Raw genomic sequence first — 190,552 nt, 5'->3', positions numbered from 1 at the left:
CGATGCCCCGCTGCTGCTTAACAACCACAGCCGTCCCATCCCCCGCCGCGAGCTGGTCTCGCAAGGGTTCCGCGCTGGCACCGCAACGGTAGTGGGCGGGTCGGTTTTCAGCTTGTTTGCCAACCCGCGCACCGCTGAAGCGGCATTGTCAGCGGACCTGATCGCCATGCGCGGCGCCTGCGGTATTGCCGCGCAAGGTGCGGGTAAAATTCCGTTTATCTGTTTTGATCTGGCGGGCGGAGCCAATATTGCCGGCTCCAATGTGCTGATCGGCCAGCGCGGCGGCCAGCTCGATTTCCTGGGCGCCGGCGGTTACAGCAAGCTCGGGTTGCCGGCGGCCATGAGCCCCGCCGCATCGACCGCCGCTAATCCATTAATCAACACTGAACTGGGCCTCGCGTTTCACTCCACCAGCGCCATGCTACGCGGCATCCTGGAGAAGGTAACGCTCGGCAACCGTGCCCTCACCAACGGCGCGGTGATTCCCGCACGCTCGGAAAACGATACCGGCAACAATCCGCACAACCCTATGTACGGCATCAACCGTGCTGGTGCCAATGGTTCATTACTGGCGTTGGTAGGCTCGCGCGCCAGCGATTCCGGCGGCAATTCCATGGCGCCGGCGATGATGATCAACCCCGAAGTACGCCCCACCAAAGTGGATAACCCCAACGATGTGACCGGCCTGGTCGATGTGGGTGACCTGGTAAGTTTGCTCGACCAGCAAGATACAGTCGCGGTGATGGAATCCATCTATCGCATCAGCGATAAAAAACTCGGCAAGGTAAATACCGGCACGCTCAACGATGCCATCGTCAAAGACATGGTGCGTTGCGGTTACGTGAAAAGTGCGGACCTGGCTGACCGCTTTGGCAATCCATCGGCGATTGATCCGGTGGCGGATACCGATCTGGTCGGCGCCACCGGGGTATTTAGCCAGGCCGAATTTGATAGCGATGGTGAATTCCGCAAAACCGCGTCGGTCGCCAAGCTGGTTATCAATGGCTACGCCGGCGCAGGCACAGTGACCATGGGCGGTTACGATTACCACACCGGCGACAGATCCACCGGCGAAATGCGCGACCTGCGGGCGGGCCGCTGCATCGGCGCCTGCCTGGAATACGCCGCCAAAAAAGGCATGCCGGTAATGATTTATGTATTTAGCGATGGCTCGGTGTTCAGCAATGGCATGATCGACGAATCAGCAGCAGGCGGTGGCAAAGGTGTCTGGACTGGCGACGACCAGCAAACCGGCGCGTCCTTTTTCCTCGTCTACAACCCTGCACGCCGCGCCGTGTTAATGGGTGGCACCGCAACGGACCCGGCAGCGATCAGCGATGTACAACGCGTGCATCAACAAATTGGCCATATGCGTCCCAGCGGCGATGTGGAAACCGGTTCTGGTGTGGGCGCGGCCAACAATGTTAACTCGTTAGTAGAAACGGTCATCCTCAATTACATGGCGCTCCATGGCCAACAAAACCAGATGGGCACGCTCTTCCCCGGAAACAGTTTGGGCAATGCTGCCGCACTGGATAAAATCACCGCCTTTACGCCGATCTGCAATGGGATTATTTCGCAGCCCGTGTAATTTTTTTATCGTTAAAATAAAAATGCCGACATTATGTGTCGGCATTTTTTGTAGAAAAATAATCAATCAACATTCATTAACAAAGCGATGCTACGGATTTGCAAATTATATTTTTTTCACATCCTCATAATCACCCACCGCATTTTTAATAATACGTTTAGCGATTTCCGTTTCTTCTTTTGTCACGGTTTCAACAATTACCACATGCTGGTCGTGCTCAATGGCATCGCGCACCAGATCGGCAAAAGGTTTATCTTTTTTTGCAGCACCAACAGCCGCTCCGAGGAAACCACCCAGGCCCGCACCCCATCCCAGCATAATCAAAGGCGCGATTAATGGGCTCGCCACAAACAAGGTTACATTGGTGGCTACCAGCGCGACTTGCGCCAGCGCACCAACACCAGTACCGACTACTGCGCCGATAGTGCCATCTACCACCATATCTTTTAATACACCGTTACTGTCTTCTTTCACGGGGTGGAAAGGCTCACTGGTTGTTTTATTGAGCAAATGAATACGCTCGAGCGGAATATGTTCAGCGAGCAATTGCTGGTTTACTTCGCGCGCCTGATCGTCGTGGGCAAAAAAACCGGACACATGATGCAAATAATCATTCATAAAATCCCTCCCGAAAATTGCCGGGTATACCAACAATTTTTCAATCAATTGGACTTGTTAATTGCACGTTTTATACAAAATCGATATTGCCTCGACATCTGTTTGCAAAACGTCAATACTGCACGCCAACGCAGGCATACTTAAGTCTCCGACCATAAAACTATTTAATAATTCCGGCAGGATTTTTCATGGACCATTCCTTTCGTCTTTTATCTGTTTGCATGTTATTAGCTGCTATCAGCCCTGCTGCAACAGCGAGCATCCTCTGGCAAGGAAATTTTGAAACCGGCGACACATCCCAATGGCATACGGGGATTAATCCGGCAGGTTTATCGGTCACCACACAGTGTGCTTTCGAAGGAAAGTATTCGGGGAAAGTGCGTTTGACCGGTGATGATGCTTTTGTGTGGAATGGAAATAAATTTTTAAATCGCAGCGAGTTCCATCACCGTGGCACAGCGGGAATGACTTATGAGGGCAAAGATACGTTTTTTGCCTTCAGTTTTTATTTGCCCCAAAAATTGACTGGCCATAAACATGAATTGGGTTATTGGGAATCGGATAAAAGCTGGCAACAAACCTTGCGTTTTAATATCACCGGCACTGAATTGAGCTTTCAGGAAAGCGCAGCCAAAGATGTGTTATGGAAATTACCGGAGGGAGCAGTGCCCGGGCAATGGCATCGTGTTGCCATGCAAATCCATTGGTCTACTGATCCCAAAATAGGCTCTGCAGAAGTGTGGGTCAATGGTGAGCATATGGGCAAGCATCATTTCAAAAACCTGCCCGCCCGCGATGCACTCATGTTTACCCAAATCGGGATCTTGCGAACCCGGGAACCCGCCATCGAAGAAATTTTTATCGATGGCGCACTGGAAACGGACAATCTTACCGAGCTATTAGAGCGCGACAGGCACCAGATCGGTAAAACTTGTGTTCCATAGTTTCCATTTAACTCAAGCGCTGTACTTATGCTGATAGATACCCATGTATGGCAGCGCGTTATCACCTTCACCCGACACATAATAGAGCCGTTAAAACCCACCCCCTGACAATTGCCGCCCCCAAACTGATGGTTATAAGCACCAAACTAATTGTCATTAGAAACAACTACCAAGGACTGTTAGCCTGCGCGACCTGTTTATTTATCAACATTTATTGGTTATTTATTAATCATTTACGCGGGTTTTTATGGATTTTCAACTGGGTTATATCGTCGCCGGACTGGTGGTAGGTTTTATTGTGGGAATGACCGGCGTGGGTGGCGGTTCGTTGATGACACCAATCCTGCTGTATTTTGGAGTAAGCCCGGCCAATGCTGTAGGCACCGATCTGCTCTATGCCGCCATCACTAAAGCAGGTGGTATTCATGTCCATCACAAAAAGAAAAATATCGATTGGAAAATTACCGGTGAACTGGCATTGGGAAGTTTACCGGCGGCGGCGATTACCTTATGGATTTTGCATAGCATTAGCGTGGACACGGAAACGCTCAATAAAGTCATTAAAGTCACCCTGGGTTACGCGTTGTTATTTACTGCTGTGGCGATTTTATTTAAACGCAAAATTTTTGATTACAGCCAGAAAAATAATTCCTGGATTACGCGCATGAGTCGCCGCCAGCAAATGATTGCCACTGTTATTACCGGTGTAATTTTGGGTGCAGTAGTGACGATCACATCGATTGGTGCCGGCGCGCTGGGAACCGTTGCCTTGTTTATGTTGTATCCATTGCTGCCGACCGTGCGATTGGTGGGAACCGAAATTGCCCACGCGGTTCCTCTCACATTAGTAGCAGGTATGGGGCATGCGGGATTGGGTAATGTCGATTGGCATTTGCTGGCAAATTTATTAATCGGTTCATTACCCGGAATTTATATCGGCAGCCATTTGGCCAACCGCGTTGCAGACCATTATTTGCGTCCGGCGCTGGCAATCATGCTGGCGTTTGTAGGAACAAAACTGGTTTTCTAATTTTTTTTATTCCCACCTTCCCACGGCTTATACGTATTAGCAAATAACGTATGAGCCGTTTTTATTTCTATCGACGAAAACATATCAATCGTTTTAAACCAAAAAAATCCTCATTAAAAATACATAAATCAAAAAAAATCGCATAACGTTTTTTTGCCAACAATCACTTACCTTTAAAACAATGATGCGTCAGTAAAAACTAATTCGTGCATTTAATTACTAATGCGACACGATTCTATTTTGAGTGACATTATTTTCTATGCTGCTGTATAAACAGCAGAACTTTAAAAATCATCACCTAGAGTTTCAAGCGGTCTCTTGGGGATGCAGTTATAAAAGGAACATTACTGAGACCAATAACTTCATAAATAAACTTTTCAAGGATATTGTGATGAAAAAGAAAATAATGGGCTTATCGCTCATCTGCGTGTTAACCGTATTTCCTTTTACCTCCACACTTGCACAAACAGGCGTTAGCAATTCCTGGACTGCATGGCTGGATAGGGATAACCCCAGTGGTGAAGGTGATGCAGAAGTACTGCCTTCATTCCTTACCGAAACCCCCTCTAATGTTTGTACGAGCCCGAGCGCTGTGGAAGCACGGATAAAAGGCTCTACCCAGGTTTTTACCCCCGGCATGATCACGCCGCATAAATTGCGTGCCTTTGCCGCCGGTAAAGGTTTGCAATGCTACAACGTTGATCAGGCATCCGGTGGTTGCGCGGATTATGAAGTTCGCTTTTTATGTGCAGCGCCAACGCTTGGACAAACCAAATCCGTATTGAATAACGTTGAATTATTTCAATTGGAAACAGCAACAGCACAAGGCAATGCCATCGCCCAAGCCAAATTTAAACTGGATGATGCGACTCGCGCATTAAACGGTCGTTTCTCGTTTGATATGGAAGGGAAAATCACCGCGTTTAATGACTTGGGCGAAGGTGCCGATGAAAAATCCGGCGATGGAATTTTTTCAGCATTTACTACCATTGATGTGGCTGATATCAACAACACACGCACGGCATTCCTCAATAAACTCAGCACGGTCAAACAACCGCAGGTGAGTGAATTTTCCGGTCGCGCACTGATTAGCACCAAAACATTTGCGGTGAGTTCATCCGTTTCCAGTGTGAGCACGATTAAAGGTTTGCGTGTCGTTACTGCACCCAGTCCGCTGCCAGCCGCAACGCCACCGGCATTGGTAAATCCTTCAAATGCGTTAGTGATTAACGATACCCTGGTAGTCGCAAATCCATCGTTGACATTTGATGTTTGTAATAGCGATGGCATTGGTAACAATGTGAATCCGAATGCAGCCTGGTCATTTAAAACGCTCATTTCCAATTTAAATAACGAAGCCACCTCAGGCATGACCGATCAGCAATTTGCTAACGATTGGTTGCGCAGCTGGATCAACAATCAAAACGTAAATAGCTTTTTGATTCCGGCGCGCGGCAACATCAAAGATTATTTCCAGGGTTGGGATGGTGTTAATGCCAGCACATTAAATATGGATCGTTTGCCGTTCCGTTTACTCGCTATTGTCAATCGCATTGATTTAGCCAGTATTCCTGCGTATGGAACCACTGCTGCGAATAAGCCGGGCGAAATTCGTTTTGTATTTGGATTGTTATCTCGCAATAACAGCGGCCAATGTGTGAACGGTGGAATTCCTTTCTCCAATGAAATGACAGCCATTTTTGAATACAAAGATGCAACCACCAATTGCGCAGGTTTGAAAGATTTGGCGAACAAATGGATTGCCCTGGATTCGTTGGGTGTGTCATCCGGTCGCGGCAGCGCGGCGTACTTAAATGCGCTGAAAGCCATCACCGATACCGTCACCGCACCGAACGTCGACAAGCTCAACCAATTGCGCACCAATGATTTCGCCTTCGATGGCTTCAATTCGTTTATGGAGCCATGGCAGTTGCGCGAATTTGTGATTAATCCCACGTCCAAAAGACTGGTTTCAACCACTATCAAGCAAACACCGGAACCCGCCAGATTCCGTCAACCGGGAACCGGCACACCGGATGAATTGCTGATGAAAAGTTATCTGGATTCTGAGGCCTCAAACATTTTGTGCGAAAGCCACCAGGTTCCGGAAATTTTCAACAGCCAACCATTTTTGGGTGGCCATGCAGATTATGAATCGGTAACCACCTGGACGATTCGCCCGAACGTCAGCGCATTGCCAACCGCGTATCCCGGTTGCTATCAAACCACGATCGTTCCCGGAACCGATGCGGGCTTGTCATTCAATGACCGGATGACCAGCGAGATCCGCCATAAATTTGCAGTGAATACCTGCGACGATTGCCATGCCGCCGAAACCGCAACCCGTTTCGTACACATCAGCCCGATCAATCGCCAGCTCTCCGGCTTTATGCAGGGTATTGAAGTGACTGACCCGCGTATTCCCAGCCTGAAGCGCAAATTTAATGATCTGGCGCGTCGCAACCAGGCATTGGTGGGTACCGCTGCAACGTCCTGTACAACTGACCCGCGTATCCTGAGCAGCTTCCAGGCACGGCAGGCGCGGTTGGGATTCATCCACTAACACCAGGAGCCAAACCGGTAACGGGTTGTGTATCCGCAAAAAAATGGCGACCTTGTGGTCGCCATTTTTTTGCCTGATATTTCCTTAACCCTCCTTCACTCAACCCGCTTTTTCCGGCGGCGGTGCAACGCGCAACACCTCTTCCATCGTCGTTAGTCCGGCAGCGATTTTTTGGGCGCCTGATAAACGCAGTGTGCGCATTCCTTCTTTCATCGCCTGGCGGCGCATGTCCTGCAAATTGCAATCCGGTGTTACGCGCTCTTTGATGGTCTCTGACATCACCAGAATTTCGTACAACCCCTGGCGGCCCATGTAGCCGGTGTTGCGACATTCCAGACAGCCGACAGGGCGGAAGATTTTGGCGGGAACCTGGACTTTCCAGGGTGCAACCAATTCCTGCCAGTCAGCCTGGGTGATTTGCCCTTCCTCTTTGCAATGGGGACACAGGGTACGCACCAGCCGTTGCGCCATCACCCCCAACAAGGTGGCATTGATGAGATAAGAAGGAATACCAAGGTCCAGTAAACGCGCAACGGTAGAAGGCGCATCATTAGTGTGAACCGTTGATAACACCAGATGACCAGTGAGCGCCGCTTGTACCGCCATTTGTGCGGTTTCCAGGTCGCGGATCTCGCCCACCATAATTACATCAGGATCTTGCCGCATCAGACTGCGGATACCGGCAGCGAAATCCAGACCAATTTTGTGATGCACCTGGGTCTGGTTAAAGCGTTCTTCCACCATTTCGATAGGATCTTCAATGGTGCTGACATTCACTTCGTCGGTAGCAACTTGTCGCAACGACGAATACAGCGTGGTGGTTTTACCGGAACCGGTGGGGCCGGTCACCAGCAAAATGCCGTTCGGGCGATTGAGCATGGTGTTCCAGCGCGCGTAGTCATCGCCCACCAAACCCAGGTCGCTAAAACTGCGTTGCAGTACTTCCGGATCGAAAATACGCATGACCAGCTTTTCCCCAAACGCGGTTGGCAAGGTAGACATACGCAATTCGATTTCACTGCCATCGCTGCGACGGGTTTTGATGCGTCCGTCCTGCGGTTTGCGTTTTTCGGCAATATCCATTCGCGCCAACACTTTGAAACGGCTGGTTACTGCCGTCGCCACATTGGCCGGTAATTCATAAACATAATGAAGCACGCCATCAATACGGAAACGAATACGCCCCACTTCGCGGCGCGGTTCGATATGGATATCACTCGCCCTTTGGTCATAGGCGTATTGCAGCAACCAATCCACGATCTTGACGATGTGCTGGTCATTGGCATCGGGATCACTCGCTTTACCTAATTCAACCAACTGCTCAAAGTTGGTAATCGCCGATGAAGCCGTTGCACCGCTAGCGCCGGATACCGAGCGCGCCAGGGTATAAAACTCCACCATAAAGCGTTCGATATCCGCCGGGTTGGCCACTACCCGTTTAACACTACGCCGCGCGACGTGTTCCACTTGCGGCTCCCAGCCCGACATAAAGGGTTGGGTACAAGCAATCAGTACATGATCCTGGTTGACCTGCACACACAAAATGCCATGGCGTTTGGCAAAGGCGTAACTCATTACTTCGGTGCACTTGGCCACATCGATTTTCATCGGGTCGATATGGAACAACGGCAAACGCGCTTTGGTCGCCAGCCATTCGGTAAGAGTATCGCCATCCAGGGTTTTACCGTGGCGTTGTACATCGTCCAGGTTTTGGGTCGCGATATAGGCAAGCGGGTGCATGATGGCTTGCTCGCGGGTGCGCGATGCGCCCAACAACATATTGGCATCCCCCTGTTTCATCCGCCCGTCAGCGACCAGGTCATTGATCAACCCGCGTAAATCCAGAACCCTATCCAGCACCTGCGCCATGTATTTTTATCCTGTTGGTATTTTATCTGTGACGAATTGTAGCGGCTGCCAACGCCAGCGTCTGCTGGCGCCATCACTTGCTCGCAATCTGCGCCGCGCTATCTATGCTCAAGCGAGTGCAATCTCCACGATCATGCAACACAACTGTCACAAAAATGTAACAAAGCTACGTGACCTTATTGAGCCTTGTTCCTATACTGCGCACACGTTTTATCCGGAGGGATTTTCATGCCATTCGCCAATCTGTCAAACCTGTTTGGCCGTTCACCGATCAAACCGTTGCAGGAGCATATGGCACTGGCGGTCCGGGCCGCGACCGAGTTGATTGGATTTTTCGCTGCGGTGACCAGCAATGACTGGGAGCGCGCCCGTACCATCCAGCAACAGGTGGTCGATTACGAACACCAGGCTGATGACATCAAAAAACAACTGCGCCTGCACCTTCCCAAAAGTTTGTTCCTGCCAGTGCCGCGCACTGATTTGCTGGAATTGCTGGCGATGCAGGACCGCATTCCCAACCGCGCCAAAGATATCGCCGGCATCATCATCGGCCGGCGCATGAGCATCCCGGTGATCATGAAAGAGCAGATGAACGAGTTTGTACAAACCAGCGTTGCCGCCGCCGAGCAGGCATTAAATGCGATCAACGGACTCGATGAATTACTGGAAACCGGTTTTAGCGGGCGCGAACTGGCCGCCGTTGAAAACATGATCAAAGAACTGGATGAACTGGAGGAAAAAGCGGATCGCCTGGAAATCGGCGTGCGCACCTCGCTCTTTGCCCTTGAAGCGCAATTGCCGCCAGTGGATGTGATGTTCCTCTACAACATCATCGACTGGGTCGGCGATATCGCCAACCGCGCCCACGATGTCGGCGGTCGCTTGCAACTGCTACTGGCGCGCTAACGCCCCCGGATTATTGTTGATGACCTTATTCGCTGAACATGGCCAACTCCTGCTAATAATCGCCTGCGCTTTTGGCTTGTTTATGGCGTGGGGAGTGGGTGCCAACGATGTGTCCAATGCGATGGGCACATCCGTCGGTTCGCGTGCATTAACCATGAAGCAGGCGATCATTATCGCCATGGTATTTGAATTTGCCGGCGCCTATTTGGCCGGCGGCGAAGTGACTGAAACCATCAGCAGTGGCATTGTCGAACTGGGCGTTATGCAGGCGCACCCGGAGTTGTTGGTCTACGGCATGCTCGCCTCGCTTCTGGCAGCGGCGAGCTGGCTATTAATCGCCAACGCCCTCGGCTGGCCGGTATCGACAACCCATTCGATTGTGGGTGCGATTATCGGTTTTGCCGCCGTGGGAATTTCGGTTGATGCCGTGCAGTGGGACCAGGTCTGGGGCATTGTCGGTAGCTGGATTGTCACTCCGGTTATCGCCGGGATTTTTTCATTCTGGATTTTCCGCTCGGTGCGCTTTTTGATCCTTGATAGCGATGATCCTTTCGCCAACGCCAAACATTACATTCCGTTTTATATGTTTGCCGTGGGTTTCCTGTTATCGATGGTGACCCTCCTCCAGGGTTTGAGCCATGTATTCAAAGCGCAGCACATCGAGTTTACGTTTTTTGAAGCCATGATGATCGCCGCCGTTATCGGCATTCTCGTCGCGATCATTGGTGTATTCCTGCTGCGCCGCGTGGTGAAAGATACGCATGCCGATAAAACCAATCGCTTCGCCAGTGTGGAGCGGGTGTTCGGGGTATTGATGATTTTCACCGCCTGCGCCATGGCGTTCGCCCACGGCTCCAACGATGTCGCCAACGCTGTTGGCCCAATGGCGGCGGTGATCAATGTGGTCAATCAAGGCGCCGTAGAAGCCAAAGTCAGTGTTGCCTCCTGGATGTTACTGCTGGGCGCCGCAGGGATTGTGTTAGGCGTGGCGACTTACGGCTACAAAGTGATGATCACCATCGGCCAGAAGATTACTGAACTCACCCCCAGCCGCGGCTTTGCCGCCGAAATGTCCGCAGCCGCGACGGTTGTGCTCGCCTCGGGATTCGGTTTGCCAATCTCCACCACCCACGCGTTGGTCGGTGCATTGTTAGGTGTCGGGTTGGCGCGCGGCATCGGCGCCTTGAACCTGCGGGTAGTCGGCGGGATTTTTGTGTCCTGGATTATCACCCTGCCCGCCGGTGCCGGTTTATCGGTGCTGTTTTTCTATTTGTTCAAACGTTTGTTCGCGCAATAAATCGCGAATGCTTGCATTTTGATGGCCAATAACCGATAACACCTTATCCCTGTAACGGTGTTTACCATGTCCTTTGATTCCAAACGCTATATCGACCACTTGCAACAACTGGTTGCCCTGCCCTCGGTAAGTTGTGGCTTGCCGGAATGGGATATGTCCAACCAGAAGGTGATCGATTACCTCGCCACGGTATTTGGCGATCTGGGTTTTAACACCCGTGTAGTTCCACTCGGCGACTCCGGCAAATCCAATTTGATCGCCAGCCGCGGCACTGGCGCTGGCGGCCTGGTGTTAGCCGGGCACAGCGATACGGTTCCCTACGATGCCGACCGCTGGCAATCCGATCCTTTCACCCTGACCGAACGCGACGGCAAACTCTACGGTTTGGGCGCGACCGATATGAAAGGATTTTTTCCGGTGATTATCGAAGCGGTAAAACCCTATCTGGATAAACCCTTTAAACATCCGCTCATTGTGCTTGCCACCGCCGACGAAGAAAGCAGCATGAGCGGCGCGCGTGCACTGGCACAGGATGGAATTGCCGGATTCAAGCCGCGTTACGCGGTGATTGGCGAGCCGACCGGCCTGGTACCGATTCGCGCGCACAAAGGCATCATGATGGAAGCCATTCGTGTGCGCGGCAAAAGTGGCCACTCATCCAATCCGGCGCTGGGCAACAACGCGCTGGAAGCAATGAACCAGGTGATGAACACCCTGTTGCAATTGCGCGGTGAGCTGCAATTACAATATCGCGATCCCGGTTTTGCAGTGCAAACACCAACGCTGAACCTGGGTTGCATCCACGGCGGTGATGGCGCGAATCGAATTTGCGCCGAATGCGAATTGCATTTTGATTTACGGTTATTGCCAGGAATGGATAACGACGAATTACGCCAGGTAATTGCGCAACGGTTAACGCCTATCGCTGAAACCAGCGGTACCGATATCGTTTTATCATCGCTGTTTGAAGGCGTAGATCCGTTTGGTGAATCGGCAAATTCCGAACTGGTAAAAGTGTGCGAGGAATTGACGGGCAATACTGCTGACACTGTCGCCTTCGCCACCGAGGCACCGTTTATGCAGCAAATGGGAATGCAAACCTTGATCCTCGGCCCCGGCTCCATTAACCAGGCGCACCAGCCCGATGAATTTATTCCGCTCGACCAGATCGGGCCGGCAATAAACATTTTGCGACGATTGATTGAAAAATATTGTTTGTAAAACGCTTAACGACAATTTTTTCTTTCACATTATTTCGAGACTAAAAAGTGCCAGCCAATACCCAAGACTACGTTAAATGGTTCCGTCATTCGACGCCCTACATTAACAGACACAGCGACAAAACCTTTGTGTTGATGCTGCCGGGCGAAGCCATTCCCCACGCCAATTTCCATAATATCGTGCACGACATTGCACTGCTGTGCAGCCTGGATGTGCGTTTGGTATTAGTGCACGGCGCGCGCCCGCAAATTGATGAACGCTTGCAAGTTGCCGATACCTACAGCAACTTCCATAAAAATTTGCGCATTACTGACAGCGACAGTTTGAGCCTGGTCATTCAGGCCATTGGCGAAGCGCGCACGATTGTCGAAGCCGCGTTATCAACCAGCTTGCCTAATTCACCGATGCACGACGCCGATATGCAAGTGATCAGCGGTAATTTTGTTGTCGCCATGCCCCATGGCGTCATTGACGGCGTGGATTTGCAACACACCGGCAAAGTGCGCAAGGTGCATACCAAATCACTGAATGCGGCGCTGGATTCCGGCGCGGTGGTGTTGTTATCGCCCATCGCTTACTCACCCACCGGTGAAATTTTTAATTTGTCCTTTAGCGATGTTGCCACCCATGTAGCCACAGCGATTAAAGCCGATAAATTCCTCGCGTTTGTTGAGGGCAATGGTATTACCGACGAGGAAGGTAATCTGATTCGGCAAATGTCCTTGCAGGAATGCAAAAATTACCTTACAGAAAATGGCGAGAAAATCAGTTTCGATTTACAACAAGCGATCAGCGCCAGCTATTTAAGTGTGTTGCAAGGCGTTCCGCGCGCGCAATTAGTCAGCTACAGCACCGACGGCGCGTTGCTCACCGAATTATTTACCCGCGATGGTTTGGGCACCATGGTTTACTCCGGCCATTACGAGCAATTGCGCCCGGCGACGATTGATGATGTCGGTGGCATTCTCGATTTAATTCGCCCGCTCGAGGAGCAAGGTATTCTGGTGCGGCGCTCGCGCGAGCTATTGGAAACCGAGATCAATAAATTCCACGTTATGGAAAAAGACGGTGCGATTATCGCCTGCGCTGCGCTTTATCCTTACGGTGATATGGCGGAATTGTCCTGCGTGGCCACCCATCCGGAATATCGCAACGGCGGACGCGCGGCGCAATTGCTGGAGCAAATTGAAAAACAGGCGCTCAAGCAAAAAATCAAACAATTGTTTTTGCTGACAACGCAAACGGCGCACTGGTTTATCGAGCAGGGTTTTGTGCAAGGCAAACTGGATGACTTACCGGTACAGCGCCAATTGCTCTACAACTATCAACGCAATTCCAAAATTTTTATTAAAGCGCTGGGGTAATGTGTAGTGCGCAGATAACACATGCACAAGCACCGCAGCCTGTTGTTCTATAGAAGCGAGCCTCACCGGAGGCTCGCTTTTTTTATGCGCGATGCCAGCTGCTCCGGGAAATTTATTTTGTGCGACTACTGCAGATAATGGCCATGCAACATACAAACGCCCTGAAATAATCGCAAAACAGTATCTGTGTTGCTTAATGCACAGATTTTGGCGCATAAAAAAACGCAATTATTTTCTCAAAATTATCATCAAAAAAATAAATTCTTTTTATATCAATACCTTTCCCGCTTGCGCGTAAAAATTTCCCTATTCGAGGCCAAATATCCCTAGCTCTTTTATTGATAATGGTTATCATTTGTTGCGGCGATTGATTTCCGGTGTTCAGCGGTAGCGAAATGGATCTACATAACAGCACACCGGATAAATGATTCGCTCTTTTTTATTGACATGAATTAACGATAACAATCAAGCGCTGGTCGTGGAGTAAAGAATGTGTATGGCAAGTGCTAATCCATTTATCAATAAAGAACTGCATGAATTTAGTGGTGATGTGGGCAGTGGTTATTTCGACAGCTTCCGTTTTGCAGGAATTTCCTTAAGCCGTATACATGGCTGCGTTAACAATTCCGTAGAAATTTGCAAAGCAAAAGAAAAAACATTTTTAAATATCCATATTTGCTTATTGGGCAGCGTTGAGTATTCCGTCGAGCAACGGATTGATACCTATCATGTCAGCGCGCTGGAAATAAAAATAATTTCAGGCGAATTTAGCGGGATAAAAACCCGCTTGCCTGCCAATAAAGCAACGTCGGAAATATCCATTTTTTTAGACGAACAGGCCTATAGGGAACTGATGCAAGGTAATGACCCGATGGCGGCGGGTTACACTCCGCTAAACAGGAAGTTAAGCGTGTGCGATATGGAGTCAGTGTATAAAAACCTGTTGTGCCTGATTAACTTGCCCCATCCCAAAAATCAATTGGAATATGTTGCCCTGCAAGGATATTGCTACGCAGTTATCGGCGAGGTGCTAAGTCGCAGCATGCAGCACAACACCCTTGCTTTGCCGATGAAGCAGGGCTCGGCCGAACGCGTAAAATCGCTCATCGATTCCAACATAAAAAGTAACCAGACTATTCGCCAGTTGGCCAGCATTTCGGGCACCAACGAGTGTTATTTAAAGAAAGAATTCAAAGCGCTCACCGGTTGTAGCATTGTGGACTACCGACAGAAACAACGCATGCAACATGCACAACATTTGTTGGGGCGAGGGCTATTAAACATCGATGCGCTTGCCACCGAAGTGGGCTATCAGAATACCGACCATTTCATCAGGATTTTCCGACGCCATACCGGTGTTCATCCAAAGGAATATAAATTTGAGCGGGGCAATGAGTGCCATGAATATCAATAAACCCTGCAGGGAGCGAATGACCTGATCGTCATTTCCCTGGAACCTGTTTAGCTTGCGCTAACAGCAAGCCAATCAACAACCGGAACCGCACGCTGAAGGCGAATAGCGCACAACACCTTGTGCACTACGGGTTTGCTTTCACTTTTTTTGGATATTGCGTGTTTTGCGGTTTGTATTTTGCGGTTTGCGGTTTTGTTGTTTTTGGTCCTGGTGTGTTGCCCCGTTCAGTATCACGTTAAAAATTATCTAATTAAGGAACAGCAATGTATAACGACGCTGCTTATGATTTTGTCGCTGTGGGCGTGGGCCCTTTTAACCTGGGGCTCGCCTGCCTGTCTTCCACGCTTCCCGATGTGCGCTGCGTTTTCCTGGATAAAGGAGCAGGATTTAATTGGCACCCGGGAATGTTAATTGACGGTGTGACCCTGCAAAGCCCTTTTCTAGCGGACCTGGTCACGATGGCAGACCCTACCAGCCCGTTCAGTTATTTAAATTATCGCAAGCAACAAGGCAGCCTGTTTAATTTTTTTGTGCGCGAAAATTATTACCTGGAGCGGCAGGAATACAACCGTTACTGCCAATGGGCGGCGTCCCGGCTGGACAACATCCGCTTTAACCACGATGTCCAGCAGGTGGATTATATTCCGGAGCAACGCGTTTATCGCATCAGCGGAATTGAAACCCAACATAATAAACCGTTTAGTTTCCTGGCCAAAAAACTGGTTATTGGTGTGGGAATGAAACCGCGCGTTCCCGATTGCCTGCGCTCGGTTGCCAATGGTATCAATTTGCATTCGTCGCATTATTTAAAGAACAAAGCAAGGCTACAGCAACAGAAAAAAATAACCGTCATTGGCGGCGGCCAAAGTGGTGCCGAAATATTTTATGACCTGCTCAAGGATAGCGAGAAGTTTGGCTACCAGCTCGACTGGGTAACCCGCGCGCCGCGTTTTTTCCAAATGGAAACGGCGAAACTGACACTGGAAATTCTGTGTGGCGATTACGGCAGTTATTTTCATGCACTGGACAAGCCCACCAAGCAAAAAATTATTGAAGAACAAAAAAGTGTTTACTGCGGTGCAAACCAGACGCTAATCGATAGCATTTACGATTTTCTCGATACCAGCCGGCACCGCAATTTACCGCGTGTGCAGCTATTGCCCTGCATGAACCTGATCAACGTCGAGCAGGACGGTAATTTCCACAATGGCGCCGCTAGCGACTCACAGGGATTTTTCCTGCAATTCGTGCACAACCAAACCGGTGAACACTATCAAACGCACACGGATGGCTTGGTGCTATCAAGTGGTCATCTGTATGAAGTACCCGCTTTTATGGAGGGAGTATTTGATCGCATCGAACGCGATGAACAAGGCAAATATTTGCAAAAGGAAAATTGGTCGGTGGATATTCACGGGCGCGAAATTTTTATCCAGAACGCCGGTTTCGAAAGCCATGGTTTGATCAACCAGGACCTGGGTATGTCCTGTTATCGCAACAGTCGCATACTGCGGGAAATTGTCGGACGGGATATTTACCCGATTGAACATCGTTTTGCATTCCAAAGTTTTTCACCCGCAAAAGACTCCGGTTGGGAACCATTGGGTAGCGGAGTGCGCCGATGATTTTACGCATTGCCATTCTGGTCATGTCCGCGTGCGGGGTGATCAGCGACTCGATTCTTATCGCATTTTATCCACAATTTTTTGAGCTGCGTTATGGCTTGACCAGCGCGGTGCATGTAGGTGCTTACATAGCGGCTATTTCAATTGCCGTGATGTGCGCGCTGCCTTTTTGGGCGAAGCTCACGCGTCGGATTGAAACCTTGCATTTGTTATGGATAACGCAATTGTTAGCGGGATCGCTCGCTATTGCCAGCGCCCATGCACCAACGGTGGAGGGGTATTGGGTACTGACCATGTTGATGTTCATTATGAAAGCCAGCTACCTGCTGCTGTTCCCTTATTTGATGCGCGAAGAGAAACCGGAAAACCACGGCCTGGTGATTGGCATGGTGGCGGTTGTTGTCCATGTCGGAGCCATTTTCGGTGCGTCTGTCGGCGGTTCTGCATTGCAATATCTTGGCCCTGAAGAAAGCATGTACCTGATGTCGGCGGGCGATTTTGTGCAAATGGGAATTTGTTTATTGCTGATTTTTTCCGGCAACTACGCCAAAAATAAACAGCAAACAACAATCCATAATGACAATGCAACCGCCGAAAAAAATAAACCGTTAACGCGCCCTGCCGGTGCCTGGATGGCGTTGGCAAAACTCAGCGGCCTGATGTTGCTGTTCGATATGAGCGCGTACCTGGTGCGCCCGTTTTTTTCCGTGTATTGGGAATCGATTTACACCGCCGGCAATCAAACCATCACCGGCATGGTGTTTGCGATACCGGGCATGGTGGCTATCGTCGGGCTGATCATCAACAAATCTTTTTTGAAAAATAAAATTCGCCACCTGGATCACACTGCAGTGAATTTGCTGATCGGTGCCACTGGTTTGCTTTTGCAAGCCTCTTCATCGCCATTGCTGGTACTGGTTGGCCGCTGCCTTTACGGGTGGAGCCTGTTTCAGGTGGTCGTCAAATTGGAAGTGACGTTATTTCGCATTAGCCAGCCGGCTTTTTATGATCGCGATTTTGCTGTAACCAATTTTTTCCAGAACCTCGGCGTACTGCTAGCGTCATTCGCGGCGGGTTACATCGTCAGCTGGATTGGTGTGCCCATGTCATTCGCGCTGGCCGCCGCCGGATTTATTGTCACCGCCATTATAGATCGCCGTTTGTTCGGTGTTGACCAGCATCATCAACGCGGGTTGGCGGCGAGCAATACCCAACATCCCAAACAATTTGCGCTGGAGGAAGGATAAAAATTTATGTTGCTGAATAACTATGTTGAAGCGCTTGGCCTGAACCCCTGGATCGATATCCGTTTGCTAAATGTAGAAAAAGATATTGCAACCATTCACAGCTGGTTCCTGATGGAGTATGCCGCCTTCTGGAATATGCAACACACATCCCTCGCGCAAGCAAAGCAAATTTATAGCGAGATCCAACAGGGGAATTGCATGGATGTTTATCTCGGTTTTTATAAAAATCGCCCCGCGTTTTTGCTGGAGTCTTATTGGCCGGAGCGCGACGAACTCGGTGAACACTATCCGGTCAAGCCCGGCGATATCGGTATGCATTTTATGGTGGGACCCGCTGCCGACAAACCCATTCCCGGTTTCACCCGCGATGTGCTGCGCCACATTATGGCGTTTTTGTTTTACCAGAAAAAAGCGCAACGGGTCGTGGTAGAACCGGATGTGAGAAATGACAAGGTGCATAAGCTCAATGCATTTGTGGGTTTCCATTACGAGGGCACCGTTCAACTGCAAAAGAAGAAAGCCTGCCTGGGATTTTGTTCAAAGGAAAATTTTTTAAACACACTACAGAGGGTAATTGCCAGTGAATCAATTTAATTATCAACAACCGGAATCCGCCGTAGCACACTTGTCCCCGGAGGCCTGGGCCCAGGCAAATCGCCACCTGGTTTGCAAAGCTCTGAGCGAATTCAGCCACGAACAGATCCTTGCGCCCACACTGATTGAAAGTCTGGCGGGCGGTTGGGCGCTGTATGAAGTCAACGCGGACGAACCCGATTGCAGTTACATTTTCAAGGCGAAAAAAATGTATTTGCGGCATTGGCGAATTGCCAAAGAATCTATCGAACGGATAGCGAATAATAAATCAGTGAATCTGGATGCACTGGTATTGATTAATGATTTCAAAAAGACGCTCGGCATTGTCGAAGAAAAATTGCCGATTTACCTCGATGAAATCAGCAGTACCTTATATGGCGCGGCTTATAAAATGCAGAATTCCAATATCCCGTGCCGTGAATTGGTGGATGCAGATTACCAGACCTTTGAGTCCTCCATGACGGAAGGACACCCTGGCTTCGTTGCTAATAACGGGCGCATCGGATTTGATGCGTACGATTACCAGGCCTACGCGCCGGAAACCGGCAGCGCATTCAATATTATCTGGCTGGCAGTGCATCGCGATCACGCGGAATTTGCCTGCCTGAAAGAACTGGAATATTACAGTTTTATCAAGCGTGAAATTGGCGAGGAAGTATTTGCCAATTACGTTAATAAACTGGTCGCCCTGGGGTTAAATAGCGACGACTATTATTTTATGCCGGCGCATCCCTGGCAGTGGTATACCAAGTTGAGTATTGCGTTTGCCGCCTATGTCGCGAACCGGAAAATTGTTCCGCTGGGAACCAGTAGCGATAATTATGTAGCCCAACAATCCATCAGAACTTATTTCAACCATTCCAACTCTGAAAAAAGTTATGTAAAAACCTCGCTCTCCATTTTGAATATGGGATTTATGCGCGGCCTTTCCCCTTACTACATGAAAGGGACACCGGCCATTAATACCGTGCTGCAGGGCATTATTGATAACGATAAAACCCTGAAGCAATTGGGCTTCTCTATCCTGCGCGAAATTGCCTCGATCGGTTTCAGAAATTATTACTACGAATCCGCACTCACCAAAGACAGTCCCTACAAAAAAATGTTTTCCGGTTTGTGGCGTGAGAGCCCGATTCCGTTGCTCAAGGATAACGAGCGCTTGATGACCATGACTGCACTTTTGCATGTGGATTACGACGGTAACGCGCTGATTGCAGAATTAATAAACCGTTCCGGTTTATCGCCCGAAGCCTGGCTGGCGCACTATTTCGATGCGTTCCTGCAACCGCTATTGCATTGTTTCTATGCACACGATCTGGTGTTTATGCCGCATTGCGAAAACCTGATTGTGGTACTCGACGGTTACTTGCCGAAACGCGTATTTATGAAAGATCTCGCGGAGGAATGTGTCATTTTAAACAAGGATGCAAAAGTTCCTGAGGATGCTGCACGGATGGTGGTGGATGTGCCCGAAGATTACAAACTGTTGGGCATTTTTATCGATGTGTTCGACGGTGTATTCCGTTTTATGTCACACATTCTGGAAGAGAGCGGCACCATTGATGAAGAACAGTATTGGCGCCTGGTGGCGCAGTGTGCAAAAAATTACCAGGCGCGACATCCGGAGTTAAACCATAAATTCCAGCGCTATGATTTTTTTGCGCCGACATTTATGCACTCCTGTTTAAATCGTTTGCAGCTTAAAAATAATTTGCAAATGATCAACCTGGCGGACCCGGCTTCCAGTTTGATTATGGCTGAACCACTGAGCAACCCGGTGGCGCAATTTGCCAATGAAAAACCGGTGTCGCAGCGGGAAGCTGTGGCGGCGTGTTGAGATCGGCATGCCTGTTAGCGCGTTTGCAGGAGACAGTGAATGAACTGCTTCCTGAATGCGCGCTGCACATCGGTTTTGAATCGCCGGCATGGAGTGCAGTGGGCACAGAAACTATTGCGCGCCTGCATAATTATTTGCAGCGGCAGTATCCGGAAGCAGGCGCCCGCTACTGGCGCGCCCGCAGTTGGGGATTACTCATCTGGCAACCAATTTACCTGGCGGTCATTGCCGCACATCGATGCCAGATTGTGTTGCCACTTAACGAGATGGGCCAGGACTTTCCCGCATCGGGAATTCCGTCCGGTGTGTTATTCCCGCACGGCGAGTTTACTCAGGGGCAAACCCGTGCGTGTGTACAGCGGATGGCACAAGACCTGATGCAGGGTTGCCGCCACTTGTATAACGCCGGGGGCGCGTCGGGACTCACACAAAAAAATGCGGAGCGCGTAGTGGCGGATTGTGTGGTGTCGGCATTGCTGATGGTGTATCCCGCGCGCGTCGATGGTCTGGAGGAGCTGGGTAATACCTGGTTAACCACCATGGGGCTTGAAGGCGCCGCCGGTTTTATCCATTACCAAAATGCGGCCGGTGAATCGCGCCTGGCATTGGATAAAAAAAATTGTTGTTTCCGCTATTTGTGCCACGGCCGTGCGTCCTGTGATATTTGCCCGCGGCAAACACGGGATCAACGCTTGCAGCGATTGAGCGAGGCATCGACCTGAATGCACACCGGTTTTTCGCGCGTGTTCTTTGCATTTTTTTGTACCACTGATGAACGGGATTACAACAATGTTATTGCACAGTAAGCGCAATAATTATTTGCATAATACGAGGAGCAATCATGGGCAGGTCCATGTACCAATTACTGGATAATCAGGAGCGATACTCCGCCAGCTACAACGATATATGGCTCACGCCCGAGGAGCAGTTGGCACTGCCTGTTGACGCCTATTGTTCAGAAGCAATATTCCGCGAAGAGCAGGAAAAAATTTTTTCCTGCGCGTCAACGTATGTTGGGCATGAAGCTATGGTGCCCAACATCGGCGACTGGTACGCCTTGCCACACGAAGGAAATTCGCGTGTGCTTATCCGAACTGAACAGGGGATTGAACTTATCTCCAACGTGTGCCGCCACCGGCAAGCCATTATGTTGGGCGGCACACCCGATCCCACTGAAATTCGCCGCGGAAAACTGGCAACAGGCAATCGTATTTTTTGTCCGATACACGCCTGGAGTTACGATCAAACCGGAAAATTATTGAACGCGCCGAAATTCGCCAAACAACCCTGTGCGAATTTACAACGCTTTCCGTTGAGCAATGTGTCCGGTTTATTGTTCGAGGGAAAACGCAACCCCGCTGCCGATATGGCCACGCTGTTCGCCATGCCTGAATTTGATTTTACCGATTATGCGTTGGGGCATGTGGAGCTGCATTCCTGTGCTTACAACTGGAAAACATTTGTTGAAATTTATAACGATGATTATCACATAGCGCCCTTTCATCCGGGGCTGAGCCGCTACGTTGACAGCAAAGGGCTGCATTGGGATTACGGCAACTGGTTTAGCGTGCAGCGCATTGGCGTTACGTCCAACCTGAATCGCGCGGGCACCGATACCTATAAAACCTGGCACTCCGACCTGCTCTCTTATAACGAGGGATTAACACCGGAGTTCGGCGCAATCTGGGCCACCTATTATCCCACCCACATGATCGAAGTTTTTCCTTACGCGCTGGTGTTATCCACCTTATATCCAAAATCTGTGCATAGCACTTTGAACGTGGTGGAGTTTTATTACCCGGCAACATTATTGGAAAACTATCCGGAGCTCGCTGAATCCCACCGCAAAGCTTATATGGAAACCGCGCTTGAAGACGACGAAATTGCCGAGCGCATTGAAGCGGGACGACGCGCGCTTTATCGGCTCGGTGTTAATGAAGCGGGGCCTTACCAGACACCGATGGAAGATGGTATCCGTCATTTTCATGGATGGTACCGGGCGGCGATGAAGTAACAGCCATTCAGTAAAAAAATAATGATGTAACCACCACTATTGATTCACTCAGTACCGCAACATTGGTTTATTGTGGAGATGAATATGCTTATCGAACTACTGGCGTTAATTGGCCTGGGCTTTTTTATCCAGGGCATTTCCTTATTGCTGTCTCCCGCGCGCAAAACGGCCCAAAAAACAGATTTGGTATGGGATTTAATCGGGGCGATCAGCCCGCGCATTTTTTTTATTGTCGCTGCGGCAGTTATTGTTACGCCCATGCAAGGCTGGCTTTCAAGTTACAACTGGATTGTTGCCGCGCGCGAATACATTATGAGCACGCCGTTCTGGCTGCTCGTTATTATTTACATAGTGCTTATCGACCTGCTGGATTACTGGATGCACAGGGCGCTGCACACCCCCTGGTTTTGGCACCAGCATGCCTGGCACCATGCGCCCAAAGTGATTTACTGGATTTCCGGCCTGCGCACATCGCCCGGTCAAATTATTATCCGGATAATTCCTTCAACAATTTTTGCCGCGTTTATTTCCTTTGAGCAATTTATTGATTTGGGATTATTTTTCCTTATTTTCTTTACCTTGTCGCAACACTTTATCCATTCCAATATGCGTATTCCCTATGAACAATACCTCGAGTGGATTTTGGTAACCCCCCGGTACCATATGGTTCACCATAGCGTGGCCCGACAATATTCAGATACCAATTTTGCCCAGATTTTCGTGTGGGACAGATTGTTCGGTACCTATACCGACCCCGCGACTGTGCCGGAAGATGCGCCTAGCGGCCTCAATTATAAAAACACTAATATGCGTTTGTTATTTGGATTTCCACCACCGAAAAACGCCACTGCCCGCGCGACCAGTAATGAGCGCGCAACAATTAATGAGCATGCCGCCATTAGTGAGAAAGAAGGCGCAAATATTTCCGGCTGATAAAGAGAGCTTTATTAATGGTGGGGGGCGTTCCGGGGTGTTGATCACCCCATGGGGTACATGGGGTGATCGGTCCAAGCTGTTTTGTAAAACCCGGCTTTGATTACTGCGCTAGTTATCGGGATATTTACCGGTGTAGTTATACCGGGCTAGTTACTGGGAAATTCCCACCGGTACATTCTGCGTTGCATCCTGTTGCGCTTTTTGCGCACTGCGAATACGCGCTTTGTATCTTTTGTGCCAGATAATCACACCGGTGATGCTCAGCATCGCGATCACCAGGCCCATGACCGAAATCAAAATACGCCCCGGCAACCCCAGGATACGCCCCGAATGCAAGGGAAATTGGGCCTGTACAAAAAGGTCAGCCGCAGTGCCTCGCCAGGGGGTAAAGTCGCCCAGCAATTCGCCACTTTTCGCATCCAGGAATACCGCTTTATGGCCTACGCCGCCCGCACCATGGCCTTCGGCCGCAGTGAAAAACTCAATCCGGTAAATACCAAACTCGCGCGCGTACCAGATGCTGTTGACTGGTTGCGACCAGCCCTTTTCGGCGCCTGCCTGCTGGCCCAGCTCGATAGCTTTGGTAAAACCGTAACCGGCGGCGATGGGCTTATCGTGACCGGACGGAGTGCGCTGGTCGATGGGGGTCGGCGTTACATCGGATACCAGGGACATTGCCGGGAAAAATACCTCCCGGTACAAATTCAGCGAAAAACCGGTAAAAGCCACCACAAACAACAACACCCAGGTCCACAGGCCAAAGGCGCGATGCAAATCGAAATTCAGTTTGGTTTTACCGCTGTTCCAGCGAATTTTCCAGGCCGGCATCCAGCGCTGCCAATAGCTGCCACCCTCGGCATTTCCGGTGGCACGCGCCAGGGTCTGGCGTTGGCGCTTGGGCAAGGTCAGGTAAAAACCAATAAAACAATCGATGGTCCAGGTCAGGGCGATCACGCCCAGTAACCAGATACCCCAGTGGTCAGTGCCCATGAACTCGGGAATGTGCAAACTGAAATGCAACTTGTAGAGGAAAGAGACAAAGTTTTCGGTAGTGATCGGCCAGACGGCGCCCCACTCGCGCTTACCCAAAATCTCGCCCGACACAGGGTCGACATACACCTGGTTAAACCCCGGCTCATACAGCTTGCCGGTTTCCGGGTTTACCCGGGGTTCCACCCAGTAGTAATAGGAATGCCCCGGCTCAACCGCGAGTTCATAGTAGGTGACCTCTACCTGCGGGAATTGCCGCTCCACTTCTTCGGCCAAGGCCGTGGCGCTCATCGGCGTACCGGTAGTGGAAGCGTCCAGCAAGTGCGGATTCAACAAATCATCCAGCTCATGATCCCAGGAAATAATGGCGCCAGTCAGCCCGGTGATTACCAGAAACCCCGCAATCGTGAGCCCGAAATAACGGTGGAGCAAGGTAAAAAAAGTACGCATACATTTGTCTCTTTGGTTGCCAGGTGGCCAGTGATTTCCATGTGCCTTGTTTTCTGTCTATCAGCTTTGTCTATCAACTTTTTAATCAACGCCTGTGTATCAAATTTGATCGATAAAATCCATTGCGCCATTTGCTGCGTTGGCCGCTAAACGACACCAAGGCACTCCAGGTGTCGCTGACTCCAGCTCTCCCGGTAGTGCCTTGTTTTTTGTTGCCGCTATTGGCCTGTCATCTGGTTAATAGCGCCAGCTAATCGAGCCAGTGACATTGCGGGGTGCGCCATAATTGGCCTGGCCCCACTGCGGGCTCAACAGGTATTTTTCATCGCCGACATTATTCAGGTTCAGCGCCAGGGTCAGGTTGGTGGTCAGCGCATAGCGGGCAAACAAATCCACCAGTGCATAACTGCCCTGCACTTCGGTATCACCGTAATAGATTTCATTCTGCCAGTTAATCCCTGCACCGACCCGCAAGCCTTCGACTGACGCCAGGTTATAGGCCGTGGCCAGCTTAAACTGGTTGGTGGGAATAAAACGGCGGGTCTTATCGCCATTGTCGTTTTCAACCCCTACGTGGGTATAGCCGGCACTGATATTCAAGCCAGTCAACACTTCACCGGCCAACTCTACTTCAACGCCGTCGCTTTCAAACCCTACACCGCGATAGATATTCAAACCGGAGGCGGTATCGCGGGTTACCCATTCACCGAAGTTTTCCTGCGCGGATTCAAAATAGGCAAGGGTGAGCACCGCACTACCGTCAAATATTTCCTGTTTAACGCCAAACTCCTTACTTTCACCGCGCACCGCACCTAATGGCGCCAGGTCTTTATCAACCCAGGTCTGGGGGTTAAACACTTCGCTGTAGCTGGCGTACAGCATCGTGCCCTCAAGCACTTCGTAGGTAATACCGGCGTAGGGAACGGTTTCATCGTCGGACGCCAGTTGGGGCGCGCCATAGCTATAGCCATCCTGCTCTATGTCAACCGTGCGAGTCCCTAACAGAACCGACAGGGCGTCGGTGAGGTTAAGGCGCGTGGAGATGTAGTAAGAATTTTGCTCCTGATCGATCAGGGTGGATTGGGTCGCCGCGTCGTAAACATCAAATTCCGGCAACGCGGTTTTGCCTTCGGCCCAGGCTGCACCCACAGGATTGTAGTTCCACTCATCGGTATAAATGGAACGACCGGTCAAGGTGATATCCGCCAGGTTAATACCGGCGACCAGCTCGTGCTCCTGACCGAACAGTGAGAATGATCCGCTAATAAAAAGATCGGCCACTTCCTCTTCATCCGCCGCCTGGTAAAGGCTGGCATGGGCCAGCAAACCCGCTTCGGTAACAGGGTCGGGCCTGCCAGACAGGTACAGGGAGGTCCATTCGCTATCCAGGTCGTTACGCGTGAACACCGCTTTTGCCGTCCAGTTCGCGCCCAGGTCCTGCTCCAGTTCCACAAAGGTGCGTTTTTGCTCCACATCCTGGTAGGCCCAGTCCGGCGCAGTGTTGGTGGACACATCGTAGTCGGTCAGCGAGCCATCACTGTAAAACAGCGGCAAGGCACCGGATGAGTTGGCATCGCTGTGGCTGTCATTGCTGCTGTGGCCAAGGGTATAGCGGGTGCTGGCGGTGATTTCGCCACTGACAATACCGTAGAACACAGTCAATTCCTTGCCGTAGCGATCCAGGTAGGAATCGCCATCTTGCCTGGCCACTACCAGCCGCCCATTGAGTTTATCCTCAATAATGGCACCGGAAATATCGCCATCCAGACGGTATTGGTCCCAGCTACCCAGCGAAGCGGCGAGTGACGCCTTTGTTTCCGCTGTCGGACGCTTACGCAAATAGTTAATGGTCGCCGAGGGGTTGGCCAGGCCGGTGATCAAACCGGTCGCCCCTTTAACGACTTCCACCTGTTCATAAATGGCGGTGTCGTCATGGCCCTGGGTCAGGCCATAGGAGAAAGGCACGCCCATGCCATCGGATTGGAAGTTGACAATGTCGAAGCCGCGCGCGGTGTAGTAGGTCCGGCCGGTTTCCACTTGCTCAACAGTAACACCCGGGACATAGGCCAGCAGGGAATTGACTTCGCGCAGGGCGAAATCGTCGATCTGGTCGCGGGACACTACTGAGACCACTTGCGGTGTTTCCAATACGGTCAGGTTTAACTTGGTCGCGGTTTTGGTCTGTTCGATTTCGCCATAAATGTAAACAGTTTCTATCTCACCTTTGCCCTGGTTTGATTTTCCTGATGACTGGTTGGCCTGGGCATGGGCACCACCGCTCCAAACAACGCCAGCTACTGATAGAGCTAAAGCGCTGCGTAATAAAGTATGCATAACGACTTCCTGAGAGTGTTTAAATAGGGGGATATAACGGAATATGGATCTGGATATTTAGATGAATATATTTTAAACAAAAAGCTAACGCGAATCAATCTCATTTTTATTATCAAATAAAAATATCGCATATGTGATGTGACGACAATTTGGTATGCACGATTGTTATTGCCCGCGATAACACATCTTACTGCGGCTGGCTTGGGGCATCTGTTAAGATGGGTGCCTATCTGTTAGCCGCTAATACAAGATCGAGGTTAGTTATGCCGGTTTATCGTTCCAAAACCACGACATCGGGCCGCAATATGGCCGGTGCCCGCGCCCTGTGGCGTGCAACGGGCATGAAAGATGACGATTTCCAAAAACCTATCATCGCTGTTGCCAACTCCTTTACCCAATTTGTACCCGGCCACGTTCACCTCAAGGACCTGGGTCAATTGGTTGCCCGCGAAATTGAAAAAGCCGGCGGCGTTGCCAAAGAATTCAATACCATTGCCGTGGACGACGGTATCGCCATGGGCCATGACGGCATGCTCTATAGCCTGCCATCGCGCGACATCATCGCCGACTCGGTGGAATACATGGTGAATGCGCACTGCGCCGACGCCATCGTTTGTATTTCCAACTGCGACAAAATCACCCCCGGTATGTTGATGGCGGCGATGCGCCTGAATATCCCGGTGATTTTCGTATCCGGTGGCCCGATGGAAGCGGGGAAAACCAAACTTGCCGAGCATAAGCTCGATCTGGTTGATGCCATGGTGATTGCGGTAGACGACAACGCCAGCGACGAAAAAGTGAATGAGTACGAGCGCTCTGCCTGCCCCACCTGTGGTTCCTGCTCGGGTATGTTTACCGCTAACTCAATGAACTGCCTGACCGAAGCACTGGGCTTATCCTTGCCGGGCAACGGCTCCTTACTGGCAACCCACGCTGACCGCGAACAGTTGTTCCTCGAAGCTGGCCGCCGTATTGTGGAAATCACCAAGCGTTACTACGAAGAAGACGATGACAGCGTATTGCCACGCTCCATCGCAACCTTTGAAGCCTATGAAAATGCGATGGCACTCGATATTGCCATGGGCGGTTCAACCAATACCATCCTGCACTTGCTTGCCGCCGCGCAGGAAGGCGAAGTGCCGTTCACTATGTTCGATGTGGACCGCATGAGCCGCAAAGTACCGCAGTTGTGTAAAGTTGCCCCCAACACCCAGAAATACCACATGGAAGACGTGCACCGCGCCGGTGGCGTAATGGGTATTTTGGCGGAACTGAATCGCGGTGGTTTGCTCCACAACCAATTGCCCACTGTTCACAGCAAAACCTTCCAGGAAGCGTTGGATAAATGGGACATCATCAGCACCTCATCCGAAGCGGTAGCGACTTTCTACAAAGCAGGCCCTGCCGGTATCCCGACCCAGGTCGCTTTTAGCCAGGCAACACGCTGGCCGACATTGGATGGCGACCGCGCCGAAGGTTGTATCCGTTCTGTTAAAAATGCGTACAGCAAAGAAGGCGGTTTGGCAGTCCTTAAAGGCAACATCGCGCTCGACGGCTGTGTAGTGAAAACCTCAGGCGTAGACGAAAGCTGTTGGGTCTTTGAAGGCAAGGCTTATGTTGTAGAAAGCCAGGACAAAGCCGTAGCCGACATCCTCGATGGCAAAGTGAAAGAAGGCGATGTTGTCGTCATTCGCTATGAAGGCCCAAAAGGTGGTCCGGGTATGCAAGAGATGCTCTACCCCACCAGCTATTTAAAATCCAAAGGCCTGGGCAAAGCGTGCGCGCTGCTGACCGATGGTCGCTTCTCCGGTGGAACCTCGGGTTTATCGATCGGCCACGTATCGCCCGAAGCGGCGGCTGGCGGTGCAATTGGTTTAGTACAGAATGGCGATATCATTCGCATCGACATCCCCAACCGCAGCATCAATGTAGTGCTGACCGATGCGGAACTGGATGCCCGTCGCGCCGCCGAAAATGCCAAAGGTCCATTGGCCTGGAAACCCAGCGAAGTTCGTCCACGCAAAGTCTCCGCATCATTGAAAGCCTATGCGATGCTGGCAACCAGCGCCGATAAAGGTGCGGTAAGGGATTTAAGCAAGCTCGATTAATTGATCTTGTGGTCCCGCTTTCACTACAACAAAAAAGCCCGCAATAATGCGGGCTTTTTTGTTGGTGGCTGATTGCAAACCTGTTGACGTAACACCTTATTGCCGCACCGGAAGCGTCGCTGTTGCAGACGATGTTTTTAGTTTTTCCCGTTCGACATACGTAATCCATTCTTTTGCAGACGTTTCACTGCGCGGATCTTTACTCGCCGCTTCAAAAAATTTTAATGCCTCATCAAAATTATTCTGGGCCAGCTCTGCTTGCCCTACCACAAAGTTTGCGTGATCGGCACGTTTCAGGCGCGGCGCCTTGAGGGCATTGCGCGCAGCGCGCGCGGCTTCCTTGAATTTTCCATTATCGTAGTATGCACTCGCCAAGCGTAAAATCAGCTCCGGATCGCGTGAATTTTTTGCAGCCTTCTCATATTCAACCAACGATTCTTTGGAGTTTTTTGCAAGGCGTAGCGACTCTGCCAGCAACATCAGGTTATTGGGATCGGGCGCAATTATTCGATCCACATACAATCCTTTTTTTAACACCTTCGCCGCTTTGTAAGGTGCGTTCTCTTCCATTAACAAGTAAGAGAGATTTAATAATTCCTTTTCTGTTGTCAGGCCGCCAAGCTGATAACAAATCTCCAGAGCGGCAAGGGACTCCTGGTCGCGTTTTAATTCGCCATAAATATGGGAGAGGCTTTTCCAATAACGCGCCTTGGGATAATAGCCAACCAGTTTTTTCAACGAAGCCAAAGCATTTTTATAATCTTCCCGCTCCACATACAAACTGTGCTGCAACAAATACCAGGACTCAGTGGGCGTTTTTTTGTTATCCAGCTGCGCATCAATAGCTTCATTAATATTCACCAGTGCGTCATCGTTATCACCTAGTTTGTAATAAATTTTGGCGAATAACGCCCATTGGTCCGGATGCATTTCATCGACATATTCAGTCCAGCGCAACATGGTGTTTAATGCTTGCCGCGGCTTTTCATCCACCAGGTACACTTGCCCAAGCACCAATAAAATTTGCGCCTCCATAGCTACAGGAATATTGGGCGACTGGGCCAGCGCACGATTAAAATAATCTGCGGCACGGGAATAATTTTCTTGCGCAAGATAGGCGTAACCAAAATATTGGTAGAGCAATACCAGCTCATAAGCATTCAATTGGTTTTTGTTAGCTTCCAATTGCGACAACAGGGAAATGGCTTTGCCGGGATTTAAGGCTGAGTCAGGGTTAGCAGGCTGAATAAAAATTAATACTTCTTCAATTTTATTGCCAAATGCGGCAGAGACGTGCGGCAAAACACGCCGCTCATCGCGATGGATATTCTGGCTGGCAACCTGCGCGAATGCCTGCCCGGTAACGACCAATAAAATTATTACAACAAACGTTTGTTTGAGTACGCGGGTGGTTATTACTAGCGTTGCAATCCAATTCATCGCCGGGACCCTATTTCATCTCAAAGACGAAGCGGCTTTTGACTCCGCGAATTTCAACCGGTTTACCATCTACCACTTTCGGTTTGTATTTAAACTTTGCAGCAGCGCGTACTGAAACGCGATCAAATACGCTGGTAAGTTGGCCGTCTTTGGTGCGGCAATCTTCAGTGATCGTACGCGCATCGCGCGTGGCCCCTGTAACAGTGATGGTGAATTCCACTGTGCAATACCCCTCGATACCGCGCGAGAGCGCCGAGTTAGGATATTCAGGCTGCACTTTTACGATGGGCAAATATTCGCCTTCGGTAAAAACCAATGCACGCGTATCCAGCAAGGTATCGTTGAAAATAGGAGTATCAAGATCCAGCGGTGCAATCACGATGTCAGGAATTACAAAATCCTGCACCGACATTTCTTCCGGTGGCAATTCCGGCTCGGGCGGTTTGACCGGGGGCGGCGCTTCAAGACGTTTTTCCACACTGATGTTCGGCATCAGGATCGGCGCAACAGGAATAGTGCGGTAATCGTCCGGCTCTTCGAATTGATTGTTGATCAACATGTTCATCAGAAATAGCAGGCACAACGTCGTCATGACCGCAAGCATTGCACCTACTGCCATGCGCGATGGATTCATGGTTGCGTGCTTTTTGGAGTGGATACAATTACATCGTCAACACCGGCATCACGCGCGGCATTCACAATCGTAAAAATGTATTGCATGTCGGCATCGATAGCAGCCTGGATTGAGAGCGCACCTTTGGGATTATCGATACGCATGCGCTCGATGGCACGGCGCAATCCACGCTGCTCAATGCGTTGATTATCTATCCAGATTTCGTTATCGGCAGTCACTGAAATTAATAAGGTTGCCTTGGGTTGATCTTGTGCGGTGGTGGAATCCGGACGCATGACTTCGCGCCCGGTTTCTTTCACAAATGATGCGGTAACAATGAAAAAAACCAGCATGATAAAGACTACGTCCAGCATGGGCGTTAGATCTAATGCTTGTACGTCGTCTTCAAATTTTGCTTTATGCCGGCTCATGAACCATCTCACTACGAAAGTCACCGCGAAAGCAGTTATGGGTGACCAAAACTGTTACCGAAATGTTGATCAGCTTTTATCAAAAAAATGACCGGGATTATTAATGATCCATCGTGAGATGGTCTGCAAACAGCGCTTTTTCAGTATTCGCCACCCGTGCCAGGTACGCATGGACAAAGAGTCCGCTGATCGCCGATACCATGCCCGCCATCACGGGAATTGTCGCTTTGGATACGCCGTTGGCCATGGACCGGGCGTTGCCACCGCCGCTGGTGGAAAGCACACTGAATACTTCAATCATACCGATCACGGTACCGAGTAACCCCATTAACGGGCACAAGGCAACTAGCGCGGAGATAATATCCAGATTCGCGTCAATCCGGCTATTAACCCGCGAAATCATCGCGGTACGAATTTTGTGGGCATACCAGGATTTACGCTCGCGACGCGCTTCCCATGCACTGAAAAACTCTTGCAATTCAGGTTTTAAATCGCCTTTGAAGTAGGACAGCCGCTCAAAAATCAGGGTCCACATACACAAGGTTAGCAGGGCGATGAAATACATCATCAATCCGCCCTGGTCCAGAAAGGCGCGGAGAGTCGCTATGGCATCCAGCAGCGGCTGCATGGATTTCAGGCCTGCGCTGCCGCTTTACGTTCAGCGTTTTCTGCGACGAGGCCCGCGCTTTGTTCATCCAGGATATGGATCACCGATTTGGCCCGGCCATTCACCAGGGTGTGCATCAAGACCATTGGAATCGCTACTACCAGCCCTTGCACCGTGGTGACCAGTGCCATGGAAATACCGACAGCCATATTCTTGGCGTCACCGGCACCAAAAATGGTAATGGCCTGGAACGTGGTAATCATACCGGTCACCGTCCCCAACAGCCCTAAGAGCGGCGCTACTGCAGCGATAATTTTCATCATCGACAAACCACTTTCAATCGCCGGGCGCTCGCGCAGTACTGCCTCTTCCAGTTTCAGTTCCAGGGTTTCCAGATCTACAGCGGCATTTTCCTCCGCCATAATCAGAACGCGACCAAGGGGATTGTCGGGGTTCGCAACGGGATTATTCAGTTGTGCATGGACCTTGGTACTGACCGTAAGCAATACATAAATTCGCCAAACACCCAATGCGAGGCCAAAAACACCTACCCATACAATGGCCCATCCCACCAGGCCACCTTGATCAAGGTATTCCATAAAGGTAGGTTTTTGGGTCAATGCCGAGAGTAGTTGGCCACCGCGCGGGCCGGATGGATCTATACCAATATTGACTGTCGTGCCGCTTTTGGCAGCTTGTAACTCCGCTGCCGCAGCGAGTAGATCATCGCCCGGCTGGCGCACCAGTTCTTCGATTTTGCGCCCGTCATAACTCAGGTAATGACCTTCGGACACCAGGTTGTAAGCGCCAATCCGCACAATCTCCTGCTTCCGTGTCTCACCGCTGATCTTCACTACCGGGCCGCTAAACGCCACGACACGCCCGGTTTCGATCATTTCGCGCTGGGCCTCGTACCACAGGCGCTCGATTTCCTCGATATCTGGCAGTTGCGTGCTGCCGTTCATTTTTTCGATCAAGGCCTGCAGGAAATCGCCGCGCCCCGGATACTGGGCGCTGACCAGCGAGGTATCGAGCACACCGCGCAAATCCCCTGCAGTAGAAGTCAGGTGTCCGAACAATTCGCGCATGGACCCCAGGCGCTCACTCAATTGCGCTTTCTTACTGTTAACCAGCAGTTGTTGTTCGGTATAGATACGTTCCAATTCGGCGGCGCGCTCTTCGAGTTGTGCACGCGTTGCCTTGGCTTGTTCAACCAGCGCCACCTGGTTGGCTTTATTGCGCGCGAATTCAGCTTCGCGCTGGCGATGTTCCGCCGACTCGCTAATCTGCGAGCGTTTGATCATATCGAGTAATTGATCAAGGTTTTGTGCGCGCTCCGGTTGTGCCAACGCGCTTGTTGATAAAATCCCTGCCACCAGTGCAAACACAACTCCCAACCTCATTTCGAACGCTCCGGTGCCTGTACGGGTAACAACATAATATCGCTGGCAGTTTGATCACGCGCGATGCGCAAGCCTTTGAGGATGCGGGCTTTATAGGAACTGTCCAGCGCAACCCAACCCCGTTTGGATGGGTCCCAGTAGCCACTCAGAGTGGTATCGGTAGTTTGGTACATCAGCGCAATACGTCCGACCCGCAAAATATTCACTTCGCGCGGCTGTCCTTCCAACGTCAAAGTCTCTTTGTAAGCTTCAATGGATGTTCCGTAGGCGGATTCAATTTTGTAGGCTTCAAGTACCTGGCGGAATTTTTCAGAGACAGGGATATCAGCGCGGTCCTGATTGGCTCGTAACATGGCCAAACGTTGTTGCCGCTCACGCAAGGAGAAAGGTTTATCCAGCTTTACGAACTGTTCCAGGCTATCGAGCATGCGGAAAATCAATGGCTGGATTTGCCGTTCAATCACCGTCACTTTTTCTATGGAGGTCGTCAATTCATCCACGACTTGTAACTGCAGGGAAACCTGCTTTTCCATTTGTGCATTGAAAATGCGCAAGTCGTCGATGAATTTATTTTGTTGCTTGAATTCGCGTGCAAGGTCTTCGGTTTCATTAACCAATTGATCAATACGCGTTTGCGACGCTTCGGCCTGCGCAGTTTTAGCTTGCCCGGCCTCCACCACCGCATCGACATTGGTTGCAGCCTGCGCCCATACCTGGCCAACCATCAGCAGGTTTGCGGATAGCAACGCGGACGACATCACCGCTAAAAATCGATGCTTTTCCATACCCCTCCCAATCGGGTGCTAATGATGTGCTTTTTTGGAAACAAACGATGAAAACTCGCGACTATTAACAACTTGATGTGCCGTGCTCCGGCAATGAGCGCGCATTGTAATGAGCGCCTCAAACCACATCCACGATTTATCTTTTAGACTTTTCAGGCGTGTATTTAGGTAACACGCATTGCACTTGAATAAAGCAATTTAAGATCAGTGGTGAAAAACTAGCCACCGATACCCACTAAATAATTCATTCATGCCGCTCATAGACACAAAAAGTGTGCGGTAATTCGGCGGCAGGATCACCGGTAACTGCCGATGTGCGCTGCCACAGTGCTGGAGATAAGGATGGAAACGAGGCGTCACCATCAATATCCACTTCAATTTGCGTCAGGTAAACGCGATCTGCCCGGCCCAGCGCCAATTGGTAAATCTCCGCGCCGCCGATAATCATCGCTTCGGCATCCGCTGCACCGGCAACCACATTTTCCGCAGCGGCAATTGCCTGCTCAAGGCTGGAAACCACAACAACACCAGCGACTGCTTGCCAATCCGGCTGGCGGGTTATGACAATATTGGTGCGCCCCGGCAATGGCCGGCCAATGGATTCATAGGTTTTGCGCCCCATAATGACCGGTTTGCCCAGGGTAACGGATTTAAAGTATTTCAAGTCCTGTGGAAGATGCCACGGCAATTGGTTGTTGCGCCCGATCGTACCGTTCCTGGCTGCTGCCACAATGATGGCCAATTTCATCGAAACCTTGCCTTTCTTATCTATTGATCTTGCTGTTCTATTTCGCCTTTGCCGCCCGCCATTAAATAGCGATAGGCGCTGCAATACGCGGGTGGGGCTGATAGCCCTCGAACTCAAAGTCCTGCAACTCATAATCGAAAATTGAGTCAGGTTTACGCAAAATCTTCAGCGTGGGGAGGTGCTTTGGCTCACGCGCCAATTGCTCAAACACGATGTTATCGGTGATGTGGTTGTTGTACAGGTGGCAATCACCAAAGGTATGCACAAAATCACCCACACCGAGGTCACATTGCTGGGCGATCATATGCGTCAACAGCGCGTAGCTGGCAATATTGAACGGCACACCCAAAAATAAATCTGCACTGCGCTGGTAAAGCTGGCAAGACAATTTGCCATCGGCAACGTAAAACTGGAACAGGGTATGGCAAGCAGCCAGCGCCATACGGCCATGCTCTACGTTTTGCTGCGGACTCATGGATTCGTCCGGCAGATCTGCCGGGTTCCAGGCGCTCACAATCAAACGGCGCGAGTAAGGATTCTTTTTGATTTGGGCGATTACCTGCGAAATCTGATCGATGCTGGAACCATCCGGACATGCCCAACTGCGCCATTGCTTGCCGTACACCGGACCAAGATCACCGCTTTCCGTAGCCCACTCATTCCAGATGCTGCAACCACGCTCTTGCAACCAGGTCACATCGGTACGGCCTTGCAGGAACCACAAGAGTTCGACAATCACACTTTTCAGGTGCACTGTTTTGGTAGTGACCAGCGGGAAACCTTCGCTCAGGTCAAAACGCAGCTGGCGACCAAATACGGAGCGGGTTCCGGTACCGGTGCGATCACCGCGCTGGATACCGTTATCAACCACATCGCGCATTAACTCAAGATATTGCTTCATTCAACAACCTGTATTCTTCATTCGTTTTAACACATCATCATGTTTTTATGATGCTTTTTGCAGTTCATTTTTCTGTGGTTCATTGGTTTTCGCCACAACTGCATAGGCGTATACCAGCAAACCAACACCCAGTAAAAACATGGGTACACATAATAGCTGCCCGCGGGTCATCCAGCCCATTAAATCAAAGCCAATCCCTTGATCCGGTTCACGCACAAACTCGACGCTGAAACGGAAAATGGAATAACCGATCAAAAACATCCCGGAAACAGCGCAGCGTGGGCGAGGCCTGGAGGAAAACCAGAACACGATGGCAAAAAGTACCAAACCTTCGAGGAAAGCCTGATACAACTGGCTCGGGTGACGGGCTACGCCGGCCGGGTCCATCGCCTTGGGGAATACCATTGCCCAGGGCGCATCGCTAACGCGCCCCCAAAGTTCCTGGCCAATAAAATTACCCAGGCGGCCAAAGCCCAGCCCCAGCGGCACAATCGGGGCGACAAAATCCATCACACTGGTGAACGGGCGATTGATGCGGCGGGAATAGATAAACATCGCCACAATAACGCCAATCAAACCGCCGTGAAATGACATTCCTCCTTCCCAGACACGAAACAACCACAATGGGTCCTGCAACCATTTTTCAAAGTTGTAAAACAACACATAACCAAAACGCCCCCCGAGAATTACCCCGAAGGCACCGTAAGTGATGAGGTTTTCAACCTGGAATTTGTTAACGGGCGAATAAGGGGCACGCGTGCGATAAAGGGCAATCAACCAGGCGCTCAAAAACGCCAGCAAGTACATAATCCCATACCAATGCACGCTAAATGGACCTATCGCCAGATTTCCCACCTGGATCGGATCTTTGAAAAGGGTGAAAGCTACGGGATCAATATCGGGGTACTGCAACATAAACACCTGGATTTGCTGACGCCGGTTCGATGCGCGACCTTAAATCGCACAATCGCAACCAGCGGATAATATTAGAAGTCTGAATTAGTTGCTGTCGGACGCCACCGGCCGAATCAGGCGGGTCAAGCCAGTCTCGCGCAACTCGCGATCAATATGTTCGCGAATGAGGTCACCATTGGACATACGCATAACTTCCGCCAGCAATTGCTTGGCACGCGCGAAAGTAATACCACGGATAACCGATTTCACCTTGGGCAGGTTGGTGGCGTTCATGGATAACGTATCAAAGCCCATCGCCATCAATAAAATAGCGGCGCCCGGATCGCCCGCCAACTCACCACAAATACTGACACTGATACCGGCATCATGCGCGGCGTACACAATATATTGCAGGGCGCGCAACACGGCAGGATGAAACGCCTGGTACAAATCTGCCACCTGGGCATTGTTACGATCCACCGCCAGCAAATACTGGGTTAAGTCGTTACTACCAACAGAAAGGAAATCTACCCGGCGCGATAGCTCCGGCGCCAGATAAACTGCCGCCGGCACCTCGATCATCACCCCCACTTGCGGTTTACGCACGCGATAACCTTCTTCCAGCAGCTCTTTATGGACGCGCTGGATAAGCGCACGGGACGCATCTACTTCCTGCACGTTCGTGATCATTGGCAACAGGATACGCAAATTATCCAGGCCTTCACTGGCCTTGATCATGGCGCGGATCTGGGCCAGGAAAATCTCCGGATGATCCAGCGTAACGCGGATACCGCGCCAGCCGAGGAAGGGGTTGTCTTCTTCAATCGGGAAATAAGGCAACGCTTTGTCGCCGCCGATATCCAGCGTACGCATGGTCACAGTGTGGGGAGCAAAAGCTTCCAGTTGTTCGCGATAAATCGCGCGTTGCTCCTCCTCACTGGGGAAGCGATCACGCAATAAAAACGGGACTTCAGTGCGATAGAGGCCAACGCCTTCCGCACCGCGCTCAAGGGAACGCACTACATCCGCCATAAGGCCGGTATTTACATGTAGCGGCAAGCGATAACGATCCTGGGTTTCACAAGGCAGGTTTTTCAGTGCCTCCAGGCCTTTAACCAGCGCCTGTTCTTCCAGGTAGATCGCTTTATAGTGTTTGCGCAATTGCGGATTGGGGTCGCAATACACAGTGCCTTTGTAGCCATCGACGATAATCGGGCGACCATCGATTTGCGTATAAGGAAGATCCACCGCGCCCATTACCGTGGGGATATCCATCGCGCGGGCAAGAATTGCCACATGGGAGTTGGAGGACCCTTGAACAGATACCAGTCCTGCCAGCTTTTCCTTGGGAATTTCCCCTAACATAGACGCCGTCAGCTCCTCGCCAATGAGGATGGTCCTGTCCGGGTAGACACGGGTTTTTTGGTTGGACTCCTGCAGGTATTCCAGCACCCTGCGCCCCAGGTCGCGCAAATCGGTAGCGCGTTCGCGCAGATAGGGGTCATTCATGCTGTTGAAAATACTTTCGTGCTCGAGGATGACTTCACTCCATGCGTAAGAAGCAACCGCCCCTTTGCGGATACGGGCAACGACTTCGCCACCCAACGAAGCATCATCCAGCATCGCGAGGTAGGCATCGAACAACGCCTGTTCTTCGCGATTGATTCGCTCTTTCAGTTTAACGCCCAACACTTTTATATCTTCGCGCACAGCGATCAAGCTGCGCTGGAACGAGGTAATTTCGGCCTCCACATCCTTGCAGGCTTGATAGGGTACCGAACGTAAATCCGCTGCCGGTGCGATAACCACTGCTTCACCAATAGCGATTCCCGATGCACCGGAAACCCCGACGAATTTTGATTGGGCCGCCTTGGTGCCCACAGGAATAACACCACCGGTTGCCTCGGCATGGGCAATCACGCCGGCAAGCTGCGCCGACATAGTCACCAGAAAGGCTTCTTCCCCTTCATCAAACCGGCGCTGTTCCACTTGCTGGACAACCAGAACACCCAGCACTTTACGGTGGTGGATAATAGGCACCCCGAGGAATGAGCTGTAGCGCTCTTCACCGGTTTCGGGGAAATATTGATAACTCGGATGGGCTTCAGCGTGTTCAAGGTTAATGGGTTCTTCGCGGACAACTACCCGGCCAACAAGGCCCTCACCAGCCGCCAGCCGTACCTTGCCAACCGCATCGGCATTAAGGCCATCGGTGGCCATCAGTACATAATCGCCCTTGGCATCGCGCAGGTAAACCGAACATACATGGGTCTTCATCACTTGCTTCACGCGCGCCACAATAATCGCCAGCGCGGTTTTCATATCGCGCGCAGCGTTTACTTCCTGAACTATGGAACGCAGTGAATTTAACATCAAAACCTGACTCGATTAATGACCGGCATGTACCAGTCGATCTCCTGTTGATTGGTTATTAGCGCACACCACCAGATTGTCCTTCCAATTGGGAATGGAACAGCGACAACTCTTTAAGTGCGCGGCGATAAACATCGCGTTTGAAAGAGACCACTTTCCCCAAAGGGTACCAATAGCTCACCCAGCGCCAGTCATCAAACTCGGCGCGACCGCCGTTATCCAGGCAAACCCTGCTGTCCTCACTTAACAGGCGCAGCAAAAACCACTTTTGTTTTTGCCCTACACATAATGGCAGGGAATTATGTCTAACCAACCGATGTGGCAATCGATAACGCAGCCACCCACGGGTGCATGCCAATATCTCCACATCCTGTTGATGCAAACCAATCTCTTCGTGCAACTCACGGTACAGCGCTTGTTCGGGCGTTTCATGGGCGTTGATACCGCCCTGCGGAAATTGCCACGCATCCTGCCCACCAACTCGCCTGGCCCAGAGTAGTTGCCCCCGGTCATTGGTTAGTATGATGCCCACATTAGGGCGGAATCCGTCTGAATCTATCACAGGGAACTGTCCATAAATAAAGAGTTTTGCTGCAGGAATTCACCGACGTTTTCAATAAACGCGAACAGGTTCCTCAAAACAGCGTTTTCCGCACTATAACAGGCCTGCCCAAACCCGCAACCCTGAATCATGGATAAAACATTGAGCCAGTTTGGCGCGCCAGCTATCCTAGCGCCCCTGCAACAATTCCAAACCATTTATATTTAACTTAATACGATGCTTACCAAGAGGATTTACCGTGGCCCTGGCGATTTTTGATTTGGATAACACCCTGATTGCGGGAGATAGCGACCATAGCTGGGGAGTATTTCTGGTAGAGAAGCAATTGGTAGATGCAGATGCCTACCGGATCGCCAACGACAGGTTCTATGCCGACTACAAAAATGGCACCCTTGATATTTGCGCCTATTTACAATTTTCCCTCGCCCCGCTGACACGCCACACACAGGAAGAACTGCAGGCACTGCATGCAGAGTTTATGGCAACGCATATCGAACCACTCATGCTTGCCAAAGCCGAAGCCCTTTTGCGCAAGCATCGTGAGCAGGGCGATCACTTGCTGATCATCACCGCTACCAACGGTTTCGTGACCCGACCAATCGCAAAACGACTGGGCGTGGATGACATACTTGCCACAGATCCGGAAGTAATAGACGGCCGCCATACCGGCAATTTTGTAGGAACGCCCTGCTTCCAGGCGGGGAAAATTACCTATCTGCACGAATGGCTGAAATCAAACCGGCATTCATTGGACGGGGCGTATTTCTACAGCGATTCCATCAATGACCTGCCCTTACTGGAACAAGTAGATAACCCGGTAGCCGTCGATCCGGATGAACGGCTCAACGCCATCGCCCGCGAGCGCAATTGGCCAATCCTGAGCCTGCGCGATTAGTGCGCAGACCCGGCAGCCTGCATTACGCGAGATAAACCCGCGCAAATACCGCTTTCAAATAGTCAGTTTCCGGAATTGCCGGGTGGATCGGGTGATCAGGCCCCTGGCCGCCCTGGCCGATAATCTGCACATGGCGATCCAGATGGCGGCCGGCAGCACGGACAATTTCCAGCAAAGTATCTTTACCGAGATGCATCGAACAGGATGCGGAAACCAGCAAACCATCACGCCCCAATAAACGCATCCCCAATTCATTAATATGGCGATAAGCCGCTTCACCGGCTTTTTGATCCTTGCGCTTTTTAATAAACGCAGGCGGGTCCAATACCACCACATCAAAACGCTCATCATTGGCGATCAACTCTTTGAGCACATCAATCGCCTTGCCCTGGATACCGGCAACACGATCCTCCACGCCATTTAGTTGTGCATTCTCCAACACGGCGTCAATCGCTGATTCAGATGCATCAACACAAAACACTTCGCTGGCGCCAGCGACCGCCGCCTGGATCCCCCAGCCACCGATGTAAGAAAACACATCCAACACACGCTTGCCTTGCACATACTGCTGCAATTGCGCGCGATTTACGCGGTGATCATAGAACCAGCCAGTTTTTTGTCCGCCCTGTACCGGAGCAAAAAAGCGGGTGTTGTTTTCAATTAACTCGACTTTTTCCGGCACCTCGCCATAAACCACTTGCGTATATTCCGGCAGGTTTTCCAATTCGCGCGCGCTGTGTTCATTGCTTAGCAAAATACCGGCTGGATCAAGCACCTGTACCAATGCGGCGACTATGTCATCTTTTACCAGTTCCATGCCGGCGCCGGCGATTTGTACCACCAGGTAATCACCAAAACGATCCACCACCAAGCCTGGCAACAAGTCAGCATCACCATAAATCAAGCGATAAAAGGGCTCATCAAATGCCAGCTCCCGCAACGCCAACGATTGCTTGATACGATGCACCAACAAGGATTTATTAAGAGGAAACTTCTCATCGCGACTAATCAGGCGCCCACAAATCAAACCGTTAGGGTTAATCAAGGCAATTCCCAACGGCTTGCCATTGTGTGCAGTCACTAACGCTTGCTGCCCCATCCCAAAGGCTTTCAGAGGGGATTTTTCCACCTCAACCTCGTTGCTGTAGATCCACAAATGACCCAATTTCAGGCGACGATCAGCCTGGGGCTTAAGAACAAGAACCGGAAGACTCATGGGGAAACTCAACTAAGAGAAAAAAGTGGGCGAATTATAAGGCTTGCACGACCAGTAGACAGAAATAAAAACATCGCCGGCGCAAAATGCGCCAAAAGAAAGAGCTTAACGCCAGAAAAAATGCCAAGAATTGCACAAATATCAGGTGTTTTGCGCAGCAGCGCGCGTTTTTTGAGCGAGCAGGACTTTATCATTCAAAGGATATGAGCTAACGTAAGCTTTGGCCATAAGTGCTAATAAGCTCAAGAGCTTAGCGCAGATTCTTTATGCCATTTATATCATTGAATTCATACCCGCCGCCGGGGGCTAGTCATCAACGGTCGGTAACCCAGGAAGACGCCATGCAAACCCTAAAAACAACGAAGATCGTTAGCGCAGCATTTATCAGCCTAATATTATCCGCCTGCGGTGGGGGCTCAAGTTCACCATTAGACCCCCCGAAAAGTAGCGTCAGCTCCATGAGTTTCAGCTCTGGCGTAGTTGATACCACATCACCTGTTGCAATTGGCTATGGTTTCGACAGTAATTTTACCAAGGGCCAAATCGGCGTCGGCATTGGTGACGCCACATTGGGAGCGGGTGGAACCACTAACCTCACAGTCAACATCGTCAGTGCTACCAATACGCTGGCAGCGACAGCGACCCCGGTTACCTTTAACTCTCCATGTATTGCATCGGGCGAGGCGAAGCTTACTGTTAATGGCACTGCCACCAACGTAGTTACGTCGTCATTTGGTGAAGCAACTATTACTTATACCGCCAATGGCTGCTCCGGGGCTGATCAGATCACCGCAACCGCTACACTCGGCGGTAAACAGGAAGTCGCCCGAACAACACTGAATGTTTCACCTGACACCATCTTATCCATTACTCCTATTGATCCGGTAGATGACCAAATCAGCCTTAAAGGCACCGGCGGTAAGGAAACAGCAGTTATCAGCTTTACGGTAAAAGGGGTTACTGGAGCACCGATTAAAAACGTTGTTGTGGATTTCAGCCTTAATGCTCAAGGCAATGGCGAAAGCCTCGGCGGTTTGACATTGGTGAATGCAGAAGCAACCAGTGATAAAAATGGCCTGGTTTCAACCACAGTGCAGGCGGGAAATGTAGCCACCTCTGTTGTCGTTACGGCAAAGGCCAGAGACACCAATATCGCAACACAATCCAAAAAATTGATTGTTTCAACCGGTATTCCTGATCAGGACAGCTTCTCCATCGCCGCAAGTGACCCCTATCCTATGGGTTGGGACCACAATCGCATTGAAACCACTTATACCGTGCAATTAGCTGACGCCTTCAATAACCCTGTTAGCGACGGAACTGCCGTAAGCTTCACCACCGAAGGCGGTGCAATTGATGACGCTTGTGTAACCAAAGACGGATTTTGCAGCGTTATTTGGCGCAGCCAAAGCCCAAGACCGATTCGCAATAGCTCCAACACATCGGTAGATCGTTTGTTGTGCGTTAAGCCAGGCGGCTTAAGTTATGTAGATGACCTTGAGGTATGTGAAAAGGAACGCGCTGGACGAGTAACTGTTTTGGCAAAAGCAGTTGGTAACGAAAGCTTCATCGACACCAATGGTAATGGTCTTTACGATTTTGATCCTGATGGCGACGGCCCTATAAAGGGAGACGTATTCAAGACCCATGATGATTATGTCGGTGGCAACCCTGAGTGCAATAAAAACTCACCCTTGGCATCATCACAAAAATTATCCAACTCGCCGAAACGCCCATGTGACGATTTGGTTGAAGCCTACCTTGATCGCAATGAAAACGGCGTTCGCGACAGTGATGAGCCAATCGAAGATACCAACCCTCTCGATGGCAACTACTCATTTGAGAATGGTATTTATAACGGAATACTTTGCCGTGACAACGACCCGAACTGCACCAAAGAAAAAATCACTATTCGTCAGGAAGCCATTCTGATTATGGTGAGTGATCACATGCTGTTAGGGCCATCACCTGAAATATTCCCTTACCTTGTTAACCAGGTTGCACTGGCAGCACGGGTAAAAACATCATCATCTGCCGGCAGTTCAAGCAGTAGTAGTTCTGTCGATACAGATCGTTTCACCGCGACTGCATTTTTCTGGGTAGCTGACAAAAATGGTAATGGCGCACCAAAAGGAACAACGCTGGCTTTGGATACATCCTCATTGAAAGGTGCTACCGCTAAATTAAGTAATGAAGGTCCGTTGCCGGCATCGGCGAATCCAACAAGTGTATCAATCCGATTCACTTCGGATGACTCAGGTAACCCGCCATCAGGTGTGGTTAAAGTTTCAGTCACCTTCCCAACCCCTGGTGGCGCGCTAACAACATCCGATTTTATTGATGTAGTTTCCAGACCGTAATTACAAAAAAAAGCCGACTTCAAAGTCGGCTTTTTTACTTCCGCTAAATCAGTTACTCCATTTCAAACATAAACGTCACCGGCCCATCATTCACCAGGCTGACTTTCATATCTGCTGCAAAAATACCAGTGGCAACTTTTTGATGTTTGTTTCGCAATTGGGTTACAAAATAATCATAAAGCTCTCGGGCTTGTGCTGGTGGTGCCGCTGATGAAAAACTTGGGCGCAACCCCTTCCTGGTATCAGCAGCCAGCGTAAATTGCGACACAACCAAAATTCCACCATCAATTTGCTGGACATTGGAATTCATTTTGTTATCCGCATCGGAAAAAATGCGATAGGCAAGAATTTTATCGACCAGCTTGTTGGCAGAATCCTCAGTATCGGTTTTTTGGATACCGAGTAACAACAAAATCCCCTGCTGAATTTCTCCAACAACGTCATTGTTTACAGTGACTGATGCGGAAGTAACGCGCTGAATTAAACCTAACATGAACCTTCCTGACTTAACACTAACAATTAAACGGCAGCGGGCTGGACGGCCCTGCGGTATTCGCTGGGCGTCATTCCCGCTTTTTTCTTGAACAACGTATTAAATGTCGCTTTGCTGTTAAAACCTACATCGAGCATTATGTCGAGCATGGTTTTATCGGAATAACGATTATCGGCTAGCATGCGTTTGGCTTCTTCCACCCGATAGGAGTTTATAAATTCAAAAAAATTACAATCGAAATGACGATTGATAATATTCGATAAAAGCCGCGGTTGGATTTTTAATTGCCCAGCCAATTTTTCCAACGTCAGCGCCGGTGTTAAATAGGGTTTCTCGGCATCCATATAACGGCTGATTTGTTCAATCAATTCCGGTTTGATTTTATCTTTCTGGCTCTCGGGTTCTTGCTCATCCTTAATGGGCTCAGGTTCATTATTATTTTTTTGTTCCAACCCTTCAAATACACTCGAATGCCCCAAACCAAAAAAGATTAATACGCTCACCAGCAGGAATGTTGTGTAGTTACCCAACAATCCCATAGTTTCAAAATCAGTACTGATGCCAAAACCAATAGCAAGAATAATCATCGCAGCAACCAGCACTGCCCAGAAGCGAATCACCAAAAAGCCAATTACAAGAATTTTTAGCCAGGTTAAATCGATTTTATCAATATCCGAAAAGTTGGTACGGATATGTTGCGTGTAGCGTTTAATTTCAACTAAACAAATAATACCCAATGCCACGCGGAAAATTTCACGGAACAGGGTTACATAATTCATGACTTGCGGTGCTAGCGCCAAATCGTATTGCTCCTGGATTGTCTTCTTATCGCTCACATCCAGGCTGTAATAAAAAATGAGTTGGTAGCCGACATATAAAATAAACGGCAACAAATAAATTACATCGGTGAATTTAAGGCGGTAATCCTTATAAATCAGTGAACGCGTGTACCACAGCAGTAGTGGCCCCTCCAGCCAATAACCAAATCCGAACACATAAAATAAATTCGGCGACCACTCAATAGCAATGTGGCGAAACTCTTCACCAAAACTGATCAGGATATCCAGCGGAATCGCCGCCTGCTGCAATAAAAAGAATGCAAGGAATACATTGCGAATGTAATGCTCACGCTTGATCGTTAGCAGCAGCAACGCAAATAGAATGCATTGATAGGCTGTCATTAACAGCACTACATCGTGAGTATTAAAAATAACCTCGTACATGGGAGGGACTCCTGTAAGGCTGTACCACATTATTAGTTTTCTAATTCAGCCAGATGCGGTGACTTTTTGTTATGGCCGCACTATTTTCGGATTCGCAAAAGGATTTATGGACCCCGGAATCGCTGTGATCGGGATCATACCATTGAACTAAAAAAGCCAGAACCAATCACGCCAGAAAAATCCCCCAATAAAAACGGAGCCATTAAGGCTCCGTTTTTTTACCATAGGGAAAAATCAGGCCAATTGGTCACCGGTGTGCAGGATTTTTTTGGCGAGATCATCTGTTGCGCGAATTAATGCATCCACAATTCCCGGCTCACGCGAAGCGTGGCCTGCTTCGCGGATAATTTGCAGTTCCGAGCCCGGCCAGGCTTTATGCAATGCGTAGGCGTTATCGAGCGGACAAATAACATCATAACGGCCATGCACAATTACCCCTGGAATACCCGCCAGTTTATGCGCATCACGCAAGATCTGGTTATGCTCCAGAAATGCATTATTCACAAAGTAATGGGCTTCAATGCGTGCAAGTGACAAGGCGCGGTGAGGCTCGGTAAAAGAGTCCACAACTTCCGGGCTCGGCTTCAGGGTAGCGGTACGCCCTTCCCAGCAGGCCCAGGTTTTGGCGGCCGACATTTGCATAATCTGGTTTTCGCCAATCAACTGGCGATAGTAAGCACCCATCATATCGTTGCGCTCTTCCTCAGGGATTTGCGCTACAAAATCATCCCAATAATCCGGGAACAAACGGCTCGCGCCTTCCTGGTAAAACCACAGCAGATCTTCGCGGCGACAGAGGAAAATCCCGCGCAGGATCAAACCCAATACCCGCTCGGGGTAGGTTTGGGCATAGACAAGGCTAAGGGTTGAGCCCCAGGAACCGCCAAATAAAACCCATTGGTCGATACCTAATGCCTTGCGAATCACTTCAATATCTTCCACCAGCTTTTGGGTGGTGTTGTTCTCCAGTTCGGCGTGGGGGCGAGAACGGCCTGAACCACGTTGATCGAAAAGCACAATACGATAAACTTCCGGATCAAAAAAACGCCGGTCGTATTTTCCACAACCAGCACCCGGCCCGCCATGAACAAAGAGCACCGGAATTCCATCGGGATTTCCGGATTCATCGACATATAATTCGTGGGGAGGCTCTACGGCAATTTGGTGACGTTGGTAAGGTTTTATCTCAGGATAAAAAATCTGCATAAACTCGCCTTGTTCGGGTCAATCGTATATGACTGGTGCGGGGTAACGTCCACTAAAGGTAGCACAGGGCCTGCTCCAAGCACGGCATTTTCGCAAGGAAAAGCAGATACGTGCCATATATTTTGACGCCATGGCGATTTATTGTTCAAAACCATTCATCATTTTCCAATACATTCTTCGAGCTCCTGACATAAACTGTCAGGACTTGACTATAGGCTGCCAACATTCTTCATGAAGGAGCACGCCATGCACCGCGCCGAACGCCTTTTCCAACTGACAACCCTGTTACGCAATCGCCGCACGGTACTGACCGCGAAGCAATTGAGCGATCATTTGCGCGTATCCGAGCGCACAATTTACCGCGATATCCAATCCCTGAGTTTGTCCGGCGTTCCCATTGAAGGCGAAGCGGGTGTGGGCTATCGCCTATCCCATCGCTACCAGTTGCCCCCACTGATGTTTGATCGTGAAGAAGTAGAGGCATTACTGCTCGGCGCGCGCATGGTAAGCAGTTGGGGCGATACGGACATGGCAATCCATGCGAACCAGGCAATCCAGAAAATCCTGGCAGTACTCCCTGACCATTTGCGCCACAGCGACGAAACCTTGCCGCTGCTGGTACCTAACATGGAAGAAGTACAAAAGTATTACACCGCCCACAGCCAGCCGATGCGCGAAGCCATCCGTTTGCGCCGCTGCGTGATTATCGATTACGTGCGCGCCGATGATGCACAGAGCTCGCGCACCATTGAACCGCTCGGGCTCATTTTCTGGGGCAAAGTCTGGACGCTGGTGGCATGGTGCCAATTGCGTAATGACTACCGCACCTTCCGGCTGGATCGCATCCAATCCACCGTGATTTCCGACCACAGTTTTGAAACCAACGATCACAAAAGCCTGAAACATTTCCTGAATTTAATGAAAGAAAGATGCGAACAAGACGCAGAAAATTTCGTAGCGGGCCAATCCCCGCTCATCCAAACCGAGCATGAAAAAAATAGACAAGAAGATGTTCTTCCGGAATTAATCGACGCGTGAAGTAGAATTAACTGTATTGGAGCCAATAATGACAAAACCGGAAAAGTGCCGCTGCAGCTGGTGCGGCGATGATCCTTTGTACTGCGAATATCACGACCAGGAATGGGGAATTCCCTTATTTGATGAACGCAAGTTGTTTGAATTTCTACTATTGGAAGGTGCGCAAGCAGGGCTTTCCTGGATTACGGTGTTGCGCAAACGCGAAAATTACCGCAAGGCATTTGATAATTTTGATCCGGAAAAAATCGCGCGCTACACGCCGGCAAAAATTGAAAAATTAATGCAAAACGACGGCATTATTCGCAATCGTTTAAAAATTGAAAGCGCGATAAAAAATGCAAAGGCTTTTCTGGAGATGAAGAAAAACGGTGAAAGTTTTAGCGATTTTGTCTGGGGTTTTGTCAATCACAAACCCATCCAGAATACATTGCGTGGCATGAAGGATGCCGTAGCCAGCACGCCGCAGTCCGATGCCATGAGCAAAGCGCTCAGGAAAAAGGGCTTCAACTTTGTCGGCACCACTATTTGTTACGCCTATATGCAGGCGTGTGGCATGGTTAATGATCATTTTGCCGATTGTCATCGCCATAAAGAATGCCTTGCCCTCGCCAAACAAATCGTCCGCTAATTTCTATTTTTATCTGCATGGCTTAACACTCCTTGAATTGCCTGCCACCGGCAGGCTTGTTACCCTGCCCTCCATTATTAGAGTCAACCAATAAAGGTTGAACGCACCTGGCAACGCAAATTTCACTGCTGTTTTAACCAATCGTCTTTTCGTTATTTGGAGCTTATCGATGAAATATTCCCTGCTGGGTGCCGCGTTGTGTTTTTCACTGGCAATGCCACTCGCAACTGCCAAACCACTGGATATTAAAACTGAAAGCGGCACCATCCGTGTAAATACCATTGCCGAAGGCCTGGAAAATGTCTGGAGCCTCGCCTTCTTGCCCGATGGCAAAATGCTGGTAACGGAAAAACCTGGCCGTATGCGTATCGTTTCGCCCGATGGAAAATTAGGCGAACCGTTACAGGGCTTGCCAAAAATTTACAACCAGGGGCAAGCCGGTTTACTGGATGTTGTACTCGCCCCGGATTTTGCGACCAGCAAAAAAATCTATTTCAGCTATTCAGAACCAGGCGATAAAGGTACCAATAGTACGGCCGTCAGCTATGCCACCCTGAATGGCAATAAACTGGAAAATGTCACGCGCGTATTTAGTCAAAAACCAAAAATTGATTCCAATAACCATTTTGGCTCGCGCCTGGTATGGGCAGCGGACGGGACGTTGTTTATCACCCTGGGTGATCGTTACAGCGAAAAAGATAAAGCGCAAACCTTGGATAACCATCAAGGCAAAGTCATTCGCATCAACGCTGATGGCTCTGCGCCCAAAGACAATCCTTTTGTAAAAACCCCGGGCGCATTGCCGGAAATCTGGTCTTACGGCCACCGCAATATGCAAGGCGCGGCCATCAATCCCGTCACCAAAAAACTCTGGACTGGCGAGCACGGCCCGCAAGGTGGCGATGAATTGAATATTGATGAACCGGCAAAAAATTATGGCTGGCCGGTGATCACCTACGGTGAAAATTACGGCGGCGGAAAAATCGGTGAAGGCACCCACAAGGAAGGTATGGAACAACCTGTCTACAAATGGGTTCCTTCTATTGCGACTGCCGGTTTTATTTTTTACACCGGCGATAAATTCCCGCACTGGAAAAATAATATTCTGTTAACCAGCTTGCGTGAACAAGCGCTGGTGCGCCTGGTGGTAGATGGCGATAAGATTACTAAAGAAGAACGCCTGCTGAAGAATGAATTAGGCCAGCGTTTGCGTTCAGTAATACAAGGCCCGGACGGACTTGTGTATATTGTTACCGACGAAAGCAAAGGCAAAATATTACAGATAGCACCGCTCTAGGCCCAACATAAAAAATTCCCGCTACGGCGGGAATTTTTTTGCGTATCCACTGAATGAATTAATAGCATGAATCCGGATTTATTATTTGTATATGGCACACTAAGACGCGCTTGCCCCACCGGCGCGCACCAGAAATTTCTGGCGGACGCCGGGTTTATCGCCAACGCACAAGTGCGCGGAAAACTGTATCGCGTCAGTTATTATCCCGCGTTGGTATTGGAAGAAAATGCGCAAAGCGCGCAATGGGTCAAAGGTGAAGTCTATAAGCTGGCAAGCCCGGAGCAGTTACGCGCGCTGGACGCGTATGAAGAATGTGATTTCCCCGCAGCACCAGAACAGGAATACCAACGCAAACGCCATGAAGTAATCACTGCCACAGGAGAAAAACTACAGGTGTGGATCTACGCCTACCAACACCCGATTACCAACCTCCCGTTGATTACATCAGGTGACTTTTTAAACCCTTGAATACCTGCATGTGTAACCAGAAGATAAATCCGCACCACATCCTTCGATGCGCTTCATTTCGGGATATACTTGCGCCCCTTACGTATTACCACTTTAACCTGACCGCCATTGCCACACTGTTTTGGGAGCCATTGATGAGCCGATTCACCGCCTTGAATTACGATGTAGATCCGGTATTTCATGCGGCAAACAAGCCTTCCCCGCGCATCGGCGTATTGCTGGTGAACCTCGGCACCCCCGATGAGCCTACCGCTCCGGCATTGCGTCGCTACCTCAAGCAATTTTTATCTGATCCACGCGTTGTAGAAATTCCCCGCCTTGTGTGGTTGCTGATTCTGCACGGTATTATTTTGCGTGTGCGCCCGAAGCGATCAGCAGCGCTTTATAAAAGCGTGTGGACCAGCGAAGGCTCGCCACTGCTCGTCATCAGCAAACAACAACAAACGGCGATACAACAACAATTAGGCGATAAATACAGCGTAAAACTGGGAATGCGTTACGGCAATCCATCAATCGCCAGCGCACTGCGTGAATTGCAAAAAGAAGGCGTGCGCAAAATTATTGTGTTACCCCTTTATCCACAATACGCAGGCCCAACGACAGGCTCCTCTTTTGATGCAGTCGCCGACGAATTAAAACACTGGCGCTGGGTTCCGGAATTACATTTCATCAATAATTATTGCGATCATCCGCTATACATCGACGCACTTGCCAACTCGGTGCGCGAGCACATTGAAAAAAATGGCTTGCCGCAAAAAATTATTTTTTCCTACCACGGGATGCCAAAACGTTTTCTGACTGCCGGAGACCCCTATTTTTGTTTATGCCAAAAAACAACACGATTGGTGCAAGAAAAATTACAGTTGGATAAAAACCTGTTAATTACCAGCTTCCAATCGCGTTTTGGTCGCGCCGAATGGTTAAAGCCATACACCGATGAAACGCTCGCAAACCTTCCCAACGAAGGGATAAAAGACATCGCCATTTTATCGCCCGCATTCAGCGCCGATTGCCTGGAAACCCTGGAGGAGCTGGCAGTGGAAAATCGCCACACTTTTTTAAACGCAGGCGGGGAAAAATACCAATATATTCCAGCGCTCAATGCGCGTACGGATCATATTACTGCCCTGAGTAATTTGATAAAAACCACGGGTTAAACAAGCATGGGATGTTATTGATCAGCAGATCTTTAATAGCGCACCGAACATACCGTTGATAATGATTTTTGCGCCACAAACAGCTGGCAGATTTTTATCTTCCTTATTTTCCACGCCTCCTCTACCATGTACATTTTTTAAGCTTTGCAGATTTCAGCACCGCGCTGACTGCGCGGGAAACCAATTGACTAACGAATTCATACAAGAAGCCACGCTTCGCCATCGGTTGCGGGAAGAAACCGACGCAATCCATCAATCCTTACATCGCAATCCCGGCCTGCAAAAGCTCGTTAGTGCGGAGTGTACAACTGCAAACTACCGGGATGTTTTAAGGGTTTTTTATCATTTCTACCAGGGCGTTGATGATCGCTTTAACAGCATTCCGACGCCCCAGCGCTTTACTTATGAAGCGACACCCCTACGATGGTTACAACAGGATTTTTTGGCATTGAACCAACCTCTACCAGAAAGGTCTTTTTCTACTCCAGCCAATGCAGAGATTGGTACGCGCGCACCGCGACTCGAAAACTATATCGGGTATTTGTATGTTAAACAGGGCTCCACACTGGGTGGGCAAATGATCAGTAAACAGCTCAAAAAAACGCTCGCGCTCGAACCCGGTGTAACGCAATTTTTCTTTTATGGATTCGGTGAGCACACCGGTTACTATTGGAAAGAATTTCTTAATTACCTGGCGCACCATGAAGCGAGTCTTGATGCAGATGCGGTGATTCAAAGCGCCCAATTCTATTTCAATATTCTCGATCAATTATCCAAACGCTATTTTCCCTTTGGGGGCATAAATGAATAATGAAAGTTTTCCAGTCCCTCGGGAGCAATTATCGGAAGAAGAACTGGAAGCGGCATTGCAACAATGTTCGAGGGAACCAATTCATATTCCCAACTGCATTCAACCACACGGATTAATGTTGGTGACACTGGACACTTCTGATGAAATTATCCAGGTCAGTGAAAATATCATCCAGCATTTAGGTATTAGTGCACAGGATTGTATTGGTAAAAACCTTAACGATATTATCGGCGGCGATAACCTGGCAGTTATTAACAAAGCCATTCGCGAAGCTGATCTGGCACCCTATAAATTCACCTCGGTGATATTGGCCAACAAACCTTACGACGCTGTTGTGCATTTTTCACGGCATTACAAAGTCATTGAATTCGAACCCAAAGCCATCGCAGATAAAGATTCCCTGCAACAAGTATATGAAGATTTGCGCAACTATTCGATTGAAGCCCAACAGGCCCATGAAATTGAATCACTTTACGATTTGATCGTTTCCCATGTACGCAACATCACCGGTTTTGATCGTGTAAAGCTTTATAAGTTTGATGAGTCGTGGAATGGTTCGGTAGTAGCCGAAAATCGCGCTGATTACATGACCAGTTATTTGGGATTGAATTTTCCGGCGAGTGACATTCCCGAACAAGCGCGGCGTTTATATAGCATTAATTATTTGCGCTTGATTCCGGACATTCGCTACAAACCTTCTCCGCTGTATCCTGCACTTGCAGATGGCGCACGCAAACCACTCGACATGAGTTATTCAATTTTGCGTAGCGTATCGCCAATACACATCCAATACCTGGAAAATATTTGTGTTGAAGCATCCATGTCAATTTCCATTATGCAAGACAATAAGCTGTGGGGATTGATTGCCTGCCATCACCAAACCAGCCTGCATATTTCGCATAGCATTCGCGTGTTATGTGAAATAATTGCGCATATATTTTCAGCAAAGCTAACAACAATGCGCCGTTCGCTGGACCATCAACGCCAGGAGCTGCGCAAATTACTTATTGAAAAACTGTCACTGTCTTCAAGCATGGATACTTTTGAAAGCACCATTGCAAGAAACAGTGAGGCCGCACTACAAGCTATGGATGCGGATGGAATCGCCATATTTGCCGATAATAAATTCTTTTATTTCGGTGAAACTTACGAACAGGAATGCATAGAAAAACTCGCCAGTTGGTATAGAAAGTTTGGTAACAAATCCGTCGTGCACACCAGCTTCATTGGCGATTATTTTAAACATGACCCGCTATTGAAAGATCTTACCGGTGGTGCGTTGTTCGTACCAATAGGTATGTACAGCGATGACATTGCCATCTGGTTTCGCAAAGCGCGCATCAAAAGTGTTAATTGGGCCGGCAACCCGGAAAAACCCGTAGAACAAACCAAAGCCGGTTATCGGTTAACCCCGCGTAGCTCGTTTGAATTATGGCAGACCACCGTTAAAGGCCAGTGTAAAAACTGGTCGTTTACTGATATTGAAACGGCAGAATCCATTGCGCAAATTATCCTGGAAAACAGCAAAATCCAGGCAGACATTGCCAACCGCGCAAAAACCGATTTCCTCTCACATATGTCCCACGAGTTGCGCACACCATTGAGCGCGATTATTTCCATCATCCAGGTGCTTAACCGTGATAAAACATTAACCAGCGACCAGAAAAAATTAATTTCCAACCTTGAGGTTAGCTCCGAATCATTGTTTAACCTGATTAATGATTTGCTGGATATCAGCAAAATCGAAGCGAATGAGTTTTCACTGGAAATAGTCCCGTTCAAAATCGCTGAACTCGTTGAAGACGTACGCAGCATTATGTCTGTAAAAGCTGCAGAAAAAAATTTACAGCTGGGCATTAGCTATCAAGCTGCAAAAGATTATGAATTCCAGGGCGACAAGACCAAAATCAAACAAGTTTTGTTTAACCTGGTAAATAATGCGATCAAATTTACCGAACGCGGCTTTGTGAATCTATTTGCGAGCATTAGCGACAGCATGCATCCGGAAATAAAAATCCTTAACCTGGAAATTATTGATTCAGGCATAGGGATTGATGAAAGCAAACTGGATACAATTTTCGGAAAATTTATCCAGGCAGACAGCAGCACAGCGCGAATCTATGGCGGGACGGGGCTGGGCCTGTCTATTTGTAAAAGTATTGTTGACCTGATCGGTGGCGACATAGTTGTCACCAGCAAAGTTGGCCTTGGTAGCAACTTCAAAGTTTCATTGCCACTGCCCTGCAAGCCATCCAATACTGGCAACACAGAGCTGAGCAACGAATATTCAGTGACTGACAACCTGGATAACGTTGAAAATATAAATAATAAAGATCGCCTTAAAGTATTAGTGGCGGAAGATTACGAGGGCAACATTATTGCTGTGCTGGATTTTTTACAGAGCGAAGGCTGCGAGGTGGTTGTTGCTAAAAATGGTGAAATTGCCGTGAAATATTATCAGTCATCCAGTTTTGATATTATTTTGATGGATGTGCAAATGCCGCGCATGGATGGATTAACCGCGACGCGATTAATCAAGGAAATGGAAGTAAAACAAAATAAACGCCCGACTCCTATCCTTGGCATGACCGCCAATGCAATGAAAGAAGACCGTGATCGTTGCCTTGCGGCGGGAATGGATGACTACATCAGCAAACCCATGCGCCTTGATGAGTTGTCGAGCAAAATAAAACTATTGGTCGAGAAAAATCGCAGCTCCATATCGTTGATTGAATAAATTCCGGGCGGCATCCAGCAGCTAATGCTGCGATGCAGCCACCATTCAATTCACTTATAACGATACGATTCCAGCATCAATTACCAAACACCGTAATTAACATCTGCATAGAAAGTCCAATCAATAGCAGCGCAAATAATTTTTTGAGCAGAGGAATTGGCAAACGATGGGCAAGTTTTGCTCCTAATGGTGCAGTAAAAAAACTCATAGAAGCCATAGCGATAACTGCCGGCCAAAATACAAAACCCAATGTGTAAGCGGGCAAACCGGTTTGATTCCAGCCGTTAATGATATAACCAACGGCACCGGATAATGCGATAGGCAAACCCACGGCGGCAGAGGTTCCAATTGCTACTGGCAAACCAATATTGCACCACACCAGAAAAGGAACTGTCAGCGTTCCTCCACCAATCGCTACCAACGCAGAAATAATTCCAATCCCCGCACCGGCCGAACTTAAGCCGATAACGCCCGGCAATTGCTGTGTTGGTTTTGGTTTGCGATTAATCACCATTTGCAGCGCAACAAAAGCCATAAAGCAGGAGAAAAAAATCGCCAACGGCTCTGCCGACAAATAACTCGCCAGAAATGTTCCGGCAAATGTGCCGAATAAAATTCCCGGTGCAATTTTTATCACTGCCGGCCAAATAACGGCGTTGTGTTTGTGATGTGCGCGCAAACTGGCAATCGCAGTAGGCACTATCGCTGCCATCGACGTCGCCAATGCCATATGTAACACATGTTCAGTGGGGAATTGTTGTTGCACAAATAAAAACGTGAGCACCGGCACCATAATGCCACCGCCCCCAATACCAAACAAACCGGCAAAAATACCCGTGATGGCGCCGAGTAATAAAAAATAAAACAAGAGCAAAAAATCCATAATGTCGATAACTCATAAAACTTTACAGCGGGTAATAACTATTTAATAAAGCCTTTCAACCACGCAAAATTGCATCCATTGATGCCCTTTGCATCGCTAATGAAACCGGAGATAATGATTTCTGCAAACTGTGCGAGCGTAAACGGTTGGGCGCTCAACCTTTCTTCTTATGCTTAAGCGCATCCATTTATTTTCGTAAACGATCTTGCTCGATAGGGTTTTTATTTCCCTCATCATTCCGTCTTCACTAATTACCATACGACAAATTAACTGCTAAAAAAAATCCCCGCAGCTTTCACTTCGGGGATTTTTTATGTCACACGTCGATCACGAATTATTTGTTCGCGCGCTTGCGCTCGTTTTCAGTGAGCAGCTTCTTGCGCAGGCGAATCGATTGTGGTGTTACTTCTACCAATTCGTCATCTTCAATAAATTCCAGCGCTTGTTCCAGGGTGTGACGGATTGGCGGTGACAGGGTCAGCGCATCGTCGGTACCGGAAGCACGAACGTTGGTTAATTGCTTGGCTTTGGTCGGGTTTACCACCAGGTCATTGGAGCGCGAATGAATACCCACGATCTGTCCTTCGTAAACTTCTATACCCGCGCCGAGGAACAAACGGCCACGGTCTTGCAGCGGGTGCAAACCGTAAGCGAGGGTTTTGCCCTTCACCATGGACACCAGCACACCGTTTTGACGGCTTGCCACTTCACCTTCTTTTACCGGTCCGTAGTGGTCAAAAATACTGGTCATGATGCCGGAACCGGACGTCATGGTCAGGAATTGGCCACGGAAACCGATCAAGCCACGCGACGGGCAGAGGAACTCCAGCTTGATGCGACCCTTGCCATCCGGCTCCATATTGGTCAACTCGCCTTTGCGCAGGCCGAGCTCTTCCATCACTTTGCCCTGGTGTTCTTCTTCAACGTCGATCACCACTTGCTCAAACGGCTCATGCACTTCGCCATTCACAATTTTCTTCACTACTTCGGGGCGCGATACACCCAGCTCGTAGCCTTCGCGGCGCATATTTTCGATCAATACCGACAGGTGCAATTCGCCGCGGCCAGAAACGATAAATTTATCCGGAGAATCACCTTGCTGAACGCGCAGTGCCACGTTGGCAATCAATTCCTGGTCCAGGCGATCTTTGATATTACGGCTGGTCACGTACTTGCCTTCTTTACCGGCAAATGGCGAATCGTTTACCTGGAAGGTCATGCTGACGGTTGGCTCATCGATAGACAATGCTGGCAGGGCTTCAACCGCATCCGGGCTACACAGGGTGTCAGAGATACCCAGCTTGTCCACACCGGTGATACAGACGATATCGCCCGCATAAGCCCTATCAGTCTCGATACGTTGCAAGCCGTGATAACCCATTACCTGCAATACTTTGGCTTTACGGGTATTGCCTTCGTGGTCAACCACAACGATTTGCTGGTTGGGCGACAGGCTGCCGCGCGTGATACGGCCGATACCGATAACACCCACGTAGCTGCTGTAATCCAGCGCCGAGATTTGCATCTGGAACGGGCCATCCAGGTCAACTTGTGGCGGCTTCACCTTGTCGACAATCATCTGGAACAGCGGGGTCATATCCTCAGCGATATTGTCCGGATCCAGACCGGCAACACCGTTCAATGCCGACGCGTAAACAACCGGGAAATCGAGCTGTTCGTCAGTCGCACCAAGGCGGTCGAACAGATCAAACACCTGATCAATAACCCACTCGGGGCGCGCGCCCGGACGGTCGATTTTGTTGATAACAACAATCGGATTCAGGCCTTGCTCGAAGGCTTTGGACGTTACGAAACGGGTTTGTGGCATCGGGCCGCCAACGGCGTCCACAATCAGCAACACGGAATCCACCATCGACAGAACACGCTCTACCTCACCACCGAAGTCGGCGTGGCCGGGGGTATCCACGATATTGATACGGTAGTCATTCCACTTGATGGCGGTATTTTTCGCCAGGATGGTAATACCGCGCTCGCGTTCCTGGTCATTGCTGTCCATGATCAGGTCGCCGGTGTCATCGCGACGATCCAGGGTACCGGATTGGCGCAACAACTGGTCAACCATGGAGGTTTTACCGTGGTCAACGTGGGCGATAATAGCGATATTGCGCAGTTTTTCGATTGCTGATTGATCTGTCACTGTGGGGTTTCTCTTGGGTATAAGCCTATAAAAAGGCAAAGGGGATGCGTAAAAAGGCGCGCATTATACCTATCTGACCATGACGCGGATATGTCTAGCGTGCATCTAATTGGTGAAAATTTAATCTGGCCGCATACTTTTTACATGTATATACTGCGCATATATACAAATAGAAAGGTTGCAATTATGGCCCTTGCCCGTGTTTTTCAGTCTGGTAATAGCCAAGCTGTCCGGCTACCAAAAGAGTTCCGTTTCGATGTGGATGAAGTAGAGATTTTTCGGCGCGGCGATGAGATAGTGCTACGCGCGGTTACTCCAAACGGAGCCGCTATTTTTGATGCGCTCGCCAGACTACCATCCGACTTTATGGAACAAGGCAGGGAAGATTCGCCACCACAAGATAGAGTGGGGCTTTTAAAGGATTTTTTATGAGCACCCGCTTTTTACTCGATACCAATATCTGCATTTATATCGCCAAATATAATCCACCCGCCGTGCGCGAACGTTTCCAGCAATATCCCGCCAACCAATTGGCAATGTCCATTGTGACGCTGGGCGAATTACGTTTCGGTGCGAAAAAAAGCCATTCCAAGGAACGTGCAATGACCATCATCGACGAACTTGCCAATCTGATCACCATTGCCGACCTCTGTGAGAACACAGCAAACCACTACGGCGATATTCGCGCATCACTCCAGAAATCCGGCCAATTAATTGGCAACAATGACTTATGGATCGCCGCCCATGCCCGCTCACAAAACTGGATTTTGGTCACTAATAAAGAAAAAGAATTTTTACGTGTAGATGGATTGAGTGTGGAGAATTGGGGGTAATGATACGAGCCTCAGGTTTACTTTGGATTACAAATGCCTAAAATGCGCGCACCTGCAAATAGAGGCAGGATTACCCATCAGGATGAAGCAATCATGAAAAAGCATTTTTTGGCAGCAGGCTTGTTAGCCGCTATGGCAGTTCCAGCATCAGCACAGGGTTTTTATCTTTTTGGTGATATTGGCAGAACGAAAATATCTTTAGATAACGGTGATTTCGAACTCAACACGTCAACCGATAACTTTTCTTTTGGTGCGGGTTACGTGCTGAATAAATTTATTTCGTTTGAAGTTGCTTCACGTGATCTCGGCAGTTTTATTGCGTATGAAGATCAATATCAAAAAAGCAAAGCAGAATTTTCTACCATTCAGGCTTCGTTAATCGCCACCTACCCCATTAATTCCAAATTCAGTGTTTTTGGCCATGCAGGTATTGCAGATCTGACTGGTGATGAAAAATACCAGGATTTTGAAAATCCTGAATACAACGAATCCAACTCTGAGTCTGAAAACAGATCCGTTTTCGGTTTTGGTGGAAATTATATAATTAACGATCATTTAAGCCTGCGTGCAGCCTATAGTCGTTATGCAAAATGGCAAGATGTAGTACAACTAACCACCATCACTGCCGGTGTAGTTTATACATTCTGATTTATTGTTCCGAAGCACTTAAAATGTGCGCATACTATGCGCACATTTTTGAAAGATGAAATAGTTGTTATCGCCGGGAGTTCAACCAACAATAAACTTACCCTTCGATTTAAATACATTCCGAACCAACACCGCAACTCCCGCCGAACCATAAAACTGCACAACAAATACTACGATAAAAACCAGCAAACTATTTCCTACACTAGCGACAGGAAATAAGGGTTTCATCGCCTCAAGTGCTGCAATATTTTCCACCAGGATCGTCAGCAGCGGATGAATAAAGAATATCGGAAAGCTTAACTCTGCCAGCCACTGTAAATGTTGTTGCAACCACAGCCAGCTTATATGGCGACAAAGTGCAAGCATGGCGATGCAGCCGAACAGCGTTTGGATAAATTGCAGGTCCCAGCCAGCGTAATGAAACGCGGCAGTGTGATAGTTGCCGATGTGTACCCACAGATAAGTTTGCGCGAGCGCGGTAACTGCAACCATCACCAACCCTGCAATCAACAACGCCACGTGCCAGCGACGCAGGGATTGCTCATACTGTGAAATTAAAATACCCAGCAAATAATAAGGTGTGAAATAAACCAGCGATTGCAAAAAATTGGAATTGGATTCCGGGCGATGCATTAATACAGCAATAAATGAAAAAAGAACCAGCAGACCGGTTTGCGTTATAAAATTTGTACGGATGTAGGCGAGATGCAGCGGCGAACACAAAAAGGTGAGAAAAATAAATGGAATGTACCAATGCGGGTAAAGTACATAACCATTGCGGAGCGTATACCATGCATTGAGGACATTCTGTTGCCAATCCAATCCGTCTTGCCACCAACCAAACATCCGCACGAATAAGGCAAATAATGAAATAACTAAAAACGGAATGAGCAGGGCCTTGGCTTTTTTCGCAATGAACTTCCTGTAATTAAAACGCGGATAGAAAACACGATGAAAAAAGAAACCGGAGATAAAAACGAACAAGCCAGTGCCGCCGCGCAACAGGTTTTCCAATAGTAACGGGAAAACCGGCTGCGCAAGAAAAATCGAATGCCCCAATACAATCAGGGCAATTGCCACTCCGCGCAGATAATCAAATTCAGCAAACCGCTCCTTCTGTGAATGTGGAACCACCAAACTCAAATCGCGCACGCACTCTTCGGTTCAGGGCGATATACCCCCACATTCAAATGGCCCGCATCTTTTAAATTCGCCGCATGCAATTGACTCATCACGCCTTTCTGGCAATACAAATAATATTGTTTGCTCATATCCATATTCGCGAAATGATTATTCAGCGAATAGAAAGGAATGGTTTTGATTTCAATTCCAGCCAGGTGCAAGGGATTGGAGTCCTGTTCATCAGGATGGCGGATGTCGATAACAATTTGGCCGGGATGAATATCGCCAACAACAGGAACCGATAAATCCGCATCCAGCTCATCGACAATCTCATCGATGTTTTGTGCACGACGTTCGGCAATGGCTTTTTCAAGCACAGCAAAATCAAAATTATTTTCTTCGCGCTCCACTTTATGCATGCGCGCCCTGGTGGTGGGATTTACCGAAATCACCCCGCAGTATTCCGGCATGCTTGCCGCAAAACTTTCGGTCCCGATTTTGCGCGAGATATTGATGATATCGCCTTTATCCATAGTCGAAAGAGGACGCAACACCAACATATCTATCGCGCGATCAATTGCATTTAAATTTATAAGCGTTTGGCTGGAAACCTGCGCCACACTTTCGCCGGTGACCAGCGCCGGGATTTCCAATGAGTCGGCAACTTGTTCAGCAGCGCGCAGCATCATGCGTTTGAGCACAACGCCCATGTAGGAGTTATCCACTTTTTCGAGGATTTCCCTAACAACATCTTCGAAGGGAACGGTAACAAATTTTACGCGATGGCTCGCACCGTATTTATTCCACAAATAATACGCAACTTCTTTCACACCGATTTCATGGGCGCGACCGCCAAGGTTAAAGAAGCAATAATGCGCACGCAGGCCGCGCTTAATACACAAGTACGTTGAAACCGTAGAATCAAAGCCACCGGAAATTAAGGACAATACCGGATCTTGCGCACCCAGCGGAAAACCACCCAAACCCTGGGTTTTACTGGTGAGTACCCACAGGCGCTCACCTTTAATTTCCAGCGGCACAATAATATCCGGCTTATGCAGGCTTACGCCTTTTGCATCAGAGTTATGCAGCAAACCGCCACCAACATATTGCTCCACTTCCACCGAACTGAACTCGTGTTTGCCAACCCGCCTTGCGCGCACGCAAAACGTTTTACCGGCTAACTGATCGCGCCAATGGCGCAAGGTGTTCTGAAAGATGGAATCAAGATCACCCAGGGGATAATCATGGATCAACGCAAAGTTGGCGATACCGGGCGTGCGTGCCAATACATCAGATACCTGCGCGGTAACCTGGGTATCCGCCTCCGGGCAGCGGATTTCGATCTTTTCCCAATCGCGCTGCACATCAATATCCACCCCCAGGTTCGCGAGCAGCACCCGCAGGTTGTCGCGCAATTGCTTGATGAACCTTTTGCGCACAGGAGGGCTTTTGATGATGATCTCGGGGAAAACTTTGACGATGAAATGCATAACTGGAACTGCCTGGAATGTAGGTGACTATAGCCACCCGTTGAAAAAGGCGGCGATTATAAACCAGCCCGCCCTCGCCGTGGCGCCAATTCACAACTGGCCGACCCTCCAATCCTGACCAATACTTGTACAACCCTTGTCGCAACTGCTCAAAAAACACCCACACACGGAGGACTTCATGTTATTACGGAACATCAAAATCGGGCATCGCCTAACTATCGCCTTTGGCCTCCTGGCACTAATTATTCTGTTGTTGGGTGTAGCCTCGTTACGCAATATCAACAAAATGCATGAAATGGAACGAAAAGTGGCCAACAACTGGGTACCCACGCTCGATGCGCTATCCAGGCTTAATCTCGCCCTCACCCGTTATCGCGTTGCCACATTGCGCGCGGTTGTGGACCCCAGTACGACCAACCTGGATTCGATGGAAGCGCGCTTCGGTACCCTGGAAGCTGATATCGCCAGCGCAGAAACTGCCTATGAGGAATTGGTCGACCAGTCCGATGACCGCGCAGCCTATGACCGGCTCCAGGCGGCGAAGCAGGAATATATGAGTTTGGCGAAGCAGGTCTTCGAGCTCTTGCGCAGCGGAAATCACGACCAGGCCCGGCAAATACTTGACCAGCAGGTTCACCCCCAGGGCGATGAGGTTACCCGCCACTTGCTGGACATTGGTGATTCAAGCACCAAAGGAGTGCAGGATGCTACTGCCCTATCCGATGAAGCCTACGAAAGCAGTCGCATGATCATCACCGCTGGCCTTGCAGTCAGCCTTATCGTAAGCATTTTGCTTGCCCTGATTACCACCCGCAGCATCACGCTGCCTATTGCTACTGCCGTATCTGCCACTGAGAAAGTAGCCACCGGTGATTTGACGCAACGTATTGACACCCATGGCAAGGATGAACCAGCCCGGCTTTTGACTGCACTCGCGGCAATGCAGGATAGCCTGCGCGGTGCGATCAGCCAGATCTCTGACTCCGCCACACAACTGGCCGCAGCCACTGAAGAATTGCATGCGGTAGCGGAAGATGCATCGCGCAACTTGCAAAACCAGAATGGTGAAATCCAGCAAGCGGCTTCGGCGATTACCGAAATGAGCGCCGCCGTCGATGAAGTTGCGCGCAACGCCACCCGCACAGCGGAAGACTCCAACAAGTCATCGCGCCTGGCCCACGAGGGGCGCGATAAAGTCCGGCAGACGATCCAGTCCATCGAAAACATGACCCACGAGTTCGCTAAAACCTCGCAGCAAATTGAAGGACTGGCGGAGGAATCCAAAGATATTGGCAAAGTGCTTGATGTCATTCGGGCTATCGCGGAACAGACCAATTTACTCGCGCTTAACGCCGCCATTGAAGCCGCACGCGCGGGCGAAGCCGGGCGCGGTTTTGCGGTGGTGGCCGATGAAGTCCGCGCACTGGCGCATCGCACCCAGGTTTCCACTCGGGAAATCGAGCAGATGGTTTCGAAGGTGCAGGCCGGTACCCAGGCCTCCGTAAACTCCATGCACGGCAGCGTTGAACATGCTCGCCAGACACTCGGTGTTGCCGAGCAAGCGGGGCAGGCACTGGAAGAGATTTACCACCAGGTTGGAAAGATCAGTGAACGCAATTTGCTGATTGCCAGTGCATCCGAAGAGCAGGCCGCAGTGGCGCGGGAGGTAGACCGCAATATCGTGAATATCAGCGATTTCTCCACACAATCCGCCGCCGGTGCCAACCAGACCAGTGCATCTGCCCAGGAACTGGCGCGGCTGGCGACGGATTTGAATAGCCTGGTAGCGAGGTTTGTGGTGTAACCGCGGGCCAGGCGTTCCCAATTGCCGATTCACTATTCGCTGCTATACCTAATTCCAAGCTGCAACCCTTTTAACGCCTGCGGAGTTACCTGCCAATGTTTATCAGAAACTTTAATTTAGGACCGCGTTTAACATTCGGATTCGGCATTTTAGCCGCAATCATTGTATTGCTCGGAGTATTTTCGTTATCGCAGCTCAACACCATCCAGGGAAATGTCATTGAGGTATCGAGGAATTGGCTACCCTCGGTAGAATCTGCTAACCGCCTTGATACCCTCATGACCCGCTACCGCATTTTTGTAGTGCGAATTTTACTTCCCTCCAGCACGGAAACTATCGCCAAAGACAAAGCTTTTTTAACTAGCATTGATAAAGAAATAAAAGACGAAGAACGCATTTACGAGGCACTGATATCGGAGCCTGGTGAAAGGGAGATATACAACACACTCCTGGAGAAACGCAGCAAATATGTTACCAATACCGAAAAAATGATTGCCCTCGTAAATGCTGGCGATGTGGCCAGCGCAAAAGTTATCCTCGATAACGATAATTTCACCCTGGCCCAGGAAATTGCTGATCTCTTGCAAAAGTTGAGCGATATAAACCATGAGGGCGCCTCAAAAAGCGCTGAAGCAGCCGACCAAATTTATACACACAGCCAAATGATGGTCGTAGCCAGTATTTTATTGTCTTTGCTCATCACCATTACATTGGCAATCATCGTCACACGAAGCATTACCCGACCCATCGCTTCCGCTGTTGCAGCCACCGAAACAGTGGCCGCAGGCGATTTAACGCAGCAGATAGATGTGCAAGGCAAAGATGAACCAGCACGATTGCTGGCGGCGATTGCGAGGATGCAACATAGTTTGCGCGGCGCGATCAGCCAGATCTCTGACTCCGCCATCCAACTGGCAGCGGCTACCGAAGAACTGCATGCAGTGGCCGAGGATTCATCGCGGAACCTGCAAAGCCAGAATGACGAAATACAGCAAGCCGCGTCAGCAATTACTGAAATGAGCGCCGCGGTAGATGAAGTTGCCCGTAACGCTACCGGCACGGCAGAGGCCTCCAACCAATCGGCCAGCCTTGCGCATGAGGGCCGCGATAAGGTCCAGCACACGGTGAATACCATTGAAAACATGACCCATGTATTTGCGAAGACTTCACAGCAAGTAGAAGGATTGGCGGAAGAATCCAAAGATATCGGTAAAGTGCTGGATGTTATCCGCGCAATCGCGGAACAAACCAATTTGCTTGCACTTAACGCCGCGATTGAAGCCGCGCGCGCAGGCGAAGCAGGACGAGGTTTTGCAGTTGTCGCCGATGAAGTTCGCGCATTGGCGCATCGCACCCAGGTATCAACCCGTGAAATAGAGGGTATGATTTCAAAGGTACAGGCGGGCACCCAGGCTACTGTAGATTCGATGCGCGGCAGTGTTGAACATGCACACCAGGCCCTGGAAATAGCAAACCAGGCCGGCATCGCCCTTGAAAATATCTATAAACAAGTCGGTAAAATCAGCGAGCGCAACTTATTAATCGCCAGCGCCTCGGAAGAGCAGGCAGCGGTGGCGCGGGAGGTGGACCGCAATATTGTGAATATCAGCGATTTCTCAACCCAATCCGCCGCCGGTGCCAACCAGACCAGCGCCTCCGCCCAGGAACTGGCGCGGCTGGCGTCGGGGTTAAATAGCCTGGTGGCGAGGTTTGTGGTGTAACGGTTGGCGGATCTAACAAGAGGTTTGGCAAATTAACAGGGCAGGCTGCAAACCTGCCCGTTAACGTCACCTGGAGCGGAATATCACTTCGCGCAACCGCGCCAGTTTTGGTGACACTACCGGTACGGTGAGCATGGTACTGGCGACCGCCATAATTAGCAGTGCGGTGAAGGTCTCACTGGTGATGATCTGCTTATCGAGCAATACGTTGGCGAAGATGATCATAATCAGCGCCTTGGTCTGTAACAGCCAACCGATGATCGAGGCTTCACCTTTTTCCCACTTCAGGATTTTGCCCGCCGCGTGAACGCCCACCAGCTTGCCCGAGACCGAGGCAACCAACAGGATTGCCGCTGCGATAAATACTGTGGAACCGCCGACTTCCCAATTGGTGCGCAGGCCGGTACTGAGGAAGAACACCGGCATAATGATCATCAATACGAAGTGGCGCAGCTTGTCCATATCCTCCTGGTTAAACCAGTGCGCATCCATCACGGCTCCAGCAAGGAACGCCCCCACCATAAAGTGCAAACCGGCCCAGTCAGCGGCCAATCCGCACAACGCCAGCCAGATAAAACCTGAATACCAACGGTCTTTCTCCGGGATAGCAACCATGAGCTTGCGAAACGCGTAGCTTGCCGCCGCAAACCCTACCAGGAACATCCCCTGGCGACCAACACGCTCCCAATCCAGCAGGATCAGCGCCAATACACCCCAGATTGCGATATCGTCCAGGCTCGCATAACGCAAGATACGTTGGCCGATAGGCTGACGCAGGATCTCAAGCTTCTCCATGAGCAAAATCAAAATAGGCAGGGCAGTAACCGCACACGCCATCCCTACCCCAAGGATAAATTGCCATGTCATGCCTTTTGGCCCCATCCAGCCATCGCTAAATGACATCAGCACGACGGCGGCAGCGCAGCCAAACAGTAGCGGCGTACCCAATGCCAATCCGGCGGTGATTCCACTTTCACGCTTATATTCCCATGCCTTTTTCAGGTCGAGTTCGATACCCGCGATCCACACAAAGATCATCACAGCCCACCAGGCGATACCGTTGAGGGACTTGATGACGTCCGGGTTGAAAACAAAGGTGTAGTATTCGGGAAATGCGTTACCCAAAACGCCTGGGCCAAGGACGATCCCCATAATAATTTGTACGACCACCAATGGTGCCCAGTAGTCTGTTCGCCCCAGGCGCCAGATCAGATAGGGAATCGTAAAGATGATCACCATCGCGATCAGGAATATTTCTGTAGTCGTCATGTGCATTTTTTTCGCCTTCGATTTTTTATTGCTATTGTCTGTTTTTATTGCGCCGTTATAGCCGCGCGGCGCAGGCTACAGCGATTTGGCGCGCCACTCGAACGGATTCCTATAGATATTCACTATAGGTCGCGCGCTAAAAACCAATCATGGGGATAAGGGCTGGAGGAGTTCCATGGGAAAGAGGGCTATAGCCATAAAAAATGATGCAAATTGGAGCACGCAACTGGCAAACTAGCGCTCGCGTTTCCGGGAGGCAAATAAGGCTGTCTTAAGGCGCCAACAAATGAATCAAAAAGGTGCACAACCAGAATTCAATGCATTTATTTGGTGCAACCACATTAAAAACCAATGCTCCTTATTGCTGAAAAGCCTTATTTTTAAAGGCTTGTTGCTATTTATTTTAAATGGCATATATTTTGCCCCTTTTCTGACACCCTAGTCTTGCCCTGCTCACCGAAATGAGTCGCGAGCCCGGATGAAGTGGGGAAAATTTCCAGGTAAATCGCCCTTCGGGTTGTTTATCGACCGCACAACAATTTTTCATAATCCGTAGCCTTCGGGCTATTACAACTTGGAGGCATTCAATGTCTAAGACTTTAGACCTGATCAAAGAACACGAAGCTCGCTGGATTGATTTGCGCTTCACCGATTTCAAAGGTAAAGAGCAACACGTGACTTTCCCATCAAGCGTTGTTAACGATAGCTTCTTCGTTGATGGCAAGATGTTCGACGGTTCTTCTATCGGTGGCTGGAAAGGCATTAACGACTCAGACATGATCCTGATGCCAGACGATTCAACGGCTGTTCTGGACCCTTTCTACGACGAAGCGACCATCAACGTTCGTTGTAACATTGTTGAACCTGCAACCATGCAAGGTTACGACCGCGACCCACGCTCTATCGGCCTGCGCGCTGAAGAATACCTGAAATCAACTGGCCTGGGCGACGTAGCATTGTTTGGTCCAGAGCCAGAATTCTTCATCTTCGACAGCGTTCATTTCCACTCAGGTATGGGCGGCGCTTTCTACAAGATCAAATCTGAAGAAGCTGCATGGCAATCAGGTGACGACATCGAAGGTAAACACGGCCACGCTCCACGCGTAAAAGGCGGTTACTTCCCGGTTGCTCCAATCGACTCACTGCACGACATCCGTGGCGCTATGTGTAACGCGATGGAAGCAATGGGCCTGGAAATCGAAATCCATCACCACGAAGTTGCTAACGCCGGCCAGTGTGAAATCGGCGTAGGCGCTAACACCCTGGTTAAGAAAGCGGACGAAGTACAGATCCTCAAGTACTGCGTACACAACGTTGCCCACCAATACGGTAAAACCGCTACCTTTATGCCGAAGCCTTTGATCGGTGATAACGGTTCAGGTATGCACGTTCACCAGTCTTTCTCTAAAAACGGCAAAAACCAATTCGCTGGCGACGCTTACGCTGGTTTGTCTGAAACTGCCCTGTACTATGTTGGCGGTATCATCAAGCACGCTAAAGCACTGAACGCTTTCTGTAATGCGTCTACCAACTCTTACAAGCGTTTGGTTCCAGGCTTCGAAGCGCCAGTAATGCTGGCTTACTCTGCACGTAACCGTTCAGCGTCTATCCGTATTCCTTACACTGTTGGCGAAAAAGCCAAGCGTATCGAAACTCGTTTCCCGGACCCAACGGCTAACCCATACCTGTGCTTCGCGGCATTGTTGATGGCGGGTATCGATGGTGTTCAGAACAAGATCCATCCAGGCGAGCCAGCAACCAAAGACCTGTACGATCTGGAGCCGGAAGAAGAAGCGCTGATTCCACAAGTGTGTGCGTCTCTGGAAGAAGCATTGGCTAACCTGGAAGCAGACCACGACTTCCTGTTGGCTGGCGGTGTATTCTCCAAAGACTTCATCGATGCTTACATTGCATTGAAGAAAGAAGAAATCCAACGCGTTAACATGACTCCGCACCCGGTAGAGTTCGAACTGTACTACAGCGTGTAATACAGTGAACTGCTCCTCCGGGAGCAGTAAAAAACCCCGTAATACTCGGTATTACGGGGTTTTTTTATGATTGGTGAAACTTGTTGGGCTCGCTGATCAGGGCATTGGCAGATCAATCCCCCGCCCGGCGATTGCCAGCAAAGGTATAACCCTTATTGCGCAAGGTATGGATGGGAAGGTTTACACCAGCTTCCTTTTTTGCCTTACTGCGCAACCGGCTCAATATGCTATCGAGCCTGCGCGTATCGTCCTGACCGCTACCCGGGGGCAGGCAGTCGCACAACGCATCCCGGGTGATGGGCTGCCCTTGTTGTTCAAGCAAGGCTTTTAACAGTGATGATTCGGTAACGGTCAGGGAGATGCGCGCCAGGTTCGGACAAATCAGCTCAAGTGACTGTTGATCAAGTTGCCAGGCAGCCAGCGACTGGGCTGGCAGGTGCTGCGCCAGACGCAATTGCAGGTGGCCGATAGTCGCCCGCAGTTCTTTAAGGTTAATAGGTTTAATCAGGTAGGCATCGGCACCGGCAGTAATGCCTTCGATACGATCCTCCACATGACCACGTGCAGTGACCATGACAATACCCAACTTTAAGCCATACTGTTTGCGCAATTCACGGGCGGCATCAAGTCCATCGCCATCAGGCAGAGTGAGATCAAGCAACAATATGTTCCATGATTCGTTACGCAGAGCTTGCGCCATTTCCTGTACGCCGCCCGCGCTACCCACTTCAAAATTACAAAACTTCAGGTAATCAACGATTTCTATGCGTAAATCAGGATTGTCTTCAACAACGAGAACACGAGGCACAACCATACTCGGAAACCTTGCTTACAGTATTGTGGGCATTTTTTTAGCCACATTTCTCAGCATCTGTTCCGCTCACGCCCAAGGCGCGCCAGCTACCTCATCGATTAATATCCTTCCTTACGCAGAACACATTGTTGAAAATTGCGCCAAACATCCGCTAATTCTAGAGGACGTTTTACGTCTAGGCCAGCCCTCTTATAAGACCAATGACAAATCTCATAACAAAAAATTCTCTTTTGGTTATACCGCATGTGAACAATGGTTTCGCTGGAAACTGGAAATAAGGCCCGAACAAGCAGGAACCTGGTGGTTGCAAATCGCGCCGACATTCCTTGATTCAGTAAAAGTCTATGTCCCTCGGGCAGATGGCAGTTACCAGGAAATACGCACCGGTGACCATGTTCCAAATACAGAGCGGGTGATGCGTTCCCGGCAATTTTTGATACCGCTGGAGCTGTCCAGCGAACATAGTGCGTATTATTACGTGCAAGTCCGGACATCCAGTACGCTCACACTCGGCATGACCCTGTGGAAACCAGAGGCTTACATCAACGCCGCCGCACAAGAAAATACCCTTTATGGTGTCCTCTTCGGGTTGACGCTCACCGCTATAGTGATTTGCCTGATTGGCGGCGGCTGGTTCAAAGAACCGTTCTATTTCGTGATGGCCGCCTTTTTGTTCTGCAACGGGCTATCGCACTTTACAGTCAATGGTTTCGATCAGTTTCTGCTGTACCCGGATAACACCCAATGGCCGGACAGGATGCTCAGCTTCAGCGCCTTTGCAGCAGGGTTATCCGGTGTAAGTTTGTATCTCGTCTTTCTGCAACCGAAACCCTACTACCCCCGGTTCACCATTTTCTGCTGGGGAGTTGCCACGCTGAGCGGAACTGGCGCACTGGCCAGCTTATTAGGATTTCCCTCGCCACTCATGTCAGGGGTTGGTGCCATTCTCGTTCTGGGTTCAATGTTCGTTTTGACCTTACTGATGATCAAACACCGGCTCATTCCCGCACTCTTGATGCTGATTTTATTTTTACCGCAAGTCCTGACCTTGTTTTTGCAAATCGCACGTAATTTTTCCTTGCTGCCGATGACGTTCTGGACTACCCATGTGTGGGCGATTATGTCGATGCTGCAAATTCCATTTGTGGCGTTGGTCGTAATGTTGCGCGTGCGCGCACAGGAAAAAGCCTATTTGATTGAACAGGAAAAAACGCGTTTGCATCGCGATCTGTTCAGTATGGTCGCACACGAATTGCGCACGCCCCTGGCTGTCGTCAGTTCAGCCATAGCCAATATCGAATTACAAACCGCAGAATCAAACCCTGAACTAGCACCGCGCTTCCTGCGCGCTAACCTGGGATTATCCCGACTCAATAGCCTTATTGATAACGCCCTGGCGGAAGATCGTTTATTGGACAAAGGCATCCAGTTGCAACACCAATGGATAACCATGGATTTATTTCTGGCGCAATTGCGTGAATTGCGTGCAGTGGAACCGCCACATTCATTAAAACTGAATTTGCAGGATGCCTACGAAACCCTGTATGCCGATCCACATTGGCTCGGCATTGCGATTTTGAATTTGCTCGACAATGCGATTAAATATTCGCCGGCGGGAGGGCTCATCCAGGTGAATGTCACAACTGAAAACAATATGACGGCGATTGCAATAGTGGATAACGGGATTGGAATCCCGGCGGACGCCGCTACAAAAATTTTTGATAAATTTTATCGCGCTGACAATGCTACTGCGTTGCGCGGTGTATCCGGTATCGGATTAGGCCTATCGCTGGTACAGACAATAGTTACACTTCACAACGGTCAATTAACTTATCACCCCAATCCCGTTGGCGGCTCTATTTTTACGATTTACCTTCCCTCTGTTTTATAAAATTTCCCTGCCAAATTTTATAAAAAAGCAACCATTTTTACACACCGCAAGAAAATGCAAGATTGCGCAAGGTAACGCAAGAAATCGAAAGAAAACGCAATAAATCCCGCCAAAACCCCTGACTATACTCGCGGGGCAGATGAACTATTCGTCTGCCCGCGGCATGGTTTTGCCGTGTTTTTACCGGGAAAAGCTCGTCTTCGTTTTTGTAGCGCCTAGCCAGCTTTGAACGGACTTTATTTTTTGAACAGGTTCGGTACTGGCTATGACAACAAGATTCCGTTTTTTTCCGCCGCGTTTTTTTTATTTCCTCACATTACTCAGTGCAACCTCAACAGTGCATGCCAATGAATGGCAACAACAAAGCGTCCCCATGGTTGGAGTGCAAAATTATTTTATGGAGCGCTGCATAGAATTTGGCGCTGGGAAAAAAGTTGAGTTCAGTTTTTCATCGCAACACGCCGTGAATTTCGATGTTCATTACCACCCCGGCAATTCCATCGCTTTCAAAATTAAAAAAGACAACATCAACGCATTGAGCGATGAGTTCACCAGTGAGGCGGTGAGCAATTACTGCTTTACCTGGAGTAATCCCGCAGACGTGGGTAGCGATTGGAACATCCAGCTCAAATATCGCGTCGTCACCCAATAATCATTGATTTTATGTTCAGGAATTTCCCAGTTATGAGATCAAACGGTATTCGCAATTTATTTTCCATGGCGGCAGCGGGCTTTATGCTGGTCGCCACGCTGGCGCCGGCTAGCGCCTGGGCATCGCACTTTCGCGGCGGCTCCTTAACCTGGCAAACCAAAGACATTGATGGCAATGGCGGCAGGAACGATGTGGTGTTGACGATCAATACTGCATGGGGTGGCTTCGACAGCGCCGTTTCATTCCAGACATCGCCATCATTAACCTTCACGAAAATCGGCTCCAGTGATTACGTATGGGTCAACGGTACTAACTGGTCTGACTCTTCGTATGTATTGCGCACTGAAGTTTTCCACGCGCTGAATTTGAATTCAAACACAACCTATAACGTGGCGTTCGGCAGCAGCGCCCGTATTAGTAACCTGGTGAACAACGCTAACGGCGCCTGGAAAATCCAGACCAGTATTAATATCAGCGACGGCAACCTTGCGCCCAAAATTGATCTGCCGATCATTATGGATGTGCCCAAGCTGAAAACAGATGGAGTGACAGTGCTGACTGATTGGACTTACCAATTAAGTTCGCGCGACCCTAATTCTGACAAACTGCGCTATCGCCTGGCGAACCTTGATGAGCTGGGCGGCGGGGCATCAACTAACCCGGTCGGGCTTGCGATTAATCCCAATACCGGGGTGATTACCTGGGTGGGCTCGGGCTCCCTTGCAGACGGTCTCTACAGTGCCGGTATTGTTGCGGAGGATGTTGATGAAAACGGGCAGGTAAAATCAAAAACCCATGTGGATTTGATTTTTAACCTGGTCAATAAAGCGCAAGTTACCTTTTCCAATCCTGTTGGGGTTCCCAGAACCCGCAACGTCATCGTTGATAAAGGATCCAGCTATTCATTTTCCATCACCGGTTCGGCAATTGATACGCAGAGCCTGGGCAGTATCCAGGGCGCATTGACTGAACCGACACCGGATCAATATCTATTTACACCGGGTGCGATGGGCACCGGGCTGGACCCGGGTAGCTATCCGATTACCTTTGAAGTGCGCGATAGCAACGGCAACAGAAGTAATAATTATCTCGGTATTACCTTTATTGTTCCTGATCCAAACGCGCCGCGTATCCACAATCTTGAAGCCGATAGTGTGAATTACACTGGCACGATCCCTGTGCGGGTTGATGCCAACCAGGATGCACTTGTCACTGATGCCAATACCACCGATTTCCAGGGCGGCAAGTTGAAATTCAACGTTACCTTTACCGATGGCCAGCTTGAAGTACTGGGCGTTGATGCGGTGGGTGATGGCACAGGTGAAATCAACCGCGTTGGCAATACGATTTCCTATGAAGGCGTTGCAATCGGAACGGTACACCCGACCTTGAATGGCCAGGGCCGCGCATTACAAATCAATTTCACCGGCCCGACCAGTATCGATGCACTGCAAGCATTGGTACGTGCATTGACTTACCGCGATACGTTCGCGTTGCGTGAAGAGGGTGATCGTAATTTATCGTTGTTTGTGGAAGATCCGGACGGCCTTAGCTCATCCAACGATTTCTATGTCCATGTAGGCCCGCACCCGGATCGCGGCAATTATTCCGGTGCGCCCCTGGAAGCAGCCAACACTATTACGTTGGTGGAAGGCGACTCCATTGCATTAAGTAACGAAAACATCAGTTACGCCGATCCGGAAGGTGACCTCATTACCCTCACGGTGAGCAATGTCACCCATGGTCGCTTTGCATTTGTCAGTGCACCGGCCGTTGCCATTACCAGCTTCACACAGGATGACATCAACCTCGGACGCGTGGCGTTTGTGCATGATGGCAGTGAATCCGCTCCGTCTTACGACCTGGTTGCATCGGATGGCACCAACACAACCACCCCCAGCGCCGGCATAATTTACTTCACTAATGTCAATGACCAGGCGCCCGCCTTTAGCAACAGCCCACCCACCTCGGTTGTGGCCGGTACAGCTTACTCCTACATACCGACCATCACTGATGGCGACCTGGGCGATACCCACACGTTCAGTATTACCAATATGCCGTCATGGGCAAGTTTCGATACCACAACAGGTACATTGTCAGGCACTCCCGCTGGCAGCGATGCCGGTACATTTGCAAACATCAGTATCCGGGTAACCGACTCCGGTGGCCTCACGGCTGTGCGCGGTCCATTCAGCATCCTGGTGATCCAGGATACGGATAGCGATGGTGTTCCTGATGATGTTGAAACGACTGACGGCACCGATCCCGCCGATCCGACATCGTTCAAAGATACCGACGGCGACGGTGTACCGGATTATGTAGAAACACGTGATGGCACTGACCCCAACGATCCAACCTCCTTCAAGGATACCGACAACGACGGCATTCCCGATTACGTTGAAACCCATGATGGTACCGATCCAACTGATCCGACGTCCTTTAAGGACACCGATGGCGACGGTATTCCCGACTATATCGAAACCCTGGATGGCACTGACCCGACCAAAGCCGATACCGATGGCGACGGTGTACCGGACGGCCAGGAAAAAACTGATGGTACTGATCCAACCGACCCAACCGCATTTACCGATACGGACGGCGACGGTGTACCTGATTACGTAGAAACGCAGGATGGTACTGATCCAAACAATCCATCTTCTTACAAGGACAGCGACGGTGATGGCACTCCCGATTACGTTGAGGTTGTGAATGGCACAGATCCAACCATTGCTGAAGACTCCGACGGCGACGGCGTTCCTGACTACATCGAAGCGCGCGACGGCACCAACCCGGCTAATCCCAAATCATTCAAGGATTCCGATGGCGACGGCGTACCCGACTTTGTAGAAGTCCGCAACGGTACTGATCCGGCCAATCCCACATCGTTCAAAGACAGCGACGGCGATGGTGTACCGGATTACGTCGAAACCCGCGATGGCACTGACCCGGCCAATCCACAATCCCTCAAGGATTCCGACGGGGACGGCGTACCTGACTATACAGAAATCCGCGATGGTACCGATCCGGCCAATCCCACATCGTTCAAAGATAGCGACGGCGACGGCGTACCTGACTATGTAGAAATCCGCAACGGTACCGACCCGGCCAATCCCGCATCGTTCAAAGACAGCGACGGCGATGGTGTACCTGACTATGTAGAAATCCGCGACGGTACCGACCCGGCCAATCCCGCATCGTTCAAAGATAGCGACGGCGATGGGGTGCCGGATTACGTCGAAACCCGCGACGGTACTGACCCGGCCAATCCACAATCCTTCAAGGATTCCGATGGCGACGGCGTACCTGACTATGTAGAAGTCCGTGACGGTACCGACCCGGCCAATCCAAAGTCCTACAAAGACAGCGATAGTGACGGTGTGCCGGATTACGTGGAAGTGAATGTGGATAAAACCAACCCCAATGATCCTGCCTCTGCACAGGATAGCGACGGCGACGGTGTGCCTGACCATGTGGAAAAAGCCCAGGGGACCGATCCGAAAAACAAGCGCAGTTTCCTTGATACCGATGGCGACGGCGTGCCCGACTATGTAGAGGCGCGCGAGGGTACCAACCCGGCTGACCCTGCATCTTACAAAGACAGTGACGGTGATGGCGTACCGGATTATGTGGAAGTGAATCTGGATAACACAGATCCACTGGACCCGAAATCGGTAAGGGACAGCGATGGCGATGGCGTGCCTGACTATGTGGAAAAAGCCCAGGGCTCCGATCCGGAAAGCAATGAGGGTTTCCTCGATAGCGATGGTGACGGCGTGCCTGACTATATCGAAATCGCGGAAGGCACTGATCCCAAAAATCGCAACTCCTACAAAGACAGCGATGGCGATGGGGTACCCGATTATATTGAAACCCTGGTCGAGAAAACCAATCCGCAGGATGCTACTGACTTTGCGGATCTGGATGGCGACGGCATCCCGGATTACAAAGATACCGACAACGATAACGACGGCATTTCCGATAAAGACGAAGGCCGCGCGAGCAATCGCGATAGCGACGGCGACGGCATCCCCGATTACCTGGATCTGGACAGCGATAACGATGGTTTGGCCGATGCACTTGAAGGTAACGGCGACAGCGACGGCGACGGGCTTGCGGATTACATCGATAACGACAGCGATAACGACGGCATTCCGGATTATCTGGAATCGGCGCGTGATACCGACGGGGATGGCATACCGGATTACCGCGATCCTGATAGCGATGGTGACGGTGTACCGGATCGCATTGAAGCGGACATGATCCCGCTGAGCGGCATTGACAGTGACGGCGATGGTATCGACGATTTCCTCGACGTTGACCAGACCGGCGGCGCGGACAAAAACAACAACGGTATCGATGATGCGTTTGAACCGCGCGATAACGATGGCGATGGGGTGCCCAATTATCTCGACCGGGACAGTGACAACGACGGCATTGCCGACGGTGTTGAGGCCGGTGCGTCCGGTACTGACAGCGACGGCGATGGTATCGACGATGCGTTTGATGTCGACCAGACCGGCGGAACCGATGCTGACGGTGACGGTATCGATGACGCCGCCAAACCACGCGATAGCGATGGTGATGGCACGCCTGACTATCTGGATCTCGATAGCGACAACGATGGCATTTACGACGTGGTTGAAGCCGGCCTGCCCGATGAAAACGGTGATGGTATGGCCGATGGCGGCGCAATCACCACAACACCCCGTGACCGCAACAACAATGGCACTCCGGATTACCTGGACCTGGATAGCAATAGCGATGGCATCTTCGATGTGGTAGATGCAGGCCTCGGCCACTTCGATCAAAACAGCGATGGGCGTATCGATGACATCACCGATGTAGATGGCGATGGCATCCCGGACGTGATTGATTACGACATCGGCGCCTTTGGCGGCAGCCTCGACAGCGATGGCGATGGCATCCCCGACGCTGTGGATCGGGACGATGATAATGATGGTATTCCGGACTGGGTTGAGAATGGCTTCAATTCCCCGACCGATACCGGACCGGACCGCGATAGCGATGGCGACGGCATTCCTGACCGCCTGGACCTGGACAGCGATAACGATGGCATTCCGGACATTATCGAAAGCGGCCTGCGCTTCCTGACCGACACAAACCGCGATGGACGTATCGATAATGTTATCGATAGCGACCGTAACGGCTTGCACGATGCCATCGACCTGCTGCAACGCGCACTCGACACTGACCGCGACGGCACGCCTGACTTCCAGGATCTGGACAGTGACGGTGACGGTATTTGGGACTTGGTTGAAGCCGGTGTAGCACGCGCACTGGATACCAACAACGACGGTCGCATTGATGTGTTTATCGACCTGGATCGCGACGGTATTGCAGACAGTGTGGATGCGCTTGTTGCCGGTGGCACGGCGGGAACACCACCATCAATCCGCGATACCGACGGCGATGGCACTCCCGATTACCTTGACCTTGATAGCGATAACGACGGTTTCCCGGATAGCCTGGAAAACGGCGACTTTAACAACGATGGCATTCCGGATAGCGAACAGAACGCCGGTGATCTGAAAACAGCAGTAGAAGGGGGAGGTTCAATGAATATCTGGTTGTTATCCCTGTTGGGATTATTTGCCCTGGCCAAAAAACGCGCAACCCGCCACGGCCGCACTGCGGTGGTGATGGTCGCGGGTGGGTTGTGCAGCGTGCCGGCTACGCAAGCTGCCACCGCAGACTGTGGTGCGAATGGTTATGACATCGGCAGTTGCTGGTATGTCGGAGCAGGTTTTGGCATTTCTCGCCTGGCACCCGAAGGTCGGGTCAATGGCTGGGGCGTGGATGACACCTCCAGCAACGGTGCCGGGATATACCTCGGTCAATACCTCACCCCACACTGGTTTTGGGAACTTAAGTATGCGGATGCCGGCGAAGCATCCCTGAGCAACCTTAACCCGCGTTTGACCGAGGCAATTCCGGATGCAGCGGTTGAATATAAGATTCCCTCATTGATGGCAGGCTATGTGCTCTGGGGTGGCACCAATGTAGATGTGTTTATCAAAGCGGGGGTTTCCGCGATTGCTACCAAAGCCTCAGATCGCCGCATTGGCCAACGGGCACAAACCTCCACCCAATTGGCGGTGGGAGCCGGTATGAATTACACCTTTGCCGATAGCCCCTGGCAATTAAATCTGGTGTTGGATAGTTATGATCGCGATGCCCGTGTCGTTTCATTTGGCATCTCGCGACATTTCAATTAACGATCAATCCAGTATGACCAGGAAAGTGACCTGACCCGCTTTCCTGCATTTCAATCCCGAAAAAGCCCGCGATAAGAACATTGCGGGCTTTTTCTTTGCCCACGGTAAGGCTACTCTTTGGTAATAGCGTTGCAGGATTAATGTCATGCGTATCTTCTTATTATGTTTACTGTTGTTGGCTCCCTGGGTGGCCGCCGATATTTATAAAACTGTCGATAAAGACGGACGCGTGATCTATACCGATAAACCCAAAGATGAAAAAGCCCGGAAGCTGGAACTGCGCGATATCAACACGACGCCATCACCGGAACCACTGCCGGATTCCACCGCAGTAGATTCCTTTCAATCCCGGCCCGCCGCAATCAGCTACCAGATTGACATCATCAGCCCGCGCCAGGACGTCATCATTCCCATTGGCCAGCGCGACCTGGCAATTGCAATCAACGTGACTCCCGCACTGCGCGGGGATCATCTCCTGGTGTATTTCATGGATGGTGAATTGCTAGAGGAAACCACGACCAATAACATTATCGTGAAAGACGTTCCCCGCGGAACCCATACCATTGTCGTGGAAGCAATCGACCCCGGTGGTCAATCATTGGGCACGTCAGCGCCCGTTTCGGTGAGCGTTATGCGCCCAGTCATCAAAAAACCTGCCCCACCAGCGCCCACGCCGCGCTAAATGCACCAAATTGGTGCTATGATTTTCCTCAAAATCCCCATAATGGACACCTTTACCAGCAAAATCCGCTAAATCAGGCGGTTTTCCCACTTGGTTTGGTTTTTGCAGTAAGCCATATGCCCATTGTCGAGGCGTTCAGGAGAGCAAAACCCGGTGAGTCCACGCGATATCTACAAACCCATATTGGATAGCCTGAGCACTGCTATAGTGCTGGTGGATACGGACTTGCTACTCTGCCACATGAATCCGGCGGCGGAAGCGCTACTCGCAATGAGTTGTGAGAGTAATACCGGTGAACCGATCACCTATTTTTTTTACGAATCCGATGAAACTGACCGCCAGCTCAAGATGGCGGCAGCCCAAGCCAATCACTACACCAAACGCCATGCTGAATGGCGCTTGCTCAGCGGCGGCAACCTGACCGTCGATTACACCGTCACCCCTTTCGGCGATCATGAAGGTTTGATTATCGAAATCCAGCCGATTGATCGTTTGTTGCGTATCAGTCGCGATGAAATGCTCACCACCTCCCATGAAACCACCCGCACCCTGGTACGCGGCATGGCCCATGAGATCAAGAATCCCCTCGGTGGCATTCGCGGTGCAGCGCAATTACTGGCACGTGAGCTACCCAATTCCGGCCTGGCAGAATATACCAACATCATCATTGATGAGGCGGATCGCCTGCGTAACCTGGTGGATCGCATGCTCGGCCCCAACCAATTGCCCAAATGGCAGTCGCTTAATATCCATGAGGCTATCGAACGGGTCGCGAACATCATTAAGGCGGAAAGTAACGACACGATCAAAATCGTGCGCGATTACGACCCCAGTATCCCGAATATGCAGGGCGACAAGGAAATGCTGATCCAGGCGCTACTCAATATTGTGCGCAATGCCATGCAAGCGTTGCTGGAAGCCAATATTGTCAACGGGGTTATCCAACTGCGTACCCGAATCCAACGCCAGTACACCATCGGTCGCAAACATCATCCGTTAGTGTGCCGCGTGGACGTTATCGACAACGGCCCCGGCATTCCACCTGACATGATTGAAAACATTTTCTACCCGATGATCACCGGTCGCGCCGAAGGCACCGGCCTGGGTTTGACCATCTCCCAGCACCTAATCCACCAACACCACGGCCTCATCGAGTGCCAAAGTGAGCCGGGCAAAACCCGTTTTTCACTTTACTTACCAATGGAAGCGCAACATGCAGAAGTCTAATAAAGTCTGGATCATCGATGATGATCGCTCGATCCGCTGGGTGCTGGAAAAGGCCCTGCAACAAGCGAATATAGAAACCCGTGTGTTTGATTCAGGCGACAGCGCCATGAGCCACCTCAACCGCGATACGCCCGATGCGATCATCAGCGATATCAGGATGCCGGGTACCGATGGCCTGACATTGTTGGGCAACCTGCATAATACCCATCCGCAAATCCCGATCATTATCATGACCGCCCATTCCGATCTGGATAGCGCCGTTGCAGCCTATCAGGGCGGCGCATTCGAATACCTGCCCAAGCCGTTTGATGTGGATGATGCTGTCGCGGTAACCCAACGCGCCCTCGCCCACGCCCAGGAACAAAAAAGCGAGCACGCACCGGAAAACAGCGTCGAAACCAATACAGAAATCATCGGTGAAGCGCCGGCGATGCAGGAAGTATTTCGCGCGATTGGCCGCTTGTCGCAATCCAATATCACCGTATTGATCAATGGCCAATCCGGTACCGGAAAGGAATTGGTGGCGCGCGCGCTGCATCGCCACAGCCCGCGCCGCAACGAACCATTTATCGCACTGAACATGGCCGCGATCCCCAAAGACCTGATGGAGTCAGAACTCTTCGGCCACGAAAAAGGGGCATTCACCGGCGCAGCCGCCCAACGGCAGGGGCGCTTTGAGCAAGCGAACGGCGGCTCATTGTTCCTCGATGAAATTGGCGATATGCCCGCCGAAACCCAAACCCGCCTGCTGCGCGTATTGGCGGATGGCGAATTTTATCGCGTTGGCGGCCACACGCCGGTGAAAGTTGATGTGCGTATCATCGCCGCCACCCACCAAAACCTGGAAACGCTGGTGGCAGATAATCGTTTCCGCGAAGACTTGTTCCATCGCCTCAACGTTATCCGCATCCACATTCCCAAACTGGCGAATCGCCGTGAAGACATTCCCAAACTGGCGCGCTTCTTCCTGCATAAAGCAGCGACCGAATTAAACGTCGACCCCAAAGTATTGCTGCCGGAAACCGAGGAATATTTTTGCTCACTGCAATGGCCAGGCAATGTGCGTCAGCTGGAAAACACTTGTCGCTGGATTACGGTAATGGCTTCAGGCCGCGAAGTGCACATTGAAGATTTGCCGCCAGAACTGCTCGAAAACAAGGAAACCAGCACCCCGGCAGATGATTGGGAAAAAGCCTTGCGTCACTGGGCCGACCAGGCCCTGACCCGCGGCCAACACCAACTCCTCAGCGAGGCGGTGCCCACCTTTGAGCGCGCGCTGATCGAAACTGCGTTGAAATACACTGCCGGACGCAAGCGCGATGCGGCTAACCTGCTCGGCTGGGGGCGCAACACCCTGACCCGTAAACTCAAGGAACTGGGTATGGCGGGCGGTAATGATGTTGATAATGAGGGCGATGACTAACCCCTTAACCCATACCGCATAAAAAAACCCTCCGGAAACAGCAGGCTCCCGGGCCTGCTTTCAGGTGCCAACATGGCGCCTTAAACTTCTTTACGCAACTTTCCCCTTTCCTCAGGCAGCTTTGAAAAGCTATGTCTATACTCAGCTGACCGGGTCCAAAACTGGCTTGGCAACCACTACTACAGCACTTTAATAGCCGTGTTTGTTACCCGCGAAATGGCAGCTGGCGCACCGACCAGCCACATAAACTCAAGAAAAAGAGACCGCTGCCGCCAATAAAAACTAACGCCAATAAAAACTGAATTCCGAATGATTTCGGGGGAAAACATGGTACAAAAATCCTTACGCACCAAGCTGATGACGGTGTTGTCTGTTGCAATGGTGGCTATCGCGGTACTCGTTGCATTTATTCTCGATCAAGTTGCTTCCAGGAACCTGGAAAAAAAATGGGAGGCCGAAACCTCGGCCATGGTTGAGCTGACCAATAGCTCCATCCTGGAAGCCGTATTTGCCTATGATTTCCAACAAATTGAAGCTATCGCCAAATCGCTGGTGAATACCTCCCTGGTTACCGCAATCAGCCTGGAGGATCACCGCGGCCAGTCATTGGCAAAGGCTTCGGATGAAGACCGCAGTGAAAACCTCGTCACCCGGGCTGATATACCCATCGTTTACAACGGCAGCACAATCGGCAGTTACGATATTACTTTCTCCACCCAGGAACTGAAGGATACCTTGGCAGACCAGCGCCTGACTAACGCACTAACCGTGATTGCATTGCTGGCTGCCAGCTTGATTACGGTATACGTGCTGATTGGAAAACTGGTACTTGCACCGGTAGATGAAGTAACTCGTTCCCTTGCCTCTATTGCCGGTGGTGGTGGTGATTTAACCCGCCGCTTGCCTACCGATAGCCAAAATGAAATCGCCGCCCTCGCGCACAATTTTAATCTGGTGATGGAACACATCGCCGACATTATTCGCAATGTGGTCCAGGTCAATGACAAGGTGCGCATCAACGTCAATAAAATGAGCAGCGCCACCGAAAGCACGGTAAATTCCACCTCGCAACAATTGCGCGAAATTGAATTGGTAGCCACTGCCGTTGAAGAACTTTCTGCGTCTGCCACGGAAATTGCCCGTCACGCCGGTGACACGGCCGAACGCACCAATGCCACCAGCATTCTTGCAGAAGAAGGTAACACCATTGTTAATTTGTCATTGGAAAACGTTAATCGCTTGACCGGACAAATTGAATCCACCGCGCAAAAAATCCAGGTACTGAAAAACAATTCGGTGAATATTGGCTCGGTGATGGAGGTGATCAGAACGATTGCCGAACAAACCAACCTGCTCGCCCTTAACGCGGCCATTGAAGCGGCACGCGCTGGGGAACAAGGTCGCGGGTTTGCAGTAGTTGCGGATGAAGTGCGTTCACTTGCGCAAAAAACCCGTTCGTCTACAGAAGAAATTGAATCCATTATTGTGCAACTGCAACGTGCAGCCGATGAAGCTCACCAGGCCATGAGCACCAGTACGGCATCAGCGCGCGAAACCATTGATACCGCATCGAAAGTGGGCAGTGCGCTCGATAAAATCCGCGCGAATATCGGCATTATCAATGATATGAACCACCAGATTGCTACTGCATCGCACCAGCAAAGTTCGGTGGCCAATGAAGTGAGCAAAAATATTACCGCGATTCATGGTTTGTCTGAAAACGTAGTGGAAAATGCACAAGTGGTTAACCACGGTGGTAGCCAGTTAATCAATGAAACCGGTGAATTGAAAAAACAAATCGACAATTTCAAAGTGTAATACCCATAAACACTGCGATAAAAAAACGGCGCATAATTGCGCCGTTTTTTATTGTTGGATACTGAAATTTATATTTTTTATCACACACCCATTTATTGCAAAATTACCACTTGGGCAATTATTTATTAAAAGGCAATAAGGTCCGTGCGTCTGCCACATATTGCTGAATGTGCCCAGCTTCCTCCTGTAAAAACCGGGCAATTGCCGGACGGAACTCTTCAGCGACTAAATAATGGTTCGAATAAGTAATAACCGGTTCGAAACCGCGTGCAATTTTATGCTCTCCTTGTGCACCACCATCAAACCGTTGCAAATTGTTAGCAATGGCATAATCAATTCCCTGGTAGTAGCAAGTCTCAAAATGCAGGAATTGATACTCTTCAAAACAGCCCCAATAGCGGCCGTACAATGTTTGGTTATCACGTACAAATAATGCAGCGGCAACGATGGATTGCCGCCCCTGTGCATCGGGTTTCAGCGCGCAAACCAATACCAGGTTTTCAGCGAACACTTCCACCAGGCGCTGAAAAAAAGCCTGCGACAAATACCCCTCATGGCCACTGCGTTTTAAATAGGTATTGCGATAGAGCGCGTAAAACAAATCCATATCAGCAGACACTAATTGGCCAGCCTCCTTTACGACAAATTCGAATCCTTGATCGCGTACCTGGCGCCGCTCCTTGATAATATTTTTGCGTTTGCGCGATGCCATTCGCGCAAGAAAATCCTCAAAGTTTTTGTACCCGGCATTAAACCAATGAAACTGGCAACCCAATCGTTGCATCACTAATGCCGACAGTAATAACTCATGCTGTTTAGCGATGGGGAACAAACAATGCCAACCGGAATAGGCATTGCGCTCACATTCCTGCTGTAGCGCCGACGCGATTAGCGGGATTAATTGCGGCTGGATATGTTCATCACTCACTAACAAACGCGGGCCAGTGCAAGGCGTGAAGGGAATAGCGCTAATCCACTTTGGATAGTATGGAACCCCATAACGCCGATAAGCATCAGCCCATGCCCAATCAAATACGTATTCACCGTATGAATGGGTTTTCACATAACCGGGCATTGCCGCCACCAATTGTTGGGCGGAATAGACCAGTACATGCGCCACCTGCCAACCGGACTCAACTGTAGTGCACGCGGTGTCTTCCAGTGCTGCAAGAAATTGGTGACGGACAAATGGGTAGCCCTCACCACAGAGCCTATTCCATTGTTGCGAATCCACTTGATGAATCGAATTAATAAAGCGAACGTCCACCATTACCCCCGGTTACTATCAACAGGCCACATTCGGCCGTATTACATTTGCGTAAAGTTACGCAACTACAAGCTTGTGTGCTAGTCATAACAATCAGGTCTACAGTAGAATCCGCCCACTCCAGTTACTTTTGGTTTCTCAATGCCTTTGTCTGAACACCAATCTGGTCAACATCCCCCGCATCATCCCAATGCCAGTTTATCCGCCCTATTGCTGGACTTTGCCGAGAAGTTCACCAATGAACGCGTGCGTGTACGCGATATTACCGATTCCCTCGGGCAGCGTTCGTTTGGTTTTATTTTGCTGATATTTGCCCTGCCCAACTCCTTACCCATCATCGGCATTCCAGGTGTATCTACAATTACCGGGTTGCCGATGTTATTGGTCGCGGCACAAATGGCACTGGGGCACCAACGTGTTTATCTTCCACGCTGGATTGCCGATAGCTCCATCTTAACGGTAAATTTCCAGGCGCTTATCTTCAAAGCAGTACCCTGGCTCAGGCGTATTGAAAAACTGATGAAACCGCGCATCGCTTTTCTCACCCACGGCAGCGCCGAGCGCTGGCTCGGTGCATTTTGTGTACTGCTCGCGTTCTTACTCGCACTGCCAATTCCATTTGGCAATCTACTACCGGCACTAGGCATTCTATTTATTGCACTGGGATTAATCGAAAGCGACGGCGTTTGTGTTCTCGCCGGACTTGCGATTGGTATAACCGCCTGGGTGTTCTTGAGCGGCCTGATTTGGGTCGCAGTACAAACTATCATCACCATGCTCGATCATCTGGTGTAAAACTTTTTTTATACATTGATGTCGGTTGTATTGATAAATAGTTGTGACCGTTCACAGGCTGGGCGCGTTATTAGAAAGTGAACCTGCCTCACTTGCTTTCGAGAACTACCGCACTTCCCGGATCGCAACTACATCAGATAATGCACACACAAATTCTTCCAGGATCCTGCATTCAGGATCTATTCATTCACCAAAACTAGTATCCGACTGGAAGACCTTACTGGAGATTACATCATGAAAAATTCAATCAAAAAAATCGGCATGCTGATGGCTGTCGTTGGCCTGACTGCAAGTGCTACCACTATGGCTGCATCACGCATCAGTTATAACTACGCAGGAATACAATTTGTTGACCAGGATGTAGACGATTACGATTGTAACCAGGACGGTTTACGCTTGAACGGTAGCCTCGAATTAAACGATGATTTCTTTGTTGTAGGTGCGATTAGCGATGTAAGTGGTAATCGCGGTTGTGGTTCAGAAGCAATCAGCGCGGGTATCGGTTATCACACTCTGTTTGGTGCTGATTCCAGTATCTACGGTGCACTGAGTTTTGAAAATATTTCGCCAGACAATGGTAGCAGCGATTCCGGTTTGATAGCCGCAGTGGGTTTACGTGGATTTGTCCTGAATAAACTGGAAGCAAGGGCTGAAATTGCTCACCACACTGTGGGTGACGGCAACACAGTATTGGGCGGCGGCGTTGCTTACTGGTTTGCACCGCAAGTCGCAGTAACCGGCGATGTTGGCCTGGGCACCGAAGCCTCTGAAATCGGTGTGGGACTGCGTGTGAATTTCTAATTTATAGTAGAAATTTTTTGTGGATAAGGCCGGCATTCATGCCGGCCTTATTTTTTTACAGCGCTAAAAATTCCCAGGCCCTGAAAAATCCTCCAGTTCCGGAAATCCGTCTGCCCTGAAAAAAAGGCACATGGATTTGCGCAGGGTGACTGTTATAAAGCTGAAAAAATACGCAAAGGTATAGTTAGCAATTTTGTAACACCCGATAATTCTTGCTCCAATAAAAACCCCGCAGTAAAAGCGGGGTTTATTTTCATCCGGACAGTTTTATTCAAGCAACAACTATTGGCTTGCCGCTTCCAGTTCTTCACTTACTAGCAACCAGTTTTCTTCCGCTTCTTCCAACTGCGCGTTTAATTTAGCTTGCTCTAATACCAGCTCTTGTAGCTTGGCTTTATTTTTCTCATCGTAAATGTTGCTATCACCCAATTGGGTTTCAACATCGGCAAGGCGCGTTTGCAACTTTTCCATTTGCGCTTCAAGCGATTTAAGTTTGTTAGTGAGCGGCTTTAATTGCGCGCGCTGCGCCGCAGATTGTTGGCGCTGGGCTTTTTTATCCACCTTATTATCGTTATCGCTGGCAACGACAATTTCTTTTTCGGTAGCAACCGCATTGGCTTTTTGTTGCTGCATCCACTTGTAATAATCTTCCAGGTCACCATCAAACTCACTAACTTTACCATCCGCTACCAACAGGAATTCATTCACAGTATTACGCAATAAATGGCGATCATGCGATACCACAATCACCGCACCTTCAAACTCTTGTAACGCCATAGTCAGCGCGTGGCGCATTTCCAGATCGAGATGGTTGGTCGGTTCGTCGAGCAACAATACATTGGGCTTTTCCCACGCAATAATTGCCAACGCCAACCGCGCTTTTTCACCACCGGAAAAATGCGTAATCGGTTCAAACGCGCGATCACCATGGAAATCAAAACTGCCGAGGAAATCGCGAATCTCCTGCTCGCGCGCCGCTGGCGATAACCGCTGGATATGCAACGCCGCCGAGGCATTAATATCCAGCGCTTCCAATTGATGCTGCGCAAAATAACCGAGCTTGAAATGTTCGCCGTTGGTGCGGTCACCCGCAATCAATGGCAATGAACCCGCCAGTGTTTTAACCAGGCTCGATTTACCCGCGCCATTGGGGCCAAGCAAACCAATTCGGGTTTCAGCGCGAATGCTCAATTCAACTTTATCTAGCACCACTTTAGTATCGTAACCAATAGTGGCGCGCGCGATGTGCACCAATGGCACTGACATTTTATCGTTGCATTTAAACGTAAAACTGAATGGCGAATCGATATGGGCGGGCGCAATTTTTTCCATGCGCTCCAATTCCTTAATCCGGCTTTGTGCCTGGCGCGCTTTGGTAGCCTGCGCGCGGAAGCGGCGGATATAACTCTCTACGTGCGCAATACGTTCCTGCTGCTTCTCATAACTCGCCTGTTGCTGTGCGAGTTTTTCAGCACGCTGGCGTTCAAACGCAGAATAGTTACCGCTGTAATTATCGAGTTTTTGTTTTTCGATATTCACAATACGGTCAACAATGTTGTCGAGGAAATCGCGGTCGTGCGAAATAATTATCAACGTGCCGGGGTAGCGCTTGAGCCATTCTTCCAGCCACAAGGTTGCATCCAGATCAAGGTGGTTGGTTGGTTCATCGAGCAGCAATAAATCTGACGGACACATCAATGCCTGCGCGAGGTTCAAACGAATCCGCCAGCCACCGGAGAAATCCGATACCGGGCGCTTATCATCGCCGGCAGCAAATCCCAAGCCATTCAACAATTGCTGTGCACGCGAAGGCGCAGTGTAGGCGTGGATGTTTTCCATATCGCTGTACAGGTGCGCGAGTTTTTCACCGTTCTGTTCAGGATCAGCGTTCGCCTCGGCAATTTCCTGCTCCAGCCGGCGCAATTCGCTATCGCCATCCAGCACGTAATCGAGTGCGCTGCGCGAGGTGTGGCCAACTTCTTGTGCCATATGCGCGATACGCCATTGCCTGGGAATATCGAGAGTGCCGGTATCGCTGTGCAATGTGCCTAGCAACAATTGGAACAAGGTGGATTTGCCAGTGCCATTAGCGCCGATTAAACCGACTTTCTGGCCCGGATAAATAGTGAGATCGGCGGCATCCAATAAAAATTTGGTGCCGCGCTGGACGGAGACGTTTTGTAATTGAATCATGGCGCGCATTCTAGCAGACTTGCCCCAAACCCCTGCTAGCGGAATTTTTATGTATTCCTTCCTGCCAACTGAAACCAGCCTCTGGGATTTTTCCCTGCATTATTATGGCCGACCCGGCGTTAGCCTATTGTGCTTACGCTTGCAGGACGAATACGGAGTAAATGTAAATATCGTGTTGTGGACCTTATGGCTCGGCCATCAAGGCATTCACCTTGACCCCGCCAAGCTCGCGCAGGCAATACACGAAACCCGTAACTGGGACCAACACTATGTACTGCCATTGCGTCAATTACGGCGGCAAATGAAAGCTGAGTTCGGTGTGGAAGATACATCGATTGAAACAGTACGCGTACAAATCAAACACGCAGAGCTGCTGGCTGAAAAGCATCTTCAACAATTATTGGAGGCGCAAATAATTGTTGATAAAACAATCGCTTCAACAACGTCAGGCAGTTTATTTGCTGAAAACCTGCGACTTTATTTACAACCCCTCGGCGTCGAAGAATCGCTTATCACCAGATTGTTGAGCCTGCTTGATTAGCCGAATCAGTGGCGGCGCAAACGCGAGTGTAATTGATCGACAAGCTCACACCAATCGGAATCCTGCTGTAAACATTCATCCAAAAAGCGCCGTTGTGATGACGACCAAAAGGTCGCGCTCGTAATAGGCGTTTGAGGTGGCAAATAATGAAACTGGATAAAACGGGCAATCGCCAGGTTGCTGTTTTCCAACCCCAGTTGGGCAAACAATTCAGGCATAGCAAGATAGCTGGTGTGCATGGCGTATCTCCAAAAGCGCGGCGGTATCGCTAGAATTATGCGCCACTGAAACACAGCACAATAGAACTGTTTTGTTCTTATAAAATATGCCCAAGTAATAATACAACCAATAAAAAAGGCGCTTGCGCGCCTTTTTTAATTTCAATTTCCGAACCAATGATCACTTAGTTCAGTGCACCCTTGTCATCATCAAATGGCAGGGTTTCAGTAACGCCGACAGGCTCCGGAGCTACAATAGCTGGCTCTTCTTCCTTCGTAGCAGGAGTCTCTACCGGTGCCTCAACAGATGATTGTTCAGCAACGGGTTCAACGGGCGCAGGCACTGGAGCAACAGGTGTTGGCTCAACGTCTGCTTTTTGCTCTTCTTTTTTTACTTCCGGCTTTTTAGCTGGAGCTTTTTTCTTTGCAGCAGGTTTTTTCTCAGTCACTGGTTTTTCAGTAGCGATTTCTGGAGCCACCTCACCTGCTTTAGCTTTAGCTGTTTCTGCTTTTGGCTTCTCAGCGTTTGGTTTTTTAGGTGCTTTGGGTTTTGCTGCTTTTACTTTCTCAACAGGGGCTTTTTCAACAGCAGGCTTTTCTACGGTTGGCTTGGCTTCTGCAACAGCAGCTTCAGTTACGCCTGCTTTTTTTGCTTTAGCTACTTTAGCGGGCTTGGTAGTTTTGGTTTGCTTTTCCGCTTTAACTTTTACCGGCTTCTCGCTCAGGGAGTTTCTCTCATCGGCAGATTTGCTCGCGGCCTTTTTCCCTGCAACCTTTTTGGTCGCCGTTTTTGCAGCGGCAGGCGTAGCGAGGAGTTTTGCAACTTCAGCAGCAGTGCTTTGTTGAGCACCCAGCGTATCAACCTGGGCTTGGGCTTGGGCTAATTTTTTAGTGGTCGCGCTCAAATCTTTTTTCAGTTGCGCCAATTGTGGTTTGGATTTGGCAGCATTCTTACCAGAAAGCGCAGCGATTTTTTTCTCAGTCGCCACCAGATTTTTTTGCTCGACAACGACTGCTTTTTGCGCAGCAGCAAATTCTTGTGCACGCGCCTTTTCCAGCGCGGCGGTTACCTTGGCAATTTGCTGTTCCAGATCAGCGACGGAATTTTTTTGAGTTTTGGAGGCAGCCATAAAAAGTACCTGTTAGAGAGTGCGTCAGAAAATAAAAAAGTGTTGGGATAAATGGTGATTAGCTTGTCGGGCGAATTGTAGCTGCGCCGTACCAAAAAAGGTATTCCCGTTAGTACACAAATGTGCCGTGGAATTCACATCAACCCCGGTTTATTTATTCATCTTCACTACCCGTGTATAGCCATCTATTGTCATCCGATTGAACTTTTAGTGGCGGGAGCAAGTCTGAGTGGCCCGGCTTTATCGGTTCGTGTAGCAGATAAAAGACAGCTGCAAATGGGCATCAGCACACATTTCGTGGCGATCTGCCGGCGAGATTACCGCCAAAAACGCGCACATTTGCCTGAAGTTGGTATACCATTGCCGCCTGCTCTGGCGCTGTGAAGGGTGTCGGCTAGGAACAGACGCATCGCGCGTTTCACACAATCATTACAAACCAAATATTACAAATAAGGTGAATTATGTTTACTAAACGCTTATTGGTTGTTGGCCTGATGGCTGCTACTGCTGGCTTGATTGGCTGCAACAAAAAAGAAGAAGTAAAACCTGTTGATGACAGCGCCAAGCTGGCGACCTTGGAGCAAAAGGCTAACTACATCATTGGTCAAAACCTGGGCAAAAACCTGCAAAACGGCGGTTTGACCATTGAGCCGGAAGCACTGGCATTGGCACTGACCGATGTACGCGATGGTAAAGCCGCACGCATCAGCGAAGAAGATCAACAAAAGATCATGCAAGAAGTTCAGCAAAAAGCCATGGCTAAACAAGAAGAAGAACAAAAGAAGCTGAGCGAAACCAATATTGCTGAAGGTAAAAAGTACCTGGACGAAAACAAGGCGAAAGAAGGTGTAACTACCACCGCTAGCGGCCTGCAATACAAAGTGATTACCGAAGGTAAAGGTCCAAAGCCAAAAGCGACTGATACCGTTACTGTTAACTACGCAGGCAAGCTGATCAATGGCACCGAGTTTGATAGCTCTGCTAAAAACGGCGGCCCGGTTTCTTTCCCGCTGGATGGCGTAATCGCTGGTTGGACCGAAGCCCTGCAATTAATGCCAAAAGGCTCCAAGTGGGAAATCGTAATCCCGTCTGACCTGGCTTACGGTGCTGGCGGCCAAGGCCCAATCCCACCATCATCAACGCTGATTTTTGAAGTTGAATTGCTGGATATCAAAGCGCCTGAAGCCACTGCAGCAGACGACAAGAAAAAGAAATAAGACCTGACTCCAGGCCCATAAAAAACCCGCCAATGTGCGGGTTTTTTATTACTGCTCCAAACCAGGTTACTTACGCAATTAACTAACCAGATCTTTATGTGCAGTGTGCAATACCGCAATCAAACGATCTTCCGCACTGAAGCGGATTTCCAGTGCTTCACCTAACTGGGAAAGGTCGGGAATCAAGGCTGCCAGATCATCGGTTTCCAGATATTTATCATTAAAATCCAGCAATTTTTCTGTGGTTTTATCAACAACATCATAGAGTTTGCCAGCTTCCTGCAATGCGTCCGCATCATCGAACTCACGCCCTTCCTTAATTAACTGGTCATACACTTCAAAGTGACCCGCAGAAACATAGTCGACCAGGATTTGGCAAAAGATACGCAATTTCTCACCGCGCTGGATATCACTCAAATCTTCATTCAGTCCACTCAGTGCGCAATATTGCACCAACATTTCCTGACGTTCCTCCAGCCAGCGATCAATAATCTCACTGACGCCACCCCAGCGCTCTTTGGCAGTTTTGCAATTCTCTAACATCAGATGTTCCTATGACTTTAAAAAAGGTAGTCGTATAGCAGAGCCTGAATTGCCCCGACTCGTTATGAGCCCCCACAATAGGCCATCTGTTCAAACAGGGCAAGCCAATCAGGCCAGTTTGTCGTCCTTACGCAACAACTGATAAAGGTTAACCAACGCCAGGCCAATGAAGGCAATAAAGGTCCACGCCGCCAGGCTCAGGCCAAGGATTTTATCCACATGGGCACAGTTACCATCGCCTTGTAGCAATAATTTGAACGCTTCCATAAACGGAAACTCTTCAAAGATATAAGCCAAACCAGGGCCGCAGGCCGGCACCTGGTCTTCCGGCAAACTTTGCAACCACAATTGACGGCCGGCAAAACAGGCACCGAGAATCGGGCTCACAATACCCAATATCGCATAAACACGGCGCCCGCCCGATGCAGGATTATGAATAGCCGCAATCAGGGCAAGGACACCCGTTAAAACGACAAAACCACGCTGGGTAATACATAACGAGCAAGGAATCATTTTCATCACATGCTCCATGTACGCTGCGGCGAGCATCATTAATGTACAGACGATAAAAATCAAAAAGTTGGTTTGACGACTATTAATTTGCTGGATGCTGGCAAGCATGGGAGATCCTTATTAGGGTTGTTGTCGTAAGGTTATGGTGCGCTATGGTAAGCAATTCGAAGGCAACCGGGCCAGCGCTTTTAATGGAAATAACGCACGCTGCCAGATGCATAGGCTATGCTTGGTGGGCAAGTTTCCGCTGGTTTGAGCGCGAAAGGTGGCACAAGTTTCACGGGTGAGGAATCGGGTATGAAAAATTATCGGGCGCGCTGTATCGGCGCGGTGTGGGGATTGGTTGCAGCAGGGGCGATGGCTTCCGGTGGCGGCAATGCTCCCGCCGAAGGCGTAAATTATATTGCGATTGCACCGCCGCTGATTGTCAATTATGGCGGAGCAGACAAGGTGCGTTACATCAAAGCGGAATTATCCTTGCGTGCCGAAAACGCCACTGATGCCGCCGAAGTTATGCATCACTTGCCACTCATCCGTGATCGACTTGTCAGTATTTTAAGCGCACAGACCGATGACATCATCAGCACCGCAGAAGGCAAAGAATATTTGCGTGTCTATGCGTTGGCTGAAATTAATAAAGCATTATTGAAAGTGGAAGGCCACGACCACCACGATGAAGAGCATGCTGAAACACACAGCGATGACCATGATAAAAAACCGGCAGCAGAAAAAGATTCCCACGGCGCCGAAACTACCGCTGAAGCTGAACATGCAGCACCCGCACTGCCGTCAGCAGCAGATGTAAAACCCGTAAAAGGCCCGGCTTCTGATTTATTTTTCAATAATTTCGTAGTGCAAAAATAATTTCTTCACACCGGCGCAGAGTGCGCCGGTAGCAATTCCACTTATTCGCAACTCCTACAGCCGCGATACTGGCTGTAATAACTTTCCAGATATTCATCAAACGACACTTCATGGCGCGCTTCCAATGCCTGCTGTTCTTGCAACGATTTTTTGCTCATCGCGACAAAGCCTGCATGTGTAGCCTCGGATAACTCGCGCGCTGCAAACCAGGCGCGATGCTGCTCTGCCAGGGTCAATGTATGCGCGTAAAAACTTTGCCGGCTTTGCTGCATATCGTGCAGTACCCGCGCTGACGGTGTGAGGGTTGGATCTTCGAGCTTGGCAAGCTGGTGCTGCACTGCTTGCTGATACGCGACGCCGCCTTTGGCTTGATCGAGTAATTGCGCACACTCCAGGCTGCCGCGAATAATTTCCAGCGCCCAGGTATTCATCGCCACCTCTTCATCGCCACGCTGCAATGTCAAACCCGGTTCGCGCCCGCGATTGACAATACGCTTCTGGTTTTCCTGCCCCTGATAAAATTCACGCTCATCAGTCGCCGGGCTTTCACTCAGCAAGCAATACAATAAAAAAGCATCCATCACTTGCATCTGCTCGGTGGTAATCCCTAACGGCTCGTAAGGATTTAAATCAACACAGCGCACTTCAATATATTCCACACCGCGTAAACGCAACGCTTGCAGTGCAGTTTCGCCGCGCGTGGTAGTGCGCTTGGGGCGAATGCTGGAGTAAAACTCGTTTTCAATTTGCAATAAACTGGTGTTGAGTTGTTGATAATTCCCATCGCTATCTTTCACGCCGATATTTTCATAGGCAGGATGACTGTGCGTGATAGCACCGCACAGGGTTTTTAAATAATCACTCAGGTTGTTGTAATTCACTACCAGGCTTTTTTGTGCATCACTTTGATAGCCCAGGTCGCCCATGCGCAGTGATGTTGCATAAGGCAGGTAATGGGTTTGGTCCGCATCCGGAAAAGGTTGTAACTGATGGTTGCGACCTTTTATGAAACAGGAACAAACGGCTGGCGATGCACCGAATAAATAAATCAGTAGCCAAAAGTTGCGGCGGAAGTTGCGAATCAAACCAAAATAGCTATCGGTTTTAAAATCTTGCAACGATTGTTGATTGCCTTTTTGCACTTGCAGAACACGCCAGAATTCGTCCGGCAGACTGAAGTTGTAATGGATACCGGCGATGGTTTGCATTGAGCGACCATAGCGATGCCCCAGTCCAATACGATAAATAGTTTTCATCGTGCCGCTATTTGATGAACCGTAGCGGGCCACCGGAATTTCCTCATCCGCTCCCAAACTGCACGGCATACTGGCCGGCCATAAGCGCTCATTGTTGTGCGCGAGTTGGGCGTAGGTGAAGCGGTGAATATCATCCAGTTGCGCCAACAGGGGTTCTACATCGGCAACCGGATCAGTAATAAATTCCATCAGCGCTTCGCTGTAGTCGGTAGTGATGTGCGGGTGCGTCAACGCCGACCCCAGTGCATCGGGATGATCCGTTTGCGCAAGCGTCCCCATTGGGGTCACACGCAAACTTTCTTTTTCAAGGCCGCGCAAAATACCGCGCAAACTCGCATTATTTTCAGGGTTGGCGAAAACAGCCAACAGGTCCCGGGGTAACGCAGGGGATACAGACACGTCAGTTTCCTTTTGCTATTAAAGCATTCAGGTAAGCCTTGGTCAGGCGCTCAAGGCAAAAAATATCATGGAGTCAGTCTAGATCACAGACTGTATTAGCCCCAGCCAATCATGGCTCGCGCAAGCCTGTGTCCGTCTCGGCGGAGATGGCGCCATCGTCATTTACAGAAGCAGCGTCAACAGTATTGTCAAACAAATCCTTTCCCGGTTTGGGCAATGGTTCCGGCATTATTTCCGGATCGATCACGGGCAGGCCTTTGTCGTTAGGGGCACAACTAACTACTTTTATACGCTGGCGATAATCCTTTGAACTTGCCTCAAACATCTGGTTAATCGCTTCATCCTTGTGGAGAGTTTTGTATAAGGCGTTCAGATCGCGGCCATCTACCCAATTGTTTTGTTTACCCAGAAACAGCTTTTCCTGGTTTTGCAGAATAAAAAGTTCGCTCATAACCCAAATACCCGAGTGAAGAAAACAGGATAAAGCGCCGATGTTGGGGTACAACGCCCAAGTTCAAGGGCAAGCTCATGTGATTACAGATGACATCAACGCCAGAACTTCGGCTGGATGCCCCAACCGCATGTTTTTTATGCGAATAGGTTTGCGCCAGATCAAAATGGCAATGCAAAACCCCATTGATAATTCCTGATCGCCACACCCCCCGTTCCATCAATAGCAACGCTTTAATAAAGATAACAATAGAGGAATCTGACATGCTAAAAACCCTGCTGGTCTACGCCCATTTAATAGCCGCTTGCCTCGCTGTAGGCATACTGTTGATACAAGACCTCGCGCTCGCCAAATGGCAAGGCCGCGCCATGGATGCAGAGGCCATTGCCAACCTCCACCGCAACGCTGGAATTGTCAGCCTGGCACTCGTCGCACTCTGGGTGACCGGATTGATCATCGTAGTGATAGGTTATCTCGACAATCCCGCTTACCTGATGAACCAGAAACTCTGGGCCAAATTTTCCGTAGTGAGCATACTGACGATCAACGGCCTCTTCCTGCACTTTTTCAGCTTTTCGCGACTGACCTCGCCACAAGGTTTTTTGGGTTGTAACAGCAGCGAGCAATTATTTGTGCTGGTCACAGCCGTGACCTCAATGGTCTCATGGCTTTATGCTTGCTACCTGGGCATCGCTCGCCCCTGGAATAATGTAGCAACTTACACCTATGTTATGACTATTTATGCCACTATTTTTGCAGTGACATTATTGGTCGCACTGGAATATTGGCGCGGATTGCGCCTGAACTTCCGACCAATAATTCGTTAATGCTCCTCGCGTGAATGATTGCGCTCCAAAAGAAGAGCGCAATCATTCATGTATATTGATGCCCCCTTTCCCGCTACAATTCATCCCGATTTCATTTCAGAAAATTCATCAGGGAGCCTTATCATGCAAATCCGAGTTGCTGAACACCGGGAGGACATCACAAATTGTTTTCCACTAATGAATGAATTACGCCCGCACCTTACGCTCGACACATTCCTCACCCGGATCGAACGCCTGCGCAATGCCGGTTACCAATTGATTTACCTGGACGACAGCGGGATAAAAGCCCTTGCTGGCATCCGTATCGGCGAATGGCTGCACACTGGAAAATATCTGGAAATAGAAGAGTTGGTCACCACCGAAGGCAATCGTTCACAAGGCTACGGCGGATATTTATTTGATTGGATAAAAAACTACGCCACCGAAATGAATTGCAACCAGGTGCGATTAGTTTCCGGTGTGAAACGTGTAGATGCACATCGATTTTATGAAAATAAAGGGATGACCTTTGAGGCCAGGTATTTTTCGCTGACACTTTGAAGAATTCATAAAGCTACAGCATTAGCAGCTCTTCACTGCCTTGCAATTTATATCATCCAGGCCTTATCGCCCCACCCGATTAACCATAAAATTTCCTGTTACCTATATATAGAAAATAACCATTAACAGGATAAAAAAATCCCCGCCTTGAGCGGGGATGTTCAAAAAAAACCGACGTAAATCGGGCTTATTTAAAATTAGCAGGTACTGATGTTGCATCAATACCAAATTCACCATTGACAACCTCTTCACCACGCGGAGTCAAATCAACCTTGTCTTCGGTATTAGTGATATTTAAAGGTGCATTTTCACCAGTATTACCAAACCAGGAGAACGCCAACCAACCAAATGGAGCAATTTTCCAGGATTTGGATTTTGCATTGATAAGAGATGATGCACCGAATGTTCCTCCTGCGAAATCAAATTTCACATTATCAACTGCTTGCTGAGTGTCAAAAGTATTGCTGTAAAGCGGTTGAGTATCTTCAACTTCGCTATTTCCATAAAGTTGGATGTCATCAATTTTTACGGTATCGGTGTTTCCTCTCACACCATCCCAACGGAAGCCGAAATGACGCAACTTCTGAGTGCGAGCAAAACCTTCCGCGAAGGTATCGGTTTTGAATTCAAAACTGGTCCACTCGCCGGGTTTAAAGTCTGCAATCGTCAACTCTCTTCCCGGGAAGTCTGTATCGTGTCCCCAGTTGTTATCTTGAGTAAAAATACGGAATTTTAAATCGCTACCTGCATAACTGGCCGGTACAAAAATTCTGACTTTATAAACCACAGGCCCGGATACATCGATATCACTAATGCTATTGATGTCTGACTTTAAGACAACAACATCTGATTCTTCATAATTACCGTTTGGGTTTGACCAAGCGGGAGTAATATGCAATTCACCATCCACCATTTCAACTTTTGAAACACGCCCCCAGGCAGCTTCATACGCTTCCACGCCCTTGGTAAATTTGGATTCATATTGCAATGCAGTTACCGTTTTAGTGCGCTTGCCTGGTTGTTGGGTAATGGTAATGTTATCCACTAACAAAGGTTCTGTGTTTGCAGAAATGCCTGTCAGCTTAAGACCTATATTTTGCGCAACTGAAACATCGTAAGAATCACTCCACTTAAGCGTCGCACGGTAATTATTCCAGTCACCGTATTTAAGCTCACCAACAATACCTGCTGCGGTTTCGGGTGCGATACTCCAGTCACTACCAAATTGGCCGGTAACAGCAATTGATGGTGATTGCCCTGCATAAGAAGCAGGCACAAATACTTTTATGTCCACAAAAACAGTTTGTTTGAAATTAATTTTTGGCAACACTTCTTGCGATTGCCAACCGGGACTTTCGAGAACCAAACCCCAATCTCCAGCACCGAGAGATAACTTGGCATATCCGCCTTCAAATACGACCTTACCAGGACTCCAATCCGGACGATTCCAACCGCTGGATCCGGAATCAAATGTTGAATTAACCGCTAACGTAGGCTCGGGGGCGCCCGGATAAATCTCTACATCATCCAACTTGATCGGCGCTTTAACATCGGCCGCCTTTCCATTTGCCAATATTTCAAAACCAACTTGTTTTACTTTATTAAGGTCAAACGTAGTGGAGCCATTCATTAAATTAGCAGGAACAATTTCCGCATTACTTTTTGGTAACGTAAACGCAACTCGATTCCACTGATATCCACGCAAATCTTTAGCTTGCACACTTCCTGCGCGCAATGTATTGCCATTTTCATCTCTGACATACATGGAGTAAATCAACTTGCCTTTAGGCACGAGGCGGCCATCTGCATCGCTAATGGGTTTCTCTTCAAGATAACGCGCATCAAGATAAAGATTGGTCGATATGCCGGCACCATCCAACAATGGCAACACCTGCGGAAGCGTTGCAACGTATGCTGCCGAGTCAGAGTCACTACCCCATGGCAAATTAAGTGCAACCGCTGAATCACCTGCTGCTTTTTTCATTAAGTCCAGGTGATCTATACCAGACAAACCACCAACACCGGAACCGGCGAAAGAACTAATAACGAATGGGACATGAGCCTCCATCAAATTGGATATTGCGGTAGTAACACGCGTATTGGTGTTCCATTTATTTCCATCAGCTTGTAAAGATAGAATGATATTTTTTGCCGTATCTGCCACCAATAATTGTCTGCCACGATCACGGGCGAAGGCATTGAAATCCTGACCGCAAGGCGCATCTATCGCAATGGGCACTTTAAATCCTGCCGCACGAAATTTATTGATCATCGCTTTATAGGCATCAAGATAATCCTGATAGCCATAACTGTCAGGATTAAAAATTCCCTCGGGTCCCCAGCCATTGGCAATATTAATGATCAAGTGCGGTTGAAAACGATCTTGTGCAATTACTCCCAGCCATTTTTTCAGCCATAAAGTATCAACGGCGTTGTTCAACGCGGCATCATTTGTTGAACAAAGTAGTTTGGAACTATCCAGGGTAACAATCGCCACCAACCCTTGTTCAACCACTTTCACCAATGCTGCTTCCAAATCCGGATCGGTAGTATTTTCGTTGAGGTATAAACGAATAACATTCGAGCCGGTTTCTTTAATCGCCTTAATGCCATTAATGCGCGTCAAGTTAGGTGCTGCCCCCAACTGCATATCAATACCACGTAACAGCAGCGGTTTTTTAGCTGCATCGTAAATAGTGGATTCATCCGTAGTGATCGTTAGCGCCGTATCACTGGGACGAGGGCGCGCCGTCGGATCTTCAACACCTGGAGTGGGATTCAGCGGATTTTTATCTTTATCGGCATTGCTAACAAGACCGCCACTACCACCACAACCTTGCAATAGCAAGGCGGCGGTGAGTACCACCATGGAACATAATTTAAATTTCATAATTTGACTCCAAAATTTTATTGTCTGGCCCTCGGGCCGCTCTTGGCCTGTGCGCAACAGGCCTGGCGATGGATTGTTTTTTTACAGTGTCAAAGTTATGCCGACGTTATAGCGGCGCTCCTGAATCCACATGTTGTTAAATTGGTTGCTGTATTGCGAATAACTTTTCCTGCTTTGTGCCGTCAGGTTAGTGCCACTCGCGGTGAAGCTGATGTGCTCGTTCAACCAGTAGCTTGCAGAGAGATCGAGGTAACCTTGCGGCTCCACCCAATTGCCCATGGAAATAGGTTCAGCTTGTGTGGCCAGACCAAAACGTCCGTCGTACTCCTTGCTTTTCCAGTTGTATGCCAGGCGCACGTTCAAGCCAGCTTTGTCGTACCACAGGATCATGTTGGACTGGTGTTTGGAGTTGGATTGCAAGGGGAAAGAATTGCCCATGAAATCTTTATCCGTACTCTCGCTTTCGGAATAGGTGTAATTAAATTCGATACCTGTTGCACTCAGGAATGCGCCCGGCAGGAACGTGAAGGGTTGCTTGTATCCAAGCTCCACACCGTAGAGCGATGAAGCACCCACATTTTTGCTGGTCCACACGTTAGCCATATTGCCGCGATCAATACCGTCGAGATCCACAAAACGGCGCTGCTCCTGATAGCTTTGCACGGAGGTGCTAACGTCAATCATGAACAAACCTACGCCGAGGATGGAATTTTCATCGAAGTACCATTCGGTGGTGGCGTTATAGACATTGGCATACCAGGGCTTCATGTAAGGATCGCCGTTATCGCTGCCGCCGTTAACGCAAAAAACAGTTTCGCCTTTGCCATCCGGCCCTAATTGTTGCACGCCGTTGACATCATATTTCGGACACTCGCCAACCCACACATTCAAGTTCTCACCCAAATGTTTCAGGTCGTTGCGCGAAGTAGTTTTAGCGGCCCCTAACCGGACAACCACATCATCCGCCGGGAAGAAATTCAGGTTGATAGATGGCAACACATCCACAAATGAATACTTGATAGTTTCAATATCGCTAACAAAAGCGATGGCCTGGTTTTCGTAGCCGATGGAGTTATAGATATCCAGCTTTTCCGGGATGATGCTTTTCTGGATCGTGCGATCCGTACTGATAATTTGTGCGCCCACATTTCCTTTGAAAGGAATCCCCCAAATCCCATCGATTGAATCGAGGTTCAGTTGGAATGACGCCGTTGAAGTGACTTCTTCAACATCGTATTCAAATGAAGGGTCATTCACCGTTCTTACACCTGGCGCCGGTACCACCGTCACATTGCCGTTTTCATCCGTAACCGTTGTTTCCTGGCCTGGATATAAGCGGTTCATAAATGCCAGGGGATTATCCCAAGCAGCCGGATTCAGCGACGAAACGCCCTGCTCAAAACCTTTGAATGGACCAAAATCAGTGAATTTGATGGTTTCAGCAGCGGTGAAGCCATTGTTTGGCAACTTGCCAATATTCACTAATTCGTCTTTTTCGAGGCTGTAATCAAAGTAGCGGAAATCCGGCCAGCGCTGCCAAACCTGGTTGCCTGACATTAATTGATAGCGTTTGTTAGCGGGGGTGCGATCACTATCGGGATAGCGCTGCGTTGCAGTCAGATAATTGAATTTGCTGTTGTGCGCATCGCGATCCCCCTGGCGGAAACCAACATCAACCGATGAGAAAAGATCGCTGTCCAATTCGTAATTAACGTCCAGGCGGATAACACTCAGCTCTGCGGTCACTTCAGACCCATCGGCGATGCCCTGGTAGAACTTCAATAAATTCGCATCTGACAAATCACCTTCGTAGCTAAAGGTCGGATATTCACCGCGATAATCCACCGTTAACGGGTATCCGGTAACCGGGTCCTTCCCTTGAATACCATCCACATCAACCCAGTTCCAGCCGGGGTTACCCTGTTGGAAAATTGCGCTGCGGTATTGTTTTTCTGCCTCGGCATAAACGTAGCGGAGTTTGGCTTTCAGGCGATCCTGGCTGTCGTACGCAATTTCAACATTGGTATTCAATGCCGCCGTACGATTGATCTGGTTGCTGGATGTAGTCTGGAAACCGGGAGCAACCAGCTTGGCTACTTGCAGTGTATGCAGGTTTTTGGTTTGCGTTACGCCATTGGCATCAACGTAGGAAAACTGCCCCATGTCGGTAACGATGGTGCCTTGTGAAACGGGCAGTAATGAGTCATACAAACCATCAACATATGCAGGCAATTCACCATTTACCTGATAGGAGGTGGTAGAGCTGGAACCATCAAACGCCGCAACTACACCGCGATCATACTGATCCATGGCAGTATAAAAAGCATCGCCACGCACCGTGAAATGTTCACCCACAGCCGCTTCAATAGAGATGTTTGCACCCTCACGCTCGCGGGTCATAAAGCTTGAGCGAGCGGAATATTCACCGGGAACCAGATACCAGTCATTAACCAGATCGCCGTCGCCATCGATGTCTTTGCGGTCGGTTGGGCCTTTGCCTTTACCCTCCAGAAAACCCAAATGCTGGCTGGTGGACATTTGGTAGTTAGCGTTGTAACTGTTGGATTGGAAAGCCCCCACGGTTACACCAAAGCGGCCATCGTTGTTATAACCCAGGATTAAACTGTAGTTATCGTCCGGTGAACGTTTGCCGGTAGTACCATCCGCATTCATTTCACGGTCCGAAAGCTCGCCTTGCGATGCCTCCAGTTTGGCACTGGCCGTGAAACCATTTTTCATTTTCAAGGGGCTGATGGTTTTCAGGTCCACCAGGCCGGAAATGCCGCCGGCAATCGCATTGGCCGATTGGGATTTGTAGACATCTACACCGTTAATCATCCCGGCGGGAATATCACCGTAGTTGGCACCCACATCCGTAATATTCCAGGGGCTCAGGAATTGCTCGCCGTTCAGGGTAGTCATTACCTGTGGCATGCCACGTACGTTCAGCGAGGTGCCCTCGTTGGCTTCGCGTTTAATTTGTACACCGGTCACACGTTGCAGGGAATCGGTAATGGTCGCGTCAGGTAATTTGCCAATATCTTCAGCCACAATGGAATCAACCACGGTAGTTGATTCTCGTTTGATATCAATGGCTTTGGCCTGGGAGGCACGCACCCCTTTTACAATAACTTCATCGACCACCTCACCTGAGTCGGCTTTATCAGCTTGCTCCTGTGCATAAACCGGTAAACCGGCAAGGGCGCAGCCTATCGCCAGCACCAGCGCCTTTTTTCTGGTCGTAATACCGCTAGGTTTGATCATCTTGAGCTTCCTCGTTTTATTATCTTTTGAGTAATTCTGAACAGCAGGGTTTAGCCGCTGAGGTAGAGTGAAAACTCCGCTCAGCGTCGCCTGAAATCGTTGACGTTGTTGTTGGTATACATCGGGAAGTGAGTCTCGGGAATGTTGGCCGAGATCAGATTTACCAGCTCACTTTATTTTTATGGTGTGGCGTTATTCAGTCTTATTAGCGCGCCTTACTGTGAAATGATGAATTAAAATGTAATCGGTTTCAACGAAATTTTGAAAATGCTCACATGCATTTCATGACCAGCTTAAAAATAAATATTGCGATGAATCTTGGTTTTTGTGTTTTTTAGATTATTTGATTTTTAAAAAAGCTGTAAATTGAATTAACTATTCAAAAAAGAAATAAAAAATCAGCAATTTCAACTATTTCAATTTGTAATATCTATAAGACCATAAATAGTTGATAGTTAATTTTTCTTATGCTCGCGTTAACGGTTTCATTGACATGTGAAAACACGTAACACCTTCAAGGGATTAAAGTAACAGGCATAAAAAAACCGGCCGAAGCCGGTTTTTTTATGCGCCAAAGCTCAATTACAAGCGGAGGCGTACACCTGTAGCAATATGATTTATTTGAAACTTAAAGCTGCTGTTCAATTGCCGCCGCCAATTTGGGCGAATCCGGCTTGGTCGTGCTGCCAAAATACTCGACCAATTTGCCATCTTTACCCACCAGGTACTTATTGAAATTCCACTTGGGCTCCCGGGCCTGGCTTGCCAGGGCCTTAAATACCGGATTCGCTTGCTCGCCCGTTACATGGGTTGGGGCCAGCATGGTAAACGTCACCCCGTAATTCAAATAACAGATTTCCGCTGCTTTTTCTTCGTCCGCATCTTCTTGCTTGAAATCATCGCTGGCAAAGCCAACCACCACCAAGCCCTTGTCTTTGTACTTCTTATGCAGCGCCTCCAACTCTTTAAACTGCGAAGTAAACCCGCAATGACTGGCAGTGTTCACTACCAATACTGTTTTGTTTTCCATTAACTCACAAATATTTACCGAGTCTTTTGAATGTAACTTGCGGTATTCACCTTTCAAATATTCCGGACAAGCTGACGCCGCTGAGCTGATCACTGCCAGTGCCAACACACCTGCCAGACCTACCAGACTTTTTAGTTGCAAAGGGTTTTTCAATTTCACTGGATGCTCCTCCTCAGTTATTCACGTAAACATTTGGTACACAGTCTAACCGGTTTCAAACGCATACCGGGTTTAGAAGTGTTGGTCAACAATACCTGCCTGCCCATCAATGATTGAGCTGGAAATATAAAAGATCATCCTTCACAAATATTTCCCAACTCTCTTTTTCTATAGCGCCCTTGATAAGGCAACCAATATTGTTGGATTTAAAAAGACCATGCGCTTTAAAGGCAGCATCATTGCCAAATTTTACCGCACCCGTTTTATCAACTGACGCAAATGACCCGCCATGGAGTTCACATCCATCAATTACTTTTTTTACATATAAAGGCTGGGTCTTAAGCAAATAGACGGTAGCAGAATCTGTTGATTGGCTGAATAAGGTTTCTTCGGCGGCAACATTGAGGGTTGTTATGCGCTCAATGTAATTCGCAGGCCGAGTCCACCATAATGCAAACAAAACTGCACATACCGCAATAAAAATGCCCCAATAAATCAAATACTTTTTCATACATACCTCGGAACTATTGAATCGAACATTAGCTAATCGAACACCATTTACCCAATACTACTTTAGTCCAGAACCATTTAACTCGATTGTTCATTGGGCCTTTTCAATAAAACCCACTGCAAATATTTCTTATTGGAATCGCAAATTTAAAAATTTGATATTAGATTTCAATGATCTACTTAACTCAACCACAAGTAAAAATATCCGCTTGCTATCAATATCCTTAAGGAATAATACGAAAAAACACCGGGAATAAAAAAGCGGATCTGATAACAGATCCGCAAGTCCGGGAGGAAAAACAGGGGGAAAAGCAGGGGAAATCGTCAGGAATTACAACCTGGTAAAGCGAAGCCAGTTAATATTCCAACCACCTTGCGGTGCAAAAATTCCGACACTATAAGTTCCGGCATTAATGGAAACGTTGTGCGATACCGTAGTCCAGGTTTGCCAACCACCGGTCGCCGGAATAGCAACTTGTCCCAATTGAATCGCACCCGCATTTAAATCCAGCGATAGCAACGCACCACTCACACTCGCCACACGGTATTCAACTTTATAAGTACCGGAAGCTGGAAAATTAATATTGGCGTAAGCCATCCAATCATTTGCATCGATCCAGCCAACATTTTGGCCACCACCGGTATCAGTCGTAGTTTCAAGCTGAACACCATTCATTGCAGTGTAAGCTTCGGCCTGAATCAAACGCGTAAATGCCGCCACTGAAGAAGAGCTGGATGAAATACTTGTGCCGCAAGCGCTGGCGCTGATTGGCTCCCAGAAATAGGGGCTCACCGTGGGAATGTAACCGGGGTTATCGTATTCAGCGATGTAATAGCCCCCTTGATACGACACTTTATTGCCCGCGTAATACTGTTGGCCACTCACCCATGCCGGGCAGCTATTACTACTTGACGAGCTGCTGGAATTATTGCCGCTGCCAATCTGGCTATGGATTGCAGCGAGCAAACTATTGGTTCCCACTGCATCTTGTGACAACTCCCAAATCATTACCCCCGAACCTTCTTGTAGCGCGAGTTGGGTTTTGCTGCGAATAGTGGGAATACCGTTGTAAGTGATGTAACTGCAACCGGCGCAACGAGTGCCGATTACATCGCCCTGCGCTGCGCTTGCACCGAATTGGCTGAAGATGCTGCTGAAATCATAGGCCGCTGCATAACCATTAAACCCATATCCATAAAATGGCACACCCAACACCAGTTTTTGTTTGGTAAGGCCGCGCGCTTTCCAAATATTAATATCGGACACCGCCATCGAATAAGGAGAATGCTCCACGCCCGCCTGCCCCCAACCCGGGCCGATCGCGTCATAAGACATAATATTTACAAAATCGAAATAGGCTAAGGATGATGTTGGCACCATACCGCCAACATAAGATGCCGTCGCAGACGTTAATAATTTTCCTGCGGGCAAACCATTACGAAGGGCTTGAATAAACGGGGTGTAATTGCCGGCATTATCAATGTTGGTAAGTACTACGCCTTCAATATCTACATCCAGTCCATCCAGGTTAAATGTATTCACAAATTGCAATAAATTATTAACCACCGTGGCGCGGTTAGCAGGCTGCAATAACGTTTGCCAATTTCCGGAACATGCTGGTAATACGCCACCGGCAATCGAAACCAGGACTTTTACACCAGCCTGGTGCGCTTTGTTCACTACATAGTGGATATCGCTCGCGCTCGCGCCCTCCATACAAACCGGATTACCGCCACTCACAACAGCACCACTGGCATTGGGATTTAAAAACGATAAATTTAAATGGGTTAATTTACTTAAATCTGTACGGTCAATTACTGCCGGCATATTTTTATAGGAGGGGATATAGCCAACCACTTTTGTTTGTGCGCAGGCCATTAACGAACTGCCCGCCAACATGCATAAGACACCAGTGCCAATTATTTTTTTCGCAATTTTCTTGAAGAGAATCATCATCGTTTGCCTCAGTGTGTTGTTATTAGCCATTTACTACCTCACAGCGACTAAAAATCACGCTAACACTCAAGGGAAAACACTGCAATTTATTGCCGAAACTCGTACCAATATTTATCAACGTCCCACTTATCGTGGCTTCAAGTGGGATTCATAACCCACAAATGCACCTTTTATAGGGATTAAGAAAAAATTTAACCGAACACAGGGTTCGTATCATTTTAAAAAAATAAAAAAGCGGGCTTTTACACAAAGCCCCGCCATGAAGAATAAAGCGTCAAATATTATTTGCGTGAATCGTTATTGTGGAGGAGCTGTTACTGCCGTCCACGCGCTACATTGGTTACTAGCATTACATGCTCTTACTTGACCACTAGCCGGGTTATAACCGTAGGGTACGGTCACACTGGTGCCAGTCGTTGAACCGGAGAATAATAAAGTCCCATTCAGTGAATACTGATAATTTGCTGCTCCAGCTACGCTAGCCCAGGACACCCAATATTCAGGGCAATAACCATTGCCCACCGGGCCGCAAGAACCAACACGTCCAATATATGCATACGCAGGTGCAGCAGGCACAACAGCTGCACGAACTTCAAATGACGTGCAAGCATTACTATTTAATGTATAGCTGGTCGAGTTAACCAAATCGATACGACAACTGTACAGAGAACCATTACTATAAAAAAGCTGGGTCTTCCTGACTACATACCCGCCATTACAAGACACTGTATAAACCTGATAGGTATGCGGTCCTCCCGAAGGTGCACCTGTGGCCCCGCTTTCATTCAAATTCCATCCAGAGCAACCGGGCTTGATATAACTTTGATTAACAATCAGTTCACCTTGTTGCGCAGAGGCAAAGCCAGAAAAAAGTCCACTCATAAATAACATGCTTGTTAACATTTTTTTCGACATAGCAATTTTCCTTGGTTGATAAAGCTCCACTTACAATCACGCTCCTCGTTCAAGTAAGTATTAACCCTTATGGGCCCACAAGATTCATCCATGATTTTTAAAGCGCGCATTTACAATGGACAACTTTAAAATCCAAAGTATTATTTATAAAACGGGTACAGAATATAAAAAATATCGCTCATCAATTGAGCAATAACGTAGTCTTTAAAATCCGATATTTCATTCTTTGCAGCGCATACCATAAAAAATTATAAATATAAAACAGGTGGGCTTAGCTATTCTTTTTATATAAGACTATTTGTTATCTGAAAGCAGCGCAGAGGAGGGGTAATTAATAACATCCTAATCAGCACCTATATTCCATAAAAAAAGCCAGAAACAAGTTCTGGCAAGTCACGGGAAGACTATAAATTTCATGTTAGTGAAAAACTGTTTCGCTTAAAAACAATGCAATGACCAAACAGGCGAACAACATTTTGTTCAAAATATGCAGATAACTCTGAAATTTTGTTGTGTTGACCTGCCAGAAAGACATTTTATTCCTCAAACATCAAATCATTTCGTCGAGATAAAATTAGCACTGCCAAATATTCCAGCGCAATGACGTTTTTTGGATAAGATGAAAGTCGAACGTTTTAACCAAATGTCAAACCTTTAAAAATAACTAGAATTCAACAAATAAGGGCCATACGATATTCCAGAGCCAAGACTGTAGTTGCCAAGTGCCTAAAGCGCAGGGCCATTTAAGAAATGATTCTTTTTTATACTATTGTTTATTTGCTGCATATGCATAAAACTCATTGAGCCATTGACGATGGGAAATTAATTTTCCAACCAGTGCTTCCGCATCCTTGAAATGTGTATCAATCTTACTTTTCAAGAAAACCATATATTCTTCCGTATTTTCTAATGATAAAGTTGGATAATCCATTCCATAAAGCACACACAAAAAGCTTTCACGGTGAAAGAATTCTACTTCAGCTGAAAAATCGTAATGATCAGGAGCAAAACTTTTCCACATTAATAATCGCTCGCTTAGTACACCTGATACCTTTGCGTTTTCCGTACAGTCATGCCAAAAAGTGCTGTCCCTGCGATCTGATATTAAATAGTGCAACTGAACAAAATCTATAACGCGCTCCCATATTGTCTGTACTCGCAAATTGATCTGTTTTGCGCGAAGGTCAATATCCTTTAAATATTCAGGCAGCAAATGAGAAATCAACTCTGCGCAACGATCCGTTATTACTATTGATGTTGCCTCCAATGGCTCAATAAAGCCTTGTGCAAGACCAAGCGCAACACAATTCTTTACCCAGAACTTCTCCCTATATCCAGCCTTCATAGGTATTTTTCTAACATTCTCTTCACGAAAACCTGCTCCATGATAACGTGCAAATTCCGCTACTGCTTCTTGCTCGCTCATGTGAGCTGAAGAATATACAAACCCGGTTCCCCTGCGAGTTGTTAAGGGAATGTCCCAAATCCATCCCGCTTGATGAGCAGTTGCTTTAGTGTAAGGAAAAATCTCATCTGATGATTCTGTTTTCACCTGCAAAGCCAAGGCTTGATCTGCAAGAATTTGATCACCTTTGTTAATAAATGGAACATCAAAAACTTTGTCGATGAGCAAAGCATTAAACCCGCTACAATCAATGAAAAAATCAAACTCCTCTACTTCTCCATCACCGTAATTCAATGATTTAATAAAGCCATTTTCACCAAGATTTGCAGATATAATAGTTTTGATTTTATGAATTATTCCAAATCTACGCTTCGCATTGTCCGATAATAAATCAGCAAACTTTTTTGCATCAAAATGATAAGCGTAATTAACTGCGCCATCATAAGGCGAGGATTCTCTTAACTTTGGACATTGGTTTTTTTCGGCAACAAAATAGCTTTTCGTAAGTGCCGAAAACTCACACGATTTATTCCACAACCAGTAATTCGTAGAATCTAATCCAGACGGATATGGGGTATCAAATGGATGATAGAAAAAATTATTTTTCCGATTCTTTTTTGGCGCCATCCAATCTATAAATTTAATTCCCGTTTTGAAAGTGGTATCGCAGCGCAATAGTAGCTCTGCTTCATTGATGCCAAAATTTTCCAAACTTTTCCTAATTATGGATACTGTACCTTCGCCAACACCAATAATAGGGATATCTTTCGACTCAATAACAGTGATCTCTAATCCTCTTCTTTTGGTAGATTCTAGTCCAAGATGATTTGCAGCTAACCATCCCGCTGTTCCGCCACCAACAATAGCAATTTTTCTTATTTTCATATTAAGTTGCGACATGAAACCATCTCTCTACCCAAAGAATAAGCATAAAAAAACGCACAGCGATTTGCTGTGCGTTTTTACTCCAGCTAACTAAATACTATAAAGTAATTAGAAGGTCGCGCGAAGGCTCAAAGCATAACGACGGTCGGTCGTAAAGTTAAGAGCATCTGTTTTAAAGCCGTCTTGGTTCATTTGATACTGAGTCTTAGTTTCAGCATCCAACAAGTTGCTCACTTCCAGACCCACTTTCCAATTATCATTGACAGTGTAGTACAAGCTTGCATCCATCATCCCTTGTGACTGAGCATATGCCGGAACGAACTCTTCAGATTCACGCATAGTTAACAGATAGTCTGAACGCCAAGTGTAAGCCAAGCGGAATGCAATATCATTGTATTCGTACATACCTACAATATTGAGATTTTGATCTGAGTACCCCTGCAAAGGTAAACCACTGAATACGCGGAAAGAGTTACGGTTATCAGTGATTGGAGTACCTGTTTCAGTGAAGTTCAGGATAGGACCAACAGCATTTGGATCTTCCAAACCATTTTGATCGATATAGGTGTAGTTGAATTGCAAACCTAAACCACTCCACGCACCAGGCAAGAAGTCATAAAACTGTGAGTAAGAGAATTCCACACCGCGAATAGTACCCGAGCCCGTATTGGCAGGACCATAAGCAGCAACTGGATATTCATTGCCATTAGCTTCAATATCAACCGCAAATGACTGATTGCGAATAATATTACTCAGTTTTTTATGGAACAAACCAACAGAAACAGAACCCGCATTAGCAAAATACCACTCAGTTGTTAAATCGTAATTAACTGCTTCTTCCGGCTCTAAATAAGCATTACGAGCAACAGCACTAATCTCGATGTCATCCAAATCTACTACTGGGTTATAAGTCGCACTTGCCGGATTGTCGTCTTTATCAAGTGTTGGATTCTGCAACACTTCAACAAAGTCCAAGCTAACGATCATGCTATTGCGCGTGTTGTCCAAAGTTGGCATATAAACGCCTTTAGACGCACCAAAACGCACAACCACATCCTCAGCTACACCAAAGCTCAAGTTCAAACTTGGCAATACGGTATTGTAGTCAGTACCTTTAACTGTACTTTGAACGGAAGCACCTGAGGCCAGAGCAAAAATGTCCGGGTACTTAGTTTCCATTACAGTCCAACGAGATGGCTTCTCACCACCTGAACCAAGCGTACCGCGACGAGATTCCTCAGGCAGAACCAAGAAACCAGTAGACTCTAATTGATAGCCTACATAACGCAAACCAACATTACCCTTAACAGGTACAGCTAAATCTGCAAACTCGAAATCACCACGAACATAAAACTCAGTTCTTTCTTCTGTGGTTGAACTCACATGACGCTCAGAGAAATGGCTATACAAACGATCATTTAAATCTTCGTACGGTTTAGCACAACCACCAGTACCATCGTTGGCATTACCCAACGCACTCCAAGTACCACAGCCATCGCGAAGTGTTTGAATATAGTTTTTAGCCAGGTCCATTTTCGGGAACAAGAAGCTATTGTGATCGCCTTTTACTACTTTGCCATCATATACATCAGCAAAACTTACACGCTCGAATAATTGAGGCGCCGCTTGCGGAGAAGCATTGTACGACCCAACGGCATCCCAAGGTGTACCCAACGCACTCCAACCTTGATACTCAGTATCACCAATAGTCAGATCTTTTTCTGAGTAATAGGCACCAGCCCTAATTGCGGTAAATACACCATCAAAATCATATTTTAGGTCAAACTGGAAGCTGTCAGCCTCTGCATCAGCTTGCACTTCTTGCTGCATACCAGATGCCAAACGCAGAATAGGAGCGGTATTTACTGCTACATCAGATGGGTAGGATACGTTTTTATTCAAATATTGAACAGATGGCACAGAGCCACGTAGATCCAAGAAAAATGGAGCATATGTGGTCGTTTGGTTACCATTAATGCGTGAGGTTAAACCATAGTTATGAACAACCTGCTCTGATTCAACACGTTGATAATCAAGAGACACTGTTAAACGATCTGTAGGCTTCAACTCAACATTAAGAGAAGTATCTTCTACAGTGTTTTCATTGTAGTTATAACGAGTGCGGAACTGTAATGGAAGATCACCTGATGTGTTTCTGCCAATACCAGAAGTTAACAATCCCTCACTATTAACTGTGAATGGGAAGCTATTGTTAACATCTTCAGTCCACTGTGTTGCACCGCCATTTGCAGCCAAGAAACCACGATCACCTGATGCAATTACACGCTCACGCCATTCAAGCGATGCTTTTGAATTGATGTGTTCTAATGTAGTAACAATGGTTTCATCAGCATTCGCCCACTGCAAAGACGTAGTGAAACCTGTACGCTCACGATCATTTTCGGCAGTGCTGATGTGATAGTTAGCTGGACTATACCAAGTAACACCTTCTGGCTGGCCAGGTAATCCCGCGCCATCATATGGTGAAACGTACTGATCTTCTTCAGGAATAAGCTTCGCTGATGGACCGGTACAACCTGCTGCCGCACCTTCAGCCCAAGACCAAGCAGATGGAGTACATGGACTATCCCACAACCCAGCCACTTTACCTGGGCTAGTTGATTGTTCACCCCAGTTGTACCAACTCGCCGGCGCAATATCAACACCACGAGCGTGATAGTTACCCACACCTACACCATCACCACGAGTTTCATATTCTGATTGAGAGCCTGCTAGCAAAAAGCCAAATTTACCCGCAGAGGTTTCCCAAGAGTCTGCAAACAAACCGGAAAACGATGGAGTAACCTCTTCACGTAAATCGCCATAGTTTGCTTTTGCAGTAAAGGAGACTACACGCTCATCTGAGTCAAATGGCTTACGGGTAATCAGGTTTACAGTACCAGCAATACCTCCGGCAATCAGGTCTGAAGTTTGGTTTTTAACAACCTCAACAGCACCCAACAATTCTGCCGGGAAATCCTCATAACTCAAGCCACCCCATGGGTTAGCACTGAACGCATCACGACCGTTAACTTCTGAACGCACACGATCCAGACCACGCACCAATACACCGGTACCTTCGTCAGCATAGTGTTTAGGATCGCTGGAAGATGCAAAACGCTCAATAGTTACACCGGGAACACGTTGAAGAGCTTCGGTCACTGATTTATCCGGCAACGCACCGATATCGGTTGCAGTAATAACATCTTTTACTGTATCCGCGGAGCGCTTTAATTCTTGAGCAGAATTGATACTGGTCTTCATTCCTGTAACAACAACTTCATCTAGTGTATCACCAGAGTTGTTGGCGGTTTGTGCAAATGAAGGAACACTTAATGCCATAATAGATACAGCTAACAAGGATCTTTTAAACCCCCTGCCGGACATTTCTGTCATTTTGTTTTTACTTGTAAACATATCTAACCCCTTGGTTTTTTCTCTCGTATTGAACCCTTTACAGCGTTTAACTAAGTATAGTTACACACAATTTTCTGGACACTCCATCTACTACATACCGCAAAAAACATTACTTGCACTCACATCCTGGCGAAATAAAATTAACTCACGATAAGCGCATAAAATATTAAAAACGGAGCAGTTTCCGAATCTAACACCTGCTTTTTTGTGATGCCATATGCAAAAAAAAATCGAACTAATACCTACCAAAAGTCGAACTCTGTGCCAAAAAACCAATACATTGCCGTTAATGCAAATGTTGTTGTCGATAATGGCTAGGGGTTACGCCCACTGATTTTTTAAACGCCTGATTAAAAACTGATTTGCTGTTGAAGCCGCAGCTTTTCATAATTTCACTAATTGGCTTTTGTCTTAACTCTGAATCAACTAACCGTTTCTTTGCTTCTGCTACGCGATAATTGCCAATTAACTCAAAAAAATTAACGTGTAACTGACTATTAATCGTGCTGGATAAAAGTTTGGGTGACACATTTAATTTATTGGCTAAACGTTCAACCGTAATATGTGATTCCAGATAAGGTTTATTCTCTTCCATAAATTGCACCAATCGATCAACCAGTTCCTTTTGTTGCGCGTCTGTATGATTACCGGCATTGGAATCCGGATTTGAATCGGCAACAGCATTATCATTATTTACGGCTTGCTGTTTGTGCAGCGCTTTTTGCAGGTTACGGTTACGCACCAGCAAAAGTGCCACTGCAATTGCGGCTACTATGCCGCTAATAATCAGTGCCAAAAGATGTTTGTTAACCAGTGCTACTTCTGCCATAGCAACCTACCCGTAAGAACGATGTTTTAATTATTTTTCTATCCCGGGAGCAAGTAACAATCATCAAAGCTTTTACCGCTTTGGCTCGTTTAACTTTGCGCCACAAGGACAACGTTGTCAACTTTATTTACAATTCCCCCAACCATTTTTTACAAACTAGGGGCGTGTAAACGAATACAAAATTTTCTCTACAGAATAAGCCGTCGCCACTATGATTTCCTGATCAATTTTTTGCGCGTTTATGAGTAGTTTTTTTACCTCTTCCTGTTCATTTTCCGTAATCAATGCTCCCTGCAGCCGACGATCCAACAGCAATATTCCCCACTGTGAGACCTTTTGTACTTTTTCCGCTAATGATTGCCATTGCGAGCGATCTTTTACTAACGGAAGCAGTTTTATTCCTGCATCACTCCATACTGAAAACTGTTCACGCAGCTGGTGATAATTCTCATCATCTTGTGGATTCTTTAACCATTGCTCCAGGCGCAGATTAAATTGTCGCAAGTTTTCATTTTCTGCAGGCAATGCATCAACCAGTCGATTTAATGGATCAGCTTTTGAATAACTTTCATTAGCCGATTTTTCATGCTGGCGATGGTAATAATGTGCAGGCTCCAATGTTTGAATAAATGTTGCCAAACTCATTATTTCTGTCGCATTGGCGCTATCACTCACCAATTTTTTTAACGCAGCTTGCTGTTGACTGTTGTGCAACAAACCTACTGATTTTTCCGCCCAATTTGCAACCTTATCCATACGCACATAAAGGGTACTTTCATCTTGCAAACTTCGGGCCGACCAAAGCCTTTCTGCAACAACAAATGCGCGCGGCCACAAACGCAAGTCAATACTATGTTCATCGACAATTTCTACCCATAGCGCAGCTTCACCACCCAGTATCAAAGCCTCATTTTCTGCACTTAAATGCGCCACGGGTTCGGTTTTTGGTAACCGTTTTTGTGCACTATTTTTTAAAGGATTTTTACCGTTATTTTTTTTATCCAAATTTTCAAAATCAGTATTTTTTTGTAAAGAAGGGTTATTTGTTATTTTTTCACCGCTAATAGAATAAGGTGCATTACCGACAAGAATAGTGCCTTCCAAAATCGTTCTTTCTTTTGACAAACCTTTAACAGAAGCCGGTACTTTTTTATCAGAAAAAGTAACGTTAAATTGGGCGGGCCCCATCCATGTATCCAATGAAAAAATCGCAGATTCTTCATCGTAGCTGTGTAGTTTTGCCTCACGGCGCGACTTACCGGTGAAATCGACTAAAGCACGCGCATTTTTTCCTTCACCAATTAAACTGAAAGACCCCGTTACCGGTTTTCCGCGCTTGCGCGGCATTTCAAAGCGCCAGCTATTTATTGCATCTTGTGCAGAAATGTTATCGACTACAACCGGGGCAGGTGGAATTGGATCATTGCGGTAGTGATAAGAAGCATATTGTGGTTGGTCCAAATAATAACCGGTAGATAAGATCGCCTGAAAGCCATGGCTAACCGCATCACTTACACCGTCCGGTCCTCGCCAGGAATGGATCAGAATGTCTTTCGGCAAATCTTTGTGCTGGATTTCATCCCAACCAATCATTTTGCGTTGATGTCGTTGCAATATTTTTTGTACGCGCTGATTAAAGTACGCGTGCAACGCCCGAGAATCTTTTAATCCATTTGCTTTCATAAATGCCTGAATATCTGGATTGGTATTCCAATGTTCAGGATCTACCTCGTCGCCACCGATATGCAAATATTCAAAGGGAAATAATTCAGTGACCTCCTCAACCAGGCCATCTACAAACTCATACACTTTTTCGTTGGCTGGATTTAACAAGGGCTTATGTACACCCCAGCGATATTCCATCGCATAGGGACCTGGGGCTGACATTAACTCAGGGTAAGCAACAGCAATTGCACTTGCATGACCCGGAACATCAATTTCAGGCAAAACCTGAATGCCACGCTCACGTGCATAGCTGACAATTTCACGGATTTGCTTGCGCGAATAATATTCCCCATCGGACGCTAACTTATGTAACTTCGGATATTTTTTTGATTCAAAGCGCCAGCCCTGATCATCCGTTAAATGCCAATGGAAAATATTATATTTGGCCGCCGCCATGGCATCGATTTGACGTTTAATAGTATTGACCGAAAAAAAATGGCGCGAAGTGTCAAGCAACAGCCCACGCCATTTAAATCGTGGCTGATCCTGGATACTCACTAATGGCAATTGAATGCTTTGATGTTGGTTACCAATTAACTGCAATAAGGTTTCGAGGCCGCGCAAAACACCCAATGATTGGTTGGCCGATAACGTAACAGTATTGGTTGATATTGTTAGCTGGTAAGACTCATCCCAATCCTTAATGAAATCGGAGATAGGCGCAACCTGATTCGCCTTGATAATGACATTAGCTTTGTCAGTACCCACTAATTTCCACTGAATTTTTTGGCCGGTTTGTAGCTCTACACGTTTAACTATACGTTTTAGCGCCGCGTTTATTTCACCATTTTTCCTGGCATCAATTGCGATTAACCATTTATTACCCAATTGCAATTGCCCGTGTTGTTGCACCACCGATTGTGGCCAGGGCATTAGTGGCAGCAAATCTGCCTGTGCATTTGCACAAGCAGAAAAAATAAAACTGACAATGAGTACTAAATAGCGAATCATAATTTTAATTACATCTTATTCCGGTTTTTTGTAAGCCACACAATCTACTTCTACTTTGCAATCCACCACCATGCTGGACACCACACATGCGCGCGCGGGAGGATTTGCGCCGAAATATTCCATAAATACACGATTGAATGACATAAAATCACGCGGGTCATCCAGCCATACACCACAACGCACTACATGCTCCGGCCCGTAGCCAGCTTCTGCCAGAATTGCAAGTACGTTTTTAATGGCTTGATGAGATTGCGCAACAATACCACCGTCAATAATTTCACCCTTAACCATGGGTACCTGGCCAGATACAAATAACCAACCATCAGCACCGGCAGCGCGCGCAAATGGCAGATGCTGACCACCAGTACCTTTGCCACCTTCAACACCGTAACGTTTTATTTCGGACATGTTTAACTCTCAAAGTTTGTATGAATGTTTGCAGTTTAATCCCCCGACTTCTTTTTCAAAGGAGCCGCTAACGGCAACTCACCCTTCGAAAAAAGGACCAAGGGATTCAATAAAACCCAACCCTTAAATCCCGTTGCCGTTCCAAAAATTTTCCAGCGCGTTGGCCAGTTATTTTTTTATTTTGGTAACTCAATATACCGTTCACCCACACGGAGTGAATGCCTTCGGCTAATTGTTGAGGCTGGGAAAAAGTTGCCGAATCTTTTACTTGTTGTGGATCGAATAACACCAAATCCGCCGCCGCTCCCACTGCTATACGGCCCCGATCATCCAGGCCAAAACGATCAGCAGACATGCGCGTCATTTTGCGCACCGCCTCAGGTAAACTGAACAAATTCAAATCGCGGCTATAATGTCCAAGCACTCGCGGAAATGCGCCCCATAAACGCGGATGAGGCAATGGGTCGACTGGCAAACCATCTGATCCAACCATCGTTAATGGATGAGCAAGGATTTTTTGAACATCCTGTTCACTCATACCGTGATATACCGCACCAGCCGGTTGTAATTTTTTTGCCGCGTCCAACAAACTTATTTGCCATTCACTGGCAATTTCAGCCAGTTTTTTTCCACCTTGTTCCGGATGTGGATCGCTCCAGGTAATCACAATATCGAAGTCGCTAGTCACCTGTTGCAAATCCAGCGTCGATGAACTCGCGCTGTAAGGATAACAATCGCAACCGACAGGGTGATTCGCTGCAGCATGCTCAATTTTTTGCAACACTTCACCACTGCGTCCCCAATTACCGGCACCGGCGCATTTCAAATGCGAAATAATCACTGGTGCCTGGGCCGCTTCACCCGTTTCAAATGCTTCATCTAACGCCGATAAAATTTCATTAAATTCAGTGCGCAGATGGGTTGTGTAGACTGCGCCGAATTCATTTAACACTTGCGCCAAACTTTTTACTTCATCAACGGTTGCAGAAAATGCGGAAGCGTATGCAAGGCCGGATGAAAGCCCCAATGCACCTTCCTTTAAACTTTCACGCAATTGCACGCGCATTTTTTCAATTTCATCAGCAGTGGCGGTGCGATTCAATTTATCCATATGATTATTACGCAATGCCGTATGCCCGACTAAAGCCGCAACATTTACCGAGGGCTGTGTTTTATTCACCGCCGCTTTGTAGCTGGCAAAATCCGGAAATTCAAAATCATCCGCGATGCCTAATAAATTCATCGGGTCCGGCAGGTTGCCATTAAGGCTGACCGGGCTTGCACTAATGCCGCAATTGCCAACAATTACGGTGGTAATTCCTTGTGAAATTTTTGGCAGCATGTCCGGCGCACGAATAACCTGCAGGTCATCATGGGTGTGCACATCAATAAAACCGGGAGCGAGAACCATGCCCTCCGCGTACAACGTTGTCAGGGCATCCTGATTTTCAAGCGTCCCGATAGCTGCAATGGTTCCCGCATGAATGGCAATGTCCGCATCAAAAGATGGTTCACCTGAACCATCCAGAATTTGCGCGTTGCGAATAATCAAATCAAACTTCACTGCCATTCATCCTGCAAAAATATTGTTATTCAGAAATGTTGTGTTAATCGCCCAGCGGCAGGCGATTGTCGCCACCGCGATATTCATCGAGTGCAAATTTCACCCTGCGCAACAATTCCTTGCTTTCGGATTTACGTGCGAGCGCCAACTCAGTGGCCAGTATGTCAATTGCCAGCAACATGCCGTAACGGGATGCCGATGGCTTATAAATAAAATCCGTTTCTTCAGTCACCAAAGGAATCACTATGTCGGCCTTTTGGGCCAACGGCGAACTGTGTGCGGAAAGCACAATAAGCTTCGCGCCGTATTCACGCGCAATATCGGCAACTTCCAGTAATTCAGGAGTAACACCGGTAACCGATAACAGCACCAATACATCTTTTTCAGTCAAGGTAGCAGCAAACATACGCAGCAAAACCGGATCATGGTATGCGCTTACCGCAATCCCCAAACGGGCGATACGGAATTGCACTTCGTCCGATAACATGGTGGATGCCCCACCCATGCCGCCGATATAAATCAGGCGCGCACTATTCAGCAAATTAGCTGCCGCACGAAAATCTGCTTCTACAAAACGCGATAAATTTGCACGTAATGTAGATTCAACTTCACTGCAAATTTGCGCATAAAATGCACTCTCTTCTACTGCAGGCACCTCCGCTAAAAAGCGTGTCCCCACTGCACTGGCTTGCGCCAGTTTTAATTTCAGATCGCGAATATCTTCGCAGCCAACGGATTTTGCAAAGCGCGAAATAGTGGCAATACTCACACTCGCTTTTGCAGCTAGTTGATCAATACTGGCGCTGGCGGCAAAGGCGATATCCTCCAGGATTGTATCGGCAACTTTTTGCTCCGTTGCGGAAAGGCGATCGCGACTACCGCGAATGTGATAAACAATATCGAATAATGCAGTCATGAATTTTTCACTCGCGTTCTAATAAGCGCGCTTTAAATAATCATCGCCAACAGTGACACAAAACCGAAAGCGACCAGTGAAATTATGGTTTCCAGCACCGTCCAGGTTTTTAGCGTCTGGGTCACGGTCATATTGAAATATTCTTTAATCAGCCAGAAACCGCCGTCGTTCACGTGCGACAAAATTAATGAACCTGCGCCGGTGGCAATTACCAATAATTCGGGATGCGGATAATTGGCAGCCATCGCGATGGGTGCAACAATGCCTGCTGCCGTGCTCATCGCCACAGTAGCAGAGCCGGTTGCAATGCGCATTAAGGCGGCAACTAACCACCCCATCGCGAGCGGAGTTAATGCCATTCCCGCCGAAACCGTCACAATTTCTTTGGCAATACCGGCTTCAACCAGAATGCGATTCAAACCACCACCGGCGCCAACCAATAACGTAATACCCGCTGTAGGGGCCAAACATTCATGACTGAATTTCAAAATTGAATCGCGATTAAAACCGCGCGCCAATCCCAATGTGTAAAAACTCACCAATGTTGCGATCAACAAGGCAACTACCGAGTTACCCACGAATGTTAAAAATGCATTCAGGCTTGTACCCGGCGCAGCAATTTGGTTCGCCCAACCCCCGAGCAGCATCAACACCACTGGCAACATAATTGTTGCCAGTGTGATACCAAAACCTGGCAAGTCGCGCGCTTTTTCCTCATTAATAAATTCATGCTCAAGTGGATTTACCGCAGGCAATTGAATGCGTGGGGCAATCCATTTGGCGAAAATGGGTCCCGCGATAATTGCCGTTGGAATTCCAACTACCAATGCATAAAAAATAGTGCGTCCAACGTTAGCTTGATATTCACCTACCGCAATCATCGCAGCCGGATGCGGTGGAACGAGACCGTGCACTACCGATAACCCCGCCACCATCGGCAAGCCAACCAATAACATCGAAGTACCCGTACGGCGCGCAACGTTAAAGGCAATCGGAATCAGCAATACAAATCCGACTTCGAAAAAAATGGGCAGGCCAACCAAAAACGCGATAAATACCATCGCCCAATGCACATTTTTTTCGCCAAACCAGCCGATCAATGTGCGCGCAATTTGTTCTGCACCGCCCGACTCGGCCATCATTTTTCCGAGCATGGTGCCGAGCGCTACGACTAATGCGATATGCCCCAGCGTTTTACCAACGCCGGCTTCGTACACAAACACTACATCTTTTGCCGGGATTCCCGCCATCAACCCCAGTCCAAGTGAAACCAGCGTGAGCGTGATGAAAGGATTCAGGCGATAACGGGCAATCAACAAAACCAGTGCGATGATGCTGATCAGCGCGTATACCAATAACCAGTGACCGGGGCTTAATAACGCTTCCACAATTGCCCCTTAAAAAAATGTTTCTACGGCGTCGACCACCGCATAGTTATCGTTCACCACCAGTAGCTGCCGCCATTTGTCGAATGTCAGGCACGGGTGGGAAATATCCAGCACAAGCATATCGCCCACCGCCAGGTCATCGCCGGCAGCGATTTGCATAAACGCATGCTGATCCATCATTGCGGTGAGCTTCCACTCTGCAGGAGCAGCAGATGGCGCTGTATCGCGACCAGGGCGATAGTGTTGGGCAGGAACGGGTAAACCTGCATCGAATGCCGCATCGCGCTTGCCAAGGCCAAGGATGGCAAGGCCGGGCTCAGGAATGGAAAGTACATAAGCCCAAAGTTGTAATGCAGGTAGCAGGCTGGTTTGCATATCACGGGCGACTAGATTGCTGGTATGGATGCGCGTTTCAGCAGCTTTATAGATACCCACATCATGCGTGAGGTAGCAACCGGGACGCAGGACGATATCAAGCGGGCGGGCGGGATGGTCGTTATTCCAGCCGCGGGCAAGCCCGGTCCACTCTTCGGCGACCAGGTCAAACCAGGCAGAACCGGCACCCGTCAGGATTATGCGCTCGCCTTGCAATTGGCTATTAGCTTCCAGGGTCAACAACTCACGCACCGCAAGGCGCAGGAATTCGCGAATAGGAGGCTCTTCTTTGAGCACACCTTCGTATACTTCTACGCCACACAGGGCAAGTGACCGTGGAAAACGGGCGATAGCGGCAAGTACTTCATCGCGGGTAGCAACGTCGCGCACACCGGTACGACCACCGGTAACCCCTAATTCCAATAGCAGATTCAAACGTTGGCCGGCAGCAGCGAAAAAATCGCCGAGTTGAGCGACATTCGCCGCTGAATCTACGATTACGTAGAACTCAAACCCGGGCTTTTCCAACAAACGGGAGATGATTGCCATATTGGCTTTGCCAACCAATTGGTTGGCCATTAATACGCGGCGCACACCGAATTCGTAAGCCGCTTGCACCTGGGGGGCCGTCGCCAACGTAATGCCCCAGGCACCTTCTTCCAATTGGCGATGGAATAAAGCCGGACTCATAGTAGTTTTACCATGAGGTGCGAGTTTCAGCCCATAAGTGCTGATAAAGGATTTCATCCACTGCAAGTTATGCTGTACACGGCTTTCACTCAGTACTGCCACTGGCAGGCTGACATCCTCGCGCAGCAGGTTCCAACCCAACAGCCCGGCATCGGCAACCAAGGGCTGCGTTGTCACATCACCCAAGCCTTTACCTGCGGGACTAAGCAGCCGATTTTTTAATGCCTTTTGTAAATTATTTTCTTGTAACATGCATTTTTCTCATCAAAAGCAGAAAAAACGATCACTTTTGGCAAGATTACCATCAAAAATGCGCCATGAGAAGAAAATAATTTACAGAAATATTCGATTTGAACAGAAGATTGTGAAAATTTTTCACGCACCAAAATAACTATATATGCGCCAGTTTTGCGCAGAATGCTTATAACCAAAGAAAAACGGCTGTTTATATAAAGGTTTAATCAGGTGATAAAACGCCTCATGGCGAAAATCGAACCTTGATGAATCAAGATCACACCAAAACCAGGCACTCCACACCCAATCCAAACCCGAGAACGCAAACCAGGTAGCGCAAAGATCAAGCGCCAAACGGCAAACACTGTATTTTCACGGAGGTTTGACTTTAGGCTTTTCTCAAAAATAGCTGGCAACGAGAAAAAAATCGAACCAGGGAAGAGTTTTTACCGGATAAGTTGCAGTTAACCGCACCCCCAAACCGGGACTGGAGATTACAAAAAGAAGTGGTGCCTAATGGCGGCCACTGTTTATGAACATTGCAATTTCGGCGGCTGGGGCGGCAGGTTTTAACACTGGCGCTTACGATGGGCGGATTGGTATATGTAACGGAAATTGCCAAAGGCGAACAGCGTGGAAGATGGGATAACAACCCCTCCACCTGCCCCTGTGCTCCGGTAAACGCTAATCCGGAGCTCGTCGAACAAAACCCGCCTGTTGCCTTGCAAATTGCCCTCTGAATACGGATGACATAAGCGGGTGCCGGTTATCGCCCCGCACACAACTCCATTAATAATGGTTACGGTTGGTGAAACTATCAGGACCATTAACGGCTCACTCGAATGTAGCGGCGATAATCCCGCCCGGGTACAAAGCCACATTAATGAAGTCCAGCGTTTCCTGGATATTCTCGGCACTTCAGCAGGACATGGAAATTCGGGTTGTTAAAAAACTGGCCACTACACAATAATAAAAAATCCCTGTAGCCACCAAAGGGCTTTTAACTTTTTAAAATAACTCCTTTAAAAACCCTTTAATATTTAAATAAAATTTAATATTCCCGCTGTAAAAAAACTTAGTTAGAAAAATTCTAATCATTTGTAACACCTACAACAAAATCGTTAATAAAACCGCTATTTCATTATTATTTGGCAGCTAATTCCCGCTGGCATGAATACTGCACATTTCAAAATGATTTTATGTTTTTAGGCACGCTCCGAATTTTTTGTTGCAGAACTTATATTTCGGAAAAAGTGTCGTAATGTAAAACATATCCATGAATACCATTCATAAATGGAGAACCATCATGACTAACGAAATTTCAGCAATTCGCGATCTAATTAAAGTGTTGAATGACGGTGTTAAATTTTACACTGATGCAAAAGTTGAACTGAGCGGGTCAGGCTACGAAGCCGTATTCCAGGAAATGATCGACGTTCGTCAAAATGCGCTGGTGCGTCTGCAGCCGTTGCTTTATGCACGCGAAGGTGAAGTGGAAGACGATCAAACTTTGCGTGGTTCTTTACACCAGGCCTATACAGATTTACTTGCTAAAATTAAATCCAACAAAGCCAAGACTTATATTGTGCAGCTGGAAGAATTGGAAGATAGAACCCTTGAGTGTGTCAAGAAAGCGCAAGCCGAAGCTGTTTCAGTGGACTTCACCATTGCGCTGAATTACATCCTCATTTCCATGCAGGAGTGCCATAACCGTATGCGTTCATTGAAACGCAACGTGGCTTAAAGGAATTTTAGTAACACTCTCGATTCATGAGGCCACTGTGAAGGAATTGCAGTGGCCTTTTTATTATTCTATTTCCCCGCGTTTTCTATTTTCCAAAAAATATAATATTTCGGGGAATAAAAATAAGTCCTCATGCGTTAACAGGATACATACCGGAAATTCCGGTTTGCAACATCCAAAACCAAGAGGATTACATCATGAAAAAAACTATTCTATTTTTTACGATTGCTACCTTAACCAACAGCAGCTGGGCCGCCAATATTTCAGTAGCCACTAATGCTGATACCAACATTCAAGCAACTATCACAACGCAAAACAATACTTCGGAAAATACCCAAAGCGTTGGCTTATTGCCAAGCGTGGCAGTACAACAAACCGCACTAGCACAAACACCACCAAACACATCTGCCACTGAAGAAGGTTCGCAAGCCAATGACAGCACGGACAGCGCCTCAGCAACCACGGCATCAACAGCAATTAATGCACGGGGCGAAGCCGCAATAAATACGAACAAAACAATTGCTGCTGTCGATACACAAAAAAATGTATTGCAAAACCAGGGGGTGCAGGTGGGTGAAGATATATCCGCTGCAACCAATCAAAACCTGGTTGCGTCATTGAATCGCGTAAATAGCGCAAATGGCCAGGTGCAACAAAGCCTTGCTGCTGTCGGCACACAAGTGAATGCGCTGGCAAGCCAGGAAATCAGTGCTGTTTCTACACTGGAGATCGATAAGGCTTTGCAAGGCTCTGTTAATCAATTAGTCGGTAGTGTTGTAGAAGGATCAATTAACAATACAATCAATAATACGATTAACAGTAGCATCCAAACCAATGTTGAAGACACCATCAATTCAACCGTTAACTCTACAATCAGCTCCACTATCAATAGCGCAGTGGATAGCAGCATAACCACCGCCCTTAACGACACCTTGAATTTAAGCAATTAAAAAATAGTTTCAACACTATCGGCGCTACGGCGCCGATTTTAATTTCGGTGACGGAAGAAAAACCGGACTAACGGGAGAAAAATCATGAACAACAACAGCGTAACAAAAAATATTTACATCGCCTTGCTTGCAAGTATTACAGCACTTATCAATGACAGTATTGCAGCACCGCCGACAACAAAATTCGAACTGGAAGCCGGTACAGAGTATGACTCGAATTTATCAGTCATTGAATTGGATCGAAACTCTTCAGAAGGAGATTGGTCAGCATTGGCCAATGCACGCCTGAACAGCCAGTGGCAGGTAACCGACAAGGCAAAATTAAAAGGGGGCCTGAGCTATAGCAGCAAAACATACCAGGAATACAGCGAATTCGATCTGGCAATAAAACAGGTATTTATAGATGCCAGTTATGATTTTGCGCAGCTAACAGCAGGGGCAAGTTATCACTACGCCGATGCCAAACTGGATGATAATGACTTCCTGACCTTGCAACAGCGAAGCCTGTACATTTCACGTTTGATTAACCAGAAGATTTTTCTGCGCGCAGCAATTAATGATCAGGATAAGGACTTTCCTGCCAGCAGCGCACGCAATGCCGATAATCGGAGTATATCGGGCGATGCCTTTTTCTTTTACAATCAGGGAAAAACTTTTTTTACCCTGGGAGTCAGTAACGAAAGAGAAAACGCAGTGGCTAACGAATTTGATTATGACGGAATCAACATCCGCACAAATGTAAACCATCAATTCCACCTCTGGAATAAAAAGAATCGCCTGCAATTTGGTTTACGTTATGACCAGCGCGATTATTCCAAAGAAACGCCTGCACTGGAAGCAAAGCGCAACGATAAACGTCGTGTTGCAACAGCAGAATGGCAAGTGGAAGCAACTCCATGGTTAAACGTGGCGGCAAAACTGGAGCGCGGCAATTACGATTCAAACCTGGATTCTGCAAATTATGCAGAAACCGTCAGTTCATTAATGCTGAAGGCAAATTTTTAAAAAAATACAAAATCTCGTGCACCAATCAAGGACGATTCAACAAGCCATCACCAAATACCGGGTCACGGCCTGCTACACCCAAATCAAGCGCATTTTTCTTTAATTGTTCGCCAATGATGGTAGAAAAATTTATTAAAGAAGGATTTATTGCAGAAGCGTTTGCTGTTGCAACAATACACGCAGCTGCCGCCGTAACCAGTGGTGCAGCCATGGATGTTCCGGTTTCATTGCCAAAGTCACCGCTGCTGCGCGCGGTAAATACCGCAACTCCCAATGCAGCAAAATCAATGTAATCACCGCGATTGGCCCAGCGATATATGCGCTGGTTTTTATCCACTGCGGTCACGGCGATAACATCAGTATACGCTGCGGGGTAAGCTGGTGGTGCAGCAGGGCCTTCATTGCCCGCTGCGGCAACAATAACAGTGCCCGTTTGAATAGTTTTTTGAATCGCCAGCGCAAGGATTTTATTTTCCGGCCCAGCCAAGCTCATATTGATAACCTGCACATTTTTTTCCAATAACCAATTTAATGCGCGCACCAGATTAACCATGGTTGCGCCCTGCGCATACTCGCTGCGTGGATAAAAAACGGACGCAGCGAACAAATGCGCCGCAGGCAATAAAGGCGTTAATTGTTCGCCACGCCCCACCAATACACCTGCCACTGCGGTACCGTGCGCGCGCGGCGCATCAAATTCTTCCCCAGCGAAATCCTTGATATCGATATCGCGTTGCGCAAATGCCGGATGTTGGAGATTAATGGCCGTATCGATCATCCCGACCCTCACGGCGTGATTGCAGAATGCAGCCTGGGAAGGGGTATGCGGAATATCTTTTCGGGAAATATCTTTTTGTGGATTGTAAATATGATTGCGGTCCAGTTGCTCGTGTAAATGCGGCGGTAAATATTTTTTTAACGCTGCCGATGAATCCAGTGTGGCAGGCACACGAAAGCGCACTAACTGCATTCCCAATTCAGCAAATTGTGTTTGCTCAATTATTTCTGCATCCAATGCCGCCAGGGCTTTTAATCCGGATTGATCAAGCAATATCAACCATTCGCGCTCCACTGCGCGCCAATTATCTTCAACCTGTACTTCTACAAACGCCGTGCGGCCATCGCGATTCAGAATGGGTAAAACTGCAGCCATAGCATTACCCACAATATTATTGGCGGCTCGGGTTATTTCCGTCGTTGTCCGGGTGACTTCCTCTGTTGTTTGCGTAAGCACATCGGTGAGAGGGTTGATGACCGGATGATCTAACGTATTATCCAATAACCGTCGTGTGGATAATTCATCTTCGGCGGCCCGGCGAACCTGTTCCTGCACATCGCCCGTTACTTGCTCCTGTTCGCGGGTAACACCATCTACCTGATTGCCGAGCCGATCCAGCAATTGCGCATTAGCACTATGGCACAGGCAGGCGAGGAGCAAGCAATAGAGATATGGCGGTTTCATAGGGTACACCCGGTTTGGATAATGGAATTAAACACAAAAATAACCACATATTCATTAGAAACGTTTAACAGGACTGAAAATTCCACGAAAAAAATTTTATTGGCCTGGAATAAAATTAACGCTGGTCCGTCTACTGGATATGCGCTTTTCTATAGATGACCAAAAAACGGGTTAAAGTACTTCCATGAAACAACATGAACTCCAACAAGAACTGCCCCGTATCGCCCCTATGCTGCGCCGCTTCGCATATTCGCTCACCGGCTCGGCTGCAGACGCCGATGATTTGCTCCAAAACACCCTTGAGCGATTGCTCAGCCGCGATGTTCCCGCTGATGTGGAGCTGGTCAAATGGGCTTTTCGTGTCTGCCGCAATTTGTGGATCGATGAATATCGCGCACGCAAGGTGCGGCAAAAAAATGTGTATTCACTGGATGAAACCGAAGAACCCGCCGTGGATGGCGAACAGGCAATTCACGATCAAATTACCCTGGCCCAAGTCGATGCGGCGATGGACCAGTTATCCGACGAGCAACGTTCAATTATGGCGCTGGTTGCAGTGCAAGGCATGTCATATAAAGAGGTTGCAGAAACTCTTGGCATTCCTGCCGGTACTGTTATGAGTCGCCTCGCGCGTGCACGTATCTCGTTGATAAATTTTTTAAACCCTGCCTCTGGCCCGGCAAATATCTGAAAGCATACGAGGAAGCAGTAATGACCATTTCTGATGAACAACTCTCCGCCTTTCTGGATGCCGAATTGCCCGAACAGGAGATGGAATTGGTTCGCCAGCAATTAATGGTGGACGAAAGCCTTGCCAACCGTTTGGCAGAACTGGCAATGGTGGATGAACAAATCGCAAGCCATTATGCGCGCATTGATGAACGCGCCCTGCCGGAATCAATCCAAAAATTACTTGCACAAAATCCTGCGACTGCGGCTAATAACATTGTTATTTTTCCGCTTTGGAAAAGAGTGCAGCAAGGCGTGCAAAAAAATATCGCCATTGCTGCATGCACATTGCTAGTAATCGGGTTTGGTATGGTCCAGCTGTTACCCGCCAATAACCAACATTCCAATCAATGGAATGCCATCGCGCAGATATTGGAAGAGAGCAGCAGCGGCAGTGAACAACGCCTTGGCGATGATAGCCGTGTTAAACCACGCCTGACATTTATTGACAACAATGATAATTACTGCCGGCAATTCCAATTAATCCAGCACGACAACAGCAGTGAAAATATTGCCTGCCGCGAAAGCGGCCAATGGAAACTGATTGTGAGTGTGCAACAGGAAACTGTTGCAACGGGTGATTATCAAACCGCGAACGGTGGATCGTTACTGGATAGCAAGCTGGATGAAATGATGCACAGTGAAGCCTTTGATTTTTCTGCTGAACAACAGGCAATTAATTCCAATTGGTCTCGTTAATACTTATATCAACAAGGGCGGGCATCCCAATGAAATATGTAATGCTATGTTGGTTGGTATTTTTACTTGGAGCTTGTGCTTCTAATACATCCAGTTATCGCGCTGCCAAACCGGATGGAACAGGCTATAAGGAAATTGCCCTGGATAGCACCAGCTACCGCGTACAATTTAAAACGCGCGGCAACCAGCGCACCACCGCTCACAATTACGCATTGCAACGCGCCGCCGAGCTAACCCTGAATGCGGGTTACGATTGGTTTATTGTCAGCAAGGAAACTCGTCGTTTAATCAATGAGGGAAGCAATTCGCCCCAATTACCCGAAACAATCACCACACATCGTTGCGGGCTTTTAGGTTGTAAAACCCAAACGCATCAAGCACCGGACCTGGATATCGAACGCCAGGAAAGTTATACCGTGGTATTAATGGATATTCACATGGGGCGGGGTATTCGCCCGGAGAAAAATAGTTACGATGCACAGGAAACCTGGGGTCAACTATCTGCAAAAAAATAAATCAACACCCAGGTATTATTTTACGTAGCCCGCATAACTGCGGGCTCTACAAGCTTTTTATTTTCTGCGATCCAATTTATTTCGTTTGCAACAACCACTCACGCCCGGGTAACTCACTGCGGAAAGTTTCAATCGCGCCGCGGTCTTGCAGGGTTACATACACGGTTTTACCATCCTCACCACCAAAGGCAACGTTGGTTGGCTTTTGGCCTTTTAATTTAATACGCTGGAGCAATGTTCCCTCGGAAGAAACTACCGCTACTTCACCGGCAGCGTAGCGGGCGATATATAAATTGCCATCTGCATCGCTACGCATACCATCAAGCCCATGGTCTTTAAATTCGATTAACAAGCGCTTGTTTTTTACATCGCCAGTTTTTTTATCGATATCGTATTTCCAGACTTTGCGTTGCACACTTTCATTCACGTACAAATGTTTTTCATCAGCACTGACTTCAACACCATTCGTGGTGCCCATATTGGCTTCCAGCAATGTGACCGAGCCATCAACAGCGACTTTCCACAGGTTGCCGGTATTATCTGCCCATTTGGGATCACTTGCGTAAATAATGCCGGATTTGGCAATCGCAATATCGTTAGGCTGGTTCATTTTATCGCTGTGTGCATGCACACTGATCGCTTTGGTTTTTGGATCAATCTTTAGTACGTTGTGCGCCGAATAATCAGCGACATACATAGTGCCGTTGCGATCAAAACGAATGCCATTGCCAGTGCTGCCTTGCGGTAATTTCACAAACAGTTGCGCATTATCTTTTTTATCGACAATACCAATAGTGCCCTCCTCAGCAAAATTTACCGCGTATAAATTACCCTGCACATCCACCGCCGGGCCTTCCACCCCCTGGGTGAAAACGTTGTCGGTCACGTAATCCCTGGTTTGCGCCAGTGCAACAGGTGATGCAACCAGTGCGGATAAAAATGCGCAACCCAGTACGCGTAGTCGAAACTCTCTCATATCTGCCTCATGTGCTTAATAATGGAATAATTCGCAAGCACTCCAGAATCACAGTGGTATTGTTGTGGTAGTTATTTGTCCCTGTCGCTGTGCAACGTTTTATAAATGCAAGGTTATAAATAGTACGACGCCTATAAAATGTAGGCAGGATTTTATCAGGCAATCGCTGGCAAGCTATGCCGGTGGCGGTACCTGTAGCGCGCCATGATACACCAACTGTGGAGCGCCACACTTTTCCGATGGTCATAGTCGCAAAACCATCAGCCGGAAAATAGCCAGGAACCTTATAGTCAAGAATCAAAAAAGGCGCAAATAAATCACCGGGAACATGTGGCCTTTTACTTACGCCGGCCACAATACAATCGCACCATTAAGAATCAAAAACAAAACTTTTGGTATTTATTTGGGGCAGACAAAAAAATAAATAACGCACCACAATACACCATCGCATGCAAAACACCGGTTTTAGCGCACCAATTGCAGCTAAAACCCTCTTGGCATAAGCATTGCAAAATCCGTCAACGGAAGCACTTGTAACTTCCTGGCCGCAAAACAAGCCCTGTCATTGCGATGCATCCCCGTCGATGCTGAATAATTTGCCGGAACCCATGCCATGAGCTCACACCATTTAAAACTACTGGATTTTTCCAATAAATCCGTCGCAACCTTGCACTTCACCTGGTTCGCATTTTTTCTTACCTTCGTAATGTGGTTTAGCTTGCCACCACTCAAACCCCTGATCACTGCCTCATTTGCCATGTCGCCCCAACAATGGGCTGCGCTCTTGACCTTAAACGTTGCGCTGACTATTCCGGCGCGCATTGTGGTGGGAAGCCTCGTCGATAAATTTGGGCCGCGCGCTATTTATTCGGTGCTACTGATGTTTTCCGGTTTGTTATTAATTGCATTTGCCTCAGCGCAAACTTACGAGCAACTTGCACTTTTTCGTTTCTTATTAGGTTTTGTCGGCGCCGGTTTTGTGATTGGTATTCGTTTGGTCAGCGAATGGTTTCCTGCACGCCAGGTTGGCCTGGCAGAAGGCATTTACGGTGGCTGGGGAAATTTTGGTGCGGCGGCTGCCGGTTTCACACTGCCATTTTTAGCAATCCATGTATTCGGTGGTGTTGACGGCTGGCGTTATGCAATGGGAACAGCGGCAATTATCGCGATGATTTATGGTGTGGCTTTTTATCTCACGGTGCGCAATACCCCGAAAGGTTCAACCTATTTCAAACCCAAAAAATCCGGTGGTTTGGAAGTGAGCAGCAAAAAAGATTTTGTGTTTTACGTCATCATGAATGTGCCCATGTATTTAATCCTCGCGGTACTTGCATGGAAAATGTCGCCCACTAACCTCGGTTTATTAAGCGATGCAACAACCTATGGGTTGTATGTTGTTTTACTCGGATTATTTATTTTCCAATTTTCACAAATTTATCGTGTGAATAAAGAAATGCTAAAAAACGGCGCCGCTGAACACGATAAATATGAATTCAAACAAGTAGCGATTTTAAGCTGGGCTTACCTCGCTACTTTCGGTTCTGAAATTGCCGTCGTATCCGTATTACCCGCATTTTTTATGACAACTTTTACTGGCTTAAGCGTAACCCAGGCGGCAATGCTCGGCGGTTCTTTCGCGTTTATGAATTTAGTCGCGCGTCCAGGCGGCGGCTGGGTGAGCGATAAGTTTGGTCGCCGCTTGAGCATGACAATGATTCTGGCCGGTGTCGCTGCGGGTTATTTATTACTGTCACAAATCAACGCGAGCTGGCCATTGTATCTCGCGTTTGCTGCGGTATTTATTTGCTCCCTGTTTGTCCAGGCCGGCTGTGGCGCTGTGTTTGCAGTTGTACCGTTAATCAAACGCCGCATGACCGGCCAAATCGCAGGCCTCGCGGGTGCTTATGGAAATACCGGCGCGCTGTTTTTCCTGACTATGAATACGTTTATTGATATCCAAAGTTTCTTCTTTATGCTTGCCGGCGCAGCGGCAATTGGTTTGATATTCGTGCAATTTTTGAAAGAACCCAAAGGCCACGTAGTGGAAGTAAATGAAGATGGTTCATTGCATCGTATTGAAGTAAGTTAATGCGATCTTAATATTAAGATCGCATTGCCGACAGCGTTACTGTCGGCAATTTTTTACAATCTCGATAGCAAAGAATAGTATTTGATTTAAAACCGTATGAGGCCTGGATGCCGATTCGAGCCTACATGGATGTATTCACGGCGTGTTTTAAATCAAATACTATTCTTTGCTTTGCACATGCCCGCAATCAAAGACAATTAATATGGATCACCTGCAATCAGTCCTGCAAATTTCCTTCGCGCAAAAAAGCGACGCGGGCCGCAAGCCGGAAAATCAGGACACTGTGGGTGCACGCATTCCCGAAGGAAATCTACTAACCACCAAAGGTATCGCCGTTGCTATCGCCGATGGTGTCAGCAGCAGCAAAGCCGCACGCGAGGCCAGCCAAACTGCCATCGCCGGATTCCTTAGCGATTACTACGCAACACCGGATACCTGGCGCACCCAACAATCAGCCATGCGCGTGATCCAGAGTTTGAATTCCAGTTTGTGGGGGCGCAGCCAGAATTCCATTTATGGTGAGGGTTATCTCACCACTTTTTCGGCGTTAATTTTAAAAGGTGATAGCGGATTTATTTTTCATGTGGGCGATACTCGCGTGTATCGCCTGCGCGACAACAATCTCGAATTACTTACCCGCGACCACGCCCAACGCATCGATAAACACACCACCCATTTGAGCCGCGCCATGGGGGCAGATCCTTACCTGGAAGTGGATATGCACAGCCTGGAATTGCAGCGCGGTGATATTTTTATTTTAACCAGCGATGGTATCCACGAAGCCATTCCCGCTCAGGAATTCAGAACCTTCATCGCCAATCATCGCAACAACCTGGATGAACTGGTCAACGAATCGCTTTCGCTCGCACTGCAACATAGCAGCGAAGACAATTTAAGCATTCAGGCCTTGCGTGTAGAAAACCTGGGTATGACGGGGCAGGATGACGCAGTGCAAGTATTATCGCGCTTGCCATTTCCGCCGGTATTGTCACCGGGTCAAAGCCTGGATGGTTTGCGTATTAAAAAAATTATGCACGAATCGACACGCAGCCAGGTATACCTCGTCGACGATGAAAAAAATAATTTGTTGGTGATGAAAACACCATCAGAACTTTATCAGGATGACAAAGCGTTTATTGAACGGTTTGTGATGGAAGCCTGGATCGGCGCGCGTATTCACAGCCCGGCGGTGGTGCGCGTTATTCCCGCGCCGGAAGCGCGTTCCTGCTTGTATTACCTTACCGAATACATTCCCGGCCCGACACTCACACAATTATTAAAAGAGCGCGGTATTTTATCGATCCTGGATGCTGTTGAACTCACCGAAGGTTTAATTCGCGGCATACGCGCATTCCATCGCAAGGAAACCCTGCACCAGGATATCAAGCCGGACAATATCGTGATCAGCGGCAAAGGACCGGTGATTGTCGATTTTGGTTCTTGTTGGGTCGCCGGTGTGCAAGAAGCGGGGGTGCCATTCACGCGCGACAATATTCTGGGTACGCTCGATTATTCCGCCCCCGAATATCGTTACGGCGGCAGTGCCAGCGACGCATCGGACCAATTTTCGCTTGCAGTACTGTGCTATGAAATGCTCACTGGCAAATTGCCTTACGGCAACGCCTATAGCAAAGCCATGGATTTAAAAAGCTTCCAGAAGCTCACCTACATCTCCGCCATGAAACACAATCCGCTGGTGCCTTACTGGTTGGATAAAGCGCTGGAAAAGGCCCTGAGTATCAACCCAGCCCATCGTTATGAAGCCCTGAGTGAATGGCAACAGGATTTAAAACGCCCCAACCCTGATTGGCTCAGCCCACGCGCACAGCCTTTAATGGATAGCCACCCTGATAAAGTCTGGAAATTCCTCGCTATCACCGGATGGATTGCGGCAGCTATCGCATTTTTCTCACGCGGTTAGGAAAATCGGCGAAAACCCTGGCCGGGTTGTGATTTGGGTTGCCCACTGGCACCCAATTCTTTGGTATCCTTTTGCACAAATAACGATCATCAGACCAATAACATCATCACCATAATAATCGCCACCAATAATACCGACTGCGGGACCCGACCATGGCTAATAAACGCGCCCTGATTGTTGACGATTCGACAACTGCCCAATACCGCCTCAAAAAAATGTTGCGCCGCTATCCGCTGGATATAGACGTCGCCGACTCCGGTGAGGCCGCTTTGCGCTACCTGGCCCACAATGTCCCCGATGTGATTTTTATGGATCACACCATGTCGGGCATGGACGGCTTTCGCGCATTGCAAATTATTAAATCCCACCCTGAAACCGCGATGGTGCCGGTCATCATGTACACCGCCCAAAGTGGCGATGTGTACACCAGCCAGGCGCGTGCACTGGGTGCGCTGGATGTCGTAAGCAAAGACACTATTAATGCCACTGATTTATCCAAGGTGATGGAAGCGATCCATATTTATCAAGGTGAACAGACGGATGCGCGCACCGATCAAATTGAAAGTGCAGAATTAATTGCCGCCGCAAATAAAGTGACAGACATTAATACTCATCGCATAGAGCGCCGTGCACCTAATCCCGCCACGTTGGAACAAGCCCGCAACCTGGAATTGCGCTTGAGCCATATGGAACACACACTGGAAGATAACCGTCGTTTTATTACCTCGCGTGTCGTGCGGGAGCTGCAGGGTTTGCGCAAAAATTTGCGCGAAGAACTCAATGATATTTTGCATCAACAACAAGCAGCAGTTGCACCAACGGCATTGCCAGCACCGGAAACGGAACAATCTGCCAAAAAAGACAATACGGGATGGTCAATCACCACCACATTGGTTTCTATCGCTGCATTATTAGTAATTGCTTATTTTTTAGTACAAATAAGCCAGCAGTTAAACCAGAGTACGCAAGTGCAGGAACAATTGGGCAAGCAGTTACAGGATGTTTCTACCAGGGTAAATCGCGAACCGGAATTAATTTCCCCGGCAATGCAAAACGCAGGTATTGGCACACAGCCACCGCTCACAATCACCAGGAGTAATGATTTTATTACCGATCTCGCCTGGACATTTAACCAAAGCGGCACGCTTGCGTTCAAACAAAATACTATTGATCCAAAACCGGTATTGCGTTTGCACGAGTTATTACACCGGATTGCCAGCAATGGTTTTAAAGGTACAGCGACCATCACTATTTTTGTGGGTAACTTTTGTGTATCGATAGATAATATGGGTATGGCCCAACTCGCTAAACCCGAGGGCACACTCGGTGACTGCATGCTCTCCAGCGAAATTTATATGCTGGAGCGCGTTATGGATGAGTACACGCGCGAAACCAATGCAGTGCTCAGCAATTTAACCCGCCCGGTAAATTCCACCTTGCGCATTATTGTCAATGCTGCTGAAGGGCCGGATTCCTATCCGGAGCGCATTCCCACGGTGAGTGCGCGCGACTGGAATACTATTGCACAAAACAATAACCGGATTGAATTGGTATTAACGCCGGATGAAGAATAGTTCCACACAGGCTAATAAAAAATATTTTTCCTATTAATAAAAAAGCCAGCACTGTTGCTGGCTTTTTTGTTGCACCATTCGATATCGTCAATTAATGCTCATCAATATCGTACATATGGTCAATCACGTAACGCGCTTTTGGCAGCAAACCATTTTGCTGGGTTTTACTGTAATAGTCTTGCCAATATTTCACGCCACTCCAAAATGTTTCCGGGGTAGATAAATTGACGTTTACACCGGGAGCAAGATCAAAATTATTCGCACTGAAAATTTGATTCAACATCATCGCTGATGGAAAACCAATCTGCTGAACCAGCGGGTTGGCCGCATTACCTGCGCCCCAGACAAATGCAAGCCACGGCAAGATATTTTCCACCGCGTCGTAACTGACACGCGATATTTTATATTCACTGAGTGAACTGAGGATTTTATGTTGCGCTACAGGAATCGCCAGCAACGCGAGGTTTGGATAATCAGGTAATTTATTGACCGGCACTTCAACCAAACCATTGCGCGCCGGCGCATAAGATTCAAACGCCGGCTGGAACAAGGGCAGGTTATAAAATTTTGCAGTTGAAAAATTTCCTTTCCCGACTTTGAGTAACGCGCAATCGGACCAAAACGATGGCAGCATATCGCCGCGCAAAGGGGATTGCGCCACGCGAATACGAAATGACGCTATATCCTTATCGCCTGCCAGCACAACAAAACTCCAATGAGTAGCATCATCCAGTGCAAAACTTTCATAGGCACGCTTTAACCATTGCGCATTGGTTTCTTTATCGCGCTCCAGTTTTTCTATGTCACTTTTTACGCGCGACGTTGATAATGTAGAGAGTGTTTGTTTGATCATTATCCTTTCCTCGGGAGATAGCTGAAATTAGTGAAGGCGCCAGTTAAAAACCCAGCAATTTAAAAGGGCCTTGAGTCGATGAATGGGTGCGCCGCTTTTTTTCATCAGGGTCGGTACAAATATAATCCACACTGAACTCAAGCCCACCGGCAATAGCGTGAAAGCGCAGCAATGCCACATGGTCGCCCTGCTGCTGATGCATGGTAACCAGATTAAGATTACCCATCTTGATTCCCGCTAAATCACAGGGTGTGTCGGGATGTCTGGGAAATGGTTTTGCATCGCCGAAAATAGTGCGCCATGCATTTTCTAATTCATTTTTCTGATCGCTAAATACAGTATCGATAAGGCGTGAAGGCGAGGCGATAACTTCATAAAGTAATTTTTTCCCTTTTTGGTTGGCGCCTTCAACAATACGCCCCCAATGTACATCGCCAGTGATATAGATCACCGGGATTTCATATTCAAAGAGTGTTGTTAAGGCGCGGGTCAGTAGTGAAAAATCTTTATAGTTAGGCATTTCCATATCGGCCAGCTTACGCGCCCAGCGCCCCGGTTCTTCTATCAGGAGCGCCTGGCCGGAACTCAATAACCCGACAGCTGCCTGATTATTTTTTTTGCGTGCAATCAAATCTTGCATCCATTGTTCAATAGCTGCATGGGTTGCATCGCTAAACATCTGTTCGCCCACTGCATCGCGCCGGGTGCGACCATCGAGGAATAACATGCTCAGCGGTTCAATATCCTGCCGGAAAAAACCATTCGCTTGCGCCGGCGACATTTGGTAGCGCTCGAACAATCGTTGCGCAAGCTCTTGCCAATTTGCGCGATCCTGATCACCGTGGGTATTACCCAACTGCACTTGGGGGAGCGGAAAATTATTCCAAAACTCATGATCATCCGGCACGCATAAAACCGGGCCATGGCTGAGCACATGGGCCAGGCCGGGCTGGCCCAGTGAGGTGGAAAACCAGTTGGCGTAATATTTTTTTCCCAATGCCTGTGCCAGGCGTTTTTTATTGTCCGGTAAATTTTGTTGCGACGGTAAATCGAGATAAACCTGATCGCCGGCAAGATATGTGAAATCGGGAAGGGGTTTAATGGCACGGATAAACCCGGCAAGTGCGCGACTTTTATCATTGGGCTGGTAATAACATGATGATAACAACAGATTAAAACTTTCCGTTGCTTTTGCCGGTAAACGCACGGGCGGACGGCGACTGCTCAACGTGGTTTTCAAGTTCGCAACACACACCGTAATGTGAAAACGCTCGTTAGTCTCCGGCCATTGCAGCCTGAACAGTGCACGGTGATTCAACGGTTTACCGCGCGCATCGCAGACTTCATCACCCAACGGTTCAAAGCCGGGAAGCAAAAGTTCCGCGCTGACCGGATTACCAAAAATCTCAAATGTCACAGGCGGTGGCGGATATGCCTCCACAATTCCTACCCAAACCAATAATTCATCAGGCTGGCCAATGGGGTTGTAAGCAAAAAGCTGCACCGGGTTTCTCCCTTGAAAGAGGTGTAGACCAAACCCGCACTATAAACGAAATCGCGCGGTAGTTACTGTTATTTACTGTTACCACGCCATGGCGAAACCGTTTTCGAAAACGGGTGGGGTATGCGTTTAAAACTGAAGGGATGGTCTACACTTGTGGGTATCCGAATCTGGAGCCACTAATGCAAATAACAACAACACAGTCATCGCTGATTCCCCTTTATCGGCTGATCATAATTTCCACCCTGCTGGCGTTGCTGGCCGTGCTTGCATATTTTGTTTTACCAGAAAAAAAAGAGCGCATCTTGCCCGCTGCCACAAGCCAATCCCATTTATTTTTTGATGCGCAAAACGGTGGCAAAATCCACGCGCAATGGGTGGACCAGGATAGCTACCATTTTATCTGTAATGCGGCTGATGGTGGTATCGAATTACCCTATTGCGGTTTGAGCATTAATTTCCAGCAAGCTTCAACCAACCTTGATTACTCCCAATACCAACGCATGGAATTAAAAATCAATTACCAGGGGAATAACCAGCGCCTGCGTTTTAAAATGCACAGCTTCCGGCCAGCATTATCCAACGATAAATTCCGCGAAACATTGAGGGGCCTTGAAGTGAGTTTCCTCGCGACAGAAACCAGCACGCCGGTAGTTATTGATAACCATGGCTGGGGCGCTACCAACGATTATATTTTTTCCAATACATCAACGCCGGCCATTGCCGAAAAAAATAAAACGGCAGCAAACAATACCATTGATATTGGTATTGACTTGGTCCCCCCGATTGTCGCTGGCGAACATAGAATCCAGTTGGAATATATTGATGTGTATGACGAGTTACTGCCTGCTGATGTGTGGTATCTCGGCGTGGCAATTATCTGGCTTACGTCGAACCTGTTATTTATCGCGCGGCATTTAATTGCACAGGAGCGGCGTATTCGCAATGACTCGCAACGATTATCCACGCTCGCGCACTATTCAAACGATTTGCAACAAGAGTCGCAACACTACAAATTATTATCCAATACCGATGCGCTTACCGGCGCACTCAACCGCAATGGCTTTGCCACCGAAATGAGCCAGCGCAGCCCCAACGGGAAAATGCTGCCTAACACTACATTGATGATTATTGACCTGGATAATTTCAAGCGAATTAACGACAGACGTGGCCACGACGCTGGTGATGCAGTGTTGCGCGAAACCGCGCAAGTGATCCATAAGAACACACGCACGACTGACCGTTTTATTCGCTGGGGCGGGGAGGAATTTATTTTATTTTGTGAAAACACAAACGCCCAGCAAGCATTGGTAATCGCAGAAAAAATTCGCGCGGCAATCGAAGCGATGAGCGTGGTACATCATGAAGACATCATTTCTGTCACCGTAAGCATGGGCTTGGGCGTTGCTGTTGCACAGGAAAATTTTGATGATCTTTTTCACCGTACAGACCAGGCACTCTATCGGGCCAAACACATGGGGCGAAATTGCGTAGTGCTTTCTAATAGCTCAACGTAATACTGATGGATATGAAAAACATTGTTGGATAAAAAAACGGAGTTATGCTTCATTTACAAAAAAACCGGCAGCGCCGGTTTTTTTTAATCATCGCGAACACTTACTGCGGCGTTAAACGCAATACCACCACACCGTGCGCGGGAATTTTGGTGGCAAATTTTTCGGCGGTAGAACCTTTACCGCCATTCCAGATGTCGCGCCAGTTAAATTTTTTCTTATCGAAAAAAATCTCGTGTTTGAACAGATCGTCTTTCATGTAATGGAAAGCCCAGTCCAGGGTGTAATCGCGCGCGACGTCATCGCGGTTCAGGAACAGGAATGCAAATTCGCCTTTGTCCAATGCCTTCACGTAAATTTCAATATCGCCGTCGTCAATCCACTTCATAGCCTGGACGCCAAGCTTGTCCTGGTTGATTGCCAGCATGTCTTTGTTAGTGAGGATTTTTTTGGTGGCCTCACTCATGCTGCGCAAATCATTGCCGGTAATTAATGGTGACGCCATCATTGCCCATAAAGAAAAGTGTGAGCGGTCTTCATCTTCCGTCATCCCATTGCCTACTTCCATCATATCCATATCATTCCAGTGGCCAGGCCCTGCGAACTTACGTAAACCGGCTTGTTTGTCGAGGATTGGCAACACACCCCATGATGACCAGGAACCATGGTTGTGTTCGCAATTCCAGCACGGATAAATATCGCCGGTGGTGCGCCAGGAATGACCGACATCTTTGGCCCAATCCCACGGCTTGTTATCACCCCATTCGCAAATGCTGAATAAAATCGGACGACCGGCTTTGTGCAATGCATCGCGCATGGTTGAATATGCAGAAATTGGATTGATATCTTTGGTATCACACCAATCGTATTTCACATAATCAATACCCCAGCTCGCGTAAGTAATTGCGTCCTGGTATTCGTGGCCGCGACTGCCCGGACGGCCCGCACAAGTCGTATTACCCGCGTCAGAATAAATACCGAGTTTCAAACCTTTTTTGTGAACATAATCTGCCAGCGCTTTTATGCCGGAAGGGAAATGTTTTTTATCGGCCTGGATAAAACCATTTTTATCGCGCTCACCGTGCCAGCAATCATCAATATTAATATATTCATAACCCGCGTCTTTCATACCCGACGACACCATCGCATCGGCCATTTCACGAATCATGTTTTCATCCACGTTACAACCAAAAGTATTCCAGCTGTTCCAACCTAATTGTGGCGTTTTGGCAAGCTGCTCAAATTTTTGCGCATGTGCATGCGCGCCTAGCAATAACGAGCCGATAACGCCAAGATAGATAAATAATTTTTTTGTCATGGGTGGGTACCTGTTGTCATTTTTTATAAATACTTATTGGATATTACTAATCATATAAATTAATGGATTTTCAAAAAAAACTGCAATTCACATTGCAGTTTTTTACTTTTTTATTTCGACCCGGGTTATTTATTCAAGCGTTGAATTTTAGTATTAAACGCTTTAATGATCGCAATGGTCGATGCATCTGAATCATAAATGCCATACATACCTTGCTCTTCTTGCGGCGGATCGCCCATCAAATCATCACCTTCCTGCCACCAATAATTTGCGCGCGTAGTACGTGCGCTGCCGTTCCAGGCCCAGAAGTTATAACCGGCGATAGGCTCACCTTTTTGCATGGGTTCCCAGAGCACATCAAACACTTGCTGATAAAATTGATCGCGCACCTTGGTCGTCGTTTTAATATCGTAAGCACCAGCATCGCGATCGAGGCCAAACTCTTCCAACACAATCGGTTTACCAATTTTTTTGGCAATAGCAATATGGGATTTTAAATAATCCTCACCCTTAGCCCAACCTGCATCCCAAGTGCCGGCAAAATTGTTTTTGTCGATCCAGCCCCAATTGCGAATCCACATGTGATAAGTCAGGTAATCAACATGTTTGCCGGAATGCGCGTCGATAAAAAGTTTTTCATCCCTCACTGAACCCATTACGCCTTCACTCCCAGTACTCACTAAATGATGGGGATCGAGTTCTTTGATGTATGCAGTGATGCCATTAATCCAATCGACATAAATTTGTTTTTCTTGCGCAGTAGTACTGTTATTGCCGGGGCGTGGTTCATTAGCTAATTGCCAGGACATAATCGCGGCATCATCCGCATAGGCTTTGCCATTCACAGTATTCACGCGGGTGATAATTTTTTTAACGGTTTTACGGAATTCTTCCTGCGCTTTTGCACTTTGGTAAAAGCTGGCAGAGCGCGCCATAAAACCTTCCCAGTCTTTGGTGACGTTGGGATCTTGCATCGGCTTGCCATCAACCCAGCTCATGTACTGGCTCATACCGCCCGACCATTGCCAGTAATTATTTAAATAGAGCACTACAGTCATATCGCGTTTGGCGACTTCAGCCAGTAAATAATCGAGGCCCTTTAATAATTCTTCATCGTAATTGCCAAAGCCGTTAGTGGTTGCAGGTTTTACAACCGAATTGATATCACTTTTTTCTGATACCGCCAGCACGCGTAGATTATTTACACCCAAGGCTTTCAGGTTGTCCAACTCTTTTGCCAGGCGCGCGCGATTCCCCACTTGCGTAGTAGCTCCCAAATAACCGGCGTACCACATGTTGGTTCCAGCGATGTAATAAGGCTTGCCCGATTTTTCAAATTGAGTGCCTTTTACTTTTACAAAATCTTGCGTCGGCACCGCTTTTGGTGCATTGGTGGAACATCCCGCAAAACAGCAGCAAAGCGAAAATAGCAACGCAAAAGCGCCAATGTATTTTATTTTTTTCATACGAGTCACCCGTTGTTAGTGCTTTTAATTATTTTCCAAACAAAAAAACAACAACCGTTGGCTAACAACTGTCGTTTTTCGCAAAAACCAGCCGGCACTATCACGCTATTTTTTGTAAATAACGGATTGCTTCAAGCATCGCGCGCCCGTTGTGATAAGGGCATTTCCAAAAACCGACTTTGTAATGTGGATCACCATTCGCCGTCTGCAAACGGGACAACCAAAACCATTCACCATTGTTATGGTCAATTTGATAGGTTTTAATAAATTCCCAGGCATTTTTTGCCGCCTCAAAATAACGCGCATCACCAGTGGTGGCATAGGCGTAGAGGAATCCGACCAACGCTTCCGCCTGAACCCACCAAACGGTATCGGCATTTACCGTTTTTGTAGCGAAGTCATAAGAATCCAACACCTGCCCCTGCTCGCCAATCCCTTCGTTCAAGGTGACGTCTGCCACCTTGATCAAGGTGGGCGTCAGGGATTTGGTGTAACTCTCATCACCCAGAGATTCCAATGCTTGCGCGATCAACCAGCTGGCTTCGATATCATGGCCGTAGGTATAACCGGGAGAAAAATCATTCCACTCCAGATCCATAAACATACGCAGGTGATGCGTATTCTTATCGATCATGTATTTATCAAACATCTCAATGTTGTAACGCAGTGCCGCTTTTACTTCAGGGCGCGCATCCACTTTGTATAAACGCGTGTAGGCTTCAAGGATATGCAAATGCGTGTTTTGCGATTTGGGATAATTCAAATCTTTTTCACTCAAACGCAAATCATCAATCAAGCCCCACTCGCGTGTAAATGCTTCCAGATAACCTTCGCGCTCACGGTCAATACCGTGCTGTTCAATTAATGCAAAACAGGATTGGGCTAACTCTAATGCCTGTCCATCTTGCGATAATTGGTAGTAGGCACACAGTGCGTAAATCGTAAACGCCTGGGCATAAATTTGTTTTTTGGTGTTGATCGGTTTGCCGGTTGAATCCAGTTCCCAATACACACCTCCAAATTCATTATCGACAAAATGTGCGGCGATATAATCGTAGGCGCGCCGGGCGCAACGACGATAGTCCGGGTTGTCAACTGCCAACGCCACTTCGCTGAAAAACCAGAGAATGCGCGCGTTTAAAATAATACCTTTGCTCGCATTGTTTACCGGCTGGTTATCCACTGCGATTTCACCGTAAAAACCGCCTTGCGCCTGATCAGGTGAGTGTTTCACCCACCAGTCAGCAATCGCAATTAATTCCGCATGAAATTCTTGCGGCAAAGGGGCAAAACGCGCGGGCAATACCACTGCATTCATGCGTTTACACCAGGTCCTTAAGCACGTTCAAATTTGCGCTGATCAATTCATTACGCACCGCAACAGACGCGGCAGAACGCAATCCGTCTTCCGGTGTGTTTTTGCAGTAATCAATTAACTTTTCTACCGTACTTGTTGCTACATGCATACGCGTGTCTGACGAAGCGTAATAAATAAATACTTCATTTTTTTCATTCACAATCCAACCGTTTGAGAACGCCACGTTGGAAACATCGCCCACCCGCTCTGCGCCATGCGGTGCAATAAAATGACCCGCCGGGCGATGGGTGATAACCCAGGGGCGCTCCAGTTCAGTCATGAACATATACAGCGTATAACGCAAACCAGCGGCGGTATTACGTACGCCATGCGCTAAATGCAACCAGCCTTCCGCGGTTTTAATCGGTGCAGGGCCCTGGCCATTTTTGACTTCTTTGATGGTGTGATAAATTTTTGGATCAACAATCACTTCCGATTTTACTTCAGCGTTGGTCATGGTTTCGGTTAACCCCCAACCCACACCGCCACCGCCACCTACGCTAATAAAGCCATCTTGCGGGCGAGTGTACAGGCCGTATTTGCCATCGATAAATTCCGGATGCAACACCACATTGCGCTGCTGGCCTGAATAAGTAATTAAATCCGGCAAGCGCTCCCAGGTTTTTAAATCTTTAGTACGTGCGATACCGCATTGCGCTTCAGCGGCAGAGGTATCTTCCGGGCGCGTTAAATCTTTGCGCTCGGTGCAAAACAAACCGTAAATCCAGCCGTCTTCGTGCGCCGTTAAACGCATATCATAAACATTGGTATCAGGACGATCAGTTTCCGGCAGGGTAATCGGGTAATCCCAAAAACGGAAATTGTCGATGCCGTTGGGGCTTTCAGCGATTGCAAAAAAAGATTTGCGATCAACGCCTTCAACACGCACCGCTAAAATATATTTACCATTCCAATAAATCGCACCGGAATTAAATGCGGCATTAACCCCCTGGCGCTCCATTAAAAATGGATTGGTTTTTTCATTTAAATCGTAGCGCCAGAAAATAGGGGCATGATCGGCAGTGAGAATCGGGTTTTCATAGCAATCGTAAATTCCGTTACCGTTTGCTCTCTTGTTATTTTTTTTGCCCACCAAGGCTTCATGTTGCTGCAACAACGCTTTGGCTTGTTCTTTAAAGCTGCTCATATTGTTTACTCCAATGAGTCAAATAATGGTCGCCCGATATGCATGTTTGGACATGCTTTTTACGTAATCGATTACACCGGTAATTATTTTTTTGCGGTGGGGACTTAACCACACCGCAATCAAAAATAGTTATCAGGATTTTGCTAACAAATGCTCGTCTTTAGTGCCGGTGAGCAAGGCAGGTGGAATATCCGCTGGATAATCCTGCAAATGGCGATACCAGTTTTTCCACAGGAACAGCGCGCAAATAGCAGCCAGTCCCATAGCGATAAAGAATTTATCGAACTGCTGGATCACCAGGAAAATGGGTGCCGCAACCAGGGAGGTTTGCCACACAATGCCTACAAGCACATTCACCATATCGCGCAGGAAATGGGTATTTTTTATTAATTCCGGATGCTCTTGCAAACACAGCTCATGCACCGGCCCCCAGAAGCCCCAGGGGCGCACTTTCAAATAGAATTTTTTCAGCACGTCCATATCCGATGGAGCCGTAACCAATGACGTCACCACACAGGTAATCAAACAAATTACCAACAACCACGGGAATGCGTAGATGAAATCAATTTTGTCCAACTGCAATCCGAATACACCCAATGCGTGCGCCACAGCAGTATTTGCTTGCGGTATAGCGAGTGACAAGGCCAACACAATACCGACTAACATGCCCCAGAAATAACCATAGGCATTGAATCGCCACCAGTACCACTTGAGTACGTTAGAGGCGGTGTAACCACCGTAGAGGCCACTAACAATCCACTGTAATACGGTATTCACACTCGGGATAAAAAAGCCGAGCGCCACGCCAATCACAATAAATAACAACGATACGATGTAACTCATATACACGTAACGCTTGGGTTCGGCGTTGGGATTGATGTAGCGTTTGTAAATATCATTTACTACATACGCTGGTGCGGCATTTACGGTTGCAGCAAAGTTCGACATAAATGCAGCAAGCAAACCGGCAATTAATAAACCGAGCAAACCGCTGGGAATATAATTTTTCAATACAAACGGCAGAATTTGTTCAAAGTCGACATTCGAACCCATCGCACGCAAATCATTCATGAAGAAAGCGAGCGCCAATACGGTTAGACCGGCAATCAACATATAACGCGGGAACATCAATACAACAGTTACAAAACCACTCATCTTCGCAGCATCGCGCGGCGATTGCGTCGACAGCACGCGTTGCATATCGTAGTTTGGAGCAGGGCCGGCAAGGCTTAATAAAAAACCTTTGAACAACATCAACATGAAAAAGATGGCAAAGAGCGAATAGCCGTCAGCAGCAATTTTTTCATTAGCCGCATCCAGTCGCCCGGCCCAGTCCACATTCAAATGCCAGTTGACCGCAACACTGTCCCAGCCAGCCGGAACAACGGCGGCAATCATTTCGGGTGATACACTGTGTATCGCAACAATACCAACACCGATACTCGCAATCGTGGTCACAATAAACTGGAATACTTCGGTAAATACTACTGAGAACATCCCGCCTTTAATAATGTAAAAGGTGGTGATGATGGTCATGACCAAACCGTAATACACATCATTCATGTGGGGATCTTCAGAAAGTTTCCACGGGAAAAATACTGACGCAAATTTTCCGATGCCGATAAATCCATAAGCGAGGAAACCAATCACACCGACCAGCGCAAATGCCACCACAATGATGTTGGACAAGCGTGCGCCGCGGTCATCGCCAAAACGAAAAATAATCCATTCCGCCCCCGTCATTACCCCGGAACGACGCAGCCAGGTCGCGAGGAAAACCATCAGGAAAATCTGGTTAAAAGTGGGCCACAACCAGGGAATATAAATACTCGACAAGCCGTACACGAATAGCAAATACACCAGCCACATGGTGCCGCTGATATCGAACATACCCGATGCATTGGATAAACCCAGCATGTACCACTTGAGTTTATTGCCACCCAGGAAATAACTGTTCATATCCTTGGATGCGCGGGAAGAAACCCAAAAACCAACAAAAATTGTCGAGCAAATAAATAGCAGGACAATCGCAATATCGAGAAAGGGAAGAATCATGAACACACACCAATTTATTATGTGGATCGCCAATTTATGAAGTCGATTGTGATCGCTTTTCTTATCTGGTCCGGCACATCCGTGCTGTACTCCCGGATTTACCGGAAAAAACTGAGACTCAGGGGAACTGCAATCGACGACGGTGTAGCCAGCAAAGATATAGCACAACCGACCATAACCATCGCCACGTCCGGCTAATGTAACCGTTTACATGTTTTTTTTCTAGTCTCTTTTGGTGCGCTGTAGTAAATTTTCCGGCAAATAAGTAAATCTCCAATAAATTCAAAATCAACTGGCAGGCTGCCGGTCCCCATAGGTTGTTTTTTATGTCCAATATTCGCGATGTCGCCCGCCTGGCGGGTGTTTCTGTTGCTACCGTTTCACGTGCACTTAGCAACCCTGAAAAGGTGTCTCCGGAGAGCCTGGACAAGGTGCATAAAGCCATCGCAGAAGTTGGCTACCGCCCCAATATGCTCGCCCGCAACTTCCGCTCCGCGCGTGCCTACGCAGTGGTGGTGCTGGTGCCTGATATCGCCAACCCCTTCTACTCCTTGTTTATCCGCGCACTTGAAGACCGCGCGCACCAGAAAGGCTATGCAGTGCTGCTAGGCGATACCCGCGGCACTCCCGAGCGGGAATTGGAATATATCCGCCGTGTGGAAACCCGCCTTGCGGATGGCATAGTGCAACTGCGCCCCAGCTCGGAAAAAAGCCAGAACAATATTCCCGCCGACGTTCCCTGCGTAAATGCGTGCGGCTGCGAATACACCACCGGCCCTGCAATCCGTATTGATAACCGCGGCGCCGCCAAAAGCATGGTGAATTATTTGATCTCATTGGGGCACAAACGCATTGGCGTTATTTCTGGATTGAAAGATAACCCCCATGCCATTGATCGACTGGAGGGCTATAAAGAAGCGATCGCTGAAGCCGGTATTCCATTTGAAAAAGATTTGATTGCCGAAGGGGATTTCACCATGTGGTCCGGGCTTAACGCCGCCTTCCAGTTCTGCAATATGAAAAATCGCCCTACGGCAATTTTTTCCATGAACGATGAAATGGCGATTGGCGCCATGCAAACCCTCAAAAACCAGGGAATCCGTATTCCGGAAGATATTTCCGTGACCGGTTTTGACGATATCGCCTACGCAAAATATTCAGATCCAAGCCTCACTACCATTTCACAACCTGCGGAAGAAATGGGAAAAATGGCAATGGACATGTTATTGAAAGTGATTGAAGGTGAGCCATTAAGTCAACGTGAATGTGTATTGCCAACAGAATTTATTATCCGTAAAAGCACCGGCCCGGCACCGGGGAAAAAATAACCTTCACCAAAATACGGACAGGCAAAAAATAAAAAAGCCGATGAATAAATCCACCGGCTTTTTAAAGCAATGCTTATTGCAAATTATGGACGCAGGTAAACACGCCAATTTGAGCAATCACCTTGTGCATAATAGGTGGGGCTGCCAGGATAGAAAGTACAAGTAGGCCAACTACCGGAAGTATTTTTATATACACCAACGGTGTAAGTTCCGGTGGGGCATGAAATTTGATATTGATCGAATAAATAACCGCCCCCACCCGTTGAGTAAGTCTTTGTAAAAGTGCAGCCACCCCAGGAATTACCCAACACAGGATCACCAAACTCTGCAACTTTTGTATCCGCATGTGCAGCGGAAACCAAACCGAAAACCATAGCAGCTGTAGCAATTAATCTAAATTTCATATTAAGTCCTTGTGTTAACTATTATTGGCCCTGCTCCATGCTTCGCTCTCATTCGAGTGATAAATTTGGCCGTTATTTATCGCGATCCCACTCCTTTCCTATCGAAACTTCCACTGAATAATTTTTTAAAAATAAAAATTAATGTTAAAAAATGACGATTAAATTCCGTCAAGGAAGCAAGAAAAATAATTAACATAATTATTGCTCCCACCCCGACGAAACCGGTAATAGTGAGGGCTGTGCAGAGATCAAAAGTTATCACTAACTGTTGTTATTTAGACAACCTGTATACTAGACGACAAATATCAAATCGCAAGGTAGCAAAACAAGCAGGAATTTTTTTGACGCCGAAATCCATTTAAATAAGGATTTAATAAACAGGCAATGCGGGATTTTTTAAAACAGCAGGAATGATTTTATATTTAAAAGTGCATCACCCAATGAATGATGCACTTTTAATACATAATTATTGCTTTGCAGCCAACTCAAAATGGTCAAGTAACTCCATCGCTGCAACAATTAAATGATACAGTGTACTGGCCGGAGCCACATCGACAACTACTTCATCATTTCCACCGCGTTGGTCCACATAAGAGCCGGGTGTTGATGCACACAGATAATATTTAAATAAATCATCTACGCCTTTTACAGCGATTGCCTCAGCATCAACGTTGCCTTCACGAATCTGCACCAGGCTGGCTTTAATTAATTCCGTAATGCCCCAGCAACGTTTATTGTGATCGATCACATCACCAGTGTAAGACACCGCATCGAACAACAAACCGGATTTATCCATACCAATTGCTAATCCGCGCTCATATAGCGCTTTGGTATATTTTGCTACGGGACGGCCAGTGCGGCGATGATACCAATCCAGTAGCCACACCCACTCCATCATATGGCCCGGTTCTACCGTATCGCCTTTTGCATTAGGTAAGCGGGTCCAGTTATCATCAAAAAACTCAAACAACACACCGTGGGTTTCGTCGAAAAAATGCGTTTGGAAGAGTGCAAACAATTCACCGACACGCGCGAGATATTTTGCATTCCCGGTCGCATCATAAAGCGCGAGAAATGCTTCAAATAAATGCATATGCGGATTCTGGCGGCGGCACGCATACGCATAATCACCTTCAATCCAGCCGCCGACAATAGAACCAAAACGCGCATCCAGATGAGCGATTAACTTATCCGCTTCATCCAAATAGGATTGCTCGTTGAACGCGCGATAACACCAGGCATTTGCCAACAGAAAAAAAGCGTGGTCATAAAGATCCTGTTTGGTATCTACAACAACAAATTCTTTGTTTAATAAATGGGTATAACCACCACCTGCCGTTGGATGGGAAGCAACCCGCTGAACAAAATCGAGTAAATTTTTTGCTACTGTTTTCCCCTGCTCGCACCAACCGCGATGGTAAGCAGCCGCAAAGAAAAAGGCCTGGCGCGCTTGTACCCGCACGCGAGTGCTGGACTCGAGATCAGGTACACCGTCCGGTGTTAACCGCTCGTAATTAGCGTTAGTGGCAGGTTCAATTCCACGCTCCAGCCAAAGTGGCAGGGCGTCATTTTTAATCCAGCGTTCAAGGCGGCTCGCGGCCGCACGCAATGCTTGTGACATAAGAAGTTTCCCAATTCGCAGCGCCGCCCCTGGCGAGATGAATAAAAAAATCGAGCTGATTGCGGCTGAAGTGCAGGGCATTTTGCGGGAGGATTAACTTGGGCGCAAATAAAAAACCCCGGCAAGCCGGGGTAAAAAAAACACAACAGCGGGCTATGGCTTAACAATTAATCACTAACCATTGCTGGCAGGAGCGACAGAAATTAAAAACTACAAAACATCCAATCTGTAACCGATTACCAACAAATAACCATGAGTAAAAAGGCCTTAGCAAAATCATTATTACCAAAAATGTAACCGGTTTCAACAAAAATCAGAAAAATATCCTTTCCAGCCAGATTGTTAACCCGGAACGCCGGGAGTAAATAAATGATGCCGCCCCCTTAAATAAATGGAGACGGCAATAACGTCATTGTGGAAGGAAATCAAAAGTTTGATTAAGCGTGGTCCGTGCAACATTGGAGGCAGGAAACGTAATCAGTTTGATGCGCTGCAGAATTTTGCCTTCCAGTGCGCTATCGCCCAACTCGCTGGAAACCAGGCTGGCCTCAACAATACGGCCATTCGGGTCGATAACCAGCTTTACCACCATCTTGCCTTGCAACGCCGGGTTTTGCCGCAGCGCGCGGTTATAGATCAAATCAATCGCGCCTTTATGCTGCGCCATAACCTTGCGGATTTCTTCTTCGCTACGCGCTGCGCCACCAGCACCATCGCTATTTCCCGCTGTAGCGGTACCTGGTCCGGTTCCGGCCTTTTTAATAGATTCCGCGAGACCACTTTTGACTTTGGTATTCTCACGTCCGGACAAGGCAACACCACCAGTATCACGGCTCATCGCGGCGGTGTTAATGCCGCCGCTGCCCGATTTGGCACCGCTGGTAATCATAGCCCTATCTACCTGGGCGGCAGGTCCAGTGCTGTTAGTCGCCATTGTTGTTGCTGTCTCCACGGCAGAGGTTTGCATCATCTCGCGCATTTCAGCCAGGTCATCTTTAAACTCCATCACCCCGCTATTGGCTGCACGCTCACGCGCTTCAGCAACTGCCTGTCCCTGTGTGCGCGCGCGTTCTGTTACAGGCTTCTCTGCTGGCTTTACCGGTGTTTTTTCCGGCGGTTTTTCAATAATTTTTTTATCCACCGTGGGTGGTTCCGGCAATTTTTCTTCCTGCTTTTGCTCTTCTACTTTGGGGGGCTCAACCGGAATCGGGACGGGTAGCTCTTGCTTCTCCAACATCACCCGTGCCAGTTGCGGCGGCAATTGCTCTTTCTCAGCGCGCGTTAGCTCCGGCAACTTTACGACGGTTATTGGAATGGCAAGTGCAAAAAAAACGGCCAGTAACACCAGCAGAATTTTTTTGAAACGATCGTCATCTTTCGCTAATGCCCACGGCAATTGCAGGGTTGAAATGCTAGATGTACTCATCTCAACCCCCTGCTGGCGTATTACTAGCTTCTTTATGCATCACTGCCAGTGCAATATTGCGATAATCCGCCGCGACACAGGTTGCCATGATTTTTTTCAATTGCTCGTAGGGAATTGCCTGGTCACCTAAAATAGTAATAGCCCGGCCTTCTTTTTTTTCCGCTTCGCTTAACGGCGGCGCTTTACTGGCGAGATATTTCAATTCATTTTCCAACGGCTCAAATTTTCCATTGGTAGTCGCCATCATTTCCTGAATGCTACCGACTCGCTGGCCAGCTAAAATAATATCGTTGGCATTGACCACAACAACCAGCGATTCCTCCGGTAATGTTTCAGAAATAGACAATGGCAACTTTACGGTTTTATCGGTTTGCAGGATTTCCACGTCCGTTGAATAGTTGATGAGCAAGAAAAAAATCAACAACACAAAACAATCGATCAGTGGCACCAAATTAAGTTTGGGAACCAGATTCAACCGGCCACGATGTTGTTCCATCCGTTTTGCACGATGGGATTTTTTCATGGCTGCCCTCCCGTAACGGGTGTTACCGCCTGGGTCTGCTCACCCACAGGAGGGGCATCACCAAGGGAGACGTCGGGAAATAATTCAGCATTCACGACTGATGTTGCAACGACTGTTCGATAAGAGCGAACGGTATCCATGACTTGCACTAACGTTTGGTAATCGATATTTTTTTCTGCCAGTAAATAAATATCGCGCTTGGCAATACCTTTTTCACCAAGCTGACGTTTGATTTCCTGCAAATGCAGCGTCAGGTTTGGGTAATCATATTGGCCGGTGGCAGTTTTATCGATTTTCTTTAAACGAATTCCGGCCGGATAATTAATATCAAAATAATCTGCACGAACAATTAATTCCAATTGCGCGGGCGGTTCTTCTTGCGGTGCTGCGGGGTTGGCGGCAAGGTCCGGTAATTTCAAATCCAGTACAGTAATTTTTGAAAGAACCATTCCCATCAACAACACCGGCACCAGCACTATTACAAGGTTGATGAATGATGTTACATCAACATCAGCATCCTCACCTTTTCGTTTGGCTAAGCGGCGCATCTGGTTTTACCTCTGGACCGGTATTATTATTTATGCGCTGATTCTGCACGCTGTTTTGCCAGTGCATCTTGCGCATTGGTCAACAGATTCAGGCACTTCACACCGGCCATTTCCAAACTATCAATAATTTCCAGTGTGCGACTTTGAATCATCGAATGCGCCAACAGCAAAGGAATTGCCGTAAATAAACCAAATGCAGTTGCATTCATTGCTACCGCAATACTGGCCGACAATAATGCGGCTTTTTCCGATGGATCTGCAGCGGCAACAGCACTAAATGCTGAACTCAAACCGTGGATGGTGCCGAGCAATCCCAATAAGGTTGCAATGTTAGCCAAGGTAGCAAGGTAGCCGGTACGACGCTCCAGGCGTGGCACCGCCTCCATAACACCTTCTTCCATTGCCGATTCAATATCCTCACGGCGACCGGATTGCGACATACGCAATAACCCGGCACTGATAATACGCGCAACCGATGCATCAGATGTTTTGCCTAAATTCAATGCGCCTTGAAAATCGCGTTTTTGCAACAGGGCAAGGATGCGCTCAAATGCATCACGATTGGATTTTTTGGCGTGGCCCAAAAAAATAAACCGTTCAATAACAATCGCCATACCGACAATTAAAATAATGCCGATAGGGAACATAAATACGCCCCCATCCTGAAAGAAACGAATGATCTCGGTCATACTCATAAAAAATCCTCAACCCATAATTGGTATATTTTAAAAATGCAAACAATAACGCTGCGTCAAACAGCGTTATTTAAAATTCATCCAGCTCATCCGTCGCTTCCAATTCGCGGGTAAATTCTTCGCGCTCAACATGACCGAATACAGATTCCTGCTGGCTGCTCAACATTTCCATTTCCAAATCCGGGCTAGCGGGTGATTGCCAGGGCAATATATACATCACCCGTGGCTGTTCCTGATTACCCGTTACCGTCGTGCGCAAATTGATATTGGCTTCGCGTATTGTTTTTTGTCCGCCAGTGTTTTCGGCCGGCGCTTTTTGGTTATCCGCTGACGATGTTGCAGCCGCGGGTGGAGCGGGATTTGCCTCACTTGCCTGCGCCTGTGCAAGCACGGGCATACTGACAATAATCGACACTAACCAACAGACTTTGGCAATTAATTTACTCATCGCTTGCCTCTTCATCACTGGTATTGGCAGATGGATTTTCTGCTGTTGCATTATTCGTTGTTTCCGCAGGTGCAGCTTTCGGTTTAGGTGCAATGCCTAACCGCCGCTGTAAATCAGCAATCCAACCGGCAACTTGTTTGTCCCCGTCGCCGCGGATTTGTTGATAGGCTTCAAAATGTGCGAGGGCTTCCGCACTTTTGCCCAAATATAAATCATAAAGTATGCCGATATTCTTATGACTTTCGGCATGGAAGGGCCAAATGCTCAACGCTTTTTTATAATTGTTCTCTGCGTCACTAAATCGCCCACTTTCGCGCTGCAAAATTGCCAACTCGTTGTAGGCATCCAGGTTGGTGTGATTGGCATTAATGGCATCACTAAAAGCTTGCTCCGCACGCTTGTCTTCTTTTTGTGCGCGGTATACCAGGCCCAGATTTAAATAGGCACCGGACAATTTGTTATTTTGCGCAACCAATTGTTGCAATATCGTTTCTGCCTGCTGCCATTGTTTATTGCGCATAGCACGCGTGGCATTGGCAAATTGCTGCGCAACTGCATTGCTAATCGCAGGTTTACTTTGCAGATAAGGATTCGGGGTAACCGGCCCTGCGGGCAAAATAGAAACCCCGGCAGGCATAACAACGGTAGTCGCTGTCGGGAGCGCAGTTTCTGTTTTTTGCAATTCGGGTGCGAGTGATGAACACCCGGTGAGGGTGATTGCAACTACCAATAGGTAATAAGAGCGCTTAGTGAATTTCATCGCTCACCTCCAAACGCACTTCAGCCTTGTTATAGCGGCCAGGTAGTAATTTCGCGAGCGCATCAAAGCTGCGTTTTACACCGGTATCGTAAGTGCCTTTCCAACTACGCTGGGCATTGGCCTGGTGGATTTCAATTGCTTTTTCTTCAAATGGATACGCTTGCTCCTCCAGCAGGATTTCGTATTGCTCCAACGCCAGCTCATCCAAATCATTGGGACGTTGCGAATCCATAAGGTCGCGACTTAATTGAGCATACACTTCACCAATTTTGAAACTGGCTTCAGTCGTAAATTCAGCTATCCCGTAAGAAAGGATTTGCTCTTGTGCTTTAATCGCTTTTTCCATCGCCGAGCGTTTACGTTGCAAACTGTTTTTTAATGGCAGGGTCAATGCAATATGGGAAAACTCATCATAACTGGCCTGTGAAATTTCAGTTTGCGCGCTAGCCGCCAAATAAGTTGAGCGATCCGTTTTTTCCGCACCGGCCCGGTTGTGTGTATTTACAATATTCTGCAGCCAGAAATTACGTTTTTCCCGCGCTCCTGCTGCTTTATATAATTCGGTTAATTTAAATTGGGCTTCCAGATTATTAGCGAGCGGACGCGGATATTGTGTTGCGTAGCGCTGGTATTGCTCAATTGCTTGCGCACTTTTGCCAGATTTTTCATACAGTTCTGCGCCCATATACAACGATTGACGTTTTATATTCGGATCAGTACTCGTACGTTCCATCACGACCAATTCATCCGCCGCTTGTTGCCACTTATTCTGGTTCTGGTAAATCAACACCATTTTTGCCGGGAGCGTCGCAGCCAGTGCATGCTGCGGATATTTTTTGCGGAACGAGGTGTAAACATTTTCTGCCTGGGTCCATTTTTCCTGGTCCATTAAATATACACCGGCATCATATTGGGCTTTGATGGCAATTTCCGTATCCGGTGTTACCTGGGGGATGCGTAACAATTGCGCAATCGCAGCATCTTTATCGCCAAACTCAAGGCTGGATTCCGCCTGGCGATAAATACTCGCCGCAATACGCTCGCGCACTTGTGGCGCAGTCGGTGCACCGGGGGTTTTTCCATAAGCCGGCAATAAATTTAATACATGTATGTAGGCTTGTTCTGCAGCTGAATATTCTTTGGTTTCAAAATGGCTGTGGCCGAGAATCAGCCAGCTTGAAAATAACAGCGAACCTCCAGCCGGTGGTTGCCAGGCGATCACACGCTCGGCAATATTTTTTGCATCGACGTAGCGATTTTGCTGTAACAAATCATTCGCAGCTTCCGCCAATACCACTACCGCACGCGGATCAGTTTTATAAACATCTGCAAAATTTAATGCATTCTGGATTTTGCGATTTTTCCATTCGTCCAAACGATTATCTGGCAAGCTGCGCGCCGACTGGATTAATTGTTGGGGAATTAAAATCGCTGCGTAGCCTGCATCTGCGCCACGCAATTGATCAAGGTATCCGTAGGCAACTTGTTCATAAGCCTCCATGGCGGGCACCAGATCGCCAGCCTCATTCAATGATTCAGCAAGCAGGAAAGTCATCTCGGCCACTTGCGCATCTTTGGCAAACGTTTGTACAAACTCGCGATACCATTTTGCTGCACGTCCGAAAGCTGCTGTTGCTTCGACTTTATTGGCCGGTTTTAAACTTTGCGCCTGTGCGTGTTCATATTGCGCAAGCTCCTGTAAAGATTGATGCAGGTACGCTAATGCATTATCACCAATTGCACCTTTTCGTTCCGTCCAATAGCGACTGCTAATTCCATAACGCTCAACGAAATCCTGTTTTGCGGGAAGAATTAAACTGGGGAAATCGCCCTGTTGGTAAACATCAATCACCTTAATACTAAAGCTGGGAGCAAAATCTGAATTTGGATTGTTTTTTACAAAGTGCTGATAAGTTGCCGCACTGTCAGTAAAACGCTTTTGGTCCAGATAAAGCTGCCCCAACTGTTGATACAACAAAAATTCGTAAGCACGGCGTCCACCCAATTCAACTTGTAAATCACTAATAGATTGAGCGCCTTCAAGATATGACAACGACAAGCCCATTACACGCAACGTATCCTTTACCAGATTGGCTTTTGATGGACCAATATCATTTAATGCAGCATCGACATCCTGGGGGCCATTGGCATGGCCAATTAATTGGTCTAACACACCGGAAAAAGATTTCAACGCGAATTCATAATCACCGCGTTTAAATTGCGCCCACCCTTTCATGTACAACGCATTTTGTTGCAACTCTGGATTATTACCTTTTACCACGGCGTCATAGTTGCGCTCTGCAGCTGCGTAATCACCATCAGCAAAGGATTTTTCCGCGCGGCGAAATTGTGTTTCAGCCATAAATGGCGAATCAGGATTGCTTTGTGCGAGCTGATCCAGAATAACGGCAGCTTCTTCATTGCGCCCATCCAGCGACATTGCTTTGGCAAGCTTGTAGCGCAATTGATCCGCCTGAATACCTTTTGCTGGTGTTGCATTATTATTTTGTAATTGCAACAGTTCGTTATACATGGCGATAGGTTTATCGTACTGACGGCGCGTATCTTTTGCATCCAGCTGTGCTTTCTCACTACGCGCCATTTCCAGATCCGCTAGCCGAACCATAATTTGCTGGCGCAATGCCGGCTCTTGTGCAACAGCAAGTGCGCGCTGGTAGCTCTGCTCGATGCGCGCCACATCCAGCACCGCTACTGGTGTCTTGGCATTGGGAATTTTTGCATCGGGTAAGTCCGCAAGGGTTTTGCCACGACCATCATTGCCAATACCCAAGTTACCACATGCGGCTAATTGCCAACTGACGCCGATGGCCAGAGCCAATATGCTGATTTTTTTTAGTGCGCTATTGAGGTGTTTCATTCCGGTTGCTTCCTCAACTCCGCATCATATAAACGCGCCACTGCCAGATGCGCTTGCGCCAGATAATTATTTAAACGTTTTTCATGCGCCGCTAATTGTTCATCAACTTGATCGCGCAGCATTTTACTTTGTTGCTCAACCATTGCATCTGCTTGCAACAGGTTACCAGCTACCTCTTTGCGCAACTCATCCAGCCGTGCAATTGCAGGTTGAATATCAACGCTGGTCAGCGTGACTTCATCGATACGTTTACGAGTGTCGGCAATTGAAGCCAGCGCATCATCAATAGTTTTTAATTGCGCACGCTCCTCCGCGATACGCACTGGAAAATCTTGCGCGGCTCGCCACAGTAAAATCCCCTTAAACATTTTCAAGCGAGTTTCGACATCAACAATATCTTGCCCGGCTGCCTTCATTTGCCGGATGGTGTTTTCGCCGCGCTCTATACGGGCATATAACGCACGCGTTTCTTCATTGGCTAGCGCGATATAATTTCCATCTCTGGCAATGTTATTTATGCGTGCGCTGAGTTGATCACGCTGTGCAATCAGGGATTGCTGTTTATTGGCCAACACATTTTGCGCAGCCTGTTGTTCATGGCGACTGCGGCTGGCTTGCTTTTCAATTAATAATTCGCAATAGGCTTCCAGTTTCGGCTGCCATTGTTGCAAGAGTTTTTGCATACGCAACAGATCGCGTAAATCCAGAACAGATGTTTGAAAACGGGTTTTGGCAAACAATTCTTTCAAATAGGTTGAGCGGGTTTTAATGACGCTGGTGTTATCAAGCTTTAGCCAATTTTGGCCGTCATCAGTAATAACGGCCGTTGGAGATCCCTCGGCGGTTCCATCACCGCGCAATATTTTATTGGCATCACCCTGCGCGACGGCATCACTACCAACCAATGTTAGCAATTCGCCTTGTGTCAGCGTTGCACGCATATCGCGAATCAATTGAATTTCACGCGCGAGTAATTCTTCTGCGGTTTGGTAGGCAGCAACCGCCTCACCCTGTGCATTTAATTTTTCATACGCATAGGGAATAGCGAGCAACGACTCTTGCACAGCGGGCTGCATCAAACTGCGCTGGCGTAATACTTGCCAGGGCTTCAATGCGACATCGTATTCTTCTTGTGCAACGGCGGCCCAGCCATAGCCTAACAATGCCTGGTTGGAGAAAGCACCTTCCAAACGTACCTTGGTAAATTCACGAATGGCTGCGCGGTATTTTTTTTCGGCGAGATAAGAGTAACCCAGGGCGGTGTAGGCTTTATCCTGTAAGGCCCACTGCTCCTTTTGTCGTTTGGGTAGATCGGAAATATTAATATCTGCAAGCTCGGCAAAAAATTCCTGTGCACTTTTAAAATTACCGGCGCGCGCGTGGGCTGCACCAAGATTATAAAGCGCGTAGGGATTCCAGCTGCGCAGTTTTTCCACGTCTTCCGGCGTAATGCCAGCAAAGTTATTTTGGCGAATGCGAATATTAAATTGCAGTGCTTGCAGTTGTGCACGCAAGGCCGGTTTAAAACTTTCACTGACACGCGCGAAGCTTTGTTCCGCTGCTGAAAAATCGCCGCGGATATAATGTAATTTACCTAAATAAAACCAGGCAGCATCGCGCACCGATTGCGGGCGACGCTGATCTTGCAAGATAGTAGTGAACACGCTTTCAGCGTGGTGTTGCATACCAAACGCGAGGCTGATACCGCCCGCGATTAATTCGGGATTATCACTGTGCCCTTGAATACCATCGCGGGTATCAGCCACCATTAATTCTGATAATGCCGGAATATAGTCCTGCTGGTAATAGTGATAAAGTGCAACACCGTAGCGTAAATCAGCAACTGATGTTTTCATTTTTTCCGCAGCATTTGCTGCTGGAAAACAAACAAAACCGGCGAGAGCCAGTAACAGTGATGTGCGCCCTAGCCAGAGCAACGGGCGCATTACATTTGCCATTGCTTGATTTCAAAAACCGGTTGCAATTGCGCTGTGGAATCGACAATGCGCAATTCCAATACGATAGGGCCCTGGTTTTTATTGATAATCAGTTTTGCGCCGCGCTTGTAATCTTTGTGCGGACCACGGCCGGTAAAAAATGCACTGATTTCATGCTCACCGGATTTTAAATTGCCAATATATAATCGCTGCACACCACCGCGAAACAGGGCATTGGTTTGTTTGTCGGTATAGAGTTCGCTGGCGACCAGTTGATTATCAATTTCAAGCTTGATTGCATCCAGCGCAAAGAAAGTTCCCAGATCCATCGAGACATACACTGCGACCTGGGTGCTCGCAGGGTAGAGTAATTCTTCTTCCAGAATCAGCAGATCGCGATTGAGCGTTAGCACCGACTCCTTCAATGACTCCACCTTTACTTCCGGCTCCTGGGCCCGGGCGGTGGATGTCAAAAATAATGAAAGGCAAAACAATGATAACAGTGCAGCCAGGCGCAACCAGTGGCGCAAGGGTAGGGTCATGGTCTCTCTCCAAATTTTTTTATATAGCGCGCAGGACGGCATCACTGTTTGGGTTGGCACTCATCGCCACGTTAAGCAAATCATTCTAGAAGCCAATCCGGATCTTGGATGTGACTTTGAGCACAGTTGATCTGGCGCTTGAGTGATTTTTTGATGACAGTGATCAAGCCCTGCACAAAAGTGACAAGGCCGGTCATCCTGCGGCGGATAAAACAAAGCTTAGATGGTTTTTGGAGGGGGACAACTGCTTTTTACCTGCCCATGGGGCAGGTAAAAAACGGAGGGTAAACGTATTATTCGGTGATACGAATGGTATCGATGGCAATCACTCCGACGTAATATGGGGGTTTGCCATTCGCGTAAAAATGCACGCTCAGCTTGCGTACATTGGCAGGGTTGAAGCCGCCGGAAAAATTATCGCCCAGATCGACTTCCACCTCGTACCATTCGTTCGCTTCCATGTCGATTGTATCGGCGGTTCCTGTATCAAGCATAATGCCGCTACCATCAGTGGCTGCCAGGCTAAATGATATATGTCCGGCACCTACCAACTCAGGTGACACTCTAATTTGAATGCTGGCCGTTTTATTTCTGATATTAATCGCTTTGGTTAACGTTGTTTCCATAGCCCAGTGATCAAAACTGGTTTGCCACAGGGCAACAATATTTAATCCATGATTTACGGACTTATGAGCATTGGTAACACCGCCCGCATAGGCAACAAAGCTCCATTGGTTTGCAGAATCCTGCGAATTAAAGTGTTCGGCATAGATGTCTTTAGGCAGGGAAATATTACCGGAGCCTTTAACCCACTTAATATTATCCAGTTGGAAAACCACACCGGATTGTTGGCCATTTGGAGCCGATGGACGAATCAGTATGGGTGAATCAACCCGGCTTAAATCCAGGCCATCGCGAACCATATCGGCGATATCCAGTTCAACGGTTTGCCACTGGTTAAGGAAATTCACCGGCACCCAATAGGAATGGGAGGTACAAGGCCAACCACATTCAACAATGATTTCAAAAAGCGCTTCACCGGTATTTTGGTTATAGATAGTGCCAAAATCCTGCACATTCAGATCAAACTTTAATTTTCCATTGGCGAACTCTTTACGATCCTGTGGTGTGTCGCTGGCAATATTGAAATGGGCTACTACATCAGGCTGGTTTTGATAACTCACCTGCAATACTTTGGAATGACCAACCGAGGGAGAATCCACCAGCTTCCATTGCACATTGCTCGGGTTAGTTTCCGTGCGATAGGTCTGCGCTTCGCCCGTGACGGAATTTTGTTGCCATACCTGCATTACGCCCCAGTCTTTATTTAGGCATTCTTCAAAAATAGTTCCACCGGTTCCGCAAGCGGAATCTATCGAACTACTTACACCGGATGAGGTAATGCTGGATGAAGACTTGCCAGTCGATATGCCGCCTCCACCTCCCGAACCACCGCCGCCTCCACCACAGGCGCAAAGCAACAAGCTGGTTAAAACAATTCCTGTAACACGTGTCATACCGACTCCTTGAGAGAAGAAGCATCAATTTAAAAGTAAGCGGGAAAGTTATTGTCAAAAATGACGGAAGAAAAAGCCTGTGTACTTTAACAAAATTTGTTCAGAAAATGGCGCATAAATATTCGATGGGCGACACAACCTACTGCGGGGGCATCAAGCCGTTGCTGTAAAGCACCTTGCCTTTTTCAGTGATAATCACGGCATCAAAACCGGGTAGGCTATTAATAATCGCCAATCCCTGTTCCGGCCCCTTAATAAAAACCACTTTGGACAGGGGATCAGTATCAAAACCAGCCGGGCCAAGGATGGTAACGCTGGTGACCCCATGGGCAGATTTCCCGGTGCGCGGATTAATGATGTGGTGGACCCGCTCACCCGTTGCTTGATCAATGAAATAGCGCTCGTAATCACCTGACGTAGAGAGGGAAACATTTTCCAGGGGCAGAGTTACTGCAACCGATTCTGCGCGCGGATTTTTAATCCCTACCAGCCATGGCCGCCCCAAACGGTCACCAATAACCCGGCTATCGCCACCGGCTGTAATATTCGCGTGTTCAATGCCAAATGTTTTTAACACGGCCAGTGATGTGTCAACTGAATATCCCTTGGCAATTCCACCGAGATCCACATACACCTGCGGATGCTCAAACCATACGGTGTTAGCTTTTACATCCAGGTGAATGAAACGGTAATTAATTAAAGGTAATAATTCTTCGCGCTGTTTTTCACTGGGTTTTAATTTTTTGCGGTAATCGTAATAGCGTGCGAGGGAGGCAAAAGTAATATCAAAAGCGCCATCACTCAGGCGGCTGTAATACAGAGCTTTATCGAGGATTGCCGTTAATTCGGGGGAGATCTTCAGCGGATTTTCTGCATTCGCTTTGGGTGCCAATTGGTTTAAACGGTATAGCTCACTGGTCTCAATATAGGGACTGAAATGCGCATCGATCCGACGCATTTCTGTCATCACTGCGGTGATTGCCTGCTCGGCTTTGGCATCATCTTCATGCCACAAAATCACACTGACTTTGGTACCCATAATACTCTGGGTGTCGGTATGCCACTTTGCTTGTACACAGATTGGCAATATCGACAAAACCAGCGCGATAAAAACCTGTTTCATAATTTAGAGATTCAGATCTACGCGGTAGTGATGTTTATTTTCCGGATCAACACGATCCAGCTGTGCAAACATGGCAAGGATATCTTTCGCATTAGCCGCCTCAAAAAACGCTTGCGATGCCGCTAATTCCCCCGAGATACGGCCACCGCTGGGTGCAGCCAATTCAATTTGCAAATTCGTTTCCACCGGGCCGCTTAAATGGAAAAATTTTGCCGAAATACCATTCTTGCCGTTATCACTCAATTCCGCCGCATAGCTGCCGATATCTAACCAGTTTGCACCGGTATTCACCCGCGCACTGTTCCAGGTAAGGTTGCCTTTGAGTTTCAGCAACACGTTGCCGCGCAATTGCAATTCGTCGATGTGCGCCGATAGCTGCCCTTGAATGGGCACGGGAATTTTTGCTTGCAACAGTGAGGAGGGTGCCGATAAATCAGCATCATGCACTTGCACATCTCCGTTTGAACCCGCGCAGACTTCGCCATCAAACTGTTGCATCGGTAATTTCGTTGTTACCATCGCACAACGTGTAAGTAACGAAAACGGACTTAATTTCCAGCTCAATTGCCCGAGCGACTGTTCCTGCCCGCTGAGCTGGACACTGGCGAGACTAGCCTTGCCATTCCATATACTTCCAGTCACACCGCTCATTGCTAATCCGGTTCCTCGCGTTAACACCCAGGCTCCCCAGGTCGCCGGAATACTGCTGAGCACGAAGATAAGAAAAAACAATACGCCCAGGCTAATCCAGAGTTTTTTATAGGCTTTTAGTAAATCGGGAACAGTGCTCATAAGATTTCTTTTTTGGTCGCGGTTAACAAGAACAACTCAATATTATTGCGCTTTTTGCAAACGCAAATTGACAGTGACCTGACCCGGGTCATTGGTAGATGCCAATGATAAATCCGTAACATTCACGCCTTGTTTATATTCCATGTCATACAACCATTGCATCAATGGTTCATAGGCAGCGCGATCCAGACGCACACGCACATCGCCATTGGCACCGGGTTGCAGGTTACTCATTTGCAAACCATTAGCGCGTAAACTGGAATCAATTAAACCATTGATATTCTCGCCGGCGTTTGCCGTATCCTGTGCGCGCAATTGCTGGATCTGTGCCGCAAGAATTTGTACGCGCCCCAATGTTTGGGTCGAGCTGGTATTGGCCTGATACAGTTGATCACGCTTTTTCTGGATAGGTGTTAATACCAATATCCACACCAGATAAAGCAGTACCAAAACACCACAACCAAGGATCAGCATTTGCTCGTGGCGACTATATTTATTTAAAAAATTCAGTATTTGATTCATGATTTTTCCTCGATGATTTCACGCAACAATTCATCGACTACTGTGGATTTTTGGTAATTTTCAAACGCGCGGTTTGAACATTACCCTGCGCATTGGCACTTAACACTTCAGCGTTAAACCCCTTGGTGCGAATATTTTGCGCCAGGGTTTCAAAGGTCGCGAAACTGTCAGCTTGCACATTAATATTTAGCTCGCCAATTTCACCCACATAAGCAATGCCTTTAACACTGACATTGGGCACAGATGAAATTTGTGGCAGGACAACAACGAGTATTTCCATTACCCGGCCAGATTGATTGGCCGGCTGCAATTGCTTTAAGGCGGTGGTCAATTGTTTTTCCGGATCAACCATCCGCCCCTGCGGAATTGCACCACGTGCTGCTGCTTCGATTTGTTGGCGAATTTTTACGTTTTCACCACTGAGCTTCTGGATTTCAAAAATCAACACTCCGAGATATACCGCAGCACAAACACCGGCAAAAATCGCAACAGACTTCCAGATTTTCCACCAGCGCTCAATGGGCAAACGCTGGGAGAAGTCGCCCTGGCAAATATCGATCGCTGTACTGCTGTAATCCAGCGCCCAGGCATCCGCCACGATTTGATCTTTAATCGAACCCTGTAATTCTGCAGGCACCAATTCGGTGAGCTTTACGAGATCTTCTTCTGTGGCTGCGCGCAACTGTAAATCCGGCAAACGGTCTACACGTTCTTGCGATGTTAACAACAAGGATAAAGCCATGCGCGCGTGCGATTCGGCCAGGCTAAACCCCAAGGCAGGGGCATAGCGTATGTAGAATTGCCCATCATATAAACCCAATGACCAATGGTTGTAGGCATCGCTTGCAGCTTCTTCTGCCCGAGGCAAAATCAACGGTGCCGACCAGCAGCGAGTAACTTCTATGCCTAGCGTGGCCAATTCGGCAAATACCGCTTGCAGCCAGGTTTTGTCGGTGTAGGCAACCACGACCCGCCCATCTGCCGGAGCCCCCAGGGCGAAATGCAAATCTTCCACATCACCAACAACACTATCTTCGAGTTGGAATGGCAGCAAATTGCGCAGATGTTTCTTTTCTTTTTCGCTGTATTCCAGCTCGCGCGTTCCAACACTGTTGCCCGGTAAAATTAACCAGGTAGATTGGTTGCCACCCGTGCGTTCGCCCAATGCAGTGCGCAGGGCCTCACGATCTCCACTCGCGGCGGATTCCGGTTGCGGATTGCCGTCGCTACCCAACCAACACCAACGAAACCAGTCGGCCAGGGTTTTGCCATCGGCAGATGTATTTACTGCGAGCACCAATTGCATGGACATAAGTTTGCTCTGATCAAATCACTGAATTAAGTTTTCATTATTAACCGGGATGAACACCAAATGCCGGAATTATTCGACCAGTTCGGTTTCACCATCGTCGTCTTCGTTTTCATCCTTGCGTACCACTGTCGGTAATTCAAACACGTCATCACGCCGGATCACTTTCAGGCTCTGGCGTTGTCCGATTTTGTCACGCACCATTAAGCTGCGCATACTTCGGCGCTGGTCCACTAGCTGGACGGTAGCGTTTAACCAGAAATAAGTGGCCATGCCATTTAGATCTGTAACCTCTTTGCCGGCAAAGGCTGTTTGAATCTCGCTTGTTTCAAAGCCCGTTTCGGGGCGCAATTTTATCGCCTGCTGGACGTCGGCCGCCGCTGCCGGGGCCAATGAATTAGCATCGTTAATCGTTAACAATAAATTATTAACGCCTTTGCCCGTAACAGGATCCACAAGCTCCATCGTATTGATGTTCAATCCAGCCTTGGGTATGGGTAAAACGGTGATAAATGGCATCAACCGCATTACCAATAAGGGGTTTTCGTTAAAACCCCTGACCAGGCGTAATTCATCCAGCGATTTAAACAATGTATTAGCCGGCAGATAAGGTTCCGGCATGCTCTGGTAATAATTGGATTCCGCTCCGCCCTGGCCGGACTCGCTCTCATCTTCATCGATCCAGTCAACTATCGCTTCCAGCAAATATTCGGCCTGATCCTGCCCCAACGGCATGTCCGGAAATGTTTGCAATAGCCGGATAAAGCGTTTTTGTTGTGGAGAATATCGCTCCGGATTACCGATCGGAGTTTCCGGTTTTAACGCGGTGCCCAAATCATTTAAATTCAACTGATTACTGGCATCGCTCAACCGTGCCACCCCGGAAACGCCCTGGTCTTCGATAGGGAATTCAGTACTCCAGGGCTCGCCTAGAAAATCCTTGCTTTGTTCAATGTCCAATTGGCCAAACATTAGCTTGGCTACTTCTTCTGTTCCTTCCAGAAAAGCCCGGGCCTGGGCGCCATGCCAGCGGGTTTCTGCGCGGGCAAGCCCTAATTGGTACTGTGCAGCAAACTTAACGCTCAGGGCAGCCACCAGCGCGACAATCAGCAATACCAGCACCAGTACCGTTCCTTGCTGGGAAGCCTGGTTACGATTGCGGCGACGGCTGGAACTGTTCAGGCAGCGCAAACAGGCGAGCAATTGACCCGACTCCTTTAATTTTGATTGTGATTTCTACCGCTAATGGCAAACCGGTAGCGCCAGCCGTTGCATCCGGCCAATCCTGCAGCCAGTCATCAGTAAATTCGCGGCCTTCCAGCACACTTTTACCGCGCGAAGTTATAACTCCCTGATGTAAAAACCGTAACTGCAGATCTTCAACATTCTCCAGTAATAGCTGGTGAAAACCGTCATCTTCTTCCAAATCAATATCCGCCAACTGACGATTGTATTCCGGCGCAAAATCACGCCAGAGCTTGCCATCCAGTATGCGATATTCAACCAATTGCAAATCGCTACGCGGCAGATTGGAAAAGTTAACCCAGCCGCGCCGCTTGAATATTAATAACACTTGATCGGCATCTTCACCCGAACCATCCAAAGTCTCGCCTTTGAATATCCAGGTACGATCATTGGTTCCAGGTGGCACGATGTGGCGTAAATCTGCAGCGATAAGCTGCCAGGCACGATCTATTTTATTAATATCATTTAACACTTCATTGGTGCGTGTTGCGCCTTTATCGGCGGCATCCAATGATTGGAAAGCCATGACAGCAATAATCGCCGAGATCACCAGCGCGATCATAACTTCCAGTAGGGTAAAACCCCGCTGGTTATAGTTGCTGGGTGGATTCAGGATCACTGATATACCCTGTCAAAAGTGCCATTGCCGGTTTGTCTTCATCTACCGCGGTGCGTCCCAGTGTCGGTCCGTCTGCCACTCCCAACAGCCGCACCGAAATTTCAATGCGTTTAAAGCCAGGTTCGGGCAAGGTGTCCATAGCGATAGTTTTTTGCTGCCATTGCCAGCGTAAACCCGCCAGGTCCACGGTTCCGGAATCTTTCTCAGGCACCTTGTAATCCGGCAAGCGTTTTAACACCTTCTGTTGCTGCAACAGGCGAATACGCGTTAGTTGGTTTTCTGCCACCCAGTAGGCGTAAGTCTTATCGCGAATGACGGCGGAGCCGTCGAGCTGCGTCATTATCAGCGCTATCATCGCCGGCAACGCCAGGGCAATAATCATGAGGGCAATCATCGCCTCCAGCAGCGTGAAACCACGCGTCTGTTTTAACGGCAGGAATGACCGGCGCCTCATTTGTTTGTTCATAGGCCTTTGCGCTCCGCTTCAAGGCGCTCTTCTTCATTAATCCAGTGCAATTCACCCATCAGATTCAATTCAAATTTCTGGGTTTCAACATCGTCATCCATATTGGTTTGACTGGCGAAAATCTCAATTTCCACCTCACCCGAAGCATCACCACTGGGGAAAAAACCGATAACCGGGTCCTGGTATTCCAGTTCGGGATCGTACTCCCATAACTCCTCATCAATGGTGAATTCAATCGCCAAACCTTCCGCGATACAGTGAGGCGCAAGCTCTGGCAGGTCTTGCCATTGACGATCCCGCACACGTCGCCAGGTGTAACACCATTGCTCCTGCCCATCGATATCCTGCGCAGGCCGCAATTCAACAAACAAGCCGTAGGTTTCACCTTTCAATACCGCTTGCTCGGACACATAGCTGGCCTGCAACATAAACTCTTCCGCTTCCTTGCGCGCATTATCGGCAGCGGCATTACCGCCTACCGCAATCGAAATCACCCCCACCGCCAGGCCGATGATAAACACCACGACGATAATTTCGATCAGGGTAAAACCCTGCTGGCGGGGGCTCACAACGGTTATCCGCAGGTAAACTTATTCCGCATCCCAGATACTGATGTCAGCGTTCTGGCCTTCGCCGCCACTCACACCGTCAGCGCCCAGGCTGTAAATATCATATTCATGGCCTTCACCGGGGCTCATGTATTGGTAGTCATTGCCCCAGGGATCTTTGGTCAGGTTATCGATATAGCCAGACTCTTTGTAATTGCGGGGCACCGGCGCAATAGATGGTTTGGTGACCAATGCTTCCAGGCCTTGCTCGGTCGTCGGGAAATTGAAGTTATCGATGCGATACAACTTAAGCGCAGTTTGCAGCGAACTGAAATCAGCACGCGCTTTCTTGACGTTCGCTTTATCGAGGTTATCCATCACGTTGGGAACCACAATACCGGCCAGCAAACCGATGATGATTACCACCACCATGATTTCGACCAGAGTAAAACCCGCCTGGCGGGCTTCGGCCTTACGGCCGGGGTAACGCAGACTTGTGTTCATAGTGTTCTCCGGAACAGCTTTGAATGATTGGATTGAAGAAAATTGGTACGGATTGCGCTGGCTTAAGTCAGCTTGGACATTTCGAAAATCGGGGTCAGGATCGCCAACACAATAAGGCACACAGCACCGCCCATAAAAATAATTGTTGCCGGCTCAAGCAACCCCATTGCCACGCCCAGCATCATTTCCAGTTCGCGCTCCTGGTCTTTGGAGGCGTTGTCCAGTTGCTGGGGCAAGGTGCCGTTGGTCTCACCGCTCGCTACCAGTTGTACCAGCAATGGCGGAAAATGGCCGGTATTTTCCATAGCGCGACTCAAACTCATACCTTCACGCACTGCAGCAGCTACCTGGTCGCAGGCCTCTTGCAGAACCTTATTGGTCATCACTTGACCGGAAATGTTCAATGCTTGCAAGAGCGGCACACCACTGGCGGAAAGCAAACTGAGGGTAGCGGCAAAACGCGCGGAGTTGATCTGCTTTACCAGCTCACCAATAACCGGAAGTTTTAATTGGACAACATGCCATGCACGCAATCGCTTTGGGTCGCGCATCATACGTTTGACCAGGTAATACACTCCGATCAACGCAATAAAGAGGTATACCCCATAACTGATCAGGAAACTGCTAGTCGCCATTAACGCTTCAGTCAAGGCGGGCAATTCGCGCTTGCCCTGCTCGAAGATTTTTACCAGCTTGGGCACCACCAGCACCATCAACGCGATGATTACGGCCATACTCACGACCAACATCACAATCGGATAAATCATCGCCATTTTGATGCGTTGCTGTAGTATCTGGCTGGTCTGGGTGTAATCGGCAAGGCGTTCCAGGACGGGGCTGAGATAACCGGAACCTTCACCCGCCCGCACCAGTGCGCGGTACATATCATTGAATGCAACCGGGTTATCACCCATCGCCTGCGCCAGGCTAAACCCCTCCAGAACGCGGGTGCGAACTTGCAACACTACGCGTTTGACATTGGCTTTTTGCGATTGCTTGGCAGTTGCGTGCAGGGCTTCATCAAGCGGCAAACCGGATTTCACCAGCGATGCCAATTGGCGGGTAATCAAACTGAGGTCACGCGTACTTAATTTAGAGGCGCGGCGACGGAAACTGGCTTGCAGGCTCAAACCTTCATCATTTTTGGCAGCGGCCGCTTCACCGGCCGCACTGACCACTTCCAGCGGCTTTAATTTTTTCGCCCGCAACTGGGTGCGGATGTGCCGCTCGGAATCCCCCTCAAGGATTCCCTTAACGGTTTTCCCTTCTTCATTCAGCGCTTTGTAACTGTAGGCACCCATGAAATCTTCCTTATAGCTGCGTGGTTACACGCAGAACTTCTTCAATACTGGTGATGCCATTCAGTACACAGGTACGGCCGTCATCGCTCATGGAGGCGCTGTTCTTGCGCGCTTCCGCCAGAAGTTCTTGTTCGCCGGCTTGCTCGTGGATCAAATGGCGCAGGCGCTCGGTGATCTCGATCAGTTCATAGATACCCTTACGGCCGCGATACCCCTGATGGTTACAGTGCTTGCAACCGCTGGGCGCCGGGCGCCAGATCGGTGTATCCAACGGCAACTTCAGCATTTCCCGCTCGGCATCACTGGGCATATATTGCTCTTTACAGTGGGTACAAAGCACACGCACCAGGCGTTGCGCCATCACCACCTCAAGGCTCGAAGCCAACAGGAAGGGTTCAACGCCCATATCCTTCAGACGCAACACCGCACCAATGGCGGTATTGGTATGGAGGGTGGATAACACCAGGTGACCCGTGAGCGATGCCTGGATCGCAATTTCAGCGGTTTCACCATCGCGGATTTCCCCCACCATCACCACATCAGGGTCCTGACGCAAAATGGCGCGCAAACCGCGTGCAAAGGTCATATCTACCTTGGCGTTAACCTGGGTTTGCCCGATACCGGGAAGCAGATATTCCACCGGATCTTCAATCGTGAGGATGTTGCGGCTGCGGGTATTGATATGGCTGAGGCTGGCATAAAGCGTGGTGGTTTTACCCGAACCGGTCGGGCCGGTCACCAGGATAATACCGTGTGGTTTAATCAGGTTTTTCGTCAGGCGCTCATAAACCTGCGGCGGCATTTGCAACTGCTCAAGGCGCAACTGGCCGGCAGCCTGATCGAGAATACGCAATACGATACGTTCGCCAAACGCCGATGGAATGGTAGATACACGGATATCCACCGCGTGGCCCGCAAGCCGCACGGTAATACGGCCATCTTGCGGCAAGCGCTTTTCAGCGATGTCCAGCCGCGCCATTACTTTCAAACGGGAAACCAAAACAGGTGCGAGTTCCGCTTTCGGAGACAGCACTTCAGTTAGTACCCCGTCGATACGGAAACGCACTGAAACGCGGTCTTCAAATGGCTCCAAATGTATATCCGAAGCGCCTTCACGCACCGCCTGGGAGAGAATCGCGTTAATCAAGCGGATAATGGGTGCGTCGTCATCGCCTGCAAGCAAATCGGTGCGATCAGCCAGGTCATCGGCCATGGACGATAAATCGAACTCATTACCCAGGTCTTCAGCAGCGCGCTGGGCAGCACCGTCACCACTCTGATATTCACGTGTGAGACGCTTTTGAAAATCTTCTGCCGGCATTTCTTCCAGCTCAAAACCGGCACCTAGAATGCGTTGTAACTCCAACAACACATCGAGAGTCAAACCAGGCTTATGCAATACCTTGGGCTTCACGCTCGCAGTGATATCTTCCAGCATCACACCATGTGCAGATGCAAAGCTGAATGGCAAACGCTCAAGACCGGCAGCAACAGAATCCTGCGCATCAGGGGATGGCTCATCAACAACGATGGGCTCTAGCACTTGCTCGGTCACGGGTTATTCCTCAGCTGGAGCGGCAGGTTGCTGGTCTTGTTGCTGGCTTTGTTGCTGGAACTTACGAATTTGTTCGTCCCACTCAGGCAGTACGGGAACATCCCCTCTGTTGATCAGAATCCCGCGATTGCGCTGAAACTGCACTTGTTGATCTCGCAACGCGCGATACTTTTCCGCTGTTGCACCAGTTAATACCTCATCAGTACGGATGATGGTTGGTTTCAAAAATATCAGCAGGTTGGTCTTGGTCTTCTTTGCACTTTGAGAGCGAAATAGATGACCTAATACCGGAATGCTTCCCAGTACAGGAACCCGGTTATCCGCCTTGTCAATCTGGTCCTGAATCAAACCACCGAGAACCACAGTTTGGCCGTCACCGGCAAGGATCTGGGTTTTAATTTCGCGTTTTTGGGTAGTTGGGCCGTTCGGTGAACTCTGGGTGGCACCAATCACTGAAGAAATTTCCTGTTCGATATCCAATACCAGGCTATCTCCTCCATTAACATGGGGAGTTACCTGAAGCTTAATACCTACATCTTCACGGTTAACGGTATTGAATGGGCTGGAAAATGAATTGGTACCGGTGTTATTGGCCCCAGTCATTCCAGTGTACGACCCGGTAACGAAAGGAACTTGCTGGCCGACTAAAATTGACGCTTCGCTATTGTCTGTTGTTAGCAAGCTGGGTGTTGACAGAATGTTACTCGACTCAGTGGTTTGCAATAACTTCAGCACACTCAGGAAGTCCAGGTTCTTACCCAAACGCCCCACACCAAATACCGGAGACCCGACAGAAGTTATACCTCCAGCAAGGGAAGCGAGAGCTGTCTCGCTGGATGGGTCATTTAACAAATTAAGTGCAGGGGTTCCAACCTTGCTTAAAGCCCCGCCGGATGTAAAACCACCAAAACCACTATCGTCCGCCTGATACATCCATTCAACGCCAATTTCTTTTGCATTGTTACCAGTAATCTCTACGATAATTGCTTCAACCAATACTTGGGCACGGCGAATATCCAGGCTATCCACAATAGATAAAAGGGTATTCATTGTTTCTATATCGGCAGTAATCAATACCGAATTGGTTGCCTCGTCAGCTTGAACTGCCGCCTGGGTAGCGGTGGGCGGCGCGCCCTCAGCCGGTTTGCCACCAACACTTTGCAACATGCCGGAAAGCACTTTGGCGACTTCTTCTGCTTTAGCGTACTTCAGATAAAACACCCGCACATTACTATTACGGGTTTGTGGGCGATCCAGATCATCAACCAGCAATTTAAGGCGCTGGCGAGTCAAATCATCACCGCTAATAACAACTGCGTTAGTACGCTTGTCGGCCACAATTACTGGCGGAGAGGTGGTCATCCCACGGTTAGGGTCCGGTTTTTCCAATTGCGTCAGCATCGCCACTACGTCGGAGGCATTGGCATATTTCAGCGGAATCACATCGGTATGGGTCATACCAATTTTATCCAGCTGAATTACCAGCTCGTTCATCCGCGCCACGTTAGCGCGGGTATCCGTGATGATCAGGGCATTACTGGGCTCATAAGTAGTCAGGTGTCCGTATTGCGGTACTAACGGACGCAACGCTGCAAGAATTTTAGCCGCGCTGGTGTTCTTTAGCGGAATTACCTGGGTGATATAAAGATCGTCTTTGTTGCGGACATTATTCTCGGTCGGAATTGGCAGGTTGCGAGCATCGCGGTTCATGACGATACGCACAATATTGCCGCTTTCCACTGCCGTAAAACCATGCACATCAAGCGAGGCCAAAAACAACTCATACAGTTCTTTGGCATTGAGTGGCTTGGTGTTGATCACTTTGATAGGGCCGCGCACTTTAGGATCGATAATGATGGTCTTCCCGGTGGCGCCCGCAATAAATTTAATCACTTCCTGGATGTCGGAATCATTAAAGTTGACTGTCCAGGCTTGCTCGCCAGCGGCATTCTGGCCAGCAGGTTCAACCTGCGCCATTGCGAGATTAGCGGTACCACTGATAATCGCCGCCAGCATCAAGCTGGAGATAATCTTGTTATTTTTACGACCATTCGAACGGATCACGAAAACCTCACTTATAGCATTACGTCTAGGTTAACTGTACTGCCACCGCGCCTGATTTCCAGATTCGCCGATGTGGCACTACCCATACTTTTGTAAATTTCCATAATTTTCCCCGGGCTGCTCAAGGGGACACCATTGACTGCTGTGACTATATCGTCAGTCTGTAAGCCCAACTCAGTAAACTTTTGCGCATTGCGGCCCGGGCGAATCTTATAACCCACTACCTGGCCATTCTCACGATAAATACTCATTGCCACCACATCAGCCAGGGTTTTTCCTACCTGTGCCATGCCGGGGTCGCCCGCCGCTGCTTGAGCAGGTGAGTTAAAGCTGGAGCTTTTATCAACTAAAACCGGGGGTTGTTGCTGGTATGGAGGGTTTGCATAGCCACCGGAAACTGCTGGATTACCTGCCGGTGGAGCAGCGACCGCCCCCAATTTCGGCGCATTAGGGTCGTCTTTGTACATCCATAAAGACTCAAAAGAACCGTTGTTATTAATAATGACACGCAAATCCAGAACCTTGGCCAAGGTGACATTATTACCGGCGGGCAAGGTATCACCAATACCATACACGTCGGCCTTATCACCAGTTGCGATGATGGCGCGTGCCGCTTTCTCATCATTACTGGATAAAACACCCCGCAAAATCAGGTTGAGCTGGGTATCTGCTGCGTTATTTTCTATACCTTGCGTGGCTGGTGTTTGTTGGGCTTCTACCGCAGCAGCCGGCTCGGCATTCGTTTCCCCAAAGGGCGCAAGATTCTTAACCTGGGCTATATTAATAGCTTCCGCACCTCCTGCCGGGCTTGCACCAGGTAATGTTGATGCGACCGATGTCACTGTCGCAGGCGGGATGACCGGAGTGGGGATAATGAGCCAAAATAGCCGCGCCAGGCTATGGCTCAACCAGATCACCAAAAGAAACGTGATCAACCACTGCCAACGCGCCAGTGGCACCCGGCTCAAAAAACCGAAAAAACGACGCAGTTGCAATTCCAACTGGGCAGTTCGCTGCGCAAAGGCGGCACTATTTATAAGTGAATTGTCTGGCATGGGTTTGACTGAGTCCTTCACACTGGAATTACGACAGGATCAGATTTGGCAATTGTCAGTCGTATCAAAAGCTTAGTGCGTTATGTTTATCAAAGCTATGAGATTCTACTCCACATCTATTACAAAAGCTAAATAGTTGCGTGAGATATGGCGGGTAAATCAAAAAGCGCAAGTTTCAACAGCTTTTCGACGACTGGAAAGAAGGGAAGTTCAGAATTGATGAAATATGCGACAAATAGCACAAAAATAGTCATCTAAAATGCGAAAAACCCCGATTGCAGGAGGGGGCAATCAGGGCTTTTACAGGATGACAGGCCATACCTTGGCAATAAAAGTGCTTAATTCCATTATGTTCCTTGCTTTTGCCACATCCTGCGGCAATTTCCAATAGTCGTCATTATTGATGAATCAGGCGTCAAGCAACAGTGGTGAATTTCGGCAAGTTTTGTAGGAAATATCTCACAAAGGTGTGCGCCAAAACCTCTGCATATTTGCAACGCCGGGTTTATAATCCGCGCCCTATCCCCAGCGCGAGACAATGACATGCCGCCTAAGAAGAAAAATATCGATTTTGAACAGTCGCTTGGAACGCTTGAAGGCTTGGTAAATCGTATGGAGCAAGGCGATATGACATTGGAAGAGTCCCTCCAGGCCTTTGAAACTGGTATCGCCTTGACACGCGAATGCCAGGCACGCCTCGCCGCTGCGGAGGTACAAGTTAATAAACTTATTGAAGTTCAAGGCAATATCAGCCTTGAGCCTTTTGACCCCGAAGAAGGCGACGCTTGATGCCACATGAATTCAGCGAGTTTGTCCAATCCTGTCGCCAACGCGTAGACACTGCTCTGGATCATTATTTGCCCGACCAGAATGATCCAACCCAGCTGCGTGCCGCCATGCGTTACAGCCTCTTTAATGGTGGCAAGCGTGTTCGCCCAACATTGGCCTATGCCGCTGCGTTGGCTATCGATACTAATTTGGAACTGGCGCAGATTGATCCTATCGCTTGCGCCCTTGAATGCCTGCATTCATATAGCCTGGTCCACGATGATCTACCCGCGATGGATGACGATGATTTGCGTCGCGGCAAACCCACCTGCCACATTGCATTTAATGAAGCGACAGCCATTCTCGCCGGTGATGGATTGCAAACCCTGGCATTTGGGCTGTTACTACGCACCAATGTAACAGCAGAAACCAAGGTTCAACTCGTTGAGGAATTAGCCGCTGCCTCCGGCGCGGAAGGCATGGTGCTCGGTCAAGCGATTGACCTTGCCGCCGTAGACCAGCAATTAAGCCTCTCACAACTGGAAAACATGCACAGCCATAAAACCGGTGCATTAATCCGCGCAAGTGTCGCGATGGGGGCTCTGGCTGCAGGGGCAAATAGCCAGCAGCTAAAGGCATTGGATAACTATGCCAAGGCTATCGGCCTCGCCTTTCAAGTACAGGATGATATCCTCGATGTGACCGCCGATACCGCAACGCTAGGCAAACAGCAAGGCGCCGATATCGCCCGCAATAAACCGACTTATGTATCACTACTGGGATTGGAAACAGCGCAAGCCAAAGCAGCGGAACTGCATAACCAAGCCCTCGTTTCACTCGAAAATTTTGGTGAAAGTGCCGCACGGCTGCGCCAAATGGCCGAATACATAATCCACAGGATCAACTAGCCAAGCCTCGACCAAGGTGCCTACAATGGCAGGCTTGCAGAAGCTGTACCCCACAACGATAACCAGATTGATGAACCTGAATGCATAACGAAATCCCCACCAGCCGCCCGCTGACCCCCTTGCTGGATAGCATTGATAGTCCTGCTGACCTGCGCCTTCTCAGCGAAAAGCAACTGCCAGACCTGGCAGAAGAGCTGCGTGCCTTTTTGTTATTTAGCGTCGGGCAAACCGGCGGTCATTTTGGTGCCGGATTAGGTGTAGTCGAATTAACCATCGCACTGCACTACATCTACCAAACGCCAGAAGACAGACTGGTATGGGATGTCGGCCACCAGACATACCCTCACAAAATATTGACATCGCGTCGCGAACGGATGAATACCATCCGCCAGGGCAACGGCTTATCCGGCTTCCCGAAACGGGAAGAAAGTGCCTATGATACGTTTGGAGTAGGCCACTCAAGCACCTCAATTAGCGCAGCCCAGGGTATGGCCATCGGGGCCAGGATGGCCGGAGCCGACCGGAAAGTAGCGGCCATCATCGGCGATGGTGCCATGACTGCCGGTATGGCATTTGAAGCGCTGAACCATGCCGCCCATACTGAAACTGACATGCTAGTGATCCTTAATGACAACAACATGTCGATCTCTCCAAACGTGGGAGGCTTATCAACTTACCTGTCCAAAATCTGGGCCAGCAAATTTTATAACTCCCTGCGTGAAGGCAGTAAACAAGTACTGGGGAAAATTCCGCCCGCATGGGAATTCGCCCGTCGCACGGAAGAGCACTTCAAGGGTTTCATGTCTCCTGGCACCTTGTTTGAAGAGATGGGATTCAATTATGTAGGCCCGATCAATGGCCATGACCTGGGGGATCTGGTGCGTTGTTTGCGCAGTTTGCGCGATATCAAAGGCCCCAAGCTACTGCACATCATCACCCAAAAAGGAAAGGGATTTGAACCCGCCGAACTTGATCCGGTTGGTTACCATGCCCTGAACAAAATTGAGCCCAAAAAAGCTGCTATCGGCGCGGTAAACGCACCCAAAAAACCAAAATATCAGGACGTTTTTGGACAATGGTTATGCGACATGGCCAAGGCCGACAGCAAACTGGTAGGCATTACCCCCGCTATGTGCGAAGGCTCGGGAATGGTTGAGTTTGCAACCCAATATCCCGATCGATTTTATGATGTCGCCATTGCTGAACAACATGCCGTTACCCTGGCAGCAGGAATGGCCTGTGAAGGCCAAAAACCGGTAGTGGCTATCTACTCAACGTTTTTACAACGCGCCTATGACCAACTAGTGCACGATGTTGCCTTACAAAACCTGGATGTCACCTTTGCCATAGATCGCGCCGGATTAGTCGGCGAAGATGGTCCCACGCATGCAGGGAGCTTCGATATCAGTTACTTGCGCTGTATTCCCAATATGGTGATAGCCGCTCCGAGTGATGAAAACGAATGTCGCCAATTGCTCTACACCGCGTACCAATATCCAGGGCCTGCGGCAGTACGTTACCCAAGGGGAACAGGTGCTGGAGTAACCATAGATCAATCGATGAAAGCATTGCCGATAGGCAAAGGCGAGTTAAGGCGCGAAGGAAAAAGCATTGCCTTGCTGTGTTTCGGTACGCTCTTGGCTAACGCTCAAATAGCAGCAGACAATCTAAATGCCAGCGTGTGCGATATGCGTTTTGTAAAACCGCTGGATACCGAACTGATTAAAAAAATGGCCGCCCACCATGACTTACTAGTCACATTGGAAGAAAATGCCATTGCCGGCGGCGCCGGTAGCGCAGTGACAGAATACCTGCACAGCCTTGGCCTTAACCTTCCGGTATTGCAACTGGGATTTGCCGATGAGTTTGTCGATCATGACAGCCAAAAACAGCAACTCGCTAAACAAGGGCTCGACCCTGCCTCTATAGAGTCACAAATCCGCGAGCGCCTCGCTCACCTACAATCCTTAAAGCCGCTCGCCGCAAGCTAATCACCTTCAGCTCTTATAAAAATAGCGCCATTGAAAGGCGCTATTTAATGAAAAGCGCTATTTTTTGCATGGCTAACCCAAAGTGGAATTTCTGCGCATATTGCAGTTATCTCATATTGCAGTTATCTACGGGATGGATATTTGACTTACAGAAAGGAGAAAACAAGGGGGGAGGGAACGCAAGGAGAAATATTCGTTAGGTGGAAACTCAAATCCTTTTGAGCTCACTAAACCACTCACTCATATCATGGTCATGCAGAGCCTTTATACACCTGCACTTTCAAAAAACCCAATCTACAGCGACACAAATGTGACCCAATTCCTATATTTGTCACGCAACGCATCAACTTATTACAGAGAATTACATCTTGTCGCTTGAAATTGTGCATAGCAAAATTAAAAAAGCGCCCGCAATGGCGCTTTTTCAAAGCCGGGTGCTAATTGCTAGTGCGCGAAGCGCTTGCGCAAAATGAACAATAATCCAAACGCGAAAATCAGGAATAACGGAAAGAGAGCCAGATTTTGTAACGTTGCCTGACCTGCCGCGAGCTCTACCGCTTCTGCCGGAACGCCGTTTGCCACCGCTTCAGCTTTAGCATCATCGAGCCAACCACCAATTACCGGATTCCACATACTCATGGAAAACATGCCTGCCCCACCGAGCAATGACATTCCCAGCGCACCGGTTTTAGGCTGATATTCGCTAATAAATCCAATCATCGTAGGCCAGAAATACGTCACTCCCAGTGCAAAAACCATAGCGGCGAAATAAATCAAACCACCGGAAGCAATGCTCAACAGGAAAATCCCGATGGTAGTCACCACTGCTGACATCAACAGCACACCAACCGGATTCAACGCTTCCACAATTGGCCCCGCAAAGAAACGCCCCAATGCCATCAAACCTGTCACTAACGCCAACACCAACATCGGATGCGCACCAGACGCGCCAAAAATACGATCAACCCACTGCTGCGTACCAAATTCAGATGCGGCAGTTACAGTCATGCAGAAAAACATGAAAATAAATAACGGCGAGAACAAGGCGCGAATATTGGTTGTAGTCGACGTCTCCGAGTTCGCCATACTTGGGAACGGTTGACCAAAAATCATTACGCCATAAATGATGGTCGGGATGATCATAATCGCAATTTGCCATTGCCAATCCAGGCCTAGTTTGGTCATCAAACTGGAAACCAATGCACCAATAACAATTCCACCGGGAAACCATACATGGAATTTATTGAGCATCGCTGTTTTGCGTGTGTGGTAAATATCGGCAATTAACGGATTACACGCGGCCTCCACAGAGCCGTTGGCAAAACCAATAAAAAAGCTCGACAACAACAACGACCAAAAACCGCTCGCTGATATTGTGAGAACCAAACCGAGCAGATGGCAAGCGAACGCCAGATACATCAGCGTGCGCGCACCGACATGATTGTAGATTAATCCACCGAACATCATGGCCACAGGGAAGCCCAGGAAAGCCATACCATTAATCCAGCCCAACTGGGCGTTGGTAAAATTAAAATCAGTACTTAACTGGGTAAGAATTCCCGCGCGAATCGCAAAGGTCATTGCGGTAACAATTAATGCTACGCAACACGCGATAAATAAACGCTGGGGATTAATTGTAGATATAGCGGTGGATGCACTCGTGGTCGTCATTATTATTTACCTTTTGTTATTTTTTAACACTATAGTTTAAAACTGTGCGGCTAAAACTATTCCGGCTTTAGCCCGGCGAAAAGCAGGGGTTGGCAAAAGCCGGAATTAAAACTACTTAATGCCTGATATTTTCTGCACTCACTTTTTCATCTTTAAAACTCACCAGGAATAGCACCAGTACGGCGGCAGCAATTGCAGCCGGGATTATCCAGATGTTAAACCAGGCATGAACGCCATCAGCCGTGTACTTATCGCTAATCATTCCGGCGAGGGTAAACCCAATCATCATACCGATACCGTAGGTCGCCAGAGTAATAAGCCCCTGCGCAGCACTTTTGATTTTTTCGCCTGCTTTGTAGTTGGTATAAATCTGACCCGTTACAAAGAAAAAATCGTAACAAATACCGTGTAGCACAATACCTAAAATTAACATCCAGGCTTTATCACCTGCATCGCCATACGCGAATAAAACATAGCGTAATACCCACGCAGCCATACCGACCAGCAACGAAATCTTGATTCCGAAGCGGATAATAAAAATGGGTAACAACAACATAAACAGGGTTTCAGAAACTTGCCCGTACGCCATTTTCGATGCAGCGTTTTCCACACCTACATCATTTAAAAACAAGTTGGCATTTTGATAGTAAAACGCGAGTGGAATACAAATTAAAATTGATGCGATAAAAAACACCAGGTAACGCGAGTCTTTTAATAGCGCCAATGCATCCAGCCCGAGAATATCGCGCACACTGACGTTGCTGTTTTTATCAACTGCCGGCGGTGTATCAGGTAAGAAGAAGCTCAAAAGCCCCAACGCGATTGATGCAACCGCGGCCATTTGGAAGGTGTAATGCAAAACATTTTTTGACTCCCACCCCAAATTACCAATCACTAAACCTGCAACGATCCAACCGATGGTACCCAGCACACGAATTTGCGCAAACTGCCCTGCAGGATCAGGCAAGTGACGGAAAGCAACCGAATTTACCAATGCCAAGGTCGGCATATACAACAGCATGTAAATCAGAATGTAAGGATAAAACGCATCAAAACTTGCCGAAGTTGCAGCAAACCACAAAAGTACACCGCCAATTAAATGCAGCATCCCGAGAATTTTTTGCGCGGCAAAATAACGGTCAGCAATCAGGCCAATAATAAACGGCGCCACGATAGCGCCGATAGCCTGGGTGTTATAAGCCATGCCGGTTTGCGCACCGGTTGCGCTAAATGCTTGCGCTAAAAATGTTCCCATGGTGACAAACCATGCGCCCCAGATAAAAAACTCGAGGAACATCATGGTGGAAAGCTTGAGCCTTATGGAGAGGTTCATATTATTTTCCTGTTGTTATAAGGTTGTGTGGTATGACCGTTCAGAGCTTAGTCCACACACCTTCTTTTTTCGATGATTCCAGCACTGCCTGGATAAAGCGCATCCCCTCCAAACCCGTATCTATATTAGGAACCCAGTCTTGCAGGAAATGTGCTTCGCCTTGTTGACGCGCAATCAGGATATCCGCGATGTCTTTATACAAGTTGGCGAAACCTTCAAGATAACCCTCCGGATGGCCACCGGGTGTCCGCATTCCGCGCGCAGCGATATCGCTACCAATATCACCGCGACGAGTGATACGTTGACGCGGTTTATTTAATTCTGCAAACCACAATTCGTTCGGGTTTTCCTGCGCCCATTCGATACCGGCTTTATCGCCGAATACGCGAATCCGCAAACCATTTTCACAACCCGGCGCAACCTGGCTGCTCCATAACATACCTTTAGCACCGCCATCAAAACGCAATAGTGCGTGCACGTTGTCATCAACCAACCGGCCATCAACAAAACTGGTCAGGTCCGCACTCACTGAATTAACTTTTTGTTGTGTAATAAATTGCGCAAGCTGGAATGCATGGGTACCGATATCACCAAGGCAACCCGCCGCACCCGAACGCGCCGGATCAGTTCGCCAGGATGCTTGCTTGTTATCATCAGCCGCCGCTTCTGTTAACCACTCTTGCGGGTACTCGACTTGTACTACGCGCAATTTTCCCAGCTTGCCTTGTGTGACCAGCTCGCGTGCGTAGCGCACCAATGGATAAGCGCTGTAGTTATGGGTAAGTGCAAAAAAACAGCCGCTCTTTTTGACAATTTTTTCCAGTTCCACTGCCTCTTCCAGGGTGCGGGTTACCGGCTTATCGCAAATCACATCCACGCCCGCTTCCAAACAGGCTTTGGCAACGGGAAAGTGCATATGGTTAGGGGTAACGATGACTACCGCTTGAATACCATCGGCCCGTGTTTTTTCCACACGCAACATTTCTTCGAATGAGGTGTAAGCGCGGTCTGCGGCAATGTGTAAATCGGCAGCCGATAATTTTGCATTTTCCGGGTTGGATGAAAGCGCACCGGCAACCAATTCAAAACGATCATCCAAACGCGCCGCAATACGATGTACCGCACCGATAAACGCACCACGGCCACCACCGACCATGGCATAACGAATTCTTGGGGTTGTCATAATATTTTTTCCTGATTTAAAGCACTTGGATTAAAGGCCGAGGATTTTGCGGTTTTTCGCTTCATCGATTCCGCTTTTTGCAAAATCATCAAACGCGCGTTCAGTCACTTTAATAATATGTTGTGCAATAAATTTCGCACCTTCCTCTGCGCCGACTTCAGGATGTTTCAAGCAACATTCCCACTCCAGTACCGCCCAACCTTCATAATCGTAAGCGGCAAATTTGGAAAAGATTTGTTTGAAGTCTACTTGTCCATCACCGAGGGAACGAAAACGGCCCGCGCGATCCACCCAGCTCTCATATCCACCGTACACGCCTTGCTGCGCACTGGAATTAAATTCAGCATCCTTCACATGAAACATTTTGATTCGTGGATGGTAGCGATCGATAAATGCGAGGTAATCGAGTTGTTGCAATACAAAATGCGAAGGGTCGAACAAAATATTTGCGCGCGGGTGATTATCTACTGCCTTCAAAAAGCGCTCGAACGTTGCACCATCGTGCAAGTCTTCACCAGGGTGAATTTCATAACACACATCAACGCCAGCAGCATCAAACGCATCCAGAATTGGTTTCCAGCGTTTAGCCAATTCAGCAAAACCATTTTCCACTAAACCGGCAGGACGTTGCGGCCATGGATAAAGGAACGGCCACAACAGGGCACCGGAGAAAGTCGCATGCGCCTTGAGGCCGAGGTTTTTACTGGCTTTGGCAGCAAGCAGCAGTTGCTCCACTGCCCATTCCTGGCGCGCCTTGGGATTGCCGCGCACAGACTCAGGGGCAAAGCCATCGAACATCTCATCATATGCCGGGTGTACTGCCACCAACTGGCCTTGCAAATGGGTGGATAACTCGGTGGCAACCAACCCGTGCCTGGCGAGCGTCGCTTGAAACTCGTTGCAGTAATCCAGGCTATTGGCCGCCTTTTCCAAATCAAACACACGCTTGTCCCACGTAGGAATTTGCACTCCTTTGAACCCCAGGCTTGCCACCCAGGCGGAGATATTCTCCAGATTATTAAACGGTGCGGTATCGCCCAGGAATTGGGCCAGGAAAATGGCAGGGCCTTTGAGAGTCTTCATAGGTATCTCCAGCAGTGGTGGATGCGTGGCATCCTGTAATTATTGACGGCTAATGCCTGGGTCGTTGAGGTATCTCCATCCGGAGGGAACATGGAGAAAATCTGATTTATTAATCAAGCGCAAAACTCTATTCCATGTGGCCCAAGGGCGCGACACGGGAAACAGTTATTTACACTTCTTATAACCCGAAAGCACTCGCTAGAGGATAGAACATATTTTCTACCTCGATGCGGGCTATATTTTATTGCACAGCCGCGAGCACTTGTGAAAATGAAGCATCGGCCAACGCCCCAAATGCGGGATGGTTTTTTAATGCAGACCGGCTGGTCGCCGGGCTGGGAAGGCCACACAAAAACCGCGCAAGCTGACGCGGCTGCATCAAGGCTTTATGTGCTTCCTGCTTCAAACTTGCAATGAATTGTATTTGTTGATCGTCCAGCGATTTCGGTGCAGGTACGGAAACCCGGGGACTGGTGGATTGGCGACAGTGATTACAAATCCCGCAGGTCGCGTTCGTTGATTCACCAAAATAATGTAATAGCTGCTGACTTAAACATTGGGGATTATTGGCAAACTCCAACAAGCTACGAATTCGCTGTATATCCCGCGCTTCGCGCGCAGAAAATAATTGTTCAAGGTAATCGCAAAGCCCGGTTAATTGTTCGGTTGAAGTGATCAATTTATTATTCTTATAACCTTGCCGCAATTTTGCTACCGACAACTCAATCCAGCTTTTTTCCACCAGATAATCAATCGCTTTGATAATGCGCGCTTTAGGTTGTTGCAATTGTTGCTCGATCGTCATCATATCCAGCGCCAACCACTTTTTACCCATGCGCCCCACAGCGAAAACATTGCGCAAAAAATCGGCGCGCTCATTATCAAATTGACCCAGGATGAAATCCGGTGATTGCAAGAATTGGATTTTATATTCTGTATAAAAAGGACTTTGTGCGCTAATAACGTTTTTTAACTCAAGGTAAGTAAGTGCCGTATTTAATACCAGCGGACGCAAATCAAATTGATTCGACAAATCATAGGTAGAAATATCAAATACATCATCAAATGCCAGCAAGTTCTCAATCAGTGCAAAAAGGGCTTCACGGGAGGGAGTATCTCCATAAGTAAAATTTTCCAATACGCGAATATCATCACCTACTGCAAACATCTCACATAACGATGGATTTCCATCGCGACCAGCACGCCCGATTTCCTGCACATAATTCTCAATGGATTTGGGTAAATTAAAATGGTAAACCGCACGAATATTGTTTTTATCGATACCCATACCAAAAGCAATAGTCGCAACAACAATAGGCACGTCACCGCTCATAAAACAATTTTGTACTTGCTCACGCTCATCATCTTTTAACCCGGCATGATAATAAACTGCACGCAAGCCAAACGCATTAATCGCTTGCGCAACATCCTCGGCTGTTTTTTGCAACGTGACATAAATAATAGTTGCAGCACCTGCCGGATGTTTTTGCAAGCGCGACAACAATAATCCCATACGGGTATCAACATCACAAGGAGTTACACGTAATTGCAAATTGGGGCGTGCAAAACTGGTTTGTATGTGATGCTGCGGCTGAATGGAAAACTGTCGGCAAATATCTGCTGCTACAGCGGGTGTTGCCGTAGCAGTCAATGCAAGCACGCGGCCAGCACGTAATTTTTTGGCGAGATCTGCCAGCAATAAATAATCAGGGCGAAAGTTATGCCCCCACTCAGAAATACAATGGGCTTCATCAATAGCCAATAAACTGATTTCAAAATTGGCAAGGCGTTGCACAAAACGCTCATTCTTCAGGCGTTCGGGAGATACATAGAGCAATTTGAGGCTGCGATCATAAAGCGCATCGTAAATTGCCCGTGTCTCTTCCCGGGTTTGCGAAGAATCCAGACGCGCCGCACAAATCCCCAAGCGCTGCAACGCATCAACCTGATCTTTCATCAGCGCAATCAATGGTGATACCACTAGCGTCAAACCATCAAACATTAACGCCGGCAACTGATAACACAGGCTTTTTCCACCGCCGGTAGGAAATATTGCCAGGGAAGAATGTCCGTGTAGCAAGGCATTAATTACCGATTCTTGCCCTGGCCGAAAATCAGATAAACGAAATACAGTGTGCAATAGATCGTGGGGAGTAGACATATGGGTTTCCGTAGTGACAGGACATCTTCCATGATTAGCAATTGCAGATATTGGAAAGGTATTCTACTGGTAACAAAGTGCGGGCCGCAATGCGACCCGACTCTACCCACAGCTGTTAGTGGATGCGCTTCCACCTTAAAGCACCCAAGCCCATAGCACTAATCAGCAGCAATAGCGCGGCGTGAGGTTCTGGAACTGCTTTGCTAAATTTAACGATATCAGGCGCGTCGCCATCAAAAAAACCACCATCCCCGAACATAACCAGCTTGGTTGCGTCGCTGAATAAAGAAACTTTTTCTACCACATTATCGAGTCGATCATCCTCTTTATAAGTTCCCTCCAGAAACAACTCAAAACTGGTACTTCTACCATCGAGGTCCAGAAAAAAACCTTTTAACGATAGTTTGGTAAAAAACGAACTGGAAAGGTCAACTACCACCGAATTACGTTGGGAAAAATCCAGGCAATATTCCTTGCTGCTGTGCGAATTAAAAAAACTTGCATTTAATATTGCACCGTTGTATTCACCTTTTTCAATATTGGAATCGGAATCAGATCCACTGGTATCAACTTGCAATGAAAGGCGGCCACCTTTTTTAAGCTCGGTATAATCATCATTCCAATACTTAAAGCCTTCCATCTCTACATTAATCAAGCCAGCAAATGAACACGGTGAAGCAAACGCTAAAACGAAACCTATCACTCTAACAATATTCATAATTTCCCCCAAATCCCTAACTGTACCGAGGCTAAAAAAAACGACGATCGAATCGCGTTTAGGACCAATCCATCGTAAGACAACACAATAGCCACTATCATAGCGCTACCGGCTTGAACTCTTGAAAGCAAACTAAAATCTTGCGACAGACTTTGCTAAATTATGGCATCAAAACCCCTGCAAAAAATTAACCATTATAAAAGCATGAACCGCTAAGCTGAAAAAAGAATAAAAAATTGATTACTACAAATTCGTACAAATTTTTACAGATGGCCAATAACAGCAAGATGAGCCAGATCAAATGCGCAGTATTCATCATGGCTATGATTTATCAGCGATCAATCTTTCCATGGCACGACAAGATTCCATGACCCCACGTGGATCGGGATAAGTTTTTCAAGAGCCGATAGAAAAATACCAGTTTTGCATTCAAAAATACATTTTTATCCTTGGTTAGGTTGGCAAAATAATTTTTAGTTTATGGGGTTGGGGAGTAACTCATGCTGTCCTCGTAACAACAAATAATTATTTTGACAATAACATCGAGGTCTTTATGAAGCCGATCAATTTCTTATACGCTGCCTATGTAAAACAATTTTGTATTTTTTTAAGCGCATTTTGCGGTAGTTTTCTGTGTTTAAATGTTCATGCGGTTAGCTGCACCACGCTTATAGAATGGAATAGCGCTACCGCTTACGGTGGTGGCGCACAAGTTAAGCAATCTGGAAAAGCGTATAAAGCCAACTGGTGGTCCCAAGGCCATAGCCCTGCCAATTATTCGGGCCAATGGCAAGAGTGGACGCTGCTCGGCAATTGCGATGGGGCCGCATCATCTACTCCTGTTTCATCAAAAAGCTCGAGCAAGCCCGCTATTTCTTCGACCAAATCAAGTAGCAAATCATCTATAGCTTCCAGCAAATCCGTTTCTTCTATTGCAGGCAATGATTGTGGTGCAGCCTGGTATCGCGCAAACCTGACTAATTACGAATCCTATCCGGCGCCGGGCAGTGATGAATGTGTAATTTATAACGGTTGCATGTGGAGCGGTTATTTTTACGGCATTTCCGGAAAACAACCTGAATCCTGGGTAATGGCCAACAATATCGCCGCTGTACATTTAAAAGATTGGAGCTGGCTTGGCAACAAAACCCTGAATTTACGGCAGGGCAACAAGCGAATTACTGTGAAAGCTTACGATGCCTGTTCAGACTCCGATTGTAACGGTTGCTGCACCGCCAACCTGGCAGGCGATGGTTATTTAATTGACCTGGAAAAATACACCATGCAACGCTTTGGTTCTGGCTCAGGTATCGTGGAATTCCAGGTGTGTAATTAAGGAGTAATCTCCTGTGCACTTCAGGGCCGTTATTGCGGCCCTTTCTTATTTCTCGCGTTTATTTCTCGCTTTTATTTTAGATAACTGCGTTTAAATTCGCGGGGCGTGCAATTTTTTAGCTGCATAAAACGGCGATTAAAATTCGATAAATTATTAAATCCGCAGCGATGGCTGATATTGGCAACTGGCATATCGGTAGTTAATAAAAGCGAACAGGCACGACCTATACGCAACTGATTAACAAACTCGGTAAAGGTTTGTTCCGTACGCTGCTTAAAAAATCGATGAAAATGATTTGTACTCATGTGCGCAAGGTTTGCCATTTTTTCCGCGCATAATTCTTCAGTGTAATGTTGGTGAATATAAGCAATTACCTTATCAATTTTTTCCGTGGAGGAATCAGGAACGCTTGCCGGGGTGTAGCCTTCACTGGAAATCAGGCGAGCCTCAGGATCATCACACATTAATTGCAATATTTCCAATAGCCATAATAACCGTTGCATGGGAGTAACATCAGCCATTGCTACAAATCGCTCGCGACAAGCGATTGCTGTAGTTAGCGAAAATGCCACGCCGCGTTTACTTTTTTGCAACAGATCACCCAATGGTTTTAATTCCGGCATCTGTGCAATATTGTCAATCCAGGTGACTGGCAACTGCGCTACATACGTCAGGTGCTGACCTTCGTTAATTAATTCCCGGGAGTGCCATGTGTGCGGTAATTTGGGGCCTAGTAATACCAAATCCAGATTATCATAAGAGTAAATATCATCGCCGATATAACGCTGCCCGCGACTATTCAGCGTTAAACAAATTTCATATTCCGGATGGTAATGCCAGTTAAATGGAATTTCATCGAGCGCATACAACCAATAACGCCACGAAGAGTTTTCAGTAGGTAATACTTTTTCATACATAGGTTTCATGGCTGGCCCCATAAAAAACTAATGGTATAACAAAAAATCTGCACTTCCTGATTTTTAAGGAAAGTGCAGATACCGGTTTAACCAATAGAATTCGCCGGAGTGCCAGGTTTTTTTATAGGCGTAATACTATTGGCCGAGGTTATAAAAACAGAAACATATACAGATAGCAAGCAAATAAAAATCCCCGCCCGGGCGAGGATTTTTCGATAGTAATTATTTACACCAATACACTGCAGTTTAACGTAAGCGTTTGACCAACTCTACTCGGCGATTTTTCTGCTTGCCTGCATCGCTGGTATTATTGGAGGCCGGGGCATAAGGCCCTACACCTTGTGCTTGTAAACGATTATTTGCAATCTGGTAATCTTTCACCAAAGCAGCAACCACTGAATCTGCACGCTGTTTGGAAAGTAAGACATTGGCTGTACCATCTCCGGTATCATCCGTGTGGCCGACTACATAGAGCAGAAAATCCTTGTTGCGTTTTAATAAATCGGCAATTGCCTCCAGTGCAGGTTTGGATTCAGGTTTGATCGCCGCTTTACCGGTATCAAAATAAATACCGTAAATCAGCGCTTTGCCTTCAGCATCAATTTGTTGTTTCAATTGATCGGCATTTACATTGACCAAACCTGTCTGCACTTGCTTTTCTTCAACAATAACTTGTTGCACCCCCACCGTATCCTCATAGCCCCCTACGAATATAGCCACATAGGTATTACCTTCAGGCAACGTTTTTTTAGCGAGCAGATAGTAGGGTTTTCTGTACCAGTTATAAACATCGCCGGAGAGCGCTAATTGATCACCTACATCCTGCGCTTGTTTTTCAGTGCCACATTGCTCCAGTTCGCATTGGGAAATAAATGTGAAAGATGCTTTTGTTAAAGCGGCCTTATAATTTT

The 190,552-nt window shown here is 48.2% G+C and carries 152 protein-coding genes (1 of these 152 running past the window's edge); 62 read left to right on the top strand and 90 right to left on the bottom strand.

What is annotated here, in order from left to right; genetic code table 11:
• A partial coding sequence (locus A596_RS17240) for a hypothetical protein (RefSeq protein ID WP_039917057.1) occupies positions 1 to 1,591 on the top strand: 1,591 nt, incomplete at its 5' end.
• A 105-nt stretch (positions 1,592 to 1,696) separates the two neighbouring features.
• Here the strand turns inward: A596_RS17240 and A596_RS17235 are convergent.
• Positions 1,697 to 2,209: a hypothetical protein gene (locus A596_RS17235; protein WP_039917056.1), complete on the bottom strand. Its 513-nt coding sequence runs from the start codon at positions 2,207 to 2,209 to the stop codon at positions 1,697 to 1,699.
• Between the two features lie 188 nt (positions 2,210 to 2,397).
• Here A596_RS17235 and A596_RS17230 point away from each other — a divergent pair, with 188 nt between their 5' ends.
• From A596_RS17230 to A596_RS17220, 3 genes are all read left to right on the top strand, one after another.
• Positions 2,398 to 3,153 (top strand): polysaccharide lyase family 20 protein, encoded by a 756-nt coding sequence (locus A596_RS17230; protein ID WP_039917054.1) that lies wholly within the window; start codon positions 2,398 to 2,400, stop codon positions 3,151 to 3,153.
• 247 nt (positions 3,154 to 3,400) lie between these two features.
• Complete coding sequence (locus A596_RS17225; protein ID WP_039917052.1) at positions 3,401 to 4,183, top strand: sulfite exporter TauE/SafE family protein; 783 nt, start codon at positions 3,401 to 3,403, stop codon at positions 4,181 to 4,183.
• Between the two features lie 391 nt (positions 4,184 to 4,574).
• Positions 4,575 to 6,746 carry a hypothetical protein gene (locus A596_RS17220; RefSeq protein ID WP_039917049.1) on the top strand — a complete coding sequence of 724 codons (2,172 nt, stop codon included), beginning with the start codon at positions 4,575 to 4,577 and terminating at the stop codon, positions 6,744 to 6,746.
• Positions 6,747 to 6,845: 99 nt separating this feature from the next.
• On the opposite strand, the gene A596_RS17215 is transcribed toward A596_RS17220, so the two are convergent.
• The gene (locus A596_RS17215; RefSeq protein ID WP_039917046.1) at positions 6,846 to 8,615 is read right to left on the bottom strand and encodes a type IV pilus assembly ATPase TfpB; all 1,770 of its coding nucleotides are present in this window, start codon (positions 8,613 to 8,615) and stop codon (positions 6,846 to 6,848) included.
• 228 nt (positions 8,616 to 8,843) lie between these two features.
• On the opposite strand from A596_RS17215, the gene A596_RS17210 reads away from it, so the two are divergent.
• The 12 genes from A596_RS17210 (at position 8,844) to A596_RS17150 (ending at position 23,067) form a co-directional block, all read left to right on the top strand.
• Positions 8,844 to 9,521, top strand: coding sequence for a TIGR00153 family protein (locus A596_RS17210; RefSeq protein WP_039917043.1), 678 nt, complete (start codon positions 8,844 to 8,846; stop codon positions 9,519 to 9,521).
• 19 nt (positions 9,522 to 9,540) lie between these two features.
• Positions 9,541 to 10,818: an inorganic phosphate transporter gene (locus A596_RS17205; RefSeq protein ID WP_039917040.1), complete on the top strand. Its 1,278-nt coding sequence runs from the start codon at positions 9,541 to 9,543 to the stop codon at positions 10,816 to 10,818.
• 66 nt (positions 10,819 to 10,884) lie between these two features.
• Positions 10,885 to 12,039 carry an acetylornithine deacetylase gene (gene argE / locus A596_RS17200; protein ID WP_039917039.1) on the top strand — a complete coding sequence of 385 codons (1,155 nt, stop codon included), beginning with the start codon at positions 10,885 to 10,887 and terminating at the stop codon, positions 12,037 to 12,039.
• Positions 12,040 to 12,086: 47 nt separating this feature from the next.
• Positions 12,087 to 13,403 carry an amino-acid N-acetyltransferase gene (argA, locus tag A596_RS17195; protein ID WP_039917036.1) on the top strand — a complete coding sequence of 439 codons (1,317 nt, stop codon included), beginning with the start codon at positions 12,087 to 12,089 and terminating at the stop codon, positions 13,401 to 13,403.
• 490 nt (positions 13,404 to 13,893) lie between these two features.
• Positions 13,894 to 14,817: a helix-turn-helix domain-containing protein gene (locus tag A596_RS17185; RefSeq protein WP_039917030.1), complete on the top strand. Its 924-nt coding sequence runs from the start codon at positions 13,894 to 13,896 to the stop codon at positions 14,815 to 14,817.
• Positions 14,818 to 15,080: 263 nt separating this feature from the next.
• The gene (locus A596_RS17180; protein WP_039917027.1) at positions 15,081 to 16,442 is read left to right on the top strand and encodes a lysine N(6)-hydroxylase/L-ornithine N(5)-oxygenase family protein; all 1,362 of its coding nucleotides are present in this window, start codon (positions 15,081 to 15,083) and stop codon (positions 16,440 to 16,442) included.
• Positions 16,439 to 17,689, top strand: coding sequence for an MFS transporter (locus A596_RS17175; protein ID WP_039917023.1), 1,251 nt, complete (start codon positions 16,439 to 16,441; stop codon positions 17,687 to 17,689). The genes A596_RS17180 and A596_RS17175 overlap by 4 nt, the downstream gene beginning before the upstream one ends.
• 6 nt (positions 17,690 to 17,695) lie before the next feature.
• Positions 17,696 to 18,283 carry a GNAT family N-acetyltransferase gene (locus A596_RS17170; protein ID WP_039917021.1) on the top strand — a complete coding sequence of 196 codons (588 nt, stop codon included), beginning with the start codon at positions 17,696 to 17,698 and terminating at the stop codon, positions 18,281 to 18,283.
• A complete protein-coding gene (locus tag A596_RS17165; protein ID WP_152600218.1) occupies positions 18,270 to 20,120 on the top strand; it encodes an IucA/IucC family protein in 1,851 nt (616 codons plus the stop codon). Before A596_RS17170 ends, A596_RS17165 begins: the two co-directional genes overlap by 14 nt.
• Positions 20,114 to 20,842: a hypothetical protein gene (locus A596_RS17160; protein WP_160280165.1), complete on the top strand. Its 729-nt coding sequence runs from the start codon at positions 20,114 to 20,116 to the stop codon at positions 20,840 to 20,842. Before A596_RS17165 ends, A596_RS17160 begins: the two co-directional genes overlap by 7 nt.
• Positions 20,843 to 20,961: 119 nt before the next feature.
• A complete protein-coding gene (locus A596_RS17155; protein ID WP_200882954.1) occupies positions 20,962 to 22,134 on the top strand; it encodes an aromatic ring-hydroxylating oxygenase subunit alpha in 1,173 nt (390 codons plus the stop codon).
• 84 nt (positions 22,135 to 22,218) lie between these two features.
• Positions 22,219 to 23,067 carry a sterol desaturase family protein gene (locus A596_RS17150; RefSeq protein WP_039917013.1) on the top strand — a complete coding sequence of 283 codons (849 nt, stop codon included), beginning with the start codon at positions 22,219 to 22,221 and terminating at the stop codon, positions 23,065 to 23,067.
• Between the two features lie 153 nt (positions 23,068 to 23,220).
• Here A596_RS17150 and A596_RS17145 read toward each other — a convergent pair whose 3' ends face one another.
• On the bottom strand, positions 23,221 to 24,510 hold the full coding sequence (locus A596_RS17145) for a PepSY-associated TM helix domain-containing protein (RefSeq protein WP_039917012.1): 1,290 nt from the start codon (positions 24,508 to 24,510) through the stop codon (positions 23,221 to 23,223).
• Between the two features lie 237 nt (positions 24,511 to 24,747).
• Positions 24,748 to 26,844 carry a TonB-dependent siderophore receptor gene (locus tag A596_RS17140; protein WP_039917010.1) on the bottom strand — a complete coding sequence of 699 codons (2,097 nt, stop codon included), beginning with the start codon at positions 26,842 to 26,844 and terminating at the stop codon, positions 24,748 to 24,750.
• Positions 26,845 to 27,107: 263 nt separating this feature from the next.
• Between A596_RS17140 and ilvD the strand changes: the two genes are divergently transcribed.
• Positions 27,108 to 28,952, top strand: a complete 1,845-nt coding sequence (gene ilvD, locus A596_RS17135; protein WP_039917008.1) for a dihydroxy-acid dehydratase — start codon at positions 27,108 to 27,110, stop codon at positions 28,950 to 28,952.
• 96 nt (positions 28,953 to 29,048) lie between these two features.
• Here ilvD and A596_RS17130 read toward each other — a convergent pair whose 3' ends face one another.
• From A596_RS17130 to A596_RS17080, 11 genes are all read right to left on the bottom strand, one after another.
• Positions 29,049 to 30,392, bottom strand: a complete 1,344-nt coding sequence (locus A596_RS17130) for a tetratricopeptide repeat protein (RefSeq protein WP_052417625.1) — start codon at positions 30,390 to 30,392, stop codon at positions 29,049 to 29,051.
• A gap of 10 nt (positions 30,393 to 30,402) precedes the next feature.
• The gene (locus A596_RS17125) at positions 30,403 to 31,026 is read right to left on the bottom strand and encodes an energy transducer TonB (protein ID WP_039917005.1); all 624 of its coding nucleotides are present in this window, start codon (positions 31,024 to 31,026) and stop codon (positions 30,403 to 30,405) included.
• Positions 31,023 to 31,436 (bottom strand): ExbD/TolR family protein, encoded by a 414-nt coding sequence (locus A596_RS17120; protein ID WP_039917002.1) that lies wholly within the window; start codon positions 31,434 to 31,436, stop codon positions 31,023 to 31,025. Before A596_RS17120 ends, A596_RS17125 begins: the two co-directional genes overlap by 4 nt.
• A gap of 100 nt (positions 31,437 to 31,536) precedes the next feature.
• A complete protein-coding gene (locus A596_RS17115; protein WP_039916999.1) occupies positions 31,537 to 32,064 on the bottom strand; it encodes a MotA/TolQ/ExbB proton channel family protein in 528 nt (175 codons plus the stop codon).
• A gap of 5 nt (positions 32,065 to 32,069) precedes the next feature.
• A complete protein-coding gene (locus A596_RS17110; protein ID WP_039916997.1) occupies positions 32,070 to 33,446 on the bottom strand; it encodes a MotA/TolQ/ExbB proton channel family protein in 1,377 nt (458 codons plus the stop codon).
• Positions 33,443 to 34,231: a DUF3450 domain-containing protein gene (locus A596_RS17105; RefSeq protein ID WP_039916994.1), complete on the bottom strand. Its 789-nt coding sequence runs from the start codon at positions 34,229 to 34,231 to the stop codon at positions 33,443 to 33,445. Before A596_RS17105 ends, A596_RS17110 begins: the two co-directional genes overlap by 4 nt.
• Positions 34,232 to 34,475: 244 nt before the next feature.
• Positions 34,476 to 34,979, bottom strand: a complete 504-nt coding sequence (locus A596_RS17100) for a dihydrofolate reductase (RefSeq protein WP_039916992.1) — start codon at positions 34,977 to 34,979, stop codon at positions 34,476 to 34,478.
• A gap of 61 nt (positions 34,980 to 35,040) precedes the next feature.
• Positions 35,041 to 35,880, bottom strand: coding sequence for a thymidylate synthase (locus A596_RS17095; protein ID WP_039916990.1), 840 nt, complete (start codon positions 35,878 to 35,880; stop codon positions 35,041 to 35,043).
• Positions 35,881 to 35,925: 45 nt separating this feature from the next.
• On the bottom strand, positions 35,926 to 36,795 hold the full coding sequence (gene lgt / locus A596_RS17090) for a prolipoprotein diacylglyceryl transferase (RefSeq protein WP_039916987.1): 870 nt from the start codon (positions 36,793 to 36,795) through the stop codon (positions 35,926 to 35,928).
• 84 nt (positions 36,796 to 36,879) lie between these two features.
• Positions 36,880 to 39,147 carry a phosphoenolpyruvate--protein phosphotransferase gene (gene ptsP / locus A596_RS17085; protein WP_039916984.1) on the bottom strand — a complete coding sequence of 756 codons (2,268 nt, stop codon included), beginning with the start codon at positions 39,145 to 39,147 and terminating at the stop codon, positions 36,880 to 36,882.
• A gap of 58 nt (positions 39,148 to 39,205) precedes the next feature.
• Positions 39,206 to 39,709 (bottom strand): RNA pyrophosphohydrolase, encoded by a 504-nt coding sequence (locus A596_RS17080; RefSeq protein ID WP_039916981.1) that lies wholly within the window; start codon positions 39,707 to 39,709, stop codon positions 39,206 to 39,208.
• A 238-nt stretch (positions 39,710 to 39,947) separates the two neighbouring features.
• Between A596_RS17080 and A596_RS17075 the strand changes: the two genes are divergently transcribed.
• Positions 39,948 to 40,604, top strand: a complete 657-nt coding sequence (locus tag A596_RS17075; RefSeq protein WP_039916980.1) for a histidinol-phosphatase — start codon at positions 39,948 to 39,950, stop codon at positions 40,602 to 40,604.
• 22 nt (positions 40,605 to 40,626) lie between these two features.
• Here the strand turns inward: A596_RS17075 and A596_RS17070 are convergent, their stop codons facing one another.
• Complete coding sequence (locus tag A596_RS17070; RefSeq protein ID WP_039916978.1) at positions 40,627 to 41,820, bottom strand: class I SAM-dependent rRNA methyltransferase; 1,194 nt, start codon at positions 41,818 to 41,820, stop codon at positions 40,627 to 40,629.
• Between A596_RS17070 and A596_RS23375 the strand changes: the two genes are divergently transcribed.
• Both A596_RS23375 and A596_RS17065 read left to right on the top strand, forming a co-directional pair.
• Positions 41,761 to 42,027 carry a hypothetical protein gene (locus A596_RS23375; protein WP_200882959.1) on the top strand — a complete coding sequence of 89 codons (267 nt, stop codon included), beginning with the start codon at positions 41,761 to 41,763 and terminating at the stop codon, positions 42,025 to 42,027. The two genes, A596_RS17070 and A596_RS23375, sit on opposite strands and share 60 nt — an antisense overlap.
• Before the next feature lie 251 nt (positions 42,028 to 42,278).
• Positions 42,279 to 44,180 (top strand): Ig-like domain-containing protein, encoded by a 1,902-nt coding sequence (locus tag A596_RS17065; protein ID WP_152600217.1) that lies wholly within the window; start codon positions 42,279 to 42,281, stop codon positions 44,178 to 44,180.
• A 52-nt stretch (positions 44,181 to 44,232) separates the two neighbouring features.
• On the opposite strand, the gene dtd is transcribed toward A596_RS17065, so the two are convergent.
• The 3 genes from dtd to pip form a co-directional block, all read right to left on the bottom strand.
• Positions 44,233 to 44,673 (bottom strand): D-aminoacyl-tRNA deacylase, encoded by a 441-nt coding sequence (dtd, locus tag A596_RS17060; RefSeq protein WP_039916974.1) that lies wholly within the window; start codon positions 44,671 to 44,673, stop codon positions 44,233 to 44,235.
• A gap of 26 nt (positions 44,674 to 44,699) precedes the next feature.
• Positions 44,700 to 45,896 (bottom strand): helix-turn-helix domain-containing protein, encoded by a 1,197-nt coding sequence (locus tag A596_RS17055; protein ID WP_039916973.1) that lies wholly within the window; start codon positions 45,894 to 45,896, stop codon positions 44,700 to 44,702.
• A gap of 234 nt (positions 45,897 to 46,130) precedes the next feature.
• The gene (pip, locus tag A596_RS17050; protein WP_039916972.1) at positions 46,131 to 47,102 is read right to left on the bottom strand and encodes a prolyl aminopeptidase; all 972 of its coding nucleotides are present in this window, start codon (positions 47,100 to 47,102) and stop codon (positions 46,131 to 46,133) included.
• A 246-nt stretch (positions 47,103 to 47,348) separates the two neighbouring features.
• Between pip and A596_RS17045 the strand changes: the two genes are divergently transcribed.
• From A596_RS17045 to A596_RS17015, 7 genes are all read left to right on the top strand, one after another.
• Positions 47,349 to 48,140: a helix-turn-helix transcriptional regulator gene (locus tag A596_RS17045; RefSeq protein WP_084128530.1), complete on the top strand. Its 792-nt coding sequence runs from the start codon at positions 47,349 to 47,351 to the stop codon at positions 48,138 to 48,140.
• Between the two features lie 28 nt (positions 48,141 to 48,168).
• A complete protein-coding gene (locus A596_RS17040; protein ID WP_039916971.1) occupies positions 48,169 to 48,768 on the top strand; it encodes a DNA-3-methyladenine glycosylase I in 600 nt (199 codons plus the stop codon).
• 169 nt (positions 48,769 to 48,937) lie between these two features.
• On the top strand, positions 48,938 to 50,065 hold the full coding sequence (locus A596_RS17035; protein ID WP_052417624.1) for a PQQ-dependent sugar dehydrogenase: 1,128 nt from the start codon (positions 48,938 to 48,940) through the stop codon (positions 50,063 to 50,065).
• Between the two features lie 66 nt (positions 50,066 to 50,131).
• Entirely contained in the window at positions 50,132 to 50,533 is a 402-nt protein-coding gene (locus A596_RS17030) for a gamma-glutamylcyclotransferase family protein (RefSeq protein WP_039916969.1), read from the top strand.
• A gap of 134 nt (positions 50,534 to 50,667) precedes the next feature.
• Complete coding sequence (hemH, locus tag A596_RS17025) at positions 50,668 to 51,690, top strand: ferrochelatase (protein ID WP_039916968.1); 1,023 nt, start codon at positions 50,668 to 50,670, stop codon at positions 51,688 to 51,690.
• A gap of 184 nt (positions 51,691 to 51,874) precedes the next feature.
• Positions 51,875 to 52,501 (top strand): biliverdin-producing heme oxygenase, encoded by a 627-nt coding sequence (locus A596_RS22260; RefSeq protein ID WP_052417623.1) that lies wholly within the window; start codon positions 51,875 to 51,877, stop codon positions 52,499 to 52,501.
• Positions 52,494 to 55,238, top strand: coding sequence for a response regulator (locus A596_RS17015; RefSeq protein ID WP_039916967.1), 2,745 nt, complete (start codon positions 52,494 to 52,496; stop codon positions 55,236 to 55,238). Before A596_RS22260 ends, A596_RS17015 begins: the two co-directional genes overlap by 8 nt.
• Before the next feature lie 76 nt (positions 55,239 to 55,314).
• Here A596_RS17015 and A596_RS17010 read toward each other — a convergent pair whose 3' ends face one another.
• Both A596_RS17010 and typA read right to left on the bottom strand, forming a co-directional pair.
• Positions 55,315 to 56,121 carry a sulfite exporter TauE/SafE family protein gene (locus tag A596_RS17010; protein ID WP_039916964.1) on the bottom strand — a complete coding sequence of 269 codons (807 nt, stop codon included), beginning with the start codon at positions 56,119 to 56,121 and terminating at the stop codon, positions 55,315 to 55,317.
• 334 nt (positions 56,122 to 56,455) lie between these two features.
• Positions 56,456 to 58,279 (bottom strand): translational GTPase TypA, encoded by a 1,824-nt coding sequence (gene typA / locus A596_RS17005; RefSeq protein ID WP_052417622.1) that lies wholly within the window; start codon positions 58,277 to 58,279, stop codon positions 56,456 to 56,458.
• Between the two features lie 186 nt (positions 58,280 to 58,465).
• Here typA and A596_RS17000 point away from each other — a divergent pair, with 186 nt between their 5' ends.
• The 3 genes from A596_RS17000 (at position 58,466) to A596_RS16990 (ending at position 59,760) form a co-directional block, all read left to right on the top strand.
• A complete protein-coding gene (locus tag A596_RS17000; RefSeq protein ID WP_039917143.1) occupies positions 58,466 to 58,711 on the top strand; it encodes an antitoxin in 246 nt (81 codons plus the stop codon).
• Positions 58,708 to 59,112 (top strand): type II toxin-antitoxin system tRNA(fMet)-specific endonuclease VapC, encoded by a 405-nt coding sequence (vapC, locus tag A596_RS16995; RefSeq protein WP_039916963.1) that lies wholly within the window; start codon positions 58,708 to 58,710, stop codon positions 59,110 to 59,112. Before A596_RS17000 ends, vapC begins: the two co-directional genes overlap by 4 nt.
• A gap of 93 nt (positions 59,113 to 59,205) precedes the next feature.
• Positions 59,206 to 59,760 carry an outer membrane beta-barrel protein gene (locus A596_RS16990; RefSeq protein ID WP_160280162.1) on the top strand — a complete coding sequence of 185 codons (555 nt, stop codon included), beginning with the start codon at positions 59,206 to 59,208 and terminating at the stop codon, positions 59,758 to 59,760.
• 81 nt (positions 59,761 to 59,841) lie between these two features.
• Here the strand turns inward: A596_RS16990 and A596_RS16985 are convergent, their stop codons facing one another.
• Together A596_RS16985 and thiI are read right to left on the bottom strand one after the other, a co-directional pair.
• On the bottom strand, positions 59,842 to 60,912 hold the full coding sequence (locus A596_RS16985) for an acyltransferase (RefSeq protein ID WP_052417621.1): 1,071 nt from the start codon (positions 60,910 to 60,912) through the stop codon (positions 59,842 to 59,844).
• Positions 60,900 to 62,375: a tRNA uracil 4-sulfurtransferase ThiI gene (gene thiI / locus A596_RS16980; RefSeq protein ID WP_039916959.1), complete on the bottom strand. Its 1,476-nt coding sequence runs from the start codon at positions 62,373 to 62,375 to the stop codon at positions 60,900 to 60,902. Before thiI ends, A596_RS16985 begins: the two co-directional genes overlap by 13 nt.
• A gap of 178 nt (positions 62,376 to 62,553) precedes the next feature.
• On the opposite strand from thiI, the gene A596_RS16975 reads away from it, so the two are divergent.
• Positions 62,554 to 64,179: a methyl-accepting chemotaxis protein gene (locus tag A596_RS16975; RefSeq protein ID WP_039916958.1), complete on the top strand. Its 1,626-nt coding sequence runs from the start codon at positions 62,554 to 62,556 to the stop codon at positions 64,177 to 64,179.
• A 95-nt stretch (positions 64,180 to 64,274) separates the two neighbouring features.
• The gene (locus A596_RS16970) at positions 64,275 to 65,900 is read left to right on the top strand and encodes a methyl-accepting chemotaxis protein (protein WP_039916956.1); all 1,626 of its coding nucleotides are present in this window, start codon (positions 64,275 to 64,277) and stop codon (positions 65,898 to 65,900) included.
• Positions 65,901 to 65,966: 66 nt separating this feature from the next.
• Here the strand turns inward: A596_RS16970 and A596_RS16965 are convergent, their stop codons facing one another.
• Entirely contained in the window at positions 65,967 to 67,175 is a 1,209-nt protein-coding gene (locus A596_RS16965) for a cation:proton antiporter (RefSeq protein ID WP_039916953.1), read from the bottom strand.
• A 581-nt stretch (positions 67,176 to 67,756) separates the two neighbouring features.
• On the opposite strand from A596_RS16965, the gene glnA reads away from it, so the two are divergent.
• Positions 67,757 to 69,157 carry a type I glutamate--ammonia ligase gene (glnA, locus tag A596_RS16960; RefSeq protein ID WP_039916951.1) on the top strand — a complete coding sequence of 467 codons (1,401 nt, stop codon included), beginning with the start codon at positions 67,757 to 67,759 and terminating at the stop codon, positions 69,155 to 69,157.
• A gap of 112 nt (positions 69,158 to 69,269) precedes the next feature.
• Here glnA and A596_RS16955 read toward each other — a convergent pair whose 3' ends face one another.
• Positions 69,270 to 69,971 (bottom strand): response regulator transcription factor, encoded by a 702-nt coding sequence (locus A596_RS16955; RefSeq protein ID WP_039916949.1) that lies wholly within the window; start codon positions 69,969 to 69,971, stop codon positions 69,270 to 69,272.
• Here A596_RS16955 and A596_RS16950 point away from each other — a divergent pair.
• The 7 genes from A596_RS16950 to A596_RS16920 all read left to right on the top strand — a co-directional run bounded on the left by A596_RS16950 (position 69,922) and on the right by A596_RS16920 (position 83,900).
• Positions 69,922 to 71,862: a sensor histidine kinase gene (locus tag A596_RS16950; protein WP_084128524.1), complete on the top strand. Its 1,941-nt coding sequence runs from the start codon at positions 69,922 to 69,924 to the stop codon at positions 71,860 to 71,862. The two genes, A596_RS16955 and A596_RS16950, sit on opposite strands and share 50 nt — an antisense overlap.
• A 265-nt stretch (positions 71,863 to 72,127) precedes the next feature.
• The gene (locus A596_RS16945; RefSeq protein ID WP_039916945.1) at positions 72,128 to 72,514 is read left to right on the top strand and encodes a hypothetical protein; all 387 of its coding nucleotides are present in this window, start codon (positions 72,128 to 72,130) and stop codon (positions 72,512 to 72,514) included.
• Between the two features lie 32 nt (positions 72,515 to 72,546).
• Positions 72,547 to 78,750: a putative Ig domain-containing protein gene (locus tag A596_RS16940; protein WP_039916943.1), complete on the top strand. Its 6,204-nt coding sequence runs from the start codon at positions 72,547 to 72,549 to the stop codon at positions 78,748 to 78,750.
• Positions 78,751 to 78,895: 145 nt separating this feature from the next.
• Entirely contained in the window at positions 78,896 to 79,432 is a 537-nt protein-coding gene (locus tag A596_RS16935; protein WP_039916940.1) for a DUF4124 domain-containing protein, read from the top strand.
• A gap of 153 nt (positions 79,433 to 79,585) precedes the next feature.
• Entirely contained in the window at positions 79,586 to 80,659 is a 1,074-nt protein-coding gene (gene glnL, locus A596_RS16930; RefSeq protein WP_039916938.1) for a nitrogen regulation protein NR(II), read from the top strand.
• Complete coding sequence (gene ntrC, locus A596_RS16925; protein WP_039916936.1) at positions 80,646 to 82,082, top strand: nitrogen regulation protein NR(I); 1,437 nt, start codon at positions 80,646 to 80,648, stop codon at positions 82,080 to 82,082. Before glnL ends, ntrC begins: the two co-directional genes overlap by 14 nt.
• A 327-nt stretch (positions 82,083 to 82,409) precedes the next feature.
• A complete protein-coding gene (locus A596_RS16920) occupies positions 82,410 to 83,900 on the top strand; it encodes a methyl-accepting chemotaxis protein (RefSeq protein WP_039916934.1) in 1,491 nt (496 codons plus the stop codon).
• Between the two features lie 118 nt (positions 83,901 to 84,018).
• Here A596_RS16920 and A596_RS16915 read toward each other — a convergent pair whose 3' ends face one another.
• Positions 84,019 to 85,170, bottom strand: a complete 1,152-nt coding sequence (locus tag A596_RS16915; RefSeq protein WP_039916932.1) for a GNAT family N-acetyltransferase — start codon at positions 85,168 to 85,170, stop codon at positions 84,019 to 84,021.
• Positions 85,171 to 85,308: 138 nt separating this feature from the next.
• Here A596_RS16915 and A596_RS16910 point away from each other — a divergent pair, with 138 nt between their 5' ends.
• Both A596_RS16910 and A596_RS16905 read left to right on the top strand, forming a co-directional pair.
• Entirely contained in the window at positions 85,309 to 85,962 is a 654-nt protein-coding gene (locus A596_RS16910; protein ID WP_052417620.1) for an exopolysaccharide biosynthesis protein, read from the top strand.
• Between the two features lie 234 nt (positions 85,963 to 86,196).
• Positions 86,197 to 86,763 (top strand): hypothetical protein, encoded by a 567-nt coding sequence (locus tag A596_RS16905; protein ID WP_039916930.1) that lies wholly within the window; start codon positions 86,197 to 86,199, stop codon positions 86,761 to 86,763.
• Positions 86,764 to 87,045: 282 nt separating this feature from the next.
• Here A596_RS16905 and A596_RS16900 read toward each other — a convergent pair whose 3' ends face one another.
• Positions 87,046 to 88,956, bottom strand: coding sequence for an ATP-binding cassette domain-containing protein (locus A596_RS16900; RefSeq protein WP_039917139.1), 1,911 nt, complete (start codon positions 88,954 to 88,956; stop codon positions 87,046 to 87,048).
• A gap of 49 nt (positions 88,957 to 89,005) precedes the next feature.
• Here A596_RS16900 and A596_RS16895 point away from each other — a divergent pair, with 49 nt between their 5' ends.
• The gene (locus tag A596_RS16895; protein WP_160280158.1) at positions 89,006 to 89,497 is read left to right on the top strand and encodes a TIGR02444 family protein; all 492 of its coding nucleotides are present in this window, start codon (positions 89,006 to 89,008) and stop codon (positions 89,495 to 89,497) included.
• A 5-nt stretch (positions 89,498 to 89,502) separates the two neighbouring features.
• Here A596_RS16895 and A596_RS16890 read toward each other — a convergent pair whose 3' ends face one another.
• Together A596_RS16890 and A596_RS22960 are read right to left on the bottom strand one after the other, a co-directional pair.
• Complete coding sequence (locus A596_RS16890) at positions 89,503 to 89,736, bottom strand: DUF2789 family protein (protein WP_039916929.1); 234 nt, start codon at positions 89,734 to 89,736, stop codon at positions 89,503 to 89,505.
• Positions 89,737 to 89,900: 164 nt separating this feature from the next.
• Positions 89,901 to 90,845, bottom strand: coding sequence for a hypothetical protein (locus A596_RS22960; protein ID WP_052417618.1), 945 nt, complete (start codon positions 90,843 to 90,845; stop codon positions 89,901 to 89,903).
• 461 nt (positions 90,846 to 91,306) lie between these two features.
• Here A596_RS22960 and A596_RS16880 point away from each other — a divergent pair, with 461 nt between their 5' ends.
• On the top strand, positions 91,307 to 92,062 hold the full coding sequence (locus tag A596_RS16880; RefSeq protein WP_039916928.1) for a BamJ family beta-barrel-assembly machinery protein: 756 nt from the start codon (positions 91,307 to 91,309) through the stop codon (positions 92,060 to 92,062).
• Between the two features lie 78 nt (positions 92,063 to 92,140).
• Here the strand turns inward: A596_RS16880 and A596_RS16875 are convergent, their stop codons facing one another.
• Together A596_RS16875 and A596_RS16870 are read right to left on the bottom strand one after the other, a co-directional pair.
• Positions 92,141 to 92,605, bottom strand: a complete 465-nt coding sequence (locus tag A596_RS16875) for an Rsd/AlgQ family anti-sigma factor (RefSeq protein ID WP_039916926.1) — start codon at positions 92,603 to 92,605, stop codon at positions 92,141 to 92,143.
• A gap of 108 nt (positions 92,606 to 92,713) precedes the next feature.
• On the bottom strand, positions 92,714 to 93,226 hold the full coding sequence (locus tag A596_RS16870) for a disulfide bond formation protein B (protein WP_039916924.1): 513 nt from the start codon (positions 93,224 to 93,226) through the stop codon (positions 92,714 to 92,716).
• 189 nt (positions 93,227 to 93,415) lie between these two features.
• Here A596_RS16870 and A596_RS16865 point away from each other — a divergent pair, with 189 nt between their 5' ends.
• Positions 93,416 to 93,982 carry a flagellar basal body-associated FliL family protein gene (locus A596_RS16865; protein ID WP_039917134.1) on the top strand — a complete coding sequence of 189 codons (567 nt, stop codon included), beginning with the start codon at positions 93,416 to 93,418 and terminating at the stop codon, positions 93,980 to 93,982.
• Positions 93,983 to 94,023: 41 nt separating this feature from the next.
• Here the strand turns inward: A596_RS16865 and gshA are convergent, their stop codons facing one another.
• Both gshA and A596_RS16855 read right to left on the bottom strand, forming a co-directional pair.
• Positions 94,024 to 95,637, bottom strand: a complete 1,614-nt coding sequence (gshA, locus tag A596_RS16860) for a glutamate--cysteine ligase (protein ID WP_039916923.1) — start codon at positions 95,635 to 95,637, stop codon at positions 94,024 to 94,026.
• Between the two features lie 109 nt (positions 95,638 to 95,746).
• Positions 95,747 to 96,088 (bottom strand): hypothetical protein, encoded by a 342-nt coding sequence (locus A596_RS16855; protein ID WP_039916920.1) that lies wholly within the window; start codon positions 96,086 to 96,088, stop codon positions 95,747 to 95,749.
• Between the two features lie 263 nt (positions 96,089 to 96,351).
• Between A596_RS16855 and A596_RS16850 the strand changes: the two genes are divergently transcribed.
• Together A596_RS16850 and A596_RS16845 are read left to right on the top strand one after the other, a co-directional pair.
• A complete protein-coding gene (locus A596_RS16850; protein ID WP_052417617.1) occupies positions 96,352 to 96,915 on the top strand; it encodes a hypothetical protein in 564 nt (187 codons plus the stop codon).
• A gap of 123 nt (positions 96,916 to 97,038) precedes the next feature.
• Entirely contained in the window at positions 97,039 to 97,455 is a 417-nt protein-coding gene (locus A596_RS16845; RefSeq protein WP_039916919.1) for a GNAT family N-acetyltransferase, read from the top strand.
• 187 nt (positions 97,456 to 97,642) lie between these two features.
• Here the strand turns inward: A596_RS16845 and A596_RS16840 are convergent, their stop codons facing one another.
• The 15 genes from A596_RS16840 to A596_RS16770 form a co-directional block, all read right to left on the bottom strand.
• Positions 97,643 to 100,345, bottom strand: coding sequence for a glycoside hydrolase family protein (locus A596_RS16840; protein WP_039916917.1), 2,703 nt, complete (start codon positions 100,343 to 100,345; stop codon positions 97,643 to 97,645).
• Between the two features lie 81 nt (positions 100,346 to 100,426).
• On the bottom strand, positions 100,427 to 103,609 hold the full coding sequence (locus A596_RS16835; protein ID WP_039916916.1) for a TonB-dependent receptor: 3,183 nt from the start codon (positions 103,607 to 103,609) through the stop codon (positions 100,427 to 100,429).
• Between the two features lie 628 nt (positions 103,610 to 104,237).
• Positions 104,238 to 104,780 carry a glutathione peroxidase gene (locus A596_RS16830; protein ID WP_039917130.1) on the bottom strand — a complete coding sequence of 181 codons (543 nt, stop codon included), beginning with the start codon at positions 104,778 to 104,780 and terminating at the stop codon, positions 104,238 to 104,240.
• Positions 104,781 to 104,904: 124 nt separating this feature from the next.
• The gene (locus A596_RS16825) at positions 104,905 to 105,309 is read right to left on the bottom strand and encodes a hypothetical protein (protein ID WP_039916914.1); all 405 of its coding nucleotides are present in this window, start codon (positions 105,307 to 105,309) and stop codon (positions 104,905 to 104,907) included.
• 330 nt (positions 105,310 to 105,639) lie between these two features.
• A complete protein-coding gene (locus A596_RS22955) occupies positions 105,640 to 107,265 on the bottom strand; it encodes a carbohydrate-binding protein (RefSeq protein ID WP_160280156.1) in 1,626 nt (541 codons plus the stop codon).
• A gap of 297 nt (positions 107,266 to 107,562) precedes the next feature.
• Positions 107,563 to 108,180: a hypothetical protein gene (locus A596_RS16815; RefSeq protein ID WP_039916912.1), complete on the bottom strand. Its 618-nt coding sequence runs from the start codon at positions 108,178 to 108,180 to the stop codon at positions 107,563 to 107,565.
• 766 nt (positions 108,181 to 108,946) lie between these two features.
• Positions 108,947 to 110,485: a tryptophan halogenase family protein gene (locus tag A596_RS16810; RefSeq protein WP_152600215.1), complete on the bottom strand. Its 1,539-nt coding sequence runs from the start codon at positions 110,483 to 110,485 to the stop codon at positions 108,947 to 108,949.
• A 93-nt stretch (positions 110,486 to 110,578) separates the two neighbouring features.
• Positions 110,579 to 113,887, bottom strand: a complete 3,309-nt coding sequence (locus tag A596_RS16805) for a TonB-dependent receptor (RefSeq protein WP_052417616.1) — start codon at positions 113,885 to 113,887, stop codon at positions 110,579 to 110,581.
• A 286-nt stretch (positions 113,888 to 114,173) separates the two neighbouring features.
• Positions 114,174 to 114,716, bottom strand: a complete 543-nt coding sequence (locus A596_RS16800) for a helix-turn-helix domain-containing protein (RefSeq protein WP_052417615.1) — start codon at positions 114,714 to 114,716, stop codon at positions 114,174 to 114,176.
• A gap of 156 nt (positions 114,717 to 114,872) precedes the next feature.
• Complete coding sequence (locus tag A596_RS16795; RefSeq protein ID WP_039916910.1) at positions 114,873 to 117,392, bottom strand: beta-N-acetylhexosaminidase; 2,520 nt, start codon at positions 117,390 to 117,392, stop codon at positions 114,873 to 114,875.
• A 15-nt stretch (positions 117,393 to 117,407) separates the two neighbouring features.
• Positions 117,408 to 117,800 carry a RidA family protein gene (locus A596_RS16790; RefSeq protein ID WP_039916909.1) on the bottom strand — a complete coding sequence of 131 codons (393 nt, stop codon included), beginning with the start codon at positions 117,798 to 117,800 and terminating at the stop codon, positions 117,408 to 117,410.
• A gap of 106 nt (positions 117,801 to 117,906) precedes the next feature.
• Positions 117,907 to 119,370, bottom strand: coding sequence for an N-acyl-D-amino-acid deacylase family protein (locus tag A596_RS16785; protein WP_200882953.1), 1,464 nt, complete (start codon positions 119,368 to 119,370; stop codon positions 117,907 to 117,909).
• A gap of 37 nt (positions 119,371 to 119,407) precedes the next feature.
• Positions 119,408 to 120,280 (bottom strand): MurR/RpiR family transcriptional regulator, encoded by an 873-nt coding sequence (locus A596_RS16780; RefSeq protein WP_039916907.1) that lies wholly within the window; start codon positions 120,278 to 120,280, stop codon positions 119,408 to 119,410.
• A gap of 32 nt (positions 120,281 to 120,312) precedes the next feature.
• Entirely contained in the window at positions 120,313 to 121,668 is a 1,356-nt protein-coding gene (locus A596_RS16775) for a GntP family permease (RefSeq protein WP_039916905.1), read from the bottom strand.
• Between the two features lie 9 nt (positions 121,669 to 121,677).
• Entirely contained in the window at positions 121,678 to 122,985 is a 1,308-nt protein-coding gene (locus A596_RS16770; protein WP_039916903.1) for an amino acid deaminase, read from the bottom strand.
• Between the two features lie 1,288 nt (positions 122,986 to 124,273).
• On the opposite strand from A596_RS16770, the gene A596_RS16760 reads away from it, so the two are divergent.
• From A596_RS16760 to A596_RS16750, 3 genes are all read left to right on the top strand, one after another.
• Positions 124,274 to 124,711, top strand: a complete 438-nt coding sequence (locus tag A596_RS16760) for a PA2169 family four-helix-bundle protein (protein WP_039916900.1) — start codon at positions 124,274 to 124,276, stop codon at positions 124,709 to 124,711.
• 197 nt (positions 124,712 to 124,908) lie between these two features.
• Positions 124,909 to 125,661, top strand: coding sequence for a hypothetical protein (locus A596_RS16755; RefSeq protein ID WP_039916898.1), 753 nt, complete (start codon positions 124,909 to 124,911; stop codon positions 125,659 to 125,661).
• An 84-nt stretch (positions 125,662 to 125,745) separates the two neighbouring features.
• A complete protein-coding gene (locus tag A596_RS16750; RefSeq protein WP_039916896.1) occupies positions 125,746 to 126,666 on the top strand; it encodes a surface lipoprotein assembly modifier in 921 nt (306 codons plus the stop codon).
• 25 nt (positions 126,667 to 126,691) lie between these two features.
• Here the strand turns inward: A596_RS16750 and A596_RS16745 are convergent, their stop codons facing one another.
• Positions 126,692 to 128,128 (bottom strand): S8 family serine peptidase, encoded by a 1,437-nt coding sequence (locus tag A596_RS16745; protein ID WP_052417614.1) that lies wholly within the window; start codon positions 128,126 to 128,128, stop codon positions 126,692 to 126,694.
• Between the two features lie 184 nt (positions 128,129 to 128,312).
• Here A596_RS16745 and A596_RS16740 point away from each other — a divergent pair, with 184 nt between their 5' ends.
• The 3 genes from A596_RS16740 to A596_RS16730 are packed head-to-tail and all read left to right on the top strand — an operon-like array spanning position 128,313 to position 130,071.
• Positions 128,313 to 128,819, top strand: a complete 507-nt coding sequence (locus A596_RS16740) for an RNA polymerase sigma factor (protein ID WP_052417613.1) — start codon at positions 128,313 to 128,315, stop codon at positions 128,817 to 128,819.
• Positions 128,820 to 128,839: 20 nt separating this feature from the next.
• The gene (locus A596_RS16735) at positions 128,840 to 129,556 is read left to right on the top strand and encodes an anti-sigma factor family protein (protein WP_039916893.1); all 717 of its coding nucleotides are present in this window, start codon (positions 128,840 to 128,842) and stop codon (positions 129,554 to 129,556) included.
• A 29-nt stretch (positions 129,557 to 129,585) separates the two neighbouring features.
• Positions 129,586 to 130,071, top strand: a complete 486-nt coding sequence (locus A596_RS16730; protein WP_039916892.1) for a CC0125/CC1285 family lipoprotein — start codon at positions 129,586 to 129,588, stop codon at positions 130,069 to 130,071.
• Positions 130,072 to 130,147: 76 nt separating this feature from the next.
• On the opposite strand, the gene A596_RS16725 is transcribed toward A596_RS16730, so the two are convergent.
• The gene (locus A596_RS16725; RefSeq protein WP_039916890.1) at positions 130,148 to 131,047 is read right to left on the bottom strand and encodes an SMP-30/gluconolactonase/LRE family protein; all 900 of its coding nucleotides are present in this window, start codon (positions 131,045 to 131,047) and stop codon (positions 130,148 to 130,150) included.
• A gap of 613 nt (positions 131,048 to 131,660) precedes the next feature.
• Between A596_RS16725 and A596_RS16715 the strand changes: the two genes are divergently transcribed.
• The 3 genes from A596_RS16715 (at position 131,661) to A596_RS16705 (ending at position 136,631) form a co-directional block, all read left to right on the top strand.
• Complete coding sequence (locus tag A596_RS16715) at positions 131,661 to 133,136, top strand: MFS transporter (RefSeq protein WP_039916887.1); 1,476 nt, start codon at positions 131,661 to 131,663, stop codon at positions 133,134 to 133,136.
• Between the two features lie 202 nt (positions 133,137 to 133,338).
• Positions 133,339 to 135,057 (top strand): bifunctional protein-serine/threonine kinase/phosphatase, encoded by a 1,719-nt coding sequence (locus tag A596_RS16710; RefSeq protein ID WP_039916885.1) that lies wholly within the window; start codon positions 133,339 to 133,341, stop codon positions 135,055 to 135,057.
• A 152-nt stretch (positions 135,058 to 135,209) separates the two neighbouring features.
• Positions 135,210 to 136,631, top strand: a complete 1,422-nt coding sequence (locus A596_RS16705; protein ID WP_039916882.1) for a response regulator — start codon at positions 135,210 to 135,212, stop codon at positions 136,629 to 136,631.
• Positions 136,632 to 136,722: 91 nt separating this feature from the next.
• On the opposite strand, the gene A596_RS16700 is transcribed toward A596_RS16705, so the two are convergent.
• A complete protein-coding gene (locus tag A596_RS16700) occupies positions 136,723 to 137,484 on the bottom strand; it encodes a hypothetical protein (protein ID WP_052417612.1) in 762 nt (253 codons plus the stop codon).
• A gap of 43 nt (positions 137,485 to 137,527) precedes the next feature.
• The gene (locus A596_RS16695; RefSeq protein ID WP_052417611.1) at positions 137,528 to 138,988 is read right to left on the bottom strand and encodes a metallophosphoesterase family protein; all 1,461 of its coding nucleotides are present in this window, start codon (positions 138,986 to 138,988) and stop codon (positions 137,528 to 137,530) included.
• A gap of 179 nt (positions 138,989 to 139,167) precedes the next feature.
• Here A596_RS16695 and A596_RS16690 point away from each other — a divergent pair, with 179 nt between their 5' ends.
• A complete protein-coding gene (locus A596_RS16690; protein ID WP_039916881.1) occupies positions 139,168 to 140,502 on the top strand; it encodes a GGDEF domain-containing protein in 1,335 nt (444 codons plus the stop codon).
• Between the two features lie 100 nt (positions 140,503 to 140,602).
• On the opposite strand, the gene aga27 is transcribed toward A596_RS16690, so the two are convergent.
• The 5 genes from aga27 to A596_RS16665 all read right to left on the bottom strand — a co-directional run bounded on the left by aga27 (position 140,603) and on the right by A596_RS16665 (position 147,842).
• Positions 140,603 to 141,817 carry an alpha-galactosidase Aga27 gene (gene aga27 / locus A596_RS16685; RefSeq protein WP_084128505.1) on the bottom strand — a complete coding sequence of 405 codons (1,215 nt, stop codon included), beginning with the start codon at positions 141,815 to 141,817 and terminating at the stop codon, positions 140,603 to 140,605.
• A 125-nt stretch (positions 141,818 to 141,942) separates the two neighbouring features.
• On the bottom strand, positions 141,943 to 143,283 hold the full coding sequence (locus A596_RS16680; protein WP_039916879.1) for a glycoside hydrolase 5 family protein: 1,341 nt from the start codon (positions 143,281 to 143,283) through the stop codon (positions 141,943 to 141,945).
• A gap of 100 nt (positions 143,284 to 143,383) precedes the next feature.
• A complete protein-coding gene (locus A596_RS16675; RefSeq protein WP_039916876.1) occupies positions 143,384 to 144,601 on the bottom strand; it encodes an AGE family epimerase/isomerase in 1,218 nt (405 codons plus the stop codon).
• A gap of 4 nt (positions 144,602 to 144,605) precedes the next feature.
• Entirely contained in the window at positions 144,606 to 145,787 is a 1,182-nt protein-coding gene (gene mgp130, locus A596_RS16670) for a 4-O-beta-d-mannosyl-d-glucose phosphorylase Mgp130 (protein WP_039916875.1), read from the bottom strand.
• A 132-nt stretch (positions 145,788 to 145,919) separates the two neighbouring features.
• A complete protein-coding gene (locus A596_RS16665; RefSeq protein ID WP_039916874.1) occupies positions 145,920 to 147,842 on the bottom strand; it encodes a sodium:solute symporter family protein in 1,923 nt (640 codons plus the stop codon).
• Between the two features lie 326 nt (positions 147,843 to 148,168).
• On the opposite strand from A596_RS16665, the gene A596_RS16660 reads away from it, so the two are divergent.
• Complete coding sequence (locus A596_RS16660) at positions 148,169 to 149,170, top strand: LacI family DNA-binding transcriptional regulator (protein ID WP_039916873.1); 1,002 nt, start codon at positions 148,169 to 148,171, stop codon at positions 149,168 to 149,170.
• A gap of 83 nt (positions 149,171 to 149,253) precedes the next feature.
• On the opposite strand, the gene A596_RS22245 is transcribed toward A596_RS16660, so the two are convergent.
• From A596_RS22245 to gspC, 25 genes are all read right to left on the bottom strand, one after another.
• Positions 149,254 to 149,574 (bottom strand): hypothetical protein, encoded by a 321-nt coding sequence (locus tag A596_RS22245; RefSeq protein ID WP_052417610.1) that lies wholly within the window; start codon positions 149,572 to 149,574, stop codon positions 149,254 to 149,256.
• A gap of 466 nt (positions 149,575 to 150,040) precedes the next feature.
• Positions 150,041 to 151,195 carry an AGE family epimerase/isomerase gene (locus tag A596_RS16650; protein WP_039916872.1) on the bottom strand — a complete coding sequence of 385 codons (1,155 nt, stop codon included), beginning with the start codon at positions 151,193 to 151,195 and terminating at the stop codon, positions 150,041 to 150,043.
• Between the two features lie 409 nt (positions 151,196 to 151,604).
• Positions 151,605 to 152,621 (bottom strand): AgmX/PglI C-terminal domain-containing protein, encoded by a 1,017-nt coding sequence (locus A596_RS16645; protein WP_039916871.1) that lies wholly within the window; start codon positions 152,619 to 152,621, stop codon positions 151,605 to 151,607.
• Position 152,622: 1 nt separating this feature from the next.
• On the bottom strand, positions 152,623 to 153,144 hold the full coding sequence (locus tag A596_RS16640) for an ExbD/TolR family protein (RefSeq protein ID WP_039916870.1): 522 nt from the start codon (positions 153,142 to 153,144) through the stop codon (positions 152,623 to 152,625).
• Positions 153,141 to 153,692, bottom strand: coding sequence for an ExbD/TolR family protein (locus tag A596_RS16635; RefSeq protein ID WP_039916869.1), 552 nt, complete (start codon positions 153,690 to 153,692; stop codon positions 153,141 to 153,143). The genes A596_RS16640 and A596_RS16635 overlap by 4 nt, the downstream gene beginning before the upstream one ends.
• Before the next feature lie 26 nt (positions 153,693 to 153,718).
• On the bottom strand, positions 153,719 to 154,381 hold the full coding sequence (locus tag A596_RS16630) for a MotA/TolQ/ExbB proton channel family protein (RefSeq protein ID WP_200882956.1): 663 nt from the start codon (positions 154,379 to 154,381) through the stop codon (positions 153,719 to 153,721).
• Positions 154,382 to 154,457: 76 nt separating this feature from the next.
• Positions 154,458 to 154,835, bottom strand: coding sequence for a hypothetical protein (locus tag A596_RS16625; protein ID WP_039916867.1), 378 nt, complete (start codon positions 154,833 to 154,835; stop codon positions 154,458 to 154,460).
• Entirely contained in the window at positions 154,828 to 155,595 is a 768-nt protein-coding gene (locus A596_RS16620; RefSeq protein WP_084128502.1) for a tetratricopeptide repeat protein, read from the bottom strand. Before A596_RS16620 ends, A596_RS16625 begins: the two co-directional genes overlap by 8 nt.
• Positions 155,582 to 158,473 carry a tetratricopeptide repeat protein gene (locus tag A596_RS16615; RefSeq protein WP_039916866.1) on the bottom strand — a complete coding sequence of 964 codons (2,892 nt, stop codon included), beginning with the start codon at positions 158,471 to 158,473 and terminating at the stop codon, positions 155,582 to 155,584. The genes A596_RS16620 and A596_RS16615 overlap by 14 nt, the downstream gene beginning before the upstream one ends.
• The gene (locus A596_RS16610) at positions 158,470 to 160,419 is read right to left on the bottom strand and encodes a hypothetical protein (RefSeq protein ID WP_039916865.1); all 1,950 of its coding nucleotides are present in this window, start codon (positions 160,417 to 160,419) and stop codon (positions 158,470 to 158,472) included. The genes A596_RS16615 and A596_RS16610 overlap by 4 nt, the downstream gene beginning before the upstream one ends.
• Positions 160,419 to 160,952 (bottom strand): hypothetical protein, encoded by a 534-nt coding sequence (locus A596_RS16605; RefSeq protein ID WP_052417609.1) that lies wholly within the window; start codon positions 160,950 to 160,952, stop codon positions 160,419 to 160,421. The genes A596_RS16610 and A596_RS16605 overlap by 1 nt, the downstream gene beginning before the upstream one ends.
• 293 nt (positions 160,953 to 161,245) lie before the next feature.
• The gene (locus tag A596_RS16600; protein ID WP_039916864.1) at positions 161,246 to 162,469 is read right to left on the bottom strand and encodes a hypothetical protein; all 1,224 of its coding nucleotides are present in this window, start codon (positions 162,467 to 162,469) and stop codon (positions 161,246 to 161,248) included.
• A gap of 139 nt (positions 162,470 to 162,608) precedes the next feature.
• Positions 162,609 to 163,592: an FAD:protein FMN transferase gene (locus tag A596_RS16595; RefSeq protein WP_039916863.1), complete on the bottom strand. Its 984-nt coding sequence runs from the start codon at positions 163,590 to 163,592 to the stop codon at positions 162,609 to 162,611.
• A 3-nt stretch (positions 163,593 to 163,595) separates the two neighbouring features.
• On the bottom strand, positions 163,596 to 164,384 hold the full coding sequence (locus A596_RS16590) for a type II secretion system protein N (RefSeq protein ID WP_039916862.1): 789 nt from the start codon (positions 164,382 to 164,384) through the stop codon (positions 163,596 to 163,598).
• Positions 164,385 to 164,426: 42 nt separating this feature from the next.
• Positions 164,427 to 164,906, bottom strand: a complete 480-nt coding sequence (gene gspM, locus A596_RS16585; RefSeq protein ID WP_039916861.1) for a type II secretion system protein GspM — start codon at positions 164,904 to 164,906, stop codon at positions 164,427 to 164,429.
• Between the two features lie 37 nt (positions 164,907 to 164,943).
• On the bottom strand, positions 164,944 to 166,218 hold the full coding sequence (gspL, locus tag A596_RS16580) for a type II secretion system protein GspL (protein WP_039916860.1): 1,275 nt from the start codon (positions 166,216 to 166,218) through the stop codon (positions 164,944 to 164,946).
• Positions 166,219 to 166,287: 69 nt separating this feature from the next.
• Entirely contained in the window at positions 166,288 to 167,418 is a 1,131-nt protein-coding gene (gene gspK / locus A596_RS16575) for a type II secretion system minor pseudopilin GspK (RefSeq protein ID WP_235425765.1), read from the bottom strand.
• A complete protein-coding gene (gspJ, locus tag A596_RS16570) occupies positions 167,366 to 168,079 on the bottom strand; it encodes a type II secretion system minor pseudopilin GspJ (RefSeq protein WP_039916858.1) in 714 nt (237 codons plus the stop codon). Before gspJ ends, gspK begins: the two co-directional genes overlap by 53 nt.
• Entirely contained in the window at positions 168,051 to 168,545 is a 495-nt protein-coding gene (gspI, locus tag A596_RS16565; protein WP_235425764.1) for a type II secretion system minor pseudopilin GspI, read from the bottom strand. The genes gspJ and gspI overlap by 29 nt, the downstream gene beginning before the upstream one ends.
• Complete coding sequence (locus A596_RS16560; protein WP_039916856.1) at positions 168,542 to 169,114, bottom strand: prepilin-type N-terminal cleavage/methylation domain-containing protein; 573 nt, start codon at positions 169,112 to 169,114, stop codon at positions 168,542 to 168,544. The genes gspI and A596_RS16560 overlap by 4 nt, the downstream gene beginning before the upstream one ends.
• A gap of 21 nt (positions 169,115 to 169,135) precedes the next feature.
• Entirely contained in the window at positions 169,136 to 169,597 is a 462-nt protein-coding gene (gene gspG / locus A596_RS16555; protein WP_052417607.1) for a type II secretion system major pseudopilin GspG, read from the bottom strand.
• Between the two features lie 62 nt (positions 169,598 to 169,659).
• Positions 169,660 to 170,898 (bottom strand): type II secretion system inner membrane protein GspF, encoded by a 1,239-nt coding sequence (gene gspF / locus A596_RS16550; RefSeq protein WP_039916853.1) that lies wholly within the window; start codon positions 170,896 to 170,898, stop codon positions 169,660 to 169,662.
• A gap of 10 nt (positions 170,899 to 170,908) precedes the next feature.
• The gene (gene gspE / locus A596_RS16545; RefSeq protein WP_152600220.1) at positions 170,909 to 172,429 is read right to left on the bottom strand and encodes a type II secretion system ATPase GspE; all 1,521 of its coding nucleotides are present in this window, start codon (positions 172,427 to 172,429) and stop codon (positions 170,909 to 170,911) included.
• A 27-nt stretch (positions 172,430 to 172,456) separates the two neighbouring features.
• Positions 172,457 to 174,517, bottom strand: a complete 2,061-nt coding sequence (gene gspD / locus A596_RS16540; protein WP_052417606.1) for a type II secretion system secretin GspD — start codon at positions 174,515 to 174,517, stop codon at positions 172,457 to 172,459.
• Between the two features lie 11 nt (positions 174,518 to 174,528).
• Positions 174,529 to 175,572, bottom strand: coding sequence for a type II secretion system protein GspC (gene gspC / locus A596_RS16535; protein ID WP_039916847.1), 1,044 nt, complete (start codon positions 175,570 to 175,572; stop codon positions 174,529 to 174,531).
• Positions 175,573 to 176,115: 543 nt separating this feature from the next.
• Between gspC and A596_RS16530 the strand changes: the two genes are divergently transcribed.
• The 3 genes from A596_RS16530 (at position 176,116) to dxs (ending at position 179,239) form a co-directional block, all read left to right on the top strand.
• Positions 176,116 to 176,361, top strand: coding sequence for an exodeoxyribonuclease VII small subunit (locus A596_RS16530; protein WP_039916844.1), 246 nt, complete (start codon positions 176,116 to 176,118; stop codon positions 176,359 to 176,361).
• Positions 176,361 to 177,248: a (2E,6E)-farnesyl diphosphate synthase gene (ispA, locus tag A596_RS16525; RefSeq protein WP_039916841.1), complete on the top strand. Its 888-nt coding sequence runs from the start codon at positions 176,361 to 176,363 to the stop codon at positions 177,246 to 177,248. Before A596_RS16530 ends, ispA begins: the two co-directional genes overlap by 1 nt.
• A gap of 80 nt (positions 177,249 to 177,328) precedes the next feature.
• A complete protein-coding gene (gene dxs / locus A596_RS16520) occupies positions 177,329 to 179,239 on the top strand; it encodes a 1-deoxy-D-xylulose-5-phosphate synthase (protein WP_039916838.1) in 1,911 nt (636 codons plus the stop codon).
• Between the two features lie 444 nt (positions 179,240 to 179,683).
• Here the strand turns inward: dxs and A596_RS16515 are convergent, their stop codons facing one another.
• From A596_RS16515 to A596_RS16490, 6 genes are all read right to left on the bottom strand, one after another.
• Positions 179,684 to 180,910, bottom strand: coding sequence for an MFS transporter (locus A596_RS16515; RefSeq protein WP_052417605.1), 1,227 nt, complete (start codon positions 180,908 to 180,910; stop codon positions 179,684 to 179,686).
• Between the two features lie 115 nt (positions 180,911 to 181,025).
• Positions 181,026 to 182,243 (bottom strand): nucleoside permease, encoded by a 1,218-nt coding sequence (locus tag A596_RS16510; protein WP_039916836.1) that lies wholly within the window; start codon positions 182,241 to 182,243, stop codon positions 181,026 to 181,028.
• A gap of 40 nt (positions 182,244 to 182,283) precedes the next feature.
• Positions 182,284 to 183,426, bottom strand: a complete 1,143-nt coding sequence (locus tag A596_RS16505; RefSeq protein ID WP_039916834.1) for a Gfo/Idh/MocA family protein — start codon at positions 183,424 to 183,426, stop codon at positions 182,284 to 182,286.
• Positions 183,427 to 183,456: 30 nt separating this feature from the next.
• Positions 183,457 to 184,509: a sugar phosphate isomerase/epimerase family protein gene (locus A596_RS16500; protein ID WP_039916832.1), complete on the bottom strand. Its 1,053-nt coding sequence runs from the start codon at positions 184,507 to 184,509 to the stop codon at positions 183,457 to 183,459.
• Positions 184,510 to 184,750: 241 nt separating this feature from the next.
• Complete coding sequence (locus A596_RS16495; protein WP_039916830.1) at positions 184,751 to 186,670, bottom strand: RecQ family ATP-dependent DNA helicase; 1,920 nt, start codon at positions 186,668 to 186,670, stop codon at positions 184,751 to 184,753.
• A 115-nt stretch (positions 186,671 to 186,785) separates the two neighbouring features.
• The gene (locus tag A596_RS16490) at positions 186,786 to 187,388 is read right to left on the bottom strand and encodes a hypothetical protein (RefSeq protein ID WP_039916828.1); all 603 of its coding nucleotides are present in this window, start codon (positions 187,386 to 187,388) and stop codon (positions 186,786 to 186,788) included.
• Between the two features lie 553 nt (positions 187,389 to 187,941).
• Between A596_RS16490 and A596_RS22240 the strand changes: the two genes are divergently transcribed.
• Positions 187,942 to 188,724 carry a hypothetical protein gene (locus A596_RS22240; protein ID WP_052417604.1) on the top strand — a complete coding sequence of 261 codons (783 nt, stop codon included), beginning with the start codon at positions 187,942 to 187,944 and terminating at the stop codon, positions 188,722 to 188,724.
• A 71-nt stretch (positions 188,725 to 188,795) separates the two neighbouring features.
• On the opposite strand, the gene A596_RS16480 is transcribed toward A596_RS22240, so the two are convergent.
• The gene (locus tag A596_RS16480; protein WP_039917095.1) at positions 188,796 to 189,650 is read right to left on the bottom strand and encodes a helix-turn-helix domain-containing protein; all 855 of its coding nucleotides are present in this window, start codon (positions 189,648 to 189,650) and stop codon (positions 188,796 to 188,798) included.
• A 237-nt stretch (positions 189,651 to 189,887) separates the two neighbouring features.
• A protein-coding gene (locus tag A596_RS16475; RefSeq protein WP_039916826.1) for an OmpA family protein crosses the window boundary here: on the bottom strand, positions 189,888 to 190,552 show its 3' end. The gene runs 811 nt beyond the window's last position; 665 of the gene's 1,476 nt are visible here — the last part of the coding sequence; its start codon lies beyond the right edge, outside the window — the gene reads right to left on this strand; its stop codon occupies positions 189,888 to 189,890.

This window comes from Cellvibrio mixtus subsp. mixtus J3-8 (assembly GCF_000766945.1).
Taxonomy (GTDB): Bacteria; Pseudomonadota; Gammaproteobacteria; order Pseudomonadales; family Cellvibrionaceae; genus Cellvibrio; species Cellvibrio mixtus_A.
This window is presented reverse-complemented; position numbering and strand designations above follow the sequence as displayed.

What these genes read in the sequence shown, in the direction of transcription:
- A596_RS17235 (WP_039917056.1), bottom strand. Translation starts at nt 2,209, where the DNA reads ATGAATGATTATTTGCATCATGTGTCCGGTTTTTTTGCCCACGACGAT.
- A596_RS17230 (WP_039917054.1), top strand. Translation starts at nt 2,398, where the DNA reads ATGGACCATTCCTTTCGTCTTTTATCTGTTTGCATGTTATTAGCTGCT.
- A596_RS17225 (WP_039917052.1), top strand. Translation starts at nt 3,401, where the DNA reads ATGGATTTTCAACTGGGTTATATCGTCGCCGGACTGGTGGTAGGTTTT.
- A596_RS17220 (WP_039917049.1), top strand. Translation starts at nt 4,575, where the DNA reads ATGAAAAAGAAAATAATGGGCTTATCGCTCATCTGCGTGTTAACCGTA.
- A596_RS17215 (WP_039917046.1), bottom strand. Translation starts at nt 8,615, where the DNA reads ATGGCGCAGGTGCTGGATAGGGTTCTGGATTTACGCGGGTTGATCAAT.
- A596_RS17210 (WP_039917043.1), top strand. Translation starts at nt 8,844, where the DNA reads ATGCCATTCGCCAATCTGTCAAACCTGTTTGGCCGTTCACCGATCAAA.
- A596_RS17205 (WP_039917040.1), top strand. Translation starts at nt 9,541, where the DNA reads ATGACCTTATTCGCTGAACATGGCCAACTCCTGCTAATAATCGCCTGC.
- argE (WP_039917039.1), top strand. Translation starts at nt 10,885, where the DNA reads ATGTCCTTTGATTCCAAACGCTATATCGACCACTTGCAACAACTGGTT.
- A596_RS17185 (WP_039917030.1), top strand. Translation starts at nt 13,894, where the DNA reads ATGTGTATGGCAAGTGCTAATCCATTTATCAATAAAGAACTGCATGAA.
- A596_RS17180 (WP_039917027.1), top strand. Translation starts at nt 15,081, where the DNA reads ATGTATAACGACGCTGCTTATGATTTTGTCGCTGTGGGCGTGGGCCCT.
- A596_RS17175 (WP_039917023.1), top strand. Translation starts at nt 16,439, where the DNA reads ATGATTTTACGCATTGCCATTCTGGTCATGTCCGCGTGCGGGGTGATC.
- A596_RS17170 (WP_039917021.1), top strand. Translation starts at nt 17,696, where the DNA reads ATGTTGCTGAATAACTATGTTGAAGCGCTTGGCCTGAACCCCTGGATC.
- A596_RS17155 (WP_200882954.1), top strand. Translation starts at nt 20,962, where the DNA reads ATGGGCAGGTCCATGTACCAATTACTGGATAATCAGGAGCGATACTCC.
- A596_RS17150 (WP_039917013.1), top strand. Translation starts at nt 22,219, where the DNA reads ATGCTTATCGAACTACTGGCGTTAATTGGCCTGGGCTTTTTTATCCAG.
- A596_RS17145 (WP_039917012.1), bottom strand. Translation starts at nt 24,510, where the DNA reads ATGCGTACTTTTTTTACCTTGCTCCACCGTTATTTCGGGCTCACGATT.
- A596_RS17140 (WP_039917010.1), bottom strand. Translation starts at nt 26,844, where the DNA reads ATGCATACTTTATTACGCAGCGCTTTAGCTCTATCAGTAGCTGGCGTT.
- ilvD (WP_039917008.1), top strand. Translation starts at nt 27,108, where the DNA reads ATGCCGGTTTATCGTTCCAAAACCACGACATCGGGCCGCAATATGGCC.
- A596_RS17130 (WP_052417625.1), bottom strand. Translation starts at nt 30,392, where the DNA reads ATGAATTGGATTGCAACGCTAGTAATAACCACCCGCGTACTCAAACAA.
- A596_RS17125 (WP_039917005.1), bottom strand. Translation starts at nt 31,026, where the DNA reads ATGAATCCATCGCGCATGGCAGTAGGTGCAATGCTTGCGGTCATGACG.
- A596_RS17120 (WP_039917002.1), bottom strand. Translation starts at nt 31,436, where the DNA reads ATGAGCCGGCATAAAGCAAAATTTGAAGACGACGTACAAGCATTAGAT.
- A596_RS17115 (WP_039916999.1), bottom strand. Translation starts at nt 32,064, where the DNA reads ATGCAGCCGCTGCTGGATGCCATAGCGACTCTCCGCGCCTTTCTGGAC.
- A596_RS17110 (WP_039916997.1), bottom strand. Translation starts at nt 33,446, where the DNA reads ATGAGGTTGGGAGTTGTGTTTGCACTGGTGGCAGGGATTTTATCAACA.
- A596_RS17105 (WP_039916994.1), bottom strand. Translation starts at nt 34,231, where the DNA reads ATGGAAAAGCATCGATTTTTAGCGGTGATGTCGTCCGCGTTGCTATCC.
- A596_RS17100 (WP_039916992.1), bottom strand. Translation starts at nt 34,979, where the DNA reads ATGAAATTGGCCATCATTGTGGCAGCAGCCAGGAACGGTACGATCGGG.
- A596_RS17095 (WP_039916990.1), bottom strand. Translation starts at nt 35,880, where the DNA reads ATGAAGCAATATCTTGAGTTAATGCGCGATGTGGTTGATAACGGTATC.
- lgt (WP_039916987.1), bottom strand. Translation starts at nt 36,795, where the DNA reads ATGTTGCAGTACCCCGATATTGATCCCGTAGCTTTCACCCTTTTCAAA.
- ptsP (WP_039916984.1), bottom strand. Translation starts at nt 39,147, where the DNA reads ATGTTAAATTCACTGCGTTCCATAGTTCAGGAAGTAAACGCTGCGCGC.
- A596_RS23375 (WP_200882959.1), top strand. Translation starts at nt 41,761, where the DNA reads ATGACCCAATTTCAGGCGACGATCAGCCTGGGGCTTAAGAACAAGAAC.
- A596_RS17070 (WP_039916978.1), bottom strand. Translation starts at nt 41,820, where the DNA reads ATGAGTCTTCCGGTTCTTGTTCTTAAGCCCCAGGCTGATCGTCGCCTG.
- A596_RS17065 (WP_152600217.1), top strand. Translation starts at nt 42,279, where the DNA reads ATGAGTTTCAGCTCTGGCGTAGTTGATACCACATCACCTGTTGCAATT.
- dtd (WP_039916974.1), bottom strand. Translation starts at nt 44,673, where the DNA reads ATGTTAGGTTTAATTCAGCGCGTTACTTCCGCATCAGTCACTGTAAAC.
- A596_RS17055 (WP_039916973.1), bottom strand. Translation starts at nt 45,896, where the DNA reads ATGTACGAGGTTATTTTTAATACTCACGATGTAGTGCTGTTAATGACA.
- pip (WP_039916972.1), bottom strand. Translation starts at nt 47,102, where the DNA reads ATGCAGATTTTTTATCCTGAGATAAAACCTTACCAACGTCACCAAATT.
- A596_RS17045 (WP_084128530.1), top strand. Translation starts at nt 47,349, where the DNA reads ATGCACCGCGCCGAACGCCTTTTCCAACTGACAACCCTGTTACGCAAT.
- A596_RS17040 (WP_039916971.1), top strand. Translation starts at nt 48,169, where the DNA reads ATGACAAAACCGGAAAAGTGCCGCTGCAGCTGGTGCGGCGATGATCCT.
- A596_RS17035 (WP_052417624.1), top strand. Translation starts at nt 48,938, where the DNA reads ATGAAATATTCCCTGCTGGGTGCCGCGTTGTGTTTTTCACTGGCAATG.
- A596_RS17030 (WP_039916969.1), top strand. Translation starts at nt 50,132, where the DNA reads ATGAATCCGGATTTATTATTTGTATATGGCACACTAAGACGCGCTTGC.
- hemH (WP_039916968.1), top strand. Translation starts at nt 50,668, where the DNA reads ATGAGCCGATTCACCGCCTTGAATTACGATGTAGATCCGGTATTTCAT.
- A596_RS17015 (WP_039916967.1), top strand. Translation starts at nt 52,494, where the DNA reads ATGAATAATGAAAGTTTTCCAGTCCCTCGGGAGCAATTATCGGAAGAA.
- A596_RS17010 (WP_039916964.1), bottom strand. Translation starts at nt 56,121, where the DNA reads ATGGATTTTTTGCTCTTGTTTTATTTTTTATTACTCGGCGCCATCACG.
- A596_RS17000 (WP_039917143.1), top strand. Translation starts at nt 58,466, where the DNA reads ATGGCCCTTGCCCGTGTTTTTCAGTCTGGTAATAGCCAAGCTGTCCGG.
- vapC (WP_039916963.1), top strand. Translation starts at nt 58,708, where the DNA reads ATGAGCACCCGCTTTTTACTCGATACCAATATCTGCATTTATATCGCC.
- A596_RS16990 (WP_160280162.1), top strand. Translation starts at nt 59,206, where the DNA reads ATGAAAAAGCATTTTTTGGCAGCAGGCTTGTTAGCCGCTATGGCAGTT.
- thiI (WP_039916959.1), bottom strand. Translation starts at nt 62,375, where the DNA reads ATGCATTTCATCGTCAAAGTTTTCCCCGAGATCATCATCAAAAGCCCT.
- A596_RS16975 (WP_039916958.1), top strand. Translation starts at nt 62,554, where the DNA reads ATGTTATTACGGAACATCAAAATCGGGCATCGCCTAACTATCGCCTTT.
- A596_RS16970 (WP_039916956.1), top strand. Translation starts at nt 64,275, where the DNA reads ATGTTTATCAGAAACTTTAATTTAGGACCGCGTTTAACATTCGGATTC.
- A596_RS16965 (WP_039916953.1), bottom strand. Translation starts at nt 67,175, where the DNA reads ATGCACATGACGACTACAGAAATATTCCTGATCGCGATGGTGATCATC.
- glnA (WP_039916951.1), top strand. Translation starts at nt 67,757, where the DNA reads ATGTCTAAGACTTTAGACCTGATCAAAGAACACGAAGCTCGCTGGATT.
- A596_RS16950 (WP_084128524.1), top strand. Translation starts at nt 69,922, where the DNA reads ATGCGTAAATCAGGATTGTCTTCAACAACGAGAACACGAGGCACAACC.
- A596_RS16955 (WP_039916949.1), bottom strand. Translation starts at nt 69,971, where the DNA reads ATGGTTGTGCCTCGTGTTCTCGTTGTTGAAGACAATCCTGATTTACGC.
- A596_RS16945 (WP_039916945.1), top strand. Translation starts at nt 72,128, where the DNA reads ATGACAACAAGATTCCGTTTTTTTCCGCCGCGTTTTTTTTATTTCCTC.
- A596_RS16940 (WP_039916943.1), top strand. Translation starts at nt 72,547, where the DNA reads ATGAGATCAAACGGTATTCGCAATTTATTTTCCATGGCGGCAGCGGGC.
- A596_RS16935 (WP_039916940.1), top strand. Translation starts at nt 78,896, where the DNA reads ATGCGTATCTTCTTATTATGTTTACTGTTGTTGGCTCCCTGGGTGGCC.
- ntrC (WP_039916936.1), top strand. Translation starts at nt 80,646, where the DNA reads ATGCAGAAGTCTAATAAAGTCTGGATCATCGATGATGATCGCTCGATC.
- A596_RS16920 (WP_039916934.1), top strand. Translation starts at nt 82,410, where the DNA reads ATGGTACAAAAATCCTTACGCACCAAGCTGATGACGGTGTTGTCTGTT.
- A596_RS16915 (WP_039916932.1), bottom strand. Translation starts at nt 85,170, where the DNA reads ATGGTGGACGTTCGCTTTATTAATTCGATTCATCAAGTGGATTCGCAA.
- A596_RS16910 (WP_052417620.1), top strand. Translation starts at nt 85,309, where the DNA reads ATGCCTTTGTCTGAACACCAATCTGGTCAACATCCCCCGCATCATCCC.
- A596_RS16905 (WP_039916930.1), top strand. Translation starts at nt 86,197, where the DNA reads ATGAAAAATTCAATCAAAAAAATCGGCATGCTGATGGCTGTCGTTGGC.
- A596_RS16900 (WP_039917139.1), bottom strand. Translation starts at nt 88,956, where the DNA reads ATGATTCAATTACAAAACGTCTCCGTCCAGCGCGGCACCAAATTTTTA.
- A596_RS16895 (WP_160280158.1), top strand. Translation starts at nt 89,006, where the DNA reads ATGTATTCCTTCCTGCCAACTGAAACCAGCCTCTGGGATTTTTCCCTG.
- A596_RS16890 (WP_039916929.1), bottom strand. Translation starts at nt 89,736, where the DNA reads ATGCACACCAGCTATCTTGCTATGCCTGAATTGTTTGCCCAACTGGGG.
- A596_RS22960 (WP_052417618.1), bottom strand. Translation starts at nt 90,845, where the DNA reads ATGGCTGCCTCCAAAACTCAAAAAAATTCCGTCGCTGATCTGGAACAG.
- A596_RS16880 (WP_039916928.1), top strand. Translation starts at nt 91,307, where the DNA reads ATGTTTACTAAACGCTTATTGGTTGTTGGCCTGATGGCTGCTACTGCT.
- A596_RS16875 (WP_039916926.1), bottom strand. Translation starts at nt 92,605, where the DNA reads ATGTTAGAGAATTGCAAAACTGCCAAAGAGCGCTGGGGTGGCGTCAGT.
- A596_RS16870 (WP_039916924.1), bottom strand. Translation starts at nt 93,226, where the DNA reads ATGCTTGCCAGCATCCAGCAAATTAATAGTCGTCAAACCAACTTTTTG.
- A596_RS16865 (WP_039917134.1), top strand. Translation starts at nt 93,416, where the DNA reads ATGAAAAATTATCGGGCGCGCTGTATCGGCGCGGTGTGGGGATTGGTT.
- A596_RS16855 (WP_039916920.1), bottom strand. Translation starts at nt 96,088, where the DNA reads ATGAGCGAACTTTTTATTCTGCAAAACCAGGAAAAGCTGTTTCTGGGT.
- A596_RS16850 (WP_052417617.1), top strand. Translation starts at nt 96,352, where the DNA reads ATGCTAAAAACCCTGCTGGTCTACGCCCATTTAATAGCCGCTTGCCTC.
- A596_RS16845 (WP_039916919.1), top strand. Translation starts at nt 97,039, where the DNA reads ATGCAAATCCGAGTTGCTGAACACCGGGAGGACATCACAAATTGTTTT.
- A596_RS16840 (WP_039916917.1), bottom strand. Translation starts at nt 100,345, where the DNA reads ATGAAATTTAAATTATGTTCCATGGTGGTACTCACCGCCGCCTTGCTA.
- A596_RS16835 (WP_039916916.1), bottom strand. Translation starts at nt 103,609, where the DNA reads ATGATCAAACCTAGCGGTATTACGACCAGAAAAAAGGCGCTGGTGCTG.
- A596_RS16825 (WP_039916914.1), bottom strand. Translation starts at nt 105,309, where the DNA reads ATGAAAAAGTATTTGATTTATTGGGGCATTTTTATTGCGGTATGTGCA.
- A596_RS22955 (WP_160280156.1), bottom strand. Translation starts at nt 107,265, where the DNA reads ATGATGATTCTCTTCAAGAAAATTGCGAAAAAAATAATTGGCACTGGT.
- A596_RS16815 (WP_039916912.1), bottom strand. Translation starts at nt 108,180, where the DNA reads ATGTCGAAAAAAATGTTAACAAGCATGTTATTTATGAGTGGACTTTTT.
- A596_RS16810 (WP_152600215.1), bottom strand. Translation starts at nt 110,485, where the DNA reads ATGTCGCAACTTAATATGAAAATAAGAAAAATTGCTATTGTTGGTGGC.
- A596_RS16805 (WP_052417616.1), bottom strand. Translation starts at nt 113,887, where the DNA reads ATGTTTACAAGTAAAAACAAAATGACAGAAATGTCCGGCAGGGGGTTT.
- A596_RS16800 (WP_052417615.1), bottom strand. Translation starts at nt 114,716, where the DNA reads ATGGCAGAAGTAGCACTGGTTAACAAACATCTTTTGGCACTGATTATT.
- A596_RS16795 (WP_039916910.1), bottom strand. Translation starts at nt 117,392, where the DNA reads ATGATTCGCTATTTAGTACTCATTGTCAGTTTTATTTTTTCTGCTTGT.
- A596_RS16790 (WP_039916909.1), bottom strand. Translation starts at nt 117,800, where the DNA reads ATGTCCGAAATAAAACGTTACGGTGTTGAAGGTGGCAAAGGTACTGGT.
- A596_RS16785 (WP_200882953.1), bottom strand. Translation starts at nt 119,370, where the DNA reads ATGGCAGTGAAGTTTGATTTGATTATTCGCAACGCGCAAATTCTGGAT.
- A596_RS16780 (WP_039916907.1), bottom strand. Translation starts at nt 120,280, where the DNA reads ATGACTGCATTATTCGATATTGTTTATCACATTCGCGGTAGTCGCGAT.
- A596_RS16770 (WP_039916903.1), bottom strand. Translation starts at nt 122,985, where the DNA reads ATGTTACAAGAAAATAATTTACAAAAGGCATTAAAAAATCGGCTGCTT.
- A596_RS16760 (WP_039916900.1), top strand. Translation starts at nt 124,274, where the DNA reads ATGACTAACGAAATTTCAGCAATTCGCGATCTAATTAAAGTGTTGAAT.
- A596_RS16755 (WP_039916898.1), top strand. Translation starts at nt 124,909, where the DNA reads ATGAAAAAAACTATTCTATTTTTTACGATTGCTACCTTAACCAACAGC.
- A596_RS16750 (WP_039916896.1), top strand. Translation starts at nt 125,746, where the DNA reads ATGAACAACAACAGCGTAACAAAAAATATTTACATCGCCTTGCTTGCA.
- A596_RS16745 (WP_052417614.1), bottom strand. Translation starts at nt 128,128, where the DNA reads ATGAAACCGCCATATCTCTATTGCTTGCTCCTCGCCTGCCTGTGCCAT.
- A596_RS16740 (WP_052417613.1), top strand. Translation starts at nt 128,313, where the DNA reads ATGAAACAACATGAACTCCAACAAGAACTGCCCCGTATCGCCCCTATG.
- A596_RS16735 (WP_039916893.1), top strand. Translation starts at nt 128,840, where the DNA reads ATGACCATTTCTGATGAACAACTCTCCGCCTTTCTGGATGCCGAATTG.
- A596_RS16730 (WP_039916892.1), top strand. Translation starts at nt 129,586, where the DNA reads ATGAAATATGTAATGCTATGTTGGTTGGTATTTTTACTTGGAGCTTGT.
- A596_RS16725 (WP_039916890.1), bottom strand. Translation starts at nt 131,047, where the DNA reads ATGAGAGAGTTTCGACTACGCGTACTGGGTTGCGCATTTTTATCCGCA.
- A596_RS16715 (WP_039916887.1), top strand. Translation starts at nt 131,661, where the DNA reads ATGAGCTCACACCATTTAAAACTACTGGATTTTTCCAATAAATCCGTC.
- A596_RS16710 (WP_039916885.1), top strand. Translation starts at nt 133,339, where the DNA reads ATGGATCACCTGCAATCAGTCCTGCAAATTTCCTTCGCGCAAAAAAGC.
- A596_RS16705 (WP_039916882.1), top strand. Translation starts at nt 135,210, where the DNA reads ATGGCTAATAAACGCGCCCTGATTGTTGACGATTCGACAACTGCCCAA.
- A596_RS16700 (WP_052417612.1), bottom strand. Translation starts at nt 137,484, where the DNA reads ATGATCAAACAAACACTCTCTACATTATCAACGTCGCGCGTAAAAAGT.
- A596_RS16690 (WP_039916881.1), top strand. Translation starts at nt 139,168, where the DNA reads ATGCAAATAACAACAACACAGTCATCGCTGATTCCCCTTTATCGGCTG.
- aga27 (WP_084128505.1), bottom strand. Translation starts at nt 141,817, where the DNA reads ATGACAAAAAAATTATTTATCTATCTTGGCGTTATCGGCTCGTTATTG.
- A596_RS16680 (WP_039916879.1), bottom strand. Translation starts at nt 143,283, where the DNA reads ATGAAAAAAATAAAATACATTGGCGCTTTTGCGTTGCTATTTTCGCTT.
- A596_RS16675 (WP_039916876.1), bottom strand. Translation starts at nt 144,601, where the DNA reads ATGAATGCAGTGGTATTGCCCGCGCGTTTTGCCCCTTTGCCGCAAGAA.
- mgp130 (WP_039916875.1), bottom strand. Translation starts at nt 145,787, where the DNA reads ATGAGCAGCTTTAAAGAACAAGCCAAAGCGTTGTTGCAGCAACATGAA.
- A596_RS16665 (WP_039916874.1), bottom strand. Translation starts at nt 147,842, where the DNA reads ATGATTCTTCCCTTTCTCGATATTGCGATTGTCCTGCTATTTATTTGC.
- A596_RS16660 (WP_039916873.1), top strand. Translation starts at nt 148,169, where the DNA reads ATGTCCAATATTCGCGATGTCGCCCGCCTGGCGGGTGTTTCTGTTGCT.
- A596_RS22245 (WP_052417610.1), bottom strand. Translation starts at nt 149,574, where the DNA reads ATGAAATTTAGATTAATTGCTACAGCTGCTATGGTTTTCGGTTTGGTT.
- A596_RS16650 (WP_039916872.1), bottom strand. Translation starts at nt 151,195, where the DNA reads ATGTCACAAGCATTGCGTGCGGCCGCGAGCCGCCTTGAACGCTGGATT.
- A596_RS16645 (WP_039916871.1), bottom strand. Translation starts at nt 152,621, where the DNA reads ATGAGTACATCTAGCATTTCAACCCTGCAATTGCCGTGGGCATTAGCG.
- A596_RS16640 (WP_039916870.1), bottom strand. Translation starts at nt 153,144, where the DNA reads ATGAAAAAATCCCATCGTGCAAAACGGATGGAACAACATCGTGGCCGG.
- A596_RS16635 (WP_039916869.1), bottom strand. Translation starts at nt 153,692, where the DNA reads ATGCGCCGCTTAGCCAAACGAAAAGGTGAGGATGCTGATGTTGATGTA.
- A596_RS16630 (WP_200882956.1), bottom strand. Translation starts at nt 154,381, where the DNA reads ATGACCGAGATCATTCGTTTCTTTCAGGATGGGGGCGTATTTATGTTC.
- A596_RS16625 (WP_039916867.1), bottom strand. Translation starts at nt 154,835, where the DNA reads ATGAGTAAATTAATTGCCAAAGTCTGTTGGTTAGTGTCGATTATTGTC.
- A596_RS16620 (WP_084128502.1), bottom strand. Translation starts at nt 155,595, where the DNA reads ATGAAATTCACTAAGCGCTCTTATTACCTATTGGTAGTTGCAATCACC.
- A596_RS16615 (WP_039916866.1), bottom strand. Translation starts at nt 158,473, where the DNA reads ATGAAACACCTCAATAGCGCACTAAAAAAAATCAGCATATTGGCTCTG.
- A596_RS16610 (WP_039916865.1), bottom strand. Translation starts at nt 160,419, where the DNA reads ATGCGCCCGTTGCTCTGGCTAGGGCGCACATCACTGTTACTGGCTCTC.
- A596_RS16605 (WP_052417609.1), bottom strand. Translation starts at nt 160,952, where the DNA reads ATGACCCTACCCTTGCGCCACTGGTTGCGCCTGGCTGCACTGTTATCA.
- A596_RS16600 (WP_039916864.1), bottom strand. Translation starts at nt 162,469, where the DNA reads ATGACACGTGTTACAGGAATTGTTTTAACCAGCTTGTTGCTTTGCGCC.
- A596_RS16595 (WP_039916863.1), bottom strand. Translation starts at nt 163,592, where the DNA reads ATGAAACAGGTTTTTATCGCGCTGGTTTTGTCGATATTGCCAATCTGT.
- A596_RS16590 (WP_039916862.1), bottom strand. Translation starts at nt 164,384, where the DNA reads ATGAGCACTGTTCCCGATTTACTAAAAGCCTATAAAAAACTCTGGATT.
- gspM (WP_039916861.1), bottom strand. Translation starts at nt 164,906, where the DNA reads ATGAATCAAATACTGAATTTTTTAAATAAATATAGTCGCCACGAGCAA.
- gspL (WP_039916860.1), bottom strand. Translation starts at nt 166,218, where the DNA reads ATGTCCATGCAATTGGTGCTCGCAGTAAATACATCTGCCGATGGCAAA.
- gspI (WP_235425764.1), bottom strand. Translation starts at nt 168,545, where the DNA reads ATGAACAAACAAATGAGGCGCCGGTCATTCCTGCCGTTAAAACAGACG.
- gspG (WP_052417607.1), bottom strand. Translation starts at nt 169,597, where the DNA reads ATGAACACAAGTCTGCGTTACCCCGGCCGTAAGGCCGAAGCCCGCCAG.
- gspF (WP_039916853.1), bottom strand. Translation starts at nt 170,898, where the DNA reads ATGGGTGCCTACAGTTACAAAGCGCTGAATGAAGAAGGGAAAACCGTT.
- gspC (WP_039916847.1), bottom strand. Translation starts at nt 175,572, where the DNA reads ATGCCAGACAATTCACTTATAAATAGTGCCGCCTTTGCGCAGCGAACT.
- A596_RS16530 (WP_039916844.1), top strand. Translation starts at nt 176,116, where the DNA reads ATGCCGCCTAAGAAGAAAAATATCGATTTTGAACAGTCGCTTGGAACG.
- ispA (WP_039916841.1), top strand. Translation starts at nt 176,361, where the DNA reads ATGCCACATGAATTCAGCGAGTTTGTCCAATCCTGTCGCCAACGCGTA.
- dxs (WP_039916838.1), top strand. Translation starts at nt 177,329, where the DNA reads ATGCATAACGAAATCCCCACCAGCCGCCCGCTGACCCCCTTGCTGGAT.
- A596_RS16515 (WP_052417605.1), bottom strand. Translation starts at nt 180,910, where the DNA reads ATGACGACCACGAGTGCATCCACCGCTATATCTACAATTAATCCCCAG.
- A596_RS16510 (WP_039916836.1), bottom strand. Translation starts at nt 182,243, where the DNA reads ATGAACCTCTCCATAAGGCTCAAGCTTTCCACCATGATGTTCCTCGAG.
- A596_RS16505 (WP_039916834.1), bottom strand. Translation starts at nt 183,426, where the DNA reads ATGACAACCCCAAGAATTCGTTATGCCATGGTCGGTGGTGGCCGTGGT.
- A596_RS16500 (WP_039916832.1), bottom strand. Translation starts at nt 184,509, where the DNA reads ATGAAGACTCTCAAAGGCCCTGCCATTTTCCTGGCCCAATTCCTGGGC.
- A596_RS16495 (WP_039916830.1), bottom strand. Translation starts at nt 186,670, where the DNA reads ATGTCTACTCCCCACGATCTATTGCACACTGTATTTCGTTTATCTGAT.
- A596_RS16490 (WP_039916828.1), bottom strand. Translation starts at nt 187,388, where the DNA reads ATGAATATTGTTAGAGTGATAGGTTTCGTTTTAGCGTTTGCTTCACCG.
- A596_RS22240 (WP_052417604.1), top strand. Translation starts at nt 187,942, where the DNA reads ATGAAGCCGATCAATTTCTTATACGCTGCCTATGTAAAACAATTTTGT.
- A596_RS16480 (WP_039917095.1), bottom strand. Translation starts at nt 189,650, where the DNA reads ATGAAACCTATGTATGAAAAAGTATTACCTACTGAAAACTCTTCGTGG.